The following is a 230686-nucleotide window of genomic DNA, read 5'->3' as shown; positions in this document are numbered from 1 at the left end:
TATTCGCTTGCACATTTCTGCAATATCTGGTTCGTGGGTCACTACTAAAATAGTATTGCCCTCGTCATTGATTTTCTGTATCAAATCCATTACCTCGTAGGAGGTCTTACTATCCAAAGCTCCTGTAGGCTCATCTGCCAAAAGTACTTTAGGTTCCGCGGCCAATGCCCTTGCAATTGCAACCCTCTGCTTTTGACCTCCTGATAATTCACTTGGTAAATGATGCGCCCAATTTTTAAGTCCAACTTTTTCTAAATAAGCTATTGATTTGTCCTGGCGTTCTTTTCTACCAACTTTTTGATAGTATAACGGCAAGGCCACATTTTCCGCAGCCGTTTTATAATTAATTAGGTTAAACGATTGAAAGATGAACCCTAAAAACTTATTTCTATACTGTGCAGCTTTTGTTTCGTTAAGGTCTTTGATAGGAACGCCATCTAAATTATATTCACCACTATCTGCTCCATCCAACATTCCTAAAATGTTTAACAGAGTAGACTTTCCTGATCCTGAAGAACCCATTATGGCAACTAATTCACCATCTTCTACACTAAAATTGATTCCTTTTAAAACGTGTAGTGAATTACTACCCATTCTATAAGATTTATGAAGATCTTTAATTTCTATCATGATTGGTTAATTTGCTATTTGGCTAGCTTTTGCTATTTGACTATTGAAAAGTTGATTTGTTACAAAGCGAATCTAAAAATTGTGTTAAAGTATTAACGCTCACCTATTTCCTCTTCCATGTTGTTCCAAATTTTAATTTGATCACCTTCATGGATGCCGTTTTTTACTTCTACGTAAATACCATCACTAATACCTAATTCTACTGGTCTTTTTTCAAACTTCTGGTCTCCTACGGCAATTTCTACAAAGGGTTCTTTTGTTGCATCATCAAATTGTACAAGTGCTTCTTTTAAAGCTAGTACGCTATCTGCTTTGGCCAAGATTATTGAGGCGTTGGCACTAAGACCAGCCCTAATAAAGGTAGTATCGCTTTTGGTCAAAGTTCCTTTTATTTCAAACTGTATGGCACCATTTTCTTCTACCCCTTTTGGTGCTATATAATCTAGAATAGCATCAAAAACTTGATCTTCTATTGCACCAACGGTAATCTCTAAAGGTAAATTTTCTTTGATCTTACCTACTTCAGATTCATCTACCTTGCCTTCAAAAATCATTTTTTCAACATCTGCAATAGCAGCAATAGTAGTGCCCTCATTAAAATTGTTACTTTCTATTACTTGATTACCTTTTTCTACCGGAACATCCAAAACCATTCCATTGACTGTTGAACGAATTAAAGTGTTTGCTTCGTTTCCATAACCACTGGCAGTTCCTGTTTTAATAATATCATACCTTTTGTTTGCCGCATTATAGGTTTGCTTGGCTTGGTCAAAAGCTACTTGCGCACGCTCTAGATCGGTTTTAGAAACCACTCCTTTTTCAAATAGGCTGTTTTGGCGTTCGTAATTTCTACGCTGATCATCCAAATCTATCTTCGCCCTATCAATGGCGTCCCTAGCATCGTTAACAGCACTTAAATTTGGGACTACTTTAATTTTAGCTAACAAATCACCACTTTTAACATAGTCGCCGCCTTCTACAAAGACCTCTTCTATTACTCCGGAAATATTAGGTTTAATAAGTACTTCTTCTAAAGGCAAAATACTACCGGTGGCCACCGTTTTTTTAACAATGGTCTGTTTGCTCGGTGCTTCGGTTTTATACACTATTGGGTCTTCTGCATTTTTTTGGTACAAATAGTACATAGCACCCCCAAAACCTAAAACAATGGCTGCTAAAATTAATATGGTTATCGATTTTTTCATTGGTTACTATTTATTTTTGATTGATTATTCTTTATTCTGTCCTTAACGCCTCTATAGGCCTAACTTTTATTGCTGAATTGGCAGGTAAAAAACCCGCTAACAGGCCTGCAAACATTAATACCGAAAGGGCCCCTGCAACCACATTGACGCTTACACTTGGGTTCATGAACATATCTACCGGCCCAACACTATCCAACAATGCATTAATACCATAAATGGTTAACGCTCCAAAGATGATACCCGTCATCCCAGATATTAGTGTAAGAAATATAGATTCCATTAAAATCTGTTTCTTAATACTCCAAGGAGACTCCCCCAATGCTCTTCTAATTCCTATTTCTTTGGTCCGTTCTTTTACCACAATAAGCATAATGTTACTTACTCCTATTATTCCAGAAAGTAAGACAAAGGTTCCCACAATAATTGCTATCCATCTAATACCAGAAAACAGACTTTCTACCCTTCTATATTGTTCATATAAATCAAAATGCCCTACCGCCCTACTATCTTCTGGGTGCACTTTATGGTTGGCTTTCATTAAATCTATAATCTGATTTTTTAAAACCGATATGGAATATCCGTCTTGAGCGGTAATAGCCATCCAGCCTACAGTTTCCCCCATGTTAAATGCTTGCGAAAAAGCCGTAAAGGGTACAAATATTTCTTTTTGTCCTTCTTCATTACCATTGCTGGAGTTCTTTTTATAGGTACCTATAACTAAAAAATTAACACCTTGTATTTTTATATAGGTTCCCAACACCTTCTCACCTTTGGCATATAATTCGTTTTTAACACCCAAACCAATAACGGCCACTTTTCGTTTTTCGCGGATATCATTATGATTAATAAACCTGCCGGAAGTTACCGTCATTGGATCTTGATTTATTATTTCTGGATAGTCGCCATAAACATTGTAGGCACCAGTATTTAGACCCCTTACCACATTATTATTTCCTCCAAAGCCACCTAATTGGTTCCTTGGCGAAACAAACCTTAAGTGAGACACATTATCTTTTATTGCAGTAACGTCTCCTATCTTAAAATTAAACCTGCGGTCTTTAGGCAAACCTTCAAAAGGCTTGGTTGTTCTCCTTGTCCACATGAACATGGTATTGGTGGCAATATCTCCAAAGTCTTGTTTAATACCATTTTCCAAGCCTTTACCGGCGGCTAATAAAACAATGAGAATAAATATGCCCCAGAACACCCCAAATGCTGTCAATAATGTTCTAAACCAGTTACTGGTCAACACTTCTAATATTTCTTTCCAACGATCTTTGTTAAACATACCTACTCGTCTCTTAAAGCTTCTATGGTATGCACTTTAGCAGCTCTCCATGCGGGAAAAAATCCCGCAATAGTACCTGCCACCACCAATACAATTACCGTTGTAAACGCCACATTAAAATTTACGGATGGGTTTAAAACATAGTCTATCTCTATATGCGGACCAACTATTTCTAATAACGCCATGCTAAAAATAAGTCCTGCAAATCCAGAGATAGCGGTAACAAAAATGGCTTCGTGCAAAATCATCCCAATTATAGACCAAGGTTTTGCACCCAGGGCTTTTCTTATGCCTATTTCCTTGGTACGTTCTTTAACCACGATCAACATAATATTGCTAACCCCTACCACACCCGCTATTATGGTGCACACGCCTACAAACCAGAAAAAGATTTTTATGTTATTGGTTAGTCCATAGTACCTTTTTGCTTCTTCCATGGCACTCCATACATCTAACCCACTGGTATCATCTGGTGCAATGGTATGGCTTTGTTGTAAAAATGATTTTAAGTTGGCCTTAAAGCGAGTAGCCTCTGCCACAGCCTCGTCAAAATTATCTTTGGCAGGTAAGGTAAAGGACATGTTGTTGACACGGTCACCGCCGTTAAATACTTTTTGTGCTGAAGTTATAGGAATGTAAATACGCTCTTCCTCCCGGTCTTCATATTCTGTGAACACCCCAATGATTTTAAACGGTATACCGGATAACTTTATATATTCTCCAATTGGCGTTGCAACATCTTTGAATACATCTGTTCGTATTTTTTTACCAATTACCGCAACTTTTGCTGTTGTTTCCTCGTCTTGATAATTGATAAACCTGCCATCTATCATCTTAGCATTTTCTATAAACTGAAAATTGGCAGAAACACCTTGCACACCATAAACCAAAGATTCTTTCTTATAGTTCACCGCAACGTTATTCACAAAGACACGTGAAGAGCCATACTCTATCTCTTCTTGAAATAGGGCAGTGGCCTTGTTATAATTTTCATTGGTTAAGGTAATGCGCCTACCTGGATTAAGACCTTTATGCTCTTTAGAAGTTACACCTGGCCATACCCACAAACTAGTTGCGGCATCTTGTTTAAACTCTTGTTCAATACCATTACGCATTCCTTGGCCAAAGCCCAGAAGAATTACAAGAATAAATATACCGGAGGCTACGGAAATACCTGTTAGAAAAGAACGGAGTTTGTTCTTGCGTAAGGTATCAAAGATTTCTTGCCATCTTTCGATATCTAACATTTGATTGGTTTTTTTGATTGATGAATACCCTTAGGTATACCAATAAGACTAACCAATTATCAATATGTTACAGTAAAATGGAATTTTTATGCTGTATTGGAACGCATTTTTCTATATATGAAATAAAATAATCCTCCCACCAATATGTACGGAATAGCCATAAGATAAACTATACCGTTGTTTATACCCTCGGCCCTGCTATTATCTGCCTCGCTCTCTAATGCAGCTCTACACATAGCACATTGGGCATTCACTGTTTCTGGAATCACGACCCAAAAAACAGCAATAAGTAAGAGTATTAAGTATCTGTTCTTATACATAATAAGGAGATATCATCAAATAAACCACCACACCTGTTACAGCAACATACAGCCAGATAGGAAAGGTAAATTTGGCCCATTTTCTGTGGGCAACAAAATCACCCAAATACGATTTACTATAAGTTATTAATACCAAAGGGATTATGGCAATTGACAAGACTATATGTGTTAACAAAATAAACAAATAGATAGCCTTAATTGCTCCAGTACCACCAAAGGGAGTAGAATCTGAAGTCATATGATAGGCTACATACATAACTAAAAACAACAGTGAAAACACAATACAGGTTGTCATTAGATTTTGATGTAATTTTTGGTTACCCTTTTTTATAGCGATTACAGCCATAATTAAAAAAATCGCAGTTAAACCATTAATAGTTGCATAAATTGGCGGCAAAAAAGACAATGGTTCCACATTAGGAATCTTAAACATGAACAATACCGCAACCACAACCGGGATAAGTATGGACAAGATTGTTATCCAAACCTTAATCTTCTTTTCATTTATCTGTACCGTACGCATCTAATCCTTCAATAATTTATTAATATCCTCCTTTAAAATGGTGATTTGCTGGGTCTCGCCCTCTGCATTAACGCCTTGTTTTTCGGTTATTGTACCGCGATAATAAATTAGTGGATTCCCAAACTGATCCACCCTTGAACGTAAATATCCATTTCTGTCTACCAAGGCAAACATACCGCTATGCTCAAAACCTCCTGGAGCATCTTCAACTTCGTTAGCAAAAATATAGAACCCTTCTTTTGCTAGTTTATGTATAGCTTCTTGATCGCCAGTTAAAAAATTCCAATCTTTATCTGTTGCACCATATTTAGCGGCATATTCTTTTAACCTTTTTGGCGAATCATATCTTGGATTAATGGTAAAAGAAGCAACTCCAAAATTAGCTTCGTTTTTAAACTCGTTTTGAATTTGAACCAAATTTTGGGTCATTACCGGACAAATGGTTGGGCAGGTAGTAAAAAAGAAATCGACCAAATAAACTTTACCTAGATAATCCTTATTGGTTACCCAAACGCTATCTTGATTTAAAAACCGAAATGCCGGCACCTTTCTTTTCTTCCCATTATTAACAATGAAAGCTAGTTCCTCTTCCATTTTAGTACCATTCATTCTATCGTTTTGTACTACAGTACCCTCTTTTACCCGTTTGGTGATTTCATAAACAGCAAAGATTCCAAAAATCAAAACTATGGTTGATACCCAAACGTAGGTGTATTTCTTTTTACTATTTGACCCTTGTGGCATTGTTCTTTTTTAAAGCTAAACGATATTCTGCTAGGATGATTCTTACGTCATCTATCATTTTATTTGTTAATTCAGCCACGGATGTAGCATCAAAACCATATTTTACACCTTCGTCCTCATCATCTGTTCTACCCCTAAGATTGACTTCTTTGTCAATAATAAAAACCAAGGAAGTACCATAATCCTTACTTAAGCCTTCTTTAGTCCCTAAACTAGAATATAGGGTTTGTATTTGCGAAGGTGATGCGGTTACAAAATTCCATTTATCCGTATCTGTAAGTTTACCTATTTCATACTTTAAATCTTCAATTACTTTTTCTTGACTTGGAGTTACCAATACGACAAACTGAAAATCCGTAAACTCTGCAAAGCGTTTGTATATTTTTTGATTCAGATTAAAAATCAAACCCTTTTTATCAGAAACATTATCCCCTAGAAAAACGAGAATAGATATTTTATCCGTGAAGGTTTTACCGGAATCAATAGTACTGATATTGCTAACATTTTCTTGAAGTACGGGTAATTTACCAAAATTGTTTACCCCGGTAGCAAAAAAGAGATAGGCCACCACCGGCAAGACAAACAATACAAACAGAACAAAAGTCTTTTTCATAGCGAAACTTTAACCAAAATCCATCTCTAACTACAAATTAAACAAGGACAAATAGTTGACCACAAAAATAAAAAAAGGCGGTTTTAAAACCGCCTTTTTAACTCTTAAATAATCTTAACTAAAAGTTCCAAGATAGATATCCATTCTTAAATACATCATAGATATAAGTTGCTTCAAAAAGCAATATAAATACCAAATAGATAATCAAATAAATAGGGGTCCAAACAATTGCCCTTCTCAATGAACTTTTCTCATCTCTTAAGTGCATAAAATCCCAAGCAATGTAATAGGCTTTAACCAAGGTTAGGATAATGAAAACCCAGTTTAATAGTTTCATATCCAAGATGTATGTCTTCATAAAGAAATCTGGCTTATAGATACCTAAAATTACCTCTACCGCTGTTATGATAGAAAGAAAAATAAGTACACCCCATATTTTCTGTATGTTGGACTTAAACTTTACTAAACCTCTAAATATTTCTAATTTATGTTCGTGTGCCATTGTAATACTTTTAAATACGTTGTACGGTGATTAAACTAAGTAGAAGAAAGTAAATACGAATACCCATACCAAATCTACAAAGTGCCAATAAAGACCAACTTTCTCTACCATTTCATAGTGCCCTCTTCTTTCATAAGTTCCTAGAACAACATTTAGGAAAATAATTACATTAATTACCACACCAGAGAATACGTGGAAACCGTGAAATCCCGTAATAAAGAAGAAGAAATCTGCAAACAAACGACTACCATATTCATTTCTTACCAAGTTAGCCCCTTCTACTACTCTTACGGCCTGGTTAACCTTAGCCAAGGTTTCTGAACGATTTAGAATAGTTTTATGCCCTTCTTCATTAATTTGCTCAGTACGCACCAATATGTTAGGATTATCTTTTAATCCAGCCAACACTTCGTTCAAAGAATAAGAAGGCAAAGAACTTTCTCCCATATACCAGATACCGGCATCTTTAGTGTGTTGCTCTCTTGTTTCTGGCATAGACTTAGCAAAATCGCCTATAGCAATTCGCTTATTATCATTAGCAGCATCTACAAACTGTAGAATTCTTCCTCCTTTGGTTTCCAACGCTCCATAATCACCTCTAATAAATGTTGCCCATTCCCAAGCCTGAGAGCCCACGAAAATTGCACCACCAATAATGGTAAGGAACATGTAGATGATTACTTTGTTTTGTTTCATTTTATGACCTGCATCTACTGCCAGTACCATGGTTACAGAAGACATAATTAAAATAAAGGTCATAAAGGCAACATAAATCATAGGATAGTTACCATGGAAAAACGGCACGTGTGTAAATACCTCATCGGCTATTGGCCATGTTTCAATAAACTTGAATCTTGAGAATCCGTATGCGGCCAAGAATCCAGAAAACGTTAAAGCATCTGATACTATAAAGAACCACATCATCATTTTACCGTAGCTAGCACCAAGGGGCTTATTACCGCCACCCCATACACTATCTTCCGTACCGGTTGTTACCGTTGTTTCCATATAAAAATTTCGTTTTAATAAAACTTTAGCAAAAATACATCTTTTAACCTTTTCTAAAAGCCTCCTAATGGAAAACTTTTGGAAAGGCAATTTATTTTACAAAGTACATAAAGAGTACCAAGTAAATCCACAGAAAATCTAGAAAATGCCAGAAGGTAGCCCCCAAATCCAATCCTAAATAATCCTCTTTACTATACCTGCCCTTTAAGTGGCTTACAATCACCGATAACAACGATATGATACCTGCAGCAACATGTATAATGTGAACAAAAGCAATTAGATAAATAAAGGACATTTTTATATTACTCGTTGGCCCAGTAAAACGATAACCATAATCAGAAATCATTTCATTAAAACCTAAAAACTGTAATACAATAAAAGTTACGCCTAGAATAAGGGTAGCTAACAGACCTATTGTTGTTAACCCATTATTACCTTTTTTAATAGCCATTTTGGCAACTACGTAGGTAACGCTACTTAAAATTATAACAATAGAACTATACCAGAATAATTGTGGCAACTCTACTGTTTCTAACCAGTCTTTACGCTTACTACTTACAATGTAAGCACTTGTCCAACCTGCAAAGCCCATAATTAGGCTTACAATACCGAACCAAAGCATCATTTTTTTTGCTCTGGCATTTTTAATCTTCGCGGAGCCTTGTGTTAAATCCATACGTTTTACCTCAAATAAATTTATCTACTACATAAACAATCTGCATAAGTGTTATATAACTTACACTAGCCAACATTAGCCGTCTTGCAGATATGTTATCCTTGTTTCTATATAACCTTAACCCAAAGACCAACATAACCATTCCCATTATAAAAACCAGAATTGCAGCAGGTACAGAGAGCGTTAATTTACCCGTAAAACCAAAAACCGGAATAATGGATATTACAATCATCCAAATGGTGTACAATATTATCTGTAGTGCCGTACCCTCATCTTTTTTACCAGTGGGCAACATTTTAAATCCCCCACGGGAATAATCATCATGTAACATCCAACCTAGAGCCCAAAAATGAGGAAACTGCCAAAAAAACTGAATCATAAACAGGGTACCCGGTTCTATTCCAAATTCATTGGTTGCAGCAACCCAGCCCAACATAAAGGGTATGGCCCCTGGTATAGCCCCAACAAAAACCGCTAGCGGGGTAATTGTTTTCAATGGCGTGTAGACACTGGTGTAAAGAAAAATGGAAATAGCCCCGAACAAGGCGGTTTTTGCATTAATTTGATATAAGACCAAAATCCCCATTAACGTCATGCAAACTGCTATTGCCATAGCCATAGTTACGGACATTCTGCCTGCAGGGATAGGTCTATTCTTGGTCCTATTCATTAAACTATCCAGGTCTCTTTCTATAACCTGATTATAGGCATTTGAAGCGCCGACCATACAATAACCACCTAATGCCAGCAAAACTAGATGTGTAACATTTATAGAATCTGCGCCCAAGAGAAAACCAGCCAGGGAAGAAAAAACAACACTAACAGCAAGTCTTACCTTAGTAATCTCCTTAAAATCTGCTATAACTAAGGGTAAAGTTGTTTGCTTCATTATGCCTACGGCGGACTTCATTTTCCTCTTTAAATTGGCCTGCAAAGATACGCTTGTAGCCCAATTTTTGCAATGTAGTTTAAGTATTAATTTGAATTTCAACCAAAAGGCATAAAAAAAGCCCCAGATTTCTCTAGGGCTTGCATATGATATTGTAGTTTAACCTACTGCAATTTAAATGTAATTGGAATACTAAAAGGAACCTTTACTGGACGTCCTCTTTGTTTACCTGGAGTCATTTTTGGCAGTTTGTTGATAATTCTTAATGCTTCTGCCTCTAAGTTTTTATCTGGCCCACGCATTCTTATGTTTCCAATACTACCGTCTTTTTGAATAGTAAACATTACAGCTACCCTACCTTGAATCCCCATTTCTTGGGCAATTTCTGGGTAACGGAAATTTTTACGAATGTGCTTTTGCATTTGTTCCTGAAAACAAGCTTTCTTGTCTCCAGCATTTTCACAACCAGGAAAAACAGGTACGTCTTCAATTACCGCAAAAGGAACAGATATATCTTCTTCTACCTCTTCTACCTCTACTTCTTCTACTTCCATGATTTCTTCTTCCTGGCTAGTCTCTGTAGATTCAATTACGGTCTCTTCCACTTCTTCCTCATCTTCTACAACCTCGATAACCTCCGGTGCAGCTGGTGGCGGTGGTGGTGGTGGTGTTTTAATTTGTTCGGTCATTGGCACTTCTTCGTCCAATTGATCTTCTACATTCAAGGCAATGTCATAATCATTTACCTCATCATACTTTTTCCATTCTAGACCTTGCCAAACTAAAAACATAACTAAAGCAAGACCAATAACAAAGTAGAGGCCACTGTGCCTACCTACATCTGCTTTTGGGTTCTTTTTCGGTTCCATATATCTGTTTTGATTTTTTCGTACTGGGCTAATTTAACCAAATATTTAAATAATGAACAATTTGCCCCTTTAAATTAGGGTAGAAATTAGGGAACGGTACTTTTGAGTGAGTAAACCGGCCAAAGTTGCTCCTGCGGTATTGGCCCAAAAGTCAAAAAAGTCCGCTTCTCTTCCCAAAGCCATATACATTTGCAGCACTTCAATTATCGCACCGTAAATAATAGCCATACACACAACAAAGATAATTGCCCTCTTGTTTAATCTTTTGATATTGCTTTGCGCTACCAAAACCCCAAGAATTGTTGCCACAAAATAGAACGTAAAATGTACTGCTTTATCTAAATGGGGTATATCTATACCAATAGAAGGGCCATCTGAAAACGAAAATAAGCTGAGTGATGTTATGAACACCAGCCAGCTTATTAATCCTATTAGGTATATATTTTTTTTAAGCGCCAACAACTTCTTTATAGTCTGCATCACTTAATAAACTTGCCACTTCCTCTTGATTGGCAATTTTAATTTTTATCATCCAACCTTCACCATATGGATCACTATTTACCTTTTCTGGCTCGTCCTCTAATGATTCATTAAATTCAATAATTTCACCAGATAATGGCAAAAACAAATCAGACACCGTCTTAACCGCTTCTACCGTTCCAAAAACCTCATCTTTATCTAACGTTTCATCTAAGGTTTCCACTTCTACATATACAATATCTCCAAGTTCACCTTGTGCAAAATCGGTAATGCCCACGGTAGCAACTTCTCCGTCTATTTTAACCCACTCGTGGTCTTTAGTGTACTTTAATTCTGAAGGAATATTCATTTTGTTCATTTTAGAGTCGACACAAATTTAAACCTTTCCTTAGCTATTCAAAGTAAAAATGTGCTATTTCTATTTTCTTATTGGATTAATTTCCAAAATTGTAACGAATGGTAAAACCAGCGTTTATAGTTGTCTGTGGAAAGGCGGTAGACACTTTAAACTGAGAAAAACTATGATCATAAAAAAACAATGCGTTCAAATTCTTGCTTAACGCATAATCTGCAGAGAACTTAATGCTCCATAAATCCTGACCAGAAGTTATTTGGTTGTTATCTATATCCAGGTTACGGATAATGGTTACATTATCTCTTACGGAAAGATCCGCCTTTAAATTTAAATCTCCTTTTAATCGCGTACGCTCACCTCCAATATTGGTTACAAATTTTACATCTTTAAAGCGATAACCCAGCCCCAAGGTATATTCCTTTCCGTTAATTTCAGTAAGTAAGCTATTATCAAAACTTAATGACAATGTTCTATCCGTTCTAACTTCTGCCAAGACGCTCAAGGAGTTTTTCATTTCAAAATCCATTCGCATTAATGGGTTAAACTCATCTGTTAACACCACATTGCCAATTAAATTTTCTGGAAGCACATTACCCGTTTCACCATTAATTGGTGCTTGATTTTCCTTAAGTAATTGTTGCCGCTCTAAATTGGTCTGAAAAGAGTTAACACTATAGGCCGCTCTGTAACCATGCTGTAATGAAAAACGCTTAAACTTCTTTTTAAACCATTTGTTCTTCATTAACCCCGTGTATTTTAAATTCCAGTTTGGAATTGGAATTTCCCTGAACGCATCTAGGTTTACACGATTTACATCCTGACCGGTATAGGCAGCAAAAAACGCCGGCAACAATACATCTTGACTCGTTTTACCGTATCCGCTAGGAAACCCGTCTTCATCTGTATCCGCAACAACAACACCACGATCATTTACAATTCTATTTGCAATAGTTATTCTATTAGCTTTAAACTGTTGAAACGTTTCCGAGTCAAACTCATCGCTTTTGTTAAAGACCGTACCAATCATTACAGTTGATATACTAAAGTTACCAAAGCTATTGACCAAGCCTGTTTGCCCTTGCCTCCATAGATCTGGAACATAGTTTTCTTGCAAACTATTGGTTATTTGCCTATCTGCTGTTAAATCAATAGTTAAATCAGGAATAGGATTTGCCGTTGCGGTAATATTCAAGTTCTTAACATTGTTCTGCATGTATTGCGAATTGAATTCTGTAAAGTTGGTTAACCAACCTCTCCTAGCCGCTTCAAAACGAACGTTTCTTTGGCTACCGAACACAAAACCTACAGATGGCCTTGCCGTTCCTATAAAGCCAATAGATTGCGTGTAACCAGGCAATACTTTACCATTGTTCTCACTATAATTAACATTTACACGCTTAACCATAGTAACAAAGTCTATTAGTGCATTTAACCCTTTACTGGTCTTACCTTTTGGTTTTTCATCTTTTGCTCCTTCCTTTGGGTTACCAGCTTTATCCCTTCTTAACACGCTTGCACGTGCCACGGGCAATTTGCCATCTCGTTTTTTCAACCCTAGAAAATCATAGAAACGTTGCATGGTCAAATTTGCGGTGAGGTTGTGTGTATTTGCGTTCTGTACCGTATTAATTTGAGCTTCTGGGTCTCCTAACGCTTCTCTTGCCACCTCTGCCAAGGCATCTCCACCACGTTGCCAATCAAAATTACTGGTATAGGTATATTGTGCGTTTATAAAGTTCAAGAAAGGAACCTTATCAAAAGGCAATTCATAATTCAATTGCATTTGCTGGGCGTGTCTATTAGGCTCTCCAATATCAAAAAACCCATCCCATAAATCCAATAACTCGTTAACACCAGATTCTTGGTCGCCATCCGTATTAAAATAGTTTCTTACAATATTATTGTTAGAGGCGGTTAGGTTTAAACGAAGTGATTTAGTAATACTGTAATTTAGAGCATACTGCCAATTAAACAAATAATTACGTTGTTGCAGCAATGGTAAATCCAATGCCTCTACACCTGGTTCCAGAACATCTCTAAACCTTTGTTGATTAAAAGACCTATTGTAATTGGCATTTAAAGAAACGCTTGTTGGTAACAAGTTAAAATTGAGTTCTTTTAGCCATTGCCAATATTTACCGGTAAGCAATGAATCTTTTTTTGCAAATGGTGCTACGGGTGCAGGTTTAAAATTATGGTTATATACAAAACCAGTAGTAACGTTTTCATCTTGCAAATCTGCTATTTCAAAATCTCTATGACTGGTTTTGTTGTAAGAATAATTAAAGGTGAAATTCTCAATATCATAGAAATTTTCTTCTGCCTCTTCACTTCTGTTTTTACGTACACCTATAAAATTTACGCTTCTTCTCTTGGTGTAATCTTCTGCCTGCTCTTGTGTTTGCGCCGCTTGCTCTTCTGTAGGTGCGGCCGCCACCAGGTCATCAAGTTTTAAGTCGTCATAAACGGGATCAAATTCTGGTGTAATTAAAGTTTCAGACAATCCAAAGTTAAACGGTAATTGCAACCCCCATTTCTTAGGAAACAACTGCCCAACGTTAACATTGGTAACCACATCATAAGAAATGGCATCTTCCCTAGCTCTTTCGTTTGGCATTTGATCAATAGCACCAAATCCTGATGTACTGGTGCTAGCCGTTGCACTAACATTTGCAAAATCTGCCATGTTTGCATCTAGTGCGGCAATGGCCGCCCAACCTCCATTGTTGTCTAGCCCGGCCAAACGTAATTCATTAAACCAAACCTCTCCTCTGGCCGGTAAATCATCTATGTTTTTAACCCCTACCATCATACTACGTATGCTACCAAAAGAGGGGTTACCTCTTATTCCTATTCTGTTCCTACCTAAGGTACGTGGTGCAAATTCATCTACCTCTGTGACCACACCATCAATTACCTCGTAAAAACGTAGTTCGTTTAACGGAACTCCATCGTTGCGTTGTGCAATACGAAGTGACTTTACCTTGTTTAAATCGTCTAAAGAAATATCAATTTCATTTACTTCTGGCCAAATACCTTCAGAATCTGTGGTTCCATAGGGTGTAAATTGTAGCGCACGTTCTATCTGGTAAAAGTTTTCAGAAAAATCCGTACCAATTCTCAGGAAACCAACTAGAGGTGTGGCATCATCAGAATAATCCGTGTTAAATAATTTTTCGGCATGCATAAACATTTTAATACGTTCATATTGCCTTACATCTACATTAAGATTTTTAAAAACACCTCTTGCATCTCCAGATTCTAGGTTTTTAACGGTAAATGCCAAAGATTGTTCGTTTTGATTGATAATGGTGTTATTGTTGTTCAATTGTTCTCGCACCACACCCGGAGGCAATTTATACGGAATTGGCTCCCTGGTTTCGTTTTCTTGGATATTTACCGTGTGTACCTCAGCAACCGTACCATCATCGCCCGGAATGTCATCCACCCCTGGCTGTAAGGTTTTGGTGTACGAACGCCAATCGCCACGCACTAAATCCAAGGTTGCAAAACGCAAAACAACATCGTCTTGGAAACCGGTCATGTACATACGCATAAAGCTAATAGACCTAAAATCTGAAATACCTCCAATAGCATCGGTAAAATCCGTAAGCGGAATCTTATATTGAATCCATCTATAATTTCTAGGTGTACCATCTGGAACCCTTGTTCCTGTTGCCTGACCTTCCCTAATATCCGTTACATATTCATCATCTATGGTGGTATTGGGCTTTATCTGAATACGGTATTCGTAATAACTATTTACCGTATTCATGGTTAAATCCCTATCTACATCTTCTACATCTGGCAAGGTGGTAGCTCCCCTATTGGTGTTAGATACCTGAACAGGTGAGTTGCCTTGTGGATTGTTATAATCATAGTAGCGCTCTAAAATACCACCTTCCCTATTTAAATAATACTGGTAGTTATCTAACGCAGGGTCATTTGCCGGACCATTGTAAATTGAAGCTTCTTCGGCATCATCCAAACCATCATAACCTATATCTTGTAAGGTTCTACTGTTTTCATCTGCATCAAAAGCGTAAACTAAAGCTTGCGTAGAAGGCACTTCTCCCCAAACGGTTTGTCTTGGAGTTTCCGTATTTGTTGGCGTTGGCAATCCATTTTCATATTGCTTTCTGCCATCTTTTAAAATATCTTCAGAAATATTACCCAAATTGAGCACCAATTCTCCAGCATTTGTGTTACTTGTTTCACCATCCACATACGGATCTAGCACCCAAAACTGAACAAATTCTACATTGGATTGTTCAAAATTAGTACTGCTTAATGAACGCATTATACCAGCCCAATTATCTTGAGCAGCGCCCGTAAAACTTGGATTCGCATTGTAAGGCCCTTTAGCTGATGGAAAATAGGCCAAATCCAAAGTACCTTGAACGGTGGTCTGCCCTTGGGCTATGTCTGTCTCTGGAAACACCTCGCTAATAAATACCCTTCTAGTGGCATTGGATGAAATATCGCTATCTGAAATTCCAGACGGACGTTGGTTGGTATAAAATATAGGGTCTATGGTATACCAAGCCATTTTGGCTCGGTTAAACCCGGTTTCTAAATTTTGTACGCCTTGAGAAAATTCTACAGGTGGGCTCGCCAATGCCCAACCTAATGAAGAACGGATATCTATTAATGCCTGTGCCCCTTCAAAATCGTCCAAATAGGTGGTTGTTTCCCCTTGAAAATCGGCATTCTTGGGCGAATTTGGTTTTAAAAAGGCTACCTCTCCACGTAGCGAAATATTAGATGGAACATCCGTATCTATATTAGGCAACTTATTAGCCAAGCGCGTTAGAAATGGTACTTCTGTACTAAAATTAGTATTTAGTCCAAAGATGGTATTGTTAACCGGTTCTACACCGTAATTGGATTTTTGTGTAAGTGGCCTTTCGTTCAAATTCAACAAGGTACCACCTAATACAAAGTTTTTGTTAAATTGATGCTCTACATTTATACCGGTAAACCTTCGTGTTTGCTGACCAAATACAGCATTGTTCTCTACAGATATATTTATTGGCGTATTGGAGGCTTCAAGACTTGGATCCAAGATTTGAACAGTACCAGCCTGATAGTTCACCGTATAATCTATACCCTCTTGTAACTGCCTACCTCCTGCGGTTACCCTAACAGAACCTTGAGGCACATTAAAAGCCCCAATTGGAATACCATTATTGCCTTGACTTTTATACCTACCTTTTAACTGAAACCTGTTTTTCTCTGCTTCTTGCAAAGACGCCGCCTTGGTTTGGGCATACATGTTCCTAAAAACATATTTTTCTTGGTTTGCGTTGTAGGTTGTTGGTTGATTATAATCTTCAACACCAGAATCCAATAGGTTAAAGAGATACTCACCAAACGGTTCCACTTTGGTAAAAATGACCCTTCCGTTCTGGGTATCTACCGTTATACCGGGCACATAATCAAAGAAACCATCACCCCCTGGCTGCACATCGTTATAAATATTTAAACGATCAAGGTTAAACACATTAATCAGGATACGATCTTCTAGACCACTTGGCCAACCTGTAGCTGAATTTACCGGAGTTATGTAGTTTCTTGGTGTAGGATCCGTATAAAGAATATTTAATTTAAAATCTTCCTCGCTTAGCTGATAAGCACCAGTTGAGTAGATATTTTTCATCATTAAATCCCAAATAGGATCTTCTACGTTAGTAATGTTACTTTTAAGCAACTTAAGTATCAACGTATTGTTTTCGATGATTGGATTTGCGCCACCAGAGACCGTAGTAGCATCTACCCCACCATTGGCAAACTCACCAACTTGGTATACATTACCCTGATAGGTATATTGGAAAGCAACACCCAAAACCTCATCATTGCTCAATCTTTGATTTAAAGAAATGTATCCCAATTGGGTATTAAAATCATAATCCCTACCCGCCTCTAGCTTTCTAGCATTTTCTAAAATGGCATAATCAAATCCTTGATTCATTTGATAGCCTCCCAATGCGGCCGCATTAAAACCTTGCTCTACCGTTGCTATATCCCTAATGGCATTTGTTAAGGCGCCGCCCTGCCCCAATTGTGCCGGATCAAAATCGTTATTACTGTTTCTTGGCAAAGCACCATTAGCGTTCACATTAAAAAAACTTGCCGGAGGCGTACCCTCTTTCCCTATTCTGGTACGCTCTTCTCCGTTAGGTCCAATTCTACCCTCTCCAAGATCTTGCAAGGCTACAATGTTTCTAACATTTAGTGTTTGTTGTGTTCTATTGGTTATCCAAACCTCCAAACGGGTAATTTGCACTTGGCTTTGGATAAACGGATAGTTTTGTAATGCCACATCATAATTATCCCTAAAATATTGGGATAGGAAAAAGTGCTTATCCTCGTCATAATCCAAGGCAGTTAGTGCAAACTCATTAATGGTACCGCCACCTTGGGCCACCACCGTATTGTTTTGCGAGCGTTGCTCTGAAAAAACCGCGGTAACCGTAGTTTTACCAAACTGTAATTGCGTTTTTACCCCAAATAAACTTTGTGCACCCGTGATTAGGGAGCTATTAAGTGGCATGTTAACATTACCAATTTCTATTTTTCTGAGTATATCGTCATCTGTTGGGGTATAATCTAACTTTACTAGATTTTGAAAATCAAAAGTAGCCTCGGTATCATAATTAGCCGTAACCTGTAAACGCTCGCCAACATTACCCAATAAACTTAAGCTGATACGCTGGTCAAAATCAAACGCTAGATTGGTCCTATTTCTGGGCGAAAGTGCCGGATTATCATTTTTTTGCCAGATAACGCCTAAATCCATGGCAACCGATCCTTGCGGAATAACTTCAATAGTGTTGCCGCCAAAAATGGATTCAAAAAAATTATTGTTCACATAAAAATTTGGCAACAAGTTCTTGCGGGCTTCTTCACTACCTTCTTTCTTACCCGTAAAAGCATCTATCTTTTCTTTAAAATAAGATTTTATACCTTCTTTTCGAACCAAATCATAATACTGTTCTGGCGTTAGAAATATTGGATGGTTTACGTTGAATTCGCCTACACTTTCCGTGTAAACGTAACGATCTATGGTAGGGTCATATTGGTATTTGGCAACAATACTGTTCGGATTTTCCAAAAGTATCTTACCTAATGCCACACCGGTCTGGGTAGAATCCTGCGGCTGTTCGTTATCTTGCGCTTGGACACCCAAACTCAAGAAAACAAAAACTATACATACAAATAATGGTTTAAACCCGGCGGATTTAAACAGAAGAAACACCCCTCTTTTCAAACTAGTTACAAATTTTTAAGCGCCTTTTTAATAATGTCCTCTACGCTCAGGGAGGCATCTGTGGAAAGCACCCGATCAATCACTTTTTCTGACTGTCTTCTTGTGTAACCAAGAACCTCTAAAGCAGATAACGCTTCTTCTTTATTTGTATTGTTTGATTTTATGGAAACTTCGTCTAAATCGTAAACCTTTAAAACCTTATCCTTAAGATCTAAAATTACGCGCTGGGCGGTTTTGGCGCCTATCCCTTTAACACCTTGTATGGTAGCTACATCTTCACTTGCAATGGCATCTCGCACCTGGGCTGGGTCTAAAGAAGATAACATGGTGCGCGCCGTACTTGCACCTATTCCATTTACAGAGATTAATAATAGAAAAATTTCTCTTTCGGCCTTTTGGGCAAAACCGAATAACGTATGCCCATCTTCTTTAACCTGCAAGTGGGTATACAATAACACATTTTCATCACTTGGCAAGAGCGAGAAGGTGTGCAAAGATATGTTTAGAAAGTATCCAACCCCATTACAATCTACAATGGCATAGGTGGGATTTTTTTCTACTAGTTTCCCTTTTAAGTAAGCATACATATCTTATTGTTTAGTTTTCGCCATTCTACGCTTCTCCCTTTCTTGGGCATCTATTACTGCTACAGCCGTCATATTTACCATCTCATCTACACTTGCCCCTAATTGTAAAATATGCACTGCTTTTCTAAGCCCAACCATTATAGGACCAATAGAACTGGCACCATTTAGTTGCTTTAGCAATTTATAGGTAATGTTGGCAGAATCCAAGTTGGGAAAAATTAAGGTATTTACCTTTTGATTGGATATTTTTGAGAACGAAAAATTAACATCGCTCATTTCTTTACTTAGAGCAAAGTCTGTTTGCACTTCACCATCTACTACCAAAGAAGGATATTTTTCGTGTAGAATACGTACCGCATCATTTACCTTTTTTGCCTTAGGGTGATTACTAGAACCATAATTGGAATACGACAGCATGGCAATAACAGGATTAAATCCAAATGTTGAAGCAACTTGGGCGGTCATCTGTGTAATTTCTGCAAGTTCCTCTGCAGATGGGTCAATATTTATTGAAGTATCTGCCAAGAAAAGCGGACCGCGTTCCGTAATCATAATATTAACGGTTGAAGCTTTTTGCACTCCATTTGCTTTACCTATTACCTCAAAAACAGGCCTTAGCACTTTAGGATAAGCCCTAGAATACCCAGACAACATGCCGTCCGCAGCACCTTCTAAAACCATCATGGCACCAAAATAATTGCGCTTGCCCATATTTACGGTAGCACTATAAAGGGTTTCTCCCTTTCTTTGCCTTAGCTCATACAAGCGCTGAGCATATTTTTTACGTAAGGCCTTAAATTCTTCTGCCCTTGGATCTATTATCTCCACATCGGCATCAAACTCCAACTCTACCTTTAGTTCCTCAATTTTTTCTTTATTACCTAACAGAATAGGAATAGCAATACCCTCTTCGTATACAATCTGAGCCGCTTTTAACACATCTAGCAACTCCGCCTCCGCGAACACAATCTTTTTAGGGTTTACTTTAGCCCTATTGTGTAGCATACGTACCACCTTATTATCATTACCCGAGCGCTGTAAAAGCTCTTCTTCGTACTTATCCCAATCCTTGATTGGCGAACGCGCCACCCCACTGTCCATAGCCGCTTTAGCCACAGCAGGCGGAATTTTAGCAATTAACCTTGGATCAAATGGTTTTGGTATAATGTAATCCCTTCCAAATGTTAACCTAGTAGTATCATAGGTAATATTTACCTGTTCCGGCACGGCTTCTTTGGTCAAATCTGCCAAAGCCCTCACCGCTGCCATTTTCATATCCTCGTTTATTTTGGTAGCCCTTACATCTAATGCTCCTCTAAAAATAAAAGGAAAACCAAGCACGTTGTTTACCTGATTAGGATGATCAGACCTACCTGTAGCCATAATTACGTCTTCTCGTGTCTTTATAGCCAAATCGTATGCTATTTCAGGATTTGGGTTGGCCATAGCAAAAACGATAGGATCATTTGCCATGGTCTTTAGCATTTCTGGAGACAAAACATCTGCCATAGAGAGACCAATAAATACATCTGCATCTATCATGGCCTCCTCTAGGGTATCAATTTTTCTATGGGTAGAAAACTCTGCTTTTTGACTGCTAAGATTATTCCTATCTGAACGTATTACGCCCTTACTATCTAGCATTACAATATTTTCTCTTTTAGCACCAAATGCCTGGTAAAGTCTTGTGCAGGAAATTGCAGCGGCGCCGGCACCACTAACCACAATTTTAACTTCCTCCATTTTCTTTTCCGCAAGTTCAAGCGCGTTAAGCAAAGCGGCTGCAGAAATAATTGCAGTACCATGTTGATCATCGTGCATAACCGGAATATCCAACTCCTCTTTCAACCTTCTTTCAATCTCAAAAGCCTCAGGAGCCTTAATATCTTCTAAGTTGATACCGCCAAAGGTTGGGGCAATTATCTTTACGGTTTCTATAAATTTATCTACGTCCTCCGTATCCAATTCTATATCAATACCGTCTATATCAGCAAAAATTTTAAATAGTAAACTTTTACCCTCCATTACGGGTTTAGATGCCTCTGGACCAATATTACCTAGACCTAGTACCGCCGTACCATTAGATATAACGGCTACAGTATTCCCTTTAGAGGTATACTTATAAACATCTTCCTTGTTTTTATGAATCTCCAAACAAGGTTCTGCTACCCCCGGAGAATACGCCAAAGCCAGGTCTCTTTGGGTTGCATAGGGTTTTGTAGGAACTACTTTTATTTTTCCAGGCTGTGGCTTTGCATGATATACTAAAGCTTCTCTGCGTTGTTTTTCGTTGCTCATACCTTGTTCGGATTTTGCGGATAAAGGTAAGAACTCTACTAAAAGTATACTACGCTATTTCCATCAATATAAAAATGAATTGGAAAATATTAATTTATGGTTTGGTCCAAATTCTGTTCTTGATGTTGCTTTGGCATGTTTAGACGCAATGCCAGGACAAAAGCTATAAAGAAAAACACCCCTGCAAAAAGGATGGCATTTACAGAGTTACCACCCAATAAATAGGTATAAATTGGACCAAAACTTACCGTTTGTATACCCATTGGAATTACAATCATCATATTAAGGATGCCCATATAAACCCCTCTGCGGTCTTGAGGAACTATTTTAGAAACCATGCTATAGGGAATACCCATCATAGCTGCCCAACCAATACCAAATAATACCATTGGAACTAAAATAAAATTAGGATCACTTATGTGCGGAATTATAAAAAGACAAATGGCCGCACCCAGTAAACTAAAAGCGTATACTTTTTTGTTTCCAAATTTCATGGCAATTGGCACCAATATTAAAGCTACTACAGCTGTAGTTACGTTGTAGGTTGTACTCATCTTGGCCGCTTGTGCTGTAGCTTCTGATGTATCCATACCCATGGTAACCCTAAGCAATGGAGTAATAAATTGCCAATAAATAAAAAGTGCATACCACTGGAACAAATAGACCGCGGATAGCTTCCATAAGAACTTTGGCATATCCTTAATAGCCAACCAAATTTCCTCAAAAGGCTTTAAAACACGTTTGGAAAAAGGCAACGCTTTATGCTTGTTGATTTCTTCCATTTCCTCTTCGGTAGGTGGAATTTCCGGTGTGGTCAAAACAGACCATAAAATGGTTGCAATAGACAAGAAAGCACCAATAAAAAAGGAATAATAAAGCCATTTTGGCACTTCTCCCGAAATTTCTTCACCACCACCAAACCAATCTTGAAATAAGAATATTGAGGCATTAGCCAATAAAATACCAGCACCAACAAACAAACTTTGCATTTGATACCCAATGTTAAATTGCTTTTCGGGCAATTTATCGCCTACAAAAGCCCGGTAAGGTTCCATGGCCATATTGTTACCCACATCTAAAATCCATAGTAACCCAACGGCAAACCAAAGAGCAGGACTCAATGGAAAAGCGAATAAACACAAGCTGCCCAAAATAGCCCCAATTAAAAAGAAAGGTTTTCTACGACCAAACTTTGAGCTCCATGTTTTGTCTGAAATAGCTCCAATAATTGGCTGCACGATTAATCCTGTGATAGGGCCTGCTAAATTTAACAAGGGCAAAGTTTCTTCCTTTGCACCTAAAAACAAAAAAATAGGATTTATTGCACTTTGCTGTAGACCAAAGCTATATTGAATACCTAAGAATCCGACATTCATATTGAAAATTTGCCAAAAACTCAACTGAGGTTTAGGTATCTTAAGCATAATAAAATTAGTTTAGTTCAATTAGTTTAAAACCCAATATAGCCAATTATTGCGTTTTAAAAGCAGCTTTTTATCAATTAGTATCGGTCCTAATTATTAAACAAAATGGTAGCACCATTATTAACACCTTCAATTTGAAACTTAGCAGATTCCAAATCAGCATTTAAGGAAATCCAGTCTTGGTTTTTCTCCCACTTAAGCGTTAACGAACCCGATGCTTTATCAATTTGTAATTCTCCATTAAAAGCGTTGGCCGTATTTCTAATTTTCATCAATTCTGCCAGACCTTTAAAGAGAGAGGTCTCGGTTTTTGCCAACACTTCTTCTTTAGTATAATAGTGCCTATTAATATCCCTACCCACATTGGTCCTAGCTAGCAGCTCCATGTCATTATCATCCCCAAAAAGTCCCACGTAATAAACTTGTGGTATACCCGGAACAAAAAACTGAATAGCTCTTGCAAGTAAGTAGGCATCTTCGTCTTTACCTAAAGCTTCAAAATACGTACAATTAACCTGATATAAGTCTAAATTGGAAGCCGCAGCTCCGGTAGCTTTTAAACTCCTACCTTCACTTTTACGATGCATGTTTTTCACAATTTCATCTAGGGTATCGTCTGGAATTAAACCGGGAACACCGTTTTCCGAGGCCACATCTACAATACCTATACCATCGTGCGTATCTAAAACGGTTACTACATTCTTGGGGGCAACTTTTAACCAATTAACCAAATTATCAGCGTTTTTGTTGTATAACGTATCCAACACCAAGACAGGCAAGGCAAAGTCATACACCAAATCTACTTTTTTTGCTATTTCAATCTGTGTCTTATAAAATGAATGTATTTCTACTAATACCGCAATACCCTTATCATGTGCTTTCTGGGTTAGGTCAGCTATAAAATCAAATGTTTCTGGAATCATAAAACAAGAAGTTCCTGCTTTTTTAATAGCATAACCAGCCGCATCTAACCGTATCATATTTATACCGGCGGCTTCATAGATATTTAAAATATCTTCTAAATAGGAAACACCTTTTGCAGCGCTTACATCTATATCTACTTGCTTTGGCGTAAAAGTGGTCCAAATTAGTTTTTCAGAACCATCTTTAAATTTCATTTTGTTAAAAGGAAAACCAGGTCTTGGGCGGTAAATATTTATCAACTGTTCATCTGTAGCCCCATTTGGAAATACTTTATCGTACGTAAGGAAAAGACTAGCATATTCTGATTTATCGCCTTTTTCCAAATAATCTTGGAATTCCATAGAGTCTGACGACATATGATTAACAATCAAATCTGCCATGACATCTACGGATTTACTCAATTTAAGTACATCGTCCCAATTACCAATGCGGGGATCAACCAGCTTATGATTAATTGGATCAAAACCGGCGTCTTCTCCATCTATAGGATCAAAAAACGGTAGAATATGGACACCGCCGAATAAATCCTTTAACTCGTTTTCAATTAATTTGTTTAAACCTGCAATATTGGTTGCTCCTATACGATCAACATATGTGATCAACTGCACTTTATTTTCCATGAAAACCTTTAATTTTGCCGTTTAGTTCTTTGTTAAAGTCCTTAAAAACAAAGAGTGAAAGTCTTGACCAAAACTTCCACTCTTTAAAAACAGACTCATAAATACTTAAACCACTGCAAAAAAATGACTATGCGACCAAACATATTAAGTGTCATTTCTTTAACAACGCACTGCTAAAGTATTTTAAGTTTTCTTAATTTAGAAAAATTTTAACACTAAAACGTTTTCGATTTTTAGAATTAAAAAGTCGAGTTAAATTTATTTTTGTTTTTATTAACATAAAACTATCATGAGCAGAACCACTTTGCAACAAATTGCTTTAAGCCTAGATATATCTGTCACCACAGTTTCTAAAGCATTAAATTCATATCCAGACGTTAGCAAAAAAACTATTGAAAGAGTTAAGGAAGCTGCTGAAAGATTAAACTACAAGCCCAATTCTTTTGCGGTTAACCTTAGAACGCAACAGTCTAAAACCATAGGTTTAATAATTCCTGAGATAGTGCATCAATTCTTCTCCAATATAGTAAAAGGGGTAACCGATGAGGCTGAAAAAAACGGCTATGTTGTAATTGTTATGCAGACCAATCAAAAGTTTAACCGAGAAAAAGAAACGGTAGAATTTTTAATCAACAAACAAGTAGACGGAATTCTGATTGCCTTGTCTGACGAGACAGTAGATTATGAACATTTATTGCGCTCACAAAACTTGGACACCCCTATTGTGATGTTTGATAAAATTGCCAACACAGTAGCATGCTCTAAGGTTTTAATAGATGATGTAAAGGCTGCTTACGAAGCTACCGAGCACTTAATTAAAACCGGTTGCAAGGAACTTGTACATTTTAGAGGCCCATTGCACTCGCAAAACGCCATTGACCGCCTGGAAGGTTATAAAATTGCCTTACTTGATTATGACCTACCCTTTAAAGAGGAGAATGTGTATCTATGCGAAGAAATGTCTTTTGACATGGGAAGAGAACAAGCGCGCAAGATGTTGGATGAGAACGCAAAAGTAGATGGTATGTTTATAAATACAGATTTGGTTGCTGTTGGCGCAATGGCAGAAATAAAAGATAGGGGATTAAAAATCCCTGAAGATATCTCAGTAATTGGCTTTAGCAATTGGTTTTTATCCTCCGTAATAACACCATCTTTAACAACCGTTGCACAACCAAGTTTTAGCATGGGTAAAATCTCGTTTAATATGTTGTTATCTGAACTTACCAACAAAAGGAACAATACCAAAGTAACACATGAGACTATACATTTACCAACTGAATTAATTGTACGAGACTCTACTTTACCGCTTTAAAGCGGTTATATTTCGCATTAGCCCCTTGTATTTGGTTCTTTTAACTGCAGATTTTCTAAAAATCTCTTGAAACACTTCTTGGGTTAATTCTTCCCATTCTTGTTTAGAGTAGTTTAGAAGTTCTTCTCGTGCCTTAAATTCAGGTTCATCATGTGGTACAGAGAATCGATTCCATGGACATACATCTTGACATACATCGCAGCCGAACATCCAGTTATCCATTTTCTCTGAAAATGCAGAAGGGATGGCTTCTTTCAATTCTATTGTTAGATAGGAAATACATTTACTCCCATCTACCACATAAGGTGCTATAATGGCTTGCGTAGGGCAGGCATCTATACATGCGGTACACGTGCCACAATGGTCTGTTGTTGGTAGATCATACTCCAAATCCAAATCAACAATTAACTCTGCAATAAAATAAAAACTACCTACCTTTTGGGTAATTAGATTACTGTTTTTACCAATCCAACCCAATCCACTTTTAGCAGCCCATGCCTTATCTAGAACAGGTGCAGAATCTACAAAGGCCCTACCATCTACCTCACCAATTTCGTCTTGAATGAAATTAATAAGCTGTTTTAACTTGTTTTTGATTACATAATGATAGTCCTTACCATATGCATATTTGGAAATCTTATAACTATTTGGCCTTTGCTTTTCTTCTGGAAAATAGTTAAGAAGCAAACTTATTACAGATTTGGCGCCTTCTACTAGTTTAGTTGGATCCAACCTCTTATCAAAATGGTTGGCCATATAGCCCATTTGCCCATGCAAATTAGCTTGCAGCCACTTTTCTAATCTTGGAGCCTCTTCTTCCAAAAATCCTGCTTTAGAAATGCCGCATGATAAAAAACCGAGGCGTTCCGCTTCGGTTTTTATCATTTGTGAATGGGTTGCTTTTGAAATCATGTCTAGAACAAACCTCCTTGTGTTCCTTGTCGTATTCTACCCAAGTGCGTATATGCCTTCTCTGTTACCTCCCTACCTCTTGGCGTACGCATTATAAATCCTTGTTGAATTAAAAATGGCTCATATACCTCTTCTATGGTCTCCGCACTTTCAGACACAGCCGTTGCCAAAGTGGTAATACCTACAGGACCACCTTTAAACTTATCAATTATAGTAGCTAAGATTTTATTATCCATTTCATCCAAGCCATGAGCATCTACATTTAAGGCTTTAAGCCCAAACCTAGATATTTCTATATCAATATTACCGTTACCCTTGATTTGCGCAAAATCTCTAACCCTTCTTAAAAGCGCATTACAAATTCTAGGGGTACCCCTACTGCGACCGGCAATTTCTATAGCAGCCTCATTGGTAATGGGCACGTTTAAAATTTGTGCACTACGTTCCACAATGGTAGATAGCAGTTCCGTATCATAATATTCCAATCGGCTTGAGATACCAAAACGTGCACGCATAGGTGCAGTTAACAACCCAGAACGGGTGGTTGCACCCACCAAAGTAAATGGATTTAAATTGATTTGTACCGTACGGGCATTTGGACCAGTTTCTAGCATAATATCAATTTTAAAATCTTCCATTGCAGAATACAGATATTCCTCTACAATTGGGCTTAATCTGTGTATCTCATCTATAAAAAGAACATCTCTTTCTTCTAAATTGGTAAGAAGCCCGGCCAAATCCCCAGGTTTATCCAAAACAGGTCCAGAAGTAACCTTTATGCCCACTCCTAGTTCATTTGCCAATATATGTGCCAAAGTAGTCTTGCCCAAACCGGGTGGACCATGAAATAAAGTATGATCTAAAGCTTCTCCCCTTAAATTGGCGGCTTTAACAAATATCTCTAAATTCTCTAATACCTGTGCTTGACCAGTAAAATCATTAAAACTAATAGGTCTTAATGCCTTTTCAATATCAAATTCTTCTCTAGAAAAATTATCGGTACTAGGATCTAAATTCTCGTTCATGCCGTAAAGATACCTTAATTGGATTTCTTATGTAGTTGAGCTGAATCTTCAAATAAGGAAAGGTTTATGGTCGGTGAACTAAATAAATACGTTTTTGATTTACCGGAAAGTTGTAAATCTACTTTCTCTATAGCATTAATCCTTACAAAACTTTCCTCCCTAGCTTTTAGACTTATATGGTTTACCTGGAACAGCTCTCCATCTAATTTACCATCTTGAAAAATTGCTATTTGCATTTCATGGGCGGCTCCCAATACATTTACGTTAGACCTATCTAAAATTTCAAAAGATATTTTATCCGCGCGTGAATTTAAGTCCAATTTAGCTTTACCCCGGGACATCACAGATACCGAATCTGCGTCTAAATTTAGTTTTAACGTAGCATCCTCCTCAACATTTAACCGTATGGCAATGGCCGATACGTTTAAATCTAATTTAGAATTGCCATACTGATTTATGTCTAACATATCCGCATTTAAAACATCCGTAGCGACTAACACACCATTTTGTACAATTAACTTATTTAAACTAGTATATCTAATTTCTAGTTTTAATTCTTTTTTGGAAGTTACTTGATAGTATGACGACACCTCTAACGTCCCATCTTGCACCTCGAGTTTTATGATATCTGTTAGGTTGTCATCGGCGGTAAGCAGATAGCCCTCTTCAAAAGATTTTTTAAGACTCACCTCTATATCATCCTTGATGTGTATTGCATTAAATTTAGGTAAGCTCTCACTTACTTCAACCACGGCTCTACTACCTTTAATCTTTGGTTTCTTTTGGGCACTAACAACGGCCAACATTGCAAATAAAACAAAGACAAAGGATACATATTTTTTAAGATTTATCATGACGTAGTTTCTTAATACTATTGCATATTACAAAATAATATTAGCCAAACCAATATGGTAATACTACTAAAACAAAAGGCCCATCATAAGACGGGCCTTTTGTTATGTATATAAACTAAAATTAATGATGCATTTCTTCCTCATTATCTTGTAGAGGAACGGTTTGTGGAACAAAATCTTGCCCAGCAATAATATACTCACCATTCTCATAGGTTTTACTATAATCATAAGCCCAACGATGAACATGTGGTATTTCGCCTGGCCAGTTACCATGAATATGCTCCATTGGTGTGGTCCATTCTAAGGTGTTCGATTTCCAAGGATTCAAACCTCCTTTTCTACCGTAGAAAATACTACTGATAAAATTATATATGAAAATAAGCTGAGCCAATGCTGCTATAATAGCGAACACGGTCATAAGAATTTGCACATTAGTTAATTCATCAAACATTGGAAATGCCGTATTCTGGTAGTACCTTCTTGGCACACCTGCCATACCTACAAAGTGCATTGGAAAGAAAACTCCATAAGCACAAACCGCTGTTATCCAAAAATGCACATAACCCAGGTTTTTATTCATCATTCTACCATGGAACATTTTAGGGAACCAATGGTAAACACCCGCAAACAATCCGTAAAGTGCAGAAATACCCATTACCAAGTGAAAGTGAGCAACTACAAAATATGTATCGTGCACATTAATATCCAATGTACTATCTCCTAAAATAATACCGGTAAGACCACCTGTAATAAATGTTGATACCAAACCTATAGAAAATAACATTCCAGGATTCATCTGTAAGTTACCCTTCCATAAAGTGGTTATATAATTAAATGCTTTAACAGCCGATGGTATTGCAATCAATAACGTTGTAAAAGTAAATACAGAACCTAAAAATGGATTCATTCCGGAAATGAACATATGGTGACCCCAAACAATTGTAGATAAAAATGCAATTGCTAAAATTGATGCTACCATTGCACGGTAACCAAAGATTGGTTTTCTAGCGTTAGTAGACATAACTTCAGATGTAATACCTAAAGCGGGAAGCAATACAATATATACTTCTGGGTGACCTAAAAACCAAAATAAATGTTCGTACAATACTGGAGAACCACCTTGGTAATGCAATACTTCACCTTGTATAAAAATATCTGACAAGAAGAAAGAAGTACCAAAACTTCTATCCATAACCATCAACAATGCGGCCGATAACAATACAGGGAATGAAATTATACCTATGATTGCAGTTACAAAGAAAGCCCAAATAGTTAATGGTAGTCTGGTCATAGACATCCCTTTGGTTCTAAGGTTAATTACCGTTACTACGTAATTCAAAGAACCCAATAAAGAAGAAGCTATAAAAATAGCCATTGAGACCAACCAAAGCGTCATACCCGCACCAGAACCTGGTTGCGCCATTGGTATGGCACTCAAAGGTGGATAGATAGTCCAACCTGCCGCCGCTGGTCCTGCCTCTACAAAAAGAGAACATACCATTATTACAGAAGACAAAAAGAACAACCAATACGACACCATGTTCAGGAAACCAGACGCCATATCCCTAGCGCCAATTTGCAATGGAATTAACAAGTTACTGAAGGTACCACTTAAGCCTGCCGTTAATACGAAGAACACCATTATGGTACCATGAATGGTAACCAGAGCCAAATAAATATCTGCATCCATTACACCATCTGGAGCCCACTTTCCTAAAACTGCTTCAAAAATAGGAAAAGACTCTCCTGGCCAAGCTAATTGCATTCTAAACAATATAGACATTGCAATACCAATAAAGCCCATTATTAGACCAGTTATAAGGTATTGCTTAGCAATCATTTTATGATCTTGACTAAAAATGTACTTTGTGATAAAGGTCTCTTTATGGTGGTGACCATGATCATCATGTCCATGATCTACAACTGCATGTGCTGCTGACATAATTCTTAAATTTTATTTAATTTCCTTTTCTAGCCTAAATTATTCTGCTGGCGACATAGATTCACCAAACGTCTTTTGTTCTGCCAACCATTTATTGTAGTCTTCTTCACTCTCTACAATAATCTTCATTTGCATATTGTAATGAGACTTACCACAAATTTTATTGCATAGCAAAACATAATCAAATTCCCATGGTTCACTGTTTGGTCTACCCTCAGCAGCCCATTCAGCCCTAATCTTGTTAGTTCTTTTAACCTTTTCGACTACCTCTGGATCTTGTCTCATTTCTTCGGTAGTCTTAATTGGTGTAAAAGAAAACTGGGTAATCATACCTGGCACGCAATTCATTTGTGCCCTAAAATGAGGCATGTAAGCCGAATGCAGTACATCTTGGGAACGCATGTTAAAATTCACCTTTCTACCTACTGGTAAGTGCAATTCTTTTACAATAATGTCGTCCTGACCATTAGGGTCTGCCTCATCAATTCCTAAAACATTAGCTCTGTCAATATCTATAAGGCGTACACTAGCATCGCCAAGTACATTATCATCACCAGCATATCTAGCTGTCCAATTAAACTGTTGTGCATATAGCTCTATTACAATTGGATCATCTTCTTCATTAATATCCATGATGTTTGTCCATGAATATAGACCCCAAATAATTAAACCCGCTAAAACAATTACAGGAATTATTGTCCAAATAAATTCCAGTTTATCGTTATCTGCAAAAAACAATGCTTTCTTGCCTTTTTCACCTCTGTATTTGTAAGCAAAATAGTGGAGCAATGCTTGGGTAATTGTTTGAACAAAAAATATTATAGCAAACGATACCCACATTAAAGTATCATAGTTATCACCATGAGCTGAAGCCGCTGACGGTAATAGCACCTTACTATATTTTGCAAAACTAAATATGGTTATCCCGTAGATAAATATCAAGAAGGCGAACATAAGATAACCGTTATTTTTGTTATCCTCATCACTCGCTACAAGACCATTTATTGCATCTGCCCTAAGTTGTGACAATTCAAAAATCTTAGTCATTTGCCAAATGGCAATACCAACTAAAACTAAAACTGTCAATATCAATACTGTTGTCATCTTTTAACTACTTCTATCTCGATATTAATAATGAAATTGTCTACTCTCTTCAATTAGCGGATTACGCTTAGGCATTAAATCTTCTTTGGATAAGGCATTGAATACAATAAATATAAACAAACCGGCAAAGAATAAAATACCACCAATTTCTGGTACACCTAAGTGCCAATTTTCTCCTACCGTAGCTGGCATAACCATATTGAAAACATCCATATAGTGACCAAATAGTATTATAATACCCGTCATCACCACAAACCAGTTAACACGCTTGTAATCACTATTCATTAACACCAATAATGGAAAAATGAAGTTCAAAACCAACATCCCGAAAAATGGCAATTTATAATGTTCAATTCTTGAAATGTAGTAGACAGCCTCTTCTGGAATATTGGCATACCAAATCAACATAAACTGGCTGAACCACAGGTAAGTCCAAAATATACTTACCCCAAACATGAATTTTGCTAAATCATGAATATGGCTATTGTTAACCTCAGGTAACAATCCCTTCGACTTAAGGTATATAGTTACCAAAGCAATTGTTGTAATTCCAGATACGAACATGCTGGCAAAAACATACCATCCAAACAATGTACTAAACCAATGCGGATCAAAACTCATTATCCAATCCCAAGACATCATAGATTCAGTAACCAAATAAAATACTAGGAATGCAGCAGAAATACGGAAGTTCTTCTTAAAGTTAGAATTATCATCAGACTGATCTTGCGCAAGCGACAATTTTCTAGAATAGAATCTATAAGCTATCCACCCTGCCAAAAATATAGCAGCCCTAATTATAAAAAATGTAGGGTTTAAATAGCCAGCTTTACCTTGAATCAAAGCGTCATGCTTAACCACTTCTGGATCGGCCCAAGTAAATAAATGGTTAATGTGCAAAACTGACATTACTAGGATTACAAAAACAATAATTCCACCCGGTGCCAAATAGGCAGTAATACCCTCCATAATTCGAAATAAAATTGGAGACCAACCTGCTTGGGCCGCACGTTGTATTGCATAAAACGCCAAAACCCCTAATGAAATCATAAAAAAGAAAAAGGCAGCTACATATAACGCAGACCAAGGCCTATTTTGCATTTGATGAAATACGTGCTCATCGTGTGCGGCGTCATGTCCAGCGTCATGCGAATCTTCAGCATGAGAGTTACCATGAGTATCTGCTACAGCATGATCAACAACCTCACCATGACCACCACCATGATCATCGTGAGCAGCTGCAATCTTAGCTTTGGCTTCTTCTACGGAACTAGGTGCAGTAACAAAGCCAGTTACTAAACATATTGCACCAACTACCATTAAGATAATTGAACCTATTTTTAATCTATTTGAAAACGTATATCTCATCCTAGTTTTCTTATTTGGAAAGGTCTTGTTTTAATTTCATTACGTACTCGGATACCTGCCACATTTCCTTCTCACTTTTAAATTGAGAAGCATATGAACCCATAGAGTTAAGGCCATAATAAACCGTATGATATGTACTACCCACGGTTATGTTTCTTGCAACATCATCATAAGAAGGCACGCCCAATATTTTTTCACGCTTAACCAATGTACCTTGACCATCACCTTTTACGCCATGACAAATAGCACAATAAATAGCATAAAGCGCAGCGCCTTCTGCAATATTATCCTCATAATTTAAACTGTCTAATGGGCTTGCCTGTAAACGAGCAAGTTCTTTACCTTCTGGTGTATTATCAAATTCATAAGGCAACCACTCTCTATTCACAGTATTGGCTGGAGGTGTTAAGGCCTCAGTACCATCTACAAACAAACCATTATCTACACCTTCATATGTTTCATAGCCTACAGACTCATACATATTTGGCATGTATTGATAGTTAGGGCTATTCTTATCAGAACAAGATGATGCTGAAATAATCAACCCTAAGCTTAAAATTATCTTTACGAATTGCTTCATTGTTATGCGTTCTTTTCTTTTACAGTTACTTCAATTGCTCCTGTATCTAATAATAGCTCTTTTAACTCAGCTTCATTACCGTGAACACCTATTTCCATTAAAAAATGATCATCAGTAGTTCTTTTGTCCGGATTCTCAGCCTCCTTAAATGGCCACATTTTACTTCTAAGGTAAAAGGTAATTACCATAAGGTGGGCAGCAAAAAACACGGTAAGTTCAAACATAATTGGCACAAATGCCGGCAAGTTTTCTAAATAACTAAAACTTGGTTTACCACCAATATCTTGTGGCCAATCTTCTATCATGATAAAATTCATCATGGTAATTGCCACGGTAAGTCCCAAACAGCCATATAAAAAAGCCGTAATCGCTATTCTTGTGTCTGATAAGCCCATAGCTTTATCTAGACCGTGAACTGGAAAAGGAGTGTAAACCTCTTCAATATGATGACGTTCTGCACGTACTTTCTTTACGGCATTCATAAGAATGTCATCATCATTGTAAATTGCATGTATAACTTTAGACGCCATTATTGCTTTTTATCGTTCAACAATTTTGCTTGACCTGCCCAGTCATCACGAAGAGCCCTACCCGGAAATTTACCTGTAATCGTATCCAAAAGCTCGTATTCCCTTTCTGTCATTCTAGCTACCTGAGCAAAGGTGTAAATACCTATTTCATTAAGGTTACGCTCCATTTCTGGACCCACCCCTTTAATTTCCTTTAAATCGTCCGCAGATTGAGTAGTTGGATCAAAAGTTCCAATTGAACTTAACAATTCATTTACTCCTACTTTATCACCAACAGCAGGTACAACTTCTCCCATTAATACATCTTGGGTTATTGGCTCTTCCATCAACTTACCTCTTACAGGCATTTCGTACATTGGCTTACCCTCTTCTCTTAATCGCTTATAACGTTCTCCAGAAGATTTTAAAATAGATTTTACCTCTGCTTGCGCAATTACAGGGAATGTTCTTGAGTACAATAAGAATAGAACAAAAAAGAACCCAATAGTGCCAATAAATATTCCGATATCTACGAAAGTTGGAGAAAACATTGTCCATGAAGATGGCAAATAATCTCTATGTAAAGAGGTAACGATAATCACGAAACGCTCAAACCACATACCTATGTTTACCACGATAGATATAAAGAAAGAGAACATGATGCTTGTTCTTAGCTTCTTAAACCACATAAATTGCGGAGAGAATACATTACAAGTCATCATAGACCAATAAGCCCATGCGTAAGGACCCGTAGCCCTGTTCAGGAATGCATACTGTTCATATTCCACTCCAGAGTACCAAGCAACAAATAGCTCAGTAATATATGCACAGCCCACAATAGAACCCGTAATCATAATTACAATATTCATTAACTCTATATGCTGTACCGTGATATACGCTTCTAAATTACAAACCTTACGCATAATGATAAGTAAGGTGTTTACCATGGCAAATCCAGAGAAAATAGCCCCAGCCACAAAGTAAGGTGGAAAAATTGTAGTGTGCCATCCCGGTATAACAGAAGTAGCAAAGTCAAAAGATACAATCGTGTGTACGGAAAGTACTAAAGGTGTAGCCAAACCAGCCAAAACCAAAGATACTTCTTCAAAACGTTGCCAATCTTTAGCCCTACCTGTCCATCCAAAACTTAATAGGCTATATATTTTTTTCTGAAAAGGCTTTATCGCTCTATCACGCAACATTGCAAAATCTGGCAATAAACCGGTCCACCAGAATACCAACGAAACGGATAAATAGGTAGAAATAGCAAATACATCCCAAAGCAAAGGAGAGTTAAAGTTTACCCACAATGAACCAAATTGGTTTGGTATTGGCAATACCCAATAAGCCAACCAAGGTCTACCCATGTGAATAATTGGAAACAAACCTGCTTGTACAACAGAAAAAATAGTCATTGCCTCTGCAGAACGGTTAATAGCCATTCTCCATTTTTGCCTAAACAATAACAATACCGCTGAAATTAGCGTTCCTGCGTGCCCGATACCTACCCACCATACAAAGTTGGTAATATCCCAAGCCCAGTTTACGGTTTTATTAAGACCCCAAACTCCAATACCGGTAGAAACCGTATAAATAATACAACCTAATCCCCAAAGGAAAGCTACCAATGCAATGGAAAAAACAATCCACCATTGCTTATTTGCTTTGCCCTCTACCGGCCTGGCGATATCCACAGAAATATCGTGGTAATCTTTATCCCCAAGTACCAAGGGTCTTCTAATAGGTGCTTCGTAATGCGACGCCATATTGACTACTTCTTAGTTTTTCTTTATTCTTTGGTTATGCTTCGTTAGTATTTCTAACTTTTACGTGATAGAACACATTAGGTTTTGTACCTACATGCTCCAATAAGTGATATGCTCTTTTATCATGTTCTAATTCCGCGATTAACGAACCTTCTTCATTCACATCACCAAAATGCAATGCACCGCTACTACAAGCCGCAGAACAAGCCACTGCATTATTAAATTCACCTTTCTCTACTGGTCTACCTTCACGCTTTGCATTCAAAATTACGGATTGCGTTTGCTGTATACAGAAAGAACATTTTTCCATAACACCTCTAGACCTTACCACAACATCAGGATTCAATACCATTTTACCCAAATCATTGTTCATATGGAAATCGAACTCATCGTTGTTATTGTACAAGAACCAGTTGAATCTACGCACTTTATACGGACAGTTGTTGGCACAATATCTAGTACCCACACATCTGTTATAAGCCATATGGTTTTGACCTTGGCGACCGTGAGAAGTTGCCGCTACTGGACAAACGGTTTCACAAGGTGCATGGTTACAATGTTGACACATTACCGGTTGAAAAGCAACCTGAGGATTAACAGAAGGATCTTCTAATTCTCCAAAACCACCTAACGAACCGTTATCTCCAGAAAGACCGCTAAAGCCATCTTTCTTCTCATTATCTTGCTCAAAAGTTTCCTCAGAAGAATAGTATCTATCAATACGCAACCAGTGCATATCCCTAGAAACTCGCATTTCTTTTTTACCTACAACAGGAACATTGTTCTCTGCATGACAAGCTATAACACAAGCACCACAACCGGTACAAGCGTTTAAATCTATAGATAATTTAAAATGATGCCCTACAGAACGATCAAAACTCTCCCACAAATCCACTTCTGGAGACGTTACCAACGTTTCTTGATGATCTAAAGAAACATGTGGTATTGGATTCCATTCATGCGCATCTTTCGTATTAAAATCTTTAAGAGTAGTTTCCTTGATGATATCACCCCTACCCATTAAAGTATTATGCAATTGTATACATGCAAACTCGTGCGTGCCTGCCGCTTTACTTATAGAAACAGATTGAACAGCATTAAAGCCTTTGTAAACCTTAAACGCATTAACACCGGTTTGCATTTCTTCTTGCAAGCCATCTTTTCTTCCGTAACCAAAAGAAAGACCAACGGTGCCTTTTGCTTGACCTGGTTGAATCAACACCGGTACGTTCTGCAATGTTACACCATCTACGGTAACATTTGCATAACTACCATCCAAACCACCATTAGCCACATTATAATTTTCTAACCCAAGTGCTTCAGCATCTGTTTTAGAAACCGTTATATAATTATCCCAACTTACTCTAGAAATTGGATCAGGAAACTCTTGCAACCAAGGATTGTTAGCCAACTTACCGTCACCCATTCCGGTTTTAGGATACAGAACCAACTCCATTCCTTCTACTTTAGCAGAAGCTAAAGCCCTTAACGCTGCACTTAAAGTAGAAACCGCACCAACAGCTTCGTCACTAGCAGCAGCATCCTCAGTTACATTCGTTTCAACACTAACGTTAGTTTCTGGCATTTCATAAACACCATCTTGCAAAGCCTTGTTGAAATTACCACCTTCACCTAATATGTTAGTTGTCCAATTTTCTTTTACAAAATCATAATAAGAAACATCACTTCCCATCCACTTTAAAAGAGCGGATTGAAATTGACGCGTATCGAACAATTCCTTAATTACAGGCTGGGTAAGACTATAAAATCCTTTTTTAATCTGAACATCTCCCCAAGACTCCAAATAATGGGAAACAGCAGCAACATGCGTAACCGCATTAGCTGTCTCATCTTGATTATATGAGAAAGAAACAGAAACATCAACTTTAGATAAAGCTTCTGTAAATTCTTTAGCGTTAGGCAAAGAATAAGCTGGGTTAACCCCATCTATCAATAACATTCCCACCTTACCGGCTTTCATATCAGCGATTAGCTTATTTACCTTAGCAGCATTACCCTGCCTTATATATCTAGGAGCAGTTACATCTATAACCACACTACCTAACGCTTTGTTCGCAGCTAATGTAGCAGTTTGAGCATTTACATCACTCAACCCTGTCACCACTACAACATTACTTTTTCCAACTTTTTCTATTTCAGCAACAAGCGTATTCACTAAGGCATCCACAGCAGAATCTCCACCAGATACCGGAACACCATTTAACTTACCACTTAATTTTGCCAACACTAGTTTTTGATTCGCCGTATTCATAGGAACACGCTTATCCGCGTTAGCACCAGATAGAGACATATTAGCCTCTAACTGCACGTGACGTGACATTTTACCATTTTTAGGTACACGCTTCTTAGCATAAGCAGCATCAAAACCACCACCTTGCCAATCACCTAAAAAGTCGGCACCAAAAGATATGATAAGTTCAGCTTTGGAAAAATCATAATCCGGTAAAGCACGTTGCCCATACATTTTTTCAAAGGCGATAACTGCAGCCTCCTCAGAAATGGCATCATAAGTAACATGATTAACACCTTCAAATTTCTCAGAAAAGGCAGCAATTAACTTTTCTGTTGAAGGACTAGCATAAGTCTGGGTCAATAATGCAATTTGCTTACCTGAACCCTGTAATGCATTTAGCTTTGCTTTTACCGTTGCATCCAAAACATCCCAAGATACAGGCTCACCACCTGCCAACGGACCCTGCAAACGCTTGCTATCGTATAAATTAAGAACAGAAGCATTTACCCTTGCATTGGCATTACCCATTACAGATGCCCTGTCATTATTTTCTATCCTAATTGGCCTACCTTCACGGGTTCTAACCAAAATACTTGCAAAATCGTAGCCATCTGCAATAGATGTAGCAAAATAACTAGGAACCCCAGGAACTATATTCTCTGGCAAAACCACGTAAGGAACAGATTTATGAACAGGACCCTCACAAGCAGCAATAGTGGCAGCTGCAGTACTAAAACCAACATACTTTAAGAAATCCCTTCTTGTAGTACTTGATTCCTCTAACGTTTGCTTATCCCCTAGAAAATCGTCCACAGGTATTGGCTCCGCAAACTCATTTTGCTTTAGCGTCTCAACAATGGAATTGTTCGGATCTAATTCCGCTTCACTTTTCCAATATTTCTTGTTTGATGCCATATTTATATATCGAAATAACTTCTTTATTAATTAATAGTGGCATTTACCACATTCCAAACCACCCATTTGAGCAGCGGTCAACTTTTCCACACCATACTTCTTGGAAAGCTCGTCATGGATTTTCTTGTAATACCCATTATCCGCCAATTGCACCTCTGTTTCTCTATGACAGTTAATACACCAACCCATGGTTAAAGGCGAATATTGATACATTATCTCCATCTCCTCCACAGGACCATGACAGGTCTGACACTCGATTTTACCAACAGTTACGTGTTGCGAGTGATTGAAATATGCAAAATCTGGAAGATTATGAATTCTAACCCATTCTACAGGCTGACTTTCGCCAGTGTACTTCTGATTCTCTTCATCCCAACCTACAGCCTTATAAAGCTTCTTAATTTCACCGGTATAGAACTCATTGGTATACCCATTTGCCAAATCCTCAGCAGAAGGCCCTTCAGGGTTGCCTTTGTATTCATAAATAGACTTATGACAATTCATACACACATTTAAGGATGGAATACCCGAATGCTTGGAAGACCTAGCAGAAGAGTGACAATACTTACACTCTATCTTATTGTCACCAGCGTGGATTTTATGCGAGTAATGAATTGGTTGCACAGGAGCATAACCTTGATCAACACCAATCTGAGACATCCAAGAGTACGCAAAATACGCACTACCCAACAACAGAACAATTACAGAACACAGCACCAAAAACTGATTCTTAGCAAATGCTTTCCAGATTGGCAAGCGCTCCTCTTGTTCCTTTTCAAGAACAACACCATTAGCCTCAGCAATTCTTCTAAGCGTCCTGTTGACCAAAATCAACATAACCACCAACAGACCAAAAACCACAGCTAAGGCACCAAGAACCACTTCATTGGAAATTCCAGAAGTACTTGCCGCAGCCACAGCTTCACCAGAAGCAGCCGCAGGTTTTGCAGCAGCCTTTGGAGGCGCAGCAGTGTACGCTAAAATATTATCTATATCCTCATTGGACAAGGTTGGAAAAGCGGTCATAGCCGCCTTGTTGTACTCATTGTAGATTTTATTGGCGTAAGCATCGCCAGAGGCAATCATACCCGGGCTATTTTTAATCCACTTATACAACCATTCTTTATCCAAACCTTCTTCTTCCGCCAATCGCGTTTCCACATTAGCCAAAGCAGGCCCTGTCATCTTACGATCTAACGCATGACAGGCAGCACAGTTTTGATTGAACAATTGCTTACCTTTAGCTGGATCCCCATCTACAGAAGCACCGTCGGCAGCGTCTTGTGCTACTACGGATACCGTTATCATCTGCGAGAACAGAAGTAAACCTAAACCAATAATCTTTGAAAATTGAATGCGGTTGAACACCTTTTTCATATTAACGTAATTGCTGTCTTATTTTTGGCACGATGTTTTCTTTTGAGGCTAAGATATTTAGCTTTTACACCGTTTCAAATTGCTGACAAAAATACGACACAGCAGGGTTTTTTTAAATGTTAAGGTATTTATAATAGTTAATTTATAATAGTTCTAAATAACACCAATCAGCATTGTTTAAAGTTTATAAAGTACATTTGCTCATAGAAGAATTAAAAGATGAAACATAAGTTTATTTATACATCGCTGTTTTCCATATGTTTTGGACTAGCTTGTGCCCAAATGGAACCTAAAGAAGGAACTGTGAACATTCAACAACCACAGGAACTAGATAAAATGGTTACTATTTATAAAAGCGCAAATGCCAATAGTGGTTATTACCAAATTCAGGTTGGTTTTGGGGATCGAAATACCGCTTTTCGCCTTAAAGAGGAAGTAGACAATGATTTTCCAACGTGGTATTCCAAAATTGAATTTCAAGAACCCACCTACAGGGTTAGATTAGGCAAATTCAGAGACAAATTAGAAGCGGACAGAAAGTTCCTAGAAGTGCGCAAGAAATATCCAAGAGCAATGCTCTTAAAAATAGAAAAGGATTAAGCTAAACACTTAATCCTTTTTTTTATTTCTTACTTTCCTAAAAGCGCATTATAATTTCTTTTTAACCGCTACTTCTTGGTAAGCTTCTAAAACATCCTCTATTTGAATATCATTATAGTTCTTAACCTGTAAGCCACAATCATATCCTTTAGACACTTCTTTTACATCGTCTTTAAATCGCTTAAGCGAGGCGAGCTCTCCAGTGTAGATTACCACACCATCACGAATCAATCGTATTTTAGAATTTCTATAAATCTTACCGCTCGTTACCATACAACCAGCAATGGTTCCAATTTTAGAGATTTTAAATGTCTCCCTGATTTCTGCGGTTCCGGTAACCTCTTCTTTCATCTCTGGAGACAACATACCCTCCATAGCATCCTTAAGGTCATTTATAGCATCGTAGATTATGGAGTAAGTTCTAATATCGATTTCCTCCTTATCGGCCACCATCCTGGCATTACCCATTGGCCTAACGTTAAAGCCAATAATAATAGCGTCAGAAGCACTTGCCAACAATACATCAGACTCTGTTATGGCACCAACACCTTTATGAATGATGTTTACCTGAATCTCATCTGTAGATAGTTTCTGGAAAGAATCCGTTAATGCCTCCACAGAACCATCCACATCTCCCTTAAGGATAATATTAAGTTCTTTAAAGTCGCCCAAAGCAATACGCCTTCCAATTTCATCTAAAGTGATATGGCGTTGCGTACGCACTGATTGCTCACGTTGTAATTGAGAACGTTTAGCAGCAATTTGTTTTGCCTCACGCTCATCTTCCATTACATTAAACTTATCACCAGCTTGCGGCGCACCATCCAATCCTAAAATAGATACTGGTGTAGCAGGACCCGCTTTCTTGATATCCTTACCACGCTCATCGTGCATTGCTTTAATCTTACCACTACAGGTACCAGCCAATACATAATCACCAATAGACATAGTTCCGTTCTGCACCAATACGGTAGAAACGTAACCCCTTCCCTTATCCAAGAAGGCTTCTACAACGGTACCAACAGCAACCCTATTTGGGTTTGCCTTCAGCTCCAATAATTCAGCCTCTAATAATACTTTCTCCAACAACTCTTTAACACCCTGACCTGTTTTAGCAGATATATCATGAGACTGTATTTTTCCACCCCAATCTTCTACCAGTAGGTTCATTTGCGCCAAACCTTCTTTAATTTTATCAGGATTTGCCGTTGGCTTATCAATTTTATTTATTGCAAATACAATTGGGACACCTGCTGCCTGCGCATGGCTTATAGCCTCTTTGGTTTGCGGCATGATATCATCATCCGCAGCAACAACAATAATAGCTATATCCGTTACCTGTGCACCTCTAGCACGCATTGCGGTAAACGCCTCGTGACCTGGCGTATCTAAAAACGCTATCTTTTGACCGTCTTCCAATGTAACTCCATACGCGCCAATGTGCTGGGTTATACCCCCACTTTCACCTGCAATTACATTTTCTTCCCTGATGTAATCCAATAAGGATGTTTTACCGTGGTCTACGTGACCCATTACCGTTACAATTGGCGCCCTTGCAACCAAATCCTCTGCCGCATCTTCAATTTCCTCAATGGACTCCTCTATTTCCGCGGTTACAAACTCTACTTCATAACCAAATTCATCCGCAACAATGCTTAATGTTTCAGCATCCAGACGCTGGTTCATGGTAACCATCATCCCTAAAGACATACATGCAGAAATTATCTGGGTAGACGAAACGTCCATCATAGTTGCCAATTCGTTTACGGTCACAAACTCCGTAACTTTTAACAACTTACTTTCTTTTTCCTGCTGCTGTAAATCTTTCTCGGTTTGTTGCCTGTGAAGGTCTCTTTTTTCCCTCCTATACTTGGCTCCTTTACCTTTAGAGGATTTTCCTTGAAGTTTTTCGAGGGTTTCCCTAACCTGCTTTTGAATTTCTTCTTCTGTAGGCTCTACCTTGGGAACATTAGTTCTTTGGCCTCCTTTGCGGTTATTGTTTCTACCCCTGTTGTTATTGTTGCCCTGTCCTCCAGGTTTATTACTTACAATACGTTTACGCTTGCGCTTTTTATCACCGGCCTGACCTTTTTTGTCGTCTTTCTTCTCTTCTTTCTTCTTCTTTGGACGTTCAAACTTACTTAGGTCTATTTTGGCTCCAGTTATTTTTGGACCAGATAATTTTTGATACTTCGTTTCCAAGGTATCTGAACCCAATGTTGGCGCAGGTTCCTCTTTTTCTGTAGTCGCCTCTTCTTTTTTTGCCACAGGTTTAGGCTTTTCTTCCTTTTTAGGTTGAACTTTCTCCACTACTACCTCGGGCTTTTTAACTTGCTCTACAGGTTTTGGCTTTGGCTCTTCCTGCTTCTTTTCTACAGGTTTTTCTACCACTTTTTCCTGAACCGGTTCCGGTTTTTTCTCTACCTGCTTAGGCTCTTCTTTTACCTCTCCAGGTTTTTTACCCAAATCTATTTTACCAACCGTTTTTGGACCAGAAAGCTCTACCCTACCTTTAATAACTTCTCTTTCTGCTTGGCGCTTTTCTCTAGCAATACGTTTTTCCTCTTGCTCACGCTCCATTTGCATACGAAGTTCTTCCTTCTCCTTCTGCTTCTCTTCCGCAACCTCTTTAGAGGCTACTTTCTTGCTCTTATCGGTCTGGAATTCATCCAACAGTACTTGATATACTTCACTAGATATTTTGGTGGTTGGCCTAGCGTCAATATCATGACCTTTAGACGACAAATAGTCTACCGCCCTATCCAATGAAATATTCAATTCCCTTAGAACTTTATTTAATCTTATTGTTGGGTTTCCTGCCATAAAAAATTCTATACTCCCTTAAAATTTGCTGCTAATATATACTTTAATCTTCAAATTCAGCCTTTAGAATGCGCACCACTTCATTCACCGTCTCTTCTTCCAAGTCTGTACGCTTAACCAAATCTGCAACATCTTGCTCCAACACACTTCTAGCAGTGTCCAGACCAATTTTCTTGAACTCTTCTATAATCCAAGCATCTATTTCATCAGAAAACTCGGTAAGCTCAACATCTTCCTCAACGCCCTCTCTAAATACATCTATCTCATAACCTGTTAGTTGACCCGCCAACCTTATGTTGTGACCTCCACGACCAATTGCCTTGGACACTTCTTCTGGTTTTAGATAAACCTGGGCTGTTTTTTTCTCATCATCTAACTTAACACTAGTAACCCTAGCCGGACTTAGCGCTCTTGTTACCATTAACTGTGCATTGTTAGTGTAATTGATAACGTCTATATTTTCATTACCCAACTCCCTAACAATACCATGGATCCTAGACCCTTTCATACCCACACAAGCACCTACCGGATCAATTCTATCATCATAAGAATCTACAGCAACCTTTGCTTTTTCCCCAGGTATTCTAACCGCTTTTTTAATCGTAATTAAACCATCAAAAACTTCTGGTATTTCCTGGAAAAATAACTGCTCTAAGAATTTAGGCGCGGTTCTAGACATTATAATAGCGGGCTTATTACCTTTAAGCTCAACACTTTCTATAATACCTCTCACATTATCTCCTTTTCTAAAAAAGTCAGACGGTATCTGTTTGTCTTTTGGCAAAATAATCTCGTTACCCTCATCATCTAAAAGGATAACCGCTTTATGCCTGATATGATGCACCTCAGCCGTGTAAATCTCACCTTCTAAATCTTTGAACTGCTTATAAATTGTGGTATTATCGTGCTCATGAATTTTAGAAATTAAATTTTGACGTAACGCCAAAATTGCTCTTCTACCCAAATCCATCAACTTCACTTCTTCAGAAACATCTTCCCCAACTTCAAAATCGGGCTCAATTTTCCTAGCTTCTGATAAAGAAATTTCCTCGTTTGGCTCTTCAACCTCACCATCTTCCACAACCACACGGTTCCTCCATATCTCCAAATCCCCTTTATCCGGGTTAATAATGATATCAAAGTTATCGTCCGAACCAAATTTCTTTTTAAGGGCATTACGGAATACTTCTTCCAAAATAGCCATTAGCGTTACCCTGTCTATAAACTTATCATCCTTAAATTCCGAAAAGGATTCAATAAGCGCCATGTTTTCCATTGCGGTCTACAATTAAAATTTTATTACAACTTTAGCTTCAATAATATCAGAAAAATCAATCACTTGTTCTTTCTGTACGGTATGCTTTCCCTTGCCAATTGGTTTTGGCTCCCTAACCTTCCAAACAAGGGTAATGTTCTGATCCGAGGCCGCCTCTAATTTTGCCTCAATTGTTTCCTCCTGAGTTCTAACTTTTAGATTACGCCCAATATTCTTTTTATACTGCCTTGGCATTTCTAACGGCGTAGTTGCCCCTGCAGAAGTAACTTCTAAAGAAAAATCAATTTCTTCCCGGTCCAAATTATGCTCTATTCCCCTGCTCACGTCCATACAGTCTTTTAGACTAATACCCTTATCGCCATCCAGAACAACTTTTATATGATTATCCGCACCTACGGTGAAAGAAATCAAAAACAAATCTGGCCTTTTTTCCAAAGCACCATCTAATAAAGCTTTAACGGTATCTTTAAACATAAACTAGTTAGCAAAAGAAGAGGGGACCTTAAGTCCCCTCTGATTACTTTTATATTCGCTTTCAGCATTGCAAATATATGATAATTAAATGGTTTGCAAAAACTGATAGAAAATAAAAAATCCCGCACACAGAGAGGGGATTTTTATTTGTTGGCCTACAAGGACTCGAACCTTGAACGACTGAACCAAAATCAGCTGTGTTACCAATTACACCATAGGCCAGTACCATTTTGAGCGTGCAAATTTAATACAAACTTTTTGTAACGCAAACATTTTTTGAAATATTAATTTTTAAAAGTTGGTTTTTCCTGTTAAACCTTTTAGAAAAACGGGGTTTCCTTTTTTAATATTTTGGTAAATTCGCCCCCATAGGTAAACCTAACACCACATGTTCGAGAAAAATTACGACAAATGGAACACCATCTTTGGATGGATAGCTTTTGCAATAGCACTTATTACGTATAGCTTAACCGTAGAACCCACCGGTAGTTTTTGGGATGCCGGAGAATACATTACCACATCTGCAAAGCTACAAGTTGGCCACCCACCAGGAGCCCCCCTTTTACAAATGATTGGTGCCTTTTTCTCAATCTTTGCGTTTGGTGATGCAAGTAAGATTGCGCTTATGGTTAACCTAGTTTCTGTAGTTTCTAGTGCATTTGCCGTTTTATTTACCTTTTGGATAATTACCAATCTAACTCGTAAGTTGGTAAAAAAGAACAAAAAATTAAATAATCATAATATCCTAGCCATTTTTGGTAGTGGTATGGTGGGCGCCTTAGCCTTTACCTTTTCTGATAGTTTTTGGTTTAACGCGGTAGAAACAGAAGTGTATGCCATGGCCAGTTTTATTATGGCATTATTACTCTGGCTAGGGTTAAAATGGACCGATCGCTTGGACGACCCAAGGGGCAACAAATGGCTTTTGCTCATTTGTTTTGTAATTGGATTGGTTTTTGGCATTCAATTTATGGGCTTTTTGGCCATACCTACCATAGGCCTTCTCTATTACTTTAAAAAATACAAAGAGGTAACCATTAAAAACTTTTTACTGGCCAATATTGCAGTTGTTGCCATTTTAATGTTGGTATACAAATTCTCCCTAACCTATGTTTTAAAATTGTTTGGATGGAGCGAGGTATTTTTCATCAATCAAATAGGCCTTCCTTTTAACTCAGGAACCATAATTATGGGCTTACTCTTTGTAGCAGTGTTTTATTTTGGGTTAAAATACACCAGAGACAATAAGTATTACAACGCTAATTTAATAGTGCTTTGTTTTATGTTCTTAATACTTGGTTTTTCTTCTTGGTTAATGTTACCCATAAGAGCAAACGCCAGGACTGTAGTTAATGAGAACAACCCGGAAGATGCGCGTTCTTTGCTAGCCTATTACAACAGAGAGCAATACCCTAGTCCTGAAAGTCCATTTTATGGTGCTTATTATTCCAATTCATTTGCAGGGCCTGGAGATGATATTGATGAAAAACCTAAATATGAAAAGGACGAAAAAGCAGGGAAATATGTAATAGTAAACAATTATAAAGACGCCTTACAAGGCCCCAACAAAAAACATATTGGTTTTTTACCCAGATTATGGAGTGAGCAGCATGCAGAAAATTACATGCGTTATTTTGGCCGCTTGGATTTTAAGATTAAACCAGAGTATATATCTGATTTACAACTAAGAGATGCCGTAAAGCAATTTAAACAACTAGACGCAGAAGGCGAGATTGATACCGAGCAATATATTAAGTTTCTCAGGAGTTTTGCAGATTACATAGATGTACAGCCACCTAGTTTGGGACAGAACCTATCTTATTTACTTGAATTTCAATGGAGTTATATGTACATGCGTTATTTTATGTGGAACTTTGTTGGCAAACAAAACGACGTACAAGGCAGGTATGACAATAACGGCCAATGGCTTAGCGGAATTGGTTTTGTAGACAGCATACGATTAGGAAGTCAAGAAAATTTACCTTCAGAAGTTTTGGATAACAAAGCAAGGAACACCTATTTCTTTTTACCGCTTCTGTTAGGAATTATTGGCCTAGTATTTCAAATAAGCCGTAACCCAAAACATTTTTGGGCTCTTTTCGTGTTTTTCCTGTTTACAGGTTTGGCTATTCAGTTTTATACCAACCCTACCATCTTTCAGCCTAGAGAAAGAGATTACTCTTTGGTTGGTTCTTTCTTTATTTTTTGTATTTGGATCGGTATAGGTGTTTATGGCTTGTTCGATGAGCTAAGAAAACTTTTAAACCCAAAACTTTCCGCACCGATCATCACCATTGCGTGTTTATTAAGCGTACCGTTTGTTATGGCCTACCAAAACTGGGACGATCATGACCGTTCTGGAAGATATACCGCCAATTCTAGTGCAAAGGCTTATTTAGCCTCGTGCCAAGAAGATGCCGGAGCCATCTTGTTTACTATAGGAGATAATGATACTTTCCCGTTATGGTACGCACAAGAAATTGAGGGATACAGAACAGATGTTAGAGTAGTGAACACTAGTTTATTTGCTACGGATTGGTACATTGATCAAATGAAACGCAAAGCGTATGAGAGCGACCCTATACCTTCTCAACTAACTCATGACAAATATAGCTACGGCACCAGAGATGCGGTTTACTATCAAGGAGTAACCGAGAATAGGTGGAGCATTAAAGATTTCATGAACTGGATCGGTAGCGATAAACCACAGACCAAATTTAAATATCTATTGGAAAAGCAAGGAAGAGACTTAAGTGGCTTTTCTGAAAGCAATCTGGACATTGTATACTATCCTACCAACAAAATTAGAATTCCCGTAAATAAAGAAAATGTGTTGGCTAGCGGATTGGTAAAACCAAAAGATAGTGCCCTTATCGTAGATTACATAGATATAGATTTGCCCCAAAGCGCATTACCTAAAAACAGGATTTTAATGTTGGATATTATTGCCAATAATGATTGGAAAAGACCAATTTATTTCTCTGGCGGTAGTTTTGATAGTGCAGAATATATTTGGATGAAAGAGTATTTACAACTAGATGGGCTTGTTTACAAATTAGTACCTATTAAGACCGAAAACCAAAGCCCTTACGAAATGGGAAGGGTAGATTCCGATTTAATGTTCAACATAGTCAAGAACTGGGAATGGGGCAACGCCGGAAGTCCAGATATTTACCATGATCCGCAAACGCGCTCACAAGGCCTTTCTTTTAGAAGTAATTTGGCACGATTAACAGAGACATTAATAGCGGAAAACAAAATAAATAAAGCCAAAGAAATTATTGATATAAGCATGGAAAACATGCCAATAGAATATTTTGGATTCTATGCTTTTGTAGAACCTTTCTTAGATGGTTATTACAAGGTTGGTGAAAAACAAAAGGCACGTGAAACGTTTGAACGCCTAAAGAAAATTTACCAAGAAAGACTAGAATACTATGCTAGTATTCCAAGAGATGAGCAATATGAGAACATTGAAGAAATCTTAAGCAATCTAGGAAGCTACCAACGCATTGTTTTTATTTTAGATGACAATAACGATAGTGAATTTGCCGAAAAAGAATCCCTCATATTAAGAGAGTATATAGGTTTGTTTAACAATTTTATTGATGATTCTGATACCCAAATACCTCCTGTAAATAGCGTACCGGAATCAGAGCGATTGGAAATACCGGTAGATACTATCCCGGATGATACAAATTTAATACAAGAAGACAATGTTTCCGTGGAAAATTAATCCATGGGAACATTGTCCTATTTAAAATTGTGGTAAAAGAGATTTATGAAGGTGATTGCCTAAATATACTCGTTCAATATTCCTATTAACGTATTGGCATCTGCTTCGCCGCTTTGGCGCCAAACCATTTCACCTTTCTTGTATATCATCAGTGTTGGCAGGCCTTTTATTCTTAACGCCTGTGACAATTCTTTGTTCTTTTCCACATCAATCTTAATCACTTTTCCCTTATCACCTAAAGCTGCAGCTACATCTCTTAACACCGGGTGCATAGAGGTAGAAGTTTCGTTCCAATCGGCATAAAAATCCAATAAAACGGGTACGTTCAAATCAATAAGTTCTCCAAATTTTGACATGGAATATGCTTTTATAAAATCAAAAGTAAGAAAAATAGTTAAAGCTTAATTTCACAGAAACCCTAACAAACCGGCATTCTAGTTAAAATCAAGTTAAACCCTTCTTTTTTAATTTAATCACGGTTACCTCTGGCCAAATACCTACTCTACCTGGGTATCCTAAAAAACCAAAACCTCTATTCACATTTATATACTGGCCTAGCTCTTCATAAATACCGGCCCAATAGGTATAACGCCATTTAACCGGACTCCACTTAAACCATCCTGGAATCTCAATGCCAAATTGCATTCCATGGGTATGCCCACTTAACGTTAAATGGTAATGATGGTCGTCATGTATTATTTCTTGCTCCCAGTGAGAGGGGTCATGACTCATTACTATTTTAAAATCGTCTTTTTGTATTCCTGCCACAGCTCTTTTTAAATCACCCGCTTTCTTAAAGCCACCTGCCCCCCAATTCTCTACACCAATCAAAGCTATACGGGCGCCATTTTTTTCTAGATAGCTATTCTCATTCAACAACAACCTAAAGCCCATCTCTTTTTGCATGGCTTTTAGTTCTTCTAAGTTTTTTGCCTTAGCCTCGCTGGTTTCCCATTCTACATAATCGCCATAATCATGATTACCAAGTACCGAAAACTTACCATCTTTTGCTTGTAGTGACCCAAAAAGTGTTTTCCATGGTTTCATCTCGCTAGCCATGTTATTTACCATGTCTCCAGTAAACAATATAACATCGCTATTTTGTTGGTTAATTAGGTCTACCCCATATTCTATTTTCTTGTAATCATCAAAACTACCGGAATGAATGTCAGATATTTGGGTGATTTGATAATTGTGAAACGCTTCTGGCAAATCATCGAACTCCAATTCGTAAGTTAAAACCTTATAATTGTATTTGCCCTTATACATACCGTAAAGCAAAGCCCCAAAGGGTAAGGCAGCCAACCCTAAGCCCAATACACTTAAAAATCTACGCCTTGCTGGTATGGTAAACTCCTTATCTGTGTTAAACCATTTATTATACGTACCTACCAAAAGCCTAAATATATCTTCTCCAAACAAAAAAAGTATCGTAATTAATTGAAAGGATAGCATTGCCAAAAGAAAACCAAATGCATAACTCTTAGGTCTACTTAGCACTCTACCAGAATCTGCAATAGAAAACTGATAAATAAAATTACCTATAACAAGGAGCGATACAAATATAAAGCAGTAGTGAACCCAAGGTTGCCTGGTAGCGGTACGTATACCTTGTAGCGCATAAAAGCCCATTATTAGGTACAACACAACAAAAAATATCCAGCGAAGCATAGCTTTTTTAACAAATATATTGGTTTACCTATGGTAAGGCTAGGTATTTCACATTATTTAACGGCATCTATTACCTCCTTTATCGTCTTTAATTGACTGTAAGCTACGTGATGTTCCGCAAGGTGTTTGGTAGCGTTCATTGGTATTTTTCGATTTACGGATATTGAATTTTCAAATCCTGAGCCTGATAGATGAATGGCCCGTAAGCCCGCATTTTTGAATAATTGGGCATTGTCTGCAGAAACCCCACCACCTGCCATTATGGTAATTGCGGTTTTAGATTGCCATTTTACTAGTTTATCCAAGGCATTGACAGCACTTAAATGCTTACCAGACGTAAGTACTGTATGCACCCCTATATCCTCTAAAACAGCCAAATCTTTTTCTGGCTCAGTTAACCAATCAAACGCTCTATGAAAGGTGAATGCAGTTCCTTGGCATTGTTTCACCAATTCTCGGGTTTTTTGTATATCCAAATCATTATCCCTAGTTAACGCCCCAGAAACAATACCTTTTACCCCCAAAGAGAGGCAAAAATCAATATCTGCCTGTAACACCTTAAATTCATCTTTTGTATAGGTAAAATGGGCACTTCTAGGCCTAACCAACACATGAACCGGAATAGAAACGGCTTGCATTACCGTTTTTAACATCCCCGCAGATGGGGTAACCCCACCAACACCTAACTCTGAACAAAGTTCTATCCGGTCAGCATTAGCGTTCATCGCCCGTATGGCGGAGGTGAGCGAATTGGCACAAACTTCTACCAACATATTCCTATATTTAAAAAGCTAAAAATAAACAACCATAGATGAAACGGAGAAAATTCTTAAAAAATTCCAGCCTAACCACTGCGGCGGCTATTTCTGCACCAATTATTGCCTCTTGTAACAATACAGAAACAAAAAAAGAAACACCCAGCACCGTATCAAATCCAGTGAAACCAATAGTGGTGTGTACTTGGGATTTCAAAAATGCCACGGCCAAAGCGTGGGAAGTTTTAAGTAAAGGCGGCACCGCGTTAGATGCTGTAGAAGAAGGGGTACGTGTAGAGGAAGCAGACGAAAAAAACGAAACCGTTGGCAAAGGTGGCAGGCCAGACCGTGATGGTAACGTAACCCTAGACGCCTGTATAATGGATAAGGATGGAAACTGCGGTTCTGTTGTTTATTTACAAAATATAGCACACCCTGTTTCTGTGGCACGTAAGGTAATGGAAGAAACGCCACATATAGTTTTAGCTGGTAGAGGTGCTGAACAGTTTGCCTATGAGCAAGGATTTAAAAAAGAAGACCTTTTTACAGAAAGCACAAGAAAACAGTATGAAGAATGGAAGAAAACTTCTAAATACGAAACAATAATCAATATAGAAAACCATGATACCATTGGCATGCTTGCCATTGATGAAAAAGGCGACATTGCCGGCGCTTGCACCACTAGTGGAATGGCCTATAAAGTGGCTGGCCGTGTTGGTGATAGCCCAATTATAGGCGCAGGACTTTTCATTGACAATGAAGTAGGCGGAGCTACCGCAACGGGTGTGGGCGAAGAAGTAATCCGTACCGTTGGTAGTTTTTTAATCGTAGAACTCATGAGGCAAGGTAAAAGTCCGCAAGAAGCCTGCGAAGAAGGAGTAAAACGTATTATGGCTAAAAACAAGGACCGTAAGGATTTCCAAATCGGTTTCTTGGCTATCAATAAAAATGGCGAAACCGGGGGTTATTGTGTGCATCCAGGTTTTACCTATAGGGAATATTCTCCTAAAGGACATGAAAATGTGCAAGTCAAAAGTTTTTACGAGAAGGCTTAGCCGAGCATTTTAAAAACCTATGACTAGAAATAATCGTTCTGATTTTGGCAAAGGCCTCCCATTGGAACGATTATTTTTTTGTGATTCCTTTAATCCAAAGGTTCCATTCTTAAATCTCGTTGGTAATCTTTAAATTCGTGCTTCTAACACAAATCTGATGTCCGAACAAAAAAGACTATTTCTTTTAGATGCCTATGCCCTAATTTTTCGAGGCTATTACGCTTTAATTAAAAATCCCCGTATTAACAGCAAAGGTATGGATACCAGTGCCATTATGGGATTTATGAATTCGCTTTTTGATGTGATGCGAAGAGAGCAACCAGACCATTTGGCCGTTGCATTTGACAAAGGTGGTAGCGTGGAACGCACAGAAATGTTTGAGGAATATAAGGCAAACAGAGACGAAACCCCAGAGGCTATCAAAATTGCCGTACCCTATATACAAAGCATTTTAAAGGCAATGAAGATACCTGTTGTAGAACTAGAGGGTTATGAGGCGGATGATTTAATTGGTACGCTATCCAAGCAGGCCGAAAAAGAAGGCTACAAGGTGTTTATGGTGACTCCAGATAAAGATTTTGGGCAATTAGTAAGTGAAAACATCTTTATGTACCGCCCAGCCCGTATGGGTAATGGTATAGAGATTTGGGGTATTCCAGAGGTGCAAAAAAGATTTGGAGTAGAACGCCCAGAACAGGTTATAGATTATTTAGGGATGATGGGCGATGCGAGCGATAACATACCTGGATTACCTGGTGTTGGAGACAAAACCGCAAAGAAGTTTCTGGAACAGTTTGGTAGCATGGAAGGCTTGCTGGCCAATACGGACCAGTTAAAAGGAAAAATGAAAGAAAAGGTTGAAGCAAATGCGGAACTAGGTAGACTATCCCGACAACTTGCAGAAATCAAGACTGATTGCGAAGTAACTTTTGATGCAGATGATTATGAAATTTGTCCGCCAGATGCTGAAAAAGTACAAGAGCTTTTTGAAGAATTGGAATTTAGACGTCTAAAAGACCAATTTTTAAAATTGTATGCTGGTGAAGCAGATGCCGGTACCCAGATAAGCAACACACCAACTGCCAAAAAAGAAGCTAAAGTAGCAGGCAGTGGACAATTTACCTTATTTGGTGGAGACCCCGCAGAGGCGGCCGCCACTATTGCAGAAACCAATAGCCGTAAAACCATTAAAGATGTAAGCCATCATTATCAATTGGTAGAAGATGGCATGGCTACCGAATTGTTTTTGCAGCAGTTATTACAACAAACTTCGGTTTGTTTTGATACGGAAACCACTTCTTTGAATCCGTTAGAAGCAGAATTGGTAGGTATTGCCTTTAGCTGGAATGTTGGTAAGGGCTTCTATCTTCCCTTTCCAGAAGACCAATTGGCAGCTAAGGAAAAAATTGAACTGGTAAGGCCTTTCTTTGAATCTGATACTATTGAAAAAATAGGGCAAAACTTAAAGTATGATATTAAAGTAATGCATCGTTATGGAGTAGATGTCAAAGGAAAACTTTTCGACACCATGTTGGCCCACTATCTTATTAATCCAGACATGCGGCATAATATGGATGTACTATCAGAAACCTATTTAAATTACACTCCCGTTTCCATAACCGAGCTTATTGGTAAAAAAGGAAAAAATCAATTAAGCATGCGGCAGGTTCCATTAGATAAACAAACAGAGTATGCCGTAGAAGATGCAGATGTAACCTTTCAATTGGCACAACATTTTAAGCCAGAGCTAGAAGAAGCTAAAACCACCAAATTATTTGAAGAAATAGAAATTCCTTTGTTGCGTGTCTTAGCAGACATGGAATCTGAAGGTATAAATCTGGACAAAAATTTTCTTAACTCCCTATCTACAGAATTAGATAACGACATAAAGAGCTTAGAACAAAAAGTATTTAAGGCAGCCGGAGAAGAATTCAATATAGGTTCCCCTAAACAACTAGGCGAAATATTATTTGGCAAACTTAAGTTGGTGGACAAGCCTAAAAAGACCAAAACTGGACAATTCTCCACATCTGAAGATGTATTGTCTTACCTAGCAAAAGAACACGAAATTATAAAGCACGTTCTGGACTATCGTGGCCTTACCAAGCTTAAAAGTACTTATGTTGATGCATTACCAGAACAAGTAGAAGAAGCAACCGGTAGAGTACATACAGATTACATGCAAACCGTTGCCGCAACGGGCCGTTTAAGTAGTAATAATCCCAACCTACAAAATATACCTATAAGAACAGAACGCGGCAGACAAGTACGTAAAGCTTTTGTACCTAGAGATGAAAACTATATACTCTTGGCCGCAGATTATTCTCAAATAGAGCTACGCATCATTGCTGCATTAAGTGAAGAAGACACCATGATAGAGGCTTTTAAAAACGGTATGGATATTCATGCATCAACCGCATCAAAGGTGTTTGGTGTACCGCTAGAAGAGGTTACTCGTGAACAGCGTAGCAACGCCAAAACAGTAAACTTTGGAATAATTTACGGTGTATCTGCTTTTGGTCTTAGCAACCAAACCGATTTAAGCCGCGCCGAAGCCAAAGAATTAATAGATACCTATTACAAAACCTACCCTAAACTTAGAAATTATATAAGTGAACAAGTAGACTTTGCACGTGAAAATGGCTATGTACAGACCGTTCTAGGCAGGCGTAGATACTTAAAAGATATAAATGCCGGAAACCAAGTAGTACGTGGTGCTGCAGAGCGTAATGCCGTTAACGCCCCTATACAAGGTAGTGCAGCCGATATCATAAAAATTGCCATGATCAATATCCATAAGAAATTAGAAGAAGGCAAATACAAAACCAAAATGTTATTACAGGTACATGATGAATTGGTTTTTGATTGCCATAAGGATGAGTTGGAAGAAATGAAGCAATTGATACAATCTGAAATGGAAAACGCCTACAAACTATCTGTTCCTTTGGATGTGGAAGTAGGCATAGGGCAAAATTGGTTAGAAGCACATTAAATAAAAAAAGCACCCGTTTGGGTGCTTTTTTATTATAATTTATTTCTACCATTTAATTTCCAAAACTACCCGCTAATCTTGGTCGCTGTTTTTTACCCACCTTAAATGTATCTATAAAAGCATTCCACTTAATACCGAATTTGTAGGGTTTTAAATCGAACCACAATTTAACCAGTCCTTGATTAGATGAAATCTTTAGTACTTTCTCCAAATTGAACTCTAAATACTCAAATTCATTGGCTTGTTCTTTTAAGCCATCACTATAGGAAAAGGTGTTACCATTGCCATTTAAATAAAAACGCAAACCAGTATATGTTCCCAGCGGTAATTGCATCATTTGTTTGGTTTGTAAAAACAGACCACTATACATGCTCTTTAATTGTACTCCATTTTGACCAAAAAAATCTAGGACCTTATATTCTTCTCCGCTATCTGCAATAGCAGTAATCTTTGATAAATTAAGCACCATCTCAGAAACTTCAAGTTCTTGAACCATTTCGTTCTTTAAAACCACCTCAAATACCTCTTCCCCATTTTCCGTACTAGTAGCATTACCAAATGCATACGGAATTTGCTGCCATGCTGTTGGATAGAATCTTGTATGTTTCATAACAATTCCATTTTATTTTAGGGTACAAAATTCCAAAGTAAGGATAGCTTAGGCATCCAATTAGTTTTCCAATAACTATGCTATATTACCTCTAAACCGCAATTTTATCTAAACTTTAGGTTAAATAAGTAACCATAAGTTCTTTTCTTAGGTCAATATTTAACTAAAAGCACCAGAACATGATTTAAATTAAAGTAGCCTATCTTTATATAAGAAACCAACCAAACCCATTAATGATGAAAAGAATTGTTCTTTATACAATTTGTCTTTTATGTTGTATTAATCTAAATGCCCAAGAATATACCCCTACACAAGCAAACCTTAAAAATAGAGCCTGGTTCCTGGATGCTAAATTTGGACTATTTATCCATTGGGGCATTTATTCCGTTTTGGGGCAACATGAATGGGTTATGGAAACCGAAAAAATTGACATTGAAACCTACGAGAAAATAGCGCCTTTTTTTAATCCAACAGCCTTTAATGCAGAAGAATGGGTATTGATGGCTAAAGACGCAGGCATGAAATATATTACCATTACAACCAAACACCATGATGGTTTTGCCATGTATGACAGTAAAATATCGGATTGGGATATTATGGACCGCACGGCTTATAAAAAGGATATTTTAAAAGAGCTAGCCGCTGCTTGTAAAAAGCACAACCTTAAACTGTTTTTTTATTATTCACAATTAGATTGGCACCATCCAGATTATTACCCAAGAGGCACTACCGGAAAAAGTGCCGGAAGACCAGCAAATGGTAATTGGGAAAATTATATAGACTACATGAACGAGCAATTATCTGAATTGCTTACCAACTATGGGGATGTTGCAGGTATTTGGTTTGATGGCTGGTGGGATAAAAAAGAAGCTAATTGGCAGTTAGACAAAACCTATAAGCTTATTCATAGTTTGCAACCAGCTGCCTTGATTGGAAGCAACCATCATTTAACACCTAAACCAGGTGAGGATTTTCAAATGTTTGAAAAAGATTTACCAGGAGAAAACAAAGGAGGTTTTAGTGGTGAATCTAAAATTGGTAGCCTACCCTTAGAAACTGCAGAAACCATGGCCAGCAAATGGGGTTTCTCCTTACAAGACAAAGCGTATAAAAGCAAAAAAGAACTAATTCAGTATTTGGTAAAGGCAGCAGGCCACAATAGTAATTTTTTACTTAATGTAGGCCCAATGCCCAATGGAAAGATTCAGCCTGAATTTCGTAAAACATTATCAGAAATTGGAGCGTGGACCAAGCAATACGGGGAAAGCATTTATGGCACTAGAAGCGGTCCTATAGCACCACAGATATGGGGCGTTACCACAAAAAAAGGTAAGACTATCTATGTTCATATTTTAGAATGGAAAGATGAGAATTTCCTATTGCCCAAAATAGATGAACCGGTTAAAAACGTCTCTATTTTTAAGAGCAAGGAAAAACTAGATTACAAAAACACGGAATTTGGAACGGTTATTAAGCTACCCAAAGAACTTTTGAATAGTATAGACTTAATACTAGAAGTTACGGTCAAATAATTTTAAACCTATCAATAGCATTTATTACCTAAGAACTACTTCTGTGAGAAAATAAAAATCTTGCATTAATTTATAAACTTACCAAATAGGACAAATAAGTAGACCTTATATATGTCTTCTCTAGTAGTTACCTGCCTTTTTAAAGAGAGGTGCACATATGCGATACCGTTTATCGAAAGTTTTCTCTACGATTTGATTTTTTAAGATTTTTTTAAGATTTTTACACTTAAATGTTATAAAATCCCCGTTTTCACTACACCAATAGGGTCTTCGGAACTAATACAATCTGTGATTTTAAACCAATTATAATTCTATTAAACTAAACCATGAAGAAACAAATTCTATTTGCTTTCCTAGTATGCACATGTGCCAATTTTATATTTGGCCAAAGCGCTAATCTTAAAAAACATGTCATTTATCCTTCGTTTGTAAGGCTACCTATTAAGCCCGTGGTAGAAGATGCCAACAGAACCTATAGTATAGTAAGTTCTAATTCTGAAAGCCTAACCTCTGCATTTCCGCAAAACTACTTTGAGTCTAAAATTAACATTAACGGATTTACCAAATTAGAAAGAGATGCGTATCTAACCATTAACAGTACTTTATTAGATGTAAATATTACTAGTACAGACATAGAAAGAAGAACTAAAACAGAAAAAGATAAAGATGGTAACGAAAAATCTTACACTGAATATAGAGGTATTGTTAACTATACTACAGATGGTAGGGTAACAATAAAATCAGTAGATGAAAACCTAAATTACCTCTTAACTTATAAAGACGAATTAAAGAAAGAAGGTGATTGGACCAGAAATTATAAATCAGCGGCAACCTATGTTAAAAGCATGAACTACCGTACGCTGCGTATGGAATATGTTAAATCCGTAATTGATAATTTAAATTTTAGGGTGAATGAACTTTATGGCTATGTGCCAATTAAACCAATGCGACTTTTTTGGATTTTAAATTCTAAAAAGCATCCTGAAAATCCAGCACAAAAGGAAGCATGGAGTACTATTGAAGCCGCTTTTAAGGGTATGAAGGCCCAAGAACCTGTAAACGGTGTTAAAGAAAGCTTACAACCTGCTATTTCTTACTTTGAAAGTATCCCAGGAAAATACCCTGGAGACGACAAAAAATCTAAAAAATTAAGGTATGGTGCCTATTATAATTTAGGCCATATCTACTTACTATTAGATGATATAGAAAATGCTAAAATTTACGGTAACAAGATTATAGAAAACGATTACGACAAAGGAGACGGAAAACGCTTGATAAAAAGAGCCGACCAACTTGCCGAACTTTTTGACAAAAATCAAGTTAACACAAGACATTTTGAAATCATAACAGAAGACAAAACTGGTTTTAACGCTGTAGAAGCTAACCAAGTAGCCGATAACAACCAAGAAGACGAAGAGGAATTTGATGCTGCCAACCACCCAGATTACTCCCTATCTTACGTTATGATGCAAAGTGGCGATACCCTAGCAGGGTATGTAAACATGACCAAACTAACTAGCTTATACAACAAACTATCTGTTTTTGTAAAGGATTTTGAAGGTAAGACTGTACCAAGAACCATAGCAGCAAGTGAAGTGGATATGGTAGTTTTTGGTAACGGAGAGAAACTTTATACCATACCTTTTAAAGAAGCTGCAGAAGCGGTTACCTTGAACAAAGCAAATACAGGGCACAAATTTGTTAAACGCCTATATAGTTCTAAATACTTTAAGTTGTACCAATTTAGAAATAACGAATTGGTGATTATGCAGAAAGGTTCCAAAGCAGGAGAATCTACCTTATCTACTAAATGGGCTTTAGGTTTTAGAAAACAGTTAGGTGCAATGCTTGGAGAAACTTGTCCAGACTTAGGGGAAAGGGTTAAAGAAAAAGAATTTAGAAATAATTCTGAAGACCTAATTGCTTTTATGAAAGCTTATAAGGAATGTATGGACGAATAAATGAACAAAAAAAGGCTTCCAAATTTGGAAGCCTTTTTTGTTATAATGTATTGACCTCTAGCGCTATTGCCAATTCTTCATTGGTAGGCACTATTAGAACAGGCACAGAACTTTCTTTAGCTATATTTCGCGTGTTAGCAAGTCGTTTATTGTTTAATTCTGCATCCAAATTTATATTAAAACAATCCAAGCCTTCACAAGACTCCCATCGCACGTCGTCACTATTCTCTCCTACCCCTGCTGTAAAAATCAATGCATCAATTCCGCCTAAAGCCGCTATATAGGCTCCAATATATTTTTTAATACGGTACGTATAAATGGCCAAGGCTAAAGCCGCATCTTTATCCCCATCTTTTCTTTTTTGTAAAACCGTCCGCAAATCGTTATCACCCGCAATACCCAACAATCCGCTCTTTTTGTTAACACTTTCCTTTAAATCGGAAACTGTGAAACCTTTCTCATGCAAATAAAAAAGAACAGAAGGGTCTAAATCTCCACTTCGGGTACCCATCATTAAACCTGCTAAAGGGCCTAACCCCATTGTTGTATCAATACAAACTCCATCCTTAATAGCCGCCATGCTACAACCATTTCCTAAATGGATAGAAATTACCTTATACTTTTCTCCCAAACCTAGAAAATCTACACCTTTAGTTGCAACGTATTTATGGGAGGTTCCGTGAAAACCATATACCCGCACCCCATAATCTCTATACCACTCTTTAGGCACCGGATATCTATATGCCTTAGCAGGTAAATCTGCATAAAAAGAAGTATCAAAAACAGCATATTGTTTAACACCTTTAAAAATCTGTTCGGCAACTTCAATACCTTTTAAATTGGCAGGATTGTGTAGCGGCGCCAAACCAAAAAGTTTTTTAATCTCTGCCTTCACCTCTGGTGTAGCCAACATACTTTTCTTTAAAATCTCTCCACCATGTACTACCCGGTGACCAACGGCAAATAAGTCCGTCGGTTGTTCTATGAGCTTTATGGTACCTTCCATTAACCACTGGGCTACCACAGTAAGACCAACTTCAAAATTAGGTATAGCCATTTCCTTTTGTACGCCTTCCTTAGCTTCCGAAGAAAAGGTTACAATGCTTTTTTCTTTTCCGATTTCTTCAATGGCGCCTTTAGCCAAAACCGACTGCTCTGGTAATTGAATTAATTGAAATTTGAGGGAAGAACTACCCGAATTTAAAACTAAGATTCTCAATGTTGTATGGGTTTAGTTGGATATTTTAATCTTCTTGGGCTTGTACCGCAGTAATAATTACCGTGTTTACAATATCATCTACCGTGCAACCCCTGCTTAAATCGTTTATAGGCTTATTAAGCCCCTGTAATACAGGCCCTATAGCCAACGCTCCGGTTTCTCGCTGCACGGCCTTATAGGTATTATTACCTGTATTTAAATCCGGAAAAATCAATACATTGGCTTTACCGGCAACTAATGAGTTTGGCATCTTCTTTTGCCCAACCTGCAAATCAACTGCGGCATCGTATTGTATTGGACCTTCAATTAACAAATTAGGATTACTAGCTTTTACCAATTTAGTAGCCTCACGTACTTTCTCTACTTCTTCCCCCTTACCAGATTCACCTGAAGAATACGATAACATGGCCACTTTTGGCTCCAAACCAAAATTTTTGGCCGTTTGCGCGGAAGAAATAGCAATTTCTGCCAATTGGGCCGCTGTAGGATTTGGGTTAACCGCACAATCTCCGTACACCAGTACTTTGTGCTCCAAACACATAAAGAAAACAGAAGAAACTACATTTACATTGGGTTTTGTTTTTACAAACTGCAATGCAGGCCTTATGGTATGCTGGGTGGTATGTACGGCTCCAGAAACCATACCATCTGCGTCTCCTGAAAAGACCATCATAGTTCCAAAATACGAAACGTCTCGCATTAAATCTTCCGCTATTTTACGGGTAACGTTTTTGTGCTTACGCGCCTCATAGAGCGTTTCTACGTACTGATCAAATTTTACGTATTCTGATGGATTAATTATGGCCACTTTTTCCAAATCTATAGCCAAGCCACTATTGATAATTTTTTCTGTAATTGTTTTAGGGTTCCCCAATAAGGTGACTTTAACTACGCCATCCCTACTTAATATTTCCGTAGCTTTTAAAATACGATCATCCTCACCTTCTGGCAAAACAATATGTTTTTTATTTGCGGTTGCCATCTCCATGATTCGGTAACGAAACATCTTTGGCGTTAAAACATCGGTTTTAAAATTGGTAAACTTATTAATAAGGTAATCCACGTCTACATGTGAATTAAATTCTCGTATAGCCGCATTGAACTTAGTTCTATATTCCAATTTTAACTTAGGAACTATGCTATCTAGGGCTAAAGCGGTATTAAACGTATTAGTTTTCACCTTTAAAATAGGTACTGTCCGTTTTAAGCCTTCTAGAAGATTAATTACCACCGCATCTACATCATGAATACCCGTTAAGACGATGCCAGATATTGATGGGTAGTTTTTAGATTGGTTGGCCTGCAACGTTCCTAAAATAATATCTAAACGGTCTGCCGGTGTAACCACTACACAGCCTTCGCTCATAAATTCTAGATAATTTTTTAATTGCATTGCTGCTATAGACACCCTATGCATTTGTTTTTGGTTCAACTCTTCTTCTCCAAATAAAACCTGGGCTTTTAAAGTCTCTGCTACCTCTGATAGCATAGGAGCAGAAAGTGTAGGAATTTGCGGAATGGCGGAAAACAATTTCTTCTTACCCGTGCCACCAAGTTTTTCACGTAGCATAGACAGATAATCGTCTGTATCATCTTCTTTAACCTTATTCACTATAGTACCAATAACTTCACAATTAAACTCTTCAAACTGGTCTAGAGCAATGTGTAGTTGGCGGGCCAATTCTTTAGGTTTTTTATCCTTACCATTACCTATAAGCAATACCGGCGCACCAATATTTTGGGCAATACGTGCGTTTATTTCAAATTCAAAATGACTGTTTTCTCCAACAAAATCGGTTCCTTCTATCAAAACCACATCGTGTTTTTTCTCCAGATTCTTGTAATCCACAATTATCCTTTCTATAACACGCTCAAACTTGCCCTCCTCCAGTAAATCGCTCATTTCACTAGCTTGAAATGAGAAAGATTCGTCATACGTTTGTTTAGAATTTACCATGCCCAATACCAGGGTAATGTTATCATCTTTTTCTTGTGTGTCTAGGATGATGGGTTTAAAATACCCAACAGTTCCCGTACGTTTAAGCAAGGTATCTACGATGCCAACAGACACTAACGATTTGCCACTATTTGCTTCTAAACCGGATATATAAATTGACTTTGTCATTAACTATTCTGATTTCTTTAAAATTAAGGATTGAAGTATAAATTACCCTGTACTTCCCAGTTTTTCTTGCATTCTTGATTAGACTATAAGTGATCAACCCATAATCTAAAGAAAAATACCATTTCAAAATTCTAGTAAATGGCAGAGGTTAACTATGACGATTGTCAGGTTTATACCGAAGCGACAGGAAAGTTATCAACTGGCTTCATAATTAGCACCCAACGTATCCAGGACCTTTAAAAAGTTTGCAAATTCAGTAGGATTCAAATCTTTTACGGCCAGCCTACGCAAACGTAAAGCTTCTGGCAATACCTTGTCTACAATTTCTGTCCCTACAGTAGTTAGCTCTAATTTAAATCGTTTTAAATCCCCTTCAAAACGCGTTTTTTTTATCCACCCTTTTCGTTCTAAACCTCCAATAACCCTAGAAATTGTGGCCCTATTTCTAAAATTAAGCTGGGTTATTTCACTTTGGGAGGCCTCTTCGCCCATGTTATATACCTGGTGCATTATAACCCATTGTTCTATGGTCATGTGTACATCCAAATTATCAAAGGCCCGCAAATAAGCATCTTGTATTTTTCTTAGTACCAAATCTAGGTGTAGGCCTATGCCGTGAATTTCATCAATCTTGTTCAACATACTACCGCAAAATTTAACCTAAAATTTCTACAAATTCCTAGCGTGATTCAATTTTTCTTATATTTTTGTTGCATCAACAACAATTAATCGATAGTATTAAGCTAAAACTACTGCAATATGGAAGCAAATACACTAGAAAAACAACATACGGAACAGGACTTTATGCCTATTAACGGAACGGATTACGTAGAACTTTATGTTGGTAATTCCTTACAAGCTGCACACTACTACAAAACCGCCTTTGGTTTTCAATCCTTAGCCCACGCGGGCTTGGCTACTGGCTTAAAAGACCGCGAAAGTTATGTTGTGGTACAAGATAAAATTAGATTGGTACTTACTTCTCCATTAAAAAGTGGTACTACCATTGGCAAACACATAGACCAACATGGTGATGGCGTCAAGGTGGTTGCCCTATGGGTAGAAGATGCTACACAAGCCTACAATACCGCCATGGAAAAAGGTGCAAGATCCTATCAAGAACCCATTACAGAAGAAGATACCAATGGCAAAGTAGTGCGTGCGGGCATTTACACGTATGGTGAAACCGTGCACATGTTCGTAGAGCGCAAAGATTACAACGGTACTTTTTTACCGGGCTTTACCAAGTGGGAAACACCAGATTACAACCCGGCCCCAACTGGTTTAAAATATGTAGACCATATGGTAGGTAATGTAGGATGGAACAAAATGAACCATTGGGTAAATTTCTACGAGCAGGTGATGGGCTTCAAAAACATACTTTCTTTTGACGATAATGACATTTCTACCGAGTATACAGCCCTAATGAGCAAAGTAATGAGTAATGGTAACGGCCGTATTAAATTCCCGATAAACGAACCTGCAGAAGGGAAGAAAAAATCTCAAGTAGAAGAATATTTAGATTTTTATGAAGGTGAAGGCGTACAGCATATTGCGGTTGCTACCGATGATATTATTAAAACCGTACGTGATTTACGTTCTAGAGGCGTAGAATTTTTACGAGTGCCAGATACGTATTATGATGTGGTAACTGACCGCGTAGGTGAGATTGATGAGGATATTGCTCCGTTAAAAGAATTAGGCATATTGGTAGACCGTGATGATGAAGGCTACTTGCTACAAATCTTTACAAAACCAGTAGAACCAAGACCTACCATGTTTTTTGAGATTATACAGCGTAAAGGCGCACAATCTTTTGGCAAAGGTAATTTTAAAGCCTTGTTTGAAGCTATTGAGCGTGAGCAAGAACTAAGAGGAACCTTACATTAATTTGGTTACCATTGCGCCATTGGCGTTCTAGTTTTCCGTAACTTAATGGCAATTGCCCAACAAAACCCTTTAACTAAAAACATATGCCTATCTATCACAAACTTGGAAAAATACCTCCTAAACGCCATACCCAGTTTACCAAACCAGATGGCAGCTTGTATTATGAGCAACTGTTTGGCACCATTGGGTTTGATGGTATGAGTTCCCTATCCTATCACATTCACCGCCCTACCCAAGTAAAAGAAATTGGTAAAGCTGTAGATGTAGCACCAAAAATAGCAGTAGCCAAAAACATTACCTCCCGTAAATTTATTGGATTTGATGTTGCTCCCAAGGACGATTATCTGGAATCTCGCGAACCTTTATTGGTAAATAGTGATGTGCATGTAGGCTTGGCAGCCCCTAAAAAATCGTTAACGGAGTATTTCTATAAAAATGCAGACGCAGACGAAATGCTTTTTATTCATAAAGGTTCTGGAACGTTACGTACTTTTTTAGGAAACATTCCTTTTGAATATGGGGATTATTTAATCATTCCTAGGGGAATGATTTACCAAATAGATTTTGATACGGAAGACAATAGAATTCTTTTTGCGGAATCCTTTTCACCCATTTACACCCCTAAAAGATATCGTAATTGGTTTGGGCAATTGTTAGAGCATTCTCCTTTTTGTGAGCGCGATTATAAATTGCCACAAGATTTACAAAGTTTTGATGAGAAGGGAGCCTTCACGCTTAAAATTAAAAAACAAGGCATATTGCATAGCTTAGTCTACGCTACACACCCTTTTGATGTTGTGGGCTGGGATGGTTATAATTTTCCTTACGGGTTTAGTATACACAATTTTGAGCCCATTACGGGCCGTGTGCACCAACCACCACCTGTACACCAAACCTTTGAAACCAACGCTTTCGTGGTCTGCTCTTTTTGTCCACGTTTGTACGATTATCATCCAAAGGCCATACCCGCACCTTACAATCATTCCAATATAGATTCTGATGAGGTTTTATATTATGTAGATGGAGATTTTATGAGTAGAACAGGTATTGGACCAGGATATATTTCCCTGCATCCGGCTGGTATACCCCATGGACCACACCCCGGCACGTACGAAGCTAGCATTGGCAAAAAAGGTACTGAAGAATTAGCCGTTATGATAGATACGTTTAAACCCTTAATGGTTACAGAAAATGCCTTAAAGATAGATGATGGGGCATACTACAAGTCTTGGGTGGAATAATTGAGTTTTACAACAATAGCACAAACACGCTTAAATTAAGTAATGTTTTCTGCTTCAGCAGAAATGAATAAAAAACTATGATAATAAACATACCCGCTAATTCAGATTTTAGCATACATAATATTCCCTTTGGCATTTTTTCTACTAAAGATAGAAGCCCTAGAGCGGGCGTTGCCATTGGCGACCACATTCTAGACTTAGCAGCTGTTGCAGAATTAGATGTATTCAATTTTAATACAGCGGTTTTAGAACGGTCAGATCTTAATGATTTCATTGCTCTTGGAAAAGAAATCACTTCTAAAGTTAGAACCGATATTCAAGCTTGGTTGCAAGACGACAATTCTGTTTTGGCCAATAAGCCTGAGCTTTTTGTGCTCCAAACAGAAGCTCAAATGCACATGCCGGTTTGCGTTGGGGATTATACCGATTTCTACTCAAGCATTGAGCATGCCACTAATGTCGGTAAGATGTTTCGCGACCCAGAAAATGCGCTTTTACCCAACTGGAAGCATATACCCGTTGGGTATCACGGTAGAGCTAGTTCCATTGTGGTAAGTGGGCAACCCATACACAGACCTAAAGGACAAACCCTACCGAAAGATGCTACTCAGCCGGTGTTTGGGCCTACGCAGCGGTTAGATTTTGAGTTGGAAATGGCCTTTATAGTCGGCAAGAACACACAAATGGGTGATACTATTGCAACCAGTGAAGCTGAAGACTATATTTTTGGACTGGTATTATTCAATGACTGGTCCGCTCGTGACATTCAAAAATGGGAATATGTTCCATTAGGACCCTTTTTGGCCAAAAATTTTGCCTCTTCCATTTCTCCATGGATTGTCACTTTAGAAGCATTGGACCAATTTAGAGTTCAAGGTCCAACACAAGAGCCAAAAGTACTTCCGTATTTAGAATATGAGGGCACCAAAAATTATGACATTAACCTAGAGGTTTCTTTAACTCCCGAAAATGGCGAAGAAACTACTATCTGTCAAAGTAATTTTAAATACATGTATTGGAACATGACCCAACAACTGGCTCACCATACAATTAACGGCTGCAACGTACATGTTGGGGACATGATGGCATCTGGCACCATTTCTGGAAAAGATGAAAATAGCTACGGATCCATGTTAGAACTAGCTTGGATGGGTACCAAACCTGTACAACTTAAAGATGGTACGGAACGTAAATTTATACATGATGGCGATACGGTAACCATGCGTGGGTATGCAGAAAAAGAGGGGAAACGTGTTGGTTTTGGTAAAGTTAGTACAAAGGTTTTACCTACTAAATAAAGGGGTATGGCAATAAAAACTATTGACCCAAACAGCATATCGCAACCAGAGCTACATAATATACTTTTAACAGCAGTTGCACCAAGACCTATTTGCTTTGCTAGTACGGTAGACAAAGAAGGCAAGGTAAATTTAAGTCCGTTTAGCTTTTTTAACGTATTTAGTTCCAATCCGCCTATTCTTATATTTTCTCCAGCACGTTCTGGAAGAGACAACAGTCTTAAACACACACACGAGAATGTAGTTGAGGTGCCAGAAGTAACTATCAATATTGTTAATCACGCAATGGTGGAGCAAATGTCGCTGGCCAGTACAGCTTATGCCAAAGGTGTAAACGAATTTGAAAAAGCTGGCTTTACCCAATCTCCTTCAGAAAAAATAAGACCACCCCGAGTTGCGGAAGCCCCAGTTGCCTTGGAATGCACCGTACAAGAAGTTATAGAGCTAGCACAAACACCAGGAGCAGGAAATTTGGTCATTGCCAAAGTAGTAAATGTGCACCTAAACGAAGATTATCTTACCGATGGGCAATTAGATACTACCAAATTAGATTTGGTTGGGCGTATGGGAGGCAGCCATTATGTACATGCCAATGGTGAGGCTCTTTTTGAGATACCAAAACCCATACGGACACTTGGCATTGGCGTAGATGCACTGCCAGAAGGTATACGTAATAGCAGTGTTTTAACAGGAAATAATTTAGGACGATTGGGCAATATGGAAGCTTTGCCTACTGCAGATTTGATAAATTCCATAGTTAAAGAAATAGACCTGCCAGCTACCAAAATAGAAATTCACCAACTAGCAAAATCCATTCTAGATGACGGCGACACCATCAAAGCGATGTCTTTATTACTGTATGCCGAAACGCTAAACCACCGAAATGAATAACGATATTACGAGCAGTTTTAAACCGTTTTTACAACCCAAGGAGGTATATCAAGGCGGCAAAAACATACCGCCAAGCAACAAAAAAATATACAAGCTCTCTTCCAATGAGAATCCACTTGGGGCATCCCCAAAAGCCGTTAGAGCAGCTAAAGCAATACTAGACAAAGTAGACCTTTATCCAGATCAAACGGATATACGATTACGGGAAGCACTTGCAGCAGATTTTAACAATGAAATTACAACGGACCAATTTATCACAGGAAATAGTGGCTCCGAGGTTATAGATATGCTTTTACGGGCATTTGTTCGGGAGGGTGATGAGGTAATTTTTTCTAACCCCTGCTTCTTACCGTATGCTGTTTTTTCTAGATGGTACGGCAGCAAGCAAATAGATGTACCCTTGAAAGCACCTAATTACGAGTTAGATGTAGAAGGCATCATAAATGCCATTACGGCCAAAACCAAGGTTATCTTTTTAACCACACCCAACAACCCCACGGGAACATATATTCCAAAGTCGGTTTTGGATGAATTCTTTAAACGCGTACCGAAAAGCATTCTGGTGGTTATAGATGAAGTATACCGGCATTTTGCAGATGCAGAAGATTATGTTACCGCATTGCACTATGTAAAACAAGGATACAGCGTAATTGGGCTAAATAGTTTTTCTAAAACCTATGGATTGGCAGGCTTACGTATTGGTTATGGGTATACCACGGCAACTATTGCTAATTATCTGCGATTAATTCACAAACCGTTTTTATTGCCCATAACATCCATAGAAGCGGCTATTGGCGCTTTAAATGACCACGAATTCATTTCCGAGACGGTAAAAACGGTTAAAGAAGGCCGAAAAATGATTACCGCAACCTTTGAAGAACTCAATATTAGATATTGGCCTAGCCAAGCGAACTTTTTTATCATAGAACCACCATTCCCAGAAATGGAATTTACAGATAAAATGATGCAAGAAGGAATTATGGTAAGACCCGTAACACAGTTTGGCGCTCCAGGCAAAGTACGTATAAGTGTTGGCAATAAAGAGGCAAATTTAGCATTAATCAAGGCACTTGAAAATATAAAAACCCGAGACTAGCTCGGGTTTTACTTTTCAATTTAGATAGGTTTTATCTATTGCTTTGTAAAAATTATCGTAGCCTCAGTTAAATTTTCATCATCAAATTCATTACCGGCTACAACCATTGTATCACCATCTATTTGCACTTTAATTGTTTCTTCTTCTAAATCCTCGTTAATAAAGGTAAGCTGGTCTCCTTCTAAACGCCAAACAGAAGTTTCCGTATCGCTTTGGGTTGGGCAAGGAACATCCAACCCTGTTGGACCTGAATTTACTTCTATATAGGAGAGTTTATCAGTTGCCGTAACGGTACCTTCTGCATCAAACTCAAAAATTAATAATGCACAATTTTCCGCATTCAGTTCATCCACGATCTCCTCGAATAAATTCAATTGTGTGGAATTTTCTTCCTCTATTTGCACATCGGTCATTAACCAAGTACCAACAATAGGACTAACGGTTAAACTATCCATTCCAGAATCGTCTTCATTGTTTGAACAAGACCACAACAACAAGACTGCGATAATACTGGTAAAAAAGCTCTTTTTCATCTTAAGGTATTTTGGGTTGTTCATAAAACGAAAAAAACACCTAATTAGTGCACCTTTTTGGACTATGAACTAAAAAACAAAACGGTAGGTAGCTTTAAGCAAAAAGATATTTTGTGGTGTTTGGCCAAAAACATTGTTGTCCAAGTCGTCTAGTAGACCAGCCATTGGGTCACCAGACCTAGATACATCTTGAGACCAAACCAAGAAAATCTCGGAACCAGGAATATACTCCCAGCGTAATACCAAATTAGACCTAAATTGTACAAAAGAAAAATCAGGATTACCAAAACTAAAATCGGTAGTACCGTCTAAATCCGTATCCACCTGGTAGGTATCATCTACCAAATTAATTTGCTGCGGTGTGTAAGCTTCAAACCTATTTTCAAAAGTATCGGCAACAGGATTGGTAACATTTTTAAAACTAGCATATCTACCCCTAGAAATAAAAGGTTGTCCCCAATATTGTATGGTTAAGTTGGGGTTAATGGTATAATTTAAACGAAAAGACATGCTTAAAGTTCGTTGTTCTATAGCCCCATTTAGATATACTGTTTCGCCCCCCACTTCTAAATTATCTACAAACTGTAATTTATCATTATTTATTTGGTAAGAGGGATAAGCGGAAATACGTAAAGCATTTATAGGTTGATAGGTAAAGCCCGCTTCTACATAGTAGGTATTAATTGAATTATCGAACGCTTTGCGGCCATTATGAAATACGTTGAAACGAATTTTTTTTCTGTTATCTGTATTTATACCATTCCAGAAACTCACCCATGGAGAACGTTTTAACCTTGGACCACCTCTAAGTGCAAAGTTAGAATACTGTATGGGAGCATAGTTAAAACCTAGGTTTGAAAACCAATTCCCTTTCCAGTTTTGCCAACTATTGGTATTGAACTGCAAATAATTATGATTGCCCCCAAAATCCCATGCAGACCAATGGTTGTAATTGATACCCACACGCCTAAAAGTACTATCTGGCTTCAACGTTTGATAACCAATCCACGTGTAATGCCTAATATCGTCTGATTCTCTTTGAAACCCAATATCATTCAATTCCAATTCAGGGGAGCGCCACGTACCGCCTGTTTCAAATTTCCAATGGCCGTTACCTACTTTCCCTAACTGAATATTCCCCGCGGTTCCGGTTAATGATGTTCTATTTTCATCTACCTCTAAATGGTCTGCACCAACTCGCTGAAACAAATGCCTAATGGTTTGTTGCGTATTGAGAATGGCTTCCTCGCTTCCTTTTACATGGCTAAAAACAACATTTCCGCCAACATACCAATCCCTATTATTCCATTGATGTTTAAAATCTAGTGCTCCCGTATATGCCGAAGTGTGCAAAAAGTTTAAACTTTCTGGTAAATCTGCACGGTTGGTAGCGGTAAAAATACCACCTACATAAGAATTGCGCTCGTTAAAATCTTTTTGTAAACGCCCTACAAAATAATTGGTAAGTGGCTCTACTATTTCCTTTCTTCTATCCCCATTCGCATCTACCGTGGCAAATCTTTTTGCCGTTACGCTTTCTAAAACACCAATAGCCCAACCATCTTTTGTTTTACCACTAAATTTGGCCGCACCTATAATAGGTGTTTTATCTGGTACATTAGCAAATTCACCATCTCCTACATCTGGAAAACCATGTGGTGTTCTACCAATACGTCTAGAGTAAAAAACGTTATCAGAACCAAAAGTGTTACCTGCCTCAGAATTGGAAACCCGAAAGTCAAAGATGTTCTTATTTTCAACAAAAAACGGACGCTGTTCTTGAAAGAATATCTGAAAACCGTCTAAAGCAATGGCAGATGGATCTGCTTCTACTTGACCAAAATCTGGATTTACGGTTAAATCCAATGTTAAATCGTTAGTAACTCCAATTTTAGCATCTAGACCAACGGTAATATTGGTATCGTCTCCATCTCTAAACGGATTCCCCTCTTCTGCTTCGTAGGTTTCACCTTTAGCAACGGTGTAAGGCTGTATTTCTAGCTGTTTTTGAGGCTCAAGATTTTTTAATCCATGAAGTTCGCCAAACTCACTTACCCAACCCGGCTGGTCCACAGGTTTTCGTTGCCATAAAGAACGTTCTTCTCCCCTAAAATAACGCCTTGTAGATTGGAGGCCCCATACCTGATCTGGTGCATCTCCAAATTTAAGTTGACTCAAAGGTATTTTTATTTCTGCGGTCCAACCTTCATCATCCACATTGGTTTTAGTGTACCAAATAGGATTCCAACTCGCATCCCAATTATTCCCATTATTCGAAATAAATTCGTCCCCCTTTACCCCTGCAGCGGTTACTGTAAAGGAAAAAGCAGTACGTTTATCATGGTAACTATCAATATTAAACTCTACCCAATCTCCATCAAAACCATCTCGTCTAGACAAGCGTTTTACAATTTTATCGGGCTCATCGTCTAAACAACGAACACCAATGTAGAGGTATTTGGCATCGTAAATAATCTTAAACTTGGTTTGGTGGCTTGGGGGTGTATTTTCATCTGGTTGATTTTCGATATAGTCCGTAGCCCATTCTACAACACCCCAAATACCCTCATCTAAAACACCATCTATATTAGGAGGGGTTTCTATTGGTTTGGTAACATAAATTTTTTTGGCAACTATAGTTTGTTTTAAACTATCTGTAAAGCTGGTTGGCGGTTCTTCTTGTTGCTGAGCCCAAGAAAAAGAAAAAATAAAGCCAACCATAACAAAGGTTATGGCAGTCTTAATCACGTTGTTCGTTTTTTGATTGATGTAGCTTAAAGACCTTATAAAATCGTGCTTGTTACAGTTATTTATTTTTTTAAGTTTTATTTAACATATCTACTTGAAAATAGTTTCAATTAGCCCTATTTTCGCAGTTTGAAAAATATTTGGGCACAAGCGTTTGTAATTCAATCTAATAATTGTACATTTGCAGCCCGTTTATCGGAAAGGAATTAGAACTAATACGATTTCAGAGCAGTGGATACATTAAGTTACAAGACTATATCTGCCAATAAGGCCACAGTAAACAAGGAGTGGTTATTGGTTGATGCCGAAGGAGAGACCCTAGGAAGATTGGCTTCTAAAGTTGCCAAAATCCTAAGAGGAAAACATAAGACCAACTTTACACCTCACGTAGACTGTGGAGATAACGTTATTGTTATCAATGCCGACAAGATTACGATGACTGGTAACAAGTGGAATGAAAAAACCTACTTGCGTTACACAGGTTATCCAGGTGGGCAACGTTCTACTACAGCTACTGAATTGTTGGAGAAATACCCAGAAAGATTAATAGAGAAATCCGTTAAGGGGATGTTGCCTAAAAATAAATTAGGTGCGGATTTGTTCCGTAACCTTAAAGTTTATGCCGGTGCTGAGCATGACCATGAGGCGCAAAAACCTAAGACATTAAACTTAAATGAATTCAACTAATGGAAGTGGTTCATAAAATAGGAAGAAGAAAAACAGCTGTTGCCCGTGTTTACGTAACAGAAGGTAGCGGCAACATTACCGTTAATAAAAAAGCATTGGAGGATTATTTCTCTACTGGTACTTTACAATATAAAGTAAAGCAGCCGTTTGCTTTAACTGAAACCGAAGGCACTTACGATGTAAGAGTAAATGTTTACGGTGGTGGTATTACCGGACAAGCAGAAGCAATTAGATTGGCTTTATCTAGAGCAATGTGCGAAATTAACGAAGAAAATCGTACCGTTCTAAAACCAGAAGGCTTACTAACTCGTGACCCAAGAATGGTAGAGCGTAAGAAATTTGGTCAGAAGAAAGCTCGTAAGAAATTCCAGTTCTCTAAACGTTAATATTTCAAGCACGGGAAACCGTGCTTTTTATATACAGTTCATTGAAAATCCCGAAGCTTGCCCTTCGGGTATTATTTTATCAAAAACAAAAGTTGTCGTTGTTCCAAAAAGGAAAACAGCTTTTTGGAAATTAGTTTAGCATCTAAATGCTAAGGGCGAAGTATTAAACGGACCACCTTTGCATTGCTATCTCAACGGAACGTAAACTAAGAAAACAAAAATGGCAAACATTGAAGTAAAAGACCTTTTAGAGGCAGGTGTACATTTTGGACACCTTACAAGAAAATGGAATCCGAACATGGCTCCTTACATCTACATGGAGCGTAACGGTATTCACGTTATCAATCTTTACAAAACTGCTGCTAAATTAGAAGAAGCACAGGAAGCACTTAAGAAAATTGCTGCTTCTGGACGTAAAATTCTTTTCGTAGCAACTAAAAAGCAAGCTAAGGACATTGTAGCAGACAAAGTTTCTGCAGTAAACATGCCATACATCACAGAAAGATGGCCTGGCGGTATGCTTACCAACTTCGTAACTATCCGTAAGGCAGTTAAAAAAATGGCCTCTATTGATAGAATGAAAAAAGATGGGACCTTTAACACCCTATCTAAGAAAGAGCGTTTACAAGTAGACCGTTTAAGAGCCAAATTAGATAAGAACTTAGGTTCTATAGCTGATATGACTCGTTTACCAGGTGCAATTTTTATTGTAGACACAATGCGTGAGCACATTGCAGTAAAAGAGGCATTGAAATTGAATATTCCAATCTTTGCAATGGTAGATACAAACTCTGACCCAAGACCAATAGACTACATTATCCCTGCAAATGATGATGCTGGAAAGTCTATTGAAATTATCTTATCTGAAGTTACTAAGTCTATAGGAGAAGGATTAGCTGAGCGTAAAGCTGAGAAACAAAGCTCTAAGGACGAAGCAGCTCCTAAGAAAGAAAATAAGAAAGAAGCAGCAAAAGCAGAAGCTCCAAAGGCAGCAGCCGAAGTTGCATCTTCTGAGGAAGAGTAATTTAACATTGTCCTAAAACAAAACACAAAGTTTGTGTTTTACTTTATACATAATATTCAAAAACAAAACACATGGCAAAGATTACAGCCGCTGAAGTAAATAAATTAAGAAAAGCCACTGGTGCAGGTATGATGGACTGCAAAAAGGCATTGGTAGAAGCAGAAGGTGATTTTGACAAAGCAATAGAAATCCTTAGAAAAAAAGGACAAAAAGTTGCTGCCAAAAGAGCCGACAGAGAGTCTTCTGAGGGTGCTGCCATTGCAAAAGTTAATGATGCAAAAACAAGTGGTGTTGTTATCTCTTTGAACTGTGAAACAGATTTCGTTGCTAAAAACGATGGTTTCGTAGCGTTAGCCAACGAATTAGCAGAATTGGCTCTAGGTTTTGATTCTAAAGACGCTTTTCTTGCCGCTGATTTCAATGGCGTAAGCGTTGCAGACAAACTAACTGAGCAAACCGGTGTTATTGGAGAGAAAATAGAAATTGGTAGCTTTGAAAAATTAGAAGCTGCTTTTGTAGGTTCTTACATCCATGCCGGTAACAAGATTGCTACTTTAGTTGGTCTATCTAAAAGTGTAGATGGCGCAGAAGAAGCCGCTAAGGATGTTGCTATGCAGGCAGCAGCAATGAATCCTGTTGCTTTAAACGAAGACGGCGTTGATCAATCTATTATCGATAAGGAAATAGAGATCGCCAAAGATCAATTACGTCAAGAAGGCAAACCAGAAGCTATGTTAGATAACATTGCCAAAGGTAAGCTTAACCGTTTCTTTAAAGATAACACCTTGGTAAACCAAGCGTTTATTAAAGACAGTAAGCAAAGCGTATCAGACTACGTTAAATCTGTAGATAGTGATCTTACCGTAACTGCTTTTAAAAGAGTAGCATTGGGATAATTTTCCTAATAAAAACATATTTTAAGGCCTTAGTATTTCTACTAAGGCTTTTTTTATGCCTTTCAGTTTGGCATTACACATCCATAATTTTGATTATTTTTGTTCGGATTTTAAAAAACTGTCCATGCAATACAAAAGAATTCTTCTAAAATTAAGCGGTGAAGCCCTAATGGGAAAACAGAATTACGGTATAGATGCCGAACGCTTAAAAGAATATGCAGAGGACATAAAAGCAGTAATAAACAAGGGTGTAGAAGTTGCCATTGTAATTGGCGGTGGCAATATCTTTAGGGGCCTAAAAGGTGCCAGCGAAGGTATGGACAGGGTTCAAGGAGACCATATGGGTATGCTAGCTACCGTTATTAATGGCCTAGCCTTACAAAGCGCCTTAGAAATAGCCGGTGTTGAAACCAGATTACAATCTGCCGTTAAAATAAACGAGGTAGCAGAACCATTTATTCGTAGAAGAGCCATTAGGCACCTAGAAAAAGGCAGGGTGGTAATTTTTGGAGGTGGTACAGGCAACCCTTACTTTACAACAGATTCTGCAGCCGTATTACGGGCAATTGAAATAAAGGCAGACGTTATTTTAAAAGGCACACGCGTAGATGGAATTTACACGGCAGACCCAGAAAAAGATAAAAATGCCACTAAATTTGACAGTCTTTCCTTTACAGAGGTACTATCCAAAGGCTTAAAGGTTATGGATACCACAGCCTTTACGTTAAGCCAAGAAAACGAATTACCCATTGTAGTATTTGATATGAACACAAGAGGCAATTTGATGAAAATTGTTTCAGGGGAAAATATTGGAACCGTAGTAAATAATTAATTTGGCCTACAAATTGTAGCACATCGATTAAAACAAACTCAAATGGACGAAGAAATTACATTTGTACTAGACACAACAAAAGAAGGAATGGATGCCGCTATGAGGCATTTAGAAAAATCGTTTGTAAAAATACGTGCCGGTAAGGCCAGCCCAGCAATGTTATCTGCGGTTATGATAGAATATTATGGCTCCCAAACCCCATTGTCCCAAGTATCTAATATAAATACCCCAGACGGTAGAACCATAAGCGTACAACCATGGGAGAAAAACTTACTTGGAGAAATTGAAAAAGCAATTATGAATGCCAACCTAGGTTTTAACCCTATGAACAACGGCGAAAACATAATTATTAACGTACCCCCTTTAACAGAAGAACGAAGAAAAGAACTGGTTAAACAAGCAAAAGCGGAAGCGGAAGATGCTAAAGTTGGCGTACGTAGCGCTAGACAAGATGCCAATAAAGAATTAAAAAAGTTAGATCTTTCCGAAGATTTGCTAGCAAATGCTGAAGTAGATGTTCAGGAGTTGACAGACAAATACATTAAAAAAATTGAAGATGTCTTGGCTATTAAAGAGGCTGAGATTATGAAGGTTTAATCACTCTTAAATTTTAAAGAATACTAGGTGGCGTTTACAGGGTTTTCTACCTTTGCCACTGATTTTAAAGAAGGATGGTTAAAAAACTTACAGAAGGATTCTGGTCTGCGGTAGCTAGGTTAATACTCCGCAACAGAATCCTTATTCTTTTACTACTTGTTGCGGCAACGGTGTTTTTTGGTTTACAATGGAAAAACATGCGCTTTTCCAATACTGAAGCAAATGTACTCCCAGATGACCATCCACAAACGGTGCAATACGCAGAATTTGTTTCAAAATTTGGTCAAGAAGATAATGCCATTGTTTTAGCCGTTAGAGACACGGCTCTATTTAATCCGAACAATTTTAACAGATGGAATAAGTTAAGTAAACAATTCCAAGCCATACCAGAGGTAACTTCTGTTATCTCTACAGAAAACTTACAAGAGTTGGTAAAAGACCTAAAGTCAAATGAATTTAAATTACAACCACTCTATACCAACACGCCCCGTACCTACCAAGAGGTAGCCGCCATTAAAGACAAATTGTTTGAGCAGCTACCGTTTTACGAGAATCTTCTTTTTAACAAAAAAACAGGTACGGTAAGAACGGTAATCTACATTGATAAAGATTTATTGAACACCAACGTAAGAAATGAGTTTATACTTACCGATTTAGAAAATTTAGTAGATAATTTTGAGCGCGAAACCGGTTTAGATGTACGGGTATCTGGAATGCCCTATATAAAAACTTGGAACTCTAAAATTATTATTGATGAGATAGGTAAATTTATACTTGCTGCACTAGCGGTTACCTCGCTAATCTTTTTCTTCTTTTTTAGAAGTTTTAGAGCCACCTTAATAGCCATGTCTGTTGTGGTGGTTGGTGTTATGTGGGCGTTTGGGGTATTAGGCTTGTTTCAATATGAAATAACCATCCTTACAGCATTAATACCACCCTTGATTATCGTTATTGGCATTCCCAACTGTATTTTCTTAATCAACAAATACCAGCAAGAAGTTAAAAAGCATGGTAACCAAGCAAAATCATTACAACGGGTAATCATTAAGATTGGTAATGCTACATTAATGACGAACATAACCACAGCCCTAGGTTTTGCAACGTTTATTATACTAGACAGTGACTTACTCAAAGAATTTGGTATTGTAGCCTCCATCAACATCATTTCTATCTTTTTACTTTCTCTTTTAATTATTCCTATTGTTTATAGTTTTATGCCCATTCCAAAAGAGAAGCATTTAAAACATTTAAACAAGAAATGGGTAGATCGTTTTGTAGGTTGGATGGAGAATGTAGTGCGCAACCATAGAATTGCCGTTTACCTTACCGCAGTCACAGTTTTAGTATTAAGTATTATTGGCATATATCAGATTCAAATTACAGGAAGCCGCATAGAAGACTTGCCTAAAGACGCTAAGTTTTTTAAAGACATTCGCTTTTTTGAAGAGGAGTTTAACGGGGTAATGCCAGTAGAGTTGGTGGTAGATACCAAGAGAAAAAATGGAGTGCTAAAACTAGCTACTCTACGGAGAATGGATAGGATAAGTCAAGAAATTGACCATATTCCTGAGCTATCTACCCCGGTATCCGTTGTAAATTTAGCCAAGTATTCCAAACAGGCATTTTACAATGGCATGCCTAAATATTATCAGCTACCTACCTCGCAAGAAAATACTTTTATATTAGACATGGCCAGTAAATCTAAGGGAAATGCCAATTTACTGGAGAGTTTTGTAGACAGTACGGGACAAGTTGCGCGCATGACCACTTTTATGCGCGATGTTAAAACACCTAGAATGGAAGAAATCGAGAACGATTTATTAAAGTCCATTGAAAAGATTTTTCCAAAAGAGCGATACAATGTATACATAACCGGTAAGGCTATTCTATTCTTAAAAGGAACTAAGTATTTGATAAAAAACTTAATACTTTCGTTAGCCCTAGCTATTGGCTTAATTGCCATTTTCATGGCTTATCTGTTCCGTTCTTTTAGAATGATATTGATATCCTTAGTGCCCAATATTTTACCACTGGTTATAACTGCTGGTTTAATGGGGTATCTTGGAATTCCTATAAAACCGAGTACCATTTTAATTTTTAGTATTGCATTTGGTATTTCCGTGGACGACACCATCCATTTTCTTGCAAAATATCGTCAAGAATTAGCTGCCAACAAGTGGCAAATTAAAAAATCAGTATACAACTCCTTAAGAGAAACCGGTGTAAGTATGTTCTACACCTCAATAGTGTTATTTTTTGGTTTTTCGGTCTTTATTATTTCCAGCTTTGGCGGTACGCAAGCCATGGGCGGTTTGGTGTCTGCCACCCTACTTTTTGCCATGCTAAGCAATCTTATCTTATTACCGTCTTTATTGCTCTCCTTAGAACGTAACATTGCCAATAAAAAAATCTTTAAAAAGCCCCAAATTCGCGTATTGCCATTACCAGACGAAGAGAACGACAAACCATAGAATTTTCTAGCCTTTAAGCTCTGTTTAGTTTTCTCAAAAAGCTATCTTTGAAGCTTAAATTTAATTAGATTATGGCTCGATTATCGGTAAGTGATTTATTGAAAACAGAACCTACATCACAAGATGTAACAGTAGAAGGATGGGTAAGAACATTTAGGAGCAATAGATTTATTGCGCTTAACGACGGTTCTACGATTAATAACATACAATGCGTGGTAGATTTTGAGAATTTAGATGAGACCACCATCAAATCCATCAATACAGGTTCTGCCATAAAAGTTACCGGACAATTAGTAGAAAGCCAAGGGAAAGGGCAATCCGTAGAAATACAGGTTAGCGATATTTTTATTCATGGTGGGGCCGATCCAGAAACCTATCCTATTCAACCTAAAAAGCACTCATTAGAATTTTTGAGGGAAAAGGCACACTTACGTGTTCGTACCAGTACGTTCTCTGCAGTTATGCGCTTGCGCTCTGCTTTAAGCTTTGCCATCCATAGCTATTTTCAACAAAATGGCTTTTATTATATGCATGCACCTATAATCACTGGGTCTGATGCTGAAGGCGCGGGAGAAATGTTTAGGGTTAGTACATTGGACGCTAAGAATCCTCCTCTAAAAGAGGATGGCGATATTGACTATAAGCAAGACTTTTTTGGAAAAGAAACCAATTTAACGGTATCTGGTCAGTTAGAAGCGGAAACCTACGCTATGGGCTTAGGCAAAGTTTACACCTTTGGTCCTACTTTTAGAGCCGAAAACTCCAATACATCTAGGCACCTTGCAGAATTTTGGATGATTGAACCAGAAATGGCATTTTTTGATTTGGATGCCAATATGGATTTAGCCGAAGACTTTATTAAATGGGTAATTGGCTATGTTCTGGAAAACTGCCAAGACGATTTAGCATTTTTAGAAAAGCGTTTGTTGGATGAGGAAAAAAGCAAACCACAGGCAGAGCGAAGTGAAATGGCGCTAATAGAAAAATTAAAGTTTGTTGTTGATAACAACTTTAAACGCGTAAGCTACACGGAAGCTATAGACATTTTAAGAAATTCCAAACCGAATAAGAAAAAGAAATTTGAATACCCTATAAATGAATGGGGGGCAGATTTACAAAGCGAACATGAACGTTTTCTTGTAGAAAAACACTTTAAATGCCCTGTTATATTATTTGATTACCCTGCTAAGATCAAAGCATTTTACATGCGCTTAAACGAGGATGGAAAAACCGTTAGGGCCATGGATGTTTTGTTCCCAGGAATTGGAGAGATAGTTGGTGGATCACAACGCGAAGAACGTCTAGATGTGCTTAAGGAAAAAATGGCAGCACTCAACATTCCAGAAGAAGAGTTATGGTGGTACCTAGATTTAAGAAAATTTGGTACGGCAGTACATAGCGGTTTTGGATTAGGGTTTGAACGTCTGGTGTTGTTTGTAACGGGCATGGGCAACATTAGAGATGTAATACCATTTCCAAGAACACCGCAAAATGCAGAATTTTAGATAATTCTTTAACTTTATAAGTAAACGGAACAAATTCTATGCTTAAACAAAGTCTGCAGTTTAAATTATCTCAAAAGCTATCTCCACAGCAAATCCAACTAATGAAGCTTATTCAATTGCCTACACAGGCATTTGAACAAAGGCTAAAACAAGAATTGGAAGAAAATCCTGCTCTGGAAAGTGGAAAAGCGGATAATAATGAACTAACAGACGATTATGGTGATAGTTATGATGATTCTCAAGATAACGAAACCATAGCCGCGGAGGACATTAATATAGATGATTATTTAAGTGACGATGAAATTCCAGATTACCGTACACATGCCAATAATTACTCTGCAGACGATGATGAGAAAAGCGTACCGTATGCAGCTGGAATTTCATTTAACCAGTATCTACTAAATCAGTTAAGCACCATTTCCTTAGACGACCAGGAGTGGGCCATTGCAGAATACTTAGTGGGCTCTGTAGACGAAAGCGGTTACATACGTAGACCCATTTCTGACATTGTAGATGATTTGGCCTTTACCCAGAATATTTATACGGAGGAAAGCACCGTTATTTCTGTTCTAAAAACGGTACAAACCTTAGATCCTCCAGGTGTTGCCGCTCGCACTTTAGACGAATGTCTAGTTTTACAACTTAAAAGAAGGGAACAAACACCTTCTGTTACTTTAGCCACAGTATTAATTGAAAAGTCTTTTGAGCAATTCACCAAAAAGCATTATCAAAAGTTAATCAGTAAGCACGACATTACCGAAGATCAGCTAAAGGCCGCCATTCAAGAAATTGAACGCCTAAACCCAAAACCAGGAGGTTCTTATGCAAGTAACAACCGAATAGTTGAGCATGTAGTTCCAGATTTTAGCATTCGCATTTTAGATGGGGAGCTAGATTTAACCTTGAACGGACGTAACGCTCCGGAACTTCACGTATCCAAGGAGTATACCAATATGCTAAAAGGCTATAAAGATGCCAAAGAAAAAAGTAAGTCCCAAAAAGATACCGTTCTCTTTATCAAACAAAAATTAGATGCCGCCAAGTGGTTTATAGACGCCATAAAACAAAGGCAACAAACTCTTTTTGTTACCATGAACGCTATAATGGAATATCAAAAAGAATATTTCCTTACTGGTGACGAACGTAAACTACGACCAATGATCCTTAAGGATATTGCAGACGAAATTGGCATGGATGTCTCTACGGTTTCTAGAGTTGCCAACAGCAAGTATGTAGATACTCCTTACGGCACCAAGCTGATAAAGGAATTCTTTAGCGAGGCCATGAAAAACGAACAAGGAGAAGATGTATCAACACGAGAAATAAAGAAAATCCTTGAAACTGTTATTGGCGAAGAAGATAAACGCAAACCGTTAACAGACGATAAATTAGCCAAGTTACTTAAAGAAAAGGGCTATCCTATTGCAAGAAGAACTGTAGCTAAATACAGAGAACAACTAGGGCTGCCTGTAGCCCGTTTAAGAAAGGAAATTTAATGCGGTACTTTTGGCGAGTACTGTCTTATGTGTTTCACCCACTTTTGGTTCCAATAGCTGGTACGGTTTCCTATTTTTTGGTTACGCCAAAATTCAATCCGTTAGCCATACAAAGCGGGAATATTTTACCCATTTTTATTCTTACGGTGATTATTCCTATTATTTTTTATTTGATTCTAAAAAACCTAGGCGTGGTTAAATCCGTTTTTGCACCAACTATAAAAGAACGGAAATACCCTTTGTACTTGAGTATGATTATCTACTTAATGATTTTATACAAAGTAATACCGCTAAATTATATTAATGAACTATACTTCTTTTTTGTAGGACTTTTAATTGCCACTTTTGCTACACTTTTAATATTGTTCGTAAAGATTAGAGCCAGTATCCATTTAATGGGGCTTGGAAGCCTTCTTTTTTACCTTATTGGTCTAAGTATACACTTTGAAAGAAATATAACCATAGCAATAGCCTTATTAACATTAATGTGCGGCATGGTAGCTACCTCTAGATTATATATGAAAGCGCATACCCCAAACGAACTTCTTATTGGTTTCTTGTTGGGCTGCATAAGCCAGTTTTTTACCTTTAAATACTGGTTATAAAATATAAAAGATTAAACCTACCCTTAATGGCCTAATGTTTATTGGATTATTATTCAATAGGGCATTTTCATCTAATAGATTACTAAGCGAGTAATACAAATGTAAATTCCATGTATTGTAACCCACACTTAAGCTTATACCATATTGCCATTGTTCAATATTAGGATTGTGAAAAGAAGTTTTAATGCTATCCGTTACAAGCTTTGAATTACTAGCAAAAATATACGCTGTTTTTACTCCTGCATAAACCCTCCAGAATCTGTATGTATCCGCTCTAGAACTTCGCCATCTTACCTCAAAAGGCAGGTTTATGCCGTAGGTGCCTATTTTACTTCGCTTAATTGCGTCTTCACTTGTAGCAATTCTGTAACTAATAAAACTATCACCATTATCTGTAGCTACCAAATTGGAATAATAACTATTTACAGACACGCCCAAGCCCAAGCCTACACCAAAATTACGCCTTAGATTAAAGGGAATATCCTTAATAAAATTGAGACCTAAACCATAACTTAAATTACGTTGTATTACATTTTCGGGTTTTTCTTGCAGTAAATTATACCAAACGGCAGCAGAAAATTGATCTTCTAGGTATTTATTATCTAGAGGAATACTGTCCTTCACTTGGGCACAAACAAACACAGGTAATAAACACAAGACGATTAGCAACCTCAACATATAATCTATTATTAAGAATTCAAAGTAAACAAAAAAGCATCCCAATGGGATGCTTTTCTTTAAAAACTATAACTTTTTACTATTGAAGGTTATTGAATGCGTCACCTTCATAAGTAGTATAATTTACCTTTAAAGCATTAACCTTTCTAAGCTCCTGTTTAATATCAGATATAAGACCCATATTAGCGTCCTTATCTACTTTTAAAGCTGTTGTTAGTACATTTTGTAACTCCTGTGGTTTCTTAGCTCTTTCTGCAAGAATATAAGAACCAACTTCGTCTACATTAGCAAATTTATCGTTCAATTGAATCTTAGGCTCAGTTCCATATACACCTTGGTATTCCTTTGTAGGCTTACCAACATAAATATATATTACTCGATCCTTTTTTTCCAACTTCTTAACCTCACTTGCGTTTGGCAACGTATTCTCCACTAATAAAGAACTGTCTTTCATAGTTGTTACCGTCATAAAAAAGAACAATAACATGAATACGATATCTGGCAAGGAAGCTGTTGAAACCGCCGGAATATCACCATCTTTTTTCTTAGCAAACTTTGACATAAGATCTAATATTAATTATTACCGGATGTTTCTGCTTCTGACAACTTCTGTGGAAACAAATCTTGAATCTTCTTCACCTTTTCTTTTAAGTCATCTCTGACAGCAGTAGGCGTTTCCGGGTTCAAATATTCTGATTCCATATCAGTAAAGTCTCTACCGTATCTGGCCTGCGCCTCACGGTTTCTCAAATCGTTATACGCACCAACCAATTCGTTTTGAACTGTTATATAAGTGCTATACTTTGTCTCACGATCATTCTTCAAAGAGATAATTGCCTTTACAGGATTATCCGATGAGTTAGGATCTTTCTTTCCTTTACAGTAAGTACAAGTACCATCGCCACCATTTTCAAGAAATGCGGTAGCCGCTTTTCTTAAATCGGTTAGCTCCATCAATTTTTCCTCTACTAGAAGTTGACCGTTCCTGTTAATGCTTACAGTAAAAATGTTTTTCTGCTTAATTACAGGTGGCTCCTCAGTAGGCGGCTCAAAAGGTGGTAACATCCTATCCAAACCTGCATCTGTTTCTATAGTAGTAGTTACTAAGAAAAAGATAAGCAGAAGGAACGCGATATCCGCCATGGAACCAGCATTTACTTCAGGTGCTCCTTTTCTTCTTGGCATAATCTGTTATTATTTACCGAATAATTTTTTAACCCCTGGAATAACCATCAACAACACGGCAATACCGGTCATAAAGAAGAATACATTTAAAAGCATTCCAATTGTTTTAACCGTACTAGCCTCTGGCTGAATATCTTTTCCATTAAACGTGTCCACAACCGCTTGAGCTTCATCGCCACTAGATAGGGCATACCCAAGGATAAAGACAACAACTAGGCCTCCTAGTGCAAAAAGTGCTTTTTTAAGACCTCCTGGTGTAGTCACCATTTTCTTAAGTCCCCAGAACAAGGCTAAAATAGCAGCAACTGCTAATAAAACCCATGTCATTGCGAACATTAAGCTAATACCTGCGCTATTGATTGCCTCTGGATCTTCTGGATCCGGCATCATAAAGAAACTGGCAACAGCTGCTATGACACCTATAACAATCAATACATATTTAATTATTTTATGCATATCTCGATAGATTTTTTTATACAGTTAATGATTACTTTTTATGGGCAGCCAACATATCAATCAACGCGATTGAAGAGTCTTCCATATCATTTACTATACTATCGATTTTAGCAATGATGTAGTTATAGAAAATTTGAAGGATAATCGCCGTGATCAAACCAAATACCGTAGTCAAAAGTGCTACCTGGATATCACCAGCAATCAAAGATGCACTTAAGTTACCTACAGCTGCAATTTTTTGGAATGCTTGAATCATACCAATTACCGTACCCATGAAACCAAGCATGGGGGCAATAGCGATAAATAAAGACAACCAAGAAACGTTTTTCTCTAATTGACCCATCTGTACACCACCGTAAGCTACAACTGATTTCTCAGCAGACTCTAAACCTTCTCCTACTCTGTCCAAACCTTGGTAATAAATAGAAGCAACAGGCCCCTTTGTGTTACGGCATACTTCTTTTGCGGCTTCTACACCACCAGAAGCTAGAGCATCTTCTACTTGTTGTTTCAATTTAGCAGTATTAGTTGTAGCTAGATTAAGGTAAATAATACGCTCAATAGCAACAGCTAAACCTAAAATTAAACATAACAATACGATACCCATAAAAGTTGGCCCACCTTGGATGAACTGCTCTTTTAATACTTGGGTAAAACTTTTGCTTGCTTCGGCAGCTGCCTCATCTTGCAACAGCGCCGCTGAAGCTGTTGTAGTACCTAAAATAAACATTCCAGCAGTAGCCAGAGTAAAGGATATTTTTTTCATTGTGTCCAAACTTAAATTTAGTTAGTTAATAATGTTAAAGATATAAAAAATTCGCAATTAAAAAATTTAAAAGCCTAGCAGAGAGGAAGGGATTCGAACCCTCGATACACTTTTGGTGTATACACACTTTCCAGGCGTGCGCCTTCGACCACTCGGCCACCTCTCTTTGTCCTTTTTATTAAGGGCGAGCAATAAACAAAAAAATTATTAACTAGTAAAATTTGAGAAGTTAATTTTGGGACATCTCCCCACGAATAGCCGTCTCAAAAATGGACTTGAACAAGGCCGGATCAACTTCTTGACCTAGTAAGTACATTGCTTTAGTTACCGCGGATTCCGTGGTAATATCCTTACCACTAATAAGTTGTAACGCTTTTAAAGTGGTACTGGCTTCGTAATGCCCCATTACCACCCCACCTCCAGAACATTGGGTTACGTTTACAATGTGCAAACCCTTACTTTTAGCACTTTTTAACGTATTTAAGAACCATTGGTCCGTAGTAGCGTTACCTGCACCATAGGTTTCTAATATTAAAACACGTAAATCTGGTGTGTTTACTACCGCCTCTAAAAGGTTTTTATTAATCCCAGGGAATAATTTTAAAACAGCAACATTGGTATTCATAGCCTTATGCACTCTAAGTTCTTTACTGTTTTTAACCCGGTACAAAAATGAATGCTGTGCTTTTAAATGAACACCAGATTCTATTAAAGGTGGATAATTTGGAGAGGTGAAGGCCTCAAAATGCTCTGCATTGATTTTGATAGTTCGGTTACCCCTGTACAACTTATATTCAAAATACAAGGCAACCTCTTGCAGCAAAGGCTCATTTTTTTCTGTAAGGGTCGCTATTTGTATTGCGGTGATTAAATTTTCCTTAGCATCTGTTCTAAGATCCCCTATAGGTAATTGCGATCCCGTTAATATTACCGGTTTGCGTAAGTTCTCTAACATAAAACTCAAAGCAGAAGCAGTATAAGCCATGGTATCACTACCGTGCAACACTACAAAACCATCAAAATTTTGATACCCCTCCTCAATAATAGAAGCAATCTCTACCCAGTAGGAAGGATTCATATTGGATGAGTCTATTGGTGCGGCAAAAGAAACTGTATCTATAACACAATCTATTTGGTTGATCTCTGGTATTTTCTGCAATAATTGGTCAAAATTAAACGCCTTGAGCGCACCAGTTTCATAATCTTTGACCATACCAATGGTACCACCAGTATAAATCAATAATATTCTAGCTCTTTTACCCATAATTAAATACCAAATACTTGCTTAGAGTTAGCTGTTGTCTGCAATGCAATTTCCGAAAGTGGTAAATCGTAAATCTCTGCTAACTTTTCCGCCACCTTTATTAAGTAAGAAGGTTCGTTGCGCTTACCACGGAATGGAGTTGGCGCCAAATAGGGCGCATCGGTCTCCAAAACAATATGCTTCAAATCAATTTGACCAAGAAATTTATCAATTTTTCCATTCTTGAAGGTAACAACACCACCTATACCCAGTTTTAAATTGTAACCAATCGCATTTAAGGCTTGCTCATGAGTACCCGTAAAACAATGGAAGATTCCATACAAATCCTCTCCTTTCTCTTCTTCAAGAATTTCAAAAACCGCATCAAAGGCATCCCTACAATGAATAACTATAGGCAAATTATGCTTTTTGGCTAATTGTATTTGATATCTAAAGGCTTCTTGTTGTATACCCAATGTAGACTTATCCCAATACAAATCAATTCCTATTTCACCAACAGCCACATAATTATATGTATCCAATTCAGCGGCCACATGGTTCAATTCTGCCTTATAATTTTCCTTAACATGGGTAGGATGCAGCCCAGCCATTAAAAATACCTTATCCGGATAAGCCTCTTTAACCCTTTTCATCTCCGCAGTATAACTTGCATCTATGGCCGGAACAAAAAAACGGGCCAAACCATTAGCAAAGGCACGCTGCATCATAGCAGCTTGATCTTCTTCAAAGGCCTCACTATAAATATGTGTATGGGTATCTGTAAATATCATGAGGACAAAAATAGCCTTATCTTTACAGCTTTTGCTTAAGATGACTTTGAAAAAATACTTAAAGTCGAAAGACTACACCCGAACTCCCTTACGATTAACCGCTACCAATCATTTTGAAATTTCTGCCAAAATAAATGGAATAACTGGTCGATTTATTTTAGACACCGGAGCGTCTAACACCTGCATAGACACGGATAAACTAACCTATTTTGATTTGAAATCTGAAGCTTCTGATATTAAAGCGGCCGGTGCAGGCGCTATTGATATGGAGACACTTATCAGCACGAAAAACAAAATAGCTATTGGCGATTGGACGTATAAAAAACTAAGTATAGTGGTTTTTGACCTTACACATGTAAACACAGCCCTTATAAACCACAATGCCCTTCCCGTGGATGGCATTATTGGTGCAGACATCCTAAAAAAGGGAAAGGCAATTATAGATTATGACAAAAAATGTCTATTCTTAAAAAAACGAAAGAAGTCTTAAAGCTCTAGTGCGTTTTTCACATTGTTATTCATTAGCAGTTCTTCTGGGTTTTCCAACGCCTCTTTAACAGCAACCAAGAAACCAACAGATTCCTTACCATCAATTATTCTGTGGTCATAAGACAATGCCACATACATAATTGGCGCTATTGCTATGGCACCATCGCGCACTATTGGTCTTTCTACAATATTATGCATACCTAGAATAGCACTTTGCGGTGGGTTTATAATAGGTGTAGACAACATAGAACCAAAAACACCACCATTGGTAATGGTAAAGGTTCCTCCTGTCATCTCATCAACAGTAATTTCACCTTCCCTAGCCCTAATAGCCAAACGTTTTACTTCTGCCTCAACTCCTCTAAAAGATAGATTTTCTGCATTTCTAATTACTGGCACCATCAAACCTTTAGGTCCAGAAACAGCAATACTTATATCACAGAAATCATAAGAAATCATTTCCTTACCATCTATCATAGAGTTCACGGCAGGGTACATTTCTAAAGCCCTAACACATGCCAATGTAAAGAAAGACATGAAACCTAAACCTACACCGTGCTTAGTCTTAAATTCTTCCTTGTACTGCTTGCGCAATTCGAAAATTGGCGTCATATCTACCTCATTGAAGGTTGTAAGCATAGCCGTTTCGTTTTTGACCGAAACCAAACGCTCCGCAACTTTTCTACGAAGCATAGATAATTTGGAACGAGACTCACCTCTTCTACCACCCGCAGGAGAGCCCATAGATGGCTTTGCGTTTAAGGCATCTTCTTTAGTTACTCTACCATCCCTACCTGTTCCTTGAACATCTGAAGCAGGGATTCCTTTTTCGCTTAATATTTTTTTAGCTGCTGGAGAAGCAGTTCCAGTAGCGTATGATTCCTTTTTTGGAGTTTCAGGCTTAGGAGCAGCCTCCTTTGGAGCTTCCTCTTTTTCCTCTTTTTTTGCAGGTGCAGCATCACCCTCTGGTTTTTCTGCACTTGTATCTATAAGACAAACCACCTCGCCTACTGCAACCGCATCGCCAACCTCAGCTTTAAGGGTAATTATTCCACTTTCTTCAGCAGGAAGTTCAAGCGTTGCCTTATCAGAATCTACTTCTGCAATTGCTTGGTCTTTTTCCACATAATCACCATCCTCTACTAACCATTCTGCGATTTCCACCTCGGTTATGGATTCCCCAGGGGATGGTACTTTCATTTCTAGAATCATAATATTATGCTAGTTTATTAACTCTTTGTTTTTATTATCTTTTAAAGTTGTCTTTAGTTTTATCAAAGACGTATTCAATAACTTCTGAATGTCTTCTCTGAGAACGTACCGCACTACCTGCAGCTGGCGCCCCATAGAATCTTCTAGATGCCACCCTAAAGGTTTTTGCTTCTTCTAAATGCATTAATAAGTGACCCCAAGCCCCCATGTTCCTAGGTTCTTCTTGCGCCCAAACTATTTCTTGGGCATTGGCATACTTATTTATTACAGACCTTATTTCTTCTGCCGGAAGCGGAAATAACTGTTCTAAGCGAACCAAAGCAACATCTTCTCTTCCTAACTCTTCACGTTTTGCATCTAAATCATAGTAGAATTTTCCGGTACAGAACACTAATGATTTAACCTTATCCGGATTAACGTTTACATCATCTATTACCTCTTGAAAACTACCGTTGGCCATTTCTTCTTTTGTGGAAACAACCTTAGGATGCCTTAAAAGACTTTTTGGCGTAAACACGACTAAAGGTTTTCTAAATCCGAACTTCATTTGTCTTCTAAACAAATGAAACAAGTTTGCAGGTGTAGTTACATCTACCACAAACATATTGTCTTTAGCGCATAATTGTAAGTAACGCTCCATTCTTGCAGAAGAGTGCTCTGCACCTTGACCCTCATAGCCATGAGGCAGCAACAGCACTAGACCATTTTGCATTTTCCATTTATCCTCTGCTGAGGATAAATATTGGTCAATTACAATTTGTGCACCATTACTAAAATCTCCAAACTGGGCCTCCCAAATAGTCAATGTTTTTGGACTAGCCATGGCATAGCCATAATCAAAGCCCATAACTGCGTATTCTGACAATAAGGAATTGTAAATATCCAAACGTCCATTTTGATGCGCTCCAAGTTCATTTAAAAGAACCACTTCTTCTTCGTGCATCTCGGTCTTTACCACTGCATGTCTATGCGAGAACGTACCCCTTTCCACATCTTGCCCCGTCATACGTACATCAAAACCTTCTTCCAACAAAGTTGCGTAAGCCAAGAGTTCTCCCATAGCCCAATCCAACCTGTTATCCTCAAAGTACATTTTCTTGCGCGCATCTATTAAACGGACAATCTTGCGCAAAAACTTTTTATCAGAAGGTAATTCCGTAATTACTTTAGCCAATTGGGTTAGCTTGTCCAAATCATAAGAAGTATCATACTCAGACAGCATTTCGGTTTCCGTAACACGTTCAAAACCTTCCCACTCATCTTGCATAAAAGGAGTGATAACCGTTTTTTCAATTTTACGGGAATCCAACAGGTCTTCCTCTAAGTTCTTTTTATATTCTTCCTCTAAATTTTTAACATAATCTTTATCTATAACACCTTCTGCCAACAATTTGGCGGCATAAATATCCCTTGGGTTATCATGTTTAGAAATAGACTTGTACAACAAGGGCTGGGTGAATTTTGGTTCATCACCTTCATTATGCCCATATTTTCTATACCCCAACAAATCCAAGAAAATATCGCGCTTATAACGCATACGGTATTCTAGCGCAAAAGTTGCCGCATGCACCACTGCTTCTACATCATCTGCATTAATATGTAATACAGGAGACAGGGTAACCTTACCCACATCTGTACAATAGGTAGAGGAACGTGCATCTAAATAATTGGTAGTAAACCCTATTTGATTGTTTACTACAATATGGATGGTACCCGCAGTAGTGTAACCATCTAATTTAGCCATTTGTATCACCTCGTATACGACTCCCTGACCAGCAAAAGCAGCGTCTCCATGCACCAAAATAGGCAACACTTCTGCATTATTATCCGCATGGTCCTTATCTTGTTTTGCCCTTGCTATACCCTCTACAACCGCATTTACGGTTTCTAAGTGAGATGGATTGGGTGCAATATTCATATTCACGATCTTACCACTATCGGTTTCCCTTCTAGAGGTCCATCCTAAGTGATACTTAACGTCACCATCAAAAATAGCCTCCTCGTAATCTTTACCATCAAATTCACTAAAGATATCCTTAGGCGATTTTCCAAAAATATTGGTTAATACGTTTAACCTACCGCGGTGGGCCATACCCATTACAAATTGCTTAACACCAGCATCCGCAGCTTTTTCTACAATTACGTCAAGCGCAGGAATTAACGATTCGCCACCCTCTAATGAGAATCGCTTTTGCCCAACATATTTGGTATGCAAAAAGCTCTCAAAAGAAACAGCTTCATTTAATTTTCTTAAGATTTGTTTTTTCTGGTCTACAGAGAATTTTGGATGGTTATCATTTACATTTAACCAATCCTGAATCCATTGTATACGTTCTGGTGTACGTATATACATATACTCCACACCAATGGCATCACAATAGATACGCTCTAAATGCCCAACAATATCTTTAAGGGTACTGGCCCCAATACCTAAAATACTACCAGCATCAAAAACAGTATCTAAGTCTGCATTGGATAGGCCAAAATTTTCTAGTGCTAACGTTGGCTCATATTTTCTACGCTCCCTAACCGGATTGGTCTTGGTAAATAAATGTCCGCGAGAACGGTAGCCATCTATTAAACGTATTACTTGAAATTCTTTCTGCAACGATTGCGGCATTTGAACGGACTGCCCGTTAACGTTGGCCGCAACACCAGCATTTGAAGTTTGTATATCCAAATCGTCCAAAGCACTTTCCATACCAAAATCAAAACCTTGAAAAAAGGCTCTCCAACTTGGTTCTACGCTATCTGGATTTGAAATGTATCTATCGTACTGCTCCGCAAAAAAAGCTGTATGCGCAGCATTTAAAAAGGAATATTTGTCCATTTTGAGGTTTCCCGAGTTCTTTCGTAAAAATTATGACAAAAATACAATAATTGAGTTACCTAGCATATAATCAACAATGTTCTTATTTTAATTTTTTCATAAATTCCAAAATCACCTAATTATGTTGCAAACTTCTTTCTCACAGCAACTTTGTTGAAAATTCTATTTATGATCAAATTTGTAGTTTGCTTAGAGGTTTCCACAACGTTTTCCCATTTTGTATTAATAAGCTCACTTTCCGGGATATCCATCACATACATTAAATTCAAGAATTTAGCATATTTCTCCATTAGAAGCACGTAAATTTTTTCTTGTAAAACGGCACTAAGTTTTTCTGGCAATAAGTCAACATCTAAATGAATGTTTATATTGGCCAACATAAAATCTTTTTGCAATTGCCTAACTACATCCGTATACCAATTTTTTTCAATTGCTTTTTCTAATATCCCTATACCATTTGGGCATTCCATTACTTATTTACTATCTGTATTATTGCTTATACACCATTCCGTTTTTCATTACAAAGCTTACGTCTTTAAGTAAAGACACATCTTGCAAAGGATTACCATCCACGGCTATTATATCGGCCATAAAACCAGTTTTTAGTTCGCCCAATTTTCCTTGCATACCTAAAAGACTGGCATTGGTAACAGTAGCAGAATAAATTGCTTTAGCAATGGGCATACCGGCCTCTACCATATATACGAACTCCCTTGCATTCTCTCCATGCTTAAATACACCTGCATCCGTACCAAAGGCAATTGGAACCCCTTTTTTATAGGCTTTCGCAAACATGTCTCGTATTTTAGGACCAATTTCACTAGCCTTTTTAGCTACCACGGGAGGAAAATAACCTGGTTTTTTTGCATTCTCCGTAACTTCTTTACCAGCTGTAATGGTTGGCACCAAGTAAGCATCATACTCTTTCATTAAATCCATGGTGGCTTCGCTCATCAACGTTCCATGTTCAATTGTTTTAATACCACCTTTAATAGCCCGTTGCATACCTTCGTCCCCATGAGCATGAGCGGCCGTTAGCATACCGTAGTCTTTTGCGGTCTCTGTAATTGCTTTAATTTCTTCTATGGTAAATTGTGGGTTTTGACCACTCTTGGCCACACTTAAAACACCTCCTGTAGCCGTTATTTTTATAACATCGGCACCATCTTTATAGCGCTGTCTAACGGCTTTTTTGCCGTCTTCGGGAGAATTTACCACACCATCTTTTGGCCCTGGATCCCCCATTTCGTCCCAAGTTCTTCCGTTGGTAGGATCGGCATGGCCTCCTGTTGTGGCAATAGCCTTACCTGCCGTAAATATCCTAGGGCCTACAACATAACCTTTATCTATTGCCTTTCTAAGAGCAATATTTACACCACTACCACCCAAATCCCTAACGGTGGTAAAACCTGCCATTAATGTGTTTTTTGCATAGATTGTAGATTTAAAAGCCACATCTACATCATTTAATGTATACCTATCTATATAAGTGGTAGGACTAGATTCGCTCTCTATATGTACGTGCATATCTATAAAACCAGGCATAACGGTTTTAGACTTTAAGTCTATCACCACTACATTTCCGTTTCCGTTTTTGTAACCGTTTTCAATTCCTACAATTTTTTCACCATTTACTATAATTGTTTTTTCCTTTTGCAGCTTTCCTGCTTGCACATCCATGATAGCACCACAGTGCAAATAGGTTTGTTGCGCATTTAATTGACCAACAATAAGGAACACAATGGTTACAAATGTGAATTTAAAATTCTTCATAGTTTTTGAGTTTCACGGTTATTTAGTTGGAAAAAGGTACAAAAAAAGAGGGCAATGCCCTCTTCCTACATATATTCTTTGTCTACTTATTTAGACCTTACTTTTTTTTCCCATTGCCAGGCAGAACTCATAGCTTCGTCCAAACTTGATTTAGCTTTCCATCCCAAGACCTCATTGGCCCTACGGGTATCTGCATAAGCCTGTATTACATCTCCTTCTCTTCTAGGTGCTATTCTGTAATTCAATTTTTCTCCAGAAACTTTTTCAAAACTATTTATTACTTCCAAAACAGAACTTCCCTTTCCCGTACCTAGATTAAAAATTTCGTAGTTGGTATCGTTCTTTTCTGTAATAAGTCGTTGTAAAGCCGCAACATGTGCCTTTGCTAAATCCACCACGTGAATATAATCCCGAATACAAGTACCGTCATTAGTAGGGTAATCGTCACCAAATACAGATAATTGCTCCCTTAGACCAATCCCCGTTTGTGTAATAAAAGGAACCAAATTTTGTGGTACGCCCGTAGGCAATTCACCTATCTCAACAGAAGCATGGGCCCCAATGGGGTTAAAATATCGTAATGCAATGGCTTTTAATTGTGGATTTACCTTACAGGTATCTTTGATAATCTCTTCACCCACTTGTTTGGTATTCCCATAAGGAGATTCTGCTGGTTTTACCGGAGCATCTTCTGTTATTGGCAATTCATCTGCTTGACCATAGACGGTACAAGATGAACTGAATATAAAATTAGCCTCACCTTTTTGGGTTAACTCCTGTAATAGGTATACCAGAACACCTAAATTATTTTCATAGTATAAAAGGGGATTCTCTACACTTTCACCAACAGCTTTAGAAGCAGCAAAATGTATTACGCCAGTTATATCTGTATGTTTTTGAAAAAAATCTTGAACCTTTTTCTTTTCTCTTAAATCGAATTTTTCAAAAATTGGTTTTTTGCCGGTTATGGCCACAATACCATCCAAAACCGCCTCTGAAGAGTTAGAAAGATTATCTATGATAACTACTTCAAAACCTTCGTTTTGCAACTCTACAACGGTATGGGAACCTATAAAGCCCAAACCTCCGGTAACCAATATTTTTTTACTCATGTTTTAGTGTTTATTTACAAAATTGATGACTAAGTCTGTTATATATTTAATTTGTTCGTCATCCAATTCCGTATGCATTGGTAAAGAAATAACCTCTTGCACCAATTGATTGGTCACAGTGAAATCTGCCTCGTTATACCTATCGTCTACATATGCCTTTTGCCGGTGTAAAGGAATTGGATAATATACACCACAAGGAACGTTATTCTCGTTCAAATGTTGCACCAAGGCATCTCTAGTTCCATTTAAAATACGCAAAGTATATTGGTGGTATACGTGGCAAGTACAAGCAGTACACGTTTTATCACAATTGGTCTTTTTTGCCGGAACAACAATATGCTCTTGACCGGCAAAGGCCATATCATATTTTGCAGCCGCCATCTGCCTCTTGGCATTATAGGTATCCAAGTGTGGTAGTTTAGCACGTAGAACCCCAGCCTGTATGGAATCTAACCTAGAATTAACCCCTACTACATCATGGTGATAACGCTCATACATTCCATGATTTACCATTCCTCTTAGCGTATGGGCCAATTCATCGTCATTAGTAAAAATAGCCCCGCCGTCTCCATAGCAACCAAGGTTTTTAGAAGGAAAAAAACTAGTGGACGCCACATGCCCCAAGGTACCCGATTTTCTCTTTGAGCCATCCTTAAAAATATAATTTGCGCCTATGGCTTGCGCATTATCTTCAATTACATACAATCCATGTTTTTCTGCCAAAGCCATTAAAGCCTCCATATTGGCACATTGTCCAAACAAGTGCACAGGAACAATGGCCTTGGTTTTTGGGGTTATGGCCTTTTCTACCGCCGCAATATCTATATTGAAAGAATCTGGCTCCACATCTACCAAAACGGGTGTTAATCCCAACAGGGCAATTACTTCAACGGTTGCAGCAAAAGTAAAATCTGCCGTAATAACTTCATCACCGGGCTTAAGACCCAATCCCATCATACATATTTGAAGCGCATCGGTTCCATTTGCACAAGGAATAACATGTTTAACACCAAGATAAGCTTCCAATTCCGATTGAAAAGCCTTGACCTGCGGACCATTTATATAAGCCGAAGTAGTTAAAACTTCTTCAATAGCTTTGTTCACCTCTTCCTTAATACCATTATATTGACCTTGAAGATCTACCATTTGTATTTTACGCATACTACCAATTTGTAACATCAAAATTAGCAAATAAAGCAGCATGGCACTGCTATTCTTTTAAAGAAATGTAATTTAGCGCAAAGCAAAATCCGTGAGTTTTCTTTACAACCTAAGCCTTTATTTAGTTGCAGCCGTGTTGCGTGTGGTAGCCTTATTTAATCCAAAAATCAAGCTATTTGTAGCGGGTCGCAAGAACACCTTTGAACTACTGGAGCAAAATCTTAATCCTACGGACAAAGTTATTTGGATGCATGCCGCATCTTTGGGAGAGTACGAACAAGGGCTACCTATTTTAGAAAAACTAAAAACCAATTACCCAGACCATAAGTTTCTTCTAACCTTTTTTTCTCCTTCAGGATACGAGGTAAAAAAAGGAAAGACACCAGCGGATATAGAAACCTACCTGCCTTTAGACACTAAAGAAAACGCACGTAAAATAGTGGCATTGGTTAAACCCAAAATGACCATTTTTATTAAATATGAAGTATGGCCAAATCTTCTTTCTCAACTTAGAGAACAACAATGCCCTACCCTTTTGGTCTCTGGTATTTTTAACCAAAAACAAGTCTACTTTAAGTCTTACGGTGGTTTTCTAAGAAAGGCACTAGAAAACTTTGATTATTTTTTTGTCCAAGACCAAAACTCCATAGAACTTTTACGAAGAATTGGCTATACCAATTCTAGTATTAGTGGCGATTCTAGATATGATAGGGTTACCCAGATTGTTGAGCAAAATAATTCTTTGGAATTTATGGACGCATTTCTACAAGGAAAAAATTGCATCGTTGCCGGCAGTACTTGGCCGCCTGGAGAGGCACTTTTGGCAGATTATATAAATAAGGATAAGTCTAACTATAAATTTGTAATTGCCCCGCATAATATTAAGGAACAACATGTAGAATCTATCGTCAATTCATTGAAAGTTCCTAAAATGAAATATTCAGAATTAGACTTAGAAGCAATTGGGCAGACAAAAGTTTTAATTTTAGACACCGTGGGTATTTTAACCAAAGTTTATTCTTATGCAGACATTGCTTACGTTGGAGGTGGTTTTGAAACTGGATTACATAACACCTTAGAGCCTGCCGTATTTGGCATTCCCGTAATAATAGGGCCCAAATACCACAGATTTATAGAAGCCATTGCCCTAGTTAATAACAAGGGAGTTATTTCTGTAAAGGACAAGATTGAATTTAATACCACACTTTCCCAATTAGTAGACAACCCAACCGAACGCGCTAATCTTGGAAGGGCCAACATGGACTATATCTTCAAAAATAAGGGTGCCACGGACCAAGTTGTGGCCTACATAAATAAACATCTTTAAAATTGTTTAGTTTTATCGCAACTAACAAACCAAACCAATGGATAAAAGAATACTAAGAATATCAATGACTGCCGCCTTAGCAGGCTTTCTTTTTGGATTTGACACCGTTGTTATCAGTGGGGCCAACCAACCTATTAAAGAGTTATGGGACACCAATTGGTTTTTAGGCGATTCTATTTTTACATTTCACGGTATTTTTATTATGTCCATGGCCCTATGGGGAACCGTTTTGGGTTCATTATTTGGTGGTATACCAACAGACAAACTAGGAAGAAAAAAGACGCTGTTATGGATAGGCGTACTATACTTTCTCTCTGCCGTTGGTTCTGCTTTTGCACCAGAAGCCTATAGCTTTTCCTTTTTTAGGTTTATAGGTGGTGTTGGTGTTGGGGCTTCGTCCGTTGCAGCACCAGTTTACATTTCTGAGATTTCAAATTCTTCCAATAGAGGTAGACTTACGGCAATGTACCAGTTTAATATTGTATTTGGTATCTTAATAGCCTTTATATCTAACTACGTTATTGGCACTTTCTTCAATGAATCCGAAGCTTGGCGCTGGATGCTGGGGGTAGAAGGCATTCCTGCATTAATTTACACCTTAATGGTGGCTAAAATACCTAACAGCCCAAGATGGCTTTTAATGAAAAACCATGCCGATGCATTGGTGATAAGATCACTTACCCTATTGGGCATTCAAGAAGATGAAGCCAAAGTAACCATTACGGAAATAAAGGTTTCTATGGTAGAAAACATTAAAAACAAAAAAGAAAGTCTGTTTTCTGGCAAGTATAACAAACCCCTACTATTGGCATTTTTAATCGCATTTTTCAATCAGCTTTCAGGTATAAATTTTGTTCTGTACTACGCACCAGAAATTCTAGAAAGGGCTGGTTTGGCCTCTGGAGAATCTTTGTTCAGTTCTATAAGTATTGGCGTAATAAATCTACTATTTACGTTTGTGGGCTTGGCATTAATAGACCGCCTAGGTCGCAAGCAACTAATGTATATAGGCTCTATAGGCTATATAATTAGTCTTGCCATGGTTGGGCTTTGTTTTTACAATGGATTGAACGCTGCAGTATTATTAACCTTTATCTTGGTATTTATTGCATCACATGCAGTAGGTCAAGGTGCTGTAATTTGGGTATTTATATCCGAAATTTTTCCAAATAAAGTGCGTTCCTACGGACAGTCTTGGGGAACAGGAACACATTGGGTTTTTGCTGCGCTGATTACATTACTTACCCCAACCTTTTTGGATAGTGAAATAGGTATTTTTAAAGATAATCCTTGGCCAATATTTATTTTCTTTGCAGGAATGATGGTGCTACAATTACTTTTTACCGCATTCTTAATGCCCGAAACAAAAGGTATTTCTTTAGAAGAATTGGCGAAAAGATTGGGCAAAAAATAGCGGTAGGTAATAATTAAACTTCTGCAATACGTATAGGCAAACAAGCAGTTAATCGAGTATTGTACTGATTATTAGAACCGAACAGGTTAAATTTCACTATCTTGATAGGAAATAATCAACCTATGGCAGAGAACACTACAGGTTTTAGTTTTTTAGCTGGCTTTTTACGTATTATGGTAACCGTACTGGTAATAATACTAATTGCGATACCCGTTTGCATTATTTGTGACATTTTAGGGGTATTTGATGCTTTAGGCCTACACTTTTAAGCTGAAATAAAAACAGATTATAAGAGCCTCTCATCTTGAGAGGCTTTTTATTTTTATGCCAACTAGAAAATTATTAACCATCATGAATGGTTTTGCCCCATGTATCTAGGGAAATTAGGATTTCTTTCAACGTAAACCCTTTCTTGGTTAGGCCGTACTCAACCCTTGGTGGCACCTCTGGAAAAACTTCTCGATACACAAGGTGGTCTCGTTCTAGCTCTCGCAAACTCTGGGTAAACATTTTATTGGAAATTGCCGGTATTTTAGCTTGTAAAATGCCGGATCGTTGCGGACCTTCCAATAGGTGAAAAAGAATAAGGGGCTTCCATTTGGTACCAATGAGCTCCATGGTTTTGTTAAGAGGACAATAAATTTTATTATTTTTCAAAATTGCAAATAATTGATTTTGTTTATTTTACTCTTTTAGATACTATAAGTAAAAAAAAGTAAGTTATTGTTTTACATACAACTAATCAACAACTTTGCTTCAAAATTAAGTTAACATGAAAGAACAAAATACATACCCCCGAACATTTTCACATATTGGTATTACCGTTCCAGATATTACTGCTGCCGTATCATTCTATGAGAATGTTATGGGGTGGTACGTAATTATGCCTCCTAGTCTTGTAAAAAAAGAAAAGGAGACCGCTATTGGTCAAATGTGTATAGATGTTTTTGGAGAAGATTGGGAAACCTTTGAAATTGCCCATTTGTCCACTTCTGATGGTGTGGGCATAGAACTATTCTCATTCCCGGAAACACCAAAGAACAAACCAGAATTTAACCCCTTTAGTCCGGGTCTATTTCATTTTTGCGTACAGGATCCAAATATTGAGAGCTTGATAGAAAAAATTATTTCCCATGGAGGTAAACAGCGAATGCCAATTAGAGCCTATTACCCGGACAATAAACCCTATAAAATGTGTTACGTAGAGGATCCTTTTGGTGTAGTTTTTGAAATTTACACCCATAGCTATGAGCTTACCTATTCTTCCGGCGCTTATGCGGACATGTAAAAAGCCAGGCATTAAAGAGATTATCCAAACTTATTTTAAAGCATCCATCTTGGGATGCTTTTTTAATAGCCGTCTTAAAAATCACAAAGAAGCACCAATCCGTTTAACATAATAGATTTAAACATATTAAAAGAATACGCTTTAGTATTTTTAGATAAACCAATATGACCAACATGAATCGACATTTTTTATTAAACATATTCTGTTTACTTTTTATCGGCGTATCTGCACAACAAACCAAACGTTACTCGGAATTATTGAATATGGTCTACCACAATCCTGGTGAGCCTAAATGAGAAACCAAATACTTGTACCCAAATTACTTGGATAGTTTAGGATACACCGGACAAATTCCTAAAATGGAAGTGCAATGCGGATTAACCTATGATAGTTTTGAGGATGAAATAATTCCTTTAAAAACTGATGAACGACTTTGGATAGAACGACATGCTGCATCCATAAGAACCCAAATAGACAATAGTAAAAAGGCTGGGCTACCTTTATATCCATTTACAGATGTATTGGTTTTACCAGTTTCGTTATTAGAAAAATATGATACAGAATTAAAGATTGATGAAAAATTTTCCATAAAGCGGAAACGTACACAACAAATCTTGCGTGCACAGATTACAGAAATATTTGAGAGATTCCCAGATTTAGATGGGTTAACCATAAGACATGGTGAAACATATGTACACGATACTCCATACCATAAAGGAGAGACCCCCGTAAGGACTGCTGAGGAGCATGCGATAATGATTAATATTCTAAAAGAAGAAATTTGCCTAAAACGTAATAAGAAACTTTTTTATAGAACCTGGGATTTTGGATGGTTTCATACCCAACCTAAATTTTACCTTGATGCAACCAATCCCATTGAACCACACCCGCTACTTTTCTTTTGTATTAAACATGTAAATTATGATTTTAATCGGGGCTATCCCTTTAATACCACTATTGGCCTTGGTAAACATCAACAAATTATAGAAGTATCCATGAACCAAGCTGGGTGTTACGGAAACAACAGTCATCCATACTATATTGGTAAAGGTATTATTGAGCACTGGTCAGAGATGGAAGTTAAAAAGGGACTTATTGATTTATACGAAGACTCCAAAATTAAAGGAGTTTGGACATGGACAGGAGGTGACGGCTGGGTAGGGCCTTATTTTGATAACGAACTTTGGATGGACCTAAATGAATATATCATAAGAACCTTTGTTCATAATCCTAAAAAAACAGAAGAAGACATTTTTATGGATTATGCTATTAACCAATTAAAACTGTCCGATTTAGATGCCAAAAAATTTAGACAATTAAATCTTCTTTCCACGGATGCGGTTTATTACGGACAGGCAAGCAAACATTTTTTTGCGGACACTTGGTGGTGTAGAGACCATTACTTATCTGCCATTGATTTAAAAGAAGTTGTACGCAAAGAAATTATTGACAAGGTTTTAAACGAAAAAGAAAAAAACTTAGAAAATTGGTATTTAATGGAAAAACTTGCCCAAGAAATTACTATTCCAAAACCCGAATTAGATTCGTTCCTTAAAGTGTCTACAACTTACGGAAGAATTAAATATGAAATTATGGCCATCATTTGGAAAATTCAAATTGCCAAAGCTAAAGTAGATTTAAAGCGCCCTATAAACCACGAAAAAGTTCAAGAATATATAAAAGATTATCGAAGTAAATGGCAAGAATGGGTACAATTAAAAAAAGACTACCCTAACTGCCCCACCCTTTACGTAGACCATACTTCTATGCATACGAACGAGCCTTTTCAAGAGACTCTCATTTTTTTTGATTCCTTTCTTAAGTCTTAAACTATGTTATTATGCTAATTAATGGTATAAATACACCAACAATAGAACACTTTTCCGAACTACAATTGGTAGGCCTAAGTTTAGAAATGAGTGTTACCCATAACACTACGGGCTTATTATGGTCCCGATTTGGACCCAGAATTAAGGACATAGAAAACAAAACAGCTAACTACAAACTATCCTTACAAGAGTACCCTATCAATTATTTTAAAGAATTTAGTCCAGACAAAAGCTTTATAAAATGGGCGTTAGTGCCGGTTTCTGATTTATCTAGCATTCCAGAAGGCCTAGCATCTTTTACGTTAAAAAAGGGCTTGTATGCTGTGTTTAAGTACAAAGGGCCCAGCAATGACCCATCCATTTTTCAATATATTTTTTCAAAGTGGCTGCCTAATTCTGAATACGTACTAGACAATAGACCACATTTTGAACTGTTAGGGGAACAGTATAAAAATAATGATGCACACTCCGAAGAAAAGATTTACATTCCTGTAAAACCAAAATAAAAAGCATAAAAAAACCCTTCTTAAAAGAAGGGTTTTAAAGTTGTGCGGATGAAGGGAGTCGAACCCCCACGCCTCGCGGCACTAGATCCTAAGTCTAGCGTGTCTACCAATTCCACCACATCCGCAGTTCAAATCGGGATGCAAATATACTTCAAATTTTGAATTGTAAAACATTCAGAGAAGAAAAAGTTCTTTTTAGTACTTTTATCCTAAGAAGTACTGATTAAATGAAAAACGTAAAAGAATACATAGAAGCGAATAAAGATCGCTTTTTAAATGAATTAATCGATTTATTAAAAATTCCATCTATAAGTGCAGATACCGCTTTCTCTCAAGACGTGATAGACGCGGCTAGAGCTGTAGAAAAGGCATTAAAAGAAGCTGGTTGCGACACCACGGAAATATGTGAAACAGATGGTTATCCTGTTGTTTTTGGCGAAAAAATTGTTGATCCAAAACTACCAACGGTCTTAGTATACGGCCATTACGATGTACAACCCCCAGACCCAATGAATCTATGGGATTCTCCACCTTTTGAACCTGTAATTAAAAAAACAGACCTACACCCAGACGGTGCTATCTTTGCTCGCGGGGCTTGTGATGATAAAGGCCAGTTTTACATGCACGTTAAAGCAGTAGAATACATGATAAAGGAAGATGTATTGCCGTGTAATGTTAAGTTCATGATAGAAGGGGAAGAAGAAGTTGGAAGCGATAGTTTGGAAGCCTTTTTGGATAAAAACCGAGATAAATTAAAGAACGATGTAATCCTTATTTCCGATACGGGTATGATCGCAAACGACGTTCCTTCAATTACTACAGGACTAAGAGGATTAAGCTATGTAGAGGTAGAAGTTACCGGCCCAAATAGAGATTTACACTCTGGTATTTATGGTGGTGCCGTACCCAATCCAATCAATATACTATCTAAAATGATAGCCTCCCTACATGATGAGAATAACCGCATTACCATTCCTGGTTTTTATGATAAGGTAGAAGAACTTTCTCCTGAAGATAGAGCTTTGATGGCAGAGGCCCCTTTTAATGTAGAGGATTATAAAAAAGCATTGGATATTGGCGATGTTTATGGTGAAAAAGGATATACCACACCAGAACGTTATTCTATAAGACCAACTTTAGATGTTAATGGCATATGGGGTGGTTATACAGGAGAAGGCGCTAAGACCGTAATTGCTAGTAAAGCTTTTGCTAAAATATCTATGCGTCTGGTTCCAGACCAAGATCCAGATGAAATTACCCAATTGTTCATGGATCACTTTATGGCTATTGCCCCAAAAGGAGTTAAAGTAAAGGTAAAACCGCATCATGGCGGATTACCGTATGTTACTCCAATAGATAACATTGGTTACCAAGCAGCCGCAAAAGCTTATGAGACTACATTTGGTAAAATAGCAATACCCGAACGTGGCGGAGGAAGCATACCTATTGTAGCATTATTTGAGCAAATTTTGGACAGTAAGATAATTTTAATGGGCTTTGGATTGGATAGTGATGCCATACACTCACCCAATGAGCATTTTGGCATTTGGAACTATTTAAAAGGTATTGAGACCATACCTTATTTTTATAAGTATTATACAGAACTTGCTACACAGCAATAAAATGTAAGAGGCCATTGGTAATGGCAGGATGTTGTTCAATCATCCGGTTCTAGATAACACTACACCAAAACATCTAGAACTTGCTTTACCTAATGGCCTCTTTCTGTTAATGGTACTTTAAAAACTTGGGGGATTAAGACTTGGGGGAAAAACAGTACCATTAAATAATCTTATTATTAGCAAGCAATTGGCTTGTACACCGCAATTACCAATTCGGTATCGGTAAGTTCCACATCGCAGATGCTAAACTCTTTTTGCCTGTTGTTGAATATGACCATACCGCTATACATCTTGTTATTGTTTGGACTTTTCATGTTGATGTTATTTTTTATAGTTTGTTGTACTTGTTTTTATTATTTGATTCAAAAGTACCACCGCAAACCCGTTAAAAATTAGCAGTAAGCCCTAGCTGTAATAAAGTGTAGACGAATGGTATTTTTAGTAAGACCAGCTAATCCTATAGCGTTTTAACCTTGAATCTTATACATGCAGTTAGTCGCCAATAAATGCCGTTAAACTAGCATTTTGGCTCAATTTTAGCAGAATTACTGTAACAAAGTATCATGGTTTGCGTTCTAATACCATTAATCAAAGAACGAACACTATTATGTTAGGTAAATTTTTTATTCTCTGCTCTGGGGCAGATGCAGATGTTTTGGATACCTGTTCCAAAGCAGAACAAAACAAATACGCAGGTATAGGCGCTACTGTATTCTTTACCGCCCTAATGGCATTTATTGCTGCTTCTTACGCCCTCTATACGGTTTTTGACAATTATTATATAGCCATAGGTTTTGGCTTGGTTTGGGGGCTTTTGATTTTTAATCTAGACCGCTATATTGTTAGTACGCTAAAAAAGAAAGAACGCAAATACCAAGAGGTGCTACAGGCCATACCTAGACTTATATTGGCCTTGATTATTGCCATAGTGATTTCAAAACCGCTGGAACTTAAAATTTTTAAGAAAGAAATTGACCAAGTTTTACTTACGGAAAAAAATAGAATGACCTTGGAGAACCAAGAAGAAATAGCGCTTCAATATCAACCTAAAATTTTAAAACTAGAAGAAAATATAAAAGCGCTCCAAAATGAAATTAGCGCAAAGGAAGCTGAGACAAATGCCTTATACGACATCTTTATTAACGAAGCCGAAGGCACTGCTGGTACTGGCCTTTTGGGTAAAGGCCCCGTTTATAAAGAAAAACGTGAAAAACATGATGCCGCACTAGCAGAACTAAATGTTTTAAAACAAACGAACGCAGAAAAAATAAACTTGTTGGAAAATGAAATTAGCCAATTAAATACCGCTTACCAAGATCAGGTTGTACAAGATCAACCTGTAATTAATAATTTTGATGGTTTAATGGCTAGAATAGATGCCTTGGGTAAACTGCCCTGGCTACCCTCCTTTTTTATATTCCTGCTTTTTCTGGCAATTGAAACCGCCCCAATTATTACCAAACTTTTATCTAGTAAAGGTGAGTACGATTTTAAAATTGAAGAAGCAGAAAGCGTGGTCGCAACCTGGGTAAACCAAAAAGTTGCACAACGTAAATTACTAATGGATACGGATGCCGAATTAAATACGGAGATTTACCAAGACTTAAAAAACGAAAAGGAATTATACGATTATAAGAAAGAAAAAGCACAAGCTTTGTTAAAACTACAAGCAGATGCTTTTCATAAAGTACAGGCAAAAGGGCTTTAAACGCTTTCCTTTTTTAAAGCACCAACCGCCTTTTTTAAGCTATCTCTCCAGTGAGGTATGGCAATACCAAAAGTGCCCTTAATCTTGGACTTGTCCAAAACACTATATTTTGGGCGCTTTGCTGGTGTAGGATATGCAGCAGATAGGATAGGTTTTAATCTAACATTGGTAGAAGACACATCAAATATCTCCTTAGCAAAATCATACCAACTAGCAACCCCTTCGTTACTGTAATGATACACGCCGTATGCCGTACTACCCAGTTCAATTATGTGCAACATTACCTCTACCAGGTCTTCTGTATACGTGGGTGTTCCCAATTGATCGTAAACAATACTTAGTTCTTCCTTTTCGTCCCCAAGCTTTATCATGGTCTTTAAAAAATTATGACCATATTCTGAATACAACCAGGATGTTCTAAAAATAAAATGTTCCGGCAGGTTTTCGGCAATGTAGCGTTCTCCTTTATATTTAGAATCGCCATAGAAGCCAAGTGGCCTAGCTATATCTTTTTCCCGATAGGGTTCGTTCAAAAAACCATCAAAAACAAAGTCTGTAGAAATATGCAATAAAACTACATCATGTAGTTTACATTGCGCCGCAAGGTTTTTAGGTCCAATACTATTTACCTTTCTGGCCAGATCTATTTCTTGTTCTGCCAAATCTACTTTAGTGTATGCTGCACAATTTATACAATAATCATAGGATTTAGACGCAAATAAAGCTTTTACCGCTTCGGCATTTGTAATGTCCAATTCTGATGAAGATTTAAAATCAAAATCAAAACTTGGGTAGTTTTGAGCCAATCCTGCAATGGTTTGTCCTAACTGCCCTTTTGCGCCTGTTACCAAAATTTTCATACGTTAAAGTAGTTTTAATTCAAATTGTAAGCTATTAAGTTAACGGTTTACTTTTAAAACTAGTATATAGTTACTGATTAAGATGTAGGAGAAACCGATGTATTGTTGATTACGTTTTTTGGGGTCTTTACAAGCTTGGTCTTACGATCTTTATTCTTTTTTAACCTGTAATGAAAAGCTATTTGCGCCAGTTGAAATATAATCTTGGCAGAATCTTTAAAAGATAGTTTAGACCCGTCTGCATGAATCCAACGTTTTAATGGTTGCTCACAAATTATTGCTATTGCTTGCTGTCTTCCATAGGCATTGCTAATTCGTTTAAAAATTTCAACATCGAACAACCATCTGGTCAAAAAAGGTTTGCCAAATACCAAGGTAGCAATTTCCTTATCCATGATTTTTGCTCCGCATTGCGTATCATTAAACGGCATTCTTAAGATAGAGCGTATTAAAAAATTAATAGTCTTGCTAATTATTGCCCTAGCAGATTCTTTGTTTATATCCGCCCCCATTCTAGCCATTCTAGAACCACTGACTATCTTATAATCTGACTTTCTGATGGTCTGCACTAAATCGTCAAAATCTTTAAAATCCGTGGATAAATCCGCGTCAAGGTACCCGATATAATCTAACTGTGGATCTTGGGCCAAGTGCAGCGTACCCAAACGCACTGCTTCTGCTTTACCTCCATTTTGCGGGCAATCATAAACACTAATGTGGTCTTCATGGCCTTCTTTCAGTTTGTTTAAAACAGCCAGGGTGTTGTCTGTGCTACCATCATTTACAAAACAGAGGTGATATCCTAAGTTTTGCTTTACAAAAGACTGGAATTCATCACTCAACAAACGCTCCTCCTCGTTGTAACAAGGTATTACCACACCAACCACATATTCTTGTAACATCTGGTTTGTATCGTTTTTATGTGAAACACCAGATTGTTCTGGCACGCCTATTAAATTTTTAACTCGAGCTGCTACCTCATTGAGACTAACCGGCTTTTTCATGTAATCGCTAATTCCCAAATCATAGCCTTTGAGAATAGTTTCTTCATCTGTATTTCCAGACAATACCATAATTGGCACCTCTGAATTCTTGGTGTTTCTAAAGTATTGGACCAATTCTAAACCACTAATTTGTGGCATATTAATATCTACTAGAACCAAGTCTGGCTCAAACTCATCAAATACCGCTTTGGCACTAACACCGTTACTGGCAATTTGCACCTGATACCCCAATTCTTGAAGTCTTTTTTGTAAAGACATCAAGATTAACTGCTGATCATCTATTGCTAAAATTTTCATTGTTGTAAGTTTTTATATGGAAATACCTAGGCTACGCCAGTATCTTTTCTGTTTTTTCTTCTATTTTTTCTTTACATACTTTTCCCCTTCTTTTGGCAATCGCTTCAAAAAGATCTAAATACATAGATGTAATTTTAGACATTGGCAACGAGGTAGCTGCCTGGTAATTGGTTTGTCCCAATTCTACCCTGTAGGCATCATTAACCAATATTTTTTCTATGGCATTGGCCAGTGAATCTGAATTATCCGCTTCAAAAAATTCACCCGTATAACCTTCTTCTCTAACCAATATTCCTAAATCACCTAAATCTGGAAGTACAACTGCTTTACCATAGCTACCTGCTTGGTGCAGTACCCCGGAGCTACCCGTGGTAGAGGTATAGGGGAATACAGCAACCGCACTTTCTTGGAAAATACGTTGCACGTCTTCTTCTGGAACATACCCCGTAAATCGTAGTTGTGGTACGTGTTCATATTTTTTTGCAACAGCTGCCAAATATCCAGGTGTATTAGGGCTATCTGTACCCGCAATAACAATTTCAATATCTTCTTGGGTTCTTTTTCTAATTTGTTCTACGGCTTCAATCATTACCTCTACCTTTTTATAGGTACCAAATTTTCCAAACGCCATAACTTGCTTTGGCCCCTTTGGTAATGTATAATCCGGTTGTGGCGGTAGTTCAAAGGTGCCGTGTGGTATTAACTTTATGTTGTCCTTTTTGTACTTCGCCTTAAGTGTTTTTACGTACATACTAATGGTTACCGCTACCTCATCTGACGCTAAAACAAAACGGGTTAATGTAGAACCAATAAAATTGTAGATAGCTGCCAAAAGCCTGTTATTGGTAAAACCAGCATCCTTTAAATCCACGGTCTCCATTATGTTGTGCAAAAGAGATACCGTGGGCACACCACTAACCTTTGTAATAAAAGGTAATAACAACCCTAGGGCAGCTGGCACCTTTTTGTCTCCAAACTTCATAAACTGCAGATTGTACAATACCGCATCTGGCTTGGTGCTTCTTATAGCATTGGTTATGCTAAACAAGTTGCCATAATCATTAAATCGCCAACATTCTTTTACGGTAATTTTGCAACCATCTTCCGTAAAATCCAAGTCTTTTTCACCTGCTGTTTTATCGCATAATAAAATCAATTCTTCTACACGATGCTGCATTCTAAAATGCTTTACCAAGTAGTATGCGTACTCCGTAAGGGTAACCTTACTGGGAGGGTAGGCCGTTACTATTGCTAATCTCATAGGTTAAGGATTATCTATGTTAATTTGGGAATTAAATATTTCTTTGTTCAAAAAGTACATTAGTTGTACCACCAGTAAAATAGCCATGGCAATAATCTGCATAAGAATTACCGTATTAAGGCTATCATGAAAAAATAAAATCAATATGATTTGGGACATGCCAAGGATTCCTGAAAGAATAACTGGAACGTAATGATCCAAGGATAAAAAGTAATACGCAAATATGTTACTTAGGGCAAATAATGAGGTAGCTAGCGCGTATTTCCACAACATGTGGGCAACTTCTATATAGGCTTTACCAAACATTAGATTTACTACGGTTTCTGGAATTAAAAAACATACCCCTACAATTAATATGGCCAAACCACCAATGTAGGTTACATATTTTATTAAAACCGGAGCTGTTGGTTTGCCCTCTTTACGGTTTTTTACCACAGTTGGCAACAAAAGCATAACAAACATCCATGCTGCAAAATAAACCACCCTTCCAATTAGGGCCAAAGACGCATATAAACCTGCAGGTTTGGCTTCAAAAAAATGTTTTACCAAAAGAATATCACTATTGTTTATAATAATTTGCGTTAATTCATAACCAGCGGTTAACCACATAAACCGTATAACATGCTTACGGGCCACTGGTTCCAAAACCAAGGACTTGTTAATCCTTAGACTTTTAATTTTAGATGGGAACAAACCAAAGAAGAAAGATATTAGAATACCAATGGCAACTACTATTCCCGTTGGCAAGGGCAAAATGAATAATAGTGCTATGGTCAAAAGTAACCTACTCCACATTTCTGTTTGGTAAGTTGTAGATAAGCTGGCATATTCTTGTTTGCCTTGATAAATACCCCTGTTTAAACTCATAAAAAAGTAAACGGGTATACCAATGGCAAAAATGATGAACATCCATGCGCTCTCTGTATGAAATAGGCTTTTTAGACTTGCTGAAAACAAGATTAGCAACAACCCAACCACAGCCCCGAAAACCAAAGTCAAAAACAAGGTTCTATTTTTAAATGCATGCCATTTTTCTCCAGTAAATTCTACCGCAAATTTTGCTGCAGTCAACTGAAAAGTCATTCCAATAAAAGATAAAACCAATAATAGGGTAATTAATAAAGCGGCCTCTGCAAAAGCTTCTGGCCCCAATATTCTACCAAGTAATAAATTATATAAATAGTTACCACCGTTAACTACAATAACGCTTACCATGAACAATTGCTCTGGTGATAACCGTTTATGTAACGTTTTTAAAGCTTCCATTCAGTTAATTTTAAGTCTGATATTTGTAAATGTCTTTATGATTGTTGGAGTAATAAGAAATACTTCCGTTAACCTCTTGCGCAATTTTTTTTAGCGCATGCATCTCTTTAACCATTTCATTGGTAATAGTGGACACACCATCTACATTGACCATTAACTGTTTACCGGCTTCTAGTTGCGGTATTAAGTAACTCCTTAAACAGGTGAGATTAGTGGTATCTAAACATCCCTGGATGTAAATTACGTTATTGTACTCTTTAATATGTAAAGCCATAAGGCGAGTTTGTAGGTTAATTAATTTGGGAGAGCAAATGCCTCATATTACCTATAACGCTAATTCCTATATTTATTGTAGGTTTTTACGTACTTTTCTTTAATTTATGTTAATTTCATCGCCCAGAAACCATATTATTCAATTGATTATTCAAATATTTTTAAGTTTTATTTAACATAAATTCTCTGGCATATTAATTCTCCGCACCCTTGCTTTAACTAAAATCTTAACTTTTAACCAGTTGTATTAAAGTGCATTAGACCAATTACCAACTAGTATAGACCAACGTTAAAAAGCTTACTATTGAATGTGTATGTAGATAATTTAACTTTACATACTCCCTTTTCACTAATAAAATCCAAATTACGACGTTACATATTTGTAGTATTTAACTTACTTTTTATGAAATTAAATAGTATAGCTATTTTAGCTTTTTGTTGTTGTTGGATGGCCAATGCGCAAATGGACATTACCAAAGGGTTTAGTCTATTGGATTCTGGACAATTTAAAGAAGCTTCAATTTTTTTTGAAGCCTATTTAAAAGAGGACCCCTTGAATAAATCTGCTAGAATTTGTTACGGTAGAGCATTTGGTTTAAGTGGTAAACCAGAAGAAGCCATAACCTATTTTGAGGCTATGAAAGCAGATTATCCTAATGACTATGAGATAGAATCTAACTGGTGCGAAGCATTTTTATGGGCCAGAAAGTTCAAAGAAGCAAAACCACATTATCAGCAACTTGTAAAAAACAATCCAGATAAGTTTGGAGCCGTTCTAGGCTTGGCCAATACCCTTTCTAATCTACAAGAATATAATGCGGCCCTGGAATGGGTAAATAAAGCTATTGCCATGGAACCCGAAAATGAAGGAGCAAAAGTTTCTAGAAAATATATTTATTTGGGATATGCCTATAAGTTATCTAAAATAGATCAATTTAAACCTGCAGAAAACTTATTGAACAAGGTTTTTGTAGATTTTCCTGAAGATAAGCAAGGACTCCAAAATTTAGCCAACCTATTTTTAATGTCAAAAGAGTATGATAAACAAATTGCAACTTATAAAAGATTGGCAACTACGCATGCAGACAGTATTACCGCTTTAAATGGTATTTCTCTTGCTTATCATTTAAAAGAAGATGATAAAAGCGCTTTAAATTCCGTTTTAAAGGCGAAAAAAAAGGTAGATATGGTGGCAAACCATCCGCAGATAGAAGATACCTATAATAGATACATTCAAGCCCTTATTTGGAATCAAAAATATGTGGTGGCCAGAAAAAAAATAGATAGTTTAGAAAAACATTATCCTAACAGCAATTGGCTCACCTTGCTCCGCTCAACACTAGGCATGTATACCGGTGACTTTAAAACCAGTATTACCAATTATGATGTTATTTTGGAGCGAGACAGCACCTCTTTTGATGGTAATATGGGAAAAGCCAATGCTATGTTTGCCAATGACAATTTAGTGCCGGCCTATGAAAACGCATTTAACACTCTTAAAATCTATGAGAACCAAAAAGATGCAGTTGGATTTATAGAAAAACTTAATCTGCAAAATACGCCAACAGCAGAAGAATGGCTTCAATATACTTTTGATAATGGAAACAATATAGCCTACGCGGCTACCACTACAGTAGATATACCCATAAGCCCTAAGTTTAAAACCGGATTTTTGTACCAATATAGAAATAGTGAAAATGAGATTACCGTAAATAAGGCTAGCTCACATACATTTACAGGAACGGCAAGCTACAAATTGGTGCCTAGGGTTAATTTAATTGCTAGCGGTGGTGTATACGCTGCTCGTTTTTTGGACACTACCTACATAACCCCATTATTAGATGTTAAACTACAAACCAAACCGTTAAAATTAAATAGTCTAGAGCTTAATTATAAAAGAGAAGTACAAGCCTTTAACGCAGAATTGATAAAAAGAGAAATTATCATGAACCATTACGGGCTTACCTATAACCTAGGCACAAATTTTAATCTAGGTTGGTATACCCAAGCAATGTATACCACCCAGACTGATGAGAATGTTAGGCAATTGCTATTTACATCTTTGTATTATAACCTATTTAAGAAACCTGCATTTAAATTTGGGGTAAACTTTCAATATTTATCCTTTAAAAACCAAGTACCTACAATATATTTTAGCCCCTCTATTTACAAAAACATGGAATTGTTTTTTGATTTAAGAGGTGATTTATCCAAGAAAACAAAAGGATATGTTAGCGCCGCTGGCGGTTTACAGCAAGTAGAACAAGATGACATGACGGTGATCTACCGTGCAGAAGGCGGGCTTACACATGCATTTACCAAACGGTTGAGCCTTACCGCTTATGGAAAGTATAGTAATATTGCATCTGCCATTGGTGCCGGTTTTCAGTTTACAGAAATGGGGCTGAGACTTAAATGGAATATAACGGAGAAACCCTTATTCTTTAATCAACTGTTTGGTAAGGATATGGCATTACTAGAAAACTAATAAGAACTAATCGAATATAAAAAAGGGTGCCAATGGCACCCTTTTTTGCATGTAAATAGACCCTACTAACTTATTCTAGTGTGGTTATAAATTCTTTTGCTTTATCTAAAACCGGTAAAAACGTGGTATGTAATGCTGCGGAACCTGCCTTTAATTCTTCTTCATAGGTAACGGCTAATTTGTACCCTTCTTGTAGGCCAACAATATTAAGCTTATGCTTTAATTTATGAACAATGCTTGCGGTTTCCGTTAAGTTGCCCTCTTCATACATTTTTAGATAGTATTGGTACTCTTCTGGAAATTCCATTTTTACTATGTTGATAAAACTTGCTCTAAAGTCTGCATCAGAGCCGGCTACATCATCTATGTAGGTTGTACTAGGTTGTTCGGTAACCATAAAATCAAGATTTAGATTCTGATAGGATATAAGCGGTTTTGGTAAACCTCAAGGTTTCCATAACACATGCATTATCCTTTCCATAAAATTGAGTTCTTTTTATTGTAAGATTAGAAGCTCTATATAATTCTTCTAACAACAAGGCAGCTTTTATATCCAACTGCTGCACCTTACTTAGGTCTACTTTTAAGTTTTGTTCCACTAATAACTTTTCTTGTAGAAATATTAAGATGGCACCAATGTTATGGGCATTAACCTTGCCCTTTAATTCTACAACACCATCTTTCTCTGCAATTTCTAAAGCCATAACGTTACACTAACACGCTAAAAGTTGTTTATATATAACGTATTTTCCTACTTTTATTGCATCAAAACGAGCTTTATTGTAGCAAATTTAGCCGCTGCATTAGGTTTGGTCTTTGAGACCTGCTTATTGGAATTACACTTTTTTCTATGAGCACACTATTATCCTGTATATCAATAATTTTAGTGAAATTGATAACATAGGACCTATGAATTTGCATAAACAAGGACTCTGGAAGTTTGTCCTTAATCTTTTTTAAGGTGCTGTGTACCCTAAAGTCTTCTTTTATTGTTTTTACATGGATGTAGTCTCCTTTGGCCTCTATAAATAGAATGTCCTTAAATTTAAGTTTAATTAGTCTTCTATCTATATTGATGAACAACTCATCTCCTGCACTACCATTTTCTTCCTTATCTGCACTAGCAGCTTTTGGTGCTTTCTGCTCTGCAAAGGCAGCCTCTATTCTAGAAACTGTTTTTTCAAAACGATCAGAAGTTATTGGTTTTACCAAATAATCTACTATGTTGTCATATTCATAGGAAGCAGATGCAAATGATGGGTCAGATGTAGTTAAAACAACTTTTTGATCACTACTAATGGTTTTCAAAAAATCTACTCCAGAAAAATCTTTCATATGCAGATCAAGAAAAATTAAATCTACCTTATGATCCCCCAAATATTTTAACGCCGCAATACAACTAGGAAATTTCTCTGCTATCTCTAACTTGGAATGAGTAGATATTAGCTGCCCCATTATTTCTTGGGATAACATTTCATCATCTATGACAATACAGTTCACGTGTTTTAAATTTTCTGAATATAATTACTTACAACTGTTAAAACGGTTTCAAAGTTTGTCTTGAGGGAATAATCTTCAACTTTGAGCCCTTCTTCGTAGTCTACCGCAATTTGGTATCCATTATTTAAACCTAAAATACCAAATTTATTTTTTATTTTATGGACTAACTCTGCTGCTTCTTTGTTTTTCTTAGATTTCATCAAATCAAAATAAGCCGCTTTTTCTTGTGGAAACTCTACTTTTACCACTTGCAAAAATTTGTTCCGTACCAATTCATTTCCGCCAGAAATATCGTTTAGATAAGCTAGGTCTACTACATGCTCCATTACACCTCCTTTAAATTCAACGTAAAGTAAAAAATGGCTCCAAGACCTTTTTGTGAGTCTAACCAGATTTTACCGTTATAATAATTAATTATTTTTTTGACCAAGGCCAAACCAATACCGGTTGCGGACGCATCGTTTTCCAACTTTTTAAACATATCAAAAATACCGTCTTGTAAATGTTTTGGTATACCTTTACCATTATCTTTTACCGTAAAAAACCAGTTATCGCCATCTTTTTCCGCAGAAAGAACAATCTTGCCCTCTGGTTTATCTGAGACTGCGGTTACGGCATTGATCAATAAGTTTTTAAACAGTTGTTCCAATCGATATTTACCGGCCATTAATACGGGAAGCTCACCGTTAATAGTGATGGCTACATGTTCTGGCACAAATATGGTGCGTTGTATTTCGCCAACCAATGTATTTAAGTTTACGGGCACCGTGTCTTCTTCTAGTGCATCTATGGTAGCATGCTTTAGTATTCCATTTATTAGGCTATCCATTTTGGTTAAATTTTGAAAGATTAAATCAAAATTTTCTTTGTAGGTAGCCTTAAAATCCTCTGAGCTATCTTCATAGGTCCAATCAACCAACGAATGTATATTTCTAATGGGCGATTTTAAATCGTGGGAAACCATATGGGCATAATTGTTCAAAGCTTCGTTTTTTCGCTCTAAATTGGTTAGCAACTCGTCTTTTTCTTGGTTTATAGAAATTATGCGTTTGGTTTGTTTTTCAATATTTTCTACTAGCTCAGATGTCTTTATTTTAATCTCATTGCTATCAGATACGGTTTTGTTCTCCATAGTTGCAATTGCCGTACTCAAGGCATCTAGAATTTTTTGTTGGCTATCGGTTTCTTTGTTCAATCGTTGGTTTGCCTCATACAATTCTTCTGAACTTAATGCCGTGGCACGTTGTATCATATCTAACTTATCATCATAATCTACATAAGACCTATTTACGGCTTCTAGAAACGCTTCTAAATCTTTATTGCCTTTGCAACTATCTGGTAAAAATTTTCGTATTTGTCTTTTAAGCAACGAATGCATATTATTCACTCATTAAGGTTAATGTCATTGTCTGGTTGTGTAAAAGACAGTTCTTTTTTCCTGAAAATGGTGCCATTTCACCATAAGAATAAAAACCAGTTATAACGGCAGTATCACCAATAGCATCCCTTACCTCCTCAATTTCCTCTTCTGTTCTACCCGCTAGAACCAATTTTCTACCTACACAGCTTACTAATAGGGCCAATTCTGGTTTTTTACTCCGTTTTTCCATCGCCAAATTAGCCGCTTTGGAAGCTGCCTCAGCAATATCGTTCATAGTAGACATCATTAATTGCACCGTTGCACCTTCTGGAACGTCACCAGCCAAAATCATAGAATTTGTCTTTTCATCTATATTTAAAATGGTACGTACCAAAGGTTTTTTATCACCAACTTTTACAGCTAACGGATAAAGCAGCGCCGCTTGTGGCAGATCTTTAGATTTTTCTCCTAAATATTTTTTGTACAACTCTAATGCCGGCTGGCCATCAATTTCAAACAACACGTTGTCTTTAGACCGGGTTACCAATCGGTTTGGGCCAAAAACGGACCATCCACCATAGTTTGCATAACTAACTTCCAATTCTTTCCCATAAAACCCAATTACTACAACCTCTCCTTCTTTTGGATTGCTATTGTAAGCGGTCAATGTTTTTTCAAAACGAGCGCCATCTCCACAAAGTCCACCTGTAATTGGGGCGGTATCCTTACTAATTTCTTCAATACCTTTGATTAGTTGGCTACCATTTACGAAACTACCATCTGAGACAACAAAAATGTGATTCAAATTCTCTTTGGGTAATTTAGTGGCCAAAGACCTACCCAATTCTGTTATAGAACTGTAATTTTTAACATTATCAGTTACTATTTTATATGTTGTTTTTTCAAATTCTATTGCCGTAATAACTACAGACTCTTCAAAAACATTGGTATTGTAAATTTCTCCTGAAGTTGAACCAAAAACAATTTCACCATTTGGATACATTTCACGTACTTCTTCAAAAATCGTTTCCGACTCTAGTAAATAACGGTCTCCAAATACTAAAACCAAAGGATTGTCAAGGGGTGTTTGTTGTGTAAAGTCCCACTCTTTATTTTTCTGTTTTATGCCTTGATTGAACTTCATTACAAATTCTTTTTAAGGGTAAAATGAAAGGTGGTACCTACTCCAATTTCACTATCTAGCCAAACTTTTCCGTGATACCTATCTATAATCTTTTTTACAATGGACAATCCTATACCTGTACTTCTTTCATTATTGCCAATAGATTGAAATATTTTAAAGATTTTTTCATGGTATTCCTTAGGGATACCAACACCATTATCTTTAACACTAAACTGCCAATGTGAGGTTGTTTCTTTACCAGATACCTCTACAAGGCCAACCTCCTTATCTATGTTAACCACGGCATTACCAATGATATTCTGAAACAATTGGTGCATTTTTACTTTATCTGCCTGTATGGTTGGTAAATCTCCCTTAATTTTTACCTGTACGTTATCTGGTATGTAGATGATGTCCGTAATCTCTTCTACCACATTGTTCAAATTAACCGCGGTATTGTCCAACGTATCATTATTTACGGTAGAATATTTGAGAATACCCCCAATAAGTCTGTCCATACCCTCAATCTTATCGGTAATCATTCTTAGGGTATTTTTACCATTTTCATCTAAAACCTCGGCATAATCTTCTTGCAGCCAAGTTATTAAAGCCGTAACGCTTCTTAAGGGCGATTTTAAATCATGAGAAACAATATGTGCATATTCTTGCAAACCTTTATTACTTTCTGCCAATTGCTTTTCTAGCTCTTTTTGCTCGGTAATATCTAAATGCACACCAATTGATCCTATAACCTTTCCAGATTCATCAAAATTAGGACCAGCACTAATTAACCAATGTCGCAGATTTCCATTGTAATCCGTTATCTCTATTTCATAAGAATCAGAAACATGTTGCTTACGCTTATTAATCTGTTCCCGTATTTTTTTCCTATTAACATCATCTAATTGCATTAAACTTACCACGTTCTGGCCAACAATAGCCTCTTTGGAATACCCAATCATTTCTAAAAAACGACTATTGGTCATTAGAATATTACCATCGCCATCTATCTCTACCAGACCTAGATTCATGTTATCTACAATACTGCCATACTTTCTGCGCTCTGCCTCTAAGTTTTTGCGGTAATTCTTTTTAATAGTAACATCACTATAAGACCATAAATGCCCTTGATAAACATTATCTACGTAAAGTGGAATATAATCTCGCTCTAAGGTACGCCCATCTGCTAGCTCTATCTCGTCTGACATAACCAATTCACGTGCCTCTAAAACACGATTCAATCTTTCAATAACCGCGTCAGGATTTTTAAAAACAGCTCTACTTTTTTCTAGATAAGCTTTACAATCTACACCAACTAGACTTTCTGGAGCAATGGGTATATGAAAAAGCTCACAAAACTTCTTGTTGGTCAATACCATTTTCCTATTGGCATCTTCTAGAAGAATTCCTGTTTGTAGGTTGGTAATTAAAGTAGACATACGTTGCTCAGAAGCCCGTATTTTTTCTTCTGCAATACGGTCTTGAGTAATATCTTCTATCATGACCACTTGATAGACTATTTCTCCTTCTTTATTGCGTACGGTATTTACCGATGTTTTTCCGAAAAGTGTTTCACCTGTTTTCTTTCTAAATTTTCGTACTATAGAATATTTATCGCTTACCGCGGTACCATCACTCTTTAAAATGTGTTCTAACGCATCTAAATCTTCTACAGAAGATATATCATCCAAGGTTTTACTGGCCAGTTCCGTTGCCGAATAACCTAGTAGCTCTACAAACGTTTTATTTGCTTTTACAACTACATCTTTTACCGTAAGCAAGATGCCTAATGAGGAATTTTCTACAATAATATCTTGTTGCTTTTTCTGATCTTCTAGCAACTCTTTTATTTCTACTTCCCTGGTTGTATCCCTAATTACACCTTGAGCAGCAATTGGATTGCCCTTATCATCGTATATAAGACTCGCGTTCATGTTAACGTAGCGTTCCCCATTGGATAAGGTGTTAAGTTTGGCATTATAATTTTTAATAATACCCGTATGCATTAAGGAGGCAAATGCATTTTTGGTGTATTCTACGTAATCCTTGTGAACTAAGGACGTGAGGTTAATGTTTTGTTTTTCATGATCAAAGCCAAAAAATTCCTTGGCACTTTGGTTCATACTCAAAACATTCCCTGCAATATCCATGACCACATAAGGGTCTATGATATTTACAAATGCGTCTTCCCAAAGAGAATCCTTGGTAGATAACATGCCTTTTAACCTACCGTTAACTTCTCGTAAATGCATAGAGGCATCATAAAGCTGCTTAGATTTTTCTTCAAGCAAACTTTCTGCTGCCCTACGCGCTGTTTTCTCTCGTTTTAAGGCACGTTTTAGTAATTCTACTTCTTTGTTGCTATCCATGTTGGACTATAGAAAACTTTACTTCGGTTCCCTGCTCGTTAAGCAACTCCATATCAACATCTACCCTTTTATTAAAATGCTCAAAAGTTTTGGTCATTAATCCATGTGCCAATGCATACAAACCTCTAGTAGAGCTGTAAATCATTACCATGGTATTGTCTGTCTTTTCTAAAATTTTGAAAGTAGGTAGTTCTGCGTCTGGATATAGTTTTTTAACGTGAACGTGAATATGGTCTTCTATAGAGTATAGTAGGTTAAGTGGTGCCTTATAGCCTGCCACTACTTCTGGATGCACCCCTGCCAAACTATTGAACAAATAGGTGCCAAAGGTATACAGTAAGTCGTTTGCGGGAATTTCCGTTTCCTGACTCAGGTTTGTTAACAACTGCACCATTTCATTAAAGTCATAGGTGCCCACCGCGGTATAAGCGGCTCCTGAGGGCAATTCTGAATTTTCTATAATAGTATCCACAGTTTCTAGACCAAAAGTTTCTTCTACCATTTCAAGAAACTCGGTAAATACAATTCCTTTCATAATAAGACAGCGTTAGTTTGTAGTAAAACGTAAGAAATAGACTACTTATTATGCAGGTAACAAAGAAGTATTTTGGGTATTAACCTTTGATTAGCTCGTTAATTTCCCAGTACTGAAAAGCCCTTTTAATTTTGTCTTCGTAGTCTTCATATTTCAAGGGCTTAATAATGTATCCTGCAATGCCAATCTTAAAACATTCCAATAAATCTGTACGGTTCTCAGAAGTAGTAAGAATTATAGTAGGCAAGTATCTAAGTTTTTCGTCATTTTTTAGAATAGCTAAGAATTCTATTCCATTCATCCTTGGCATGTTCAAGTCTAAAAATATTATATCTGGTAAGTCACCTCCCTTAAGAATATTCAAGGCCTCCTCGCCATTCTTTGCCTCTATTATTTGGTGTTTGGTAGTGAATTTGGATACGGCACGTTGCATTTTCATGCACTCTATCATATCATCTTCAATGAATAATACTTTCATTACTTGCTTGTTTGGATAACTACAAATTTGCCTTTTTAAACATTAATGGGGAGAACGTTAAAGCATCAATAGTAATTTACTATAGACGAATAACCTAAAAGTTTCGATGAAGTTAATAATAATATTCTTACAGATTAACACCTGTTTAAACTATTCTATAGCTGCTAGCGCTTCTTTCTGTTTTTTGGTCAATTTAGCTACGACCAAATTATAGGAGTGGTCAATCATTTCTTTATATTCCCTAGCCTCTAAGTTGTTTAAGATAACCGTATTCCAATGTTTTTTGTTCATATGATAACCAGGCAATACTACTCCGTCGAAAGTTTCTCTTAACTCAATAGCTTTTTCTGGGTCGCATTTTAGGTTTACTTGGGCAGGTAAGCGCTCCAAGGGAGCCAAGGCAAACATTTTATCCATGACTTTGAACACCAAAGTACTTTCATCAAAGGGAAATGTTTCTATTGCCCCTTTTTTTTGCAAACAATATTCCCTAATGGCCTCTATATGCATTTAATCTATGCTATTAGAATCATATACAATCACCTTTTCCCATAAATCTTTACACTCTTCTATAAATAATAGATGTGCTGGTTCTTCTTGATATTTGGCTTGTTCTTCTGCAGAAGAAAATGTGGCAATTAGGTTATAGGTAAAACTGTCATCTACAACATCTCTAATGGCCTTGGGCGGCGTGCCTATATATTGTGTTTTGGCATATTTGGAGTTAGCCATGAATTTCTTTAAAGAAGCTTCAAAAGTGGCCTTGGCTTCTAAATTATTTGGGTCTTTAAACCAGAAATAAACTACGTGGGCAAAATTGCTATCAAATTCTTTCATATTGGTGTCTTGTGCTTTAGCCATAAAGCTAGCACAAATTAGGGTTAATACTACAAGTGCTTTTTTCATTTTTTAAAGGTTATTGTTCTAAAAATTGTTTGTCTCTATTGGATATTTCAAGGGCCGAATAATCTAACTTCCACCCTATGGTCTCTACTATTTTTTCCATTAACAGTACAGCTTGCAGTGCCTCTGTTTTTGCAGAATCTAACAAACCACTCTCGGGTATTTTGGTTCTAATATGTTCCTTGGCGTTGGCGTTTAACTTGGTTAGGTCATCTGGGGAGAACGAATTGAAAAATCCATTTTTAATATCGTAAAATTGTAAATCTGGTTCTATTGAAAGCACTTCGGGTTCTGGAAATTTAGAAAGCAGTACTTTTTTATTTTCCGTATCTGCCTGTAACTCTAGCTTTTTTAAATCGTACCCCACTTGGGCTTTGGCATTGATTACGATTAATGCTTTTTTCTTACTACTAAGTAGACTCATAAAGCCTTCCTTGGTATTTTCGTAAGTGTAAATCTCTGCAAATTCTCCCTCAACAGTAGTAAGCTTACAAACACTTTTTATTTTTTCTAAAATAACCGTGGATTGATGTTCTACCAGCTCCCTTCTTTTCTTTTTATTGAAAAGTGAGTAGACCCAATACATGATTATGGCGCCAAGAATTAGGCCTAAAAATGCTTCTACAATGCTATCCATACCCAAATATACTGTGTTCTAATCTATTATCTTATACAAGATAGGTCTACTGGGCGAAGCGTCGTTCACCATTGCCGCAAGTTGCAAGTTTAAGAAATAGGTGCCATCTATAACCTTATTGGGCACATAAATAAACTCTGTGATGGTAGCCTTTGTTCGTACCTTGCCCCTAACGTTCCAAAATGCTTTATGAGCAACCAGAGCACCTTCGTCTTTTTCTTTATCTACAGAAGGCAGGTCTACCAACAAATGCTGTATGCCTTTCTCTTTAAGAAAGTTTGCGGCAGCCTCAGACATAAACGGAGGATTACTATTGGAATATTGTCTGGATTTTTTCTTTCTGGTATTGGGTAAAGTTCTAATAACTACGGCCTCTCGCTTTTTTTTACCTAAGGCATAACTAAGTTGCTTTTTAGAAATGACCCAATCATCTCCTTTTTTTTCCGGAGCAATGGTAATAACCTCTGCAAGGAAGAAATACTTTTTAAACTTATCATGTACAGAAACCAATTGTTCAGAGATATGGCCTACCGTTTCCGTATGGGTTATGTGCGCATGTGGGTTAAAGGTTATGGTATTAAAATTGATGGACGCACCTTCTTTAACACTGCCCACAAAGCCCTCTTCTATGTGTGGCTTTATCTGGGCTGGTGGCAAGTACCATGCATTCACATCCGTTTCGTCTCCTTTCATAGGTATGGACAAATCCAATGGTGCTTTTAAATCAATCTTATAATTTTTAGAATTGAGTTTTATCGTTGCTATCATGCTTATAATTTAACCATAAATAAATCAGATGCAATTCCGTCTACCAAAAATTTTCCCTTGCGTGTTGCCCTAAAGATATTATCTTCTAAAAAAAGTAAATGTTCCGCAACATATTTTTGCGCCTGCATCTTGGCGTACTTTGCGTAATTATGGCCAAATTCGTTAGCTATACGCTCCAAAGAAATTCCCCAAACGGTACGCAAGCCCGTCATTATATATTCATTGTAACGATCCTTTACGGATAGTTCTTCAATTTCTATTGGCAACTCATTTGCTTCTATAGCTTTTACATAGGTTTGGTTGTTACGTACGTTCCAACCCCTATGGGTACCGTTAAAAGAATGTGCAGATGGCCCAATACCCAAATAAGATTTGCCCAACCAATAAGCGGTATTGTTTTTAGAAAAATAACCCGCTTTTCCAAAATTAGAAATCTCGTAATTGATAAAATCTTTGCTTTCTAACTCTTGAACCAATTGTAAAAATTGGCGTTGTGCTTGTTCATCATCTACCTCTGGCACAATGCCCTTGGCCACAAAATTGGCCAAAGCGGTCTTTGGTTCTACCGTAAGGGCATAACTAGAAATATGGGGTACTCCAGATGCTAAAGCAATTCTAATATTCTCTTGCCATTCTTGATCGGTAAGGCCCGGTATGCCGTAAATAAGATCTATACTAATGTTCTTAAAATACTGCGTAGCCCAATCCAATACTTGTTTGGCTTCTTGAGCATTGTGAGCGCGGTTCATTAACTTTAAATCTTTTTCAAAGAAGGATTGCACGCCTATACTTAAGCGGTTTACTGGAGACCCAGCTAAAGTTTTAATACGCTCCAATGATAAATCGTCTGGATTGGCCTCTAGTGTAATTTCTGGGTCTTCTATTACGGTATAGTTAACCTGTACCGTACCAACCAAATCTAATATTTCGTCCGTAGTTAATAAAGAGGGGGTACCGCCGCCAAAATAAATAGTCTCTATTGTGGCACCACCTAATTCATCTTTACGTAAAATCAGTTCTTTTTTTAAAGCCTTAAGTACCGGTTCTTTTTTTTTAAGCGAAGTGGAAAAATGGAAATCGCAATAATGGCAAGCTTGTTTACAAAAGGGGATGTGTATGTAAATACCACTCATAATTTAAGCATTTACTTTTTAATCTTATCAGCATTGGCTTTTACAAAGGCTTCCCAACCTGTGTATTGCGTACCCAACTCAACCCTGCCTTCATTATAAAAATGGCATACCGCAGCCGCCAAACCATCTGTACTGTCTAAATTTTTGGGTAAGGTTTTTAACCCTAAAAGCCCTTTGAGCATTTTAGCTACCTGCTCCTTACTTGCGTTACCATTACCTGTAATGGCCATTTTTATTTTCTTGGGAAAATACTCCGTAATAGGAATTTCCCTTGATAAACCGGCAGCCATTGCCACGCCCTGAGCCCTTCCTAATTTTAGCATAGATTGTACGTTTTTGCCGTAAAAAGGCGCTTCAATGGCAATTTCGTCTGGGTTGTAGGTATCTATTAATTCTATGGTACGTTCAAAAATTAGCTTTAATTTTAGATAGGGATCTTTATATTTATTTAAGAGCAACTCGTTCATTTGAACAAAATGCATCTTTTTGTTTACCACCTTAATAATTCCAAAACCCATGATGGTGGTACCCGGATCAATTCCTAAAATTATCTTTTCTTTTGACAATTATTCTGTTGTTTTTAAAATCAAGGGCAGCCTTATGGAAACCCCAACCGGAACACCTTGTTTAATAGCTGGTGCCACGGTAGTCAAATCATTTAGGCGAGTTGTTATTTCTTGTTTAATATTGGGCAGAACGGCCATTATTTCACCGTTTTCTTCAATATCTCTTATGGTTATAAAGCCATGTTCGTCTATTAAAAAATCTACTTTTATGGTATCGTTCATATCTTGTTCCACCTCAAATTGTAAACCGCTAAACGCTTTAGCAAAATGATTTAACATAGTGGTTTCAAAACAGGCTTTTTGTATTTCCTTTGAAACGTTTTCATCACAATTATCAAAAAGTGGATATTGATCTACCGAATCCCAATCTATAGCCATTAATTCTTGGTTCACGCGGCGCTCCATTTGTCTTTCTTTTGAAATAAATAGCTCGCATGAGGTAAACACCATTAAAACCACCAAGAAACGTATCCGTTGCATATTCCCCGTTATGGGGCTGAAATTACGATAATTTAGAGAAATTAATTCGCAGCAAAGTGTATTTCCTCTTTTAGTTCTGTAATTCTAATTTTTGCCCTTTCCTTTATATAAGGCACCAGTTCTGGATAGTATTCTAACAAACGTTCATAATAGCCCAGTTTGGTTTTGGGGTCTTTATAATAGGCATCTACCAAAGTACAGATTTGATAATAAAAATAAGGATTGGTCGTATCTTCTTCCCATGCCAGGGTATAATAATCCATTGCCTTTTTCAAGTTTCCCTTCAACTTGTAAATATGGCCTAAACTGGCGTATTCCTTGGAAAAGGAAACAGTATTTTCTTTAATCCCTTCTTTATAGTAGTAAGCGGCACTATCCAATTGTTTTGCTTTTAAGTACACCGCTCCCAGACCCAAGTAGGCATCACCAGTGTAGTCTGGAAATTTGGCCATTTGCCTATAGGCCTCTACCGCTTTTTGTGTTTCCCACAGGGCATTCTGTGCAAATCCCAATTTTTTAAAAATAAAAGGTTTCTTTTCTCCTAGGACAATTAATTCATTAAATAAACTAGCTGCTTCTTTATAATTACCATTTTCAAAATAAACCAATGCCTTTAAATTTAAAAGTGCAACATCTTTGGGAGCCGTCTGCAATCCAAGGTTTATAATTTTCTTGGCGTTACTAGGTTCTCCATGGGTAAATAAGTGTTTGGCCAAGACATAAATGGCCTTTAAATGGGTATTGTCTTTGTCTATGGCTTCTTGGAGCGCCTTTTTTCCCAAGTTGAAGTTACCCAAAGCCAATTGGATTTTTCCAAGATGATAGAAAAACCCGGGGTTAGATTGGTCAACCGCAGTTAAACGTACAAAAAGCGGCAAGGCGTTAGTTGTTTTATTTTTAGCAGCCAATAATTTACCCAGCTCAAACATAGCAATGGTTTGTGTACTGTCTTGGGTAATTATGGACTGGTATGCCACTACCGCTTTTTCTGTATTGCCCAATGCAGCATATGCCCTTGCAATCTGTAGTTTGGCTTTTTCACCTTTTAAACCTGCATAAGTATTTATGGCAGCGGTATAATTGCCAATTGTATAAAGGCTATCTGCCGTCTGCATGTCAAGAGACTGGCCCTTAACAAAAACTAACTTTAAAAGGAAAATAACAAAACAGAATCGCCCTAAGTTCATTTACGATATATTGAAATCTTTTTTATTCTTTTACTAATAACGCTGTTTTGGGAAAGCCTATATAATCAAACTCTATAACTTGTCCTGGTTGTGCATTTATTTTGAAGTTACCATCAAAATCTGAAACTGTTGTTGCATCGCCTCCTTTAATGGAGATATTTACACCTGGCAATGCTTTTTCACCACTTATTATCTTTCCCTTTGTCAAACCTTGCTGTGGCACATATTTAAAATCCTTAACATGCATTGCTTGCGCTTTAAAATTATTCTTGGTTTTAATTTCAACAACCCCATTTTTACCTTTTTGACCATACTTTTCAATGGCAACCTCATCTTTTAACACCTGTACCGATTCTATAGAATGTGGGTTTAAGGTATTCATTTGTTTTACAGAAGATTCTTTACCATCTATAAAAAACAAAGTAGAAGAATTCATGGTGTTAAGGCCTTCATAACCAATTATGCTGATTTCATTGACTTCATTGGAATCTGCGTTGCTTGTATTACTTGCCAATTTAAAAGTGATAGGTATAGAAAAAGGTACGCTTACTACTTTGCCTTTGTTTTTGCCCGGTTCCATTTTTGGTAACCGCTCTATAATCCGTACCGCTTCATTTTCCAATAAGGCGTGCGGACCACGTTTTCTAATCTTACCTATGGTACCATCTTCTTGTATGGTAAACATTATAGCAACCCTGCCCTGAATATTTTGCTCCTGTGCTTCTGAAGGATAATTAAAGTGTTTGCGAATGTGGTTTTGAATATTTTCTTGAAAACAGGCCCTTTTATCTGCTGCACTTTCACAACCAGGAAATACTGGGACTTGGTCTATTGTAGAAAAAGGAACTGAAGTAGACGTAATAATGGTGTCTGTCTTTACGAGAACTTCGTTAAGACTAACCGCCTCTATTTTTTCTTCTTGATTATCTACACTTTGTTCACAAGAAGTATACACCAACATACCTAATACTATAGGAATCAACAAGATGTACTTTAATTGAAAAATGCGCTTTGATTTTTGTTTTGATAACATAACTATTCGTTTTTTGATTAATGATTGTGTGAAAAATTGATTGATAAAACTGATATTTTCCGTCTTAAAAGCCTGTGACAATAAGATGGAATACTGCTCTTTTCTTTGGTACTTGGCCACCTTGGCATCTGCAATAAACTCATGCAATTCTGATATCCTATTTTGATATACGTATACTAGCGGATTAAACCAGAAAGCAATACGCATTAGCTCAAAAAAGAACAAATCCAGAGAGTGCCATTGCTTTATGTGTACCAGCTCGTGTTCCAATATTTGTAGTTCCTTGTTTTTGGGCAACGCATCGCCCATAAAAATGGATTTAAAGAAAGAAAAGGCCACGTTGCTCTTTTGTACGGTAACCCGCGTATACTCTGGGTAATATTTTTTAAAGCCTTCACGGTGCAACTTTCTAATCCTGTACAACTTAGTACTCAACCACACGGCCATGCCTAAAACCCCAAAGATGTAGGCCCATTCCCAAGCCGATAATTGCTCCAAAAAACTGGTTGCTGTGGGGTTTTCTTCTACCACTACCCCTTCTATTTGCACAAACCAATTAGCCGGATAATATACCGCCTCTTTGCTTACAGTTGTTTTTAAGGCCTCTATTTTAACCCATGGCAACACTAGCGATAGTAGGTAGCTTACTATCAAAAAGGCTCGATTCCATTGGAAAAAAGTTTCCTTTTTTAGGAATAAATCGTAAACCAGTAAGCAAATAAGTTGAAATGCTACGCATTCTAGAATATAAGTAAGCATAAGGTGTATTTTTTATGTGGTCTGCTAATTTTTCTAAGGCTATTCTTCTTCCTTAATTTGGTCTAGAATTTCTTCTAATTCTTTTAGGTTGATGTCGTTCTTTTTCATAAAAAACGAAACCATACTACTGAACGAACCTTGAAAGTAACCGTTCAGTAATTTGTTGATGCTCTGGTTGCTGTAATCCGATTTTTTTACAATCGGATAATAAACATGCCCCTTTCCTACTTTTTCATGGTTCACAAAACCTTTGTCTTCTAATATGCGTACAATGGTAGAAACCGTATTGTAAGCAGGTTTTGGCGCACTAAATTCCTCTATTATGGCAGCTACGTTGGCTTTTTGTAGTTGCCAGAGCACTTGCATAACTTCTTCTTCTGCTTTAGTAAGTTGTTTCATACTATTTGCGTATTGTTTTATCCTTATTTATTTATCCGTACTACAGTACTTTGTGATATATATATTCAACTAAGTTTTTAGTTAAATACGATTCAAATATAACTAAATATTTAGTTTAAACTAATTTTTTAGTTAAAAAATGATAAAAAAAACCTGCTAATGAACGTTTTAGCAGGTTTTTATCTTTTAATTCTAGAACTGATACGTAATTTTACCTCTTAAATAAAATGGTGTTCCCGGTGTAAAATGTATCTCTTCTACCGGGTTGGTTTCATTAAACAATCGGCTTTCTGTTGCAAATTGCGTTTCGTTCCATTCGGTATCAAATAAGTTTTCTACAATAAGACCAAATGTCCATTGTTGGGTGCTGTAGTTTAATGTAGCATCGGTAACAAAATAGCCTTCTGCAACAATACTATTGTCTTCATTGGCCGCCCTATCATCTATATAACGGTAGTTTAATCCGCCAGAGAATCCTTGTTCCCTACCAAGGCTTAAACCGCCTACTGCCGTAAAATCTGGCGCTAGTGGAATGTAATCTTCGCCATCTGCTTCTTCTGTACTTCTGGCATGCGTGTAATTGGCATCGGTATACACATAAAACCAATCTGTAGGTTGGTAGCGGGCACCTACCTCAACACCCATTCTTCTTGTTTTACCACTTGGTTCTACAATACCCGCATCACCCACATATACAAACTCTTGGTCTAGAAACAAACTCCATAACGTAGCGTTTAAAACCAAATTCTTGGCAGGTTTGGTAATTACACCAAAATCTACCCCGTAGGCTGCTGGTAAAATAGCTTCTCCGCTATTGGCTACTACTACCCTTGCATCGTTACTATGAAACCCTATTCCTGTTTTAACAAACAACTGGGTGTTCTCCGTTGCATTGAAAATAGTATTGAATTTTGGACTAAAAGCGAGCTTTTCTTGGCCTTTATTATCGTAGGTTTCCGTAAGCTTGTTCACATAATCGAACTTAAAATAATCCAAGCGCAACGCCGGTTCAAAACTAAACTTACCACTGGTGAAAGTTGCTGCCACAAATGCATTGGCATTGGTTTCGTCTACATCACCATAGGCCAAACGTTCTAGAATTTCCTTTCGGTTTAACGTGCGTGAAAGGGCTACATCATCTACGTTATCATACCTAAAACCAAGACCTGCTTCATATTCAAAAGTGCTGTTGCCTAAGGTTGCCATGCTGTTTTTAAAAACCGTACTTGCCCCAAGCAAACTTCTGTCTTCTTCTTGCATTATTTGATCGCCATTCTCCGGGTCTTCTAAGAAAAAGGTGAAGTTAGAAAACAGTTTAAAATCGTACTTAGATACATAAGCATCGGTCTGCCAACTCTTACCATTACCCAAAAACTTTTTATGACGCAACATGATATTGCTGCGCGATGTTTCTCCACCTTCGGTATCGTCTATAGCACCAAACCTAGAAATTAAACCTTGGTCTACGGCACGTTGTGGAATTTGACCGGATGCATCCCACTTGCTTTGAAAATGCGATACCGTTAGGGTTAAGTCAGAATCTGCGGCCAATTGCGTGTTGTATCGCCCTAAAATATTTATACGATTAAAATTCTGTGGAGATTCTACGGGGCCGTTGGTTAAATATACCTCAGACGCTAAATATGCAGCTTGCTTTTGCCCATCCAATACATTGAACATACCCAAAAGCCTACGGGTATCAAACTGGCCTGCTTCAAAGCTAATTCGGTTAGTATTCAAGCGTTTTTTAAGTTCTAAATCTACATACCCTGCCGTATTAAAATTTCCTTGTTGGGCATAAAAAGGGCCTTTACCAAAATCTACATTTTCTATAGTTTCTGGTATCACAAAATGTAAATCTGCATAGCCTTGTCCGTGCGCATGGCTTACCATATTCACGGGCATGCCATCTACGGTTATGGCCACATCTGTTCCGTGGTCTACATCAAAACCACGTAGAAAAATTTGCTCTGCCTTACCACCACCAGCATGCTGACCTATGATTAAACCAGGTACTTTTCTCAAAATTTCTTGAGACGATTTTACGGGTTGTTGCTTTAGGTCTACATCTACCAATTGCGTAAGTACCTTTTTATCTGACGTAAGAACAATCTGGTCCAGATTAATGCTACTTTCTTCTAAAACTAGGTTTAGGCCGTTTTGGATATGAATTTGGGATATTGTAATGGTTTTAGTAGCATAGCCCAATCTGGAAAACGAAACCTCATCGTTAATTTGGGTATCCTCCAAAACAAATTCGCCCAAAGCATTTGTGTGATTATGTTTACCGTTGGTTTTATTAAAAATTCCAGCATCTTCTAAAGGAACGCCTGCGGCACTTTTAAGGGTGCCTTTTAATTGTTGTGCATTGATGGACAGGGCACCCAATAAGATGCCTATCCAAATAAAATACTTCATTCTATATTGATTGTTTGTTATGTTTTTATTTAAATGTTGCCCAATAAGTAGATACATGAAGCACCTGTGAATTATTGAACCGCTAAAAATCTAACAAACGTCTGGAGGAGGTGTAGGTATTCCCAAAATTGGTTGTGATAGCATCATTAAAACATAACCATGATTTTTGGGTGCTAAAACAGGCTCCCATTCCGGGAGCTTAAAGCTGTATTGCGTAAAGTGTTTATCTAATTTTAATTCCGACTCAAAACTATCTGTTGGCACAGGATTCTCTTCCAATTCCAAAACTAGTTTTAAGGTTTCTAGCATATTGTGATCATGCCCGGCCATGGCCTCTAAAGAACGCTGTGCTTCTGAAGCTTCATGTGTTTTAAAAAATAAATGGGAGTGTGTATTACTTTTAGAAATAGCCAGGGTATGCGATAACGTATGGCCAAGCTCCAATACCGGAAACTGCACTAAGGCCAAGATATAAAAACAGACCATAAGGGTTACAAACCCTTTTAATCGTCCGCTATAATTAGCCACTGTTCGCATTGTTTTTATTATGTTTTAATCTACTTACGTAGTTTTTTAACCAAGGGTTTTATTTACGCTATAATTGTAACAATTTGCCGTAAATTTAGTCTTATAAACCAATATGGACATAGTATTACTTATAATTGGCCTTTTGTGTATGCTTGTTGGTGTACTAGGCAGTTTTTTACCGGTATTACCAGGGCCGCCTATTAGCTGGGTGGGTTTGCTCTTATTGTATTTGACCAAAGCAGTGCCCGAAAACTGGACGTTGTTAATTATTCTTTTGGTTGTTGCCCTTACCATAACCATTCTAGATTATATAATACCCGCCGCTGGAACCAAAAAATTTGGCGGAAGCAAGTATGGCATTTGGGGCAGTATATTGGGGTTACTAGTTGCCATCTTCTTCCCTATCTTGGGTCCGTTTGGAATTATCATTTGGCCCTTTATTGGTGCTTTGGTAGGAGAACTAATTCACAATTCTGACCAAAAAAGAGCCCTAAAAGCGGCTTTTGGTTCCTTTATTGGATTTTTGACCGGTACATTTTTGAAATTCTTGGTCACCTTGGTCTATCTAGGCCTCTTTATTTGGAAAGCAGTAGAGTATGGTCCTGAATTATTTACGTTTAGTGCCTAACCCAACCACGTTACTTTATTTTCAATAGGGCTACGTTGACCTTCCTGCAAATCGCCCTCAAAATAGCCCATATAGAAAAAGCCTAAACATTTTTCGCCTTCGTTAAAATCAAAATACTCATCCATAAACTTGATTAGGCCAGGAGAACTCCAATAGGCTCCAATACCCAATTCTGCACAACACAGCCACATGTTTTGTACGGCCATACCAACAGCTGCTACTTCTTCCCACTCCGGTAAACTTTCTTTAGGATCGCGTTGCATACAAATGGCTATTACGGCCGCTGAGCGTTCTGGGTTATCCTGTAATTTTTTAATGGTAACCTGTTTTGGTTTTGGGTCTACTTCTTGGTATTTATCCGACAAGAATTTTCCTAGTTCTGCTTTCTTTTCGGCAGAAGTAAGCACTTTAAACCGCCAGGGTTCAGTTTTTTTGTGGGTAGGCGCCCAATTAGCCGCCTCCAAAATTTTCTCTAAAGTTTCTTTGGCTATAGGCTTATTTATGAATTGCGGTGGAAAGACCGAACGTCTGTTTGCTATTAAATCGAATATCATCTATTAGTTTTTTTCAAAAATAAGAAATGCTATAGCCCCTTCTAGTTTCTTAACAACAGATCAACACCCTGTTTTAAAACAGGGTTTCTGTTATCTAATTTCCAGATTACACTTAATACCGCTCTTTGCTTTATTTTTCTTAGCTCAATAAATTTAACCGCCATATCAAATCCATTTTGCAATTGCGTAGGTATTATGGCAATACCCAAACCATTTTCTACCAACTTAAAAATAGTTTGGGCATGTACGGATTTGTGCGAGACTCTTGGCACATAACCAGCATCTTCACAAATACTCATGACCGTATCATAATAAAGTGGGCTGTAAGCGGCACTAAACAAGATAAACTCCTCTTCCTTAAATTGTTGCATTCCCTTGAAATTTTCCACGGTAACCGAATGATTTTTAGGTAAAACCAAAGAAAACGTATCCTCAAAAACCGGTGCCAATGCCACCCCTTTAGGTACTCTGGATAAACGCACAAAGCCCAAATCCAATTTGTCTTTTAAAATAGCGTTTAACTGTGCGGTATTGGATAACTCGTCTAAGGTGGTATTAATCTTTGGAAACCGTTTTTTTAACAGAAGTAATAAATCTGGAATTACTTGTTGCATGGCAGAGCCCAAGAATCCAATACGCAATTCGCCCAGTTCACCATTACCAATATGCTGAACTTGTTTTTTGGTTAATTCTAGATGATTGAGCAGGTACTCTACCTCTGCCTTCAAATATTCACCAGCAGGGGTCAGTACAACTTTTCGTTTATCTCTTACAAACAACTGGGTATGCAATGCTTGTTCTAACTGCTTTATTTGTGTACTTAATCCTGGCTGACTTATAAACAAGCGTTCCGCAGCTTTTCTAAAGTGTAAACTCTCCGCTACGGCCAAGAAGTAATGAAGATGGCGCAATTCAATTTGATAATTCATAGTTATCATTTATTACAAAAATAAGTATTACCAATTATCAATTAGCCGTTTTACTTTTAACCGTATCAATTAACCAATCATGAGTACAAAAACTTTTGCTGTTGGAGAAGCTACCTTAACGGGACAAATAGCCCTGCAATAGGCCAATGGCTACCTAAAACCGATACTAACCCACAGCTCCAAAGAAAAAATTAACGCAAGCAGCGAGTTAGTAGCCCAAATAGTAGAAAAAGGTGCTCCCGTTTATGGTATTAATACCGGTTTTGGCCCCTTGTGTACTACTAAAATCTCAAAAGAAGAAACCCAAATACTACAGTCAAATATCTTACAGAGCCATAGTGTAGGTGTAGGAGAACCCATTGAGGAGTTGCTCTCTCGTTTAATGCTGATTTTGAAAATACACGTACTTGCTAAAGGATTCTCCGGTATACAATTGTCTACCCTAGAAATGATGTTGTGGTTTTTAGATAACGACGTAATACCCGTTGTGCCCTCACAGGGTTCTGTTGGGGCCTCTGGTGATTTGGCGCCTTTGTCTCATTTATTCTTACCCTTAATAGGGTTAGGAAAAGTACATTTTAAAAACAAAATAGTACCTACCCAAAAAGCTTTTGAAGCTTTACATAAGAAACCAATCCAGTTGAGCGCCAAAGAAGGCCTTGCCTTGATTAATGGTACACAGTTTATTTTGGCACATGCTGTTTTGGTTAGCCAAAAACTAAAAAGTTGCTTGGATCAAGCAGATATTATAGGCGCCATGATGCTAGAGGGCCTACAAGGGTCCATTAAACCTTTTTACAAAGAACTGCATACAATACGCCCCTTTAAAGGCAACCTACATGTAGCTGGACGTATTCGCACCTTACTACAAGGCTCGGAGATTTTGGAAGACCATATTGATTGCGACCGTGTACAAGATCCCTATTCTTTACGTTGCATACCTCAGGTTCATGGTGCTTCTAGAAACACATGGCTACATCTAAAAGAATTGCTTCAAATTGAATTAAATTCCGTGACCGACAACCCGGTAATCATAGATAAGGATTTGACCATAAGTGGCGGAAGCTTTCATGGCCAGCCACTGGCAATGGCCTTGGATTATGCTGCTTTGGCCGCATCAGAATTGGGTACTATTTCTGATAGGCGCATCTATTTAGCTCTAGAAGGTGGGCATGGCGTACCTCAACTTTTAATGAACAATACGGGTATCAATTCTGGCTACATGATCTTACAATATACCTCTGCCGCCTTGGCCAGCGAAAACAAAAGTCTGTGTTACCCAGCTAGTGCAGATAGTATACCCACTTCCTTGGGGCAAGAAGACCACGTAAGCATGGGCAGTATTAGTGGCAGAAAAGCATTAAGCATCTTAAATAATATTGAGAAAATATTGGCCATTGAACTTTTGACCGCCGCACAGGCGTTTGACTTTAGAAAACCCTTAAAATCGGGCCCATTATTAGACAGCGTTCATCAGTTGGTGCGCAGTAAGGTAACCTTTGTAAAAGAAGACCGTGTATTTGCAGAAGACATAGAAACTGCTATTGGTTTAATTCAAAATGAAGATATTTTAAGAACCGTAGCTAATGAAATGCAAACCCACTCCCTTAAATGGGATTCCAATTTAACCCAAGAATTTAACCTCTTCTAGTATGAAACGTAAACTTATAGGTCCGTTTAGTCAACTACTCCCGTTAAGCCACCTACCTTTAAAAGGAAGTCTTAAAGATGAAGACATAAAAATAATTACCGATGGTGGAATCATAGTTAACGAAGCTAGAATAGAGCGCGTGGGCAAATTCAAAGACTTAAACGATGGCACTATTCCTCTTGAGCGGGTAAACCAGCCCACAGTAGCGATACCCGGATTAATTGATGCACATACCCATATTTGTTATGCCGGTAGCCGAGCGCAAGATTATGCGCTACGCAATTCTGGAAAAACCTATTTAGAAATTGCCAAATCCGGAGGAGGTATTTGGGACACCGTCACAAAAACCCGTAACGCCAGTATTGAACATCTGGAAGACCTTATTATAGCCCGCGGAAAAAAAATGCTACTCCAAGGCATTACCACTTTAGAAGTTAAAAGCGGATACGGCCTATCTGTACCAGAAGAACTTAAGATGCTCAAGGCCATAAAAGCTGTAGCTCCAAAACTTAAGCAAAATCTGGTTACCACCTGTTTGGCCGCACATATGTTACCCAAAGATTATAAGGGTAACGGTTATGAATATTTAGATGAAATAGCAACGCATTTATTACCCACCTTACAGGTTGAAAATCTAGCGCAACGTGTAGATGCATTTGTAGAGGAAAGTGCTTTTTCCCCTGAAGAAATTACTCCATATCTAAAAAAGGCCAAAGCACTTGGCTTTGATATAACCGTGCATGCCGATCAGTTTACTACAGGTGGCAGTAAGGTTGGTGTAGCATTGGGTGCCATAAGCATAGACCATTTAGAAGCCAGTACCCAAAAAGAAATTGAACACATTGCCAAAAGCAATACTGTGGCCGTTGCCTTACCTGGTGCTTCTTTGGGATTGGGGTGTAAGTTTACGCCCGCACGTAAACTATTAGACGCGGGCGCCGTCTTGGCAATTGCCAGCGATTACAATCCTGGGTCTGCTCCCATGGGCAATTTAATGGTACAAGCATCCATTTTGGGGACTTTTGAAAAATTGAGCAATGCTGAAATATTAGCCGCACTAACCTACAGGGCAGCCGCAGCATTAAATCTAAAATTCTATGGAAGTCTAGCCGTAGGTTATTATGCAGATTTAGCCCTTTACCCTACAGACGATTACAGAGAAATTACCTACCAACAGGGACAAATGTTACCACACGGAATTATTAAACACGGTGAAAAAATAGTCTTTTAAAATGACCACAACATTTCAACAAGCCATACAAGAAGGTATACCCAATACACTACCTCCAAAGCCAGTAAATCAAAATAAGGACAACCCGGCTCCCAAACGGAAAGATATTCTATCTACTGATGAAAAGAAATTAGCGCTAAAAAATGCCTTACGTTATTTTCCAACAGCATGGCATGCCGAATTGGCCTCCGAGTTTTTAGCGGAACTAAACACCCTAGGGCGAATATACATGCACAGGTTTAAGCCGAGTTATAAAATGTATGCACGGCCAATAGAAGAATATCCTGCAAAATGTAAAGAAGCTGCAGCTATTATGCTTATGATACAAAACAATTTGGATCCTGCCGTAGCACAACACCCTAATGAGCTAATTACCTATGGTGGCAATGGGGCGGTTTTTCAAAACTGGGCGCAATACCTGCTAACCATGCAGTACCTGTCTCAAATGACCCATACCCAAACCTTGCATCTCTACTCTGGCCACCCAATGGGTTTATTCCCTTCTTCAGAAATGGCACCAAGAGTGGTAGTTACCAACGGAATGATGATTCCAAATTATTCCAAACCAGACCACTGGGAAAAGTATAATGCCCTAGGAGTTACACAATATGGACAAATGACGGCTGGTTCCTATATGTACATTGGTCCGCAGGGTATTGTGCACGGAACAACCATCACGGTAATGAATGCTTTTAGAAAAGTATTGAAAAAAGGAACTTCTCCACGTGGCAAACTATTTTTAACCGCGGGTTTAGGCGGTATGAGCGGCGCACAACCTAAAGCGGGTACAATTGCCGAGTGTATTACCATTTGTGCAGAAGTAAATGAACAAGCAGCCAAAAAAAGACATGAACAGGGTTGGGTAGACGAGTTGTTTTCTGATATACACTTACTAACAAAACGTGTTAAAAATGCCATTGCTAATGAGGAAGTGGTATCCCTAGCTTATATAGGAAATGTGGTCACCGTTTGGGAACACTTTTTAAAAGCAAATATTTATATCCACTTGGGATCTGACCAAACTTCTCTGCACAACCCTTGGGCGGGTGGTTACTACCCCGCAAACCTAACTTTTGAGGAGGCCAACACCTTAATGGTCAAAGACCCAGGTTTATTTAAAAAATATGTTCAACAATCATTGGTTAGGCATGTAAAAGCCATAAATGCCCACGTTGCCAAAGGAACTTATTTTTTTGATTACGGAAATGCCTTTCTACTAGAGGCCTCACGAGCGGGTGCAGCTGTATTTACTTCCAATAAGACTGATTTTAGATATCCATCTTACGTGCAAGATATTTTAGGACCAATGTGTTTTGATTATGGCTTTGGTCCATTTAGGTGGGTATGTACTTCGGGAAAAACGGAAGACCTTGACCAAACAGATGCTATTGCATTGGATGTTTTAGAAAAAATAAAAGAAGAAGCTCCGGATGAAATTCAGCAACAATTGGCCGACAATATTGCATGGATTAAAGCCGCCAAAAAAAATAAACTGGTAGTAGGTTCACAAGCCCGTATTTTATACGCGGATGCCGAGGGCCGAATTAAAATTGCCCAAGCCTTTAACAACGCTATTGCCAATGGAGAAATTAGCGCTCCTATTGTTTTGGGCAGAGACCACCATGACGTTAGCGGTACAGATTCCCCATACCGAGAAACCAGTAATATTTACGACGGCAGTAAATTTACGGCTGATATGGCCATCCATAATGTTATAGGCGATAGTTTTAGAGGGGCTACTTGGGTATCTATCCACAACGGTGGTGGTGTAGGTTGGGGCGAAGTAATCAATGGTGGCTTTGGTCTAGTTTTAGACGGGACCAAGGTTGCTACAAATCGTCTTAAGAACATGCTGTTCTATGATGTTAACAATGGAATTGCAAGAAGAAGTTGGGCCAGAAACGAAGCTGCTCTATTAGCTATAGAAAGAGAAATGCAACGTACGCCACAATTAAAAGTAACCCTACCACAAATTGCGGATGACACATTGATTGATTCACTATTTTAGTTGCATGGTATTATACACAAGCCCTAGCCCTAAGAACTGGAACGGTAGAAAATCCGAAGAACAGTTATATCTGCATGAAAAGGTAGAATTGGTTCCAATAACGGAAATAGCCAACTTAAAAACGGTGCAATACGCTTTATTAGGTTATGCTTGTGATGAAGGAGTTAGAAGAAACCAGGGTAGAACTGGCGCTATTAATGGGCCAGATGCCATAAAAAAAATGTTGGGCAAAATGCCCAATCACCTACCTAAAGACCATAAATTTTTAGATGTAGGTAACGTTGCCTGTGTAGAAACCGATTTGGAGCATACGCAGCAACAACTGGCAAAAAACATTACGGCGTTATTAGACCAGCAAATATTTCCTATAGCCTTAGGCGGTGGTCATGACATAGCTTACGCACATTATAAAGGCATTAAAGGCTATTTAAAGGATAAGAAGCCTAAAGCAAAATTGGGAATTATTAATTTTGATGCCCATTTTGACTTAAGAAATCCGGAAAATGGTCCAACTTCTGGTACTCCTTTTTTCCAAATTGCCAAAGAAGAAAAAGAGTTCAATTATTTATGTATTGGTATAAGAAAAGATGCCAATGACAAACAATTATTTGAAACCGCCAGAGAGCTAGATGTGGTTTATATAGAGCGCCAAGTTATGCGCCTTAATTACCTTGAAGAACTAAAAACTTGGCTAAAAGCATTTATAGAAAAAGTAGATTGTATTTACTTGACTATTGATTTGGACGGATTTTCTTCTGCTTTTGCACCAGGCGTAAGTGCTGCTTCGCCCATGGGTTTTGAACCCCAATTGGTACTTGAACTTTTAACGAGCATTTTGGATAGTGGTAAGCTTTTAAGTATGGACATTGCAGAATTAAACCCTGATTACGATATAGATAACCAAACCGCAAAACTAGCCGCGTCTTTGGTACATTTTGTTATACATGAACAACCTGTATAAACAAAAAAAGCCTCCCACAAGAGGAAAGCCTTTCATTGGATTACATCGTATTACGATGTTCACCTGTCTTGATATCGCATCAAGACACAACACAACGTTGCAAAGATAAAAAAGTTTTAATTGGTTTGGTGGTTTTCCCAAATTAATGCGGCGGCACCACAGATAGCGGCAGTCTTACCTTCCATACCAGATTCCAAAATCTTTACTTTACCTCTATATACCTCTAACAAATATTGGTCTAAATAAGTGTTTAGCGGTTCCAAAATCCATTTACCACTATTTACCAAACCTCCCATTAAGATAAATGCTTCGGGCTGGGTAAAAGCTGTAAAGTTAGCTAGGGCCTTAGCCATTATATTTGCCGTATAATCAAAAGCTTTTATTGCTAATACATCGCCTTCTTCTGCTGCTTTGGTTATATCTTCTCCATGCAGATCGTTAAAGGCAACGTTCCTAAACCTACTATCATCCAAGTATTGCGCCTGCATGTATACAATGGTACGTTTTAAACCGGTTGCAGACACGTATGCTTCCAAACCACCAGGTATTCCCAATCCCGTTAATCTACCGTCTCCCAAATTCATGTCTACATGGCCCAATTCTCCTGCAAACCCATCAAAGCCATCTATTAATTTACCATTAGCTACTATACCTGCACCAAAACCAGTTCCTAAGGTAATGGCAATAAAATCCGTCATTTCCTTTCCCCTACCAAAAAGCAACTCACCCAAAGCAGCCGCACTTGCATCGTTCATAATACGCATGGGCATGGGCATTTTTTCCTTTAGTTTGGCTACAAATGGGGTGCTCCCTTTCCAAGCCAAGTTTGCTGGGTTTTCTATGGTTCCATTTTTACTAGAGGCGTTAGGTGCTCCTATTCCGCAACCCAAAACTATTGGTGTACCTCCTAACTCTTGCAACAACCCATCAACCGTATTTTTTATTTGAAGTTGATAGGCGTCTAGATCCAAATAATCACGTGTTCTAAAAAACGTTTGAACCAAGCAGGTACCTTCTTTGTTAACCAAGCCTATCTTGGTTTTTGTACCACCTATATCTATACCTACAACAATTTCCATAATCTACTAGTGTAAGGTTTAAAAATAGTAGTTTATCAGCTTTTTTTGAAAGGGTTTATCATTTATTAAATCTAAAAATACCCTACAACGTTGTAGTTTTTTGAATAATGTATAAAAACGCAAAAACACCCTCCAAAAGAGGGTGTTTTAATCAGCTCCCAATATATCTACCCTAAAATAGATAATCCCATTTTACTGTCCTCAAACGACAGTATTTTTTTTATAGTTAAATAGTGTTTTGCTTTATTTGATAATTCAAAAATACCATCGAGCTAAGGGAAATAAAGGGTCATTTCTGTAGTACTCTTATTTGTATAGACGAATTGCCCAGTTCTTTAGATTAATGGATTTTTAAGATATACCCAAACGAGAAAGCACATTAGGCTTATAGCGCTCCCCAATAGGTATGCGCATATCGCTTAATACTATTCTATTTCTTTGAACAGCATCTATGTGGTTTATATTGACAAGAAATGATTTGTGCACCCTTTCAAAACTTGAGCTATTAAGGCGATCTGCCAATTGTTTAAAGCTCATTAGGGTAAGTATGGGTTTATTGCACTGCACCAGATGTACTTTTAAATAGTCTTTTAAACCCTGTACATAGGTAATGTCTTCTATCTTAACCTTAATGTTTTCATATTCTGATTTAATGAAAATAAAATCTTCCTTTTTGTTTTCTCCTCCAACAGAAGAAAAAATGTTATTGGCTATTAATGGATTTCTTTGTGAATGAACTTCTTTTACCCTAGTTACCGCTTTGATAAATCTACTTCTTCGAATAGGTTTTAAGAGGTAGTCTACCGCATTTAGATCAAACCCCTCTACGGCGTATTGTGAATAGGCTGTGGTAAACACAAATAAAGGTGGATTATCTAACAACTCTATAAACTCAAGTCCAGATAGTTGAGGCATTTCGATGTCTAAAAAAATGAGATCTATATTTTTGGCTTTGATTACAGGAATAGATTCTAATGGATTGGTAAAAACCCCTACAACTTCTAAGAAATCTAAATGCTGACAATAATCTGCCAACAAATCTGCCGCCAAAGGCTCATCGTCTATAATAATACACTTCATCTAAACTAAATTTAATTTTAAAAGCACGGTAAAAAGGGTTTCTCCTTTGTTTACCAAAAGTTCATGGTTATCTGGATAAAGCAACAACAAACGGTCTTTAATATTGGTTAACCCTATTCCGGAACTTTGCAGCACGCGTTTTTTTCTACCTATTGTATTTTCTATCTTAAACTCTATAGACCTTTCTTTTATTAAAAGGTTTATTACCACATGTGTATTTCCTTTATAATCCGTACCATATTTAAATGCGTTCTCTATAAAGGATATGAAAATGAGTGGTGTTATTTCTTTATTACGTTCGTCTCCGGTAACTTTAAACTGTACGGTTGCGGTATGGGGCAACCTAAGTTTTTGCAGTTGTACGTAATTTTCTATGTAGTTAATTTCACTAGCCAATGAAACTTTATCCCCATTAGCTTCATACAACATGTATCGCATTAACTCAGATAGATTTAAAATTGCCTCCCCGGTATCATTAGATTTTTTTTCTGAAAGTGAATAGATAGCATTTAAGGAATTGAATAAAAAATGCGGGTTTAGTTGCGTTTTTAAAAACTGAAGTTGTGAGTTTACCCGTTGGTTCTCTATTTCTTTTTTAAGTACCTCGCTCCTGTTCCATTCTTTGTAAATACGTGTTAATGCACCTGCTACAAAATGAAGCGCGAAAATGGCCGTGTCTGGCATAAGCAAAGGAAAACGCCTTAACCCAACCGCAGGCTCTAAAGGTCTAGGCCTTAACGGACCGTTTATAGGAGGTACACGGTCATGCATTAAAAACTCATGGCTTATAAAGCCCAAAACTACGAGGGCTACCATGGATACTATAAAATAGACCAATAGCTTTCTTTTAAGTAGTAAAAAAGGCACCAACAAAAAATAATTGCAGTAAAACAAGACTAGGCCTATACCCAACTTAACCAGTAGTTTAAAGGGAATTTGATCAAACTCATTAGCAAATTGGTAGAGTATAAACGCATAAATGGATACCCAAATAAAAAAATGCATCCAAACTTCCTTGCTATTGAACTTATTCCCTTCCATATATCAGATGCTATTTAAGCGTAATTTTCAATCCTATTAAATCTGAATGATTTACAGTTGGTAAATTACCTTCTACCAATTTGGAAACAACTAAATCGCCAATTATTTGTGCTTCTATTTCATTTTTAAAAGGTATGTTTCCTGCAACTCCCGGTATAAACTCTTGCTTAACCAATAAAGCCTCTCCTTTATAAATATGATAGCCAAAACCTTGCGGCAATTGCACAGTTTTAACTTCAAAAGTCTGTAAATCATTTACTTTCCATAAAGAAACAGAATAAGCTATAAGAAAAATGAAAATTCCTGTTAAAAGAACTATTAGCATCATAAAACCTTTTTTACCCACAACTATTCACTTTAAAACTTAAGGGGTTGTATTGCTACAACCCCACAAGAAAAATTACTCAATACTCAACTATCTAAAAAAAATGAAAAACTTTAATTAATCTTCATCGTCATATTCCTCAAAGGCAAAAAACTCATCTAGGTCATCTAGGTACAAACTACCAGATCTACCCAGGCCTATAAATGCCCTAACCCCATTAGAAAATGCAACCGCATCTTGCCTAGAGGTACCTTCAAAATTTGTTTTTACCTCCCAATCATCCGTACTAGGATGGTACTCCCAAACACTACTTATGCTACCAGAAGATGTGCCACAGGCAATGTACCCGTAATCATTTAGGCCAAAACCAACTGCATTACTACGGGTAATGGCATAATCATCTTCCTCATCTAAATCCGTTAATTGGGTCCAACTTTCAGTAGCCGGATCAAAAGACCAAAAATCCGTTAGATAAACCCCGTTAGACACACCTGTACCCATATAAACCGTACCGTTAACGGTAAAACTTGTTGCATCTCTTCTTTTGTTACCTCCAAAACCAACTAAAGCGGTCCAAGTATCTGTTGCAGGGTTATATTTCCAAAAATCCTTACGATCATTTTCCCCGTCAAAGCCGGTTCCAAAATAACCTATATCGTTGGCGCTAAAAGCAAGAGCACTTCTTCTGGGGTTTTCTGGAAAATTGGCTATCTGGCTCCAAGAATTGCTAGTTGGATCATAACTATAAAAATCCGCGAGTTCGTCTAAGCCATCGTAACCAGAACCCACATAACCTTTATTGGCAGCAGTAAAAGCCACTGCAGAGCTTCTAGCTACACCAGGAAAATCAGCTTTTTGAGACCAAAAGTTACCTTCTATATCATAAGACCAAACGGAATTCAAATAATCATCTCCATCATAACCCGCAACTATATAACCTATATTATCCAAAGTAAAATAGGCAGCTGAACTTCTTGGGCTTCCATCAAAAACGGATCGGTCTACCCAGTTTCCAATTTCGTCATCATCATCGTCATTATTACAAGCGGTTAATAAAGACATGCTTATTACCATTATGAAAACTATTCTAAGGTGGTATAATTTAGCCATAGGTTTTATTTACAAGTTTTTGTTATTTGATGGCTAAACTACTTGCCGCTTATAACTTGTGGTAACAAAATATACCAACAGGAGGTTTTAATACACCAAACACGCATTTTGTCCTACCAAATCCATGGCTCCTGTTTATAGTCCTAATCTAGGTCTTGGCAGTGTAAAAACCCTACTTGATCTATTGTGTTACCGTACTACGTAAGACTACGTTTAGTTTGGTATCAAATTAAACCACCAATGCGTTTTATAACATCATGTATAGTATTGCTTACGGCAATTTTAATAAGCTGTTCCTCCGATTCTTACAATAGCTCTGATTTTGTGGCGGGAGAAGGTTTTACCAACTCAAATTTAAAAGTTATTACGTTTGATACCCTTACCTTAAAAACCAGCACCGTTAAGTTAGATAGTTTTGTAACAGGGGATGCAAGCCGAATTTTGGTTGGATCATACACAGACCCCATTTTTGGTACGGTAACAGCTAGCAGCTATTTTGAACTAGAACCAGAATCTTATATTCTTGACCATGATGCCGTTTACGATAGCATTACCATCTCTTTAAAACTAGATGGCTATTTCTATAATGATACTACGTTAACCCAAAAAATAGAAATTAGGGAGTTATTGGAAAGTGTTGTACCAACAGAAGATTACTTTTATAACACCTCCAGCATTGCTTATAGTAGTAACCAAATACTGGGAACGCTTTCCTTTACCCCTAGACCCTTACAAAAAGACTCCATAAGTACGCGCTTAAACGATAGTTTAGGGTTAAATCTGTTTGAGAGAATTAAAGAAAAATCCATAACGGACCAAGCCGGCTTCAGAGATTATTTTAAGGGTATGGTATTACTTGCCCCTGAACAAGATAACAGTTGCATTTTGGGTTATGCCAAAGATGCCGGTGCCCTTACCGTACAATTGCATTATACCCAAGAAGATGAAGACAACACCGTTACCTATACCCTAGATTTTAACCTTAGTGCTTATGGTTCTACTACTCCTTTCTTTAATGCCATTACTTCTACCTATAATTTGGAGTCTCTAACGGCTATTACTAGCCAAGAACAAGAGGTAGTGGACAGCATTACAGAAAACAAAACATTTGTTCATAGTGGCTTGGGGCTTGCTACAAAATTTAGTTTACCAACCATCAAATCCTTAGACGATATTGAAGGTTCTGGATCGCTGTTAAGTGCAAACCTAAAGTTTTACCCAAGCGCGCAGGACCACACAAACAATTTACCACTAAACGATTCCTTAAGTGTGTATTTGGTGGACCGTAAGAACGTAATCCTAAACCAGCTTACTAGTGCAAGTTCTTCTGCCATATATGCTGTTTTAAATAAGGTTGATTCTGAATTTAACAACACTTACTATGAAGCAGACATCTCCACGTTCGCAGATTTGTTATACACCACAACAGATTATACAGACTATGGACTGTTGTTTTTACCACCAAACAATAATTCTACGGTAGACCGGAATATTCTAACAGGAAGCAACGCATTAGTAAACCCTGCAAAAATCACCATTAATTATACCATTTACCAAAATGATTAGAATACCAATAATTCTTTTACTTTTCTTGATTTATTTTTCCACCTTTTCACAGTCTGAAGGTTTAACCAACTCCCCCTATTCTTTATACGGATTGGGAACCATAAATCAGACTACCCTTGGCAGGTATAATAGTATGGGGTATACCGGTATTGGCCAAAAATCTACTACGGATATTAATAACTTAAACGCTGCCAATTTTGCACTTATACAAAAAGGCACATTCTTGTACGATGTTGGATTAAGGGGCAATTACAATACTTATGAAAATTACAATGACCTAGAATCCAAAGCCTATTTTAATTTTTCTAACCTTGCTTTTGCCTTTCCCTTAGGAAACAAAGGAGGTATGGGTATTACATTGCTACCTTATACAGATGTTGGTTACACATTAATTGGCAAACAAAATAATATAGAAGGCTCAACGGACACCTATGAAAGTAATGTTGATGGATTAGGTGGACTAACTGATTTTAAACTAAATTTTGGTTACGCTTTACTACCCAGTTTGCGCTTGGGTGTAAGCGCCTCGCTCTTATTTGGAAATATTGAACAAACTGAAAGTTTTTCACTGGAAAGCAGTGCCTTTACTCAAGAAAAAAGCACTAACTATAGCGGCTTTAAAATTGGAACTGGCCTACAATGGGATATAACTAAAAATACGACCTTGGGATCAACCATAAATTTTCCGGTAAACCTTAATGGCAATCAAATTACCAATACCATAAAAATTGTGGATAATGCCGAAGTAGCCGTTCAGGAAGACGAGAAAAGCAAAGTAAATGGTTTTACCCTACCCATGGAACTTGGACTAGGTATAAGTACCGTATTTAAAAATAATTGGACCCTAAATGTAGACTACAAGAAAAATTATTGGGAACAAACCAATCAATCTGAATTTTTGGGCTCCTATATAGACCAGGACGTGTTTGGAGTAGGATTGGCGTACAAAAAAGAAGGCCGAAATTTGAACTATGGACAGCGCATAGCCTTTAGAACCGGCTACACCTATGATACTGGTAATTTACGTGTTGGCGGAAACAGTATAAACGGACAACAGTTCACCTTTGGGATTGGATTGCCTACTAGTTACAGAAGCGGATCTATGGTAAATCTATCTTATGCCTATGGCACAAGGGGTAAGATTGACAATTCCTTGATTAAAGAAAATTACCATATGCTAACTTTAAATCTAAGCTTACTAGACAATTGGTTTCTGCGAAGAAAGATTAACTGATCTATTTGTTAAAATGTACCGTGAACGTAGAGCCAACATCTAGATTGCTGGTAACGGATATTCTACCACCCATAGACTCAATTTGATTTTTAATAATAAACAAGCCAACACCCTTAGCTTCTGGGTGGTTATGAAAGGTTTTATACATACCAAAAACCTTGTTGGCGTGTCTTTTTAAATCTATTCCTAATCCGTTATCCGCAACATCCAAAACTATACTATCCTCAGTTTCTCTTACCGCTATGTTTATCATAGGGCGCCTTTGCGGCGACTTGTATTTTATAGCATTTGAAAGTAGATTGGTCAAGATACTTTCTACATAATTAGCCAAACCCAAAACCTCTATACGATTAGAACAGTTTACGGCCAATTTTATCTCATTCTTTTCCAATTCCATCTCATAATTCTTGACTACCTTTTCTATAAGGTCCAATAAATTTATTCTACCCATTTTATTATGGGTATTCAATTTTACCTGCACTACTTCGTTAAGATGAAAAATAGTTTCGTTTAAACCCTCAGAAGCCTCATTTAACATATCTAAAGTTTGTTCCTTTTCATCTTCCTCTACTTCGTTATCAATTAACAAACTAGAAATCATTGTTAGGTTAGAAGCATGCGAGCGTAAATTATGAGATACGATATGGGCAAAATTTAGTAAGCTTTCATTTTGTTTGTTACTAATTTCTAGTAACCCTTTTAACTTGTTTTCTGTATTTTTTTGTTTGGTAATGTCTACTAGCTGTACAATTAAATAAGAAAGATTATCTCCCAAATCTAATCTTACCGTAGCATTCATAATTACATGTACCACAGACCCATTTTTATGAAAATAGCGCTTTTCTGTTTTGTAGTTGCTAATTTCGCCTCTTCTAAGCGAAATAAAATTAGGTATATCTCGCTCCAAATCCTCTGGGTGGGATATAGACCTAAAATTAATCCCAAGCAACTCGTCTACTTTATAGCCTAAACTTTTGGCCAATGGCAAATTTGCTTTCAAAATCTTAGCCTCGCCATCTACTAGTGCCATTCCTATTGCTGAATTTTCAAACAAAGCATCAAGAGCACCTTCTACGGAGACCAACTGTTTTTGTGTCTCCACAAACTCGGTAACATCCTCTGCTATACCAATTACCTTACAAGGCTTATTATCTTCCCCTAAAATTACCGTATGCATGCCCTTAATATACCTTAATCCCACTGCATCTTGTTTGGTTCTAAAAATGAAGGTGAATTGATCGTTTTCTGGCGTTGCCTTTTCAATTAATCTATTAAGTTCTGCATAATCCTCTGGGTAAACGATTTCTGAAAATAATGTACGCAGGTCTTTATCTACAATCTTCTTTTTTAGACCATAGATTTTATACATATTATCATCCCAGACAACCTCACTTGTAATCAAGTCTATTTCCCAGATTCCAAAGCCAGCTTTCGCTGTTGCCATTTGCAAGCGATCCCGAGTCCTTTTATATTTTAACTCTGTCTTTTTTCTAAAATCTATATCTTGGAACGTTCCACAGATGCGTACACATTTATTATCGACCAATTCTGGTTCACCTTTGGCCCTAACCCATAATTCTTTCCCAGATTGGGTAATAATTTGTAGTTCAACATCCCAAGGTAGACCCTTTTCTATACCTTGAGTTACCTTTTCTGTAATTAAATTTCTGCTATAACCTTCTTTGTAAAAATTTATACCTGTTTCTAAATTAGGCACAAAATCTTCTGGAACCTCATGTATTTTCTTGGTTATATTACACCAATACATTTGGTTGTTAATTAAATCTACCTCCCAACCACCAATACGGGCAACTTGCTGTGATTTTGCAAAAAGTTGTTTGTCTAAATTCTCCTTTGTGGTATCCGTAAGAAAAACGATGAAACCAGAAGGTTTATCGTTATCAAAATATTGAGAGATTTGCCATTTATACCATACAAGTTTACCAGAAGGCAAATAGCATTTAACTTCATCTTCGCGCTCGCCAAGTCCTTCCCTGCAATAATCCAAATCAATTTTTAGTTCATTGGGAAGATTGGGCATTAACTTAAAAAATGGTTTGTCCTTATAATTTTCAGATAAATTATACGTATCTCGCCATTTCTTGGAAAGCCCTAGAATATGATAATCCAAATCAAGCAGTGCAATAGGTAAGGGAGCTTGATCTAAGATAAGTTTATTGTCTACCATGCCGGTTAGGCCATTAACATTTTATTTACAAATTACACAAATTATATAATTTCTTCGCAATATGTAAGTATTTTACTTCATAAAAATAAATGGTAAAAATAAAAAAGCGCTAATGGTTAATTAGCGCCTTTTACATAAAAATAATGTTACTATTCTGTTTTACAGTTTTTTAATACTTTATAGTGATTTCTTTTCTAGCCAATAATTCTTGGTGAGACACAAAAGGTTTTGTGATTTTTTTCTTACCTATAAAAACTTCCCTTTCGTTGTTTAATCCTGCTGAATCTTCCTTTTTGATAACTAATGTCCCCCCCCCATAATAACTATCTTCTAACTGTATTGTTACCTTATCAAAAACCGGAACAGTAAAGGTGTATATTGGGTTGGCCGGACTCACAGGGTAAATTCCCATCATACTAAAAACCGCCCAAGCACTCATAGTTCCCGTATCGTCATTTCCGGGAAGACCGGCTGATTCGTTCTTAAAATATGTTTTTAAAAGCTCACTAACCAATTGGTCCGTTCGGTGGGTTTCTCCTTTTACATAATTAAATAAATAAGGGTAAGCTATATCGGGCTCATTGGCCATATCGAACTGATTTTTGTCAAAAACCTGCTGTAATTTTTTCGTGAACGATTTTGAACCTCCCATTAAATTCATAAGACCTTTAACATCATGAGCTACCATAAAAGAGTATTGCCAGGCATTACCTTCTATGAATCCAAGGTTTTTTACAAAATTAGCTCCGGTCTCTGGGTTGTATGGGTTAAGCCAACTGCCGTCATCGTTTTTAGGACGAAGCAAATTAAACTCCTTATCAAACAACTTTCTATAGGAAATGGAACGCTTGGAAAAGCGTTTGTAATCTTCCTTTTTACCTAGGGCTTTGGCCAATTGCGCAATGGCAAAATCAGAAATATTATATTCCTGGGTGGTTGACACGGAACCACTTTTGGTAGTTTTAGTAGTGAGGTAGCCTTTTTCTATGTAATCCTTTAGGCCTGGACGTAACGGGTTTCCTTCTAACTGATCCGCACTTTTTAACATGGCCTCGTAGGCAAGTTCTACATCAAAATCCTGAATTCCCTTAAGGTAGGTATCTGCCAGAACAATACCCGCCGGATCACCTACCATGGTGGTTGTTTCTGTAGCATTGAGTTCCCATTTGGGCAGCCAACCAGACTCGTCATACACTTGTAACATACTTTTTACCATATCTGATTGCTGTTTTGGATACACCAAACTCATTAATTGATGGTAATTTCTATAGGTATCCCAAAGTGAAAAGGCAGTATACCGCGTGTCTTTGGTCTTAAGGGTTTCCCTTGTTTGCATTTTAGGATATTCCCCATTGGCATCGTTCAACGTACTTGGGTGGATCTGGGTATGGTATAATGCAGTGTAGAAAATGGTTTTGTCCGCTTCTGTTCCGCCCTCAACTTCTATCCTAGACAACTGTTTGTTCCATTTATCTTGGGCTTCTGCCAATAGCGTTTCAAAATCTTTATTCTGCGTTTCTACCTTTAAATTTTCCCGCGCATTTTCAATGCTTACATAAGACACCCCCACTTTAACAGATACCGTTTTGGGTTGTTTAAAATTGTATCGCATGTACGCACCAATACTGTCCCCTACTACAGTCTGCCTAAAACCTTTTTTGATACGGGTTTCACCATTGGTTACCATCCATTGTGCCTCCACACCGTTATATTTACGGGGCTTTTTCCAAACACCATATTCTTGTGCAGGCTCAGAGAATTGTGCCACAAAATAAATGGGGTAGCTTTCTTCGGATTTGTAATAACAAAAAGAACCAACCATGCGCATACCTTCTATTTCTGTTGGGGAAACAACCTTTACTTGGGCGCCTTCTTCATTGGTCAATCCAAGACCTAAATTCAACAGAACATTAGCCTCCCCTTCGGGGAAATGGTATTTACTTACCCCCGTTCTTGTAGTTGCCGTAGCCTCTACCTTTACCCCGTACTTATCTAAGGTATTGGTATAATAACCTGGTTTTGCAGCCTCATTGCTATAAGTAGATCCGTATTGCTCGTGATCGGTAACCAAAGCTCCAGTTGTGGGCATGGTAATGATTACTCCCAATTCCGGACAACCCACTCCACTAAGGTTTACATGGCTAAACCCTGTTAAATAAGGGTTTTCATTTACGTAGGGCGTAGAAAACCATCGGCTATCCTTCTCCATAGGTAAGTTTTGTGGCCCCGCAACGTTAAAGGGCGAAACATTGGCCATTCCCCGAACAGCAATTGGCCCCGGGTTGGTAGCACCAAAATTAGAGGTGCCAATAAACGGATTTACGTAGTCTACAGGCTTTTTTTGACCCATAAGAAGGGTTGCTACTAAAATAAATACGATAGAAAAAAATCTATTTTTCATTGGATAAAGAATAAGGTTTTGCAGCCTCTGATACGGCCCAATTTTTATTAGGCTCTTTGCCCATGTTAAATTCTAGACTACCGCCCTGTTGTATAGCCTGTGTTGAAATAAAGGTTTGATCAAATGGTTTACCATTTAACCTGGCCGATTGGATATATGGATGATCCATTGCGTTATTGCTGGCAGAAATAGTAAAAGTGTTACCATTTTGCAATTGTAACGTAACCTCATTGAACAACGGACTACCTATTACATACTGGTTGGTAGCAGGGGCTACCGGGTAAAAGCCTAAGGCACTAAACACATACCAAGCCGATGTTTGCCCGTTGTCTTCGTCTCCGCAATAGCCATCAGGGTTTGGCGTATATAGTTTGGTTAATACTTCTCTTATTTTTTCTTGGGTTTTCCAAGGTTGTTTGGCATAATTGTACAAATAAATCATATGCTGTATGGGTTGGTTACCGTGCGCATAATTACCCATATTGGCTATTTGCATCTCTCGTATTTCATGTATGGTAAAACCATAATACGAAGCATCAAATTTTGGTGGCATGTTAAAGACATCGTCCAATTTACCAACAAAGCTTTCTTCACCACCCATTAAACCTATTAATCCTTGAACATCATGAAAAACAGACCAGGTATAATGCAGGCTATTACCTTCGGTAAAAGCATCTCCCCATTTTAAAGGATTAAAAGGTTCTTGAAACGTTCCATCTTGGTTTTTACCACGCATCCAATTGGTTTCCGGATCAAATAGGTTCTTGTAGTTCAATGATTTTTGAAAATATTTATTTGCCAAATCTTCCTTACCCATAGATTTGGCCATTTGGGCAATGGTAAAATCGGCATAGGCATATTCTAGCGTTCTAGCAGCGTTCTCATGTATATTTACATCATAAGGTACGTACCCCAATTCATTGTAGTAATCTATACCAGCCCTGCCTACGGAATTCACTGGACGCCCTTGTGAAACTGTAGCGTTTTTTAGCATGGCTTCCAATAAAATCTCTTTATCAAAACCAGATAAACCATTAAGATGTGCATCTGCTATAATTGGAGCAGAATTGGACCCGATCATACAATCTCTATGACCAGGGCTTGCCCATTCTGGCAGCCACCCAGATTCTTTATAGGTATTGGCCAAACCTTCCATAATTTGGGTATTTAGCTCTGGATACATCATATTAAAAAACGGAAACACAGCTCTAAAGGTGTCCCAAAAGCCATTATCGGTAAACATGTAACCGGCTTCCACTTTTCCATTGTACGGACTATAATGTACCACGTTGTTTTCCGCATCCATTTCGTAAAACGTTCTTGGAAACAATAACACCCTATAAAGACAAGAATAGAAGGTGCGCAATTGGTCTAAGTTATTTGAGGCAACCGCTATTCTACTTAACTCTTTTTCCCAGGCAACAGCTGCTTTTTCTTTGGTTTCATCAAAAGTGTCTTTTCCAATCTCCCGATCTAAATTTAATTCTGCTTGTTCTTGACTTATAAAAGACGATGCTACTTTTACGGTAACTTGTTCTCCTTTTTTAGTCTTAAAACCAATTATTGCGCCAACATGTTCCCCTTTATTATCTGTGCTGTTCTCTAAAAGACTCCAGTTATCCCCCCAAGTATGGGTAGTTTCAAAAGGTTTATCAAATTGGGCCACAAAATAATTATGAAAGTTTTCTGGCACTCCACCGCTGTTGTTACGGCAGTACCCAACAATCTTTTGTTCTTCTGGTAATATTTTTACCATAGAGCCTTTGAAAAAAGCATCTAAAAGAATGTAGGCACTATCCGTTTCTGGAAAGGTAAAACGAAACTGTGCCGCACGCGATGTTGGCGTAACCTCTGCCGTAACATCATAATCTGCCAAATACACACTGTAATAATCTGGACGCACTGTTTCTGCCTTATGCGAAAAATAAGAGGCACGCTCGTCTTCTTTGTATTTTAAATCGCCTACGACCGGCATAAAAGAGAACGCGGCATAATCATTTATCCATGGACTTGGTTGATGCGTTTGTTTAATGCCCCTAATGGTTTTATCGTCATAACCATACGTCCACCCATCTCCCATCTTATTGGTCATTGGTGTCCAAAAATTCATGCCCCAAGGTGTGGCAATAGCCGGATAGGTATTCCCATTAGAGAGGCTAAAATCAGAATCTGTACCCATTAAAGGGTTTACGTAAGCCAGTAATTCCGTTTTTGAATCGTCTTTAGAAAAGGTATTTGTGGATTTTTCCCCACAAGCATATATCAGCGCGGTCAATGCTAATAAAATTAGTTTTGTTTTGTTAATCATTATGAGCGTTTATTCAGTTTAGTTATAAATTTTTAAGGGATTTGGTTGTTCATATCTTTGCGTATTCACCGTATCCTTATTTGCAGTCATTATAAACTCTAAAATACCTCCCTGCATTAATTCTTTGTAGGTAATAAATCTTCTATTCAACTGCTGCCCATTTAAAGAAACGGCAGCAACATAGCGGTTTTCTTCTGATAAACCTGTGGCTTTTACCTCAAATGTTTTATTGTTTGGCAACTGTATACTAGCTTTAGAAAATTGTGGCACACTCAAATCCAATATCCCTTGGGCAGCGTTTACCGGATACATACCCAAACTGTTTAAAATATACCAAGAAGACATTTGCCCACAATCTTCGTTTCCGCAATGGCCATTAGGCTCATTTTTATACTGTTCATTGCGAATTTTATAAACCAAATCTTGGGTTTTATGGGGTTTACCAATATAATTATACAGGTAAGCAACATGATGGCTTGGTTCGTTTCCATGTGCATATTGGCCAATCATCCCCGTACTAAAAATGGGTAACTTATCTGTTGGCAGCGGAGCATAAGTAAACATGGAATCTAATTTTTGTTCAAATCGATTTGCACCTCCAGTGGCAGCCACAAGGCCAGGAATATCTTGTGCTACCGACCAATAATATTGCCATGCATTACTTTCACAGAAATAAGGCGAATATTCTTTTGGCGTAAAAGGATAGATAAAAGTGCCTGATGCGTCTTTTGGTTGCAACCAAGAGTTTTTGGCATTGTATACATTTTTCCAATTATTGGACCGTTCTATGAAATAATCAAAGTCTTCTTCTTTACCTAAATCCTTGGCAAATTGGGCTAAACACCAATCGTCATAAGCATATTCCAAGGTTTTGGAAACAGACCAATTTTCATGTCCGGCAGCCGTAGCTATGTAGCCATTTTGAGCAAACTCGTCTATTTGACGCTCTTTTACCATAGCACTGGTTTTACACGCTTGGTACGCCAAATTTGCATCGAATTCAAAACCTTTAAAATAAGCGTCTACTATTACCGGAACGGCATGGTAACCGATCATCATATTGGTTTCGCTACCCTGCATGGACCAAACGGGTAACTTTCCAGTTTCCTGGTAATGTGCCAAAAGCGATTTTATCATATCCGGCACACGCTCCGTTTGTATTATGGTGTACAGTGGATGTGCTGCCCGGTAGGTATCCCATAGAGAAAAAGTATCATACCTGTTAAACCCTTTGGCCATTGCAATACTATCTGTTTCTGGCAAATACTGACCATTAGCATCGTTCGCGGCCTTATATTGCTGATTGCTATCGCTATATAACGTTGGTGCCAACATAGATTGATACATCATGGTGTAAAAGATGGTTTTTCGCTCTTTGTTTTGTGTAGTTATTCTAATTTTAGAAAGTTCTTTTTCCCATACCGCATTGGCTTGTTTTCTAATTGACTCAAAGTCCTGCTTTGCTTCTTGTTTAATAGCTTTTGAGGCGCCGCCTACACTCGCCGAAGATAGACCTGTTTTAACTGTAATCACCTCATCTTCTTCGGTTTGATAATTTAAAATGATTTTAGTTGCTTGTCCTTCTTTATTTTCTTTGATGTAATAGGAAGAAAACGGTTTGGAAAAAGTCATCTCAAAATAAAGCTGTTGGTTTCTAGCCCAACCTTCGGACATTCTAAAACCTTGAAGCACCGAATCATTAACCACGGTAATCTTGGTATTGGTTGGCCTGTCCCAATTTAAACTATACCCTAAGTCTACATGAATTTGCGATAACGTATCTTTTGGAAAGGTATATTTATGTATTCCTACTCTTGGAGTAGCCGTGAGTTCCGCTTTTATTCCATAATCCTTTAATTGAACCCAATAGTAACCAGGTGATGCGCCTTCCTCTACATGATTAAAATGGGAATAAGGCTTATAATTATTGGCTTTTAACGTGTCCTTAAATCTACTATTGGTTGGCATAACCAAGATATCGTATAAGTCTCCAGCACCCGTACCCGTTAAATGCGTATGGGAAAAGCCAGTAAGGATACTATCTGGGTAATAATATCCGGCAATGCGGTCCCAACCCGGAATACCAATGTCTGGACTTAATTGAACCATACCAAAAGGCACGGTAGCCCCAGGATAGGTATTCCCAGGGCCATCTGTACCAATAAAAGGATTAACATAGCTAGTTAAGCTTTTTAGGCTTTTAGGTTTTGGTTGATTTTTACAAGCCAAAACAAAAATTACGCTTAAAACCCAAAACCCATGTCTCATCATCAAATTTTTATAAGCTATTTTCTATGGTAAATTTAACTACCTCTGATAATTTACCGTATGCCAATGCCACGGTAGTATCTGCCGCTCCGTAATAAACGGCTACTTTATCTTCTTCAACAGAATGTAATGCAGCACAAGGGAATACAACATTAGGAACGTCTCCCATGCACTCATAAGTGGTCTGTGGAGCCAAAAGATACGGTTGGGTCCTGTATTTTACAACGGCAGGGTTATCCTTATCCAGAATAGCTGCACCCATAGAGTATCTAAATCCGTTGCAAGTATTGATCACGCCATGATAGAACATTAACCATCCTTCGTCTACCAAAATAGGTATTGGCCCTGCTCCAATTTTTGTGCATTGCCATGCACTATCCATAAACGGGGAGGCTTTCATTACACAACGGTGCTCTCCCCAATACTTCATATCTGGGCTGTAGCTTACATAAATATCTCCAAAGGGCGTATGGCCGTTATCACTAGGCCTACTTAACATGGCAAATTTACCATCTATCTTTTCTGGAAAAAGCACACCGTTTCTGTTAAAAGGCAAAAAAGCATTTTCACATTGAAAAAACTCTTTAAAATCGAAAGTATAGCCTATCCCAATTGTTGGCCCGTGGTATCCATTACACCAAGTAATCCAATAACGGTCTTCTATCCAAGTAACCCTAGGGTCATACTTATAGTCAGAATCTATCATTTCTGTGTTACCTGCTGCAAATTGGATTGGCTCATGGGCTATATCCCAATGAATACCATCCTTACTAAATCCGGCAAAAATATTCATTTGTACGGCCTTATTATCACAACGAAACACTCCTGCATATCCATCTCCAAAAGGTACAACAGCACTGTTAAATATACTATTGGAGGTAGGAATTGCGTCTCTGGCTATGATTGGATTTTCTGAATGTCTCCAAAGAACCTCTGTATGACCTTCTGGTCTGTCTTGCCATGGCATGGCTACTTTTTCTGTACTCATTTAAAAAACAATTAATTCGGGATTTGTCTGACCTTATCTAGCCAGGTAAATTTTAAAATCGTGGTGGTAACAATAAATATGGCAAAGGCTATCAACATTTTAGGATAATCTCTAACCAACAAATAAATTGGTAGTAATATCATACTAGATTGCCATACCATGCCCACTAAACAGTTGAGCATATCTGACCAAAACTCTGTATTCTTTTTAAAGTTGGGTTGTGTTTGTTGTATTTGGGCAACCACTGGTTGCCACCAACCCCAAGGTTTAACGCTCTTATAAAATGCCTGTAATACCTCTGGTTTTGTTGGTTGGGTAAAGTAGGTACCCAAAATAGAGCCTAACAACGAAAAACCTAAAATCAATGGAAACAGGTAAATGGCATGCACATTGGTTAATTCATATAAAAGGGTACCCGCTTCAAAACTGGCCTTGTTTTGATCCAATAAGAAATTAAGGGTAGCAATAAGCAAACCGGCGAGCATTCCCCAAAAATAACCCCAACCATTAAAGCGCCACCATACCCATTTTAAAAAGTTGGCTGCCACATAACCTCCGTACAAAGCACTTGTTATCCATAAGGTTAAGGAGTTGATAGAATCTGCAAAAAAACCCATGCAAACACCTAAAACCACAACCAAACAAGATGCCAATTGGCTGGCCTTGATATAATGACTTGGGGAAGCGTTAGGCTTAAAGTATTTTTTATAAATATCGTTTACAATATAAGCTGGACCAGAATTTACAAAGGCAGAAAAAGTTGACATGAATGCCGCTAAAAGCCCTGCCAACAACAATCCTTTAATACCCACTGGAATATGGTTATTGATAACCTTAGGAAGAATCACTTCTAAACTACCGCCATTTAAATTGGGATCTGCATTCATTTCTGGCCCCATGGCCACTAAGGCTATTACCACAACCCCGGCTATTAAAAGATACCGTGGTATGTACAGCACCAAATTGGTAAAACCACTCATATAGGCGGCTTCCTTAACCGTTCTAGTAGAAAGTATACGTTGAAAATCGTAACTAGGAACAGGCCCCGCAATACTTGCAAAAAAGCCTTTAAATAACGTCATCCCTATAAATGCCCCAAACATTTTATAACCTTCAGTATCTATAAGCCTATTAAATGCCGCAAACTTGTCTCCCCAAACTGGTTCTAACTCGGCACCAAACAATATGCTTTTCCATTCTGGTGTAATAATCCCTTGCAATTGCAAATCGGCAACACTGTAAAAAGCATAACCAGCAACCAGAATTCCAGTTATAACCATTATACCAAATTGCAGTACCTCTGTGGCAACTACGGAGAACATTCCGCCTTTGATCGTATACAATGTGGTTAACAGAATAATTACCAATGCGTATGCTTGCTCAGAGGTGAGCAACACCAATTCTCCCAATTGTAAGGTTAAGTCCCAAGGAAGTATTACGGTCAAGAACTTACCAGTTCCTTCAAAAAAGTATGCAATAAAACCAATAGTTGAAACTACGGCAAACACAGCCACTATACTGTGAGACGCCCTACCTGCACGGTCGTCTCCAAATCGTGTTAATATCCATTCAGACCCCGTCATAATATTGGACCTCCTGATCCAGATAGCCAAGAATATCATCACGAATACTTGGTTCCAGATAGGCCATAACCACATGAACATAAAACTCTTGGCACCATATAAGAACAGTATACCCACCATCCAGGCCGTACCAGATATATCGAACATGCCAGAACCGTTGCTCAATCCTAAATAATACCACTTAATATCGTTACCTCCCAAGAAATACGATTTAAGGCCTTTAGAAGCCTTTTTAGAAATCCAAATACCCACAAAAAGCGTTAGCAAAATGTAGATAGCAATTATAGATACATCTATGATATCCATACTCAATTATTCTTTACATTCAATACTTAGGATTTGCTCCCATCTCAAATTCCAAAACCCCTCCAGCCATAATTTCGTTATGCGTTATGTAGGTACGGTCTAGCAGCTTACCGTTTAGTTTTACCGTTTGTATATATTTATTCTCAGTTGTTGTTTTAGGGGCCTCCACCGTTAACGTTTTACCATTGTCTAGCTTTATAATCGCTTTCTTAAATAGTGGACTTCCAAATTCATAGGTGCCAGAAGCTGGATTCATTGGATAAAAACCGAGTGCACTAAAAACGTACCAGGCAGACATCTGGCCACAATCTTCATTACCACTTAGACCATCTGGCCTTGTGGTATATTGAGTGTTTAAAATTTCGCGCACCCAAAATTGGGTTTTCCATGGTGCATTTGCTTTATTAAAAAGAAACGCTATGTGGTGACTGGGCTCATTTCCATGCGCATACTGGCCAATGAGACCAGAAATATCTACAGAAACGTTATCCCCAGTTATGTCTGAACTTTCTGTAAACAATTGCTCCAATTTTTTAACAAAAGAAGCTTCCCCTCCATGCAAGGCAATTAAAGATTCCACATTATGCGGTACAAACCAACTATGCTGCCAAGCATTTCCTTCTGTGTAATCTGTATGTTCTCTATGATTGGAATGTTTGGGATCAAAAGGCTGCCTCCATTGTTGCCCACTTGCAGATTTACCTTGCATAAATCCTGTCTTAGGATTAAACAACTGTTCAAACGACTTAGACCTTTGGTAAAAATAATCGTAGTCTTCTTTCTTGCCCAAGGCTTTCGCCATTTGTGCCACGCACCAGTCATTGTAAGCGTATTCCAAGGAAATGGTCACAGATTCGTCTGCCATATCAAATGGTATATAACCGTATTGGCTGTATAAATCCAGCCCTCTATCTCTACCTAACATGGTCTTTTTTACCGCTTGGTAGGCCAAATCAACATCATAATCCCTAAAGCCCTTTAAATAGGCTTCTACCAATACAGACACTGCATGGTTTCCGGTCATGGTTTGGGTTTCATTACCGTAGAGCGTCCAAATGGGTAGCCTACCCTGTTCTTGATAATAGGCTAGCATGGATCGTATAATTCCGTTTACTTTTTTAGGTTGAAGAATATTCAACAAAGGGTTTTCTGCCCTAAAAGTATCCCAAACGGAAAGGGTTGAATAGGCAGCTGTATGTTGAGGAGCCTTTGCGATAGAATCGTTTTGTAAGCGAAATTCCCCAGATACATCACTAAACAAATTAGGAGCAATTTGTGCGTGGTATAAAGCGGTATAAAAAATAGTTTTTAAAGAATCTATTGGCGTATCTATTTCTATTTTTCCTAGTGCGTTACGCCATTCTTGTTCTGTTTTTGCCTTAGTTTCTGCAAACCACTTACCTGTTGCCAAATTTGCTTTGGCATTAGCTATACTTACAGAGGACACTGCAATTTTTAACTGCACACTGACTGTTTCTGGTGCAAAAAAGAATTGTGCCCCCGTATTTTTACCTGCTACTTTTTGCACTTGCTCTTTTATAAAACCATCTGCTACCCAATTGGTATTTACAATAGATTGATTGGTCTGAATAGCAAAAAAGACCTTTTGATTTTTTGCCCAACCTGTACTGTGTCTATAACCGGTTATAAGTGTTTTGTTTTCCAGATTAATTTCAGATGCCAAAACACCATCCCAATTAACTGCAAAACCCAAATCAATAATAAAAGAAGGCTCTTCTTTAGCATTGAAAGCATATTTATGTACCGCAACGCGTTCACTGGCCGTTAGGGAAGCAGTTACGTCTGGCTTAGATAAATAAACACTATAAAATCCAGGGTGCGCTTGTTCCCGTTCATGATTAAAACTAGACACATATGGCAAACTATCTCTGGTTTTTCCAAAACGTGTTACGTCCATTTTAGAATTGGTAGGCATTATTAGCACATCCAACAAATCGCCAATACCCGTACCACTTAAATGCAACTGTGAAAAACCAGCTATTAAAGAGTCTGTTATATGGTACCCTGAGCACCAATCCCAGCCACCTCTCCCGTTATCCGGACTAGGTTGCACCATACCAAAAGGAGATACGGCACCAGGAAATGTATGGCCGTGACCGCCGGTACCAATAAAAGGGTCAACATAAGACAATACGTCTTCCGTACTTTGGTTTGCCCCTTTGTTGTTGTTTTCTGTACCGCATGCGCCGTACAGTAACAGACCAAAGGTTACTACAACCCATATATTTCTAGCCAATGGTGTCATTAAAAACTATAGTTGGTTTGGATATAGTGGTCAAAAAGTCTAAAAAATCTCTTGATTTTACCTTCTTTATTAGACCAGCGACCAATGAGAGAAGCCAAATGCTAGAAAAAACGGTATACCACCCGTAAATTGTATCCTTAAGCTATCAAGTCAATAAAACTTGCATTTAACCTAACCCAAATATTTGGTTGCATCTATTTTTAGCAAAAAAAAGAAGATGTTTCAGTTCCTTTCTAGATTGATTGACGACCCCGACCCAGTTATTATTATCCCATTTGGTGGCTACGCCAACAACGATAAGATCTTTGGTCAGGCTAGGGTTTTGGAGGACGAAGGAATTACACACGAAGAAGACAACGGTTTTTTAAAGAATTTATACAACAGCTATAAACGTTTTGAAAGCGATGAAAAAGAAGGTGTTGTAGTTACAGTAACCGCTAATGAACTTAAAACCAGTCTTACATCAGATGCGGAAGGCTATATATATTTAGACGAAGCCTACAATGCCAATTTACTTGATGAAGAATGGCACCCCATACACTATTCACTAACATACAGTGGCAAACCCTTTACTATAAAAGACGAAATTCTTAAACCATTACCGTCTGCACAGTACGGTATAATTTCAGATTTAGATGACACGGTAATACGTACCGGTATATCTTCGGCATTTAAATGGAAGGTTGTTGTCAATTCCTTCTTTAAGCATAGCAATCAGCGCATGCCATTAGAAGGCGCACAAGAATTCTACCAGTTGCTTAGAAAAGGTATAAGCGGAAATGACAAAAATCCATTCTTCTACCTTTCCAATAGTCCTTGGAATTTGTATGAATATCTTATGGAATTTTTAAAATATCAGAATTTTCCAAAAGGCGTGTTACTTTTAAGGGATATAGGCTTGGAAAACAAAAAAAAACAAAGTTTTAAGGAAGAGAACAAGTATATAAAAATTGCACATATTCTGGAGAGTTATCCAAATCTACCTTTTGTTTTAATTGGCGATGCGGCAGATTTAGACCATGATATTTACAGCGCTATTGCAGAAACATATCCTAATAGGATTAGCGCCATATACATTCGTACCACAAAAGACCATCTAAAAATGAAACGAATCAAGAAAAGACTGGAGCAAAAAACCCACGTTCCTATTCAACTTATAAACCATACGGACGAAGCTGTGGTGCATGCTAGAGCTAATGGACTTATCAACTAAGAGGAGAAACAAAATTAAAAATGGTCGTTACAACAACAAGTCTAACGAGTACTTAATTTTATTCATTGATTATAAATTTGAAATATAATTTTCAATCTTACCTTTTCTAGCCTCAACACCTTTAAAGGAAGTTAGTCCAACCTTTTTACAAATTCAATTTTTTAGTAAGCAAGAGATTAAATAATATTTTCTTTGCACCAATAAAACAACAGTACAGCACACAATCTTGACTTATTTACCTAAAAATTTCATAATTGTTATCCGAAATGTTGCCATAACTACATTGGGTGCACTTACAATGAGGTTCTAATAATTAATGTATATTTAATAGGATGACATTAGTTGACCCCAACCGAATATTAAGGCGTTATGAAAGATATGAAAACCAATAGCATATGATATATTTCTTCTAATTCTTATATAACTTAAGTATAACCCAAATAAAAGTTGTACCGAGACTAATATAGGAATGAATAAATAGTGGAAAACTTCAAAATAAGAAAAATTTAATGCATGTAAAAAGCCAAAAGCAAACAAATTATAATACAGATAATAATTAAACTTTTTCTTTAAAAATAGACTTAGTCTTGAACTGATGGTAAAATATAAAATAAATGAGCATACTACCATTAATATAATTCTGACATAAAAACCCACATCAATAAATTTCAATATGTGTAAATAGAATATAAGTTGTACGGATAAACTAACCGCGACTGTTAATTTATTTACTTTAAGACTAAACCTAAATGCCAATTCTTCTATTATAGGCCCTATAAATACAATGATTAAAAAAGCATGTGTAAAATTACCTCCAAGGCTTTTCTTACTCTTAAACACCATGGCGAAATCTACGAAAGTTACAGTTAGCATTCCAACCGCGAATGCCCACAAAAAGGTTATGGTTAAGTCATAGATTACAAAATTCTTAAAGTCCGTAATGAACTTTGCTTCTCCCTTTTTTAAGTTTTTTGGATTTTTTAAGAATAAAAGTAAATCAGATATTAGTTTCATGTACTGGTTTAAAGAAGTTACAAATCAAAATTAGCATTTATTAAATACTGGATGCTATTCAGATAGTTATGATTAATTTTTTAATCAAGCATTTAGTCTAGTACATTTCATTTATGGGTCAAAATATGTGCAGCAACTACTACCTAACCCACCGCATCACCTATTGCATAACCAACAGCATGCCCTATGTCTTTTGCTAAGTCAGAAAACCAACCACCACCTTCTATTACAGTTAACTCTTGTACATTCTATTCTTGAATATTATACATCTCGAAATCCATTTTTTCTAATTTTTAAAGTATCAAAATTTTCCAAAAGGCGTGTTACTTTTAAGGGATATAGGCTTGGAAAACGAAAAAAAACAAAGTTTTAAGGAAGAAAACAAGTATACAAAAACTGCACATATTCTGGAAAGTTTTCCAAATCTACCTTTTGTTTTAATTGGCGATGCGAAAGATTTAGACCATGATATTTACAGCGCTATTGCGGAAACATATCCTGATATGATTAGCGCCATATACATTCGTACCACAAAAGACCATCTAAAAATGAAACGAATTAAGAAAAGACTGGAGCAAAAAACCCACGTTCCTATTCAACTTATAAACCATACGGACGAAGCTGTGGTGCATGCTAAAGCTAATGGATTTATCAACTAACAAGGGAAACAAAAAAGCCTCAACATTCGTTGAGGCTTTTTGCGGTCTGGACGGGACTCGAACCCGCGACCCCCTGCGTGACAGGCAGGTATTCTAACCAACTGAACTACCAGACCAAGAATTTTATCTTATTTAACTAAGACTCCTGCATCAGCGGGATTCAAATCTTGTTACAATTGCTTTTCAAAAGCGAGTGCAAATATACACGCTGTTTTTAATTACACAAAATTTTTTTTCATTTAAACGAACTTTCTTCGTTCTACTAAAAATGTATTTAAGACTGTTGCAAAATCGGCACCAACGTCAACTGCCACATACTTAATCTTATACTGCATACATTTAAGCTTCACTTCTTCTTTATAGGCCTCAAATTCTTTTTTATAATTTTCTTTTACACCTTCTGCGTACACATCAATTTTAGCACCGGTTTCAACATCAATAAATCGCTTGGGACCTGCTTCAAAATCAAATTCTTGTTCTAACTTTTTGTCCATTACATGGAACATTACAACGTCATGTTTATTATACTTTAGATGACGCAAAGCCTCAAACAACCTTTCTTGTTCCACCTGATGCTGCAACATATCCGTAAACAAAAAAACTAAACTTCTACGGTGTAGCTTTTCTGCTATTTGATGCAAATAGTCATAAGTGCGCGTTTCCTTATCACCTTGCTTGCTATTACCTAACTCATTTAATTGTGCCAAAAGCATCTGCATGTGCCGCTCACTGCTTTTTTCAGGAGCATAGTAATTATACCCTTTACCATATACACTTAAGCCAACAGCGTCTCGTTGCTTTTTAAGCAAGTTCATTATAGCCGCAATTGCCAACACTGAAAACCCCATCTTATTTAAACTCCCTATCTGTTGTTGCTTTAATTCTGGAAAGTACATAGAAGCCGAGTTGTCCAAAATCATATGACAACGCAAATTGGTTTCTTCTTCGTAGCGTTTGGTGTACAACTTATCTGTTCGTGCAAACAATTTCCAATCTATGTGCTTGGTGCTTTCTCCGTTATTATAAATCTTATGTTCCGCAAATTCTGAAGAAAAGCCATGAAAAGGACTTTTATGCATACCATTGATAAAACCTTCTACTACTTGCTTGGCAAGCAATTCTAGATTTTTAAATAGTTTGGCGTCTTGTAATTGATTTTTAATATCCATCTAACCCCAAGATAAAAAGAAAAGGCCCGGTTTACACCAGGCCTTTAAAATTTATTACGCTATAGGTTTATAACAAACCGTCAATAGCGTCTGTGTAAACTTTTTTAGGAGATACACCAACTTGTCTGCTTACGATTTCTCCATCCTTGAATACCAATACGGTTGGAATGTTTCTTACTCCGTATTTAGCGGCAAATTCTTGGTTGGCATCTACATCTACTTTACCAACTACAGCTTTGCCATCGTATTCTTGACTAACTTCTTCTATGATTGGGCCTACCATTCTACAAGGTCCGCACCATGCAGCCCAAAAATCTACCATTACTGGCTTATCACTTTTTAAAACAACTTCTTCAAATGTTGCATCTGTTATCTCTAGTGCCATGTGTATTTATTTATATTAACGCAAAGTTAGTCAATTAAAACGCGCATTCCTTACTCTTATAACATTTGTTTTCATTATCAAGCAATTGGCAAAACTTATACTAGTTTAATTTATAAACCACCTCTTGTTTTTCTAATGTATTTAATAAGTCTGTGGTAATATTTACTTTTTGCTTTCTGCTAGATAAATTTAGCTTTATCTTTTCTTCTTGTTCGTACACCACAAAATTTAGGGTATGGCTCCCGGCATGTTCTAAAATAGCTTCTTTTAACTCCTTGATCCGCTGTTCTTGCAAGGCTGCCACATTTAGTTTTATAGTCAACTTTTTAGCGTAGGTTTCCATTACATCCTGCAACTGCTTAAAATCATTAAACTGCAACCTAGGGTCTCCCTTTTTACCGGTTTCCCTATTAACCCAACCTTCTCTAATAAACACCTTTAGGTAAATAAAAGAATTCATCATTAAAAAGTGCCTAAAACGCAGGTATTCTTCACCAAAAATCCTAAACTCATAAGAATCCATATAATCTTCTACTGTGAATGCGGCCCAACCTTTTCCGTTTTTAGATACTCGGTGTTGCACATCTGTAATTACCCCCGCAACAGAAAGCTCCCTATTCACCACTTCGTTCAAATCGCCCTTTAAATGAGACAAACTTGCGGTGCAAAAGGCATCCATTTCTTTTTTAAAGTCATCTAAAGGGTGCCCAGAAAGGTAAATACCTACCACTTCTTTTTCCCTTCTTAATTTTTCCATGGTACCCCAATCATCACAAGGAGGCACCACCGGTTCCGGAATTTGAACCTCACTGGCTTCGCCAAACAAACTTACTTGAGAACTATTTTGATTCTCTTGAAACTTGGAACCATATTTTATTACTTTTTCCAAGAACATGATACCGTCTGCTTCTTGATGAAAATACTGTGCCCTATGTGTGCCGCCAAAGGAATCGAACCCACCAGCTAAAGCTAAATTTTCAAATGCTTTTTTATTTGCTGCGCGAAGGTCTACTCTTTTGGTCATATCAAATACAGATTTATAAGGACCATTTTCTGCACGTTCCTTTACGATTGCTTCTACGGCTGCCCTACCAACCCCTTTAATGGCTCCCAATCCAAAACGAACTGCATAGTCTTTATTTACGGCAAATTTGTAGAACGATTCGTTTACATCTGGACCCAATACCTGCAAGCCCATTCGCTTACACTCTTCCATAAAAAAGGTGACCTGCTTAATGTCATTCATGTTATTGGACAAAACCGCCGCCATGTATTCCGCCGGATAGTGCGCTTTTAAATAGGCCGTTTGGTAAGCAATGTACGCATAGCAGGTAGAGTGACTTTTATTAAAAGCATAGGATGCAAAAGCCTCCCAGTCTTTCCAAATTTTTGCCAAAACATCTCTTGGATGTCCATTTTTTTCGCCCCCGTCCAAGAACTGTGGTTTTAACTTTTCTAGTAGGGCAAAAATCTTTTTACCCATAGCCTTCCGCAAAACATCTGCATCACCCTTAGAAAAACCTGCCAGTTTCTGAGACAAACGCATCACCTGCTCTTGATACACCGTAATACCGTAGGTATCTTGCAGATACTCTTCCATCTCTGGCAAATCATAAGAAATCTCTTCATCGCCATGTTTACGGGCAATAAAACTTGGTATGTATTCCATGGGCCCCGGACGGTACAAGGCGTTCATGGCAATTAAATCGTCAAAAACCGTAGGCTTAAGACTCTTCATGTGTTTTTGCATCCCAGGCGATTCGTACTGGAACACCCCAATTGTTTCTCCGCGTTGAAAAAGCTCATACGTCTTTTCATCATCTAGCGGAAAGTCATCTGGAATCAATTCTACCCCCGTTCTTGCTTTTACAATTTTTACCGTATCCTTAATAAGGGTTAGCGTTTTTAACCCCAAGAAATCCATTTTTAGTAACCCCGCACTTTCTACCACAGAGTTATCAAACTGGGTCACATACAAATCGGAATCCTTTGCGGTAGAAACAGGTACAAACTTGGTAATATCATCTGGAGTAATGATTACCCCACAAGCATGTATACCGGTATTACGCACAGAACCTTCTAAAATACGCGCCATGTTCACGGTACGGCCTTCCAAATCATCTGTTTCAGAGATATTCAACAGCTCGTTGATTTTCTCTAAATCTTCTGCTCTAAACTTCTTTTTTAAGGTAGCCTCGTCTACCCCAAATATTTTACCTAGCTTACTCATTTGCGGAATAAGCTTGGCAATACGGTCGGCATCACTAAGCGGTAAATCTAAAACCCTAGCCGTATCACGAATAGACGATTTGGCCGCCATGGTACCGTAGGTAATAATTTGCGCTACTTGATTGGCACCATATTTTTTGATTACATAATCCATCACACGCCCACGACCCTCATCATCAAAGTCAATATCAATATCGGGCATGGACACCCTATCCGGATTTAAGAAACGCTCAAAAAGTAAATCGTACTTAATTGGATCTATATTGGTAATGGTTAAGCAATAAGCTACCACAGAACCTGCAGCAGAACCCCTACCAGGACCTACGGAAACCCCCATGTTACGGGCCTCACGAATAAAGTCTTCTACAATCAAAAAATAACCCGGATAACCAGAATTTTCTATGGTAGCAAGCTCAAAATCTATCCGCTCCGTAATTTCTGGGGTTATTTCGCCATAACGTACTTTAGCGCCCTCGTAGGTAATATGCCTTAGATACGCATTCTCTCCCCGTTTACCACCATCAACCTCGTCCTCCGCTACTTTAAACTCGTCTGGTATATCAAATTTAGGAAGTAGTACGTCTCGCGCTAAATCATACGGCTCTACTTTGGCAACAATCTCATGCAAGTTTTGTATCGCCTCTGGCAAATCCGTGAAAAGCTCACGCATTTCTTCGGACGATTTAAAATAATATTCTTGATTGGGCAATCCATAACGGTAGCCACGACCACGACCAATAGGTGTTGTTACCTTTTCTCCATCTTTAACACATAATAAAATATCATGCGCTTCTGCATCCTCTTTTTTGCCGTAGTAGGTATTATTGGTGGCCACCAACTTTACATCATACTTTTTGGCCAACTCTAACAATACCATGTTTACACGGTCTTCGTCTTCTTGGCCATGACGCATTATTTCCAAGTAAAAATCGTCTCCAAACTGCTCTTTCCACCATAATAAGGCTTCTTCCGCTTGGTTTTGACCTACGTTTAGTATTTTGTTTGGTATTTCACCATACAAATTACCGGAGAGCACCATAACATTTTCCTTGTATTGGGCTACAATTTTGCGGTCTATCCTTGGGACGTAATAAAACCCATCTGTATAGGCCAAAGAGGCCATTTTAATTAGGTTTTGATACCCAGCCTTGTTCTTTGCCAAAAACACGATTTGGTAACCGTTGTCTTTAACAGATTTATTGGTGTGATCTTCACATACCTGAAACTCACAACCTATGATTGGTGTTATTTCTACCTCCGTAGGTTGTTCGCCATTGGCAATGAGCTCTTCATTTTTATCCTTAGCAGCCTTGTTATGCCCTTTTACTTCTTTAACAAAGTGAAAAGCCCCCATCATATTTGCATGGTCCGTTATGGCTACCGCAGGCATTTTAGCTTTTGCCGCTTGTGAGACCAATTCTTTGGTACTCATGGTAGATTGCAAAATGGAATACTGGGTATGGTTGTGCAAGTGCACAAAATCTACAGCTGCTAATTCGGCTGCATTTTGCTTAAGTTCCTTATCGCTTACACCACCTGTATCTTTTTCCCAAAGTGCATCTGCAATTTTTTTAGAAGCTGCCTTTAGGTTGATGTGCTTTAAACCAATTAGCTGTATTTCTTGCGGATTAGCCTCTGAAAAGCGCTCAAAATAATCTGGTGCAACGTCTAATTGCTCTAGCGTATATTGTTTTTTACGAACCAGTTCTAAAAAGCAACGCGTGGTTGCTTCCACATCCGCAGTTGCATTATGTGCCTCTGCAAAAGGCTCGCCAAATAAATATTGATGTAATTCTGTTAACGTGGGCAATTTAAATTTACCCCCTCTACCTCCGGGAATTTGGCAAAGTTCTGCCGTATGTTCCGTACAAGTATCCAATACTGGGAGTTCTTGTAATGGATTGGCCACGGATTCCCTATAAAATTCGGAGCCCATAACATTAACATCAAATCCCACGTTTTGCCCAACAATAAATTTTGTTTGGGCCATTGCGGCATTAAATTTCTCCAATACCTCCCTCAGCGGCACGCCTTCTGCCTCTGCCAAGGCAGTGGATATCCCATGAATCTGTTCTGCCTCATACGGAATATTAAAGCCTTCTGGTTTTACCAAATAATCCTGGCTTTCAATAAGCCTACCCATTTCATCATGCAATTGCCATGCAATCTGTATACATCTGGGCCAGTTATCGGTGTCAGAAATAGGAGCGTCCCAACGCTTGGGCAAACCCGTTGTTTCCGTATCAAAAATCAAATACATAGACAGAAAATTGTAACCCCCAAAATTAGGCAAAGATGCCCGTTTATTAAAACCAGAACCGCTCAACTTTTCAGTAGTTATGAACCAATAAAAAAGCCAGGCAAAACCTGGCTTTTAAAACTATGTTGAATCTAAACTAGGACACTGCGTTCTCATAAACACTTGCCGTGTCCAATGTCTCTCTAATTGCATTACGTTGTTTCATCAACAGGTTCTCTGTTGAGGGTGGTAACACAAATTTTTTGTCGTTAATAATGTCGTTGTAGGTATTAATGGCTTCTTTTTCGCCACGTTCTACCTCGTTCAACATAGCTTCCTCATTATTCGACTCAAAGTAGGATCTTAAATTCATCCAATTTCTATGTAATGTTCCTTTGGTACTACCACCTTTATCAGGGTCTTGGCCAAAGGCTCTTATTTCTTTTTTCAATTCGTGCCCAAAATCGTATCGCTGGTTGGCACGCTCTTTAAAAAACTTCTGTATTACCGGATTGTTCACATTTTCTGCAGCTTGCTTAAAGCCCTTTTCTGCATCATACGTTTTTTCCAATAATTCATTTAATTTGTTAGACATTTCTACTGTGTACTCCATTATTCTCTTTCATTTTAATTCAACATACGTGTTATTGACTATCAACAACAGTACTTAAGATAATATTATTCATCGCAATATCAAGTATTTAACAGGGTTTATAAGGGATTTAACAAGCTAGAAAGCAGCTGTTAAGAGAATTAACTTTTTTAAAGCTAATTAGTTGGCATATGGGAAAATAAGGCTATATTTGCACCCGCTTTTCGGGTAAAAGCAAAAAATGAATTAATAATCAAGGGTCGGGCACCCAACAAATTAATGTGATATGCCAGTAAAAATTAGATTACAACGCCACGGTAAAAAAGGAAAACCATTCTATTGGGTAGTAGCAGCGGATAGCCGCTCTAAAAGAGACGGTAAATTTTTAGAAAAATTAGGTACTTACAATCCTAACACTAACCCTGCAACTATTAACCTAGATGTTGATGGTGCTGTAAAATGGTTGAACAATGGAGCACAACCAACAGATACTGCTAGAGCTATCCTTTCTTATAAAGGTGCACTTTTAAAGCATCACTTATTAGGTGGTGTTAGAAAAGGTGCTTTCTCTGAAGAAGAAGCAGAAAAGCGTTTTAATGCTTGGGTAGAAGAAAAAGAAAAAGCGGTACAAGCTAAAGTAGAAGGCTTAGACCAAGCTAAAGAAGAAGAAAAAGCAAAAGCTTTGGCAGCTGAAAAAGAAGTGAACGAAGCGCGTATTGCTGCACAGCAACCAGAAGTAGAAGAAACTCCAGAAACTGAAGTTGCTGGTGATGCATCTGCAGAAGTAGAAGCTGTTGAAGCTGCACCAGAAGTACCAGAAGAGGCTCCTGCAGCTCCAGAAATGAAAGAAGGCGAAGCTGATAAAGAATAATTTGTAGACGATGCGCAAGGAAGATTGTTTCTACCTGGGCAAAATCGTTTCAAAATATAGCTTCAAAGGTGAGGTTCTAGTAAAACTAGATACCGATGAACCTGAAATCTACGAAAACATGGAATCAGTATTTGTCCTTTTAGGGCGAAATCTGGTTCCATTTTTTATTGAAAGGTGCCGCTTACACAAATCGGCCCTACTCCGTATAGATTTTGAAGATGTAAAAGACGAAGCTGCCGCAGATCGTATTATGGGAAGTGAACTATATTTACCGCTTTCCTTTTTACCTAAACTTAGTGGGGACCAGTTCTACTATCATGAGGTAATCGGGTTTAGAATGATAGATGCCGTTCATGGCGATATAGGTGCCGTTGTTTCCATTAACGACAGTGCTAGTCAAGTTTTGTTTGAGGTAGATAAAGAAGGCAAAGAGTTATTGATTCCCTTGAACGACGATATCATCACCAAACTAGACCGGGCAAAAAAAGAAATACATGTATCCACCCCTGATGGATTGGTAGAATTGTATTTAGGCGAATAATGGCAGAACCTTTCACATTTAAACAATTTACGGTGCACCAAGACCGCTGCGCCATGAAAATTGGCACAGATGGGGTACTACTTGGCGCTTGGGCACCCTTGCACAACCAACCCGATTCCATTTTAGACGTGGGTACCGGAACCGGCATAATAGCCTTGCAATTGGCCCAACGCAGCCCCGCAGAACTTATAGACGCTTTGGAGTTAGACGATGCCGCTTATGAACAATGCGTTGCCAATTTTGAAGCATCGGATTGGGCAGACCGCTTGTTTTGCTACCATGCAGAATTCTCTGAATTTGTAACCGAAATGGATGCAGAGGAGTACGACCTAATTGTTGCCAATCCTCCTTTTTATACGGAACAGGTAAACAGCGGTTCTTTAGAAAGAGATGCAGCCCGGCAAGAATCTTCATTACCCTTTCCAAATTTATTGGAAGGCGTTGCCAAACTTTTGACTCCAGAAGGCGGGTTCGCTTGCATTATTCCGTTTAGCGAAGAAAAATCTTTTTTGGCTACAGCAAGAAATTACGGCCTTTATGCTACCAAGATAACCCATATAAAAGGCAACCATACCGCTCCCATAAAACGTAGTTTACTGTATTTAACTTTTGAAGAAAAGCAGCCTCTGGTGAACGACTTGGTAATAGAAAAAGAGCGCCACCAATACACCGAAGATTACATTAACCTTACCAAGGATTTTTATTTAAAAATGTAAAGACCTCCCAAGTGCTTCTTATCTTTGAAAAGAGACTAAACTGAAGCATATGGACCCAAAGGCATTTTCTGCACCCGATTATTATTTATTAGACGATGTTTTGAGTAGCGAACATATAATGGTCCGTGATGCAGCACGGTCATGGGTAAACAAAGCTATTATCCCTATTATTGATGAGCATGCGCAAAATGCTACTTTTCCCAAGCAAGTAATAGGCGGCTTGGCAGAAATTGGCGCTTTTGGCCCCATGATTCCAGAAAACTACGGTGGTGCTGGTTTAGACTACATTAGTTACGGTTTATTAATGCAAGAAATAGAGCGTGGCGATAGTGGTATACGCTCTACCGCTTCCGTACAATCTTCTTTGGTCATGTATCCCATTTATGCTTATGGTACCGAAGCGCAAAAAAAACATTTTTTACCCAAACTGGCATCTGGGGAATATATGGGCGCCTTTGGACTAACGGAACCCAACCACGGTTCTAACCCTGGAGGCATGGAAACCAAGTTCAAAGACCAAGGAGACCATTACTTATTAAACGGGGCCAAAATGTGGATTTCCAATGCCCCATTTGCAGATGTGGCCGTGGTATGGGCCAAGGATGAAAATGGCAGAATCCATGGTCTTTTGGTAGAACGTGGCATGGAAGGCTTTACCACCCCAGAAACCCACAACAAATGGTCCTTACGCGCATCTGCCACGGGAGAACTGCATTTTGATAATGTAAAAATTCCAAAGAAAAATCTGTTACCCGGTAAAAATGGGCTATCCGCCCCTCTACATTGTTTAGACTCTGCACGGTACGGCATTTCTTGGGGCGCAATAGGAGCCGCAATGGATTGTTATGATACCGCTCTACGCTATGCCAAGGAACGTATGCAGTTTGGCAAACCTATTGCTGCTTTTCAACTACAACAAAAAAAGTTAGCCGAAATGGTCACAGAAATCACCAAAGCGCAATTGTTAGCGCATCGGTTAGGACAATTAAAGAATAAAGGTAAAGCGAGCTCTGCCATGATTTCCATGGCCAAACGAAATAACGTTGCCATGGCATTGCAAGTAGCTAGGGAATCTAGGCAAATTTTGGGCGCTATGGGGATTTCTGGGGAGTTTAGCATCATGCGCCATATGATGAACTTAGAAAGCGTTGTTACTTACGAAGGCACACATGATATTCACCTACTTATCACGGGAGCAGACATCACCGGAATCCCTGCATTTAAATAATACCGCAATCATGAAAAACATCTATTTCCTTTTGATATCCCTTTTACTTCTCGCTTGCAAGCAAGAACCTAAATCTACAGCGAATAAATCTACTGTTACAACAGCATCACCTCAACTCAACTTACAAACTCCAGACGAGCTGTATGGCGATTTGTTTGTAGCCGTACAAATGAGTTCGCTTTTTGAGGACAGTAAGACCTTTGTAGATTGTATCCCAAAGAAGGATTCAGAGGTTATATTGCAAGCGTATCAAAACGAAAAATCAGAAGAGGGTTTTAATCTAGAGACATTTGTAACTACTTATTTTGAGCTTCCACCGTCCATATCATCAGATTTTGAATCGGACCCCGCAAAAAATGCAGCGGAGCATGTCGCATCGCTCTGGCCCGTTTTAACTAGGACCAATGACACCGTACAACAGATGGGCTCCCTAATACCGTTACCTAATGCCTATGTGGTACCAGGCGGACGCTTTAGAGAGGTTTACTATTGGGATAGCTATTTTACTATGCTAGGCTTAGCCGAAAGCGGCGAGTTTGAACTGATTGAAAACATGCTAGACAATTTTTCGCATTTAATTTCTACCATAGGGCATATACCCAACGGCAATAGAACGTATTATCTAACACGTTCCCAACCTCCATTTTTTGCACAAATGGTGGCATTATTAGCAAAGCATAAAGGCTCAGAAATCTATAGCAAATATGCTAAATCACTAAAAGCAGAATACGAGTTCTGGATGCATACGGATATCGCGGAGCAAGCAGCAAGCCAACATGTAGTAAAAACAGTCTACGGCCCAATGAATCGCTATTTTGATAAAGGAACTGGCCCAAGACAAGAATCTTTTAAAGAAGATTCCCTCCAAGTTGCCAAAATGAACGGAGGTATAAAAATGTACCAAGATTTGCGCGCTGGCGCCGAATCTGGCTGGGATTATTCCACACGTTGGTTTGCAGACGCCAAAAGCATAGAGACTATAGAAACAACGGATATTATTCCTGTAGACTTAAATGCACTTCTTTACGGTTTAGAAAGTGTACTTATAGAATGTTATAAAGACCATCCAGATTATGTGGACCAATTAAAAACCCAACAACAAAACCGAATTGCCTTCTTAAATAATAAATGCTGGAATCCAGAATTAGGCCTTTTTGAAGATTACAATTTTATTAAAAATAAGGGAACAGGCGTAAAATCTTTGGCTACCGTTTATCCATTATTTTTTGAAATGGCAACCCAAGAGCAGGCAGACGCTATAGCCAAAACCATAGAGCAAGAGTTTTTAAGACCCGGTGGCGTGCTTAGTACTTTGAACCATTCTGGACAACAGTGGGATGCTCCTAATGGATGGGCACCGCTACAGTGGATGACCTATGTTGGGTTAAAAAATTATGGTCACCAGGCATTAGCCAAGACTATTGCTACCCGCTGGGTACAATTGAACGAAAAGGTTTATGAGAACACTGGCAAATTCGTAGAAAAATACAACGTAGAGGATTTAACCTTAGAAGCGGGCGGTGGAGAATACCCCGTGCAAGATGGCTTTGGTTGGAGTAATGGTGTATACCTAGCGCTAAAAAAGGAGTTGGAACAATAGCAACTTTTGCTTACGGATAATATTCATTATTCGATAACATACGCTTTGCCTCCTATAAATAACATATCCGTATCTATAACATTATCTCCTTCTGCACCTATGGCAAAGGAAAGTTTTATAGTAGCACCATTATTGTACGACAAACTGATTTCGTTACCCTTAATATGGTAAACACCAGAATTTTCATCGTTTTTCCAAGCGGAAGAACCGTACGCGGTTACCCCGCCATTTTTTGCATGGGTAAAATGCTTATCATCCAAAAACGTTAGTTTAGAACTAAAAAGAGCCATTAACCCATTACCATAGACACCCCCAGAAACCTTCTCATACGTTCCGATTAATTTAATTTTGGGGTTATAAGGAAATGCCACGAACCAATTACCGGAATCCAAATCATACTGATAGGACTTGTTCTCCTCGTTGGTCAACGTAAAAATAGTTCCGTTTCTTGTCCATTTACCCCAAAGATTGACATCTGTAATTTTAGACTGTGAAATATCAACCTCAGAAAGCGCTTCTTCTCCTATTTCAAAATAGGTTCCATCCTTAAACAAGACTATAGGTTCAAATGATATGGCTGCTGGATAACCACCTGTTACCCTAAAATACCAGCCGTCAACTTTTTCTAGATTATTCCCACTCTTTTGGGCCAGAGAATTAGAACAACTAAACAAAACCACTAAAAGATAAAGCGCTGCTTTCATTTTTCACTATGAATTAATTCTCTAACACTTAAAAATAAGAAATTAAAATTCTAAAAAAGCTACAGTTTCTCCACAGTAACCTTTACACTTTTACTTATAGGCGTGTAACTACGGTCTGCATAATGGTTTATGGGCACCAAAACATTGGTTTCTGGAAAATAGGCCCCCAAATTTCCTTCTGGAATATTATAAGGTATTACCAAGAATTTTTCTGCAGTACGCTTTACACCATCATAATGGCTATGTAGGTTCACCACATCGCGCTTAGCTAAACCTTTAGCGGCCATATCCTTCTTATTCATGAACAAGACCCGTCTTTCATTATAAACCCCACGGTAACGATCGTGCAATCCGTAAATGGTAGTATTAAATTGGTCATGAGAGCGAATGGTCATCAACATAAATTCGTCCTCATTTAAATCATGATTCGGCAAGTTATTGACCATTAACTGCGCTTTACCATTGGGTAAATGACTAAAATCTTTATCCCTAGCATTATTGGGCAAATAATACCCAGAACCTTTGGCACGTTCCTCCGTATTTTTAAAGCCTTTTGCCACCTTATCTATCAACTCGCGAACCATTTCATAGTTATCGCCAAGTGTTCTCCAGTCTACAGAATGATTCCCTTTAAAATAGGCATCTGCAATATGGGCAATAATTTCGGGTTCGCTTACCAAATCGCCAGAAGCAGGTTTTAGCAAACCTTTGCTATGCCTTACTCTTCCCATGCTGTTTTCTACGGTAAAGCTACGCAGTTTACCATTTTTCATATCCTTTTCGGAACGCCCCATAGTAGGCAAAATCAAAGCAGTTTTACCAGTGACTAAATGCGAACGATTCAACTTAGTACTAATTTGGACGGTTAAATCACAATTCTGAATAGCTTCTGCAGTATATGCCGTGTCTGATGCCGCCATTAAAAAATTACCCCCCAAACACATAAACACTTTAGCATCGCCCTTGTGCATTGCCATTATGGCTTTTACCACATCCACACCTTCTTCCGTAGGCGCATCAAAACCCAAATGTTCTTTAATACGCTGGTTCATCGCCTCATCTACAAAATGTTGTATACCAACGCTACGGTCTCCTTGTACATTGCTATGCCCCCGTACTGGACAGGTACCCGCATGGGGTTTACCTATAGCTCCTTTAAGTAGTAATAAATTGATGAATTCCCGTATGGTTTCTACCCCATTTTTGTGCTGTGTAAGCCCCATGGCCCAGCACACAATTATTTTAGAAGATGGCGCCAATAACTGTACCGTCTCGTCTATTTTGGCCTCGGAAACACCAGTCATTGCAATTAAATCTTGCAAATTATGCTGGTCCAAATCGTTCATTACCGCTTCATAACCTTCTGTGTACTTCGCAATAAAATCGTGGTCAAAAACAGAATTTTCTTCTGCATCTAAAGCCTTTAATTTCTTTAGAATAGCCTTTATCAAAGGAATATCTTGATTTATGCGCACCTGCAAATGAATGTCTGCCATGTCTTCCCCACTAAGCATTCCTTTTACATGCTGTGGATTTTTAAAATGCACAAGTCCTGATTCTTCTAGCGGATTAATACTAATCACCTTACCTCCATTTTGCTTGCATTTTTCTAAGGCCGATAACATTCTAGGGTGATTTGTCCCTGGGTTTTGCCCAGCTATGATAATCACTTCTGCCCCATACAAATCATCTAAGGTTACAGAACCTTTGCCAATACCTAGGGTTTCGCCCAATGCCACCCCACTGCTTTCATGACACATATTGGAGCAATCTGGCATGTTATTGGTACCAAAAGCTCTTGCAAACGTGCCGTATAAAAAAGCGGCCTCGTTACTAGAACGCCCGGAGGTATAAAAAATAGCTTCATTTGGGTTGCTAAGCTTGTGTAAATGCTCTGCAATAAGTTGATAGGATTCTTCCCAAGAAATAGGCTCGTAGTGGATGCTATTGGGGCGTAATACCAAAGGCGACACCAAACGCCCAAACCTATTTAATTCGTAATCCGTTAGTTGCGATAATTCCTCTACCGAATGTTTAGCAAAAAAAGCAGCATCTATTTTATCTGTAGTAGCCTCATCTGCCAAGGCTTTTGCTCCATTTTCGCAGTATTCTGCAATCTTAGAAGGGTGTTCTGGGTCTGGCCAAGCACAGCTAGGACAATCAAATCCGTCTTTTTGGTTCATTTTGAATAGTGCTCGGGTAGATCGCACCACCCCCATTTCTTTAAACGTATGCTTTAGCGCCTCTTTTACACCCAGAGCTCCTGCAGCATGTTGTACGGGATTACCTAATCTTAAACCTGTAAACTCCGTGGAGCCCGTATGGGAAACGTTTCTTTTTTTCTCTAACATTTTATTGCAGTTTAGGATTGGGATAGTTGTCTGATTGATCCTCTATGGTATTATCCATACACGTAAAATCTTTTTCTAACAGCAGGTATAATTTTTCTCCAGATGGCAGCAGCATGGTATTATCATGACCAACCAAATTGTTAGCATACCACTCTTTGGCCTCTGGTTCTGGCACCAACATGGAAATACAATTATTTTCAAAATTTGCTTGCAACGCGGTAATACCAGCATATTGCTTTACTTGATAGGTAAAGTTTGCGCTTTCAAAAGCTGTGGTTTCTACCACTATACCTTCTGTAGAAAGCTTTTTTACTTCGGACTGTGTAAGTCTAAACCGTACCGAATTTCCTTTTATTCTAATTTTCATGGAGCAATTTTTAACCTACCCACTAAGGTACGCATTAGCCAATAGTTCTTTACCCCATTTGCACCTATCCTTTATTCTTTTAAAACCAATTTTACTGATTCTGAAAAATATGCGGTGTCAATAGCAAAATAATTTGAACCTACTTGTGATAACTACTAAACCCTTTCTTCGTCTTTTTTCTTATCCTCCAATGCTTTTTTACCGGCGCGCATATCCGCGTAACGTGGGTCTGGTACATAATCTTGCTTTTGCATTTTTATCACTTCAATACTTAAAAAACCAAATTCGCTCACCACTTTGCCGTAAAACCGATAGATACCTTTGCCCCTAAAACTATATTTGGCGGCTACTGGCGGAAAAAGAACCGTATCAAACACCTCTCCGTAACAATCTAAAAGCGTAGCAAAATGCATGCGCTTACCCGTATGTGTTTTGGTATTTTTTACCGTAACCAAATACCCGTAAATATCTATATGCTTGTTTAAATATGCCTGCAAATGCTGCTGCCCGTTGCTGTTTTTAGCAGGCTCTGCCAACAATGCAAAAGGGCTACACAGCGGAAAACCCAATAGCTCCCACTGTTCAAAAGCCGTTTCTAAATCCGTAGTGTGTAGTTTGGGAATTTGGAACTTGGGTTGCTTAGGCTTAAAAAGCTTTGGATGTTCTACACGTTTGCCCTTGGCCAACGCAAAATGTGCTTTCCAAAGTAATTCATGTTTATTGATTCCCGTAAACCTAAAAGCATCTATACGTATTAAAATACTCAACTGCTCCATAGCAATAGGCACACGGTCTAGAAAATCTTCCAGAGATAAAAAACGTCCTTGCGCCACGCGTTCGTTAACAATGCGTTGCATTACACGCTCCTCCAAATCGCGCAGGTACATAAAGCCTAAGTAAATATGGGTGCCGTAGATAACATTAGCCGCCACACTTTGGTTTACGCAAGGCGGATGTATTGTTGCCCCAAGCATACGGGCATCATGAATGTAAAATTCGGCACTATAAAATCCGCCCCCATTATTGAGTACCGCCACCATATATTCCAACGGAAAATAGGCCCGCAAAAATAAACTCTGGTAGCTCTCTACCGCATAAGAGGCCGAATGCCCCTTGGCGAAAGCATAACCAGCAAAACTAGCCACTTGGTGCCACACTTCATCTATCAACGCTTCTGCATACCCTTTGGCCAAGCAATTGCTTCGGAATTTATCCTTGACTTTTTCAAACTCTTCGCGCGAGCGAAATTTACCACTCATGCCCCTACGGAGCACATCTGCCTCTCCTAAATCCAAATCTGCAAAATGATGCGCCACCTTTATCACATCTTCTTGGTACACCATAACCCCATAGGTTTCTGGCATAATAGACAATAACACCGGATGCCCTTTTTCTTCTGCCCTTCCTGGATTACGATGCCTAAGAATATACTCCCGCATCATACCGCTTTTAGCCACCCCAGGCCTAATTATAGAACTGGCCGCCACCAACCCCAGATAATTATCTACCTCCAATTTTTTAAGCAGCATGCGCATAGCGGGAGACTCCACATAAAAACACCCCATGCATTGTGCTGTTTTTATTAAATTATTGATGGTAGGGTCTTTAAAAAATGTCTTTACATCATGAATATCAAAAGTGAATTTCTCTGGCTGATTGTATTGTACAATACCCAAGGTATCTTTGATTTTACCTAGACCGCGCTGTGCAAGAATATCAAACTTATACAAGCCCACATCTTCTGCAGCTATCATATCAAAATGAACGGTAGCAAAACCTTTTGGCGGCAAAAATGTGGCCGAAAATTGCTGCAACGGGCCCTCGCTTATTAAAATACCGCTAGCATGTACGCTTACATAATTGGGCATTCCATGAATAAGCCTTCCGTATTTGAGTACCAACTGCGCTATAGTATCTAGTTGTTTTAGGTTGGTTTGCCCCGCACTCAAAGCATCTATTTCTTCTTTAGGCAACCCAAACACCTTGCCCAATTCCCGGATTACCCCTCTTTCCTTAAATGTAACATAGGTACCTACCAGCGCTACATGATTAAACCTATTAAAAATATACTGCGTCATGTGCTCGCGGTCTCGCCACGAAAAATCAATGTCGAAATCTGGTGGGTTGGCACGATAGAGGTTGATGAACCTTTCAAAGTACAAATCCAAATCCATTGGGTCCACATCTGTAATTCGCAATAAATACGCCACCACACTATTGGCGCCACTACCCCTACCCACATAGAAAAAACCCTGCTCGCGAGCATAACTCACAATATCCCAATTAATGAGAAAGTAAGACACAAAATCCATCTGGATAATTAAATCTAGCTCTTTTGCCATACGGTCTTTTACGGCCTGGGTTACCTCTGGATACCGATACGGCAGCCCTTCTTCTGCCAATTTTTTGAGCAAGGCTACGTCTTCTGAGGCATTGCCAGTATAGTGCCGTAAGTTTTGGGTCTTTTTATCGGCAGAAAAATCAAAAAACAGCTCACAGCCATCCAACAGTTTTTGGGTGTTTTCCAAAATAAAACTGTATTCTGAGAACACTTGGGCCAAATTGGCGATAGGATACATTTTCTCTTCTTCGCTGGCCACCTGGTCATCGTCTAGCTTGCTTAACAACACATTATTATCAATGGCACGTAATAGCCTATGCGCATTAAAATCGCGCTTGTTTCTAAAAGTAACCGGTTGCTGCACTACCAGCTTGTCCGTATAATTTTTAAGTCGAGAAAAAGGCAGTCTCCGCAAATCGCGCACAGAAATACCTATAAACTCATGCAGCAGAAATTCATCATACTCATTCAGCAATACTTTCTCAAATGGATATACCACAAAGGCATTTTTAAAAACAGGAGCCCGTTCTGGAATAGGAATATGCTGATGTAAAAAATGGGACAAATAAGTATTCAATTCTTGAAACCCTTCATTATTCTGTGCCACACCAACAAAACACTGGTCTACGCCATTTCTAAAATCGATACCCAAAATAGGTTTTACGCCATATTCTGGCGCCTTACGCATAAAATTGAGCGCCGCAGAAGTATTATTTATATCTGTTAACACCAATTGCCGTACATGATGCTCTTGTGCCAATTGCAAAAGCGCTACTTCAGAAAAGGTTCCAAAACGCAGGCTGTAATAAGTATGGCAATTTAGATACACGGTGTTTTATTTTTCGTTATTCGTTATTCGTTGTTCGTTGTTCGTTGTTTGTTGTTTGTTGTTTGTTGTTTGTTGCATGCATTTTTTTTGAATTGATACTGCTTGCAACTAGGTTTTACTGTTTTCTGTGCGCTAAAACAACAGGTGGCTGCCCATTGAATGGGTTTTGCATTCTACCAATGGTTTTGGCCCCCATAGCAGACGCTCGCAATACGGCCCTGTCCCCAAAGCGCTGCCGCACTTTATCCATGGCTTGGTATAAATTCAAGGTTTCTTCCGTATCCTCGAACAAGTTTATCTGGTAGTTTCCAGATACCAGATGACTAAACCGCACCCCAACCAAGCGCACCAACATTCTTTTATTGTAAAGTGATTGAAACAACTCCATCACCTTAGGTATTAAAATATGGTCCGCACTGGTGTAGGCAATTCGTTTTTGCTTGGAATAGGTGTTAAAATCTGAATAGCGAATTTTTACCGTAATACAAGCGGTAAGCTTTTCGCCACGCCTTAACTGATAGGCCAAATTCTCTGTCATTGCCGTTAAAATACCCTTTAACTTAACCACGTCTATCGTGTCTTTATCAAAAGTGCGCTCAGTAGAAATAGATTTACGCTCGTTAAAAGGAACCACTGGCGTGTTATCTATGCCTTGTGCCCTTTTCCAAATAAGCACCCCGTTGGCACCCAGCACTTGGTGAATAACATCTTTGGGCATTTCTTGCACGGTTTTTACTTGGCGTATTCCCAGATTACGTAGGGTTTGGTAGGTTTTATCACCTACCATAGGTATTTTTTTGATGGACAAAGGAGCCAAAAAAGGCTTTTCGTACCCAAAATCTATTTTTATTTGATTGTTAGGCTTTGCCTCATTGGTAGCAACTTTAGAGACCACTTTATTTACCGAAAGCCCAAAGGAAATGGGTAAACCCGTCTCCTTGATTATTTTTTTCCGCAGCTCCGTAGCGTATTTATACGAGCCAAAAAAACGGTCCATCCCTGTTAAATCCGCATAAAACTCATCTATACTAGATTTTTCAAAAACAGGTACCTGCTCTTTAATAATTTCCGTAACCACATCTGAATGCTTGCTGTACGTACCCGCATTGCCCCTAATTACCACCGCCTCTGGACACAGCTGTTTGGCCATACGCATGGGCATACCAGAATGCACCCCAAAACCACGGGTTTCATAACTACAGGCCGCCACCACACCACGATCACTTGTACCGCCAACCAATAATGGACGGTGCTTTAACGCTGGTTGTATGAGTCGCTCTACAGACACATAAAACGTATCTAAATCCAAATGTAGAATAGTCTTGTTCATACCACTTAACTCCCCTACTGCTAACTTGTTAGAAATCCCTTTTTAACAATCAAAAAGGCAATCCACAAAAAGAGGGAAGCTAAATTATGGAATTATTCCATTTATTTGGATTTTATCCATGTTAAAATATCAACAAGAAAACCACAAGCTTGTTCAGCTACTCGAGGCTGCAATAAAATCATATAAAAAAGAGAAGGAAATTAGGTGGAAAACAATAAAAAAAGCCTCAAAATCTAAGATTAAGAGGCTTCAAGTACCTTGGGTGGGAATCGAACCCACACGTCCGAAGACACTGGATTTTGAATCCAGCGCGTCTACCAGTTCCGCCACCAAGGCTAAAACGGATGGCAAAATTATAAAATAATTTGAATCCCCAATCAATAATTACAAAAATATTCTTTAGCAACCCAGATTATTGTGTAAATTTGCAGCGATTTTAAGCAGGCATTTTATGTAAATTTGCCTGTTTTCAATTTTTAGCAATGCCGTATCAAGTACCAGAACCGAAAATTTTTGCCTGTACCCAAAGTACCGCTTTAGGGGAAAAAATAGCAGCTGCCTATGGCGCAGAACTAGGAAACATAAAATTCTCTAGATATAGTGATGGGGAATTTCAACCTTCTTTTGAAGAATCTGTTAGGGGTGCAAGAATTTTTATTATTGGTTCTACCAATCCCGGTCCGGAAAACTTGATGGAGATGTTGTTGATGTTAGATGCTGCCAAAAGAGCCTCTGCCAGACACATTACCGCCGTATTGCCTTATTTTGGTTGGGCAAGACAAGATAGGAAAGACAAGCCTAGAGTACCCATAGCAGCTAAACTAGTGGCAAAAATGCTAGAAACGGCTGGTGCTACAAGAATCATTACCATGGATTTACATGCGGATCAGATACAAGGGTTCTTTGAAAAGCCTGTAGACCATCTGTTTGCCTCTACTTTGTTCTTACCTTACCTTAAAGAATTAAACTTAGACAATTTATGTATTGCATCTCCAGATATGGGTGGTTCTAAAAGAGCTTATGCCTATTCCAAAGCATTGGAAAGCGATGTAGTTATTTGTTATAAGCAACGTGAAAAAGCCAATATAATTTCTAAAATGGAATTAATTGGAGACGTTACCGGAAAGAACGTTGTTTTGGTAGACGATATGGTAGATACCGCTGGTACCTTGACCAAGGCAGCCGATTTGATGATAGAACGTGGCGCATTAAGCGTACGTGCCATTACTACCCACGGATTGCTTTCTGGCAACGCTTATGAAAGAATAGAAAAATCCCAACTTAAAGAATTGATCATAACAGATTCAATTCCGTCAAGGGAAAATTTTGAAAAGATTAGAGTGCTAAGTTGTGCCAATTTATTTGCAGATGTAATGCATAGGGTACACCACAACACCTCTATATCTTCTAAATTTTTAATGTAATTTTTTAATAAATAGATAAAATGAAGTCAATTACTATCAAAGGATCCCAAAGAGAAAGCGTGGGCAAGGTTGCAACCAAAGCCCTACGTAATGCTGGAAAGGTCCCTTGCGTTATATACGGAGGGGAATCACCGATACACTTTTCAGCAGAAGAGCTATCGTTCAAAGAGTTGGTGTACACTCCTAACGCGTATACCGCTGTAATTGAGTTGGAAAACGGACAGTCTATAAACGCAGTACTGCAAGACATCCAGTTCCACCCAGTAACAGATAGTATCTTGCACATAGATTTCTTCCAGTTGTTTGATGACAAACCTGTAACAATGAACATCCCAGTTCGTTTAGAAGGTAACTCTCCAGGTGTTAGAAACGGTGGTAGATTGTTGTTCAGAAACCGTAAGCTTTCTGTTAAAGCATTACCTAACTTATTACCAGACGAGATTGTTGTAGATATCTCTAAACTTAAAATTGGTGGTAAAATTGCCGTTGAAAGCCTAAGAGTAGATGAGTACACCATCATGCAACCAGACAACATTACCGTAGTACAGGTTAAGGCCTCTAGAAACGCTGCTGTTGGTTCTGATGAAGACGAAGAAGAAGGCGAAGAAGAAGGTGGCGAAGCTGCAGAAGCTTAATCCACTTCTACCCAATAACAAAAGCATCCTTTTTTTGCAAAAGGATGCTTTTGTATTTTTAGACCATGCTAAAATGGTTGTTTAAAAACAGAAAAGAAGTTTCTAACCTAATTACAGAAACAGACCCCATGAAAAAGTTTTTAGTTGTTGGCCTTGGTAACATAGGCACAGAATACGACGATACCAGACACAATATTGGTTTTAAAATACTAGATGCTTTGGCCGAAGAGGAGCAATTTTCTTTTGAGTCTGACAAATTAGGTTCCGTAGGAAGCTTTAAACACAAAGGAAAAAGCGTTGTTTGCTTAAAACCCAACACCTACATGAATTTAAGCGGAAAGGCAGTGAAGTATTGGATGGACAAAGAAAATATTCCGTTAGACCATGTATTGATAATTACAGACGACTTAAACTTGGATTTTGGCACGCTTCGTTTAAAAGGCAAAGGAAGCGATGGCGGACACAATGGCCTAAAAGACATTCAAAAAATACTAAATACCACAACTTATCCAAGGTTCCGTTTTGGCGTAGGAGCCAACTATTCCAAAGGAAAGCAAGTAGATTTTGTATTGGGCAAGTGGACGGCTCAAGAAAATGCATTATTAAAAGAACGGCTACAACGTTCTACGGACTTAATTCGTTCTTTTATTTTTGCTGGTATTAAAAACACCATGAACCAATACAACAACACTTAATTTACTAATACACTTTAAAATCGAACACTCCAGAATCAGAAGTGTTGCCCAGGGCATCTATAGTAACCACACGCCAATAATACGTATTGCCCGAAGCTACGGAAACGCTTAAACTACTGGTTGTATTATCTAAAACCTGCACTAATTCTTCCGGTGGATTGGTGGCTGAAAAATAAACCTCAAAAGTTTCAATATCTTCTTCCACGTCTGTTCCGGACCATTGCAAAACCACCTGGCCATCTTGATCCATAAATACCGTACTACCAGATTTGGGAGCTAGTATTTGGGCAGGAAATGGTGCATAATTTGTTTGCGCACCAGCATTATAAAATAGCCAATTTTCACTAGTAGCCGTTTCTGTACTATTGCTATTGGTAGACACCACCGACCAAGAAAAAGGAGTACCTTTTTCTATGGCCACACTAGCCGAAGTATTTCTGGTTCTTATGGCCTGTGGACTATTGGTCTCTAGATTAATAACCGTAAGTATGTACTCATCTGTGTTTGCAGATGTTTGCCAAGAAAATGTTACTTGGGTTTGATTTTCATTTATAACCGCTCCCGTAGTACATTCTGAATTCTGTTCTGGAAAAACAAGCAACACGGCCTCTGGAGCTGGTGGAGGACCATCATCATTTTTACCACAGCTAAAAACTGCTGATAGCACTACAAACGCAACTAATAATTTACCCATCATCGTTTTATTAGTTTTATGGTTTCCGTTTTTACTTCGCCCTGAATCTGTAACAAGTAAAAACCGCTGGCCAAATTGCTTACGGGCACTTGAAATTGATTGGCAGCTACCGTTTGTTTACCAGACCACAATAAGCTTCCGTCCATTCCAAAAACTCGAACATGAACCGTATCTTCTGGCCAATCTAGAAGGATTCTTGCAGTATTTACAACTGGGTTTTCCATTAAAGTAGGATTACCAGCCACAACCAGTATACGTTCATAAACGCCTTGACAAGCTAATGAAGAACTTACTTTTAGGTTATGGACCCCAACCCCTAATTGCTTTTCAAAAATATGCTCCTGTGTTTGATACGTTACCCCATCAATTTCAATATTATAAAATTCCGAACCTGAGAGCGCCAAGCTTAAAAAACCTTCTTCGGTTAAGGTTTGGTTCAAAATTTCTAAAGACTGCGGCTCAGAAATTACCACATCAAAACAAGTTTCCCTGTAGTTTAAAACACCGTCTGTAGCGGTTAAGCATAATTGATACGTTCCAGAAGATAGGTTAGAAAAAACTACGTTTTCGGTAAATTCCAATTGCGTCTCCCCACTGTTTCCACTTAATGTTGCCGTATACAATAAGCTTGTGTTCTGTACCACGACGTTTATGCTACCATCCTCATTGGAACGGCAAGATTCACTATTAATCTCAATTGAAAAGTTAGAGGCCTCAAACGTATTAATTGCACAACCATTGGCATCTACCAAGGCTCCTTTAGGAGTCCCTAAGCAAAGGTCATCTCCATCATCAAAAACCCCATCACCATCCTCATCTGGCCTAAAAATACCTTCTATACAAGCATCAATAGAAAACGCTTCCAATTGGCCTCCATCTGATGAAGCCGTGTCTTCAATTCTTAATACCCACTCGCCCAACAAACTTTCTCCATTAAAGCTGGCCAACGTTCCCAAGGGCTTTACAATACCACTCACAGCAGGGTTATTACCACACACCAAGGTTTCACCATCATCATCAAAAGTGGCTACTATATTATTTAAGTTGCCGCAGTTTTTAGAAACCAAAAATACTTTAGTGCCCGCCGGTGAAGTTAGACTAATAATTAAGTCTTCTAAATATGTATGAGACAATTCTAAGTTTACGTTTAAATCTGCAATTGGTGCATCTTGAAAAAACGTAATCTTGGACTCCACAACGGATGCTGTTTCTGGCGAAATATCCAATGGCAACCAAGGAGCGTCAAAAGCATCACAATTTACCACTGTAGTTGTAAATGAACTGCCCGAATTAAATGTTCCGGCTGCGCAACTATTGTTTGGCCTTACCCGCCAATAATAGGTGGTCTCTGCGCTTAAACGCTCTACATTAACTGAATTTGTATTTACGGTTCTGGTATAAACTACGTTGGCAAAAGCATTATCCGTGGCAATTTCTACTTCATAAAAACTATGATTATCGTTGTCTGCCCAAGTTAATATTGGTTCCAAACCAATATTGATAGCTCCATCTGCCGGGGATTCTGGAGTTATATCATCTAAGGCATCATCCAATACATTTAGGCTAAGTGGTACCGAAGTAGCATTACTACTTGCCGTGCCAATCAATTCAACATCATATATACCAACTGGAATAGAAGAAATAATATTTAATTCCACCGTTACCGAAGTTCCATCAACATTACTATTATCAGGTGTAAATACCGCTGTTATACCACTAGGTAGATCAGCCGAAAAATTTACCGTTTCGGCAAAACCATCATTAAGCTCTAAAATAAAAGGTATGGTTAACGTACTAGGCTTACAGACTTCGTAGGTAAGCTGTTCTGTTTTCAAAACTATAGGACTAGAAGCAATAGTAAAATTTGCTGTGTTTACCGAAAAAAAGATGTTACCTTTTCCCTTGACCATAATCCTTGCCATTTCTGTGTTTGTACTTGGTAATTGTACTTTTGCAACACCCGTATTAGGCAAATTCTCTGCCAAGACCAAATCAAAATTAAAACCGCCATCTGTTGACAGAAAAATATCTACAAATTCTGTATTAATAGGCGCCAAATTAGTTTCTGCCACTTGCCAACGCACCTCTTGTACACTGCCGGCATTATAGACTACCCTAGTTCTTTGCGACACCACCTCAAAAGCACTTGGTGTATTAACCACCTTTACGTTAACAGAATCTGTAGCTACCTGCCCCCCTAACGGATTGTTATCTCTCACGGTTACGGCAAAATTCAAATCGCGCTCTACGCTAGACAACGTTTCCCAGACAGAATCTACGGTAGGCAATGTTTGTGTTAATTGGCCTGCCAAGATTCTAGTAATTCTTGGAAAATAACGATAGTTATTGGCACTTGGCGCCACCGACCTAAAGTTAGCGCCTGAGGTATTCTCTGGTCCAAAAGATTGCGTGGTAACCACACCATTATCTATTTGTTCCCAGGCATAGGTAAGATTATCTACTTCCGCATCCGTAGCTGTCGACTCCAATTTAAAAGGGGTATTCCTAGGTATAATATAATTTTCCTGCGCTGCTATGGTTGGTGCTGTATTGCTAATACTTACGGTTTGCTGACAACTTAAACCAGCTACAAAATTGGTGATTTGAGCAATACTTGCATGGTGAAAGTAATCGCTCCCAAAGGCAGCCACGTTATCGCCTTCTACAATACCTGCGTATGCCATTATGGTTGTACCACTGGCCGGCTCTACTTGCACTCCCGTACCTTCACTTTCAAAAGACCAAGTATGGTTTGCACCAAACTGATGTCCAAGTTCATGCGCTACATAATCCAAATCAAACCGGTCCCCTTCTGGTTCAAAACTTGCGGAAAAAGCACTGCCCTTTCTACTATCATTACAAACCGCTCCAATAGAGCCTGCATTTCCACTAGGATTTGCATCATGAAATAAGTGACCTACATCATAATTTTCTGACCCAATGATGGTTGTTAAGGTTTCTTGAACCTCAGCATTTAGGCTGCCATTATATGGATCGGTATCCGCATTGGTATAAATAACATCAGTAGTATTAGGTATAACTTCTAAAGTAATAGCCAAATCCCTTTCAAAAACGGTATTTACCCTTGTAATAGTAGCATTTATTGCTGCTAAAGCATCGGCTACCGTACCTCCATGATGGTCCGTATATTCTCCTGTAGCAGAAACTGCAATTCTAAATTTACGCAAGGTTTGGTCTTGTACTAGATTTCTGGGAATATCTTGGTAAGCACTTTGTTTTGGAGAACTTTCTGGCGTTTTACATACAAAAGCACCAAATGCTTTTGGCACCAGATTACGCTCATAGCTTTTATATGTACCCGTATTTTTATCTAATGCAACTATTTGCGTTTTACCACTACTATTATCTCTAATGGTTATATCTGCACCTTTTGGGGTAAAACTAATTTTAGCCGTATACTTTTTATCCGCACTTACTGCTTGGTACGATTTTATTTCTGGAAATTGCGCTGCTAAACTAGGATGCAGCACACTGGCCTCTTTAACCATAAAAGATTTGGTGCCTAGGCCGGCTATTGGCAGATACACCAATTGCCGTTTATTGTTGGCTTCCTTTAACACAGCACCAAATTTTTGTGCGTTAAGGGTGTAGTTCTGGGTTTTTACCAATAATTTACCGGTATGTACAACTGACTGATTTGCTGCAGGTTTCCAATAATTATCTTGAGACCATCCGGAAAAGACAATAAAAAATATGGATATTGATAAAACAAGGTGTAACTTAGCTCTCATCCTGAAAAAGGGGCGTATTGCTATCAAATGTAAGCCTTTTTTATTTGTTATTCTGTGGAAGCAATCCAAGATATTTTTGAATTTACAACCAGCAACAGAACGGCTATTACCATTGGTACGTTTGATGGGGTTCATATTGGTCATCGTAAGATTTTAGAACGCCTCATAAATAATGCCAAAAGTACGGGCACCAAGTCTCTGGTACTTACTTTTTTTCCGCATCCAAGAATGGTCTTGCAAAAAGATGCCAACATAAAACTGCTAAATACCTTAGAGGAAAAAGAGCAAATTTTAAAAGAAATAGGGCTAGACTACCTTATTGTACATCCATTTACGCAAAAATTTTCTAGGCTTACCGCTTTAGAATTTGTACGTGATGTTTTGGCCAATCAACTAAAGGTAAAAAATGTGGTAATTGGATATGACCACAGATTTGGAAGGAATAGAAATGCCAATATAAACGACTTGAAATTATACGGCGAAACGTACGATTTTGATGTAGAAGAAATACCTGCCCAAGAAATATCCGATGTTTCTGTAAGTTCTACAAAAATTAGAGCTGCCTTAAATGAAGGAGATATTGAAACAGCCAACTCTTATTTGGGCTATCCGTATTTACTAACGGGACATATAGTCAAAGGAAAGGGGATTGGTAAAAAAATGGGATTTCCAACGGCCAACCTACAGATAAAAGAAGCTTACAAGCTTATACCGCAAAATGGGGTTTATATTGCCCAATCAGAATTGGCAGGAAAAACGGTTTATGGCATGATGAACATTGGCTTTAACCCAACCGTTTCTGGAACCCAGCAAAGTATCGAGATTCATTTTTTTGGTGTAGACCAAGATTTATACGGTCAAAAATTACAATTGCGCCTACTTAAAAAAATAAGGAACGAGAAGAAGTTTGACTCGCTAGAAAAGTTGATTGCCCAACTAGAACAAGATAAAATTACCTCCTTAGCCTATCTAGAGAATGGAACACCTTAATAAGTTCTTGTTCAAAAAAGTAGATAATGCCCAACTTTTGGTTTTTAGGGTGTTTTATGGAATTTTAGTTGCAGCAGAGAGTTTTGGCGCTATTGCCACAGGTTGGGTAAGGCGAACCTTAATAGAACCTAAATTTACCTTTAATTTTATTGGTTTTGAATTTTTACAGCCGTTGCCCGGTAACGGCATGTACATCTATTTTGCACTAATGGGCATTTTTGGCATTTTGATCATGCTTGGTTATCGGTACCGGTTTGCCGCTTTAGGGTTTGCCATACTTTGGACAGGGGTTTATTTAATGCAAAAGACCTCTTATAACAACCATTATTATCTTTTAATGTTGTTAGCCTACATCATGGCATTTTTACCAGCCGCAGCTAGTTTTTCACTAGATTCAAGAATTAAGCCTACCACCAAAAAAGAATGGATGTACAATTGGTGCAGATGGCTAATAATTGCCCAATTATTTATCGTATATACCTATGCAGCTGTTGCCAAATTATATGCAGATTGGCTAGATTTTAGTTTTGTAGAACTATTATTAAAAGGGAAAAAAGATTATGCCTTGGTAGGTGCATTTTTACAACAAACCTGGGTACATAAATCCGTTGCATTTTTTGGTATATTTTTTGACCTTCTTATTGTACCGGCATTACTATGGAAACGAACACGGAAATTTGCCTTTGTAGCTGCTATTTTCTTTCACTTATTTAACAGCATCGTCTTTAGAATTGGTATTTTTCCCTATTTATCTTTAGCATTTTGCCTGTTCTTTTTTGAACCTAAAACCATCCGTAATTTATTTCTTCGGGAAAAAAAATGGTCTGTTCCAATTACCGGTACCTTGCCCGCCCATGCAAAATGGACAACCGCAGCTATACTGGTCTACCTAATAGTACAGATTGCCCTACCGATTAGGCATCATTTTATTGGTAGCGATGTTTTATGGACAGAAGAAGGCCACCGATTAAGTTGGCGTATGATGCTCAGAAGTAGAGCGGGCACAATTCGCTTTAGGGTAGTGAATAAAAAAACCAAAGCAAGTACACGCGTTAACATGAACGACTACCTTACTAAAAAACAACGAAGAAAGGTTGCCTGTTATCCCGACTTTGCTTGGCAATTTGCCCAACATCTAAAGAAAGAGTACGCCCAAAAAGGTGAAGATATAGCTGTTTACGTAACCTCTAAAGCCAAGGTAAATCAAGGAGAATACGCACCGCTTATAGACCCTAAAGTGGACCTAGCAAGTGTAAAATGGCATCATATAAAGCCCAATCCGTGGGTTTTACCCTACCCATCTAAGACTAAAAAGTAAATCTTGGCATTAGTAATTCTATGGTTGGCAAACGCTAGTCATAAGTTTTCATTAGCAAAAGAAATGCTTTAATAATTCGCCTATTAACTTAAATTTGCAGCATAAAGAACAAATTAGATGTTGCAACTTCAAGAAATAAGGAATCAGAAAGAAGCATTGGCAGAAGCCTTAAAGAAAAGAAATTTAGAGGCTCTACCTATTCTAGATAAAATTCTAGAGCTAGATGAACAAAGGCGTGCTACCCAAACCGAACTGGACAACACCTTAGCAGAAAGCAACAAACTTTCCAAAGAAATTGGCATATTATTTAAAAGTGGAAAAGCCGAGGAAGCCAAGGAATTAAAGGAAAAAACGGCAACTTTAAAAGAACAATCCAAAACCTTAAACGAGCAACTATCCATAATAGCTACTGCCCTGCAACAAGAGCTGTATCAATTACCCAACGTTCCGCATAGTAGCGTTCCTGCGGGTAATAGCGATGAAGATAATGAGGAAATTTTTAGGGAAGGTAACATCCCTAGTCTGGTAGAAGGTGCACTACCCCATTGGGAATTGGCTAAAAAATATGACATCATCGATTTTGAATTGGGGGTTAAAGTCACTGGAGCCGGATTTCCAATTTACAAGGGAAAAGGTGCTCGTTTACAGCGAGCTTTAATTCAATATTTCTTAGATAAAAACACGGCTGCAGGCTATACGGAGATCCAAGTGCCACACCTAGTGAACGAGGCCTCTGGCTTTGGCACCGGTCAATTGCCAGATAAGGAAGGACAAATGTATCATGTAGGTGAAGATGATTTGTACCTAATACCAACGGCAGAAGTACCAATTACCAATATTTTTAGGGACGAAATTTTAAACGCAAAAGATTTCCCTATAAAATACACCGGATACACACCCTGCTTTAGAAGAGAAGCCGGTAGTTATGGGGCCCACGTAAGAGGTTTAAATAGACTACATCAGTTTGATAAAGTAGAAATTGTTAGGGTAGAACACCCAGATACTAGTTACGCTGCTTTAGAAGATATGACCAATCACATTAAAGAACTACTAAACGAACTTAAACTACCCTACCGTATATTAAGATTATGTGGAGGCGACTTAGGTTTTACCGCTGCGTTAACGTACGATTTTGAAGTGTTCTCCACAGCACAAGATAGATGGTTAGAAATTAGTTCCGTATCTAATTTTGAAACCTATCAGGCTAATCGTCTTAAACTACGTTTTAAAGACGAGAATGGCAAAAAGCAGTTGGCACATACCCTAAACGGCAGTTCATTAGCTCTACCTAGGGTATTGGCAGGTATTTTAGAAAATTATCAAACTGAAAACGGTATTAGGATTCCGGAAGTATTGGTACCCTATTGCGGTTTTGACTTTATCGATTAGAAAAATTTCGATATTCAAAATGTAAATAAAAAAGGAGCTAATGGCTCCTTTTTTATTTTGCCCAAGAGTATATGAGGTAAAATCAAACCAACTACATATAGAAAAAAAGAATAAAGTTTTGTTTTTATTTAGACTCATTATATATAACTTTGATGCCAAATAATTCTACAATAGAATTTATTCAATTACGTAAACGATACAACGCATCAAAAAATGAGCAAGACCATTAGTGCTTTTTTAATTGCTTCTCTTCTTTGCTTACACCTTGTTGCCCAAACTAAAAAGGAGCTAGACCAAAAATCTATTAAAAAGATGTGCGGTTGTTTTGAGGTAACTTTCAACTTTGCCGAAACTTTTAACTACAGTAAAGATTCGCTCTACAAACCTTCTAAAACAAAAGTGGACAAAGGTTTGGAGTGGGCCCAATTAGTAACCGACACGGATAATAAAATAGTGATACAACACTTACTACAAGTTGGCGACCCTAAAGACCCGTACATTGTTAAACACTGGAGACAGGACTGGTTATTTGAAAATACGGATTTATACACCTACAATGGAGATAACAACTGGACCTTTATAGAAAAACCAATAAAAGAGGTTAAAGGCCAATGGACACAAAAAGTCTATCAGGTAGATGACAGCCCCAGATATGAAGGCTCCGCCACATGGGTACATGTGGATGGAAAAAGCTATTGGGAAAATACCACCCCAGCACCCTTGCCAAGAAGAGAATATACCACCAGAGCAGATTACAACATAACGTTAAGAGGTAATAGGCACGAGATAACCGCAGACGGTTGGGTACATGACCAAGATAACAGCAAACTAATACGCACACCAAACCAAAAAGATGTGGTCCTTGCCAAAGAAAAGGGCTACAACACCTACGTGCGTGTACCAGATGAACGCTGCCAAGGCGCTATCAATTGGTGGTCTACGCACAAAGAAAAATGGGCAACCGTGCGTGCCGTATGGGATAAAGTTTATAAAAACAACCAAGACCTTACCCTTAAAGAAAAAGTAGACCACAAAGTGCTTTACAAGCATTTGTTTGATGAAGAGCTTACCAGCAAATTGGAAATTGAAAAAACAATAAATGCCTTTGTAGTAAAGAACCCCAAGGACAACAGTAAAAACTAATTATAAATGAAAAAATTAGCAATTTTAAGTATACTTACATTAGGTTGTTTTGCGCAACTACTAGCTCAAAAAAATGTCTTTTTAAATCGAGATTTTTGGAGCAATAATCCAAGTATAAGCACGATAGACGAACAAATTGCTGCCGGCAATGATATCACGGAAAGGAACCCAGCATTTTTTGATGGACCAACATACGCCATTTTACAAAAAGTTGACCCAAAAACTATTGCCTACATTATAGAAAAAGAAGGAAATGGTGTGGACAAACTTACCCATGACGGAAGAATTTATCTACATTGGGCAGCCTATTCTGGCAACAAACAAGTTGTAGATTATCTACTAAAAAATGGCGCAGATGCTGCAGCAGTAGATGCCCATGGTTATTCTGTGATAAATTTTTCTGCTAATGCAGGATTAAATGACACTACAATCTACGATGCCTTACTGGCTAAAGGAGCCGATTTAAAAGCAACCACACACAACGGGGCCAATGCTCTTTTACTCTCTTCTTCTAGTGCCAAAGACTATAAAATTATCCAATATTTTATAGATAAGGGGCTTTCTTTAAACAGCAAAGACAATGATGGTAATGGCGCTTTTATGTATGCCTCACGTAGCGGAAATATTAACCTCCTAAAAACACTTAAAGACAAAGGCGTAGCTTATAAAGCTATTAACAATAATGGAGAAAACGCGCTTTTTTTGGCCGCCCAAGGTACGCGTCGTAGCCAGAATGATAAAAAAGTTTTTGACTATTTAGAGGGGCTAGGATTAGCCAATAATTTAATTAATTCTGATGGGCAATCCCTACTGCATCTTATTGCCAGAAATAATAAAGATTTGGCGCTTTTTAAACATTTTATCCAAGCAGGTCTTGATTCAGAATTGGCAGACAACAATGGCCAGACCCCTTATTTAAATGCTGCTAGCGGCAATACCTTGGAAGTACTACAGCTCTTGGCCCCTAAAAAAGCAACTAATCCCGTAAACAAAAAAGGGCAAACGGCTTTAATGCTCGCAGTAGAGCGCAATTCTGCAGATGTGGTGGCCTATTTAATTGAACAAGGAGGCAATATAAATGCAAAAGATAAAGATGGTAATGGTCTAGCCTACTATTTATTACAAAATTACAATCCAAGAAATGTAGATTTATATGAGGCCAAACTTGCTTTGTTGCAAAAAGCGAATGTAGATTTTACCGCACCGCAAAACAATGGCAATACCCTACTGCATTTGGCTGCTAAAGAGAATAACCTAAAACTACTAAAACAGTTAGCTGCTTTCCAGATAAATGTAAACCAGAAGAACAACGAGGGCAACACGGCACTACACCTTGCGGCCATGTCTTCTAAGAACGATGATATTTTAAAGTATTTAATTGCTATTGGCGCAGATGTTTCGGCCACTACAGACTTTGAGGAAACAGTATTTGATTTGGCTTCTGAAAACGAAATGCTAAGAAAAAACAACATCAAACTAGATTTTTTAAAACCTTAAGAACAAAATGAAAAGAATACTAGGATTAGCCTTTAGTTTAGTAATACTAACTACCCTAATTGCCTTTGTGCAGGCACCAGACACTGTTGGTTATAAGTGCATGATTCAATTAACCAATTACGAGGGCGAAGGAGCCTATGTGGTAGTTTCTGTGGTAGATAAGGAAGATAAATATGTGGAGACCCTTTATGTTCAAGGAGATGACGAAGAATGGTACCGAGATTTAACAGCATGGTGGAAAAACCTTTATGGAGTAAAAAGACCTACCCTAGATGGTATCGTTGGTGAAACCGTTACCGGAGGACAGCGAAAGATGACTGTTTTACAAATTCCTTCAGACAAAATCGATACGGGATTCAAATTACGATTTGAATCGGCCGTTGAAGACCATGAATATTACAAGGACGATGTAGAGTTTGACTTAACTACCGAAAATCTTGCCACCAAAAAAGAAGGTAAGGGTTACATTAGATATGTTAGAATGATTAAACAATAAATTACTTATGACCATCTCTATTTGGAGGTATAGTCATCTGGTATTGGCCCTATCATCGGGCCTTTTTTTAATTCTGGCATCGGTTACCGGAATTGTATTGGCCTTTGAGCCCATGCAAACCGCTACCAATGGGTATAATCCTGTTCCACTAAACGAAGTAAGACTGTCCGAAACAATTGCTGCTTTACAGCAAGAATACGATGAGGTACTATCCTTTAAAGTAGACCAAGATGATTATATATTGGCCAATGTTGTAACCAAAGAAGGGGATAACAAGGCGCTATACGTACACCCAAAAACCGCCAAAGTTTTAGGTGTACCAGAACCACAACATCCTATTTTTAGCTTTACTACCAATCTACACCGGTCTTTATTCCTAAAAAGTGTGGGGCGTTTTTTTGTTGGCTTGGTATCATTCTTACTTTGTTTAATTGCCGTTACCGGTTTGTTACTGATTATTAAACGCCAAGGCGGTTTATTAAAATTTTTTAATAAAGTACAGCCAGACTATTTTGAATTACGTTACCACGTGGTACTTGGGCGTTGGTTTCTACTACCCATTATACTAATTGCCGCCACAGGAGTTTATCTGTCTGCGGAAAAATTTTCACTCTTGCCATCCACACGGGTTACCCATAAGATTATGGAACCAGAAGACCATGTAGATGAAAATATACAAGCGTCAGACCTTGCCATCTTCAAAGAAATAACCATGGACCAAGTGCGATTGGTTACCTTTCCGTTTTCCCCATTTCCAGAAGATTATTTTGAGCTAGCCCTACAAAACAGAGAGCTATACGTACACCAATATACCGGTGCTATTTTAAGTGAACAACCTTATCCTTTTACCTATTTGGCCAGTAGACTTAGTTTAACCCTGCATACAGGACAAGGGTCTGTTCTATGGTCTTTAATATTATTACTCGCAAGTAGTTCAATCCTTTTCTTTATTTATTCCGGTTTTGTCATGTGGCGCAAACGCGTAAAAAATTCCGTAGGCAAGTCTAAGTTTAGTGAAGACGAAAGTTCTCACATACTATTATATGGTTCGGAAACCGGTAATACCAATGGTTTTGTTTTGGCCTTACAAAAAGGATTGATTAAGGCAGGTAAAAGGGTTTTTGTTGCTCCTTTGAATTCCTACACCACCTACAAAAAGGCAACGGATATTTTTATTCTTACCTCTACCTATGGCGAAGGTGAGGCGCCTACCAATGCAAATAAATTCTTAGACAAACTTGAAACCGTAGTACAACCCAACCAACTCAACTATTCAGTTATTGGTTTTGGTTCTTTATCCTATCCGCTCTACTGCCAATTTGCGATAGATGTTGCACAAAACTTACGCAAACAGGATAACTTTAAAGAAACCCTTCCATTGGTAAAAATAAACAACCAAGCTAAGGAAACGTTTTTAGATTGGATAGAAAAATATAACCAAAGAACGGGAGAGCGTTTACGTGTAGAGGCCTACTTGCCTAAAAGTAATTTTCTTAAACCCAAAAAGTTTGAAGTTATCTTTAAAACTGAAGTAAATGTAGACCAAACCTTCTTGTTGCAGTTAAAACCTAGAAAAAAAATAAAATTTCAATCGGGAGATTTACTTGCATACAGACCCAAGGAAGACCAAGCACCAAGACTATATTCTATAGCAAAATACAACGGAACCCTTTTATTGAGCATTAAAATTCATGAGCATGGTATCTGTTCTAGGTATTTTTCAACCTTAGAAACTGGCAATAAGATAACTGCCAACATTCAAAAGAACACACACTTTCATTTTCCAAAAAAGGCAACAAGTGTCACTTGTATTGCTAACGGTACAGGTTTGGCTCCATTTTTAGGATTAATTGCAGAGAACAAGAAAAGGATTCCCTTGGATCTATTTTGGGGTGGCCGCACAAAGGCCTCTTACCAAATTTATGAACCGTTCCTATCCACGCATTTAGAATCAAAACAGCTACAACAGGTACATTTGGCCTACTCCCAAGAAGGAACAAAACAGTACATACAACAATTACTAGAATTGCATAGTAAGGAAATAGCCGAAAAATTACATAACGGTGGTGCCATCATGATTTGCGGTTCATTAGCCATGCACAAACAAGTTTTAGAAGTTCTAGACCAGGCTACGCTAACCTACATAAACCAGCCTTTGCGTATTTTTGAAGAAAAAGGTCAAATACTTTCAGATTGCTATTAAGCCAGATTTTACCCAATAAATTCTAATCCCCTTAACACAAAACTCTAAAAAGCAACGTTATATTTATCCTATGCGTTTTATCTTTTTCGTTTTAATTGCTTTTATGCTAAGTGCCATTGGCTTTTCTCAGGAAGACTTTTTGGCTAAGCAGTATTTTAACGATGGTGAATTTGAGAAAGCTAAGGTATTGTACCAAAAACTAGTGAAAAAATCACCTGGTAGAACAGATTTCGCAGAATATTATATTACCACATTACAACAATTAGAAGACTACCAAACCGCAGAATCTTTTTTACTAAAGAAATTAGAGCAGCCTAGGGTTTTCCCAACCTTTTATATTGAAACCGGTTACAACTATGCTTTAATGAAACGGGAAGAAGAGGCCGATTTATTTTATGATCGCGCCATTGCCAGCATACAAACCAACCCGAATTATGGTTATGCCATTGGGCACAGATTTCAAAAATACTCCTTGTTAAACCAAGCCGTAGAAGCTTATAGTTTGGCCATGCAATTGAATCCGCAGGCAAATTTTGACTTGCAATTGGCCCGTATTTACGGAGAGCAGGGCGAAGTTCAAAAAATGTTTAGGGCATACCTAAGCTTGGTTTACGATGGCAAGACCAGTAGGTCTAGTGTTCAGCGTTATTTAGAAGATTTTATTACGGAAAACCCAGAAAACACCAATAACATTTTGCTACGTAAGATTCTGCTGCAAAACGCGCAACAACAACCCGATGTATTTTGGAACGAAATGTTGAGCTGGCTTTTTATACAACAACAACAATACAAAAGCGCATTTGCCCAAGAAAAGGCAATATTTAAGCGTACGGATGAAGCCTCTTTGGAGCGACTCAAAAATTTAGGGCAAATCTGCTTGGAAAACCAAGCTTGGGATACCGCAGAGAATATCTTTTCTTTTATCACGGATAAATCCAATGATAAAGACACCCAATTAAATGCTGCACTAGAACTTATAGAAATTGAATTAAAAACCAATCCCAATCCAAACCTAAAAGACCTAGACAAACAATATCAAAATTTATTGGTTACTTATGGGCAAGAACTAAACACACTAAATTTACAAATTGCCTATGCCAATTTTCTAACCTTTAAAATGAGTAATGCAGCGCCAGCAATAGCCCTACTAAGGGAGAGTATGGACTTACCGATGGGCAGGTTTGGCACCGCATATTTAAAAATGGCGTTAGGAGACATTTTGGTTTTTGACCAAAAATTTAATCAGGCACTTATCTATTTTACGCAAGTACAACAAAGCCTTAAAAACGATGTGTTGGCGCAAGATGCTAGGTTTAAAGTTGCGCAAACCAGTTTTTACAAAGGCGATTTTGACTGGGCATTAACCCAATTAAAGGTTTTAAGGAGTTCTACTTCGCAATTAATTGCTAATGATGCCATGCAGCTAAGCCTTCTAATTTCTGATAATTCCCAGGAAGATTCCACACAAACCGCACTAAAAAAATATGCAAGAGCAGATTTATTGGCCTATCAAAATAAAACCCAAGAGGCTATAGATGCTCTAACTGCAATTTTAACCGAGCATAAAGGTGAAAGTATAGAAGACGAAGCACTATTAAAACAGGCGCAATTGTTAGAATCGCAGAACAAATATGATGATGCCCGCTTTAATTACATTAAAATCATAGAATTTTATGCCGATGGTATTTTAGCGGATGATGCCCATTTTAGATTAGCAGAATTATTAGAAAATAAATTAGGCCAACCGGAAAAGGCAAAAGAGTATTACGAGAAAATTATTTTCAATTTTAAAGACAGTTACTATTTTCCGCAAGCTCGTAAAAATTATAGAAGGCTAAGGGGAGACACCATAAATTAGAGAAACATGATTATATATAACGTTACTACCAACATAGACGATTCTGTACATGACGAATGGTTAAGTTGGATGAAAGATATTCACATACCAGCAATGTTAGCTACAAAAAAGTTTGTAGAAGCCAAGATGTGCAAAGTAGTAGTTAAGGAAGAAATGGGTGGCACAACCTACTCCGTTCAATACAGAAGTATAGATAGGCCCACCTTAGAAAGCTATTACACGGAGCATGCAGAAAACATGAGACTTCAAGGAGAGCGTCTGTTTCCAAATAAATTTGTCTCTTTTAGAACAGAACTAGAGGTTATTAGCGAGCAAGAAAGTTAATATATGCATCTGGTTTTTAGCTATGGCACCCTGCAACAGACAACTATTCAACTAGACCTTTATGGTACAACCTTAGAAGGTATTACAGACCAATTAAAAGATTATGAGCTGTTGAACAATGTGGTATACGGTAAATATCCAGCAGTTAGAAAAGCGTTGAACCAAGTTGTTAAAGGCACGGTATTTAACCTTACCACCCAACAATTACAAATTACGGACCAGTATGAAGGTGAAGCATACAAACGAAAAATGCTACAACTCAATTCTGGGATTAAAGCCTGGGTTTATATAGAAAATTAATTTTAGGGTCGTACCTTGCGTGCAAAACCTCCTTATGCCTAAAAAGAGAAAAGACAAGTTTCGTGGCCAACGGGATGTTCCTGCAAACCACGGCCATGACAATGGACCGGTAAAAGCCAAAAAACACTTAGGACAACATTTTCTGAAGGACGAGAAAATAGCACAACAAATTGCAGAAACCCTTTCTTTAAATGGCTATGACAAGGTGCTAGAAATAGGCCCCGGCACAGGAGTTTTAACTAAATACTTGCTACAAAGGGGTATAGACTTGGTGGCTATGGATTTAGATGCAGATTCTATAGTTTATTTAAACCACAGCTTTACCTTAGAACACCCCAACGTGTTCAATAAAAATGGAAAACTTAAGGTTATAGAGGCCGATTTTCTTCAGTTTGATTTAACCAAATTATACGGCGAGGAACTATTTGCCATAACGGGTAATTTTCCTTACAATATATCCAGTCAAATTGTTTTTAAGGTTCTGGAGTTAAGACATGCCATTCCAGAATTTTCCGGTATGTTTCAAAAAGAAGTAGCCAAACGTATTTGCGAAAAAGAAGGCAGCAAAACGTACGGTATTTTGTCTGTTTTGGTTCAGGCTTTTTATGAAGCAGAATATCTGTTCACGGTACACCCAGAAGTTTTTGATCCACCACCAAAGGTGCAATCTGGCGTGCTGCGTTTAGTACGTAAAAAAGACTTTTCTCTAGCTTGTGATGAACGCCTGTTCTTTAGAGTGGTAAAAATGGCCTTTAACCAACGTAGAAAAACCATTAGAAACAGTTTAAAACCGCTAGAGCTTTCAACAGAATTAAAAGAAGACGCTATATTTGACCAACGCCCAGAACAATTGTCTGTGGCACAATTTTTAGAGCTAACCAAACGCATAGAAAATGACGCCATTTAAGTTAACAGAAGAACTTTTAGTGGAAATTCAGCAGCTTATCTCAGAAGAAGCACATGATCAGCTTAGAGAAATGCTCACGGAATTTCACTATGCGGATATTGCGGAGATTGTAAACGACCTGGAAATTGAAGAAGCCACTTATCTAATTAAGCAATTGGATAGTGAAAAAACTTCTGATGCGCTTACAGAGTTAGATGAAGACGTACGTGAAGCCATTTTGGGCAACCTTTCGCCAAAAGAAATAGCTGTTGAGCTAGAAGAACTAGATACGGATGATGCTGCTGATATTATAGGAGAATTACCCAAAAGTATTGTACAAGAAGTAATCTCTGAGATAGACGACCGTGAACACGCCAAGGACATTGTAGATTTATTACGCTATGATGAAAGTACCGCTGGTGGTTTAATGGCAAAAGAATTGGTAAAGGTTAATGAAAATTGGAATGTACTCACCTGTGTAAAAGAAATGCGCATACAGGCAGAAAATGTTACGCGCGTGCACAGTATCTATGTAGTAGATGACGAGGATAAATTAAAAGGTAGACTATCTTTAAAAGACCTACTTACCACAAGTACCCGTGCCAATATTAGAGACGTTTACATTAATAAGGTAGATTCTGTTAACGTTAACGAGAAACCAGAAGAGGTAGCTAAAATCATGTCTAAATATGATTTGGAAGCCATACCCGTAGTAGATGAAATAGGACGCTTGGTTGGCCGCATTACCATTGATGATATTGTAGACGTAATACGGGAAGAAGCCGACAAAGATTACCAGATGGCGGCCGGTATTTCTCAAGATGTAGATTCTGATGATAGTATTTGGGAGTTAACGCGTGCCCGCTTGCCTTGGCTTATTCTTGGCCTTTTTGGCGGTGCAGCAGCCGCGGTAATAATGGGTGGTTTTGAAGAAATGTTTAAGGCTTACACCATCCTATTCCTGTTTACGCCACTTATTGCGGCCATGGCTGGTAATGTTGGGGTACAATCCAGCGCCATAATTGTACAAGGCTTGGCCAATGATGATATAAAGGGGAGTATAAGCAACCGTTTAATCAAAGAAATGCTTTTAGCATTACTTAACGGGTTTATCCTTTCTATTTTATTACTATTGTTTACTTGGCTTTGGAAAGGGGATTTAATGACTTCTATTGCCATCTCCATTTCTTTGATTGCGGTTATTGTAGTAGCCGGGTTTATTGGCACTTTTGTACCACTTTTTCTAGATAAAAGAGGTATAGACCCTGCCATAGCAACCGGGCCGTTTATAACCACCAGCAATGACATTTTTGGCATTCTTATCTATTTTAGCATCGCCAAGCTTATCTTAGGTTTATAAGAGCGGCTAAGAGCAGTAAAGTAAATTGGCATGAAATCGATAAACATTCAACAAAAATTTGAACAATTCGAAGCTAAGTGGCACCCACAACAAATTGGCGTGGTAGACCAAATGCAAGTGTTGTTGGCTAAATTACAAGGAGAGTTTGTTTGGCATAGCCATGAAAAAGAAGACGAACTTTTTCAGGTAGTAAAGGGCACCCTATATATGCAATTTAGAGACCGAACAGAAATAGTAAAAGAAGGTGAAATCATTATTGTGCCAAAAGGTATAGAACACTGCCCATTGACCAAAAACAATGAAATTGTAGAGGTCTTGCTTTTTGAAAAACTAACTACCGCACATACGGGCAAAACAAAACACCAACTTACAAAAACAGCATATCCTAAAATATGAAAGTACTTCATTTAGATACCAATCACGCTATATTAATCCAGGGTTTTCAAGAACTGGGCTGGGAAAATCATGAAGATTACACCAGTACCAAAGAACAGATTGAGGCTAAAATCCACGAATATGATGGTATTATAATTAGAAGTAGGTTTACCATTGATCAGCAGTTTTTAGACGCGGCAAAAAATTTAAAGTTCATAGGCAGGGTTGGTGCAGGTTTGGAGAACATAGATATCCAATACGCCAAAAGACTAGGCATATTTTTGGCCAGCGCACCAGAAGGAAATAGAAATGCGGTTGGGGAACATGCCTTAGGCATGTTGCTTTCCTTAATGAATAAAATGAATAAGGCCCATAGAGAAGTCTTGAACGGCCAATGGAATAGAGAGGATAATCGCGGCGTAGAATTAGACGGAAAAGTTGTGGGCATTATAGGCTATGGTAATATGGGCAAAGCTTTTGCAAAAAAATTACGTGGTTTTGATGTAGAGGTTATCTGTTATGATATTCTTGGGGGTGTAGGCGATGAAAATGCCAGACAAGTAGGTATTTTAGAGTTTAAGCAACACGCTGACGTGGTAAGCCTACATGTACCACAAACCGAAGAAACTATTGGCATGGTAGATGCTGAATTTATATTTGGGTTTAATAAACCATTTTGGATTCTAAACACCGCACGTGGCACGTGTATTAAAACGGAAGATTTGGTAGTAGGCCTAAAAGAAGGTAAAATCTTAGGTGCCGGGCTAGATGTTCTGGAATACGAAAAAAAATCTTTTGAAGATTGGTTTACTAAAAGTCCTAAACCTTTTGAATATTTAAAGCAAGCAGACAATGTGCTTTTAACCCCTCATGTAGCGGGTTGGACCGTAGAAAGTAAAATTAAGTTGGCACAAACCATAGTAGACAAGGTAAAAGCTCAATTTTCTTAACTTTATTGGTCTAGCCAATTTAGTTAAATGACCATAGAAGCAAAAACCGTAGAAGAATACATTTCTAAACTACCAGAAGAAAGCAAGCAAGCTGTAACCAAACTAAGAGATACCGTAAAAGAAAACCTACCAGATGGTTTTGAAGAAGGTATTTCGTATAGTATGATTGGGTTTTATGTACCCCATTCGGTTTATCCTAATGAGTACCATTGTAACCCCAAATTACCCTTGCCGTTTATAAATATTGCTTCCCAAAAAAATTATGTTGCCCTGTACCATTCTGGTTTATATGCAGATAAACAAGTATTGGACTGGTTTGTTACGGAATATTGCAAGTACGCAAAAACAAAACTAGATATGGGTAAAAGCTGTATTCGGTTTAAGAAAATGGACCAAATACCTTACCCCCTAATTGGGGAATTAGCACAAAAAATGAGCGCCAAAGACTGGATTAATATATATGAGAAAAATCTAAAGCGCAAATAAATAGGCGGCACAAATAATACCGCCACCTAACCTTTTTAGTGGCGAGTTAGAAATACATAAAAAGATGAAAAAACGAGTTACAGGATTGGGCGGAATCTTCTTTAAGTGCGATGACCCAGATAAAATTAAAAATTGGTACAACAACCATCTAGGCTTAAACACAGATCAATACGGCTGTAGTTTTTGGTGGAAGGACAAGCAAGGTAATGATGCCCTAACCCAGTGGAGTCCCATGAGTAAAGACACCAACTATTTTGAGCCTAGCCAAAAACCGTTCATGATAAATTTTAGGGTAGAAAACCTTAAAGAATTACTTGCAACGCTAAAAAAAGAAGGCGTTACGGTTATTGATAAAATTGAAGAATTTGAGTATGGTAAGTTTGGCTGGATACTAGACCCAGAAGGCAATAAAATAGAACTTTGGGAACCTGTAGATCAAGCTTTTCTGTAGGTATTGATTTATTTGCTACATTTATTCCAGATTAACCAACAATTAGAAAAACAATGTCTGAAGAAAACAAAGACCTAGGCGATAAAGCCGAAGAAGCATTTGATAAAGCAAAAGAGGCGGCCAAAGAAGCCGCAGAAGATGCAAAAGATGGCGCTAAAGACTTTAGTGAAGGCGCTAAAAAAACTGCTAACGAATTCGCAGAAGGTTTAAAAGGTGCAGGTAACGCTGAGAATAAAAAAATACTTGCTGGAATTTTAGCTATAGTATTAGGGTGGTTAGGTGTTCACAAGTTCATCTTAGGGTATCAAAAAGAAGGAATTATCATGGCCGCTATTGGTGTGGTGGGTTGGTTTCTTTGTGGAATACCTACATCAATAGTAGGTTTAATTGGTTTAGTAGAAGGTATCATCTATTTAACAAAGTCAGATGAGGAGTTCTACAACACCTACCAAGTGGGTAGAAAACCTTGGTTCTAATAGTATAAGCCGGCTTATTGCCGGCTTTTTTGATGTTTTATTAATCGCAATATTACGATTATATGGTTATAAGAACTATGCAAATAGAAGATTGGCCCAGTGTTGCCCGTATTTACAAAGAAGGATTGGCAACTGGTTTTGCTAGTTTTGAAACTGATGTTCCAGATTTTGACACTTGGTCTGCCAAGAAATTAAATTTTTGTAGACTGGTAATTACAAAAAATGAAGAAATTTTGGGTTGGGCCGCCCTATCTCCCACTTCAACACGCATGGTTTATAAAGGTGTTGCAGAAGTGAGTATTTATGTCTCCAAGCGGGCTCAAGGTAAAGGCTTGGCCCAATTGCTATTTAAAGCGTTAATTACCGCCAGTGAAGAAAATGGAATATGGAGTTTGCAATCCAGTATTTTCCCAGAAAACAAATCTAGCATTAGGTTACACGAGAAAATGGGTTTCCGTTATTTGGGCAAACGGGAACGTATAGCTAAGACCATAGAAGGCATATGGAAAGATAATTTGCTATATGAAAGAAGAAGCGATACCGTAGGTACTGCTTAAGCGTCTTTATTTTGATTGGCCTGTTCTTGCATGGCCTCCATATGCTTGCGTTCCAATTCTGCCTGAAACTCCTCCATAACCGGTTTAACCGTGCTTTCTGGCAAATCTGCAATTTTAATATACATTAATCCATCTACAGAATTATTGAACAAGGGATCAACATTAAAAGAAACCACTTTGGCATTCTGTTTAATATATTTTTTTATCAATACGGGTAAACGCAAACTACCTGGCTCTACTTCTTCAATAAGCTTATCAAACTTGTTTAAATCTGCCTGTGTTTCATCAAAAACAAATTCTTTATCGGCATCTTTAAGCTTCACCTTAAATTCCTTTTTAGGTCTAACATATTGGGCTACGTACGGATCCCAATAATGCGACTTCATAAACTCTATCATCAAGGATTTAGAGAAGTTAGAGAATTGATTGCTAATACTAACCCCGCCAATTAAATATTTATGCTCCGGATAACGTAGCGTGGTATGTACAATTCCTTTCCACAATAAAAACAAAGGCATGGGTTTTTGCTGGTATTCGGCCACAATGTATGCCCTTCCCATTTCAATACTATCTCGCATCATTGGGTACAGTTCCGGCTCAAACCGGAATAAATCTTGTAAATAGAAGCCGTCTATTCCATATGCTTCAAAAATTTCAGAACCAAGACCCATGCGGTAAGCGCCCACTATTGCCTTTTGCTCATCGTCCCATAAAAACAAATGATGGTAATACGTATCAAAGTGGTCCAAATCTATAGCATTGTTGGTACCTTCTCCAATTGCCCTAAAGGTTACCTCACGCTGCCTTCCTATTTCTTTTAGGATAAAGGGCATGTCTTTTTCTTGAGCTAAAAAAACTTCGTAGTTTTTGCTCTGTAACAGTCTTAAATCCTTTTCTCTTAGCTTCTCAATTTCGCCTTGGATTACCTCGGTACGAACTGCAGAAACAATTTTTTTAGGGGGCTTAGGTATTTTTAAAGATGAGGGAACCTTGTCTATAAAGCGCTCTTTTTCAAAGGCATTAGACAACAAATATGTTTTTTTACGTAGTAACTCGGTAAAGCTTTCCAAAGTTGGTTCTTCTTGTTGTACCGCTACGGAAATTGGCTTTCCAATACGCACTTTAATGGGCCTTCTATTCTGTGTGGTCAATTCTGAAGGTAATTTTGCCGTTCTAAACACATCGTCTATTTTGGATAACCTATAAAACAACCGACTATTTTTTGCATGAAAATAGATAGGTACCACGGGTACTTCTGCCTTTCGTATCAATTTCAACGCGGCTTCTTCCCAAGGCTTATCTACCACTAATTTTCCATCTCTGTAGGTAGATACTTCCCCAGCAGGAAAAATACCCAATGGATGGCCATTGCGCAAATGTGCCAATGCGTTTTTAAACCCAGCTACACTACTCTTGGCATCCTTGTGATTTTCAAACGGATTAACAGGCATTATATAGGACCTTAACGGCTCTATCCTATGTAATAAAAAGTTAGCTATTATCTTAAAATCTGGTCGCTGACCTAATAAAAGTTTAAGTAACAACACCCCGTCTATGCCGCCAAGCGGATGGTTAGAAATAGTAATAAAAGCCCCGTCTTTAGGCAAACGTTTTAAATCCTCTTCTACAATCTCAAAATTAATTTCGTAATGCTCTAAGATTTTATCTAGGAACTCAGGAGCGTCTAAATCCTTATGATTATCGTAAAACCTGTTTATAGTGGTAATCCGGGTAACTTTCATTAGTAACCAACCAATGAATGTTCCAATAAAACCATACTTCTCTAGGTGTAAAACCTGCGCTACTTCTTTTGCGGAAACCAATCCCATTATCACTATATCTAAACGTAAATATAGAAAAATAGAAAGAGGAAGTAGGCCGCCTTAACCTTATTTTACGACCAACTGCGTAGTTTGTTTTCCACGTTGCTCTACAAGTACCTCATAACCATTAAGTACGGATTTTACCGCCTCTTCAGTAAAATGTCTTACCGTGTATAAGGAAACCTCTTCATGACAAACCACTTTAAACTTCTTTTCCAGTTCTGGCAAAACCGCGGACAGCCCACAAAATTTATTATCTACACAAACAGAAAAACTAATGGCGGAGTTCTGTATTAAATCTACTTTTAAACGGTGTTCATGAAATAATTTAAACAGCTCGCTTATATTGTTTTCTACAATAAAAGAGAAATCTAAAGAAGATAACTTTAAAAGAACTTGGTTTTTCTTAACAATAAAACAAGGTACTTCTGGCTCAATTTTAACCCCTTTACCCACGGTTGTACCAGGCTCTTTTGGGTTAATAAAGGATTTTACATGCAAAGGAATTTCTTTGCGCTGCAATGGCTGTAGCGTTTTGGGGTGTATTACCGAGGCACCATAGAATGCCAACTCTATAGCCTCTCTGTAATTTATTTTATTTAGTAATTGGGTTTCTGTAAAGTGTCTGGGATCTGCATTTAATACACCGGGTACATCTTTCCAAATGGTAACAGATGCTGCATCCAAACAATACGCTAAAATTGCTGCGGTATAATCAGAACCTTCCCTACCTAAAGTCGTGGTAAAGTTATTTTCATCGCTTCCTAAAAAACCTTGGGCAATGTTTAACTTAGACTTATCCACAGTTGTTTTTACCGCTGCTTCAGTTTTTTCCCAATCTACTTGGGCGTCTCTATAACTGTTATCTGTTTTAATTAACTCCCTTACATCTAGCCATTGATTGTCTAAACCAACTTCTTTAAGATAAGCACTAACAATAGTGGTAGAAATTAACTCACCGTAACCTACCACTTGGTCATAAACAAAGGCATATTTAGGCGACTTGTTCCAGATTAAAAATCCTTTAACCTCTTCTATTAGCCTATTTACCGCATGGTGCACCTCGTGATTTTTAGCCTCAAACAGATCGTTAAGTATTGTTTTATGATAGGTTACCAATTCTTCAATAGCAGCATCCATATCGGGTTTGTCATTAAAATAACCATTAACCACGCGCTCCATGGCATTGGTTGTTTTGCCCATTGCAGAAATTACCAATAGCGTATTGGTATGCCCTACCGTTCTTAGAACATTAACAACATTCTTAACACCCTCGGCATCTTTTACAGAAGCCCCACCAAACTTAAATATTCTCATATATTTTTTATCACCGTCCTGCTTTTAGGACTATACGTTAAAATAATTATCTATTGCATCTTTGCGCAGGTGTACCACGTCCCAATCTCTCTTGACATCTGCACCTTTGCTTTTATAAAAACGTATGGCCGGGCTATTCCAGTCTAAAACCTCCCAGCTAATACGCCTAACTTTTTTCTCTTGACCGTAAGCTACTACAGCATCTAGCAATAAAGTACCAATACCTTTACCCCGGCTAGATTGCGTAACTATTAAATCTTCTAGGTGTATTATAGGACCTTCCCAAGTAGAATATCTTGGATATACCAAAGCCATACCAACAATCTCCTCGCCCTCTTGGGCAACAAAACAGTGGTACAAGGGTTTTTCTCCAAAACCTGCAGCTGCTAATTCTTCTTCCGTTACATTTACGGCATTGGGTTCCTTTTCAAAAACGGCCAATTCCATAATCAATCTATAAAGACTTGGCACATCTGCTTTTGTAGCTGTTCTGATAATTGTTTCCATATTGTTGCAAATAAAACAAATAGTTATAATACTTCACAACATGGAACACTCGAAAACGTTGTAGTTTCACAAAATGTACGATATTTGCCTTTAAATAACACAACACACATTCATGTTCCAAAAGAAACACCTAACCATGGGCGAGTTCATCATCGCCAATCAAAACTCCTTTAAATACACTTCTGGCGAACTATCAAGACTATTAAATGGTATCCGTTTAGCGGCAAAAGTAGTAAACCATGAAGTAAACAAAGCAGGCCTAGTAGATATTACCGGGGCCGCCGGTGAAACCAATATACAAGGAGAAGACCAACAAAAACTTGATGTACTGGCTAATGAAAAGTTTATCCAAACATTAAAAAATCGTGAAATTGTTTGTGGTATTGCTTCTGAAGAAGAAGATGATTTTATCACCATCAATAGTTTTGACGAAAATCACCAAAACAAATATGTGGTTCTTATAGATCCATTAGATGGTTCTTCTAATATAGATGTAAACGTTTCCGTAGGTACTATTTTTTCTATATACCGCAGGGTTACGCCGGTAGGTACACCGGTGACCATGGAAGACTTCTTACAGCCAGGCAACAAGCAAATTGCTGCGGGCTACATTATTTATGGCACCTCTACCATGTACGTGTATACAACTGGGCATGGCGTAAATGGTTTTACCCTAAACCCTGCTTTGGGCACCTTCTATTTAAGTCACCCAAACATGCAATTCCCAGAAGATGGTACAATTTACTCCGTAAATGAAGGTAATTATGTACACTTTCCGCAAGGGGTAAAAGACTATATAAAGTATTGTCAAAAAGAAGAGGGAGATAGACCATATACCTCCAGATACATTGGTTCTTTGGTATCGGACTTTCACCGTAATATGATTAAAGGTGGTATTTATATGTACCCACAAACCAGCAAAGCTAAAAATGGTAAGCTACGTTTATTATACGAGTGTAATCCCATGGCTTTCTTAGCAGAACAAGCCAATGGCAAAGCAAGTGATGGCACACAAAGAATTATGGATATAGAACCAACGGAGCTACACCAGCGTGTACCTTTTTTCTGTGGCAGTAAAAATATGGTAGATAAGGTCGAAGAATTTCTCCGACCTTAGTTATTGTAGATAGGGCTATTTTCTTGCCATTACATATTGGTAATCCTCAAAAGAGATTTTACCAGAAAATAGCTCTATTGATTTTTTTATGATCACTTCAGACTGTTCTGAGGTAAATCCTAGTCCTAAAGCATACCGCTTAACCATTCGGTGCTGTGATTCGTCCATCTCATTATCCGAAAAGATAATTTGAAAAAAGTCATGAAGTCGCTTTAAACGCTTCTCTGCGCTATGCGGTGTCTCAATAGGATATTTATTCTCTTTATCCAAGATTTCGGCATACTCTGCATCACTAATATGCAGTCTAAAAGCAAACTTGTCCAAAACAGCTTTTTCTTCCGGATTAATTTCTCCGTCCACAGCAGCTAATGTAGCCAAAGTAGCAAAGTGGGCCACTTCTTTTCTTCTTTCTCCGTGCTCGTATAAATCTATAATTGGCATCTTCAAATTTTTGTTCCGCAAATATAGTTTTTATGGATAAATGCCACAGTAAGAAATGCTAGAAAGAATTCGTAAATTCACACTGCTATGAAAAAAACCTTATTGGAATTTACGAACCGAGGCATTTACTGCCATCCGGCAAAGGTATATTTAGACCCTTGGAAACCGGTAGACAAAGCCTTGATAACCCATGGCCATGCAGACCATAGCCGCTGGGGACACCAACAATATATTACACACAACAGCAACGTTCCCATTATAAAACACCGGCTAGGAGATATAAATGTTTCTGGTGTAAACTGGGGACAACCCTTTACCATAAACAATGTAAAATTCACCTTTTACCCTGCAGGACACATCATTGGTTCTTCCCAGATAAAAGTAGAGCACAAAGGAGAAATCTGGGTATTTACGGGGGACTATAAATTAGAGGACGATGGGGTAGCTACACCTTACGAATCCGTAAAATGCCATAGTTTTATCACCGAATGCACCTTTGGCCTACCCGCTTTTTTATGGCGGCCACAAACCGAAGTATTCACGGACATTAACAACTGGTGGGCCCAGAACAAAGCCAACGGCCAAACCTCTATTTTATTCGGATATTCATTGGGCAAGGCACAACGCCTGTTAAAGCATTTAGACCCCAGCATTGGCAAAATCTATACCCATGGTGCCATTGAGAATATGACGGAAGTTTTACGCCCATTAGTGGATTTCCCAGAAACGGAACTAATTACAAAAGATACCAAAAAGGAAGCCATAAAAGGCAATTTGGTGCTAGCACCGCCTTCTGCGCACGGCAGTACTTGGATACGTAAAATGGTTCCCTTTGTTACCGCTTCTGCCAGTGGTTGGATGGCCTTTAGGGGTGCACGCCGCAGACGCGCCATAGACAAAGGTTTTGTGTTGAGCGATCATTGCGATTGGCCATCATTGCTCAAAGCTATTAAAGACACAGGAGCAGAAAAGGTAATTTGTACCCACGGTTATACTGATATTTTTTCTAAATACTTGCGCGATTTGGGTTATGACGCCCGTACAGAAGCTACACAATTTGAAGGAGAAAATGCCGAAGTGAATGCAGAACCCGAAACCCAAGAATCGGCATGAAGCAGTTCTCCCAACTTATAAAAACCTTGGACGGCACCAACAAGACCAATGTAAAAGTAGCGGCCTTGGCTAATTATTTTGCTTCCGCTACAGACCAAGACAAGGTGTGGACCATCGCCATATTATCTCATAGAAGGCCTCCGCGCCCGGTAAACACTACTTTGTTGCGCGAATGGGCTTCTGAACTTGCGAATATTCCGCTGTGGCTTTTTGAGGAAAGCTATCATATTGTTGGTGATTTGGCAGAAACCATTGCCTTGGTTGTACCTCAAGACGAAACCGCGACAGACAAATCATTGACCCAGTTTTTGCAAGAAATGATTTGGCTCAAAAAACAGGAAGATGCTGATAAAAAAGTCTACCTCTTCGCCAATTGGAAACAATTGGATTATTACGGTCGTTTTGTATTTACCAAACTGATTACCGGGGGCTTCCGCATTGGGGTAAGTCAAAAATTAATGACCCGAGCTTTGGCCAAGGCTACCGGTATAGATGAAGATATCCTTGCCTACAAACTAATGGGGAATTGGGACCCGAATACCATTAGTTTTCAAGATTTGGTATTGGAAGAAAAGGCCAGTGATTTCCTTTCCAAACCCTATCCTTTCTATTTGGCATATGCCTTGGAGGATGAGCCCAAGGATTTAGGCGATGTTACCCAATGGTCTTTTGAACACAAATGGGATGGCATTCGTGCTCAGGTTATTCTTCGCAACAATGAATTGTTTGTTTGGAGCCGTGGAGAAGAATTGGTAACGGATAAATATCCGGAGTTTGAAGCGTTTGTGGGAGCTATCCCTAACGGTACTGTTCTAGACGGCGAAATTCTACCCTATCCCAATGGGGAAATTGGTACGTTTAACGATTTGCAAACCCGTATAGGACGCAAGACAGTATCCAAGGCTTTGCTTAAAAAAACTCCTGTTGTGTTAAAGGCTTATGATCTGTTGGAATGGGAAGGTAAAGATTGCAGGGAATTACCCTATTTAGAAAGGCGAAAGCTGCTAGAACAACTGCATAGTCAAGTAACCTCAGCTAAGGGTGCACCTCTATTGCTATCCCAAAAAATGGCATTTAATTCATGGGAAGAAGTAGCCGCAGAACGGGAGACCTCTAGAGAAAAACGCAGTGAAGGCCTCATGCTAAAGAAAAACGCTTCCCCCTATTTGGTAGGCCGTAAAAAGGGCGACTGGTGGAAATGGAAGGTAGACCCACTATCCATAGATGCCGTACTTACTTATGCCATGAGGGGCCATGGTAGGCGTAGCAACCTGTTCACTGATTATACCTTTGCCCTTTGGGACGAAAATGAAGATGGCGAAAAAGAGCTGGTCACCTTTGCAAAAGCCTACTCCGGACTTACGGATGCCGAATTCCGAAAAGTAGACGCTTGGATAAAGAAAAACACCTTAGAACGCTTTGGACCGGTACGCAGCGTAACCCCACATCATGTCTTTGAAATTGCCTTTGAAGGCATAGCGCTTTCCAAAAGACACAAAAGCGGTGTTGCCACAAGGTTCCCAAGAATTTTACGCTGGCGGCAAGACAAGAAAATTGAAGAAGCCAATAGCTTGGAAGATTTAAAAGCTTTGATTCCGAATGGGGAGGGATAGTAATAGCAAAAAGATTGGCAAATCAGCAATGAAAAAGAAAAACCTAATTACTTCTAGAAGAGAACTAAGACAAAATCTCACCCCTGCTGAAGCACAATTATGGAAGTACATTCAAAAAAAACAATTAGCAGGCCGAAAATTTAGAAGACAACATCAAATAGAAAATTATATAGTAGATTTTTACTGTGCAAAAGAGAAAATTATTATTGAATTGGACGGAGAAATCCATTTTAACACGGTAAACAGAGAACAAGATTATCTAAGAGATAAACATTTAATGAAACTAGGATACAAAGTACTTCGTTTTGAAAATAAGCAAGTTTTTGAAGATTTGAAGCAAATACTAAATGAAATTGAATCTAATTTTAAGAACGTATAATAATTCCTTTCCCTTTGCAATGGGAAAGGTGGGGTAGCATAGCTACCTCGGAAAGGGAAAAAGGCAACCCTTCCGAATTGATTACCATCAATTCACCTTCCCTTAAGTAAGGGAAGGAACTAAAAAATGATATGACCCAAAAAGAATTATTCCATATAGCCCAAGATTGGTTTCAGCAGCAAGGTTGGAAACCCTTTCCGTTTCAAAAAGAGACCTGGAAAGCCTTTTTGGCGGGCAAACACGGCCTGCTAAATGCACCCACGGGCAGCGGAAAAACCTACGCACTTTGGTTCCCCATCGTTCTCAACTACATCAAACAAAATCCTGATTACAAGAACAAACACAAAAAGGGGTTAAAGGCTATTTGGATAACACCATTACGAGCCCTTTCCCAAGAAATAAAACAATCCGCAGAACGCATTACGGAAGATTTAGGCACTCAAATGACGGTAGGCATCCGCACGGGAGACACCAGCACTAAAGAGCGCGCCAAGCAACGCACTGCCATGCCAGATTTGCTCATTACCACACCAGAAAGTTTACAATTACTACTGTCTTCCAAGGATTATAAAAAAGTCTTTAAAAGCTGTTCCGCTATTGTGGTAGATGAGTGGCACGAACTTTTAGGTACCAAACGTGGTGTACAAATGGAACTGGGTCTTAGCCGACTCAAAACCATCTGCAAAAATTTACGTATCTGGGGCATTTCGGCAACCATTGGTAATCTAGAACAGGCCAGACAGGTGTTACTGGGTCCCATAAGTCCAGAACTGGAAAATTCCGTCATGGTGCGCGCCAACCTACAAAAGAAAATTACCGTAAAAAGCATCATCCCAAAAACCATGGAAACCTTTCCGTGGCGTGGGCATTTAGGCTTGCATTTGTTAGACGAAGTGGTCCCCATCATCAACAACAGTAAGACCACTTTACTATTCACCAACACCCGTAGCCAGTGCGAAATTTGGTTTCAGAAAATCTTGGAAAAGTATCCGGAATTCGCAGGGGAAATGGCCATGCACCATGGCAGTCTAAACAAGGAAACACGCTTGTGGGTAGAACAGGCCATTCGTAACGAAAGCTTAAAAGCCGTGGTGTGTACTTCTAGTTTGGATTTAGGTGTAGATTTTGCTCCTGTAGAAACGGTAATACAAATTGGTGGCCCCAAGGGCGTAGCTCGTTTTTTACAACGTGCAGGGCGTAGTGGGCACCGACCCGGAAAAGAGAGTGTTATCCACTTTTTGCCTACACATGCCATGGAATTGATAGAAGCTTCTGCCTTGCAGGTGGCCGTTAAGGAAAATGCGGTGGAAGACCGCCTACCCTACCTCAACAGTTATGATGTGTTGTTGCAATACCTCACCACTTTAGCAGTTTCGGATGGTTTTTACCCAGAAGAAATCTATCCTGAAATTCAGCAGACCTTTTGCTATCAAGGCATTACGGAAGACCAGTGGCAATGGCTCCTAAATTTTTTGGTCATGGGCAGCCAAAGTCTGAGCAGCTATGACGAGTACAAAAAGGTGGAAGTGGAAGCAGACGGCAAGTTTAAAGTGAACAATCGAGGTGTAGCTATGCGGCATCGGTTTCAAATTGGGACCATCGTAGGCGATGCTACCATAAGTGTTAGATACCAAAAAGGAGGATATATTGGTTCTATAGAAGAATATTTTATTTCGAAATTAACGCAAGGCGATGTATTTACTTTTGCGGGAAGAAACTTGGAGTTCATCCGTATCAAAGGCATGCAGGCCCACGTGCGAAATTCCAATAAAAAAACCAACAAAGTACCCAGTTGGATGGGCGGTAGACTCAGTTTTAGTGCCCAAATGTCCGAATTGCTACGCCAGGAACTCTATAAAGCCGCTGCCGACGAATTACAGGGGTCGGAATTGAAATCACTACAACCTATTTTTGACAAGCAACGTCAAGAAAGCATTGTACCCAAACCAGACGAATTTCTCATTGAAACCTTTAAAACCCGAGACGGGTATCATCATATTTTTTATCCGTTCGAGGGTCGTGCGGTACATGAAGCCATGAGCAGCCTACTTTCGTATCGTATAAGCCTATTAAGTCCAATTACCGCTTCTTTGGCCTTTAACGATTATGGTTTTGAGATGTTGAGCGATAAACCTATTGACATACAAGCCATACTGGATAATGATTTGTTTACTACAGATTACTTATTGGCCGATTTACAAAAGAGCCTAAACAGCAACGAAATGGCAAGGCGCAAGTTTCGTGATATTGCGGTAATCAGTGGAATGGTTTTTACCGGTTATCCAGAGAAAGGCGTAAAAATGAAGCACCTGCAAAGCAGTTCACAATTATTATTCGATGTTTTTCGGGATTATGAACCAGACAATCTTTTATTTCAACAGGCTTTTACCGAAACTTTTGAACATCAATTGGAAGAAGGCCGTTTGCGATTAGCGCTGGAACGCATCGCGCAGCAAAACATTATTTGGAAAAATTGCGAAAAACCTACTCCTTTTTCTTTTCCTATCATTACAGACCGATTACGAGAAAAACTATCTTCAGAAAAACTGGCAGACCGTATTAAGCGTATGACTCGCATGCTTACCAAATAACGGTTCGCCTATGTGTTAAAATTGTTAACCTAACCTTAATTTTTAGCACACCTCTATGACACAAAAACGCCGCACCTTTAAGCGTTTTTTTATTCTTAAACCCACTATATGAAAAAAAATTACGCGCTTCTCTTTTTAGCAACCCTCTTTTTTGGTTTTAGCGGCCTAGCTCAAGACCTAAGAATTACTGGGGTTATAGACGGTCCACTTAGCGGCGGACTACCAAAAGCGGTAGAACTTTATGCCGTTAATGATATTGCCGATCTTAGTTTTTACAGTCTTGGCTCTGCCAATAATGGCGGTGGAACAGATGGCGAAGAATTTGTTTTTCCGGTAACCAGTGTAACAGCGGGTTCTTTTATTTATATAGCTTCAGAAGAGGTACAATTCGCTTCCTTTTTTGGTTTTACTCCAGACTACGTGGATAGTACAGCGAATATAAATGGAGATGATGCTATAGAATTATTCTACCAGGGCACTGTAATTGATACTTTTGGCGACATCAACACAGACGGAACTGGGCAACCATGGGAGTACTTAGATGGTTGGGCATATCGTAAAAATGACACAGGCCCAGATGGAGCAACTTTTGTATTGGACAATTGGACCTACAGTGGCCCCAATGCCTTAGATGGGCAAACGAGTAATGCCAATGCACCAGTGCCTTTCCCAACCGCAACCTTTGGAGGCGGTCAAGTAGATATCATTGCCAATCCTACTAATTTCAACAGCTTGGCCATTAGCACTACTGCTATCGATTTAACATGGGCATTGAATCCAAATAACGATAATATTTTATTGGCATTTTCTACTACTGCCCCAATTACTGCTAGCCCAGAAGAAGGCATTCCTTATGTACCTGGAGAACAATTAAGCGATGGTAGTACCATTTTACTTTCCGGAAATAACAGTAGTTTTAATCATGTAGGTTTAACACCAAATACATCGTACTACTACAAAATTTGGTCGGTTTCTGACAGTTTTAAGTATTCTACTGGAGTAACTACTACTGCTAATACCCAATCTGACAGTCCAATTAGTGCAAATCTTATTATTACAGGCGTTTTTGACGGGCCGCTTTCTGGCGGTGTACCAAAAGGCGTAGAATTATATGCTACGGCTGCTATTGATGATCTATCTACTTATGGTTTGGGTTCTGCCAATAACGGTGGTGGTACAGACGGACAAGAATTTACATTTGATGCGGTTTCAGTAGCTGCTGGCACGTTTATCTATGTGGCCTCAGAAACGGATGGTTTTACCAGCTTCTTTGGATTTGAACCCGACTACACCACTGGTGCAATGGGAATTAATGGTGACGACGCCGTGGAACTATTTTTAAATGGTAATGTCATAGACGTTTTTGGGGATATTAATACCGATGGAACAGGAACAGCTTGGGACCATGTAGACGGTTGGGCATATCGTAAAGACAATAGCATAGCTAATGGTGGTTCTTTTGACTCCAGCAACTGGATATTCTCTGGAACGGATGCTCTAGATGGTAGCACAGATAATGCCACTGCCACTACACCATTCCCTACAAAAGCTTTTGGACCCGATTTATTGATTACTGGGGTTATAGATGGCCCACTTTCTGGTGGAACGCCAAAAGCTATGGAATTGTATGCAAGAAATGCTATTGCTGATTTAAGTAGCTATGCTGTTGGCTCTGCCAACAATGGTGGCGGTACGGATGGAGTAGAATTTACCTTTCCGGCCGTGAGCGTAGCGGCGGGAACATACATTTACGTTGCTTCTGAAACCGATAATTTTACCGCTTACTTGGGCTTTGCACCAGATTTTACTTCTGGAGCCTTAGCCATTAATGGGGATGATGCCGTTGAACTTTTTTACAACAATGAAATTATAGATGTTTTTGGCGATAGCAATACAGATGGCACAGGACAAGCTTGGGAATATCTGGATGGATGGGCCTACCGTAAAACAGGTACATTAAATAACGGCTCTTTTGTTTTAACCGATTGGAGTTTTAGTGGCACCAATGCGCTAGATGGCACCACTACCAATGCCACAGCAAGCGTACCTTACCCTGTTAAAACCTACGCTGGTGGTGATGGTGGAGTGGACGAAAATCCTGACGTAATTACTATTAGCGAAGCGCGAAATGCCGCAGAGGGCACCTTGGTTACCGTTACTGGCGTATTAACCGTAGCGGACGAATTTGGTGGTTCTGCATACCTACAAGATGCTACTGCGGGTATTGCCATTTTTGACCCTCAAGTTCATGGCGAGGGGCTATTCCAGATTGGAGACAGCATTACCGTTACCGCGGTACGTAGCTCTTTTAACGAACAACTACAACTAGGCCCGGTTACTTCGGTAAGTGCAAACGGCACCCCTAACCAACCCATTATTCCGGCAACGATAACCCTAGACCAATTAGGAGCGTACGACGGACAGCTGGTAAAAATTAACAATGTTAGCTTTCCTAGACCAAACGATTTGTTGTTCGGTAATAGCAATTATCAACTTACAGATACAAGTGGTACGGGTGAAATGCGAATAGACAATGACGTAACTGAACTTGTAGGTTTGGCACAACCAGAAAATTGCGGAGAAGTTATTGGAGTAGTTGGTAAATTTCGCGACTTCTACCAATTATTACCAAGACAACGCTCAGATTTGGCTTGTGCGCAACCGTATGAGAATCCACCTTTACCCATACCAGTAGACCCTGCTAGTACACTAGAAATCACTACGTGGAATATAGAATGGTTTGGAGATGACAGCAATTCGCCAGCGGCGGGCAACCCTAACTCGGACGCCATACAAAAAGACAGCGTTAAAACAATTATTCAGCAATTAAACCCAGACGTTTTAGCCGTACAAGAGATAGCAGACGAAGCTTTATTTACCACCATGGTAAACGAATTAGAAGGATACAGTTATGTGCTTTCTCCTGCCGTTTCTTACCCAGACGATACATCGGGCAACCAACAGAAAGTAGGTTTTATTTATAAGAATAGTACGGTAAACATTACGGATACCAAGGTGTTGTTAGAAAGTGTACATCCGTATTACAATGGTGGAGACACATCGTTCTTAACCGATTATCCTAGTACTCCAGACCGTTTCTATGCCAGCGGGCGTTTACCGTTTATGATGTCTACCCAAGTAACTATTGATAGTACTGAAGTTGATTACGACTTTATCGTGTTACATGCAAGAGCCAATAGCAGTAATGGTCCTCAAGAACGTTACGATATGCGTAAGTATGATGTTGAGATGCTTCGCGATAGCTTAAATCAATATTACCCTACGAACAACTTGGTTCTTTTGGGCGATTTTAATGATGATGTAGACGAAACGGTTGCAGATGGTATTAACACTACCCTTTCTAGTTACGAGGCCTACGTAGCAGATGCTACCAACTTTGATGTACTTACGGATGTTTTAAGCGAACAAGGTTTTAGGTCTTACGCGTTTAGAGAAAATATGATAGACCATATTTTGGTGTCTAACGAGGTAGCACCTAATTACATTGACCAATCTGCTCGGGTGCATTACGAATTTTACGATGGTGATTATACCAATACAGCATCGGACCATTTTCCTGTTTCTGTACGCATGCTCATTAAGCCACTAAGTTTGGAGCAATTGGCTAGTACGGACATCAGTTGTTTTGGAAACGCTGATGGAACGGCCAGTGTTAACATATCTGGCGGTGCAGCTCCGTATACATATGCATGGAGTAATGGCGCTAGTACCCCAAGTGTTTCTGGATTGGAAGCTGGTGATTATACCGTTACCATTACCGATGCGCTTTCTGCAAGTGTGAGTGCTAGTTTTACCCTAATGGAGCCAGCGGTTTTAGATGTGATTACTTCTGAAGACGTTAAGGTTTTTATTGGGTATAATGATGCCAATTGCACTACTCTTAGCATTCTGGAAACTATGGGTGGCACTGCACCCTACAACTACCTGTGGAATACGGGCGAAGCTACAGAGCAAATACATGTTTGCCCAGAAGAAACCACCACGTATAGCGTTACGGTTACCGATGCCAACGGTTGCGAAACCATAAAAGATATTACGGTAACTGTAGAAGACGTGAGTTGTGGCAACAACTACAGAAACCCTAAAGTTACTGTTTGTTTTAAAGGCAGAAGCCTTTGTGTTTCCAAAAGGGCTGCAGCACGTTTATTGGAAAAAGGAGCTACTTTGGGTAGTTGTGAGAATGTACCCCCTGTAGCGCAGGTAATTACCGCGAGTCCAAATCCGTTTAACTCCTATACCGAAATTAATTTTAGCACACCTACCCAAGAACGATACTATGCAGTTGTTTTTAACAGCTACGGACGTGTAGTACACCGAACTTGGATAAGAGAAGGATGTGAAAGTCAAAAACTATACTTAAATTACCTCTATAAAGGCATCTACTTTTTAAACCTTTATGAAGGTAGAGAGGTAGTAAAAAGCATTAAATTGATTAAAGAATAGCATACACACTTTCCAGATAATAGGTAACGCCCAGCATTATGCTGGGCGTTCTTTTTTTGGCTCGTATCTTTGCCATCTGGATTCTTGCAGTTGCTCAATGAAGATTACTATTTTAAATCAAAACTTTACCTTACATCCTTATGGGGCACTTTTCTGGCACGAAAAATCGTGCTTATTTATTAGCGATGTGCATTTAGGAAAGGTATCGCATTTTAGAAAATTTGGTGCAGCAGTACCCAAACAAGCAGTGCATCGGAATTATGTAATGCTAGATGAAGTCATCCAAACATTTCAGCCTTTTGAAATTTGTTTTTTGGGGGATTTGTTCCACTCTTCTTTAAACAAAGAGTGGTTGTTATTTGAGAATTGGGTCGCAAAGACTCCGGCTAAAATCACCCTAATTACCGGAAACCACGACATTATTGCCCCAGAAAAATTTGAAGCCTTACACATTGAATTGCATGAAGAGATACTAACGGAAGGCTTTCTATTGACGCATCATCCAGAAGAAAAAGAAGGCCACTATAACTTTTGTGGCCACATACACCCTGCGGTTAAACTAAAGGGGTTTGGCCGGCAGCATCTAAAACTGCCCTGCTTTTATAAAACGGACAAACAACTTATTTTACCTGCATTTGGGGAGTTTACGGGAACGTATGTTTTGACACCCCAACCAGAAGACGAAGTTTTTGTGTTGGCAGACCAACAAGTGATTAAGGTATAGCCAAAAGAACGCCTTTTTATAGCAATCCAGACCAACAAACCAGTACCATTTGCTTAATTTTCCCAACTAAATTGGCACAAATGGTAAAACGACTAACAATCATAAATGCATTATCTGTAGTACTGGTGCTTTTGGTAAATGCGCTTTCTCAAATTTACCGTTTAAACAACACCACTATTGGTGAGGTTAGTGCCCAATACGATAATCTTTTTACACCTGCAGGTTACGCATTTTCCATTTGGGGACTAATCTTTTTAAGCTTAATTGGTTATGCTACTTTTCAGGTTAGACGCGCATTTTTCAGTAAAAAAACAGACGAATTTATCCTACAAACCGGCTTTTGGTTCGCTCTAGCTAATATTCTAAATGCCAGTTGGGTGGTTGCTTTTAGTTATGATTTGGTTGGACTTTCCGTACTCATCATGCTAGGAATTTTGGTCTCCTTGATTCAAATAATACGAAATACGGATATGGAATGCTGGGATGCTCCCATAGAAATTATCGCTTTTGTATGGTGGCCCATATGTTTGTATTCTGGTTGGATAACCGTGGCTACCATCGCCAACGTTTCGGCCTACTTAACCAAATTGGGTTGGGACGGCGGCCCACTTTCTGAAGCAACATGGACTATTGTGATGATTATTGCCGCGGTACTCATCAACCTACTTATCATCCTAAAACGAAATATGCGCGAGTTTGCACTGGTAGGGATTTGGGCGTTGGCAGCTATTTACATTCGCCATAAAACCGCTCTTCCAAGTATAGCATTTACCGCTCTGGGCGGGGCCATTGTTTTATTTATTGCTACAGGAATCCACGCTTATCAAAATAGAACCACAAGCCCAGTAGAAAAATGTAAAGAACGCTGGGGGTTAAAATAACTACACCATACTTTTAGTATCATACACCCAAGATGGGTAAGAGAATATAGTGCCCTGTAAATCGTCTTCCGTCATTTTATGGTTTATGGCCAAGGCAAAAGTATTAATGGTCTCACCTGCATCCGGACCCAATAGGTGCGCGCCTACAATTTCACCTGTACGTTCATTCAACAAAATTTTATAGGCGTATACTGGCGCGTTCCATCGTTTAGCGTTAAACCAACTGCTAGCATCACCAGACTTTACAATTACATTTTTGTAACGCTTTTTAGCTTCCTCTTCGCTATACCCCACAGAAGCCAAATTGGGCAGGGTAAATACTGCAGAAGGAATAACCGGAACATCTATTCGTTTTTTCCTGTTCCTGATAATATTTTCTGCTACTACGTAACCTTCTCTCCCCGATAATGGCGTTAGAGGAAGGTTACTATCTGCTACATCGCCACAGGCATACACCAAATCATTGCTTTTACTCTGTAAGAAGGTGTTTACTTCTATACCATTGGCATTAAAATCTACACGCCCTTTTTCTAAGTCTAAGGCTTTTAACGCAGGCACTCTGCCTGCCGTATTAAAGACCATAGCTGTTTTTAAATGGTGCTTTTTATCGCCTTGTTTGTAATATACTTTATAATTTTTTTTCAGTTTTTTTATAGTACTTGCCTTAGCATTCATAATAAATTCAATTCCCAAAGTTTTAGAATATGCTACTAAGCGCTCAACTAAGTCTTGGTCAAAACCCTTTAAAGGCAAATCTCCAGAATCTATGACCGTTACTTTTGCCCCTGCTCTGGCGGCTATATGCGCAAACTCCATCCCAACATAGCCACCGCCAATAAATACCAGTTTTTCTGGGAGTGTTTTAAGATTTAGGAAGTCGTCACTAGTATTTAAGTGTTTACTCCCGTTTATAGGCAAATTCACAGGTTCCAAACCGGTTGCAATTACAATATGGTCTGCCTTAATCATCTTACCTTCTACGGATAACGTATTTCTATCTAGAAATTTAGGCGATTGGTGGTACAGCGTTATACCCGCTTCTAGTAGTTTTTTTTCGGTGGCTTTGGGTACAGATTTAGTAAATGTACGCTTAAACTTCTGTAGCTTTTTCCAGTTGATCTCCATTTTACCTTCTAAGCCAATACCCTTTAATTGCGCTGTTTGCTGTAGTGCTTCAGTAGCAGCTAGTAGCACCTTTTTAGGGTCGCACCCCCTATTGGCACAAGTTCCTCCAAACGCTCGCTTATCGGCAATGGCCACCTTAAGGCCAGCTTTGGCACAACTAGTAGCCACGGTTTGCCCCGCAATGCCACTTCCTATTACAAAAACATTAAACTTCTTGGCTTCCATATAAAAAGTATTGGTCTCTTTTAAATTTACAAAAAGAGAATTTTGGCAAGGTGTTCATTTTTAGCGTCAAGGACTAACGCATTTCCATCAAAAATGGATGGCATCGATTTAGGAACGATGCGTATCTTTGCAATTCAAAAAAATTACAGGATTGACCAAAGCGTCCGTACTTCAGCTATTTGAACAGTCTCCTACCCTTAGGAAACTGCAAAACACTATTGCCCAAGATTCTGCATCGCCCTTAAAAACTACCGTTCAAGGCCTGGTAGGTTCTTCACTCTCATTTGCCTTAGCAAATACGTTTAAAACAGCCGAAAAGCCATTTTTGGTGTTGCTAAGCGATAAGGAAGAGGCCGCCTATGTACTTAACGATTTAGAACAACTACTAGGCGATAAGGATGTACTGTTCTATCCAGGCAGCTACCGTAGGCCCTATCAAATAGAAGAAACGGACAATGCCAATGTACTTTTGAGAGCAGAGGTGCTAAACCGGATAAACTCTCGTAAGAAACCTGCATTGATTGTTACCTATGCCGATGCCCTTTTTGAAAAAGTGGTAACCCGTAAAGAACTGGAAAAAAGTACGCTCAAAATTAAGTTGGACGATACCTTATCGTTAGATTTTTTAAACGAAGTACTATTTGAATACAAATTTAAACGTGTAGACTTTGTTACAGAGCCGGGAGAATTCTCTGTACGTGGGGGTATAGTAGATGTCTTTTCTTTTAGTCATGATAAACCGTACCGACTAGAATTTTTTGGTGACGAGGTAGATAGCATCCGTACGTTTGATGTAGAAACACAATTATCTACGGATAAGGTGAATAAAATTACCATTATCCCGAACGTAGAGAACAAAACCTTACAAGAAAGCCGACAAAGCTTTCTAAAATACATAGCTAACAATACGGTGATTTTTGCCAAAGACCTGCCTTTGGTGTACAATCGTATTAACGAAAATTTTGAACGTGCGGAAGAAAGTTTCAATAAACTAGGCAACGAGGTTAAACGCGCAACACCTGATGAGCTTTTTGCCAGCAGTGCATTGTTACAGGAACAATTGCATCAATTCAATCTGGTTCAATTGGGTCAATTAAATGCCAAGGATACCGAACGGACGGATATTATTCAGTTTCAAAATAAGCCGCAGCCTACCTTTAATAAAAAGTTTGAACTGCTCATAAATAACCTGAACCAAAACCATAAAGACGGTTTTGTTAATTTTATTTTCTGCGCAACGGAGCAGCAAGCCAAGCGTTTTGAAGATATTTTTAAAGACATGGAAGAAAAGGTACACTACCAAGCGGTAGTGACTCCAATATTCAATGGCTTTATAGACCAGGAACTAAAACTAGCTTGTTATACAGACCATCAGGTTTTTGAACGTTACCATAAATTTCACCTAAAGAATGGCTATTCTAAAAAGCAAGCCATTTCTTTAAAAGAACTCACCAAGTTAGAGGTAGGGGATTATGTAACCCACATAGACCATGGTATAGGTAAATTTGGCGGTTTACAAAAAATAGATGTAGAAGGCAAAAAGCAAGAAGCCATAAAACTTATTTACGGCGATAGAGACATACTCTACGTTAGCATACACTCCCTACATAAAATAAGTAAATACAACGGCAAAGATGGTGCGCCGCCCAAGGTGTTTAAGTTAGGTTCTGCCGCCTGGAAAAAGCTGAAGCAAAAAACCAAAAGTAGGGTTAAACATATTGCATTTAACCTTATAAAATTATACGCCAAAAGACGTACGGAAAAAGGGTTTCAATATGCGCCAGACAGCTATCTACAACACGAGCTAGAGGCTTCTTTTATATACGAGGATACACCGGACCAGGCAAAAGCTACGGAGGATTTTAAAAAAGATATGGAGAGTGAGCGTCCTATGGACCGCCTTATTTGTGGGGATGTAGGCTTTGGAAAAACCGAAGTTGCCATTAGAGCCGCTTTTAAGGCTGTGGACAATGGCAAACAAGTTGCCGTTTTGGTGCCTACGACCATTTTGGCTTTTCAGCATGCCAAGACCTTTAGAAAACGACTAGAAGAGTTTCCGGTTACCATAGACTATTTAAACCGATTTAGAACCACCAAAGAAAAAAGAGACGTTTTAGAACGCCTAGAAGCTGGCCAAGTAGACATTATTATTGGCACGCACCAATTGGTGAACAAGAACGTAAAATTTAAAGATTTAGGGCTACTTATTGTTGATGAGGAACAAAAATTTGGTGTAGCCGTAAAAGATAAATTAAAGGCGATAAAAGAAAATGTAGATGTTCTTACCCTAACGGCGACACCTATACCAAGAACCTTGCAGTTCAGTTTAATGGCAGCCAGGGATTTGTCTGTGATTACCACACCACCACCCAACCGTTATCCTATAGAAAGTAGGGTTATTGGTCTAAACGAAGAAGTAATAAGGGATGCGGTTTCTTACGAGATTTCTCGCGGCGGACAAGTATTTTTTATCCACAACCGAATAGAAAATATAAAAGAAGTAGCAGGTATGCTACAACGGCTGGTACCCGATGCTAAAATTGGCATTGGCCATGGGCAAATGGACGGTAAAAAACTAGAAGAACTCATGATTTCTTTTATGAACGGTGAGTTTGATGTATTGGTGTCTACAACCATAATTGAAAGTGGGTTAGATGTACCCAATGCCAACACCATATTTATCCACAATGCCAATAATTTTGGATTGAGTGATTTGCACCAAATGCGTGGTCGTGTGGGGCGAAGCAATAAAAAAGCCTTCTGTTATTTTATTACCCCTCCATATGAGTCCATGACACCAGAAGCCCGTAAACGTATTGAAGCCTTGGAGCAGTTTACGGATTTGGGAAGTGGGTTTAATATTGCCATGAAGGATTTAGAAATCCGTGGAGCTGGCGATTTATTGGGTGGTGAGCAAAGCGGTTTTATCAACGAAATTGGTTTTGAAACCTACCAAAAAATTCTTTCTGAAGCTATAGATGAGTTAAAAGAAAACGAGTTTAAGGAGTTGTACGACGAAGTGGAAGGGAACGACCGTAAAAAAGTCTATGTTAAAGAAACTACTTTGGATACCGATTTTCAGTTGTTATTCCCAGATGAGTATATCAATAACATTACGGAGCGTTTAAACTTGTACACCAAGTTAAACGAAACCACCAACGAAACCGAGTTGCAGCAATTTGAACAACAACTAAAAGACCGTTTTGGCGAGCTGCCAGACGAAGCGGTTGACCTTTTAAACTCCGTACGTGTAAAATGGATTGCCAACAAAATTGGCTTGGAAAAGGTAGTGATGAAAAAAGGTAAATTTGTGGGTTACTTTCTTGCCGACCAGCAATCCGATTTTTACCAAACCAGTGCCTTTACCCGCGTATTGCAATATGTGCAAACCAATCCTAATAAAGTAAAACTAAAAGAAAAAGAAACCCGAAACGGTTTACGCCTTCTTTTAACCATGGATCGGATTACCAACGTAGATGTTGCCTTACGTATTTTACAGCCTTTAGCTAATTAGGGTTGATGGTTGATGGTTGATGGTTGATGGTTGATGGTTGATGGTTGATGGTTGATGGTTGATGGTTGATGGTTGAT

The 230686-nt window shown here is 38.2% G+C and carries 187 protein-coding genes, 5 tRNA genes and 2 pseudogenes (1 of these 194 cut by a window edge); 75 read left to right on the top strand and 119 right to left on the bottom strand.

Annotated features, from left to right (window positions below):
* The 20 genes from BUL40_RS03910 to gtfA form a co-directional block, all read right to left on the bottom strand.
* Positions 1-630, bottom strand: the 5' portion of a protein-coding gene (locus tag BUL40_RS03910; RefSeq protein ID WP_010518453.1) for an ABC transporter ATP-binding protein. Its footprint begins 72 nt before the window's first position; only the first 630 of its 702 coding nucleotides appear in the window; it begins with the start codon at positions 628-630; its stop codon lies off the left edge, out of view.
* Between the two features lie 92 nt (positions 631-722).
* The gene (locus BUL40_RS03905; protein WP_080318158.1) at positions 723-1835 is read right to left on the bottom strand and encodes an efflux RND transporter periplasmic adaptor subunit; all 1113 of its coding nucleotides are present in this window, start codon (positions 1833-1835) and stop codon (positions 723-725) included.
* A 31-nt stretch (positions 1836-1866) separates the two neighbouring features.
* A complete protein-coding gene (locus BUL40_RS03900; protein WP_080318157.1) occupies positions 1867-3123 on the bottom strand; it encodes an ABC transporter permease in 1257 nt (418 codons plus the stop codon).
* Positions 3124-3125: 2 nt separating this feature from the next.
* Entirely contained in the window at positions 3126-4370 is a 1245-nt protein-coding gene (locus BUL40_RS03895) for an ABC transporter permease (RefSeq protein ID WP_010518456.1), read from the bottom strand.
* Between the two features lie 86 nt (positions 4371-4456).
* A complete protein-coding gene (locus BUL40_RS03890) occupies positions 4457-4690 on the bottom strand; it encodes a hypothetical protein (RefSeq protein ID WP_080318156.1) in 234 nt (77 codons plus the stop codon).
* The gene (locus BUL40_RS03885) at positions 4683-5213 is read right to left on the bottom strand and encodes a DUF420 domain-containing protein (RefSeq protein WP_080318155.1); all 531 of its coding nucleotides are present in this window, start codon (positions 5211-5213) and stop codon (positions 4683-4685) included. The genes BUL40_RS03890 and BUL40_RS03885 overlap by 8 nt, the downstream gene beginning before the upstream one ends.
* Entirely contained in the window at positions 5214-5957 is a 744-nt protein-coding gene (locus tag BUL40_RS03880) for an SCO family protein (RefSeq protein ID WP_080318154.1), read from the bottom strand.
* Complete coding sequence (locus BUL40_RS03875; RefSeq protein WP_080318153.1) at positions 5938-6570, bottom strand: hypothetical protein; 633 nt, start codon at positions 6568-6570, stop codon at positions 5938-5940. Before BUL40_RS03875 ends, BUL40_RS03880 begins: the two co-directional genes overlap by 20 nt.
* Before the next feature lie 118 nt (positions 6571-6688).
* Positions 6689-7072, bottom strand: coding sequence for a cytochrome C oxidase subunit IV family protein (locus BUL40_RS03870; protein WP_010518462.1), 384 nt, complete (start codon positions 7070-7072; stop codon positions 6689-6691).
* 30 nt (positions 7073-7102) lie between these two features.
* A complete protein-coding gene (locus BUL40_RS03865) occupies positions 7103-8080 on the bottom strand; it encodes a cytochrome c oxidase subunit 3 (protein ID WP_080318307.1) in 978 nt (325 codons plus the stop codon).
* Between the two features lie 91 nt (positions 8081-8171).
* Positions 8172-8756, bottom strand: a complete 585-nt coding sequence (locus BUL40_RS03860; RefSeq protein ID WP_080318152.1) for a cytochrome c oxidase subunit 3 — start codon at positions 8754-8756, stop codon at positions 8172-8174.
* A 10-nt stretch (positions 8757-8766) separates the two neighbouring features.
* Entirely contained in the window at positions 8767-9666 is a 900-nt protein-coding gene (gene cyoE / locus BUL40_RS03855; RefSeq protein WP_080318151.1) for a heme o synthase, read from the bottom strand.
* Between the two features lie 143 nt (positions 9667-9809).
* Positions 9810-10514, bottom strand: coding sequence for an energy transducer TonB (locus BUL40_RS03850; RefSeq protein ID WP_010518466.1), 705 nt, complete (start codon positions 10512-10514; stop codon positions 9810-9812).
* Positions 10515-10583: 69 nt separating this feature from the next.
* A complete protein-coding gene (locus BUL40_RS03845; RefSeq protein WP_080318150.1) occupies positions 10584-10994 on the bottom strand; it encodes a VanZ family protein in 411 nt (136 codons plus the stop codon).
* Positions 10963-11343: a glycine cleavage system protein GcvH gene (gene gcvH, locus BUL40_RS03840; RefSeq protein WP_080318149.1), complete on the bottom strand. Its 381-nt coding sequence runs from the start codon at positions 11341-11343 to the stop codon at positions 10963-10965. Before gcvH ends, BUL40_RS03845 begins: the two co-directional genes overlap by 32 nt.
* Positions 11344-11428: 85 nt before the next feature.
* Positions 11429-18619, bottom strand: a complete 7191-nt coding sequence (sov, locus tag BUL40_RS03835) for a T9SS outer membrane translocon Sov/SprA (protein WP_080318148.1) — start codon at positions 18617-18619, stop codon at positions 11429-11431.
* Positions 18620-18624: 5 nt separating this feature from the next.
* Positions 18625-19206, bottom strand: a complete 582-nt coding sequence (gene ruvA / locus BUL40_RS03830; RefSeq protein WP_010518470.1) for a Holliday junction branch migration protein RuvA — start codon at positions 19204-19206, stop codon at positions 18625-18627.
* 3 nt (positions 19207-19209) lie between these two features.
* A complete protein-coding gene (locus BUL40_RS03825; RefSeq protein WP_010518471.1) occupies positions 19210-21504 on the bottom strand; it encodes an NADP-dependent malic enzyme in 2295 nt (764 codons plus the stop codon).
* A gap of 89 nt (positions 21505-21593) precedes the next feature.
* Positions 21594-22880 (bottom strand): MFS transporter, encoded by a 1287-nt coding sequence (locus BUL40_RS03820; RefSeq protein ID WP_244901814.1) that lies wholly within the window; start codon positions 22878-22880, stop codon positions 21594-21596.
* A 137-nt stretch (positions 22881-23017) separates the two neighbouring features.
* On the bottom strand, positions 23018-24472 hold the full coding sequence (gene gtfA / locus BUL40_RS03815; RefSeq protein ID WP_010518473.1) for a sucrose phosphorylase: 1455 nt from the start codon (positions 24470-24472) through the stop codon (positions 23018-23020).
* Between the two features lie 289 nt (positions 24473-24761).
* Between gtfA and BUL40_RS03810 the strand changes: the two genes are divergently transcribed.
* A complete protein-coding gene (locus BUL40_RS03810; protein ID WP_080318146.1) occupies positions 24762-25787 on the top strand; it encodes a LacI family DNA-binding transcriptional regulator in 1026 nt (341 codons plus the stop codon).
* On the opposite strand, the gene queG is transcribed toward BUL40_RS03810, so the two are convergent.
* The 11 genes from queG to BUL40_RS03755 form a co-directional block, all read right to left on the bottom strand.
* The gene (gene queG / locus BUL40_RS03805) at positions 25776-26699 is read right to left on the bottom strand and encodes a tRNA epoxyqueuosine(34) reductase QueG (RefSeq protein ID WP_080318145.1); all 924 of its coding nucleotides are present in this window, start codon (positions 26697-26699) and stop codon (positions 25776-25778) included. The genes BUL40_RS03810 and queG overlap by 12 nt on opposite strands.
* A 2-nt stretch (positions 26700-26701) precedes the next feature.
* Positions 26702-27724, bottom strand: coding sequence for a Holliday junction branch migration DNA helicase RuvB (ruvB, locus tag BUL40_RS03800; protein ID WP_080318144.1), 1023 nt, complete (start codon positions 27722-27724; stop codon positions 26702-26704).
* Positions 27725-27738: 14 nt separating this feature from the next.
* A complete protein-coding gene (locus tag BUL40_RS03795) occupies positions 27739-28578 on the bottom strand; it encodes a GIN domain-containing protein (protein WP_080318143.1) in 840 nt (279 codons plus the stop codon).
* A gap of 121 nt (positions 28579-28699) precedes the next feature.
* Positions 28700-30520, bottom strand: coding sequence for a cytochrome c oxidase subunit I (locus BUL40_RS03790; protein WP_080318142.1), 1821 nt, complete (start codon positions 30518-30520; stop codon positions 28700-28702).
* Positions 30521-30559: 39 nt separating this feature from the next.
* Positions 30560-31624, bottom strand: coding sequence for a cytochrome c oxidase subunit II (locus BUL40_RS03785; RefSeq protein ID WP_010518479.1), 1065 nt, complete (start codon positions 31622-31624; stop codon positions 30560-30562).
* A gap of 24 nt (positions 31625-31648) precedes the next feature.
* Complete coding sequence (locus BUL40_RS03780) at positions 31649-32992, bottom strand: quinol:cytochrome C oxidoreductase (protein ID WP_176465443.1); 1344 nt, start codon at positions 32990-32992, stop codon at positions 31649-31651.
* A 10-nt stretch (positions 32993-33002) separates the two neighbouring features.
* Positions 33003-33572 carry a c-type cytochrome gene (locus tag BUL40_RS03775; RefSeq protein ID WP_141239637.1) on the bottom strand — a complete coding sequence of 190 codons (570 nt, stop codon included), beginning with the start codon at positions 33570-33572 and terminating at the stop codon, positions 33003-33005.
* Between the two features lie 2 nt (positions 33573-33574).
* Entirely contained in the window at positions 33575-34102 is a 528-nt protein-coding gene (locus tag BUL40_RS03770) for a DUF3341 domain-containing protein (protein WP_010518482.1), read from the bottom strand.
* Positions 34102-35847 carry an NrfD/PsrC family molybdoenzyme membrane anchor subunit gene (nrfD, locus tag BUL40_RS03765; RefSeq protein ID WP_080318141.1) on the bottom strand — a complete coding sequence of 582 codons (1746 nt, stop codon included), beginning with the start codon at positions 35845-35847 and terminating at the stop codon, positions 34102-34104. Before nrfD ends, BUL40_RS03770 begins: the two co-directional genes overlap by 1 nt.
* Positions 35848-35881: 34 nt before the next feature.
* Entirely contained in the window at positions 35882-39016 is a 3135-nt protein-coding gene (locus BUL40_RS03760; RefSeq protein WP_080318140.1) for a TAT-variant-translocated molybdopterin oxidoreductase, read from the bottom strand.
* A 30-nt stretch (positions 39017-39046) separates the two neighbouring features.
* A complete protein-coding gene (locus BUL40_RS03755; protein WP_080318139.1) occupies positions 39047-40393 on the bottom strand; it encodes a cytochrome c3 family protein in 1347 nt (448 codons plus the stop codon).
* Positions 40394-40612: 219 nt separating this feature from the next.
* Here BUL40_RS03755 and BUL40_RS03750 point away from each other — a divergent pair, with 219 nt between their 5' ends.
* The gene (locus tag BUL40_RS03750; protein WP_010518486.1) at positions 40613-40993 is read left to right on the top strand and encodes an SPOR domain-containing protein; all 381 of its coding nucleotides are present in this window, start codon (positions 40613-40615) and stop codon (positions 40991-40993) included.
* A 48-nt stretch (positions 40994-41041) separates the two neighbouring features.
* Here BUL40_RS03750 and infB read toward each other — a convergent pair whose 3' ends face one another.
* From infB to BUL40_RS03730, 4 genes are all read right to left on the bottom strand, one after another.
* Positions 41042-43816, bottom strand: coding sequence for a translation initiation factor IF-2 (gene infB / locus BUL40_RS03745; protein WP_080318138.1), 2775 nt, complete (start codon positions 43814-43816; stop codon positions 41042-41044).
* A gap of 43 nt (positions 43817-43859) precedes the next feature.
* On the bottom strand, positions 43860-45092 hold the full coding sequence (gene nusA / locus BUL40_RS03740; RefSeq protein ID WP_010518488.1) for a transcription termination factor NusA: 1233 nt from the start codon (positions 45090-45092) through the stop codon (positions 43860-43862).
* A gap of 12 nt (positions 45093-45104) precedes the next feature.
* Positions 45105-45566: a ribosome assembly cofactor RimP gene (gene rimP / locus BUL40_RS03735; RefSeq protein WP_080318137.1), complete on the bottom strand. Its 462-nt coding sequence runs from the start codon at positions 45564-45566 to the stop codon at positions 45105-45107.
* 150 nt (positions 45567-45716) lie between these two features.
* Positions 45717-45788, bottom strand: a tRNA-Gln gene (locus tag BUL40_RS03730).
* 166 nt (positions 45789-45954) lie between these two features.
* On the opposite strand from BUL40_RS03730, the gene BUL40_RS03725 reads away from it, so the two are divergent.
* On the top strand, positions 45955-49302 hold the full coding sequence (locus BUL40_RS03725; RefSeq protein ID WP_080318136.1) for a glycosyltransferase family 117 protein: 3348 nt from the start codon (positions 45955-45957) through the stop codon (positions 49300-49302).
* 59 nt (positions 49303-49361) lie between these two features.
* Here the strand turns inward: BUL40_RS03725 and BUL40_RS03720 are convergent, their stop codons facing one another.
* The 3 genes from BUL40_RS03720 to BUL40_RS03710 all read right to left on the bottom strand — a co-directional run bounded on the left by BUL40_RS03720 (position 49362) and on the right by BUL40_RS03710 (position 51746).
* The gene (locus BUL40_RS03720; protein ID WP_010518491.1) at positions 49362-49658 is read right to left on the bottom strand and encodes a thioredoxin family protein; all 297 of its coding nucleotides are present in this window, start codon (positions 49656-49658) and stop codon (positions 49362-49364) included.
* A gap of 88 nt (positions 49659-49746) precedes the next feature.
* Entirely contained in the window at positions 49747-50973 is a 1227-nt protein-coding gene (locus BUL40_RS03715; RefSeq protein WP_080318135.1) for a metallophosphoesterase, read from the bottom strand.
* A 53-nt stretch (positions 50974-51026) separates the two neighbouring features.
* Positions 51027-51746, bottom strand: coding sequence for a copper homeostasis protein CutC (locus BUL40_RS03710; RefSeq protein WP_080318134.1), 720 nt, complete (start codon positions 51744-51746; stop codon positions 51027-51029).
* A 38-nt stretch (positions 51747-51784) separates the two neighbouring features.
* Between BUL40_RS03710 and BUL40_RS03705 the strand changes: the two genes are divergently transcribed.
* Complete coding sequence (locus BUL40_RS03705) at positions 51785-52783, top strand: isoaspartyl peptidase/L-asparaginase family protein (RefSeq protein ID WP_080318133.1); 999 nt, start codon at positions 51785-51787, stop codon at positions 52781-52783.
* 157 nt (positions 52784-52940) lie between these two features.
* Positions 52941-55775 (top strand): DNA polymerase I, encoded by a 2835-nt coding sequence (gene polA, locus BUL40_RS03700; protein ID WP_080318132.1) that lies wholly within the window; start codon positions 52941-52943, stop codon positions 55773-55775.
* Positions 55776-55827: 52 nt separating this feature from the next.
* Here the strand turns inward: polA and BUL40_RS03695 are convergent, their stop codons facing one another.
* Positions 55828-56385, bottom strand: coding sequence for a hypothetical protein (locus BUL40_RS03695; protein ID WP_080318131.1), 558 nt, complete (start codon positions 56383-56385; stop codon positions 55828-55830).
* A gap of 233 nt (positions 56386-56618) precedes the next feature.
* Here BUL40_RS03695 and BUL40_RS03690 point away from each other — a divergent pair, with 233 nt between their 5' ends.
* Entirely contained in the window at positions 56619-57917 is a 1299-nt protein-coding gene (locus BUL40_RS03690) for an alpha-L-fucosidase (protein ID WP_317044004.1), read from the top strand.
* A 326-nt stretch (positions 57918-58243) separates the two neighbouring features.
* Positions 58244-59878, top strand: a complete 1635-nt coding sequence (locus BUL40_RS03685; protein ID WP_080318129.1) for a hypothetical protein — start codon at positions 58244-58246, stop codon at positions 59876-59878.
* 40 nt (positions 59879-59918) lie between these two features.
* Here the strand turns inward: BUL40_RS03685 and BUL40_RS03680 are convergent, their stop codons facing one another.
* From BUL40_RS03680 to BUL40_RS03670, 3 genes are all read right to left on the bottom strand, one after another.
* Positions 59919-61097: an acetate/propionate family kinase gene (locus tag BUL40_RS03680; protein ID WP_080318128.1), complete on the bottom strand. Its 1179-nt coding sequence runs from the start codon at positions 61095-61097 to the stop codon at positions 59919-59921.
* 25 nt (positions 61098-61122) lie between these two features.
* Positions 61123-63222 (bottom strand): phosphate acetyltransferase, encoded by a 2100-nt coding sequence (gene pta / locus BUL40_RS03675; RefSeq protein WP_080318127.1) that lies wholly within the window; start codon positions 63220-63222, stop codon positions 61123-61125.
* A 195-nt stretch (positions 63223-63417) separates the two neighbouring features.
* Positions 63418-63864 carry a MarR family winged helix-turn-helix transcriptional regulator gene (locus BUL40_RS03670; RefSeq protein ID WP_080318126.1) on the bottom strand — a complete coding sequence of 149 codons (447 nt, stop codon included), beginning with the start codon at positions 63862-63864 and terminating at the stop codon, positions 63418-63420.
* A 117-nt stretch (positions 63865-63981) separates the two neighbouring features.
* Between BUL40_RS03670 and hppD the strand changes: the two genes are divergently transcribed.
* The 5 genes from hppD to hisC all read left to right on the top strand — a co-directional run bounded on the left by hppD (position 63982) and on the right by hisC (position 69638).
* Positions 63982-65112, top strand: coding sequence for a 4-hydroxyphenylpyruvate dioxygenase (hppD, locus tag BUL40_RS03665; RefSeq protein ID WP_080318125.1), 1131 nt, complete (start codon positions 63982-63984; stop codon positions 65110-65112).
* 83 nt (positions 65113-65195) lie between these two features.
* Positions 65196-66353, top strand: coding sequence for a homogentisate 1,2-dioxygenase (locus BUL40_RS03660; RefSeq protein ID WP_080318124.1), 1158 nt, complete (start codon positions 65196-65198; stop codon positions 66351-66353).
* A gap of 77 nt (positions 66354-66430) precedes the next feature.
* Positions 66431-67651, top strand: coding sequence for a fumarylacetoacetase (gene fahA / locus BUL40_RS03655; protein ID WP_080318123.1), 1221 nt, complete (start codon positions 66431-66433; stop codon positions 67649-67651).
* Between the two features lie 6 nt (positions 67652-67657).
* Positions 67658-68542 (top strand): flavin reductase family protein, encoded by an 885-nt coding sequence (locus tag BUL40_RS03650; RefSeq protein ID WP_080318122.1) that lies wholly within the window; start codon positions 67658-67660, stop codon positions 68540-68542.
* Positions 68535-69638 (top strand): histidinol-phosphate transaminase, encoded by a 1104-nt coding sequence (gene hisC / locus BUL40_RS03645; RefSeq protein WP_080318121.1) that lies wholly within the window; start codon positions 68535-68537, stop codon positions 69636-69638. The genes BUL40_RS03650 and hisC overlap by 8 nt, the downstream gene beginning before the upstream one ends.
* A gap of 35 nt (positions 69639-69673) precedes the next feature.
* Here the strand turns inward: hisC and BUL40_RS03640 are convergent, their stop codons facing one another.
* Positions 69674-70171 (bottom strand): lipocalin family protein, encoded by a 498-nt coding sequence (locus BUL40_RS03640; protein ID WP_176465442.1) that lies wholly within the window; start codon positions 70169-70171, stop codon positions 69674-69676.
* Between the two features lie 69 nt (positions 70172-70240).
* Complete coding sequence (locus tag BUL40_RS03635; protein ID WP_080318119.1) at positions 70241-72919, bottom strand: DUF5916 domain-containing protein; 2679 nt, start codon at positions 72917-72919, stop codon at positions 70241-70243.
* 231 nt (positions 72920-73150) lie between these two features.
* On the opposite strand from BUL40_RS03635, the gene rplM reads away from it, so the two are divergent.
* The 10 genes from rplM to BUL40_RS03585 all read left to right on the top strand — a co-directional run bounded on the left by rplM (position 73151) and on the right by BUL40_RS03585 (position 83418).
* The gene (gene rplM, locus BUL40_RS03630; RefSeq protein ID WP_010517706.1) at positions 73151-73606 is read left to right on the top strand and encodes a 50S ribosomal protein L13; all 456 of its coding nucleotides are present in this window, start codon (positions 73151-73153) and stop codon (positions 73604-73606) included.
* Positions 73606-73992 (top strand): 30S ribosomal protein S9, encoded by a 387-nt coding sequence (rpsI, locus tag BUL40_RS03625; RefSeq protein WP_010517704.1) that lies wholly within the window; start codon positions 73606-73608, stop codon positions 73990-73992. The genes rplM and rpsI overlap by 1 nt, the downstream gene beginning before the upstream one ends.
* Before the next feature lie 220 nt (positions 73993-74212).
* The gene (rpsB, locus tag BUL40_RS03620; protein ID WP_010517702.1) at positions 74213-75016 is read left to right on the top strand and encodes a 30S ribosomal protein S2; all 804 of its coding nucleotides are present in this window, start codon (positions 74213-74215) and stop codon (positions 75014-75016) included.
* A gap of 71 nt (positions 75017-75087) precedes the next feature.
* Positions 75088-75912, top strand: coding sequence for a translation elongation factor Ts (gene tsf / locus BUL40_RS03615; RefSeq protein ID WP_010517700.1), 825 nt, complete (start codon positions 75088-75090; stop codon positions 75910-75912).
* A gap of 124 nt (positions 75913-76036) precedes the next feature.
* A complete protein-coding gene (gene pyrH / locus BUL40_RS03610) occupies positions 76037-76744 on the top strand; it encodes a UMP kinase (RefSeq protein WP_010517699.1) in 708 nt (235 codons plus the stop codon).
* 42 nt (positions 76745-76786) lie between these two features.
* A complete protein-coding gene (gene frr, locus BUL40_RS03605; protein WP_080318118.1) occupies positions 76787-77341 on the top strand; it encodes a ribosome recycling factor in 555 nt (184 codons plus the stop codon).
* Positions 77342-77415: 74 nt separating this feature from the next.
* A complete protein-coding gene (locus BUL40_RS03600) occupies positions 77416-79812 on the top strand; it encodes an efflux RND transporter permease subunit (RefSeq protein WP_080318117.1) in 2397 nt (798 codons plus the stop codon).
* 71 nt (positions 79813-79883) lie between these two features.
* Entirely contained in the window at positions 79884-81317 is a 1434-nt protein-coding gene (asnS, locus tag BUL40_RS03595; protein ID WP_080318116.1) for an asparagine--tRNA ligase, read from the top strand.
* 38 nt (positions 81318-81355) lie between these two features.
* The gene (gene rpoN / locus BUL40_RS03590) at positions 81356-82813 is read left to right on the top strand and encodes an RNA polymerase factor sigma-54 (protein WP_080318115.1); all 1458 of its coding nucleotides are present in this window, start codon (positions 81356-81358) and stop codon (positions 82811-82813) included.
* Positions 82813-83418, top strand: a complete 606-nt coding sequence (locus BUL40_RS03585) for a phosphatase PAP2 family protein (protein WP_080318114.1) — start codon at positions 82813-82815, stop codon at positions 83416-83418. Before rpoN ends, BUL40_RS03585 begins: the two co-directional genes overlap by 1 nt.
* Here BUL40_RS03585 and BUL40_RS03580 read toward each other — a convergent pair.
* The 8 genes from BUL40_RS03580 to BUL40_RS03545 form a co-directional block, all read right to left on the bottom strand.
* Positions 83413-84096, bottom strand: a complete 684-nt coding sequence (locus tag BUL40_RS03580; RefSeq protein ID WP_010517694.1) for a porin family protein — start codon at positions 84094-84096, stop codon at positions 83413-83415. The genes BUL40_RS03585 and BUL40_RS03580 overlap by 6 nt on opposite strands.
* Before the next feature lie 79 nt (positions 84097-84175).
* Entirely contained in the window at positions 84176-84658 is a 483-nt protein-coding gene (locus tag BUL40_RS03575; protein ID WP_010517693.1) for an ExbD/TolR family protein, read from the bottom strand.
* Positions 84659-84669: 11 nt separating this feature from the next.
* The gene (locus BUL40_RS03570; protein ID WP_010517692.1) at positions 84670-85281 is read right to left on the bottom strand and encodes an ExbD/TolR family protein; all 612 of its coding nucleotides are present in this window, start codon (positions 85279-85281) and stop codon (positions 84670-84672) included.
* A gap of 9 nt (positions 85282-85290) precedes the next feature.
* Positions 85291-85737 (bottom strand): hypothetical protein, encoded by a 447-nt coding sequence (locus BUL40_RS03565; RefSeq protein WP_080318113.1) that lies wholly within the window; start codon positions 85735-85737, stop codon positions 85291-85293.
* 31 nt (positions 85738-85768) lie between these two features.
* Entirely contained in the window at positions 85769-86503 is a 735-nt protein-coding gene (locus tag BUL40_RS03560; RefSeq protein WP_010517688.1) for a MotA/TolQ/ExbB proton channel family protein, read from the bottom strand.
* A gap of 78 nt (positions 86504-86581) precedes the next feature.
* A tRNA-Ser gene (locus BUL40_RS03555) sits at positions 86582-86669 on the bottom strand.
* A 63-nt stretch (positions 86670-86732) separates the two neighbouring features.
* Positions 86733-87767, bottom strand: coding sequence for an asparaginase (locus BUL40_RS03550; RefSeq protein WP_080318112.1), 1035 nt, complete (start codon positions 87765-87767; stop codon positions 86733-86735).
* Between the two features lie 2 nt (positions 87768-87769).
* A complete protein-coding gene (locus BUL40_RS03545; protein WP_080318111.1) occupies positions 87770-88537 on the bottom strand; it encodes a TatD family hydrolase in 768 nt (255 codons plus the stop codon).
* Here BUL40_RS03545 and BUL40_RS03540 point away from each other — a divergent pair.
* Positions 88536-89027, top strand: a complete 492-nt coding sequence (locus BUL40_RS03540; RefSeq protein WP_080318110.1) for a retropepsin-like aspartic protease family protein — start codon at positions 88536-88538, stop codon at positions 89025-89027. The two genes, BUL40_RS03545 and BUL40_RS03540, sit on opposite strands and share 2 nt — an antisense overlap.
* On the opposite strand, the gene odhB is transcribed toward BUL40_RS03540, so the two are convergent.
* The 6 genes from odhB to BUL40_RS03510 all read right to left on the bottom strand — a co-directional run bounded on the left by odhB (position 89024) and on the right by BUL40_RS03510 (position 97114).
* Positions 89024-90238, bottom strand: a complete 1215-nt coding sequence (gene odhB, locus BUL40_RS03535; protein WP_080318109.1) for a 2-oxoglutarate dehydrogenase complex dihydrolipoyllysine-residue succinyltransferase — start codon at positions 90236-90238, stop codon at positions 89024-89026. The two genes, BUL40_RS03540 and odhB, sit on opposite strands and share 4 nt — an antisense overlap.
* A 34-nt stretch (positions 90239-90272) precedes the next feature.
* Positions 90273-93068, bottom strand: a complete 2796-nt coding sequence (locus BUL40_RS03530; protein ID WP_080318108.1) for a 2-oxoglutarate dehydrogenase E1 component — start codon at positions 93066-93068, stop codon at positions 90273-90275.
* Positions 93069-93187: 119 nt separating this feature from the next.
* Positions 93188-93538 carry a hypothetical protein gene (locus BUL40_RS03525; protein ID WP_080318107.1) on the bottom strand — a complete coding sequence of 117 codons (351 nt, stop codon included), beginning with the start codon at positions 93536-93538 and terminating at the stop codon, positions 93188-93190.
* A 19-nt stretch (positions 93539-93557) separates the two neighbouring features.
* A complete protein-coding gene (locus BUL40_RS03520) occupies positions 93558-94841 on the bottom strand; it encodes a metal-dependent hydrolase family protein (protein ID WP_080318106.1) in 1284 nt (427 codons plus the stop codon).
* Positions 94842-94927: 86 nt separating this feature from the next.
* On the bottom strand, positions 94928-95953 hold the full coding sequence (gene galE / locus BUL40_RS03515) for a UDP-glucose 4-epimerase GalE (protein WP_080318105.1): 1026 nt from the start codon (positions 95951-95953) through the stop codon (positions 94928-94930).
* Between the two features lie 3 nt (positions 95954-95956).
* Positions 95957-97114 (bottom strand): DegT/DnrJ/EryC1/StrS family aminotransferase, encoded by a 1158-nt coding sequence (locus tag BUL40_RS03510; protein WP_080318305.1) that lies wholly within the window; start codon positions 97112-97114, stop codon positions 95957-95959.
* A 91-nt stretch (positions 97115-97205) separates the two neighbouring features.
* Between BUL40_RS03510 and BUL40_RS03505 the strand changes: the two genes are divergently transcribed.
* Positions 97206-98441 carry a 3-deoxy-D-manno-octulosonic acid transferase gene (locus BUL40_RS03505; protein WP_080318104.1) on the top strand — a complete coding sequence of 412 codons (1236 nt, stop codon included), beginning with the start codon at positions 97206-97208 and terminating at the stop codon, positions 98439-98441.
* A gap of 37 nt (positions 98442-98478) precedes the next feature.
* Positions 98479-99855 carry a sugar porter family MFS transporter gene (locus tag BUL40_RS03500; protein ID WP_080318103.1) on the top strand — a complete coding sequence of 459 codons (1377 nt, stop codon included), beginning with the start codon at positions 98479-98481 and terminating at the stop codon, positions 99853-99855.
* Positions 99856-100197: 342 nt separating this feature from the next.
* On the opposite strand, the gene BUL40_RS03495 is transcribed toward BUL40_RS03500, so the two are convergent.
* A complete protein-coding gene (locus BUL40_RS03495) occupies positions 100198-100473 on the bottom strand; it encodes a winged helix-turn-helix transcriptional regulator (protein WP_010518618.1) in 276 nt (91 codons plus the stop codon).
* Between the two features lie 154 nt (positions 100474-100627).
* Between BUL40_RS03495 and BUL40_RS03490 the strand changes: the two genes are divergently transcribed.
* The 3 genes from BUL40_RS03490 to BUL40_RS03480 all read left to right on the top strand — a co-directional run bounded on the left by BUL40_RS03490 (position 100628) and on the right by BUL40_RS03480 (position 103478).
* Positions 100628-101143, top strand: a complete 516-nt coding sequence (locus BUL40_RS03490; RefSeq protein WP_080318102.1) for a VOC family protein — start codon at positions 100628-100630, stop codon at positions 101141-101143.
* Positions 101144-101451: 308 nt separating this feature from the next.
* The gene (locus BUL40_RS03485; protein ID WP_244901813.1) at positions 101452-102972 is read left to right on the top strand and encodes a hypothetical protein; all 1521 of its coding nucleotides are present in this window, start codon (positions 101452-101454) and stop codon (positions 102970-102972) included.
* Positions 102973-102983: 11 nt separating this feature from the next.
* On the top strand, positions 102984-103478 hold the full coding sequence (locus tag BUL40_RS03480; RefSeq protein WP_080318101.1) for a GyrI-like domain-containing protein: 495 nt from the start codon (positions 102984-102986) through the stop codon (positions 103476-103478).
* Positions 103479-103521: 43 nt separating this feature from the next.
* On the opposite strand, the gene BUL40_RS03475 is transcribed toward BUL40_RS03480, so the two are convergent.
* Positions 103522-103603 (bottom strand) — tRNA-Leu (locus tag BUL40_RS03475).
* Positions 103604-103705: 102 nt separating this feature from the next.
* Between BUL40_RS03475 and BUL40_RS03470 the strand changes: the two genes are divergently transcribed.
* A complete protein-coding gene (locus BUL40_RS03470; RefSeq protein ID WP_080318100.1) occupies positions 103706-105100 on the top strand; it encodes a dipeptidase in 1395 nt (464 codons plus the stop codon).
* A gap of 176 nt (positions 105101-105276) precedes the next feature.
* Here BUL40_RS03470 and BUL40_RS15715 read toward each other — a convergent pair whose 3' ends face one another.
* Complete coding sequence (locus tag BUL40_RS15715; protein WP_157832783.1) at positions 105277-105414, bottom strand: hypothetical protein; 138 nt, start codon at positions 105412-105414, stop codon at positions 105277-105279.
* A gap of 293 nt (positions 105415-105707) precedes the next feature.
* Between BUL40_RS15715 and BUL40_RS03465 the strand changes: the two genes are divergently transcribed.
* Positions 105708-106808, top strand: a complete 1101-nt coding sequence (locus BUL40_RS03465) for a DUF4407 domain-containing protein (RefSeq protein WP_080318304.1) — start codon at positions 105708-105710, stop codon at positions 106806-106808.
* Here BUL40_RS03465 and rfbD read toward each other — a convergent pair.
* From rfbD to BUL40_RS03440, 5 genes are all read right to left on the bottom strand, one after another.
* On the bottom strand, positions 106805-107668 hold the full coding sequence (gene rfbD, locus BUL40_RS03460; protein WP_080318099.1) for a dTDP-4-dehydrorhamnose reductase: 864 nt from the start codon (positions 107666-107668) through the stop codon (positions 106805-106807). The two genes, BUL40_RS03465 and rfbD, sit on opposite strands and share 4 nt — an antisense overlap.
* A 77-nt stretch (positions 107669-107745) precedes the next feature.
* Positions 107746-108969 carry a response regulator gene (locus BUL40_RS03455; RefSeq protein WP_010518625.1) on the bottom strand — a complete coding sequence of 408 codons (1224 nt, stop codon included), beginning with the start codon at positions 108967-108969 and terminating at the stop codon, positions 107746-107748.
* A gap of 31 nt (positions 108970-109000) precedes the next feature.
* Entirely contained in the window at positions 109001-110230 is a 1230-nt protein-coding gene (locus BUL40_RS03450; protein ID WP_080318098.1) for a glycosyltransferase, read from the bottom strand.
* Between the two features lie 3 nt (positions 110231-110233).
* A complete protein-coding gene (locus BUL40_RS03445) occupies positions 110234-111496 on the bottom strand; it encodes an MATE family efflux transporter (RefSeq protein ID WP_080318097.1) in 1263 nt (420 codons plus the stop codon).
* A gap of 10 nt (positions 111497-111506) precedes the next feature.
* Positions 111507-111770, bottom strand: a complete 264-nt coding sequence (locus tag BUL40_RS03440) for a hypothetical protein (protein ID WP_080318096.1) — start codon at positions 111768-111770, stop codon at positions 111507-111509.
* A 402-nt stretch (positions 111771-112172) separates the two neighbouring features.
* On the opposite strand from BUL40_RS03440, the gene BUL40_RS03435 reads away from it, so the two are divergent.
* Positions 112173-114257 carry a tetratricopeptide repeat protein gene (locus BUL40_RS03435; RefSeq protein ID WP_080318095.1) on the top strand — a complete coding sequence of 695 codons (2085 nt, stop codon included), beginning with the start codon at positions 112173-112175 and terminating at the stop codon, positions 114255-114257.
* A 70-nt stretch (positions 114258-114327) separates the two neighbouring features.
* On the opposite strand, the gene BUL40_RS03430 is transcribed toward BUL40_RS03435, so the two are convergent.
* The 21 genes from BUL40_RS03430 to BUL40_RS03330 all read right to left on the bottom strand — a co-directional run bounded on the left by BUL40_RS03430 (position 114328) and on the right by BUL40_RS03330 (position 132442).
* A complete protein-coding gene (locus BUL40_RS03430; RefSeq protein WP_010518630.1) occupies positions 114328-114654 on the bottom strand; it encodes a hypothetical protein in 327 nt (108 codons plus the stop codon).
* 4 nt (positions 114655-114658) lie between these two features.
* Complete coding sequence (locus BUL40_RS03425; protein ID WP_080318094.1) at positions 114659-114961, bottom strand: STAS domain-containing protein; 303 nt, start codon at positions 114959-114961, stop codon at positions 114659-114661.
* Between the two features lie 73 nt (positions 114962-115034).
* Complete coding sequence (locus BUL40_RS03420) at positions 115035-115757, bottom strand: LytR/AlgR family response regulator transcription factor (RefSeq protein ID WP_080318093.1); 723 nt, start codon at positions 115755-115757, stop codon at positions 115035-115037.
* Positions 115758-115762: 5 nt separating this feature from the next.
* Entirely contained in the window at positions 115763-116083 is a 321-nt protein-coding gene (locus BUL40_RS03415; protein ID WP_080318092.1) for an Hpt domain-containing protein, read from the bottom strand.
* On the bottom strand, positions 116083-117135 hold the full coding sequence (locus BUL40_RS03410) for a sensor histidine kinase (protein ID WP_080318303.1): 1053 nt from the start codon (positions 117133-117135) through the stop codon (positions 116083-116085). The genes BUL40_RS03415 and BUL40_RS03410 overlap by 1 nt, the downstream gene beginning before the upstream one ends.
* A gap of 1 nt (position 117136) precedes the next feature.
* Positions 117137-118261 (bottom strand): FIST signal transduction protein, encoded by a 1125-nt coding sequence (locus tag BUL40_RS03405; protein WP_080318091.1) that lies wholly within the window; start codon positions 118259-118261, stop codon positions 117137-117139.
* Positions 118261-120609 (bottom strand): PAS domain-containing sensor histidine kinase, encoded by a 2349-nt coding sequence (locus BUL40_RS03400; protein WP_080318090.1) that lies wholly within the window; start codon positions 120607-120609, stop codon positions 118261-118263. Before BUL40_RS03400 ends, BUL40_RS03405 begins: the two co-directional genes overlap by 1 nt.
* Entirely contained in the window at positions 120602-121144 is a 543-nt protein-coding gene (locus BUL40_RS03395) for a heme NO-binding domain-containing protein (RefSeq protein ID WP_080318089.1), read from the bottom strand. Before BUL40_RS03395 ends, BUL40_RS03400 begins: the two co-directional genes overlap by 8 nt.
* 79 nt (positions 121145-121223) lie before the next feature.
* Positions 121224-121622 (bottom strand): response regulator, encoded by a 399-nt coding sequence (locus BUL40_RS03390; protein ID WP_010518638.1) that lies wholly within the window; start codon positions 121620-121622, stop codon positions 121224-121226.
* A gap of 150 nt (positions 121623-121772) precedes the next feature.
* A complete protein-coding gene (locus BUL40_RS03385) occupies positions 121773-122132 on the bottom strand; it encodes an MmcQ/YjbR family DNA-binding protein (protein WP_080318088.1) in 360 nt (119 codons plus the stop codon).
* Entirely contained in the window at positions 122133-122528 is a 396-nt protein-coding gene (locus BUL40_RS03380; RefSeq protein ID WP_080318087.1) for a Dabb family protein, read from the bottom strand.
* Between the two features lie 10 nt (positions 122529-122538).
* Entirely contained in the window at positions 122539-123162 is a 624-nt protein-coding gene (locus tag BUL40_RS03375) for a DUF4230 domain-containing protein (protein ID WP_010518641.1), read from the bottom strand.
* A gap of 18 nt (positions 123163-123180) precedes the next feature.
* The gene (locus tag BUL40_RS03370) at positions 123181-123930 is read right to left on the bottom strand and encodes a cyclase family protein (protein ID WP_080318086.1); all 750 of its coding nucleotides are present in this window, start codon (positions 123928-123930) and stop codon (positions 123181-123183) included.
* 2 nt (positions 123931-123932) lie between these two features.
* The gene (gene hemW / locus BUL40_RS03365) at positions 123933-125063 is read right to left on the bottom strand and encodes a radical SAM family heme chaperone HemW (protein ID WP_080318085.1); all 1131 of its coding nucleotides are present in this window, start codon (positions 125061-125063) and stop codon (positions 123933-123935) included.
* Positions 125064-125074: 11 nt separating this feature from the next.
* Positions 125075-125629, bottom strand: coding sequence for a crossover junction endodeoxyribonuclease RuvC (gene ruvC, locus BUL40_RS03360; RefSeq protein ID WP_010518644.1), 555 nt, complete (start codon positions 125627-125629; stop codon positions 125075-125077).
* Positions 125630-126109 (bottom strand): hypothetical protein, encoded by a 480-nt coding sequence (locus BUL40_RS03355; RefSeq protein WP_010518645.1) that lies wholly within the window; start codon positions 126107-126109, stop codon positions 125630-125632.
* 41 nt (positions 126110-126150) lie between these two features.
* Entirely contained in the window at positions 126151-127224 is a 1074-nt protein-coding gene (locus tag BUL40_RS03350; RefSeq protein WP_176465441.1) for a tetratricopeptide repeat protein, read from the bottom strand.
* A 94-nt stretch (positions 127225-127318) separates the two neighbouring features.
* Complete coding sequence (locus BUL40_RS03345) at positions 127319-129088, bottom strand: M56 family metallopeptidase (protein WP_080318083.1); 1770 nt, start codon at positions 129086-129088, stop codon at positions 127319-127321.
* Positions 129089-129127: 39 nt separating this feature from the next.
* Positions 129128-129487, bottom strand: a complete 360-nt coding sequence (locus BUL40_RS03340; protein ID WP_010518648.1) for a BlaI/MecI/CopY family transcriptional regulator — start codon at positions 129485-129487, stop codon at positions 129128-129130.
* Positions 129488-129679: 192 nt separating this feature from the next.
* Positions 129680-131905, bottom strand: coding sequence for a TonB-dependent receptor (locus tag BUL40_RS03335; RefSeq protein WP_080318302.1), 2226 nt, complete (start codon positions 131903-131905; stop codon positions 129680-129682).
* Positions 131906-131995: 90 nt separating this feature from the next.
* Complete coding sequence (locus tag BUL40_RS03330) at positions 131996-132442, bottom strand: hypothetical protein (RefSeq protein ID WP_010518650.1); 447 nt, start codon at positions 132440-132442, stop codon at positions 131996-131998.
* A 103-nt stretch (positions 132443-132545) separates the two neighbouring features.
* Here BUL40_RS03330 and BUL40_RS03325 point away from each other — a divergent pair, with 103 nt between their 5' ends.
* Positions 132546-133061 carry a DUF456 domain-containing protein gene (locus BUL40_RS03325; protein WP_080318082.1) on the top strand — a complete coding sequence of 172 codons (516 nt, stop codon included), beginning with the start codon at positions 132546-132548 and terminating at the stop codon, positions 133059-133061.
* Here the strand turns inward: BUL40_RS03325 and BUL40_RS03320 are convergent.
* Both BUL40_RS03320 and BUL40_RS03315 read right to left on the bottom strand, forming a co-directional pair.
* Positions 133058-133615 (bottom strand): nitroreductase family protein, encoded by a 558-nt coding sequence (locus tag BUL40_RS03320; protein WP_080318081.1) that lies wholly within the window; start codon positions 133613-133615, stop codon positions 133058-133060. The genes BUL40_RS03325 and BUL40_RS03320 overlap by 4 nt on opposite strands.
* Positions 133616-133656: 41 nt before the next feature.
* Positions 133657-134544 (bottom strand): LysR family transcriptional regulator, encoded by an 888-nt coding sequence (locus BUL40_RS03315; RefSeq protein ID WP_080318080.1) that lies wholly within the window; start codon positions 134542-134544, stop codon positions 133657-133659.
* 79 nt (positions 134545-134623) lie between these two features.
* Here BUL40_RS03315 and hutH point away from each other — a divergent pair.
* From hutH to hutG, 4 genes and pseudogenes are all read left to right on the top strand, one after another.
* Positions 134624-136195: pseudogene (hutH, locus tag BUL40_RS03310) on the top strand (histidine ammonia-lyase).
* A gap of 1 nt (position 136196) precedes the next feature.
* Positions 136197-137426: an imidazolonepropionase gene (hutI, locus tag BUL40_RS03305; protein ID WP_080318079.1), complete on the top strand. Its 1230-nt coding sequence runs from the start codon at positions 136197-136199 to the stop codon at positions 137424-137426.
* A 1-nt stretch (position 137427) separates the two neighbouring features.
* Positions 137428-139434 carry a urocanate hydratase gene (locus tag BUL40_RS03300; RefSeq protein WP_080318078.1) on the top strand — a complete coding sequence of 669 codons (2007 nt, stop codon included), beginning with the start codon at positions 137428-137430 and terminating at the stop codon, positions 139432-139434.
* A gap of 4 nt (positions 139435-139438) precedes the next feature.
* Positions 139439-140395: a formimidoylglutamase gene (gene hutG, locus BUL40_RS03295; RefSeq protein ID WP_080318077.1), complete on the top strand. Its 957-nt coding sequence runs from the start codon at positions 139439-139441 to the stop codon at positions 140393-140395.
* Between the two features lie 116 nt (positions 140396-140511).
* Here the strand turns inward: hutG and BUL40_RS03290 are convergent, their stop codons facing one another.
* From BUL40_RS03290 to BUL40_RS03270, 5 genes are all read right to left on the bottom strand, one after another.
* Positions 140512-141474 (bottom strand): ROK family protein, encoded by a 963-nt coding sequence (locus BUL40_RS03290; RefSeq protein WP_080318076.1) that lies wholly within the window; start codon positions 141472-141474, stop codon positions 140512-140514.
* A 351-nt stretch (positions 141475-141825) separates the two neighbouring features.
* Positions 141826-142554 carry a LytR/AlgR family response regulator transcription factor gene (locus BUL40_RS03285; RefSeq protein WP_010518659.1) on the bottom strand — a complete coding sequence of 243 codons (729 nt, stop codon included), beginning with the start codon at positions 142552-142554 and terminating at the stop codon, positions 141826-141828.
* Positions 142555-143595 (bottom strand): sensor histidine kinase, encoded by a 1041-nt coding sequence (locus BUL40_RS03280; protein WP_080318075.1) that lies wholly within the window; start codon positions 143593-143595, stop codon positions 142555-142557. It lies immediately after the preceding gene.
* A gap of 10 nt (positions 143596-143605) precedes the next feature.
* Positions 143606-143923 carry a DUF4907 domain-containing protein gene (locus BUL40_RS03275; protein WP_010518661.1) on the bottom strand — a complete coding sequence of 106 codons (318 nt, stop codon included), beginning with the start codon at positions 143921-143923 and terminating at the stop codon, positions 143606-143608.
* 114 nt (positions 143924-144037) lie between these two features.
* Positions 144038-145030, bottom strand: coding sequence for a Kelch repeat-containing protein (locus BUL40_RS03270; RefSeq protein ID WP_010518662.1), 993 nt, complete (start codon positions 145028-145030; stop codon positions 144038-144040).
* 240 nt (positions 145031-145270) lie between these two features.
* On the opposite strand from BUL40_RS03270, the gene BUL40_RS03265 reads away from it, so the two are divergent.
* Both BUL40_RS03265 and BUL40_RS03260 read left to right on the top strand, forming a co-directional pair.
* Entirely contained in the window at positions 145271-146596 is a 1326-nt protein-coding gene (locus tag BUL40_RS03265; protein WP_080318074.1) for a DUF4270 family protein, read from the top strand.
* Positions 146589-147830, top strand: a complete 1242-nt coding sequence (locus BUL40_RS03260; protein WP_080318073.1) for a hypothetical protein — start codon at positions 146589-146591, stop codon at positions 147828-147830. Before BUL40_RS03265 ends, BUL40_RS03260 begins: the two co-directional genes overlap by 8 nt.
* Before the next feature lies 1 nt (position 147831).
* Here the strand turns inward: BUL40_RS03260 and BUL40_RS03255 are convergent, their stop codons facing one another.
* The 7 genes from BUL40_RS03255 to BUL40_RS03225 form a co-directional block, all read right to left on the bottom strand.
* Positions 147832-150018, bottom strand: coding sequence for a PAS domain S-box protein (locus BUL40_RS03255; protein WP_080318072.1), 2187 nt, complete (start codon positions 150016-150018; stop codon positions 147832-147834).
* A gap of 169 nt (positions 150019-150187) precedes the next feature.
* Complete coding sequence (locus BUL40_RS03250; RefSeq protein WP_080318071.1) at positions 150188-152419, bottom strand: GH92 family glycosyl hydrolase; 2232 nt, start codon at positions 152417-152419, stop codon at positions 150188-150190.
* Positions 152409-154727 carry a GH92 family glycosyl hydrolase gene (locus tag BUL40_RS03245; protein ID WP_080318070.1) on the bottom strand — a complete coding sequence of 773 codons (2319 nt, stop codon included), beginning with the start codon at positions 154725-154727 and terminating at the stop codon, positions 152409-152411. The genes BUL40_RS03250 and BUL40_RS03245 overlap by 11 nt, the downstream gene beginning before the upstream one ends.
* 18 nt (positions 154728-154745) lie before the next feature.
* On the bottom strand, positions 154746-156995 hold the full coding sequence (locus tag BUL40_RS03240; RefSeq protein WP_080318069.1) for a GH92 family glycosyl hydrolase: 2250 nt from the start codon (positions 156993-156995) through the stop codon (positions 154746-154748).
* 10 nt (positions 156996-157005) lie between these two features.
* Entirely contained in the window at positions 157006-157983 is a 978-nt protein-coding gene (locus tag BUL40_RS03235) for a glycoside hydrolase family 130 protein (RefSeq protein WP_080318068.1), read from the bottom strand.
* 11 nt (positions 157984-157994) lie between these two features.
* A complete protein-coding gene (locus tag BUL40_RS03230) occupies positions 157995-159872 on the bottom strand; it encodes a sodium:solute symporter family protein (RefSeq protein ID WP_080318067.1) in 1878 nt (625 codons plus the stop codon).
* A gap of 19 nt (positions 159873-159891) precedes the next feature.
* Positions 159892-162138, bottom strand: coding sequence for a GH92 family glycosyl hydrolase (locus BUL40_RS03225; protein ID WP_080318066.1), 2247 nt, complete (start codon positions 162136-162138; stop codon positions 159892-159894).
* Between the two features lie 217 nt (positions 162139-162355).
* On the opposite strand from BUL40_RS03225, the gene BUL40_RS03220 reads away from it, so the two are divergent.
* Positions 162356-163351, top strand: a complete 996-nt coding sequence (locus BUL40_RS03220; RefSeq protein WP_080318065.1) for an App1 family protein — start codon at positions 162356-162358, stop codon at positions 163349-163351.
* Between the two features lie 1316 nt (positions 163352-164667).
* Positions 164668-165024: pseudogene (locus BUL40_RS03210) on the top strand (phosphatase domain-containing protein); the annotation flags it as partial.
* Between the two features lie 42 nt (positions 165025-165066).
* On the opposite strand, the gene BUL40_RS03205 reads toward BUL40_RS03210, so the two are convergent.
* From BUL40_RS03205 to BUL40_RS03185, 5 genes are all read right to left on the bottom strand, one after another.
* Positions 165067-165140, bottom strand: a tRNA-Asp gene (locus BUL40_RS03205).
* Positions 165141-165263: 123 nt separating this feature from the next.
* Positions 165264-166193: a DUF58 domain-containing protein gene (locus tag BUL40_RS03200; protein WP_080318062.1), complete on the bottom strand. Its 930-nt coding sequence runs from the start codon at positions 166191-166193 to the stop codon at positions 165264-165266.
* Between the two features lie 67 nt (positions 166194-166260).
* Positions 166261-166578, bottom strand: coding sequence for a thioredoxin (gene trxA, locus BUL40_RS03195; protein WP_010519498.1), 318 nt, complete (start codon positions 166576-166578; stop codon positions 166261-166263).
* A 100-nt stretch (positions 166579-166678) separates the two neighbouring features.
* Positions 166679-171067, bottom strand: coding sequence for a DNA polymerase III subunit alpha (gene dnaE, locus BUL40_RS03190; RefSeq protein ID WP_080318301.1), 4389 nt, complete (start codon positions 171065-171067; stop codon positions 166679-166681).
* Between the two features lie 136 nt (positions 171068-171203).
* A complete protein-coding gene (locus BUL40_RS03185) occupies positions 171204-171659 on the bottom strand; it encodes a ferritin-like domain-containing protein (protein ID WP_010519496.1) in 456 nt (151 codons plus the stop codon).
* 265 nt (positions 171660-171924) lie between these two features.
* On the opposite strand from BUL40_RS03185, the gene BUL40_RS03180 reads away from it, so the two are divergent.
* Genes BUL40_RS03180 through treF form a run of 5 tightly spaced genes read left to right on the top strand, consistent with a single transcriptional unit; the run spans position 171925 to position 176594 of the window.
* Positions 171925-172509, top strand: a complete 585-nt coding sequence (locus tag BUL40_RS03180) for a 30S ribosomal protein S16 (protein ID WP_080318061.1) — start codon at positions 171925-171927, stop codon at positions 172507-172509.
* A 10-nt stretch (positions 172510-172519) separates the two neighbouring features.
* A complete protein-coding gene (gene rimM, locus BUL40_RS03175) occupies positions 172520-173050 on the top strand; it encodes a ribosome maturation factor RimM (RefSeq protein ID WP_080318060.1) in 531 nt (176 codons plus the stop codon).
* Entirely contained in the window at positions 173050-173766 is a 717-nt protein-coding gene (locus BUL40_RS03170) for a tRNA1(Val) (adenine(37)-N6)-methyltransferase (RefSeq protein WP_080318059.1), read from the top strand. Before rimM ends, BUL40_RS03170 begins: the two co-directional genes overlap by 1 nt.
* Positions 173767-173815: 49 nt before the next feature.
* Positions 173816-174994 carry an acyl-CoA dehydrogenase family protein gene (locus BUL40_RS03165; RefSeq protein ID WP_080318058.1) on the top strand — a complete coding sequence of 393 codons (1179 nt, stop codon included), beginning with the start codon at positions 173816-173818 and terminating at the stop codon, positions 174992-174994.
* A 10-nt stretch (positions 174995-175004) separates the two neighbouring features.
* Positions 175005-176594, top strand: a complete 1590-nt coding sequence (gene treF / locus BUL40_RS03160; protein ID WP_080318057.1) for an alpha,alpha-trehalase TreF — start codon at positions 175005-175007, stop codon at positions 176592-176594.
* Between the two features lie 26 nt (positions 176595-176620).
* Here the strand turns inward: treF and BUL40_RS03155 are convergent, their stop codons facing one another.
* The 6 genes from BUL40_RS03155 to BUL40_RS03130 form a co-directional block, all read right to left on the bottom strand.
* Positions 176621-177298, bottom strand: coding sequence for a hypothetical protein (locus tag BUL40_RS03155; RefSeq protein ID WP_080318056.1), 678 nt, complete (start codon positions 177296-177298; stop codon positions 176621-176623).
* 59 nt (positions 177299-177357) lie between these two features.
* Complete coding sequence (locus BUL40_RS03150; RefSeq protein WP_080318055.1) at positions 177358-179649, bottom strand: FdhF/YdeP family oxidoreductase; 2292 nt, start codon at positions 179647-179649, stop codon at positions 177358-177360.
* Position 179650: 1 nt separating this feature from the next.
* Positions 179651-180016, bottom strand: a complete 366-nt coding sequence (locus tag BUL40_RS03145) for a DUF7009 family protein (RefSeq protein WP_080318054.1) — start codon at positions 180014-180016, stop codon at positions 179651-179653.
* 155 nt (positions 180017-180171) lie between these two features.
* Complete coding sequence (locus BUL40_RS03140) at positions 180172-183186, bottom strand: DNA polymerase III subunit alpha (protein ID WP_080318053.1); 3015 nt, start codon at positions 183184-183186, stop codon at positions 180172-180174.
* Between the two features lie 115 nt (positions 183187-183301).
* The gene (gene dinB, locus BUL40_RS03135) at positions 183302-184516 is read right to left on the bottom strand and encodes a DNA polymerase IV (protein WP_080318052.1); all 1215 of its coding nucleotides are present in this window, start codon (positions 184514-184516) and stop codon (positions 183302-183304) included.
* Between the two features lie 254 nt (positions 184517-184770).
* Positions 184771-184852 (bottom strand) — tRNA-Leu (locus tag BUL40_RS03130).
* 146 nt (positions 184853-184998) lie between these two features.
* On the opposite strand from BUL40_RS03130, the gene BUL40_RS03125 reads away from it, so the two are divergent.
* The 3 genes from BUL40_RS03125 to pth all read left to right on the top strand — a co-directional run bounded on the left by BUL40_RS03125 (position 184999) and on the right by pth (position 187270).
* Positions 184999-185940, top strand: a complete 942-nt coding sequence (locus BUL40_RS03125; protein ID WP_010519485.1) for a ribose-phosphate pyrophosphokinase — start codon at positions 184999-185001, stop codon at positions 185938-185940.
* Between the two features lie 20 nt (positions 185941-185960).
* Positions 185961-186575, top strand: a complete 615-nt coding sequence (locus BUL40_RS03120; RefSeq protein WP_080318051.1) for a 50S ribosomal protein L25/general stress protein Ctc — start codon at positions 185961-185963, stop codon at positions 186573-186575.
* Positions 186576-186640: 65 nt separating this feature from the next.
* Positions 186641-187270: an aminoacyl-tRNA hydrolase gene (pth, locus tag BUL40_RS03115; RefSeq protein ID WP_080318050.1), complete on the top strand. Its 630-nt coding sequence runs from the start codon at positions 186641-186643 to the stop codon at positions 187268-187270.
* Between the two features lie 4 nt (positions 187271-187274).
* Here the strand turns inward: pth and BUL40_RS03110 are convergent, their stop codons facing one another.
* Positions 187275-187967 (bottom strand): hypothetical protein, encoded by a 693-nt coding sequence (locus BUL40_RS03110; RefSeq protein ID WP_080318049.1) that lies wholly within the window; start codon positions 187965-187967, stop codon positions 187275-187277.
* Positions 187964-191716, bottom strand: a complete 3753-nt coding sequence (locus tag BUL40_RS03105) for a reprolysin-like metallopeptidase (protein ID WP_176465440.1) — start codon at positions 191714-191716, stop codon at positions 187964-187966. The genes BUL40_RS03110 and BUL40_RS03105 overlap by 4 nt, the downstream gene beginning before the upstream one ends.
* A gap of 54 nt (positions 191717-191770) precedes the next feature.
* Here BUL40_RS03105 and BUL40_RS03100 point away from each other — a divergent pair, with 54 nt between their 5' ends.
* From BUL40_RS03100 to BUL40_RS03015, 18 genes are all read left to right on the top strand, one after another.
* A complete protein-coding gene (locus tag BUL40_RS03100) occupies positions 191771-192706 on the top strand; it encodes a bifunctional riboflavin kinase/FAD synthetase (protein WP_010519480.1) in 936 nt (311 codons plus the stop codon).
* Complete coding sequence (locus BUL40_RS03095) at positions 192693-194024, top strand: HTTM domain-containing protein (RefSeq protein ID WP_080318047.1); 1332 nt, start codon at positions 192693-192695, stop codon at positions 194022-194024. The genes BUL40_RS03100 and BUL40_RS03095 overlap by 14 nt, the downstream gene beginning before the upstream one ends.
* Positions 194025-194141: 117 nt before the next feature.
* Positions 194142-195413, top strand: a complete 1272-nt coding sequence (gene serS / locus BUL40_RS03090) for a serine--tRNA ligase (RefSeq protein ID WP_080318046.1) — start codon at positions 194142-194144, stop codon at positions 195411-195413.
* A 213-nt stretch (positions 195414-195626) separates the two neighbouring features.
* Positions 195627-196556 (top strand): DUF6607 family protein, encoded by a 930-nt coding sequence (locus BUL40_RS03085; RefSeq protein ID WP_080318045.1) that lies wholly within the window; start codon positions 195627-195629, stop codon positions 196554-196556.
* Between the two features lie 6 nt (positions 196557-196562).
* The gene (locus tag BUL40_RS03080) at positions 196563-198053 is read left to right on the top strand and encodes an ankyrin repeat domain-containing protein (RefSeq protein ID WP_080318044.1); all 1491 of its coding nucleotides are present in this window, start codon (positions 196563-196565) and stop codon (positions 198051-198053) included.
* A 7-nt stretch (positions 198054-198060) separates the two neighbouring features.
* Positions 198061-198549 (top strand): DUF2271 domain-containing protein, encoded by a 489-nt coding sequence (locus BUL40_RS03075; protein ID WP_080318043.1) that lies wholly within the window; start codon positions 198061-198063, stop codon positions 198547-198549.
* Between the two features lie 7 nt (positions 198550-198556).
* Positions 198557-200752: a PepSY domain-containing protein gene (locus BUL40_RS03070; protein ID WP_080318042.1), complete on the top strand. Its 2196-nt coding sequence runs from the start codon at positions 198557-198559 to the stop codon at positions 200750-200752.
* Positions 200753-200822: 70 nt separating this feature from the next.
* On the top strand, positions 200823-202610 hold the full coding sequence (locus BUL40_RS03065; RefSeq protein ID WP_080318041.1) for a tetratricopeptide repeat protein: 1788 nt from the start codon (positions 200823-200825) through the stop codon (positions 202608-202610).
* Between the two features lie 6 nt (positions 202611-202616).
* Complete coding sequence (locus BUL40_RS03060) at positions 202617-202934, top strand: DUF4286 family protein (RefSeq protein WP_010519472.1); 318 nt, start codon at positions 202617-202619, stop codon at positions 202932-202934.
* 3 nt (positions 202935-202937) lie between these two features.
* Positions 202938-203234, top strand: coding sequence for a gamma-glutamylcyclotransferase family protein (locus BUL40_RS03055; protein WP_080318040.1), 297 nt, complete (start codon positions 202938-202940; stop codon positions 203232-203234).
* 34 nt (positions 203235-203268) lie between these two features.
* Positions 203269-204141 (top strand): 16S rRNA (adenine(1518)-N(6)/adenine(1519)-N(6))-dimethyltransferase RsmA, encoded by an 873-nt coding sequence (gene rsmA / locus BUL40_RS03050; protein ID WP_080318039.1) that lies wholly within the window; start codon positions 203269-203271, stop codon positions 204139-204141.
* A complete protein-coding gene (gene mgtE, locus BUL40_RS03045; RefSeq protein WP_010519469.1) occupies positions 204128-205480 on the top strand; it encodes a magnesium transporter in 1353 nt (450 codons plus the stop codon). The genes rsmA and mgtE overlap by 14 nt, the downstream gene beginning before the upstream one ends.
* A 30-nt stretch (positions 205481-205510) precedes the next feature.
* The gene (locus tag BUL40_RS03040; protein WP_080318038.1) at positions 205511-205876 is read left to right on the top strand and encodes a cupin domain-containing protein; all 366 of its coding nucleotides are present in this window, start codon (positions 205511-205513) and stop codon (positions 205874-205876) included.
* Positions 205873-206805, top strand: a complete 933-nt coding sequence (locus BUL40_RS03035; RefSeq protein WP_080318037.1) for a 2-hydroxyacid dehydrogenase — start codon at positions 205873-205875, stop codon at positions 206803-206805. Before BUL40_RS03040 ends, BUL40_RS03035 begins: the two co-directional genes overlap by 4 nt.
* 27 nt (positions 206806-206832) lie before the next feature.
* Entirely contained in the window at positions 206833-207291 is a 459-nt protein-coding gene (locus BUL40_RS03030) for a DUF1801 domain-containing protein (RefSeq protein ID WP_080318036.1), read from the top strand.
* Positions 207292-207355: 64 nt separating this feature from the next.
* Positions 207356-207742, top strand: coding sequence for a VOC family protein (locus BUL40_RS03025; RefSeq protein WP_080318035.1), 387 nt, complete (start codon positions 207356-207358; stop codon positions 207740-207742).
* Between the two features lie 53 nt (positions 207743-207795).
* A complete protein-coding gene (locus BUL40_RS03020; protein ID WP_010519464.1) occupies positions 207796-208218 on the top strand; it encodes a TM2 domain-containing protein in 423 nt (140 codons plus the stop codon).
* A 62-nt stretch (positions 208219-208280) separates the two neighbouring features.
* Positions 208281-208775, top strand: a complete 495-nt coding sequence (locus tag BUL40_RS03015; RefSeq protein WP_244901812.1) for a GNAT family N-acetyltransferase — start codon at positions 208281-208283, stop codon at positions 208773-208775.
* Here the strand turns inward: BUL40_RS03015 and BUL40_RS03010 are convergent.
* Genes BUL40_RS03010 through BUL40_RS03000 form a run of 3 tightly spaced genes read right to left on the bottom strand, consistent with a single transcriptional unit; the run spans position 208772 to position 212422 of the window.
* A complete protein-coding gene (locus tag BUL40_RS03010) occupies positions 208772-210604 on the bottom strand; it encodes a GNAT family N-acyltransferase (protein WP_010519462.1) in 1833 nt (610 codons plus the stop codon). The genes BUL40_RS03015 and BUL40_RS03010 overlap by 4 nt on opposite strands.
* Before the next feature lie 60 nt (positions 210605-210664).
* Positions 210665-211915, bottom strand: coding sequence for an aspartate kinase (locus BUL40_RS03005; protein WP_080318034.1), 1251 nt, complete (start codon positions 211913-211915; stop codon positions 210665-210667).
* Positions 211916-211945: 30 nt separating this feature from the next.
* Positions 211946-212422, bottom strand: coding sequence for a GNAT family N-acetyltransferase (locus BUL40_RS03000; protein WP_010519460.1), 477 nt, complete (start codon positions 212420-212422; stop codon positions 211946-211948).
* Between the two features lie 112 nt (positions 212423-212534).
* Here BUL40_RS03000 and fbp point away from each other — a divergent pair, with 112 nt between their 5' ends.
* Entirely contained in the window at positions 212535-213539 is a 1005-nt protein-coding gene (gene fbp / locus BUL40_RS02995; protein WP_010519459.1) for a class 1 fructose-bisphosphatase, read from the top strand.
* Between the two features lie 15 nt (positions 213540-213554).
* Here the strand turns inward: fbp and BUL40_RS02990 are convergent, their stop codons facing one another.
* Entirely contained in the window at positions 213555-213980 is a 426-nt protein-coding gene (locus tag BUL40_RS02990; RefSeq protein ID WP_010519458.1) for a tellurite resistance TerB family protein, read from the bottom strand.
* Between the two features lie 87 nt (positions 213981-214067).
* Here BUL40_RS02990 and BUL40_RS02985 point away from each other — a divergent pair, with 87 nt between their 5' ends.
* The 7 genes from BUL40_RS02985 to BUL40_RS02955 all read left to right on the top strand — a co-directional run bounded on the left by BUL40_RS02985 (position 214068) and on the right by BUL40_RS02955 (position 225745).
* Positions 214068-215093 (top strand): ligase-associated DNA damage response exonuclease, encoded by a 1026-nt coding sequence (locus BUL40_RS02985; protein ID WP_080318033.1) that lies wholly within the window; start codon positions 214068-214070, stop codon positions 215091-215093.
* Entirely contained in the window at positions 215090-216706 is a 1617-nt protein-coding gene (locus BUL40_RS02980; protein WP_080318032.1) for an ATP-dependent DNA ligase, read from the top strand. Before BUL40_RS02985 ends, BUL40_RS02980 begins: the two co-directional genes overlap by 4 nt.
* A gap of 28 nt (positions 216707-216734) precedes the next feature.
* Entirely contained in the window at positions 216735-217085 is a 351-nt protein-coding gene (locus BUL40_RS02975) for an endonuclease domain-containing protein (RefSeq protein ID WP_244901811.1), read from the top strand.
* Between the two features lie 131 nt (positions 217086-217216).
* A complete protein-coding gene (locus tag BUL40_RS02970; protein WP_080318030.1) occupies positions 217217-219676 on the top strand; it encodes a ligase-associated DNA damage response DEXH box helicase in 2460 nt (819 codons plus the stop codon).
* A 108-nt stretch (positions 219677-219784) separates the two neighbouring features.
* The gene (locus BUL40_RS02965; RefSeq protein ID WP_080318029.1) at positions 219785-224140 is read left to right on the top strand and encodes an endonuclease/exonuclease/phosphatase family protein; all 4356 of its coding nucleotides are present in this window, start codon (positions 219785-219787) and stop codon (positions 224138-224140) included.
* Positions 224141-224237: 97 nt separating this feature from the next.
* Positions 224238-224864 carry a ligase-associated DNA damage response endonuclease PdeM gene (gene pdeM, locus BUL40_RS02960; protein WP_080318028.1) on the top strand — a complete coding sequence of 209 codons (627 nt, stop codon included), beginning with the start codon at positions 224238-224240 and terminating at the stop codon, positions 224862-224864.
* 80 nt (positions 224865-224944) lie between these two features.
* Complete coding sequence (locus BUL40_RS02955; protein WP_080318027.1) at positions 224945-225745, top strand: hypothetical protein; 801 nt, start codon at positions 224945-224947, stop codon at positions 225743-225745.
* On the opposite strand, the gene BUL40_RS02950 is transcribed toward BUL40_RS02955, so the two are convergent.
* Positions 225746-227095 carry a dihydrolipoyl dehydrogenase family protein gene (locus BUL40_RS02950; RefSeq protein ID WP_080318026.1) on the bottom strand — a complete coding sequence of 450 codons (1350 nt, stop codon included), beginning with the start codon at positions 227093-227095 and terminating at the stop codon, positions 225746-225748. It abuts the gene before it with no gap.
* Between the two features lie 151 nt (positions 227096-227246).
* On the opposite strand from BUL40_RS02950, the gene mfd reads away from it, so the two are divergent.
* Positions 227247-230609: a transcription-repair coupling factor gene (gene mfd, locus BUL40_RS02945; protein WP_080318025.1), complete on the top strand. Its 3363-nt coding sequence runs from the start codon at positions 227247-227249 to the stop codon at positions 230607-230609.
* Positions 230610-230686: the final 77 nt, after the last annotated feature.

This window comes from Croceivirga radicis, assembly GCF_002072105.2.
GTDB classification, from domain to species: Bacteria; Bacteroidota; Bacteroidia; order Flavobacteriales; family Flavobacteriaceae; genus Croceivirga; species Croceivirga radicis.
Note: the sequence above shows the minus strand (reverse complement) of the source record. Positions and strands in the feature narration are given on the sequence as shown.

Coding starts and splice junctions, on each gene's coding strand:
- BUL40_RS03905 (WP_080318158.1), bottom strand. CDS start 1,835: ATGAAAAAATCGATAACCATATTAATTTTAGCAGCCATTGTTTTAGGT.
- BUL40_RS03900 (WP_080318157.1), bottom strand. CDS start 3,123: ATGTTTAACAAAGATCGTTGGAAAGAAATATTAGAAGTGTTGACCAGT.
- BUL40_RS03895 (WP_010518456.1), bottom strand. CDS start 4,370: ATGTTAGATATCGAAAGATGGCAAGAAATCTTTGATACCTTACGCAAG.
- BUL40_RS03890 (WP_080318156.1), bottom strand. CDS start 4,690: ATGTATAAGAACAGATACTTAATACTCTTACTTATTGCTGTTTTTTGG.
- BUL40_RS03885 (WP_080318155.1), bottom strand. CDS start 5,213: ATGCGTACGGTACAGATAAATGAAAAGAAGATTAAGGTTTGGATAACA.
- BUL40_RS03880 (WP_080318154.1), bottom strand. CDS start 5,957: ATGCCACAAGGGTCAAATAGTAAAAAGAAATACACCTACGTTTGGGTA.
- BUL40_RS03875 (WP_080318153.1), bottom strand. CDS start 6,570: ATGAAAAAGACTTTTGTTCTGTTTGTATTGTTTGTCTTGCCGGTGGTG.
- BUL40_RS03870 (WP_010518462.1), bottom strand. CDS start 7,072: ATGGCACACGAACATAAATTAGAAATATTTAGAGGTTTAGTAAAGTTT.
- BUL40_RS03865 (WP_080318307.1), bottom strand. CDS start 8,080: ATGGAAACAACGGTAACAACCGGTACGGAAGATAGTGTATGGGGTGGC.
- BUL40_RS03860 (WP_080318152.1), bottom strand. CDS start 8,756: ATGGATTTAACACAAGGCTCCGCGAAGATTAAAAATGCCAGAGCAAAA.
- cyoE (WP_080318151.1), bottom strand. CDS start 9,666: ATGAAGTCCGCCGTAGGCATAATGAAGCAAACAACTTTACCCTTAGTT.
- BUL40_RS03850 (WP_010518466.1), bottom strand. CDS start 10,514: ATGGAACCGAAAAAGAACCCAAAAGCAGATGTAGGTAGGCACAGTGGC.
- BUL40_RS03845 (WP_080318150.1), bottom strand. CDS start 10,994: ATGCAGACTATAAAGAAGTTGTTGGCGCTTAAAAAAAATATATACCTA.
- gcvH (WP_080318149.1), bottom strand. CDS start 11,343: ATGAATATTCCTTCAGAATTAAAGTACACTAAAGACCACGAGTGGGTT.
- ruvA (WP_010518470.1), bottom strand. CDS start 19,206: ATGTATGCTTACTTAAAAGGGAAACTAGTAGAAAAAAATCCCACCTAT.
- BUL40_RS03825 (WP_010518471.1), bottom strand. CDS start 21,504: ATGAGCAACGAAAAACAACGCAGAGAAGCTTTAGTATATCATGCAAAG.
- BUL40_RS03820 (WP_244901814.1), bottom strand. CDS start 22,880: ATGAATGTCGGATTCTTAGGTATTCAATATAGCTTTGGTCTACAGCAA.
- gtfA (WP_010518473.1), bottom strand. CDS start 24,472: ATGGAAAATAAAGTGCAGTTGATCACATATGTTGATCGTATAGGAGCA.
- BUL40_RS03810 (WP_080318146.1), top strand. CDS start 24,762: ATGAGCAGAACCACTTTGCAACAAATTGCTTTAAGCCTAGATATATCT.
- queG (WP_080318145.1), bottom strand. CDS start 26,699: ATGATTTCAAAAGCAACCCATTCACAAATGATAAAAACCGAAGCGGAA.
- ruvB (WP_080318144.1), bottom strand. CDS start 27,724: ATGAACGAGAATTTAGATCCTAGTACCGATAATTTTTCTAGAGAAGAA.
- BUL40_RS03795 (WP_080318143.1), bottom strand. CDS start 28,578: ATGATAAATCTTAAAAAATATGTATCCTTTGTCTTTGTTTTATTTGCA.
- BUL40_RS03790 (WP_080318142.1), bottom strand. CDS start 30,520: ATGTCAGCAGCACATGCAGTTGTAGATCATGGACATGATGATCATGGT.
- BUL40_RS03785 (WP_010518479.1), bottom strand. CDS start 31,624: ATGACAACAGTATTGATATTGACAGTTTTAGTTTTAGTTGGTATTGCC.
- BUL40_RS03780 (WP_176465443.1), bottom strand. CDS start 32,992: ATGAGATATACGTTTTCAAATAGATTAAAAATAGGTTCAATTATCTTA.
- BUL40_RS03775 (WP_141239637.1), bottom strand. CDS start 33,572: ATGAAGCAATTCGTAAAGATAATTTTAAGCTTAGGGTTGATTATTTCA.
- BUL40_RS03770 (WP_010518482.1), bottom strand. CDS start 34,102: ATGGCGTCTAAAGTTATACATGCAATTTACAATGATGATGACATTCTT.
- nrfD (WP_080318141.1), bottom strand. CDS start 35,847: ATGGCGTCGCATTACGAAGCACCTATTAGAAGACCCTTGGTACTTGGG.
- BUL40_RS03760 (WP_080318140.1), bottom strand. CDS start 39,016: ATGGCATCAAACAAGAAATATTGGAAAAGTGAAGCGGAATTAGATCCG.
- BUL40_RS03755 (WP_080318139.1), bottom strand. CDS start 40,393: ATGAAAAAGGTGTTCAACCGCATTCAATTTTCAAAGATTATTGGTTTA.
- BUL40_RS03750 (WP_010518486.1), top strand. CDS start 40,613: ATGAAACATAAGTTTATTTATACATCGCTGTTTTCCATATGTTTTGGA.
- infB (WP_080318138.1), bottom strand. CDS start 43,816: ATGGCAGGAAACCCAACAATAAGATTAAATAAAGTTCTAAGGGAATTG.
- nusA (WP_010518488.1), bottom strand. CDS start 45,092: ATGGAAAACATGGCGCTTATTGAATCCTTTTCGGAATTTAAGGATGAT.
- rimP (WP_080318137.1), bottom strand. CDS start 45,566: ATGTTTAAAGATACCGTTAAAGCTTTATTAGATGGTGCTTTGGAAAAA.
- BUL40_RS03725 (WP_080318136.1), top strand. CDS start 45,955: ATGTTCGAGAAAAATTACGACAAATGGAACACCATCTTTGGATGGATA.
- BUL40_RS03720 (WP_010518491.1), bottom strand. CDS start 49,658: ATGTCAAAATTTGGAGAACTTATTGATTTGAACGTACCCGTTTTATTG.
- BUL40_RS03715 (WP_080318135.1), bottom strand. CDS start 50,973: ATGCTTCGCTGGATATTTTTTGTTGTGTTGTACCTAATAATGGGCTTT.
- BUL40_RS03710 (WP_080318134.1), bottom strand. CDS start 51,746: ATGTTGGTAGAAGTTTGTGCCAATTCGCTCACCTCCGCCATACGGGCG.
- BUL40_RS03705 (WP_080318133.1), top strand. CDS start 51,785: ATGAAACGGAGAAAATTCTTAAAAAATTCCAGCCTAACCACTGCGGCG.
- polA (WP_080318132.1), top strand. CDS start 52,941: ATGTCCGAACAAAAAAGACTATTTCTTTTAGATGCCTATGCCCTAATT.
- BUL40_RS03695 (WP_080318131.1), bottom strand. CDS start 56,385: ATGAAACATACAAGATTCTATCCAACAGCATGGCAGCAAATTCCGTAT.
- BUL40_RS03690 (WP_317044004.1), top strand. CDS start 56,619: ATGATGAAAAGAATTGTTCTTTATACAATTTGTCTTTTATGTTGTATT.
- BUL40_RS03685 (WP_080318129.1), top strand. CDS start 58,244: ATGAAGAAACAAATTCTATTTGCTTTCCTAGTATGCACATGTGCCAAT.
- pta (WP_080318127.1), bottom strand. CDS start 63,222: ATGACAAAGTCAATTTATATATCCGGTTTAGAAGCAAATAGTGGCAAA.
- BUL40_RS03670 (WP_080318126.1), bottom strand. CDS start 63,864: ATGTTGAACAAGATTGATGAAATTCACGGCATAGGCCTACACCTAGAT.
- hppD (WP_080318125.1), top strand. CDS start 63,982: ATGGAAGCAAATACACTAGAAAAACAACATACGGAACAGGACTTTATG.
- BUL40_RS03660 (WP_080318124.1), top strand. CDS start 65,196: ATGCCTATCTATCACAAACTTGGAAAAATACCTCCTAAACGCCATACC.
- fahA (WP_080318123.1), top strand. CDS start 66,431: ATGATAATAAACATACCCGCTAATTCAGATTTTAGCATACATAATATT.
- BUL40_RS03650 (WP_080318122.1), top strand. CDS start 67,658: ATGGCAATAAAAACTATTGACCCAAACAGCATATCGCAACCAGAGCTA.
- hisC (WP_080318121.1), top strand. CDS start 68,535: ATGAATAACGATATTACGAGCAGTTTTAAACCGTTTTTACAACCCAAG.
- BUL40_RS03640 (WP_176465442.1), bottom strand. CDS start 70,171: ATGAAAAAGAGCTTTTTTACCAGTATTATCGCAGTCTTGTTGTTGTGG.
- rpsI (WP_010517704.1), top strand. CDS start 73,606: ATGGAAGTGGTTCATAAAATAGGAAGAAGAAAAACAGCTGTTGCCCGT.
- rpsB (WP_010517702.1), top strand. CDS start 74,213: ATGGCAAACATTGAAGTAAAAGACCTTTTAGAGGCAGGTGTACATTTT.
- tsf (WP_010517700.1), top strand. CDS start 75,088: ATGGCAAAGATTACAGCCGCTGAAGTAAATAAATTAAGAAAAGCCACT.
- pyrH (WP_010517699.1), top strand. CDS start 76,037: ATGCAATACAAAAGAATTCTTCTAAAATTAAGCGGTGAAGCCCTAATG.
- frr (WP_080318118.1), top strand. CDS start 76,787: ATGGACGAAGAAATTACATTTGTACTAGACACAACAAAAGAAGGAATG.
- BUL40_RS03600 (WP_080318117.1), top strand. CDS start 77,416: ATGGTTAAAAAACTTACAGAAGGATTCTGGTCTGCGGTAGCTAGGTTA.
- asnS (WP_080318116.1), top strand. CDS start 79,884: ATGGCTCGATTATCGGTAAGTGATTTATTGAAAACAGAACCTACATCA.
- rpoN (WP_080318115.1), top strand. CDS start 81,356: ATGCTTAAACAAAGTCTGCAGTTTAAATTATCTCAAAAGCTATCTCCA.
- BUL40_RS03585 (WP_080318114.1), top strand. CDS start 82,813: ATGCGGTACTTTTGGCGAGTACTGTCTTATGTGTTTCACCCACTTTTG.
- BUL40_RS03580 (WP_010517694.1), bottom strand. CDS start 84,096: ATGTTGAGGTTGCTAATCGTCTTGTGTTTATTACCTGTGTTTGTTTGT.
- BUL40_RS03575 (WP_010517693.1), bottom strand. CDS start 84,658: ATGTCAAAGTTTGCTAAGAAAAAAGATGGTGATATTCCGGCGGTTTCA.
- BUL40_RS03570 (WP_010517692.1), bottom strand. CDS start 85,281: ATGCCAAGAAGAAAAGGAGCACCTGAAGTAAATGCTGGTTCCATGGCG.
- BUL40_RS03565 (WP_080318113.1), bottom strand. CDS start 85,737: ATGCATAAAATAATTAAATATGTATTGATTGTTATAGGTGTCATAGCA.
- BUL40_RS03560 (WP_010517688.1), bottom strand. CDS start 86,503: ATGAAAAAAATATCCTTTACTCTGGCTACTGCTGGAATGTTTATTTTA.
- BUL40_RS03550 (WP_080318112.1), bottom strand. CDS start 87,767: ATGGGTAAAAGAGCTAGAATATTATTGATTTATACTGGTGGTACCATT.
- BUL40_RS03540 (WP_080318110.1), top strand. CDS start 88,536: ATGAGGACAAAAATAGCCTTATCTTTACAGCTTTTGCTTAAGATGACT.
- BUL40_RS03545 (WP_080318111.1), bottom strand. CDS start 88,537: ATGATATTTACAGATACCCATACACATATTTATAGTGAGGCCTTTGAA.
- odhB (WP_080318109.1), bottom strand. CDS start 90,238: ATGATTCTAGAAATGAAAGTACCATCCCCTGGGGAATCCATAACCGAG.
- BUL40_RS03530 (WP_080318108.1), bottom strand. CDS start 93,068: ATGGACAAATATTCCTTTTTAAATGCTGCGCATACAGCTTTTTTTGCG.
- BUL40_RS03525 (WP_080318107.1), bottom strand. CDS start 93,538: ATGGAATGCCCAAATGGTATAGGGATATTAGAAAAAGCAATTGAAAAA.
- BUL40_RS03520 (WP_080318106.1), bottom strand. CDS start 94,841: ATGAAGAATTTTAAATTCACATTTGTAACCATTGTGTTCCTTATTGTT.
- galE (WP_080318105.1), bottom strand. CDS start 95,953: ATGAGTAAAAAAATATTGGTTACCGGAGGTTTGGGCTTTATAGGTTCC.
- BUL40_RS03510 (WP_080318305.1), bottom strand. CDS start 97,114: ATGCGTAAAATACAAATGGTAGATCTTCAAGGTCAATATAATGGTATT.
- BUL40_RS03500 (WP_080318103.1), top strand. CDS start 98,479: ATGGATAAAAGAATACTAAGAATATCAATGACTGCCGCCTTAGCAGGC.
- BUL40_RS03495 (WP_010518618.1), bottom strand. CDS start 100,473: ATGGAGCTCATTGGTACCAAATGGAAGCCCCTTATTCTTTTTCACCTA.
- BUL40_RS03490 (WP_080318102.1), top strand. CDS start 100,628: ATGAAAGAACAAAATACATACCCCCGAACATTTTCACATATTGGTATT.
- BUL40_RS03480 (WP_080318101.1), top strand. CDS start 102,984: ATGCTAATTAATGGTATAAATACACCAACAATAGAACACTTTTCCGAA.
- BUL40_RS03470 (WP_080318100.1), top strand. CDS start 103,706: ATGAAAAACGTAAAAGAATACATAGAAGCGAATAAAGATCGCTTTTTA.
- BUL40_RS15715 (WP_157832783.1), bottom strand. CDS start 105,414: ATGAAAAGTCCAAACAATAACAAGATGTATAGCGGTATGGTCATATTC.
- BUL40_RS03465 (WP_080318304.1), top strand. CDS start 105,708: ATGTTAGGTAAATTTTTTATTCTCTGCTCTGGGGCAGATGCAGATGTT.
- rfbD (WP_080318099.1), bottom strand. CDS start 107,668: ATGAAAATTTTGGTAACAGGCGCAAAAGGGCAGTTAGGACAAACCATT.
- BUL40_RS03455 (WP_010518625.1), bottom strand. CDS start 108,969: ATGAAAATTTTAGCAATAGATGATCAGCAGTTAATCTTGATGTCTTTA.
- BUL40_RS03450 (WP_080318098.1), bottom strand. CDS start 110,230: ATGAGATTAGCAATAGTAACGGCCTACCCTCCCAGTAAGGTTACCCTT.
- BUL40_RS03445 (WP_080318097.1), bottom strand. CDS start 111,496: ATGGAAGCTTTAAAAACGTTACATAAACGGTTATCACCAGAGCAATTG.
- BUL40_RS03440 (WP_080318096.1), bottom strand. CDS start 111,770: ATGGCTTTACATATTAAAGAGTACAATAACGTAATTTACATCCAGGGA.
- BUL40_RS03435 (WP_080318095.1), top strand. CDS start 112,173: ATGAAATTAAATAGTATAGCTATTTTAGCTTTTTGTTGTTGTTGGATG.
- BUL40_RS03430 (WP_010518630.1), bottom strand. CDS start 114,654: ATGGTTACCGAACAACCTAGTACAACCTACATAGATGATGTAGCCGGC.
- BUL40_RS03425 (WP_080318094.1), bottom strand. CDS start 114,961: ATGGCTTTAGAAATTGCAGAGAAAGATGGTGTTGTAGAATTAAAGGGC.
- BUL40_RS03415 (WP_080318092.1), bottom strand. CDS start 116,083: ATGGAGCATGTAGTAGACCTAGCTTATCTAAACGATATTTCTGGCGGA.
- BUL40_RS03410 (WP_080318303.1), bottom strand. CDS start 117,135: ATGCATTCGTTGCTTAAAAGACAAATACGAAAATTTTTACCAGATAGT.
- BUL40_RS03405 (WP_080318091.1), bottom strand. CDS start 118,261: ATGAAGTTCAATCAAGGCATAAAACAGAAAAATAAAGAGTGGGACTTT.
- BUL40_RS03400 (WP_080318090.1), bottom strand. CDS start 120,609: ATGGATAGCAACAAAGAAGTAGAATTACTAAAACGTGCCTTAAAACGA.
- BUL40_RS03395 (WP_080318089.1), bottom strand. CDS start 121,144: ATGAAAGGAATTGTATTTACCGAGTTTCTTGAAATGGTAGAAGAAACT.
- BUL40_RS03390 (WP_010518638.1), bottom strand. CDS start 121,622: ATGAAAGTATTATTCATTGAAGATGATATGATAGAGTGCATGAAAATG.
- BUL40_RS03385 (WP_080318088.1), bottom strand. CDS start 122,132: ATGCATATAGAGGCCATTAGGGAATATTGTTTGCAAAAAAAAGGGGCA.
- BUL40_RS03380 (WP_080318087.1), bottom strand. CDS start 122,528: ATGAAAAAAGCACTTGTAGTATTAACCCTAATTTGTGCTAGCTTTATG.
- BUL40_RS03375 (WP_010518641.1), bottom strand. CDS start 123,162: ATGGATAGCATTGTAGAAGCATTTTTAGGCCTAATTCTTGGCGCCATA.
- BUL40_RS03370 (WP_080318086.1), bottom strand. CDS start 123,930: ATGATAGCAACGATAAAACTCAATTCTAAAAATTATAAGATTGATTTA.
- hemW (WP_080318085.1), bottom strand. CDS start 125,063: ATGAGTGGTATTTACATACACATCCCCTTTTGTAAACAAGCTTGCCAT.
- BUL40_RS03355 (WP_010518645.1), bottom strand. CDS start 126,109: ATGCAACGGATACGTTTCTTGGTGGTTTTAATGGTGTTTACCTCATGC.
- BUL40_RS03350 (WP_176465441.1), bottom strand. CDS start 127,224: ATGCAGACGGCAGATAGCCTTTATACAATTGGCAATTATACCGCTGCC.
- BUL40_RS03345 (WP_080318083.1), bottom strand. CDS start 129,088: ATGCTTACTTATATTCTAGAATGCGTAGCATTTCAACTTATTTGCTTA.
- BUL40_RS03340 (WP_010518648.1), bottom strand. CDS start 129,487: ATGAAACAACTTACTAAAGCAGAAGAAGAAGTTATGCAAGTGCTCTGG.
- BUL40_RS03335 (WP_080318302.1), bottom strand. CDS start 131,905: ATGAAGTATTTTATTTGGATAGGCATCTTATTGGGTGCCCTGTCCATC.
- BUL40_RS03330 (WP_010518650.1), bottom strand. CDS start 132,442: ATGCGAACAGTGGCTAATTATAGCGGACGATTAAAAGGGTTTGTAACC.
- BUL40_RS03325 (WP_080318082.1), top strand. CDS start 132,546: ATGGACATAGTATTACTTATAATTGGCCTTTTGTGTATGCTTGTTGGT.
- BUL40_RS03320 (WP_080318081.1), bottom strand. CDS start 133,615: ATGATATTCGATTTAATAGCAAACAGACGTTCGGTCTTTCCACCGCAA.
- BUL40_RS03315 (WP_080318080.1), bottom strand. CDS start 134,544: ATGAATTATCAAATTGAATTGCGCCATCTTCATTACTTCTTGGCCGTA.
- hutI (WP_080318079.1), top strand. CDS start 136,197: ATGAAACGTAAACTTATAGGTCCGTTTAGTCAACTACTCCCGTTAAGC.
- BUL40_RS03300 (WP_080318078.1), top strand. CDS start 137,428: ATGACCACAACATTTCAACAAGCCATACAAGAAGGTATACCCAATACA.
- hutG (WP_080318077.1), top strand. CDS start 139,439: ATGGTATTATACACAAGCCCTAGCCCTAAGAACTGGAACGGTAGAAAA.
- BUL40_RS03290 (WP_080318076.1), bottom strand. CDS start 141,474: ATGGAAATTGTTGTAGGTATAGATATAGGTGGTACAAAAACCAAGATA.
- BUL40_RS03285 (WP_010518659.1), bottom strand. CDS start 142,554: ATGAAGTGTATTATTATAGACGATGAGCCTTTGGCGGCAGATTTGTTG.
- BUL40_RS03280 (WP_080318075.1), bottom strand. CDS start 143,595: ATGGAAGGGAATAAGTTCAATAGCAAGGAAGTTTGGATGCATTTTTTT.
- BUL40_RS03275 (WP_010518661.1), bottom strand. CDS start 143,923: ATGATGCTAATAGTTCTTTTAACAGGAATTTTCATTTTTCTTATAGCT.
- BUL40_RS03270 (WP_010518662.1), bottom strand. CDS start 145,030: ATGGCTAAATTATACCACCTTAGAATAGTTTTCATAATGGTAATAAGC.
- BUL40_RS03265 (WP_080318074.1), top strand. CDS start 145,271: ATGCGTTTTATAACATCATGTATAGTATTGCTTACGGCAATTTTAATA.
- BUL40_RS03260 (WP_080318073.1), top strand. CDS start 146,589: ATGATTAGAATACCAATAATTCTTTTACTTTTCTTGATTTATTTTTCC.
- BUL40_RS03255 (WP_080318072.1), bottom strand. CDS start 150,018: ATGGTAGACAATAAACTTATCTTAGATCAAGCTCCCTTACCTATTGCA.
- BUL40_RS03250 (WP_080318071.1), bottom strand. CDS start 152,419: ATGAAAAATAGATTTTTTTCTATCGTATTTATTTTAGTAGCAACCCTT.
- BUL40_RS03245 (WP_080318070.1), bottom strand. CDS start 154,727: ATGATTAACAAAACAAAACTAATTTTATTAGCATTGACCGCGCTGATA.
- BUL40_RS03240 (WP_080318069.1), bottom strand. CDS start 156,995: ATGAGACATGGGTTTTGGGTTTTAAGCGTAATTTTTGTTTTGGCTTGT.
- BUL40_RS03235 (WP_080318068.1), bottom strand. CDS start 157,983: ATGAGTACAGAAAAAGTAGCCATGCCATGGCAAGACAGACCAGAAGGT.
- BUL40_RS03230 (WP_080318067.1), bottom strand. CDS start 159,872: ATGGATATCATAGATGTATCTATAATTGCTATCTACATTTTGCTAACG.
- BUL40_RS03225 (WP_080318066.1), bottom strand. CDS start 162,138: ATGACACCATTGGCTAGAAATATATGGGTTGTAGTAACCTTTGGTCTG.
- BUL40_RS03220 (WP_080318065.1), top strand. CDS start 162,356: ATGTTTCAGTTCCTTTCTAGATTGATTGACGACCCCGACCCAGTTATT.
- BUL40_RS03200 (WP_080318062.1), bottom strand. CDS start 166,193: ATGGATATTAAAAATCAATTACAAGACGCCAAACTATTTAAAAATCTA.
- trxA (WP_010519498.1), bottom strand. CDS start 166,578: ATGGCACTAGAGATAACAGATGCAACATTTGAAGAAGTTGTTTTAAAA.
- dnaE (WP_080318301.1), bottom strand. CDS start 171,067: ATGTATTTGATTTTTGATACGGAAACAACGGGTTTGCCCAAGCGTTGG.
- BUL40_RS03185 (WP_010519496.1), bottom strand. CDS start 171,659: ATGGAGTACACAGTAGAAATGTCTAACAAATTAAATGAATTATTGGAA.
- BUL40_RS03180 (WP_080318061.1), top strand. CDS start 171,925: ATGCCAGTAAAAATTAGATTACAACGCCACGGTAAAAAAGGAAAACCA.
- rimM (WP_080318060.1), top strand. CDS start 172,520: ATGCGCAAGGAAGATTGTTTCTACCTGGGCAAAATCGTTTCAAAATAT.
- BUL40_RS03170 (WP_080318059.1), top strand. CDS start 173,050: ATGGCAGAACCTTTCACATTTAAACAATTTACGGTGCACCAAGACCGC.
- BUL40_RS03165 (WP_080318058.1), top strand. CDS start 173,816: ATGGACCCAAAGGCATTTTCTGCACCCGATTATTATTTATTAGACGAT.
- treF (WP_080318057.1), top strand. CDS start 175,005: ATGAAAAACATCTATTTCCTTTTGATATCCCTTTTACTTCTCGCTTGC.
- BUL40_RS03155 (WP_080318056.1), bottom strand. CDS start 177,298: ATGAAAGCAGCGCTTTATCTTTTAGTGGTTTTGTTTAGTTGTTCTAAT.
- BUL40_RS03150 (WP_080318055.1), bottom strand. CDS start 179,649: ATGTTAGAGAAAAAAAGAAACGTTTCCCATACGGGCTCCACGGAGTTT.
- BUL40_RS03145 (WP_080318054.1), bottom strand. CDS start 180,016: ATGAAAATTAGAATAAAAGGAAATTCGGTACGGTTTAGACTTACACAG.
- dinB (WP_080318052.1), bottom strand. CDS start 184,516: ATGAACAAGACTATTCTACATTTGGATTTAGATACGTTTTATGTGTCT.
- BUL40_RS03125 (WP_010519485.1), top strand. CDS start 184,999: ATGCCGTATCAAGTACCAGAACCGAAAATTTTTGCCTGTACCCAAAGT.
- BUL40_RS03120 (WP_080318051.1), top strand. CDS start 185,961: ATGAAGTCAATTACTATCAAAGGATCCCAAAGAGAAAGCGTGGGCAAG.
- pth (WP_080318050.1), top strand. CDS start 186,641: ATGCTAAAATGGTTGTTTAAAAACAGAAAAGAAGTTTCTAACCTAATT.
- BUL40_RS03110 (WP_080318049.1), bottom strand. CDS start 187,967: ATGATGGGTAAATTATTAGTTGCGTTTGTAGTGCTATCAGCAGTTTTT.
- BUL40_RS03105 (WP_176465440.1), bottom strand. CDS start 191,716: ATGAGAGCTAAGTTACACCTTGTTTTATCAATATCCATATTTTTTATT.
- BUL40_RS03095 (WP_080318047.1), top strand. CDS start 192,693: ATGGAACACCTTAATAAGTTCTTGTTCAAAAAAGTAGATAATGCCCAA.
- serS (WP_080318046.1), top strand. CDS start 194,142: ATGTTGCAACTTCAAGAAATAAGGAATCAGAAAGAAGCATTGGCAGAA.
- BUL40_RS03085 (WP_080318045.1), top strand. CDS start 195,627: ATGAGCAAGACCATTAGTGCTTTTTTAATTGCTTCTCTTCTTTGCTTA.
- BUL40_RS03080 (WP_080318044.1), top strand. CDS start 196,563: ATGAAAAAATTAGCAATTTTAAGTATACTTACATTAGGTTGTTTTGCG.
- BUL40_RS03075 (WP_080318043.1), top strand. CDS start 198,061: ATGAAAAGAATACTAGGATTAGCCTTTAGTTTAGTAATACTAACTACC.
- BUL40_RS03070 (WP_080318042.1), top strand. CDS start 198,557: ATGACCATCTCTATTTGGAGGTATAGTCATCTGGTATTGGCCCTATCA.
- BUL40_RS03065 (WP_080318041.1), top strand. CDS start 200,823: ATGCGTTTTATCTTTTTCGTTTTAATTGCTTTTATGCTAAGTGCCATT.
- BUL40_RS03060 (WP_010519472.1), top strand. CDS start 202,617: ATGATTATATATAACGTTACTACCAACATAGACGATTCTGTACATGAC.
- BUL40_RS03055 (WP_080318040.1), top strand. CDS start 202,938: ATGCATCTGGTTTTTAGCTATGGCACCCTGCAACAGACAACTATTCAA.
- rsmA (WP_080318039.1), top strand. CDS start 203,269: ATGCCTAAAAAGAGAAAAGACAAGTTTCGTGGCCAACGGGATGTTCCT.
- mgtE (WP_010519469.1), top strand. CDS start 204,128: ATGACGCCATTTAAGTTAACAGAAGAACTTTTAGTGGAAATTCAGCAG.
- BUL40_RS03040 (WP_080318038.1), top strand. CDS start 205,511: ATGAAATCGATAAACATTCAACAAAAATTTGAACAATTCGAAGCTAAG.
- BUL40_RS03035 (WP_080318037.1), top strand. CDS start 205,873: ATGAAAGTACTTCATTTAGATACCAATCACGCTATATTAATCCAGGGT.
- BUL40_RS03030 (WP_080318036.1), top strand. CDS start 206,833: ATGACCATAGAAGCAAAAACCGTAGAAGAATACATTTCTAAACTACCA.
- BUL40_RS03025 (WP_080318035.1), top strand. CDS start 207,356: ATGAAAAAACGAGTTACAGGATTGGGCGGAATCTTCTTTAAGTGCGAT.
- BUL40_RS03020 (WP_010519464.1), top strand. CDS start 207,796: ATGTCTGAAGAAAACAAAGACCTAGGCGATAAAGCCGAAGAAGCATTT.
- BUL40_RS03015 (WP_244901812.1), top strand. CDS start 208,281: ATGGTTATAAGAACTATGCAAATAGAAGATTGGCCCAGTGTTGCCCGT.
- BUL40_RS03010 (WP_010519462.1), bottom strand. CDS start 210,604: ATGGGATTGGTTTCCGCAAAAGAAGTAGCGCAGGTTTTACACCTAGAG.
- BUL40_RS03005 (WP_080318034.1), bottom strand. CDS start 211,915: ATGAGAATATTTAAGTTTGGTGGGGCTTCTGTAAAAGATGCCGAGGGT.
- BUL40_RS03000 (WP_010519460.1), bottom strand. CDS start 212,422: ATGGAAACAATTATCAGAACAGCTACAAAAGCAGATGTGCCAAGTCTT.
- fbp (WP_010519459.1), top strand. CDS start 212,535: ATGTTCCAAAAGAAACACCTAACCATGGGCGAGTTCATCATCGCCAAT.
- BUL40_RS02990 (WP_010519458.1), bottom strand. CDS start 213,980: ATGCCAATTATAGATTTATACGAGCACGGAGAAAGAAGAAAAGAAGTG.
- BUL40_RS02985 (WP_080318033.1), top strand. CDS start 214,068: ATGAAAAAAACCTTATTGGAATTTACGAACCGAGGCATTTACTGCCAT.
- BUL40_RS02980 (WP_080318032.1), top strand. CDS start 215,090: ATGAAGCAGTTCTCCCAACTTATAAAAACCTTGGACGGCACCAACAAG.
- BUL40_RS02975 (WP_244901811.1), top strand. CDS start 216,735: ATGAAAAAGAAAAACCTAATTACTTCTAGAAGAGAACTAAGACAAAAT.
- BUL40_RS02970 (WP_080318030.1), top strand. CDS start 217,217: ATGACCCAAAAAGAATTATTCCATATAGCCCAAGATTGGTTTCAGCAG.
- BUL40_RS02965 (WP_080318029.1), top strand. CDS start 219,785: ATGAAAAAAAATTACGCGCTTCTCTTTTTAGCAACCCTCTTTTTTGGT.
- pdeM (WP_080318028.1), top strand. CDS start 224,238: ATGAAGATTACTATTTTAAATCAAAACTTTACCTTACATCCTTATGGG.
- BUL40_RS02955 (WP_080318027.1), top strand. CDS start 224,945: ATGGTAAAACGACTAACAATCATAAATGCATTATCTGTAGTACTGGTG.
- BUL40_RS02950 (WP_080318026.1), bottom strand. CDS start 227,095: ATGGAAGCCAAGAAGTTTAATGTTTTTGTAATAGGAAGTGGCATTGCG.